214 protein-coding genes, 6 tRNA genes and 5 pseudogenes (1 of these 225 only partly in view) are annotated in these 228570 nt (G+C 65.1%); 116 read left to right on the forward strand and 109 right to left on the reverse strand.

Annotation, left to right across the window (positions count from 1 at the left end; translation table 11 throughout):
* Complete coding sequence (dnaA, locus tag MYCSP_RS00005) at positions 1-1476, forward strand: chromosomal replication initiator protein DnaA (protein ID WP_070911546.1); 1476 nt, start codon at positions 1-3, stop codon at positions 1474-1476.
* Between the two features lie 78 nt (positions 1477-1554).
* On the opposite strand, the pseudogene MYCSP_RS23445 reads toward dnaA, so the two are convergent.
* Positions 1555-1746 (reverse strand): annotated as a pseudogene (locus tag MYCSP_RS23445) (hypothetical protein); the annotation flags it as partial.
* Between the two features lie 421 nt (positions 1747-2167).
* Between MYCSP_RS23445 and dnaN the strand changes: the two are divergent.
* The 8 genes from dnaN (at position 2168) to MYCSP_RS00050 (ending at position 10444) form a co-directional block, all read left to right on the forward strand.
* Positions 2168-3367, forward strand: coding sequence for a DNA polymerase III subunit beta (gene dnaN / locus MYCSP_RS00015; protein ID WP_070911544.1), 1200 nt, complete (start codon positions 2168-2170; stop codon positions 3365-3367).
* Positions 3368-3416: 49 nt separating this feature from the next.
* Positions 3417-4310 carry a phosphogluconate dehydrogenase (NAD(+)-dependent, decarboxylating) gene (gene gnd / locus MYCSP_RS00020; RefSeq protein ID WP_088412961.1) on the forward strand — a complete coding sequence of 298 codons (894 nt, stop codon included), beginning with the start codon at positions 3417-3419 and terminating at the stop codon, positions 4308-4310.
* A gap of 19 nt (positions 4311-4329) precedes the next feature.
* A complete protein-coding gene (recF, locus tag MYCSP_RS00025; protein ID WP_088412962.1) occupies positions 4330-5478 on the forward strand; it encodes a DNA replication/repair protein RecF in 1149 nt (382 codons plus the stop codon).
* A complete protein-coding gene (locus tag MYCSP_RS00030; protein ID WP_070911539.1) occupies positions 5471-6022 on the forward strand; it encodes a DUF721 family protein in 552 nt (183 codons plus the stop codon). Before recF ends, MYCSP_RS00030 begins: the two co-directional genes overlap by 8 nt.
* 225 nt (positions 6023-6247) lie before the next feature.
* Positions 6248-8275 (forward strand): DNA topoisomerase (ATP-hydrolyzing) subunit B, encoded by a 2028-nt coding sequence (gene gyrB / locus MYCSP_RS00035; RefSeq protein ID WP_070911538.1) that lies wholly within the window; start codon positions 6248-6250, stop codon positions 8273-8275.
* Between the two features lie 132 nt (positions 8276-8407).
* Positions 8408-9619 carry a hypothetical protein gene (locus MYCSP_RS00040; protein ID WP_088412963.1) on the forward strand — a complete coding sequence of 404 codons (1212 nt, stop codon included), beginning with the start codon at positions 8408-8410 and terminating at the stop codon, positions 9617-9619.
* On the forward strand, positions 9619-9861 hold the full coding sequence (locus tag MYCSP_RS00045) for a hypothetical protein (protein ID WP_162266179.1): 243 nt from the start codon (positions 9619-9621) through the stop codon (positions 9859-9861). The genes MYCSP_RS00040 and MYCSP_RS00045 overlap by 1 nt, the downstream gene beginning before the upstream one ends.
* A 25-nt stretch (positions 9862-9886) precedes the next feature.
* Positions 9887-10444, forward strand: a complete 558-nt coding sequence (locus MYCSP_RS00050) for a DUF3558 family protein (protein ID WP_235629508.1) — start codon at positions 9887-9889, stop codon at positions 10442-10444.
* A 48-nt stretch (positions 10445-10492) separates the two neighbouring features.
* Here MYCSP_RS00050 and MYCSP_RS00055 read toward each other — a convergent pair whose 3' ends face one another.
* The 10 genes from MYCSP_RS00055 to MYCSP_RS00105 all read right to left on the reverse strand — a co-directional run bounded on the left by MYCSP_RS00055 (position 10493) and on the right by MYCSP_RS00105 (position 20273).
* Positions 10493-11695: a hypothetical protein gene (locus tag MYCSP_RS00055; RefSeq protein WP_088412965.1), complete on the reverse strand. Its 1203-nt coding sequence runs from the start codon at positions 11693-11695 to the stop codon at positions 10493-10495.
* An 18-nt stretch (positions 11696-11713) separates the two neighbouring features.
* Entirely contained in the window at positions 11714-12310 is a 597-nt protein-coding gene (locus MYCSP_RS00060) for a DUF3558 family protein (protein ID WP_088412966.1), read from the reverse strand.
* The gene (locus MYCSP_RS00065) at positions 12307-12705 is read right to left on the reverse strand and encodes a hypothetical protein (RefSeq protein WP_088412967.1); all 399 of its coding nucleotides are present in this window, start codon (positions 12703-12705) and stop codon (positions 12307-12309) included. Before MYCSP_RS00065 ends, MYCSP_RS00060 begins: the two co-directional genes overlap by 4 nt.
* Positions 12706-12835: 130 nt before the next feature.
* Positions 12836-13144: a hypothetical protein gene (locus tag MYCSP_RS00070; RefSeq protein ID WP_088412968.1), complete on the reverse strand. Its 309-nt coding sequence runs from the start codon at positions 13142-13144 to the stop codon at positions 12836-12838.
* A gap of 111 nt (positions 13145-13255) precedes the next feature.
* Positions 13256-14086, reverse strand: a complete 831-nt coding sequence (locus MYCSP_RS00075; RefSeq protein WP_157886134.1) for a hypothetical protein — start codon at positions 14084-14086, stop codon at positions 13256-13258.
* A 30-nt stretch (positions 14087-14116) separates the two neighbouring features.
* The gene (locus MYCSP_RS00080) at positions 14117-15556 is read right to left on the reverse strand and encodes a glycoside hydrolase family 19 protein (protein WP_207565794.1); all 1440 of its coding nucleotides are present in this window, start codon (positions 15554-15556) and stop codon (positions 14117-14119) included.
* Positions 15557-15601: 45 nt separating this feature from the next.
* Positions 15602-16798, reverse strand: coding sequence for a hypothetical protein (locus MYCSP_RS00085; RefSeq protein WP_088412970.1), 1197 nt, complete (start codon positions 16796-16798; stop codon positions 15602-15604).
* Positions 16799-16837: 39 nt separating this feature from the next.
* Positions 16838-18268: a hypothetical protein gene (locus MYCSP_RS00090; protein ID WP_157886135.1), complete on the reverse strand. Its 1431-nt coding sequence runs from the start codon at positions 18266-18268 to the stop codon at positions 16838-16840.
* A 454-nt stretch (positions 18269-18722) separates the two neighbouring features.
* Positions 18723-19427 (reverse strand): methyltransferase family protein, encoded by a 705-nt coding sequence (locus MYCSP_RS00100; RefSeq protein WP_209435421.1) that lies wholly within the window; start codon positions 19425-19427, stop codon positions 18723-18725.
* Between the two features lie 9 nt (positions 19428-19436).
* Entirely contained in the window at positions 19437-20273 is an 837-nt protein-coding gene (locus MYCSP_RS00105; protein ID WP_088412972.1) for an arylamine N-acetyltransferase family protein, read from the reverse strand.
* 304 nt (positions 20274-20577) lie between these two features.
* Here MYCSP_RS00105 and MYCSP_RS00110 point away from each other — a divergent pair.
* Positions 20578-20994 (forward strand): annotated as a pseudogene (locus MYCSP_RS00110) (hypothetical protein); the annotation flags it as partial.
* A gap of 546 nt (positions 20995-21540) precedes the next feature.
* On the forward strand, positions 21541-22113 hold the full coding sequence (locus MYCSP_RS00120; RefSeq protein ID WP_088412974.1) for a YdeI/OmpD-associated family protein: 573 nt from the start codon (positions 21541-21543) through the stop codon (positions 22111-22113).
* Positions 22114-22119: 6 nt separating this feature from the next.
* Here MYCSP_RS00120 and MYCSP_RS00125 read toward each other — a convergent pair whose 3' ends face one another.
* Complete coding sequence (locus MYCSP_RS00125) at positions 22120-23085, reverse strand: SAM-dependent methyltransferase (protein ID WP_162266180.1); 966 nt, start codon at positions 23083-23085, stop codon at positions 22120-22122.
* 154 nt (positions 23086-23239) lie between these two features.
* Between MYCSP_RS00125 and gyrA the strand changes: the two genes are divergently transcribed.
* The 4 genes from gyrA (at position 23240) to MYCSP_RS00145 (ending at position 27035) form a co-directional block, all read left to right on the forward strand.
* Positions 23240-25756 (forward strand): DNA gyrase subunit A, encoded by a 2517-nt coding sequence (gyrA, locus tag MYCSP_RS00130; RefSeq protein ID WP_070911987.1) that lies wholly within the window; start codon positions 23240-23242, stop codon positions 25754-25756.
* A gap of 10 nt (positions 25757-25766) precedes the next feature.
* Positions 25767-26711: a DUF3566 domain-containing protein gene (locus MYCSP_RS00135; RefSeq protein WP_088412975.1), complete on the forward strand. Its 945-nt coding sequence runs from the start codon at positions 25767-25769 to the stop codon at positions 26709-26711.
* Between the two features lie 48 nt (positions 26712-26759).
* Positions 26760-26836: transfer RNA gene (locus MYCSP_RS00140), tRNA-Ile, on the forward strand.
* A 126-nt stretch (positions 26837-26962) separates the two neighbouring features.
* Positions 26963-27035 (forward strand) — tRNA-Ala (locus MYCSP_RS00145).
* 221 nt (positions 27036-27256) lie between these two features.
* Here MYCSP_RS00145 and cwsA read toward each other — a convergent pair.
* Positions 27257-27661 carry a cell wall synthesis protein CwsA gene (gene cwsA / locus MYCSP_RS00150; RefSeq protein ID WP_070911986.1) on the reverse strand — a complete coding sequence of 135 codons (405 nt, stop codon included), beginning with the start codon at positions 27659-27661 and terminating at the stop codon, positions 27257-27259.
* A 103-nt stretch (positions 27662-27764) separates the two neighbouring features.
* On the opposite strand from cwsA, the gene MYCSP_RS00155 reads away from it, so the two are divergent.
* Positions 27765-28349: a peptidylprolyl isomerase gene (locus MYCSP_RS00155; protein WP_083336032.1), complete on the forward strand. Its 585-nt coding sequence runs from the start codon at positions 27765-27767 to the stop codon at positions 28347-28349.
* A gap of 111 nt (positions 28350-28460) precedes the next feature.
* The gene (locus tag MYCSP_RS00160) at positions 28461-29219 is read left to right on the forward strand and encodes a rhomboid family intramembrane serine protease (protein WP_162266181.1); all 759 of its coding nucleotides are present in this window, start codon (positions 28461-28463) and stop codon (positions 29217-29219) included.
* Between the two features lies 1 nt (position 29220).
* Here the strand turns inward: MYCSP_RS00160 and MYCSP_RS00165 are convergent, their stop codons facing one another.
* From MYCSP_RS00165 to crgA, 5 genes are all read right to left on the reverse strand, one after another.
* Positions 29221-30114, reverse strand: coding sequence for an SAM-dependent methyltransferase (locus MYCSP_RS00165; RefSeq protein WP_157886136.1), 894 nt, complete (start codon positions 30112-30114; stop codon positions 29221-29223).
* Positions 30115-30258: 144 nt separating this feature from the next.
* Positions 30259-31224, reverse strand: coding sequence for an SAM-dependent methyltransferase (locus MYCSP_RS00170; RefSeq protein ID WP_083018374.1), 966 nt, complete (start codon positions 31222-31224; stop codon positions 30259-30261).
* 159 nt (positions 31225-31383) lie between these two features.
* Positions 31384-32283, reverse strand: coding sequence for a class I SAM-dependent methyltransferase (locus MYCSP_RS00175; protein WP_083018372.1), 900 nt, complete (start codon positions 32281-32283; stop codon positions 31384-31386).
* Positions 32284-32341: 58 nt separating this feature from the next.
* The gene (locus MYCSP_RS00180) at positions 32342-32767 is read right to left on the reverse strand and encodes a PH domain-containing protein (protein WP_088412978.1); all 426 of its coding nucleotides are present in this window, start codon (positions 32765-32767) and stop codon (positions 32342-32344) included.
* Between the two features lie 121 nt (positions 32768-32888).
* The gene (gene crgA / locus MYCSP_RS00185) at positions 32889-33152 is read right to left on the reverse strand and encodes a cell division protein CrgA (RefSeq protein WP_070911527.1); all 264 of its coding nucleotides are present in this window, start codon (positions 33150-33152) and stop codon (positions 32889-32891) included.
* A 206-nt stretch (positions 33153-33358) separates the two neighbouring features.
* Between crgA and MYCSP_RS00190 the strand changes: the two genes are divergently transcribed.
* Positions 33359-34081, forward strand: coding sequence for a DUF881 domain-containing protein (locus tag MYCSP_RS00190; protein WP_088415312.1), 723 nt, complete (start codon positions 33359-33361; stop codon positions 34079-34081).
* A 68-nt stretch (positions 34082-34149) separates the two neighbouring features.
* Complete coding sequence (locus tag MYCSP_RS00195) at positions 34150-34824, forward strand: aminodeoxychorismate/anthranilate synthase component II (protein ID WP_088412979.1); 675 nt, start codon at positions 34150-34152, stop codon at positions 34822-34824.
* A gap of 6 nt (positions 34825-34830) precedes the next feature.
* On the opposite strand, the gene pknB is transcribed toward MYCSP_RS00195, so the two are convergent.
* The 7 genes from pknB to MYCSP_RS00230 all read right to left on the reverse strand — a co-directional run bounded on the left by pknB (position 34831) and on the right by MYCSP_RS00230 (position 44430).
* The gene (gene pknB, locus MYCSP_RS00200) at positions 34831-36717 is read right to left on the reverse strand and encodes a Stk1 family PASTA domain-containing Ser/Thr kinase (RefSeq protein WP_070911525.1); all 1887 of its coding nucleotides are present in this window, start codon (positions 36715-36717) and stop codon (positions 34831-34833) included.
* Positions 36717-37979 carry a serine/threonine-protein kinase gene (locus MYCSP_RS00205; RefSeq protein WP_070911524.1) on the reverse strand — a complete coding sequence of 421 codons (1263 nt, stop codon included), beginning with the start codon at positions 37977-37979 and terminating at the stop codon, positions 36717-36719. The genes pknB and MYCSP_RS00205 overlap by 1 nt, the downstream gene beginning before the upstream one ends.
* Positions 37976-39490: a D,D-transpeptidase PbpA gene (gene pbpA, locus MYCSP_RS00210; protein WP_070911523.1), complete on the reverse strand. Its 1515-nt coding sequence runs from the start codon at positions 39488-39490 to the stop codon at positions 37976-37978. Before pbpA ends, MYCSP_RS00205 begins: the two co-directional genes overlap by 4 nt.
* Entirely contained in the window at positions 39487-40911 is a 1425-nt protein-coding gene (locus tag MYCSP_RS00215) for an FtsW/RodA/SpoVE family cell cycle protein (RefSeq protein WP_088412980.1), read from the reverse strand. The genes pbpA and MYCSP_RS00215 overlap by 4 nt, the downstream gene beginning before the upstream one ends.
* The gene (locus MYCSP_RS00220; protein ID WP_088412981.1) at positions 40908-42431 is read right to left on the reverse strand and encodes a PP2C family protein-serine/threonine phosphatase; all 1524 of its coding nucleotides are present in this window, start codon (positions 42429-42431) and stop codon (positions 40908-40910) included. The genes MYCSP_RS00215 and MYCSP_RS00220 overlap by 4 nt, the downstream gene beginning before the upstream one ends.
* Complete coding sequence (locus tag MYCSP_RS00225; protein WP_070911983.1) at positions 42428-42892, reverse strand: FHA domain-containing protein FhaB/FipA; 465 nt, start codon at positions 42890-42892, stop codon at positions 42428-42430. The genes MYCSP_RS00220 and MYCSP_RS00225 overlap by 4 nt, the downstream gene beginning before the upstream one ends.
* Positions 42893-43059: 167 nt before the next feature.
* The gene (locus MYCSP_RS00230) at positions 43060-44430 is read right to left on the reverse strand and encodes a DUF3662 and FHA domain-containing protein (RefSeq protein ID WP_070911520.1); all 1371 of its coding nucleotides are present in this window, start codon (positions 44428-44430) and stop codon (positions 43060-43062) included.
* Positions 44431-44687: 257 nt separating this feature from the next.
* Between MYCSP_RS00230 and MYCSP_RS00235 the strand changes: the two genes are divergently transcribed.
* The 4 genes from MYCSP_RS00235 (at position 44688) to MYCSP_RS00250 (ending at position 47245) form a co-directional block, all read left to right on the forward strand.
* A tRNA-Leu gene (locus tag MYCSP_RS00235) sits at positions 44688-44770 on the forward strand.
* Between the two features lie 219 nt (positions 44771-44989).
* Positions 44990-45607, forward strand: coding sequence for a hypothetical protein (locus MYCSP_RS00240; RefSeq protein WP_083018360.1), 618 nt, complete (start codon positions 44990-44992; stop codon positions 45605-45607).
* Positions 45607-46773, forward strand: coding sequence for a glutathionylspermidine synthase family protein (locus tag MYCSP_RS00245; RefSeq protein ID WP_070911518.1), 1167 nt, complete (start codon positions 45607-45609; stop codon positions 46771-46773). The genes MYCSP_RS00240 and MYCSP_RS00245 overlap by 1 nt, the downstream gene beginning before the upstream one ends.
* Positions 46774-46807: 34 nt before the next feature.
* Positions 46808-47245, forward strand: a complete 438-nt coding sequence (locus tag MYCSP_RS00250) for a DUF350 domain-containing protein (RefSeq protein ID WP_083018447.1) — start codon at positions 46808-46810, stop codon at positions 47243-47245.
* Positions 47246-47274: 29 nt separating this feature from the next.
* Here MYCSP_RS00250 and MYCSP_RS00255 read toward each other — a convergent pair whose 3' ends face one another.
* The gene (locus MYCSP_RS00255; protein ID WP_088412982.1) at positions 47275-48345 is read right to left on the reverse strand and encodes a DUF6670 family protein; all 1071 of its coding nucleotides are present in this window, start codon (positions 48343-48345) and stop codon (positions 47275-47277) included.
* A gap of 320 nt (positions 48346-48665) precedes the next feature.
* On the opposite strand from MYCSP_RS00255, the gene MYCSP_RS00260 reads away from it, so the two are divergent.
* The 5 genes from MYCSP_RS00260 to MYCSP_RS00280 all read left to right on the forward strand — a co-directional run bounded on the left by MYCSP_RS00260 (position 48666) and on the right by MYCSP_RS00280 (position 52203).
* On the forward strand, positions 48666-49259 hold the full coding sequence (locus MYCSP_RS00260; protein WP_088412983.1) for a TetR/AcrR family transcriptional regulator: 594 nt from the start codon (positions 48666-48668) through the stop codon (positions 49257-49259).
* Between the two features lie 429 nt (positions 49260-49688).
* A complete protein-coding gene (locus MYCSP_RS00265) occupies positions 49689-49997 on the forward strand; it encodes a PE family protein (protein ID WP_070913613.1) in 309 nt (102 codons plus the stop codon).
* A gap of 5 nt (positions 49998-50002) precedes the next feature.
* Positions 50003-51535 carry a PPE family protein gene (locus MYCSP_RS00270; RefSeq protein ID WP_088412984.1) on the forward strand — a complete coding sequence of 511 codons (1533 nt, stop codon included), beginning with the start codon at positions 50003-50005 and terminating at the stop codon, positions 51533-51535.
* A gap of 65 nt (positions 51536-51600) precedes the next feature.
* Positions 51601-51894, forward strand: a complete 294-nt coding sequence (locus tag MYCSP_RS00275; protein ID WP_088412985.1) for a type VII secretion protein EsxS — start codon at positions 51601-51603, stop codon at positions 51892-51894.
* Positions 51895-51912: 18 nt separating this feature from the next.
* Positions 51913-52203, forward strand: a complete 291-nt coding sequence (locus tag MYCSP_RS00280) for a WXG100 family type VII secretion target (RefSeq protein WP_070913619.1) — start codon at positions 51913-51915, stop codon at positions 52201-52203.
* A gap of 67 nt (positions 52204-52270) precedes the next feature.
* Here MYCSP_RS00280 and MYCSP_RS00285 read toward each other — a convergent pair whose 3' ends face one another.
* Positions 52271-52603, reverse strand: coding sequence for a DUF4873 domain-containing protein (locus MYCSP_RS00285; protein WP_088412986.1), 333 nt, complete (start codon positions 52601-52603; stop codon positions 52271-52273).
* Between the two features lie 142 nt (positions 52604-52745).
* On the opposite strand from MYCSP_RS00285, the gene MYCSP_RS00290 reads away from it, so the two are divergent.
* Together MYCSP_RS00290 and MYCSP_RS00295 are read left to right on the forward strand one after the other, a co-directional pair.
* Positions 52746-53792 (forward strand): AurF N-oxygenase family protein, encoded by a 1047-nt coding sequence (locus tag MYCSP_RS00290; protein WP_088412987.1) that lies wholly within the window; start codon positions 52746-52748, stop codon positions 53790-53792.
* Entirely contained in the window at positions 53789-54244 is a 456-nt protein-coding gene (locus tag MYCSP_RS00295) for a nitroreductase/quinone reductase family protein (RefSeq protein ID WP_088412988.1), read from the forward strand. Before MYCSP_RS00290 ends, MYCSP_RS00295 begins: the two co-directional genes overlap by 4 nt.
* Positions 54245-54259: 15 nt before the next feature.
* On the opposite strand, the gene MYCSP_RS00300 is transcribed toward MYCSP_RS00295, so the two are convergent.
* From MYCSP_RS00300 to MYCSP_RS00320, 5 genes are all read right to left on the reverse strand, one after another.
* On the reverse strand, positions 54260-54760 hold the full coding sequence (locus MYCSP_RS00300) for a nucleoside deaminase (protein ID WP_088412989.1): 501 nt from the start codon (positions 54758-54760) through the stop codon (positions 54260-54262).
* Between the two features lie 38 nt (positions 54761-54798).
* The gene (cynS, locus tag MYCSP_RS00305) at positions 54799-55269 is read right to left on the reverse strand and encodes a cyanase (protein WP_083018634.1); all 471 of its coding nucleotides are present in this window, start codon (positions 55267-55269) and stop codon (positions 54799-54801) included.
* Between the two features lie 146 nt (positions 55270-55415).
* Positions 55416-56300 carry a transcriptional regulator CynR gene (cynR, locus tag MYCSP_RS00310; protein WP_088412990.1) on the reverse strand — a complete coding sequence of 295 codons (885 nt, stop codon included), beginning with the start codon at positions 56298-56300 and terminating at the stop codon, positions 55416-55418.
* Between the two features lie 40 nt (positions 56301-56340).
* Positions 56341-60237, reverse strand: a complete 3897-nt coding sequence (gene hrpA, locus MYCSP_RS00315; RefSeq protein WP_088415314.1) for an ATP-dependent RNA helicase HrpA — start codon at positions 60235-60237, stop codon at positions 56341-56343.
* A gap of 54 nt (positions 60238-60291) precedes the next feature.
* The gene (locus MYCSP_RS00320) at positions 60292-61716 is read right to left on the reverse strand and encodes a carotenoid oxygenase family protein (RefSeq protein ID WP_088412991.1); all 1425 of its coding nucleotides are present in this window, start codon (positions 61714-61716) and stop codon (positions 60292-60294) included.
* Between the two features lie 160 nt (positions 61717-61876).
* On the opposite strand from MYCSP_RS00320, the gene MYCSP_RS00325 reads away from it, so the two are divergent.
* The gene (locus MYCSP_RS00325) at positions 61877-62614 is read left to right on the forward strand and encodes an SDR family oxidoreductase (RefSeq protein ID WP_088415316.1); all 738 of its coding nucleotides are present in this window, start codon (positions 61877-61879) and stop codon (positions 62612-62614) included.
* On the opposite strand, the gene MYCSP_RS00330 is transcribed toward MYCSP_RS00325, so the two are convergent.
* Together MYCSP_RS00330 and MYCSP_RS00335 are read right to left on the reverse strand one after the other, a co-directional pair.
* A complete protein-coding gene (locus tag MYCSP_RS00330; protein ID WP_162266182.1) occupies positions 62611-63837 on the reverse strand; it encodes a MinD/ParA family ATP-binding protein in 1227 nt (408 codons plus the stop codon). The genes MYCSP_RS00325 and MYCSP_RS00330 overlap by 4 nt on opposite strands.
* A gap of 187 nt (positions 63838-64024) precedes the next feature.
* Positions 64025-64339 (reverse strand): hypothetical protein, encoded by a 315-nt coding sequence (locus MYCSP_RS00335; RefSeq protein ID WP_030096222.1) that lies wholly within the window; start codon positions 64337-64339, stop codon positions 64025-64027.
* A gap of 195 nt (positions 64340-64534) precedes the next feature.
* Between MYCSP_RS00335 and MYCSP_RS00340 the strand changes: the two genes are divergently transcribed.
* From MYCSP_RS00340 to MYCSP_RS00350, 3 genes are read left to right on the forward strand one after another with little or no spacing between them, the layout of a single operon-like run.
* The gene (locus MYCSP_RS00340; RefSeq protein WP_162266288.1) at positions 64535-65161 is read left to right on the forward strand and encodes a response regulator; all 627 of its coding nucleotides are present in this window, start codon (positions 64535-64537) and stop codon (positions 65159-65161) included.
* Between the two features lie 50 nt (positions 65162-65211).
* On the forward strand, positions 65212-66354 hold the full coding sequence (locus tag MYCSP_RS00345; RefSeq protein ID WP_088415320.1) for a sensor histidine kinase: 1143 nt from the start codon (positions 65212-65214) through the stop codon (positions 66352-66354).
* 34 nt (positions 66355-66388) lie between these two features.
* Positions 66389-67792: a mycothione reductase gene (locus tag MYCSP_RS00350; protein ID WP_083018641.1), complete on the forward strand. Its 1404-nt coding sequence runs from the start codon at positions 66389-66391 to the stop codon at positions 67790-67792.
* Positions 67793-67795: 3 nt separating this feature from the next.
* Here MYCSP_RS00350 and MYCSP_RS00355 read toward each other — a convergent pair whose 3' ends face one another.
* The 3 genes from MYCSP_RS00355 to MYCSP_RS00365 form a co-directional block, all read right to left on the reverse strand.
* Positions 67796-68182, reverse strand: a complete 387-nt coding sequence (locus tag MYCSP_RS00355; RefSeq protein WP_083018643.1) for a heme-binding protein — start codon at positions 68180-68182, stop codon at positions 67796-67798.
* A gap of 86 nt (positions 68183-68268) precedes the next feature.
* On the reverse strand, positions 68269-69504 hold the full coding sequence (lipE, locus tag MYCSP_RS00360; RefSeq protein ID WP_083018645.1) for a lipase LipE: 1236 nt from the start codon (positions 69502-69504) through the stop codon (positions 68269-68271).
* A 33-nt stretch (positions 69505-69537) separates the two neighbouring features.
* Complete coding sequence (locus tag MYCSP_RS00365) at positions 69538-70683, reverse strand: acyl-CoA dehydrogenase family protein (protein WP_070912079.1); 1146 nt, start codon at positions 70681-70683, stop codon at positions 69538-69540.
* A 56-nt stretch (positions 70684-70739) separates the two neighbouring features.
* Here MYCSP_RS00365 and bla point away from each other — a divergent pair, with 56 nt between their 5' ends.
* The 4 genes from bla (at position 70740) to MYCSP_RS00385 (ending at position 74208) form a co-directional block, all read left to right on the forward strand.
* Positions 70740-71654 (forward strand): subclass B3 metallo-beta-lactamase, encoded by a 915-nt coding sequence (bla, locus tag MYCSP_RS00370; RefSeq protein ID WP_157886137.1) that lies wholly within the window; start codon positions 70740-70742, stop codon positions 71652-71654.
* A 253-nt stretch (positions 71655-71907) separates the two neighbouring features.
* The gene (locus MYCSP_RS00375) at positions 71908-72546 is read left to right on the forward strand and encodes a GntR family transcriptional regulator (protein WP_070912080.1); all 639 of its coding nucleotides are present in this window, start codon (positions 71908-71910) and stop codon (positions 72544-72546) included.
* Complete coding sequence (locus MYCSP_RS00380) at positions 72539-73795, forward strand: MFS transporter (protein ID WP_456080951.1); 1257 nt, start codon at positions 72539-72541, stop codon at positions 73793-73795. Before MYCSP_RS00375 ends, MYCSP_RS00380 begins: the two co-directional genes overlap by 8 nt.
* A 26-nt stretch (positions 73796-73821) precedes the next feature.
* A complete protein-coding gene (locus MYCSP_RS00385; RefSeq protein WP_088412994.1) occupies positions 73822-74208 on the forward strand; it encodes a DUF1304 domain-containing protein in 387 nt (128 codons plus the stop codon).
* Here MYCSP_RS00385 and MYCSP_RS00390 read toward each other — a convergent pair.
* The 3 genes and pseudogenes from MYCSP_RS00390 to MYCSP_RS00400 form a co-directional block, all read right to left on the reverse strand.
* Positions 74205-75041: a sulfurtransferase gene (locus MYCSP_RS00390; protein ID WP_088412995.1), complete on the reverse strand. Its 837-nt coding sequence runs from the start codon at positions 75039-75041 to the stop codon at positions 74205-74207. The genes MYCSP_RS00385 and MYCSP_RS00390 overlap by 4 nt on opposite strands.
* A 25-nt stretch (positions 75042-75066) precedes the next feature.
* Positions 75067-75278 (reverse strand): annotated as a pseudogene (locus tag MYCSP_RS00395) (SDR family NAD(P)-dependent oxidoreductase); the annotation flags it as partial.
* A 24-nt stretch (positions 75279-75302) separates the two neighbouring features.
* Positions 75303-75443 (reverse strand): annotated as a pseudogene (locus MYCSP_RS00400) (PadR family transcriptional regulator); the annotation flags it as partial.
* A 77-nt stretch (positions 75444-75520) separates the two neighbouring features.
* Here MYCSP_RS00400 and MYCSP_RS00405 point away from each other — a divergent pair.
* Positions 75521-75955, forward strand: coding sequence for a MarR family winged helix-turn-helix transcriptional regulator (locus MYCSP_RS00405; protein WP_083018650.1), 435 nt, complete (start codon positions 75521-75523; stop codon positions 75953-75955).
* Between the two features lie 181 nt (positions 75956-76136).
* Positions 76137-77075 carry a DUF1254 domain-containing protein gene (locus tag MYCSP_RS00410; RefSeq protein WP_088415322.1) on the forward strand — a complete coding sequence of 313 codons (939 nt, stop codon included), beginning with the start codon at positions 76137-76139 and terminating at the stop codon, positions 77073-77075.
* A 7-nt stretch (positions 77076-77082) separates the two neighbouring features.
* Here MYCSP_RS00410 and MYCSP_RS00415 read toward each other — a convergent pair whose 3' ends face one another.
* Positions 77083-77643, reverse strand: coding sequence for a TetR/AcrR family transcriptional regulator (locus MYCSP_RS00415; RefSeq protein ID WP_088412996.1), 561 nt, complete (start codon positions 77641-77643; stop codon positions 77083-77085).
* A gap of 73 nt (positions 77644-77716) precedes the next feature.
* On the opposite strand from MYCSP_RS00415, the gene MYCSP_RS00420 reads away from it, so the two are divergent.
* From MYCSP_RS00420 to MYCSP_RS00430, 3 genes are all read left to right on the forward strand, one after another.
* Entirely contained in the window at positions 77717-78649 is a 933-nt protein-coding gene (locus tag MYCSP_RS00420) for a TauD/TfdA dioxygenase family protein (RefSeq protein WP_088412997.1), read from the forward strand.
* Between the two features lie 64 nt (positions 78650-78713).
* Positions 78714-80189 (forward strand): FAD-dependent monooxygenase, encoded by a 1476-nt coding sequence (locus MYCSP_RS00425; protein WP_083018656.1) that lies wholly within the window; start codon positions 78714-78716, stop codon positions 80187-80189.
* 9 nt (positions 80190-80198) lie between these two features.
* Positions 80199-80798 (forward strand): TetR/AcrR family transcriptional regulator, encoded by a 600-nt coding sequence (locus MYCSP_RS00430; RefSeq protein ID WP_162266183.1) that lies wholly within the window; start codon positions 80199-80201, stop codon positions 80796-80798.
* Positions 80799-80980: 182 nt separating this feature from the next.
* Here MYCSP_RS00430 and phoA read toward each other — a convergent pair whose 3' ends face one another.
* From phoA to MYCSP_RS00450, 4 genes are all read right to left on the reverse strand, one after another.
* Positions 80981-82540, reverse strand: coding sequence for an alkaline phosphatase (gene phoA, locus MYCSP_RS00435; RefSeq protein ID WP_070912090.1), 1560 nt, complete (start codon positions 82538-82540; stop codon positions 80981-80983).
* Positions 82541-82664: 124 nt separating this feature from the next.
* Entirely contained in the window at positions 82665-83804 is a 1140-nt protein-coding gene (locus MYCSP_RS00440) for a PDR/VanB family oxidoreductase (protein ID WP_088412998.1), read from the reverse strand.
* Entirely contained in the window at positions 83804-84721 is a 918-nt protein-coding gene (locus MYCSP_RS00445; protein ID WP_070912092.1) for a metal-dependent hydrolase, read from the reverse strand. The genes MYCSP_RS00440 and MYCSP_RS00445 overlap by 1 nt, the downstream gene beginning before the upstream one ends.
* Positions 84722-84740: 19 nt before the next feature.
* Entirely contained in the window at positions 84741-85574 is an 834-nt protein-coding gene (locus tag MYCSP_RS00450; RefSeq protein WP_083018662.1) for an SDR family NAD(P)-dependent oxidoreductase, read from the reverse strand.
* Between the two features lie 460 nt (positions 85575-86034).
* Between MYCSP_RS00450 and gltB the strand changes: the two genes are divergently transcribed.
* Together gltB and MYCSP_RS00465 are read left to right on the forward strand one after the other, a co-directional pair.
* Complete coding sequence (gene gltB / locus MYCSP_RS00460; RefSeq protein ID WP_083018666.1) at positions 86035-90630, forward strand: glutamate synthase large subunit; 4596 nt, start codon at positions 86035-86037, stop codon at positions 90628-90630.
* On the forward strand, positions 90623-92089 hold the full coding sequence (locus MYCSP_RS00465) for a glutamate synthase subunit beta (protein ID WP_070912095.1): 1467 nt from the start codon (positions 90623-90625) through the stop codon (positions 92087-92089). The genes gltB and MYCSP_RS00465 overlap by 8 nt, the downstream gene beginning before the upstream one ends.
* Positions 92090-92523: 434 nt before the next feature.
* On the opposite strand, the gene map is transcribed toward MYCSP_RS00465, so the two are convergent.
* Positions 92524-93291 carry a type I methionyl aminopeptidase gene (map, locus tag MYCSP_RS00470; protein WP_088415324.1) on the reverse strand — a complete coding sequence of 256 codons (768 nt, stop codon included), beginning with the start codon at positions 93289-93291 and terminating at the stop codon, positions 92524-92526.
* Between the two features lie 75 nt (positions 93292-93366).
* Between map and MYCSP_RS00475 the strand changes: the two genes are divergently transcribed.
* The 9 genes and pseudogenes from MYCSP_RS00475 to MYCSP_RS23005 all read left to right on the forward strand — a co-directional run bounded on the left by MYCSP_RS00475 (position 93367) and on the right by MYCSP_RS23005 (position 102178).
* The gene (locus tag MYCSP_RS00475; protein WP_083018671.1) at positions 93367-93633 is read left to right on the forward strand and encodes a helix-turn-helix domain-containing protein; all 267 of its coding nucleotides are present in this window, start codon (positions 93367-93369) and stop codon (positions 93631-93633) included.
* Positions 93634-93661: 28 nt separating this feature from the next.
* A pseudogene (locus tag MYCSP_RS00480) lies at positions 93662-94994 on the forward strand (glycosyltransferase 87 family protein).
* A gap of 10 nt (positions 94995-95004) precedes the next feature.
* Positions 95005-96006 carry a PHP domain-containing protein gene (locus MYCSP_RS00485; protein ID WP_083018675.1) on the forward strand — a complete coding sequence of 334 codons (1002 nt, stop codon included), beginning with the start codon at positions 95005-95007 and terminating at the stop codon, positions 96004-96006.
* Between the two features lie 53 nt (positions 96007-96059).
* Positions 96060-96653, forward strand: a complete 594-nt coding sequence (locus MYCSP_RS00490; RefSeq protein WP_083018677.1) for a TetR/AcrR family transcriptional regulator — start codon at positions 96060-96062, stop codon at positions 96651-96653.
* Positions 96650-98227 carry a flavin-containing monooxygenase gene (locus MYCSP_RS00495; RefSeq protein ID WP_083018679.1) on the forward strand — a complete coding sequence of 526 codons (1578 nt, stop codon included), beginning with the start codon at positions 96650-96652 and terminating at the stop codon, positions 98225-98227. Before MYCSP_RS00490 ends, MYCSP_RS00495 begins: the two co-directional genes overlap by 4 nt.
* Positions 98196-99038: a mycofactocin-coupled SDR family oxidoreductase gene (locus tag MYCSP_RS00500; RefSeq protein WP_083018681.1), complete on the forward strand. Its 843-nt coding sequence runs from the start codon at positions 98196-98198 to the stop codon at positions 99036-99038. The genes MYCSP_RS00495 and MYCSP_RS00500 overlap by 32 nt, the downstream gene beginning before the upstream one ends.
* Entirely contained in the window at positions 99035-100321 is a 1287-nt protein-coding gene (locus MYCSP_RS00505; protein ID WP_088412999.1) for a cytochrome P450, read from the forward strand. The genes MYCSP_RS00500 and MYCSP_RS00505 overlap by 4 nt, the downstream gene beginning before the upstream one ends.
* Positions 100322-100408: 87 nt before the next feature.
* Positions 100409-101902 carry a flavin-containing monooxygenase gene (locus MYCSP_RS00510; protein WP_083018685.1) on the forward strand — a complete coding sequence of 498 codons (1494 nt, stop codon included), beginning with the start codon at positions 100409-100411 and terminating at the stop codon, positions 101900-101902.
* 108 nt (positions 101903-102010) lie between these two features.
* Positions 102011-102178 (forward strand): hypothetical protein, encoded by a 168-nt coding sequence (locus tag MYCSP_RS23005; RefSeq protein ID WP_157886138.1) that lies wholly within the window; start codon positions 102011-102013, stop codon positions 102176-102178.
* Here the strand turns inward: MYCSP_RS23005 and MYCSP_RS00515 are convergent.
* The 8 genes from MYCSP_RS00515 to MYCSP_RS00550 form a co-directional block, all read right to left on the reverse strand.
* Positions 102168-103454, reverse strand: a complete 1287-nt coding sequence (locus MYCSP_RS00515) for a D-arabinono-1,4-lactone oxidase (RefSeq protein WP_088413000.1) — start codon at positions 103452-103454, stop codon at positions 102168-102170. The two genes, MYCSP_RS23005 and MYCSP_RS00515, sit on opposite strands and share 11 nt — an antisense overlap.
* Positions 103451-104638, reverse strand: coding sequence for an amino acid deaminase/aldolase (locus tag MYCSP_RS00520; RefSeq protein ID WP_083018689.1), 1188 nt, complete (start codon positions 104636-104638; stop codon positions 103451-103453). Before MYCSP_RS00520 ends, MYCSP_RS00515 begins: the two co-directional genes overlap by 4 nt.
* Positions 104638-105126 carry a ribonuclease E activity regulator RraA gene (gene rraA, locus MYCSP_RS00525; RefSeq protein WP_070912106.1) on the reverse strand — a complete coding sequence of 163 codons (489 nt, stop codon included), beginning with the start codon at positions 105124-105126 and terminating at the stop codon, positions 104638-104640. The genes MYCSP_RS00520 and rraA overlap by 1 nt, the downstream gene beginning before the upstream one ends.
* 23 nt (positions 105127-105149) lie before the next feature.
* On the reverse strand, positions 105150-105887 hold the full coding sequence (locus tag MYCSP_RS00530) for a MerR family transcriptional regulator (RefSeq protein ID WP_268873101.1): 738 nt from the start codon (positions 105885-105887) through the stop codon (positions 105150-105152).
* A 114-nt stretch (positions 105888-106001) separates the two neighbouring features.
* Entirely contained in the window at positions 106002-106658 is a 657-nt protein-coding gene (locus tag MYCSP_RS00535; protein WP_088413001.1) for a hypothetical protein, read from the reverse strand.
* Positions 106659-106806: 148 nt separating this feature from the next.
* Positions 106807-107373, reverse strand: coding sequence for a copper resistance CopC family protein (locus MYCSP_RS00540; protein ID WP_070912109.1), 567 nt, complete (start codon positions 107371-107373; stop codon positions 106807-106809).
* Positions 107373-108038: a YcnI family copper-binding membrane protein gene (locus tag MYCSP_RS00545; RefSeq protein WP_088413002.1), complete on the reverse strand. Its 666-nt coding sequence runs from the start codon at positions 108036-108038 to the stop codon at positions 107373-107375. The genes MYCSP_RS00540 and MYCSP_RS00545 overlap by 1 nt, the downstream gene beginning before the upstream one ends.
* A gap of 3 nt (positions 108039-108041) precedes the next feature.
* Positions 108042-108698: a DUF6474 family protein gene (locus tag MYCSP_RS00550; protein WP_070912110.1), complete on the reverse strand. Its 657-nt coding sequence runs from the start codon at positions 108696-108698 to the stop codon at positions 108042-108044.
* A gap of 316 nt (positions 108699-109014) precedes the next feature.
* On the opposite strand from MYCSP_RS00550, the gene MYCSP_RS00555 reads away from it, so the two are divergent.
* The 3 genes from MYCSP_RS00555 (at position 109015) to MYCSP_RS00565 (ending at position 112148) form a co-directional block, all read left to right on the forward strand.
* Positions 109015-110478, forward strand: a complete 1464-nt coding sequence (locus tag MYCSP_RS00555; protein WP_162266289.1) for a hypothetical protein — start codon at positions 109015-109017, stop codon at positions 110476-110478.
* A gap of 66 nt (positions 110479-110544) precedes the next feature.
* A complete protein-coding gene (locus MYCSP_RS00560) occupies positions 110545-111036 on the forward strand; it encodes a M48 family metalloprotease (protein ID WP_070912111.1) in 492 nt (163 codons plus the stop codon).
* Positions 111033-112148 carry a hypothetical protein gene (locus MYCSP_RS00565; protein ID WP_083018698.1) on the forward strand — a complete coding sequence of 372 codons (1116 nt, stop codon included), beginning with the start codon at positions 111033-111035 and terminating at the stop codon, positions 112146-112148. The genes MYCSP_RS00560 and MYCSP_RS00565 overlap by 4 nt, the downstream gene beginning before the upstream one ends.
* Positions 112149-112251: 103 nt before the next feature.
* On the opposite strand, the gene MYCSP_RS00570 is transcribed toward MYCSP_RS00565, so the two are convergent.
* The 4 genes from MYCSP_RS00570 to MYCSP_RS23255 form a co-directional block, all read right to left on the reverse strand.
* The gene (locus MYCSP_RS00570) at positions 112252-112650 is read right to left on the reverse strand and encodes a secretion protein EspR (RefSeq protein ID WP_005062824.1); all 399 of its coding nucleotides are present in this window, start codon (positions 112648-112650) and stop codon (positions 112252-112254) included.
* A 1070-nt stretch (positions 112651-113720) separates the two neighbouring features.
* Positions 113721-114254 carry a hypothetical protein gene (locus MYCSP_RS00575; RefSeq protein ID WP_030096168.1) on the reverse strand — a complete coding sequence of 178 codons (534 nt, stop codon included), beginning with the start codon at positions 114252-114254 and terminating at the stop codon, positions 113721-113723.
* A gap of 157 nt (positions 114255-114411) precedes the next feature.
* Entirely contained in the window at positions 114412-115035 is a 624-nt protein-coding gene (locus MYCSP_RS00580) for a superoxide dismutase (RefSeq protein ID WP_030096167.1), read from the reverse strand.
* Positions 115036-115252: 217 nt separating this feature from the next.
* Positions 115253-115408 (reverse strand): hypothetical protein, encoded by a 156-nt coding sequence (locus MYCSP_RS23255; RefSeq protein WP_083336158.1) that lies wholly within the window; start codon positions 115406-115408, stop codon positions 115253-115255.
* Positions 115409-115583: 175 nt separating this feature from the next.
* Here MYCSP_RS23255 and msrA point away from each other — a divergent pair, with 175 nt between their 5' ends.
* The 4 genes from msrA to MYCSP_RS00605 all read left to right on the forward strand — a co-directional run bounded on the left by msrA (position 115584) and on the right by MYCSP_RS00605 (position 118987).
* Positions 115584-116330 carry a peptide-methionine (S)-S-oxide reductase MsrA gene (gene msrA / locus MYCSP_RS00590; protein ID WP_088413003.1) on the forward strand — a complete coding sequence of 249 codons (747 nt, stop codon included), beginning with the start codon at positions 115584-115586 and terminating at the stop codon, positions 116328-116330.
* Between the two features lie 244 nt (positions 116331-116574).
* On the forward strand, positions 116575-116901 hold the full coding sequence (locus tag MYCSP_RS00595) for a rhodanese-like domain-containing protein (RefSeq protein WP_083018704.1): 327 nt from the start codon (positions 116575-116577) through the stop codon (positions 116899-116901).
* 180 nt (positions 116902-117081) lie between these two features.
* Entirely contained in the window at positions 117082-118146 is a 1065-nt protein-coding gene (locus MYCSP_RS23385) for a DUF4328 domain-containing protein (RefSeq protein ID WP_235629509.1), read from the forward strand.
* Positions 118121-118987, forward strand: coding sequence for a glycerophosphodiester phosphodiesterase (locus MYCSP_RS00605; RefSeq protein WP_088413005.1), 867 nt, complete (start codon positions 118121-118123; stop codon positions 118985-118987). Before MYCSP_RS23385 ends, MYCSP_RS00605 begins: the two co-directional genes overlap by 26 nt.
* 58 nt (positions 118988-119045) lie before the next feature.
* Here the strand turns inward: MYCSP_RS00605 and MYCSP_RS00610 are convergent, their stop codons facing one another.
* The 5 genes from MYCSP_RS00610 to MYCSP_RS00630 all read right to left on the reverse strand — a co-directional run bounded on the left by MYCSP_RS00610 (position 119046) and on the right by MYCSP_RS00630 (position 123416).
* Complete coding sequence (locus MYCSP_RS00610; protein WP_088413006.1) at positions 119046-119933, reverse strand: SAM-dependent methyltransferase; 888 nt, start codon at positions 119931-119933, stop codon at positions 119046-119048.
* Positions 119934-120097: 164 nt separating this feature from the next.
* Positions 120098-120643: a ferritin gene (locus MYCSP_RS00615; RefSeq protein WP_083018709.1), complete on the reverse strand. Its 546-nt coding sequence runs from the start codon at positions 120641-120643 to the stop codon at positions 120098-120100.
* Positions 120644-120816: 173 nt separating this feature from the next.
* Positions 120817-121374 (reverse strand): ferritin, encoded by a 558-nt coding sequence (locus tag MYCSP_RS00620; RefSeq protein WP_070912117.1) that lies wholly within the window; start codon positions 121372-121374, stop codon positions 120817-120819.
* Between the two features lie 18 nt (positions 121375-121392).
* Positions 121393-122370 carry an LCP family protein gene (locus MYCSP_RS00625; RefSeq protein WP_088415332.1) on the reverse strand — a complete coding sequence of 326 codons (978 nt, stop codon included), beginning with the start codon at positions 122368-122370 and terminating at the stop codon, positions 121393-121395.
* A 284-nt stretch (positions 122371-122654) separates the two neighbouring features.
* On the reverse strand, positions 122655-123416 hold the full coding sequence (locus tag MYCSP_RS00630) for a CPBP family intramembrane glutamic endopeptidase (protein WP_083019917.1): 762 nt from the start codon (positions 123414-123416) through the stop codon (positions 122655-122657).
* A 22-nt stretch (positions 123417-123438) separates the two neighbouring features.
* On the opposite strand from MYCSP_RS00630, the gene MYCSP_RS00635 reads away from it, so the two are divergent.
* Positions 123439-124128, forward strand: a complete 690-nt coding sequence (locus tag MYCSP_RS00635) for an alpha/beta fold hydrolase (protein WP_083019919.1) — start codon at positions 123439-123441, stop codon at positions 124126-124128.
* On the opposite strand, the gene MYCSP_RS00640 is transcribed toward MYCSP_RS00635, so the two are convergent.
* Positions 124125-124910 carry a DUF2470 domain-containing protein gene (locus MYCSP_RS00640; RefSeq protein ID WP_088413007.1) on the reverse strand — a complete coding sequence of 262 codons (786 nt, stop codon included), beginning with the start codon at positions 124908-124910 and terminating at the stop codon, positions 124125-124127. The two genes, MYCSP_RS00635 and MYCSP_RS00640, sit on opposite strands and share 4 nt — an antisense overlap.
* 137 nt (positions 124911-125047) lie before the next feature.
* Here MYCSP_RS00640 and pheA point away from each other — a divergent pair, with 137 nt between their 5' ends.
* Positions 125048-125974 carry a prephenate dehydratase gene (gene pheA, locus MYCSP_RS00645; RefSeq protein ID WP_070912121.1) on the forward strand — a complete coding sequence of 309 codons (927 nt, stop codon included), beginning with the start codon at positions 125048-125050 and terminating at the stop codon, positions 125972-125974.
* Complete coding sequence (locus MYCSP_RS00650; protein ID WP_083019922.1) at positions 125971-126657, forward strand: histidine phosphatase family protein; 687 nt, start codon at positions 125971-125973, stop codon at positions 126655-126657. Before pheA ends, MYCSP_RS00650 begins: the two co-directional genes overlap by 4 nt.
* Here the strand turns inward: MYCSP_RS00650 and MYCSP_RS00655 are convergent.
* Positions 126654-126881: a hypothetical protein gene (locus MYCSP_RS00655; RefSeq protein WP_083019924.1), complete on the reverse strand. Its 228-nt coding sequence runs from the start codon at positions 126879-126881 to the stop codon at positions 126654-126656. The two genes, MYCSP_RS00650 and MYCSP_RS00655, sit on opposite strands and share 4 nt — an antisense overlap.
* Before the next feature lie 286 nt (positions 126882-127167).
* Between MYCSP_RS00655 and MYCSP_RS00660 the strand changes: the two genes are divergently transcribed.
* Positions 127168-127848, forward strand: coding sequence for an MspA family porin (locus tag MYCSP_RS00660; RefSeq protein WP_070912132.1), 681 nt, complete (start codon positions 127168-127170; stop codon positions 127846-127848).
* 63 nt (positions 127849-127911) lie between these two features.
* Positions 127912-128610: an MspA family porin gene (locus MYCSP_RS00665; protein WP_083019926.1), complete on the forward strand. Its 699-nt coding sequence runs from the start codon at positions 127912-127914 to the stop codon at positions 128608-128610.
* Positions 128611-128637: 27 nt separating this feature from the next.
* Here MYCSP_RS00665 and MYCSP_RS00670 read toward each other — a convergent pair whose 3' ends face one another.
* From MYCSP_RS00670 to MYCSP_RS00690, 5 genes are all read right to left on the reverse strand, one after another.
* Positions 128638-129381 carry an ESX secretion-associated protein EspG gene (locus MYCSP_RS00670; RefSeq protein ID WP_083019928.1) on the reverse strand — a complete coding sequence of 248 codons (744 nt, stop codon included), beginning with the start codon at positions 129379-129381 and terminating at the stop codon, positions 128638-128640.
* The gene (locus MYCSP_RS00675) at positions 129378-130418 is read right to left on the reverse strand and encodes a PPE domain-containing protein (RefSeq protein ID WP_083019930.1); all 1041 of its coding nucleotides are present in this window, start codon (positions 130416-130418) and stop codon (positions 129378-129380) included. The genes MYCSP_RS00670 and MYCSP_RS00675 overlap by 4 nt, the downstream gene beginning before the upstream one ends.
* Positions 130419-130421: 3 nt before the next feature.
* Positions 130422-130793 carry a PE family protein gene (locus MYCSP_RS00680; protein WP_083019932.1) on the reverse strand — a complete coding sequence of 124 codons (372 nt, stop codon included), beginning with the start codon at positions 130791-130793 and terminating at the stop codon, positions 130422-130424.
* A gap of 145 nt (positions 130794-130938) precedes the next feature.
* A complete protein-coding gene (locus MYCSP_RS00685) occupies positions 130939-131289 on the reverse strand; it encodes a metallopeptidase family protein (RefSeq protein ID WP_088413009.1) in 351 nt (116 codons plus the stop codon).
* A 28-nt stretch (positions 131290-131317) separates the two neighbouring features.
* Positions 131318-132985 (reverse strand): septum formation family protein, encoded by a 1668-nt coding sequence (locus MYCSP_RS00690; RefSeq protein WP_083019936.1) that lies wholly within the window; start codon positions 132983-132985, stop codon positions 131318-131320.
* Between the two features lie 85 nt (positions 132986-133070).
* Between MYCSP_RS00690 and MYCSP_RS00695 the strand changes: the two genes are divergently transcribed.
* The 5 genes from MYCSP_RS00695 (at position 133071) to MYCSP_RS00715 (ending at position 136678) form a co-directional block, all read left to right on the forward strand.
* Entirely contained in the window at positions 133071-133511 is a 441-nt protein-coding gene (locus MYCSP_RS00695; protein ID WP_162266291.1) for an ankyrin repeat domain-containing protein, read from the forward strand.
* Between the two features lie 66 nt (positions 133512-133577).
* Positions 133578-134060 carry a GAF domain-containing protein gene (locus tag MYCSP_RS00700; RefSeq protein ID WP_088413010.1) on the forward strand — a complete coding sequence of 161 codons (483 nt, stop codon included), beginning with the start codon at positions 133578-133580 and terminating at the stop codon, positions 134058-134060.
* Between the two features lie 39 nt (positions 134061-134099).
* Positions 134100-135356: a serine--tRNA ligase gene (serS, locus tag MYCSP_RS00705; protein ID WP_083019951.1), complete on the forward strand. Its 1257-nt coding sequence runs from the start codon at positions 134100-134102 to the stop codon at positions 135354-135356.
* Positions 135357-135361: 5 nt separating this feature from the next.
* A complete protein-coding gene (locus tag MYCSP_RS00710) occupies positions 135362-136171 on the forward strand; it encodes a DUF5718 family protein (RefSeq protein ID WP_162266292.1) in 810 nt (269 codons plus the stop codon).
* A gap of 48 nt (positions 136172-136219) precedes the next feature.
* A complete protein-coding gene (locus MYCSP_RS00715; RefSeq protein WP_083019942.1) occupies positions 136220-136678 on the forward strand; it encodes a nitroreductase family deazaflavin-dependent oxidoreductase in 459 nt (152 codons plus the stop codon).
* Here the strand turns inward: MYCSP_RS00715 and MYCSP_RS00720 are convergent.
* Positions 136675-138228: an MBL fold metallo-hydrolase gene (locus MYCSP_RS00720; protein ID WP_088413012.1), complete on the reverse strand. Its 1554-nt coding sequence runs from the start codon at positions 138226-138228 to the stop codon at positions 136675-136677. The two genes, MYCSP_RS00715 and MYCSP_RS00720, sit on opposite strands and share 4 nt — an antisense overlap.
* A gap of 115 nt (positions 138229-138343) precedes the next feature.
* On the opposite strand from MYCSP_RS00720, the gene MYCSP_RS00725 reads away from it, so the two are divergent.
* Complete coding sequence (locus tag MYCSP_RS00725; protein WP_070912142.1) at positions 138344-138832, forward strand: MarR family winged helix-turn-helix transcriptional regulator; 489 nt, start codon at positions 138344-138346, stop codon at positions 138830-138832.
* Here MYCSP_RS00725 and MYCSP_RS00730 read toward each other — a convergent pair.
* Together MYCSP_RS00730 and MYCSP_RS00735 are read right to left on the reverse strand one after the other, a co-directional pair.
* Positions 138782-139120: a hypothetical protein gene (locus tag MYCSP_RS00730; RefSeq protein ID WP_070912143.1), complete on the reverse strand. Its 339-nt coding sequence runs from the start codon at positions 139118-139120 to the stop codon at positions 138782-138784. The genes MYCSP_RS00725 and MYCSP_RS00730 overlap by 51 nt on opposite strands.
* Positions 139120-139830: an AAA family ATPase gene (locus tag MYCSP_RS00735; protein WP_070912144.1), complete on the reverse strand. Its 711-nt coding sequence runs from the start codon at positions 139828-139830 to the stop codon at positions 139120-139122. The genes MYCSP_RS00730 and MYCSP_RS00735 overlap by 1 nt, the downstream gene beginning before the upstream one ends.
* A gap of 130 nt (positions 139831-139960) precedes the next feature.
* Between MYCSP_RS00735 and MYCSP_RS00740 the strand changes: the two genes are divergently transcribed.
* From MYCSP_RS00740 to MYCSP_RS00750, 3 genes are read left to right on the forward strand one after another with little or no spacing between them, the layout of a single operon-like run.
* Positions 139961-140941: an NAD(P)H-dependent flavin oxidoreductase gene (locus MYCSP_RS00740; RefSeq protein ID WP_083019947.1), complete on the forward strand. Its 981-nt coding sequence runs from the start codon at positions 139961-139963 to the stop codon at positions 140939-140941.
* The gene (locus MYCSP_RS00745) at positions 140932-141342 is read left to right on the forward strand and encodes a tautomerase family protein (RefSeq protein ID WP_070912146.1); all 411 of its coding nucleotides are present in this window, start codon (positions 140932-140934) and stop codon (positions 141340-141342) included. Before MYCSP_RS00740 ends, MYCSP_RS00745 begins: the two co-directional genes overlap by 10 nt.
* 12 nt (positions 141343-141354) lie before the next feature.
* Positions 141355-142248 carry a LysR family transcriptional regulator gene (locus MYCSP_RS00750; RefSeq protein WP_070912147.1) on the forward strand — a complete coding sequence of 298 codons (894 nt, stop codon included), beginning with the start codon at positions 141355-141357 and terminating at the stop codon, positions 142246-142248.
* Here the strand turns inward: MYCSP_RS00750 and MYCSP_RS00755 are convergent, their stop codons facing one another.
* A complete protein-coding gene (locus tag MYCSP_RS00755) occupies positions 142249-142812 on the reverse strand; it encodes a CHAP domain-containing protein (protein ID WP_070912148.1) in 564 nt (187 codons plus the stop codon). It abuts the gene before it with no gap.
* Positions 142813-142849: 37 nt separating this feature from the next.
* On the reverse strand, positions 142850-143572 hold the full coding sequence (locus MYCSP_RS00760; protein ID WP_088413013.1) for an aminoglycoside 3'-phosphotransferase: 723 nt from the start codon (positions 143570-143572) through the stop codon (positions 142850-142852).
* Between the two features lie 44 nt (positions 143573-143616).
* Here MYCSP_RS00760 and MYCSP_RS00765 point away from each other — a divergent pair, with 44 nt between their 5' ends.
* From MYCSP_RS00765 to MYCSP_RS00780, 4 genes are read left to right on the forward strand one after another with little or no spacing between them, the layout of a single operon-like run.
* Complete coding sequence (locus MYCSP_RS00765) at positions 143617-144390, forward strand: SDR family NAD(P)-dependent oxidoreductase (RefSeq protein ID WP_070912463.1); 774 nt, start codon at positions 143617-143619, stop codon at positions 144388-144390.
* A gap of 47 nt (positions 144391-144437) precedes the next feature.
* Entirely contained in the window at positions 144438-145235 is a 798-nt protein-coding gene (locus tag MYCSP_RS00770; protein WP_070912150.1) for a lysophospholipid acyltransferase family protein, read from the forward strand.
* Entirely contained in the window at positions 145236-146000 is a 765-nt protein-coding gene (locus MYCSP_RS00775) for a lysophospholipid acyltransferase family protein (RefSeq protein ID WP_070912151.1), read from the forward strand.
* Positions 145997-146815: a Cof-type HAD-IIB family hydrolase gene (locus MYCSP_RS00780; protein ID WP_070912152.1), complete on the forward strand. Its 819-nt coding sequence runs from the start codon at positions 145997-145999 to the stop codon at positions 146813-146815. Before MYCSP_RS00775 ends, MYCSP_RS00780 begins: the two co-directional genes overlap by 4 nt.
* A gap of 21 nt (positions 146816-146836) precedes the next feature.
* Here the strand turns inward: MYCSP_RS00780 and MYCSP_RS00785 are convergent, their stop codons facing one another.
* Positions 146837-148567, reverse strand: a complete 1731-nt coding sequence (locus MYCSP_RS00785; RefSeq protein WP_407661576.1) for an N-acetylmuramoyl-L-alanine amidase — start codon at positions 148565-148567, stop codon at positions 146837-146839.
* Positions 148568-148791: 224 nt separating this feature from the next.
* Entirely contained in the window at positions 148792-149604 is an 813-nt protein-coding gene (locus MYCSP_RS00790) for a hypothetical protein (protein WP_070912154.1), read from the reverse strand.
* A gap of 283 nt (positions 149605-149887) precedes the next feature.
* On the opposite strand from MYCSP_RS00790, the gene glf reads away from it, so the two are divergent.
* The 12 genes from glf to MYCSP_RS00850 all read left to right on the forward strand — a co-directional run bounded on the left by glf (position 149888) and on the right by MYCSP_RS00850 (position 170573).
* Entirely contained in the window at positions 149888-151126 is a 1239-nt protein-coding gene (gene glf / locus MYCSP_RS00795) for a UDP-galactopyranose mutase (RefSeq protein WP_088413014.1), read from the forward strand.
* The gene (locus MYCSP_RS00800; RefSeq protein WP_070912156.1) at positions 151119-153062 is read left to right on the forward strand and encodes a glycosyltransferase; all 1944 of its coding nucleotides are present in this window, start codon (positions 151119-151121) and stop codon (positions 153060-153062) included. The genes glf and MYCSP_RS00800 overlap by 8 nt, the downstream gene beginning before the upstream one ends.
* 44 nt (positions 153063-153106) lie before the next feature.
* On the forward strand, positions 153107-153664 hold the full coding sequence (locus MYCSP_RS00805) for a phosphatase PAP2 family protein (RefSeq protein WP_070912464.1): 558 nt from the start codon (positions 153107-153109) through the stop codon (positions 153662-153664).
* Entirely contained in the window at positions 153661-154599 is a 939-nt protein-coding gene (locus MYCSP_RS00810) for a decaprenyl-phosphate phosphoribosyltransferase (RefSeq protein ID WP_070912157.1), read from the forward strand. Before MYCSP_RS00805 ends, MYCSP_RS00810 begins: the two co-directional genes overlap by 4 nt.
* Positions 154600-154612: 13 nt before the next feature.
* Positions 154613-156601 carry a flagellar motor control protein ZomB gene (gene zomB, locus MYCSP_RS00815; RefSeq protein ID WP_088415341.1) on the forward strand — a complete coding sequence of 663 codons (1989 nt, stop codon included), beginning with the start codon at positions 154613-154615 and terminating at the stop codon, positions 156599-156601.
* A 178-nt stretch (positions 156602-156779) separates the two neighbouring features.
* Complete coding sequence (locus MYCSP_RS00820) at positions 156780-157754, forward strand: alpha/beta hydrolase (protein WP_083018738.1); 975 nt, start codon at positions 156780-156782, stop codon at positions 157752-157754.
* A gap of 160 nt (positions 157755-157914) precedes the next feature.
* Positions 157915-158895, forward strand: coding sequence for an esterase family protein (locus MYCSP_RS00825; RefSeq protein ID WP_070912159.1), 981 nt, complete (start codon positions 157915-157917; stop codon positions 158893-158895).
* A 257-nt stretch (positions 158896-159152) separates the two neighbouring features.
* On the forward strand, positions 159153-160133 hold the full coding sequence (locus tag MYCSP_RS00830; RefSeq protein WP_070912160.1) for an alpha/beta hydrolase: 981 nt from the start codon (positions 159153-159155) through the stop codon (positions 160131-160133).
* A 236-nt stretch (positions 160134-160369) separates the two neighbouring features.
* Complete coding sequence (culp6, locus tag MYCSP_RS00835) at positions 160370-161380, forward strand: carboxylesterase Culp6 (protein WP_070912161.1); 1011 nt, start codon at positions 160370-160372, stop codon at positions 161378-161380.
* Positions 161381-161709: 329 nt separating this feature from the next.
* Entirely contained in the window at positions 161710-163623 is a 1914-nt protein-coding gene (fadD32, locus tag MYCSP_RS00840) for a long-chain-fatty-acid--AMP ligase FadD32 (RefSeq protein ID WP_088413015.1), read from the forward strand.
* Between the two features lie 51 nt (positions 163624-163674).
* Positions 163675-169017 carry a polyketide synthase Pks13 gene (pks13, locus tag MYCSP_RS00845; RefSeq protein ID WP_088413016.1) on the forward strand — a complete coding sequence of 1781 codons (5343 nt, stop codon included), beginning with the start codon at positions 163675-163677 and terminating at the stop codon, positions 169015-169017.
* Between the two features lie 2 nt (positions 169018-169019).
* Positions 169020-170573, forward strand: coding sequence for an acyl-CoA carboxylase subunit beta (locus MYCSP_RS00850; protein ID WP_070912164.1), 1554 nt, complete (start codon positions 169020-169022; stop codon positions 170571-170573).
* A 24-nt stretch (positions 170574-170597) separates the two neighbouring features.
* Here the strand turns inward: MYCSP_RS00850 and MYCSP_RS00855 are convergent, their stop codons facing one another.
* Positions 170598-171011, reverse strand: coding sequence for a hypothetical protein (locus MYCSP_RS00855; protein ID WP_070912165.1), 414 nt, complete (start codon positions 171009-171011; stop codon positions 170598-170600).
* A gap of 39 nt (positions 171012-171050) precedes the next feature.
* Positions 171051-172019 carry a cation diffusion facilitator family transporter gene (locus MYCSP_RS00860; protein WP_088415343.1) on the reverse strand — a complete coding sequence of 323 codons (969 nt, stop codon included), beginning with the start codon at positions 172017-172019 and terminating at the stop codon, positions 171051-171053.
* Positions 172020-172115: 96 nt separating this feature from the next.
* Here MYCSP_RS00860 and MYCSP_RS00865 point away from each other — a divergent pair, with 96 nt between their 5' ends.
* Positions 172116-172373, forward strand: coding sequence for a hypothetical protein (locus MYCSP_RS00865; RefSeq protein WP_070912166.1), 258 nt, complete (start codon positions 172116-172118; stop codon positions 172371-172373).
* Here the strand turns inward: MYCSP_RS00865 and MYCSP_RS00870 are convergent, their stop codons facing one another.
* Both MYCSP_RS00870 and MYCSP_RS00875 read right to left on the reverse strand, forming a co-directional pair.
* Positions 172374-175580, reverse strand: coding sequence for an arabinosyltransferase domain-containing protein (locus MYCSP_RS00870; protein WP_088413017.1), 3207 nt, complete (start codon positions 175578-175580; stop codon positions 172374-172376).
* On the reverse strand, positions 175577-178870 hold the full coding sequence (locus tag MYCSP_RS00875; RefSeq protein WP_088413018.1) for an arabinosyltransferase domain-containing protein: 3294 nt from the start codon (positions 178868-178870) through the stop codon (positions 175577-175579). Before MYCSP_RS00875 ends, MYCSP_RS00870 begins: the two co-directional genes overlap by 4 nt.
* Before the next feature lie 180 nt (positions 178871-179050).
* Between MYCSP_RS00875 and MYCSP_RS00880 the strand changes: the two genes are divergently transcribed.
* On the forward strand, positions 179051-180205 hold the full coding sequence (locus MYCSP_RS00880; protein ID WP_083018747.1) for an ATP-binding protein: 1155 nt from the start codon (positions 179051-179053) through the stop codon (positions 180203-180205).
* Positions 180206-180278: 73 nt separating this feature from the next.
* On the opposite strand, the gene MYCSP_RS00885 is transcribed toward MYCSP_RS00880, so the two are convergent.
* From MYCSP_RS00885 to MYCSP_RS00915, 7 genes are all read right to left on the reverse strand, one after another.
* Entirely contained in the window at positions 180279-180461 is a 183-nt protein-coding gene (locus tag MYCSP_RS00885; protein ID WP_070912170.1) for a hypothetical protein, read from the reverse strand.
* Between the two features lie 118 nt (positions 180462-180579).
* Positions 180580-183804 carry an arabinosyltransferase domain-containing protein gene (locus tag MYCSP_RS00890; protein WP_070912171.1) on the reverse strand — a complete coding sequence of 1075 codons (3225 nt, stop codon included), beginning with the start codon at positions 183802-183804 and terminating at the stop codon, positions 180580-180582.
* Between the two features lie 19 nt (positions 183805-183823).
* Complete coding sequence (locus MYCSP_RS00895; protein ID WP_088413019.1) at positions 183824-185713, reverse strand: galactan 5-O-arabinofuranosyltransferase; 1890 nt, start codon at positions 185711-185713, stop codon at positions 183824-183826.
* Positions 185714-185720: 7 nt separating this feature from the next.
* Entirely contained in the window at positions 185721-186500 is a 780-nt protein-coding gene (locus MYCSP_RS00900) for a decaprenylphospho-beta-D-erythro-pentofuranosid-2-ulose 2-reductase (RefSeq protein ID WP_070912173.1), read from the reverse strand.
* A 20-nt stretch (positions 186501-186520) separates the two neighbouring features.
* Positions 186521-187930, reverse strand: a complete 1410-nt coding sequence (locus MYCSP_RS00905; protein ID WP_083018752.1) for an FAD-binding oxidoreductase — start codon at positions 187928-187930, stop codon at positions 186521-186523.
* Between the two features lie 20 nt (positions 187931-187950).
* On the reverse strand, positions 187951-188364 hold the full coding sequence (locus tag MYCSP_RS00910) for a GtrA family protein (RefSeq protein WP_070912175.1): 414 nt from the start codon (positions 188362-188364) through the stop codon (positions 187951-187953).
* Positions 188365-188379: 15 nt separating this feature from the next.
* The gene (locus MYCSP_RS00915) at positions 188380-189141 is read right to left on the reverse strand and encodes a class I SAM-dependent methyltransferase (protein WP_157886139.1); all 762 of its coding nucleotides are present in this window, start codon (positions 189139-189141) and stop codon (positions 188380-188382) included.
* 273 nt (positions 189142-189414) lie between these two features.
* Between MYCSP_RS00915 and MYCSP_RS00920 the strand changes: the two genes are divergently transcribed.
* Positions 189415-191079 carry a dihydroxyacetone kinase family protein gene (locus MYCSP_RS00920; RefSeq protein WP_083018756.1) on the forward strand — a complete coding sequence of 555 codons (1665 nt, stop codon included), beginning with the start codon at positions 189415-189417 and terminating at the stop codon, positions 191077-191079.
* A 7-nt stretch (positions 191080-191086) separates the two neighbouring features.
* Here MYCSP_RS00920 and MYCSP_RS00925 read toward each other — a convergent pair whose 3' ends face one another.
* Both MYCSP_RS00925 and pdxR read right to left on the reverse strand, forming a co-directional pair.
* Positions 191087-191911: an alpha/beta fold hydrolase gene (locus MYCSP_RS00925; protein ID WP_083018759.1), complete on the reverse strand. Its 825-nt coding sequence runs from the start codon at positions 191909-191911 to the stop codon at positions 191087-191089.
* Positions 191912-191974: 63 nt separating this feature from the next.
* The gene (pdxR, locus tag MYCSP_RS00930) at positions 191975-193408 is read right to left on the reverse strand and encodes a MocR-like pyridoxine biosynthesis transcription factor PdxR (protein ID WP_083018761.1); all 1434 of its coding nucleotides are present in this window, start codon (positions 193406-193408) and stop codon (positions 191975-191977) included.
* A gap of 50 nt (positions 193409-193458) precedes the next feature.
* On the opposite strand from pdxR, the gene MYCSP_RS00935 reads away from it, so the two are divergent.
* The 3 genes from MYCSP_RS00935 (at position 193459) to MYCSP_RS00945 (ending at position 196163) form a co-directional block, all read left to right on the forward strand.
* Positions 193459-193935, forward strand: coding sequence for a carboxymuconolactone decarboxylase family protein (locus MYCSP_RS00935; RefSeq protein ID WP_167346504.1), 477 nt, complete (start codon positions 193459-193461; stop codon positions 193933-193935).
* Positions 193936-194043: 108 nt separating this feature from the next.
* Positions 194044-194625 (forward strand): hypothetical protein, encoded by a 582-nt coding sequence (locus MYCSP_RS00940; RefSeq protein ID WP_083018799.1) that lies wholly within the window; start codon positions 194044-194046, stop codon positions 194623-194625.
* A 44-nt stretch (positions 194626-194669) separates the two neighbouring features.
* Positions 194670-196163 (forward strand): bifunctional phosphatase PAP2/diacylglycerol kinase family protein, encoded by a 1494-nt coding sequence (locus tag MYCSP_RS00945; RefSeq protein ID WP_088415347.1) that lies wholly within the window; start codon positions 194670-194672, stop codon positions 196161-196163.
* Here MYCSP_RS00945 and MYCSP_RS00950 read toward each other — a convergent pair.
* Genes MYCSP_RS00950 through MYCSP_RS00975 form a run of 6 tightly spaced genes read right to left on the reverse strand, consistent with a single transcriptional unit; the run spans position 196117 to position 201874 of the window.
* Positions 196117-196797: a phosphatase PAP2 family protein gene (locus tag MYCSP_RS00950; RefSeq protein WP_088413023.1), complete on the reverse strand. Its 681-nt coding sequence runs from the start codon at positions 196795-196797 to the stop codon at positions 196117-196119. The two genes, MYCSP_RS00945 and MYCSP_RS00950, sit on opposite strands and share 47 nt — an antisense overlap.
* Before the next feature lie 2 nt (positions 196798-196799).
* Complete coding sequence (gene wzm / locus MYCSP_RS00955; RefSeq protein WP_070912469.1) at positions 196800-197633, reverse strand: galactan export ABC transporter permease subunit Wzm/RfbD; 834 nt, start codon at positions 197631-197633, stop codon at positions 196800-196802.
* Positions 197634-197635: 2 nt separating this feature from the next.
* Complete coding sequence (glfT1, locus tag MYCSP_RS00960; RefSeq protein WP_083018768.1) at positions 197636-198586, reverse strand: galactofuranosyltransferase GlfT1; 951 nt, start codon at positions 198584-198586, stop codon at positions 197636-197638.
* A complete protein-coding gene (gene wzt / locus MYCSP_RS00965) occupies positions 198579-199370 on the reverse strand; it encodes a galactan export ABC transporter ATP-binding subunit Wzt/RfbE (protein WP_070912184.1) in 792 nt (263 codons plus the stop codon). The genes glfT1 and wzt overlap by 8 nt, the downstream gene beginning before the upstream one ends.
* A gap of 12 nt (positions 199371-199382) precedes the next feature.
* Entirely contained in the window at positions 199383-199901 is a 519-nt protein-coding gene (locus MYCSP_RS00970; RefSeq protein WP_083018770.1) for a bacterial proteasome activator family protein, read from the reverse strand.
* A complete protein-coding gene (locus MYCSP_RS00975) occupies positions 199898-201874 on the reverse strand; it encodes a DUF6541 family protein (RefSeq protein WP_088413024.1) in 1977 nt (658 codons plus the stop codon). The genes MYCSP_RS00970 and MYCSP_RS00975 overlap by 4 nt, the downstream gene beginning before the upstream one ends.
* Positions 201875-201983: 109 nt before the next feature.
* Between MYCSP_RS00975 and MYCSP_RS00980 the strand changes: the two genes are divergently transcribed.
* A complete protein-coding gene (locus MYCSP_RS00980) occupies positions 201984-203180 on the forward strand; it encodes a cysteine desulfurase-like protein (RefSeq protein ID WP_083018774.1) in 1197 nt (398 codons plus the stop codon).
* Between the two features lie 15 nt (positions 203181-203195).
* On the opposite strand, the gene MYCSP_RS00985 is transcribed toward MYCSP_RS00980, so the two are convergent.
* A complete protein-coding gene (locus MYCSP_RS00985; RefSeq protein WP_083018776.1) occupies positions 203196-204182 on the reverse strand; it encodes an NAD(P)H-quinone oxidoreductase in 987 nt (328 codons plus the stop codon).
* Positions 204183-204396: 214 nt separating this feature from the next.
* On the opposite strand from MYCSP_RS00985, the gene MYCSP_RS00990 reads away from it, so the two are divergent.
* Together MYCSP_RS00990 and MYCSP_RS00995 are read left to right on the forward strand one after the other, a co-directional pair.
* Positions 204397-204789: a MarR family winged helix-turn-helix transcriptional regulator gene (locus MYCSP_RS00990; RefSeq protein ID WP_083018803.1), complete on the forward strand. Its 393-nt coding sequence runs from the start codon at positions 204397-204399 to the stop codon at positions 204787-204789.
* A 31-nt stretch (positions 204790-204820) separates the two neighbouring features.
* A tRNA-Ser gene (locus MYCSP_RS00995) sits at positions 204821-204907 on the forward strand.
* Positions 204908-205060: 153 nt separating this feature from the next.
* Here MYCSP_RS00995 and MYCSP_RS01000 read toward each other — a convergent pair.
* Complete coding sequence (locus MYCSP_RS01000) at positions 205061-205582, reverse strand: OsmC family protein (RefSeq protein ID WP_083018778.1); 522 nt, start codon at positions 205580-205582, stop codon at positions 205061-205063.
* Positions 205583-205696: 114 nt separating this feature from the next.
* On the opposite strand from MYCSP_RS01000, the gene MYCSP_RS01005 reads away from it, so the two are divergent.
* From MYCSP_RS01005 to MYCSP_RS01015, 3 genes are read left to right on the forward strand one after another with little or no spacing between them, the layout of a single operon-like run.
* A complete protein-coding gene (locus tag MYCSP_RS01005; protein ID WP_088413026.1) occupies positions 205697-206497 on the forward strand; it encodes a class I SAM-dependent methyltransferase in 801 nt (266 codons plus the stop codon).
* The gene (locus MYCSP_RS01010; RefSeq protein ID WP_083018782.1) at positions 206494-207150 is read left to right on the forward strand and encodes a helix-turn-helix transcriptional regulator; all 657 of its coding nucleotides are present in this window, start codon (positions 206494-206496) and stop codon (positions 207148-207150) included. The genes MYCSP_RS01005 and MYCSP_RS01010 overlap by 4 nt, the downstream gene beginning before the upstream one ends.
* A gap of 13 nt (positions 207151-207163) precedes the next feature.
* Positions 207164-207499: a cupin domain-containing protein gene (locus tag MYCSP_RS01015; RefSeq protein WP_083018784.1), complete on the forward strand. Its 336-nt coding sequence runs from the start codon at positions 207164-207166 to the stop codon at positions 207497-207499.
* 90 nt (positions 207500-207589) lie between these two features.
* Here the strand turns inward: MYCSP_RS01015 and MYCSP_RS01020 are convergent, their stop codons facing one another.
* A complete protein-coding gene (locus MYCSP_RS01020; RefSeq protein WP_088413027.1) occupies positions 207590-209461 on the reverse strand; it encodes a family 2A encapsulin nanocompartment cargo protein cysteine desulfurase in 1872 nt (623 codons plus the stop codon).
* Positions 209448-210371: a family 2A encapsulin nanocompartment shell protein gene (locus MYCSP_RS01025; protein WP_005063052.1), complete on the reverse strand. Its 924-nt coding sequence runs from the start codon at positions 210369-210371 to the stop codon at positions 209448-209450. Before MYCSP_RS01025 ends, MYCSP_RS01020 begins: the two co-directional genes overlap by 14 nt.
* Positions 210372-210796: 425 nt before the next feature.
* On the opposite strand from MYCSP_RS01025, the gene MYCSP_RS01030 reads away from it, so the two are divergent.
* Complete coding sequence (locus MYCSP_RS01030; protein ID WP_088413028.1) at positions 210797-212068, forward strand: thioester domain-containing protein; 1272 nt, start codon at positions 210797-210799, stop codon at positions 212066-212068.
* Here the strand turns inward: MYCSP_RS01030 and hisC are convergent.
* A complete protein-coding gene (gene hisC / locus MYCSP_RS01035) occupies positions 212065-213108 on the reverse strand; it encodes a histidinol-phosphate transaminase (RefSeq protein ID WP_088413029.1) in 1044 nt (347 codons plus the stop codon). The two genes, MYCSP_RS01030 and hisC, sit on opposite strands and share 4 nt — an antisense overlap.
* Positions 213109-213244: 136 nt before the next feature.
* Here hisC and MYCSP_RS01040 point away from each other — a divergent pair.
* The 3 genes from MYCSP_RS01040 to MYCSP_RS01050 all read left to right on the forward strand — a co-directional run bounded on the left by MYCSP_RS01040 (position 213245) and on the right by MYCSP_RS01050 (position 213916).
* Positions 213245-213333, forward strand: a tRNA-Ser gene (locus MYCSP_RS01040).
* Between the two features lie 48 nt (positions 213334-213381).
* Positions 213382-213457, forward strand: a tRNA-Arg gene (locus MYCSP_RS01045).
* A gap of 30 nt (positions 213458-213487) precedes the next feature.
* Positions 213488-213916, forward strand: coding sequence for an SRPBCC family protein (locus MYCSP_RS01050; RefSeq protein WP_070912197.1), 429 nt, complete (start codon positions 213488-213490; stop codon positions 213914-213916).
* Here MYCSP_RS01050 and MYCSP_RS01055 read toward each other — a convergent pair.
* Together MYCSP_RS01055 and MYCSP_RS01060 are read right to left on the reverse strand one after the other, a co-directional pair.
* The gene (locus tag MYCSP_RS01055) at positions 213901-214464 is read right to left on the reverse strand and encodes a GNAT family N-acetyltransferase (RefSeq protein ID WP_070912198.1); all 564 of its coding nucleotides are present in this window, start codon (positions 214462-214464) and stop codon (positions 213901-213903) included. The two genes, MYCSP_RS01050 and MYCSP_RS01055, sit on opposite strands and share 16 nt — an antisense overlap.
* On the reverse strand, positions 214461-215054 hold the full coding sequence (locus MYCSP_RS01060) for a TetR/AcrR family transcriptional regulator (RefSeq protein ID WP_070912199.1): 594 nt from the start codon (positions 215052-215054) through the stop codon (positions 214461-214463). Before MYCSP_RS01060 ends, MYCSP_RS01055 begins: the two co-directional genes overlap by 4 nt.
* Positions 215055-215166: 112 nt before the next feature.
* Between MYCSP_RS01060 and MYCSP_RS01065 the strand changes: the two genes are divergently transcribed.
* The 5 genes from MYCSP_RS01065 to MYCSP_RS01085 all read left to right on the forward strand — a co-directional run bounded on the left by MYCSP_RS01065 (position 215167) and on the right by MYCSP_RS01085 (position 219813).
* The gene (locus MYCSP_RS01065; protein WP_088413030.1) at positions 215167-215391 is read left to right on the forward strand and encodes a hypothetical protein; all 225 of its coding nucleotides are present in this window, start codon (positions 215167-215169) and stop codon (positions 215389-215391) included.
* Between the two features lie 68 nt (positions 215392-215459).
* The gene (locus MYCSP_RS01070) at positions 215460-217049 is read left to right on the forward strand and encodes a GMC family oxidoreductase (RefSeq protein ID WP_088413031.1); all 1590 of its coding nucleotides are present in this window, start codon (positions 215460-215462) and stop codon (positions 217047-217049) included.
* Positions 217050-217115: 66 nt separating this feature from the next.
* On the forward strand, positions 217116-217409 hold the full coding sequence (locus MYCSP_RS01075) for a hypothetical protein (protein ID WP_070912202.1): 294 nt from the start codon (positions 217116-217118) through the stop codon (positions 217407-217409).
* Positions 217409-219307 carry an alpha/beta hydrolase gene (locus tag MYCSP_RS01080; RefSeq protein ID WP_070912203.1) on the forward strand — a complete coding sequence of 633 codons (1899 nt, stop codon included), beginning with the start codon at positions 217409-217411 and terminating at the stop codon, positions 219305-219307. The genes MYCSP_RS01075 and MYCSP_RS01080 overlap by 1 nt, the downstream gene beginning before the upstream one ends.
* The gene (locus MYCSP_RS01085; protein ID WP_088413032.1) at positions 219304-219813 is read left to right on the forward strand and encodes a hypothetical protein; all 510 of its coding nucleotides are present in this window, start codon (positions 219304-219306) and stop codon (positions 219811-219813) included. The genes MYCSP_RS01080 and MYCSP_RS01085 overlap by 4 nt, the downstream gene beginning before the upstream one ends.
* Here MYCSP_RS01085 and MYCSP_RS01090 read toward each other — a convergent pair.
* The gene (locus tag MYCSP_RS01090; RefSeq protein WP_088413033.1) at positions 219810-220481 is read right to left on the reverse strand and encodes a histidine phosphatase family protein; all 672 of its coding nucleotides are present in this window, start codon (positions 220479-220481) and stop codon (positions 219810-219812) included. The genes MYCSP_RS01085 and MYCSP_RS01090 overlap by 4 nt on opposite strands.
* A gap of 17 nt (positions 220482-220498) precedes the next feature.
* Positions 220499-221182 carry an SHOCT domain-containing protein gene (locus MYCSP_RS01095; RefSeq protein ID WP_088413034.1) on the reverse strand — a complete coding sequence of 228 codons (684 nt, stop codon included), beginning with the start codon at positions 221180-221182 and terminating at the stop codon, positions 220499-220501.
* A gap of 48 nt (positions 221183-221230) precedes the next feature.
* Here MYCSP_RS01095 and MYCSP_RS01100 point away from each other — a divergent pair, with 48 nt between their 5' ends.
* Positions 221231-222466: an acyl-CoA dehydrogenase family protein gene (locus MYCSP_RS01100; protein WP_083015303.1), complete on the forward strand. Its 1236-nt coding sequence runs from the start codon at positions 221231-221233 to the stop codon at positions 222464-222466.
* On the opposite strand, the gene MYCSP_RS01105 is transcribed toward MYCSP_RS01100, so the two are convergent.
* From MYCSP_RS01105 to MYCSP_RS01120, 4 genes are all read right to left on the reverse strand, one after another.
* On the reverse strand, positions 222456-223757 hold the full coding sequence (locus tag MYCSP_RS01105) for a threonine/serine exporter family protein (protein WP_083015299.1): 1302 nt from the start codon (positions 223755-223757) through the stop codon (positions 222456-222458). The genes MYCSP_RS01100 and MYCSP_RS01105 overlap by 11 nt on opposite strands.
* Positions 223758-223779: 22 nt before the next feature.
* Positions 223780-224160 (reverse strand): LapA family protein, encoded by a 381-nt coding sequence (locus tag MYCSP_RS01110; protein WP_070912209.1) that lies wholly within the window; start codon positions 224158-224160, stop codon positions 223780-223782.
* Between the two features lie 103 nt (positions 224161-224263).
* On the reverse strand, positions 224264-225397 hold the full coding sequence (locus MYCSP_RS01115) for an NAD(P)H-dependent amine dehydrogenase family protein (RefSeq protein WP_083015296.1): 1134 nt from the start codon (positions 225395-225397) through the stop codon (positions 224264-224266).
* Positions 225375-226157, reverse strand: a complete 783-nt coding sequence (locus MYCSP_RS01120) for an SDR family oxidoreductase (RefSeq protein ID WP_088413036.1) — start codon at positions 226155-226157, stop codon at positions 225375-225377. The genes MYCSP_RS01115 and MYCSP_RS01120 overlap by 23 nt, the downstream gene beginning before the upstream one ends.
* Before the next feature lie 59 nt (positions 226158-226216).
* Between MYCSP_RS01120 and MYCSP_RS01125 the strand changes: the two genes are divergently transcribed.
* The 3 genes from MYCSP_RS01125 to MYCSP_RS01135 form a co-directional block, all read left to right on the forward strand.
* Positions 226217-226867, forward strand: coding sequence for a TetR/AcrR family transcriptional regulator (locus MYCSP_RS01125; protein WP_083015289.1), 651 nt, complete (start codon positions 226217-226219; stop codon positions 226865-226867).
* A gap of 63 nt (positions 226868-226930) precedes the next feature.
* The gene (locus tag MYCSP_RS01130) at positions 226931-227863 is read left to right on the forward strand and encodes an ABC transporter substrate-binding protein (RefSeq protein ID WP_083015285.1); all 933 of its coding nucleotides are present in this window, start codon (positions 226931-226933) and stop codon (positions 227861-227863) included.
* Between the two features lie 4 nt (positions 227864-227867).
* Positions 227868-228570 carry the 5' portion of an ABC transporter ATP-binding protein gene (locus MYCSP_RS01135; protein ID WP_070912214.1) on the forward strand. The gene runs 404 nt beyond the window's last position, so only the first 703 of its 1107 coding nucleotides appear in the window; the start codon lies at positions 227868-227870; its stop codon lies off the right edge, out of view.

The raw sequence follows: 228570 nt of genomic DNA on the forward strand, positions 1-228570 counted from the left end.
TTGACTGATGAACTGAATTCCCAGTTCACGGCGGTATGGAATACCGTCGTCGCAGAGCTCAACGGTGATGACAATGAATACCTGTCGAGTTTCCCGCCCTTGACGCCGCAGCAGCGCGCCTGGCTGACTCTGGTCAAACCTCTCACCATGGCCGAGGGCTTCGCACTGCTTTCCGTGCCGTCAAGCTTCGTGCAAAACGAGATCGAACGGCATCTGCGCGGGCCTATCGTGGAAGCTCTTTCCCGCAGACTCGGCGAGAATGTCGAGTTGGGCGTCAGGATCGCGGCGCCGGCTCCTGGCGAAGATCCTGAAGTCGCCGTAGCTACTCCCGAACTCGAGCTCGACGAGGTCGACGAGACCACCGAGGCGCTTGCCAGTGCCCACGAATCATGGCCGTCGTACTTCATCAACCGTCCGGGGGGCGCCGACAAAGCTGAGACTCCCGACACGAGTCTGAACGCGCGCTATACCTTCGAGTCGTTCGTTATCGGCGCATCCAACCGCTTCTCCCACGCGGCCGCCGTAGCGGTATCCGAAGCCCCCGCGCGGGCCTACAACCCGTTATTCATCTGGGGCGAATCCGGCTTGGGCAAGACGCATCTACTGCACGCTGCCGGGAACTACGCCCAGCGGCTGTTTCCCGGTATGCGCGTCAAGTACGTCTCCACCGAAGAGTTCACCAACGACTTCATCAACTCTTTGCGTGATGACCGCCGGGTCGCCTTCAAACGCAGTTACCGCGACATCGACGTGCTGCTGGTCGACGACATCCAGTTCATCGAGGGCAAGGAAGGTATCCAGGAAGAGTTCTTCCACACCTTCAACACCCTGCACAACGCCAACAAGCAGATCGTGATCTCCTCCGACCGGCCACCAAAGGGGCTGGCGACACTCGAAGATCGGCTGCGTACCCGCTTCGAGTGGGGTCTGATCACCGATGTCCAGCCCCCGGAGCTGGAAACCCGCATCGCGATCCTGCGCAAGAAGGCGCAGATGGATCGACTGGACGTCCCGGACGACGTCCTGGAACTCATCGCCAGCCGAATCGAACGCAACATCCGCGAGCTCGAGGGTGCCTTGATCCGGGTGACCGCATTCGCGTCGCTGAACAAGTCCCCCATCGAGTTGTCGCTGGCCGAGATCGTGCTGCGCGACCTCATCCCGGACTCCAACGCCATCCAGATCAGCGCCGCCACGATCATGGCGGTCACCGCCGAGTACTTCGACACCACCGTCGAAGAGCTCCGTGGGCCCGGTAAAACCCGCGCGCTGGCTCAGGCACGTCAGATCGCCATGTACCTCTGCCGTGAGCTCACAGATCTGTCGCTGCCCAAGATCGGACAGACCTTCGGGCGTGACCACACCACGGTCATGTATGCCGACAAGAAGGTCCGCGGCGAAATGGCTCAGCGGCGTGAGGTTTTCGACCATGTCAAGGAACTCACCGCACGCATCCGCCAACGCTCTCGGCACTGACGCGTCTGCGCCCCACCCGGCCCTCGTGGCCGGGTTTTTTGTCTCCGCCAGAACGCCACGCCGTCCAACACACCCATATTTCAAGACTTTTCGAGATTTTTCTCGATGATTTTTTGTCGCCTCGTGCGGCTCACACGTCACATCCACAACACAAACGGGTTGTGCACAGAACTGTGGACTGCTGTTGACCAAAGGCGTGATCACTTGGGGGTTGCTGAACGAATAACACCCCGTCCACATCCGACGGCCGTCAACCACATCTGATTCCACAGATTCCTGACATCCCCACGGAGCCCGTGTCGTGCGACAACACTTGTCTGTCCACAGATTCCACAGCACCTACTAATACTGCTCAAATCTCTATCTATTCTTTCCCTCTAAAAGCAGCTGTGTGGATGGACCCGTCAACACTGCCCATCCGGGCGGTAACCCGGCGATGGACGACAGGGATCCTTCCGGGAACGGATCCGCTTTCACGGGGCGGCGAAAGCATCTACGGTTGTGCTTCGGAAGTCGCGTGGCCTGGCGGCTTCCCACACCGAGTGACAGGACTTGTGCACGGCGCCCCGGTCGGCACCGGATGGTTGCCCGATGCGCTGTCAGTCTTGTCAGCCGGACGTGCCACGATGGCTATCACTGATTTTTGTGTGGAGACAGTCCGACCTGGACAACGAGGAAGCGAAGGGTATCCATGGATCTTGCGAGCCCCACTGCCGCAGACACCAGCCTGAAGTTCAGGGTCGCGCGTGACGACTTCGCCGACTCGGTGGCGTGGGTTGCACGCAGCCTGCCCTCCCGACCGACGGTTCCGGTGTTGGCAGGTGTGCTGCTGACCGCACATGACACGGGTTTGACCCTGTCCGGCTTCGATTACGAGGTATCAGCACAGGTGAAGGTGCCGGCAGAGGTTGCGGCCGCCGGTAATGCGCTGGTCTCGGGCCGGCTGCTCTCGGACATCACCCGGTCACTGCCCAACAAACCGGTCGATGTGGCCCTGGAGGGCACCCGGCTGCTGATCAGTTGTGGAAGTGCGAAGTTCTCGCTGCCCAGCATGCCGGTGGAGGACTACCCGGCACTGCCGTCACTGCCGGAAGAGACGGGTGCCCTGGGCGCCGAAGTGTTTTCCGAGGCCATCGGCCAGGTTGCGGTCGCTGCAGGTAAAGACGACACGTTGCCGATGCTGACCGGAATTCGTGTCGAAATCAATGGCGACACAGTGGTTTTGGCTGCAACAGATCGCTTTCGTTTGGCCGTGCGCGAGCTGAAGTGGACGTCGGGATCCGGTGAAACCAATGCCGCGGTGCTGGTGCCGGCCAAGACATTGTCGGAGGCGGCGAAGTCGGCCTCGAATGGGTCCGATGTGCAACTTGCGCTGGGAGCAGGGTCTGCCATCGGATCGGAGGGCCTGCTCGGCATCGTCAGCGACGGCAAGCGCAGCACCACCCGACTGCTGGACGCAGAGTTCCCCAAGTTCCGTCAGCTGTTGCCCACCGAGCACACAGCGTTGGCCACTATCGCGATCGCCGAACTGGTCGAAGCCATCAAACGTGTTGCGCTGGTGGCCGATCGCGGAGCCCAGATCCGTTTGGAGTTCGAGCCGGGCCTGCTGCGGCTATCTGCTGGTGCCGACGACGTGGGTCGTGCCGAAGAAGAGCTGGAGGTCGAGTTCGTCGGTGAGCCGCTGACCATCGCCTTCAACCCGACGTATCTGACCGACGGGTTGGGGTCGTTGCACTCGAGTCGGGTGACCTTCGGGTTCACCACCCCCAGCCGTCCGGCGGTGCTGCGTCCTGCGGAAGACGATCAAAGCTCGCCGGAAGGCTCCGGGCCGTTTACGGCAGCGCAAACTGACTATGTCTATCTATTGATGCCGGTGCGTCTGCCCGGCTAGGGCTCGCACCCCTAACGTCGTACGCACTGGTCATCGGAGGTCATGGGTCATGCAGCTGGGTTTGGTCGGGCTGGGCAAGATGGGTTTCAACATGCGGGACCGGCTGCGTGCCGGTGGGCACGAGGTCATCGGGTATGACCCGCGCCCCGAGGTCACCGACGTGCCGTCGTTGAAAGGATTGGCAGACGCGCTCGACGCGCCCCGTGCGGTGTGGGTGATGGTGCCGTCGGGACCGATCACGCAGCAGACAATCGCGGAGCTGTCTGAGGAGTTGTCCGAGGGCGACCTGGTGATCGACGGTGGCAACTCACGCTTCACCGAGGACCAGCCGAACGCAGATCTATTGTTGGCCAAGGGAATTGGCTATATCGACGCAGGGGTGTCCGGCGGGGTCTGGGGCAAAGACAACGGGTACGGGCTGATGGTCGGCGGCAGCGGAGAGGATGTGGCGCGTGCGATGCCGATTTTCGACACACTGCGCCCTGAGGGCGATCGTGCCGACGGCTTCGTGCACGCGGGTCCGGTCGGTGCTGGCCATTACGCCAAGATGATCCACAACGGCATCGAGTACGGGCTCATGCACGCCTACGCCGAGGGCTACGAACTGTTGGCGGCCGAGCCGCTGATCACAGACGTTCAAGCAGTGCTTCAGGCGTGGACCAAGGGCACCGTAGTGAGGTCATGGCTGCTGGATCTGCTGGCCAAGGCGCTCAAGGAAGACCCGGGTTTCGACGCGATCTCGGGATACACCGAGGATTCCGGCGAAGGCCGCTGGACCGTCGAAGAAGCCATCAACCACAGGGTTCCCGCCCCGGTGATCGCGGCGTCGTTGTTCGCGCGGTTCGCGTCGAGGCAAGAGGATTCCCCGGCGATGAAGGCCGTCTCGGCACTGCGCAACCAGTTCGGCGGCCACGCGGTCAAGCGCGTCGGTCTCTCTGGCTAGGGGAGGCGCGCGGACCGCGGTGTACGTACGACAGCTGGGATTGAGGGACTTCCGGTCATGGGAGCGTGTCGACCTGGAGCTCGAACCCGGTCGCACGGTGTTCGTCGGGCCTAACGGATACGGCAAGACGAATCTTGTTGAAGCACTGTGGTATTCGTCGACTTTGGGATCACATCGGGTCGCTACTGATGCGCCGCTGATCCGCAGTGGCGCCGAGCGTGCGGTCGTGTCCACGATCGTCGTCAACGACGGGCGCGAGTTGGCGATCGATCTGGAGATCGCGGCCGGGCGGGCCAACAAGGCGCGGATCAATCGATCTCCGGTTCGCAGTCCACGCGAGATTGTCGGAATTCTGCACGCGGTGCTGTTCGCGCCGGAGGATTTGTCGTTGGTGCGCGGCGACCCGTCCGACCGTCGCAGATTCCTCGATGATCTGTTGATCCAGCGACGGCCGCGGATGGCCGGGGTTCGTGCCGACTACGACAAGGTGCTGCGGCAGCGAACCGCACTGCTCAAGACTGCCGGTGCGGCCCTGCGGCAACGCAACGATCAAAGCGTGCTGGACACCCTTGATGTGTGGGACGGACATTTGGTGGCCCACGGCGCCGAATTACTTTCCGCGCGTATCGAATTGGTTGGCGAGCTGCGGCCGCTGGTGGAGAAGTCCTATCAGCTGCTGGCACCGGCATCGCGCCCGGCCGACATCGCGTACCGATGCAGTGTCGCTGGCACGGAAGGTGAGCTGGCGATAGAGCGTCTGGCGGACGCCCTGCAGGCAGGATTGGCGGCCAAGCGCTCCGCGGAGATCGAGCGTGGTGTCTGCCTGGTGGGACCGCACCGGGACGACCTCGAACTACGGCTGGGGGATGGACCGGCCAAAGGCTTCGCGAGTCACGGAGAGTCATGGTCATTTGCGTTGGCATTACGGTTGGCGGCCTTTGACCTGCTGCGCAGTGATGGGACAGATCCGGTGTTGATGCTCGACGACGTGTTCGCGGAATTGGACGGGGCCAGGAGACGGTCGCTGGCCACCGTCGCCGCCGATGCAGAGCAGGTTCTGGTGACGGCGGCGGTTGCTGACGATGTTCCGAAGGAATTGTCGGCGCGGACGGTTACTGTCGATGTGCAGGAAGATCCCGCGGGACGAAAGTCGGTGGCGCATGAGTGAGGAAGAGGCTTGGCCGCCGGAGCACCTGGCCGGCGCCAAGGGGATGGATTTGGTGCGCCGAGTGCTGGAGGAGGCGCGCGGTGCCGCTAAACAGCAAGGCAAGGACATCGGCAGAGGCGGCAGGTCCCCGCAGCAGCGCCGTAAGGTCGCCGGTGGTCGCCGGAGCTGGTCCGGTCCGGGACCGGACGCCCGTGATCCACAGCTGTTAGGAAGGGCCGCAGGTGATTTGGCCAAACACCGCGGTTGGTCATCGCGGGTGTCCGAGGGTGCGGTCTTCGGACGGTGGGAGACCGTCGTCGGCGAACAGATCGCCGCGCACGCGACCCCGACCGCGTTAAACGAGGGTGTGTTGACGGTGGCGGCGGAGTCCACGGCCTGGGCGACACAACTTCGGTTGGTGCAGGCACAGCTGCTAGCGAAGATCGCGGCAGCGGTCGGAGACGGCGTGGTGACGAGTTTGAAGATCTCCGGCCCGACGGCGCCCTCGTGGCGCAAGGGTCCGCGACATATCGCCGGGCGGGGCCCGCGGGACACCTACGGCTGAGGGCTGATCGCCGCGCCGGGACGTGGAAGGGACCTCCCGACCGTCAGGACACGGACTACTCGGAGATACGCGACGGACGGCGTAAATAGGGGGGACGAAACATGCCCTGAAACTAGGTGCCGTCGATACAGACCAGTAGGATGGTCATAAGACGGATCGCCGGGTCCTTGGTCGTTCTCCGGGCCCGCGAGAGTCGTTACTTCCAGACAGGAGACAAAGTCGATCGTGGCTGCCCAGAAGAAGAGTGCCAAGAGCGAATACAGTGCCGACTCGATCACGATTCTCGAGGGGCTCGAGGCCGTCCGGAAGCGCCCCGGTATGTATATCGGGTCCACAGGCGAGCGCGGTTTGCACCACCTGATCTGGGAAGTTGTGGACAACTCCGTCGACGAGGCAATGGCGGGGTTTGCTACCACCGTCGAAGTGACGATGCTGGAAGACGGCGGTATCCAGGTCAGGGACGACGGCCGCGGTATCCCGGTGGCCATGCATGCGTCCGGAATACCGACCGTTGACGTCGTGATGACGCAGCTGCATGCCGGTGGCAAGTTCGACTCGGACTCCTATGCGGTGTCCGGCGGTCTGCACGGTGTGGGCATTTCTGTGGTGAACGCGCTCTCGACCAAGGTCGAGCTGGAGATTCTGCGCGACGGCCACGAGTGGCGGCAGGTGTACACGGCTTCACAGCCGGGGACGCTGCAGCAGGGTGCCGCCACCAAGAAGACGGGCACCACGGTCCGATTCTGGGCGGATCCGGAGATCTTCGAGACCACGACCTACGACTTCGAAACGGTCGCCCGGCGCTTGCAAGAGCAGGCCTTCCTCAACAAGGGTCTGACCATCAAGCTCACCGACGAGCGAGTGAGCAATGCAGACGTGACGGACGAGGTGGTCAGCGACACCGCCGAGGCACCCAAGACGGCGGAAGAGCAGGCTGCCGAATCGGCGGCGCCGCATAAGGTTAAGAACCGAGTCTTCCACTACCCCGATGGCTTGGTCGACTTTGTCAAGCACATCAACCGCACCAAATCCGCCATCCACAACACCATCGTCGACTTCTCCGGTAAGGGTGAAGGCCATGAGGTAGAGATCGCGATGCAGTGGAACGCCGGCTACTCGGAATCGGTGCACACCTTCGCCAACACCATCAACACGCACGAGGGCGGTACGCACGAGGAGGGATTCCGGGCGGCGCTCACGACGGTGGTCAACAAGTACGCCAAGGAGAAGAAGCTCCTCAAGGAGAAGGACACGAACCTCACCGGCGACGACATTCGTGAAGGCCTGGCGGCTGTGATCTCGGTGAAGGTGGGCGAGCCACAGTTCGAAGGCCAGACCAAGACCAAGCTCGGCAACACCGAAGTCAAGTCGTTTGTGCAGAAGGTGTGTAACGAGCAACTGCAGCACTGGTTTGATTCCAACCCGGCCGATGCCAAAACGGTTGTCAATAAAGCGGTTTCGTCGGCGCAGGCACGTATCGCGGCACGTAAGGCACGCGAGCTGGTGCGCCGCAAGAGCGCCACCGACATCGGTGGGCTGCCGGGCAAGCTGGCCGACTGCCGCTCGACCGATCCGTCGAAGTCAGAACTGTATGTGGTGGAGGGTGACTCGGCCGGTGGTTCTGCCAAGAGTGGCCGCGACTCGATGTTCCAGGCGATCCTGCCGCTGCGCGGCAAGATCATCAACGTCGAAAAGGCCCGTATCGACCGGGTTTTGAAGAACACTGAAGTCCAGGCGATCATCACGGCGCTCGGCACCGGTATTCACGACGAGTTCGACATCGCCAAGCTGCGGTACCACAAGATTGTGCTGATGGCGGACGCCGACGTTGACGGCCAACACATTTCGACGCTGCTGCTGACGCTGCTGTTCCGTTTCATGCGTCCGCTGGTGGAGCATGGCCACATCTTTTTGGCGCAGCCGCCGTTGTACAAGCTCAAGTGGCAGCGCAGTCAGCCGGAGTTCGCATACTCGGACCGTGAGCGCGACGGGCTGATGGAGGCTGGCCTCAAGGCGGGCAAGAAGATCAACAAGGACGACGGCATCCAGCGCTACAAGGGTCTGGGCGAGATGGACGCCAAGGAGCTGTGGGAGACCACCATGGATCCGTCCGTACGCGTGTTGCGTCAGGTGACGCTCGATGATGCCGCCGCGGCCGACGAGTTGTTCTCGATCTTGATGGGCGAGGACGTCGAGGCACGGCGCAGCTTTATCACCCGAAACGCCAGGGACGTGCGCTTCCTCGACGTGTAGTGACGCTCGTCCGACGGGCGAGATAGTTGCAGATTCAATTTGATCTTGAATCTTTTGGTTCCGATGGAACCGATCCGGATGCTCTGCCGTCGTACGTACGAGTACGAAAAGCAGCCGGAGGGATTGTTCTAGATGGGTGAGAAGTTCAGTGTCGACACCGAGAAGTTGGCGGGTTTTGGCGGGGGCGTTCAGGACCTAGCTGCGTACATCGGCAAGGTTCAGGGCCTGGTCGACTCCGATGGTGGCCCGAAGAACGGGTGGGAGGGACTTATGTCCCAGCTCAAGAGCCCGTTTGAGAACACCAAGACTGAGACATCCAAGCGGTATGACAAGCGTCAGATTGCCACATACATGACCGGCAACGAGTTGATCTCGCTGGCCAACGTGTACAAGGAGCAAGAGAAGACGAGAGGCGCCAAGATCAGGGCCGCGGGGTCGTCGTTGCCGGGGCATGACTCGCCTCAGGCCGGCGATGCGACGACGACGGCTGCGCACCTCGCGACGGGCGATCTGCCGGACTTGGCCGCTCCGAAGGAAGAAGAAGCGGATGTGCGCGGACTCATCAAAGACTCCATCGGATGGGTTGCTGACGCGGATGAACAGATCGAGAAGGTCTCCGGATGGAGTCCCATCAACGACACCTTTAAAAAGGTTGTAGGCAACTGGGCGGAGCTGACCCGCATCGGCAACGTGTACGAAAAGGCCGGGAAAGGCATGGAAGGCGCCGGCAAGTCGCTGGAGGCCATGACCACGCAGTCGGGTTCGCATTGGGATGGCAAGGCGGCCCAGTCCTTTGACACGTACTCCAAGAACTTGAGTAAGGCACTCGAGGCGGAGGCGCCGCTGACGAAGGTCATCAAGGATTGCCTGGATGTTCTGGTGGAGCAGATCAAGAAACTGGTCAAATCCATCGCCGAATTGGTCGTCAAAAAGCTGGAAGAGGAAGTCCAGATCGACACCTGGAAGGACAAGCTCAAGGTCCTGGCGAAGAAAATTCCTATCGCAGGAACAGCTTGGCAAATTGAGCGATTGGGCGAGATTCTCGTCAAAGTCTGGACGGAGGCATCCAAGCTAGTCGACCAGGTTCAGAAGGCCGTCGAATTGGTGAAGTCCGTCATCGAGTTCTTCAAAGATCCGGCCGGGTATTTGAAGGATAAGGGCTCGGATGCCCTGAACAAGGCGTTGGATGGTGCTCTGGATAAGGCGGGCATCGAAAGCGATGCAGGCAAACAGCTGGCCAAGGATCTTCCCGCAGCGGTCTTGTCGGCTGACGACTATCAGAGGGCCCCAGACGGAGGACTTCCCGTGAGTGCGGGCAGCACACCATGGGATGATGGCAACTGATGATCGATATTCCCGATGATCCCGATCTGCGAGCGCTGGTGCTCAAAGTGGCCGACGGCGTTGCGGAGATGGAAGCGGCTCGGTTGGAGGCCGAGCGGTTCATCGAAACCCCGATTGAACCGGTGTTCCAAAGCCAGCAGCAAGCGGAGGCGTCTCCTCCTCCGTTGCCAACCCCAACAGAACTCGAAGAAGACGACTTTTACGCGTTCAACGACCCGTTCGGTAGGAAGAAGTGGAAGTGATATGAGCAGGCGAGCATGGGTAGTCATGACGGCCACAGCGGGCCTTCTTGTCGTGGGTTGTGGGCCGCAGAAGACGGAGACTGACGCATCGACACAGAGTTCTTCAGAGTCGTCGGTGGCGCCCTCGACGGAGACGAAAAGCTCTGGCTACCAACCTTTTACCCCGGCGACGGATCCGTGCGTCCTGGTAACGCCGGAACAGCTGAATCAGCAGGGAGCGACACCGATCAAGCCGGGAGTATCGGATACCGCCAACGGCGTACAGCAGTGTTCGTACAAGGACGACGGTGGCCATGAGGTGCTCAGTGTGTCGCTCTTCAAAAACTCGGACGGCGCCTCGAACTACCGAAAGATCCACGTCCGGATCCTTGAATCTGACGGTGCGCAGATCTATGTCATGAAGGATGAGCCGGACGAATGCGGTGTCGGATTGGTAGATCCGGAGGACAACATCGCCAAGTTTGTATTCGAGCCGGGTGCTGCCGCCGTCGCCGCTGCTGCCTTGCCCGCGGGACAGACATGGTGTGACTTCTCAGCGCCCGTGATCGCCGAGGCCAACAAGAAGTTGGGTTGGACCAAGTAGCGTTAATGACTTTGGGTGGCTAAGCCAGTCACCCAAAGTCATTCGGAATCACTCGTATTTGACGTCCCAGCCGAGCTTCTTGTAGCGCTGCTTCTCACGTTCCTGCGCTTGCTTGTCGGCCTTCTCCTGCTCGCTCCAGTCGCCGATGACAGCCGGTGATGCCTTGGGTAGGTCGCCCATGAACTCGTAGGTGTTGTCGAGGTTGATCAGGATAGCCGGGGTTTCGTGGTCGTCATCCTCGTCGTGACCGCCCTTTCCATGTGCGCCCGCGCCTCCCATCATGCCCATCGGACTCATTGCGCCCCCGCGTACTCCGGAAGCCCCGACGGCAGCCGGGTTGGCGCCCGCTCCGCTGGTGGCTCCGCCCGGAAGTCCGCCGCCAGCGCGCAATGCGCTGGCACCACCGGCAGTACCCGAGGCGAGTCCTGTCCCACCCGCCGAACCGGAGGAGCCGTAACCAGCGGCGGTCGTCGCCCCGAGCGGAAGTCCTGAACCACCTGTGCCCGTGCCGGTTCCAGATCCAAACGGCGAGCTCCCGCCAGCACCGGAACCGGAGCCGGAGCCTTGCCCGCCGCCTGAGCCAGCGCCGGAACCTGAACCGGCGCCTTGCCCTTGGCCGCCCTGACCCTCGCCGTTGGCCAATTGGGGCTTGGTGTCCTTGTTGGCCAGACCGTCGGTGCCGCCTCCTGGGGACTGCAGACTGTTACCGGACCCACCACCCGAGTTGCCATCGCCTCCGCTACCGCCGCTACCGCCGGGCCCTTGGGGCATCGAGCCCATCGGTGAGCCTTGCTTGGCCTCGTCTACCTCGGGTCTGTCGACATTGAGTGGTTCGGTGTAGAGACGTTGGGCCTCGGCCCGAACAGCTTCTAGGAGCTTCTGTTTGGAGTCCTTATCGGTGTCCTGGGGCGGCACGGGGTACATCTGTGGCACACGGCCAGCGTTGGATAGGCAGGCACTGTCTTGCGAGAGGGCATTCTGCAGTTTCCCGGCCTTGGTGGGTATTCCGTCAGGAGCCTGTAGCTCCTTGTATTTGTTGTCGAATGATTGTTTAGCGGCCTCTGGCCCGTCGCCGGTCCAGACCCTCTGCATGGTTTCAGAAGCCTTCGAATATTGCTCGGCCGCGTCAGATACCTTGCTGTAGATATCGCTCCACGATTGAGCTAAACCCCAGGCGTTGTCAGGTGCCAGCTGACTGAGCTTGCCCACGATGTCGGCATGTGACATGCCGTCCCATCCGTCACCAGACATACGTGCACCCCTTTCGTGTCATTTCGGAAGCTTCCCCACAGTGTCCGTGGCGATTTCGACGGCCTTGATGCAGGGATCTGGAATTGCCCTCTTGGCTTTAGCAGTATCTACCGCAACAAGGGAGGCGACGACTGATCGTTCGGATGGAACCTGTGCCGAGCAGAAGCTGTTGTCAGTCTGATTCAGGCGATGCGTCGAACCCTGCAGCCCAGCAATAGTGACTGGCTGGGCATCGGGATAGTTGTTGGTGTCGAGATACTCGGAGATCGAGCGGTTGATCACCAACTGTTGTAGGCGCCACCCGTCGCCCTTCCAGCTGCAGCCGCGTTGAAGTTGATCGCTGACGTCTTGGACGGTGGAAGGTTCGAGCCCCCACTTGGTCAACTCCGCCGCGCTATATGCAACGCAGGGGTCGAAGGTGGTCCCATCGCTGTTGTGGTTGGGCGGTGGATGGGGACCAGGAAGAGTATTGGCCACCGTCGTCGATGAAGCCGTTGTGGTGCTCCTCGAAGATGTGCTGGCCGCAGTGACGGCGTCTCCGGAAACGGGGCCGCCACAGCCCGCGACCGTGAGAGCGAGTGCCGACAGCAGTGCCAGCCGGTGGGTGCATGTCATTTGTACTCGACCGTCACCTTGTGGTCGAAGATCCGGCCAGCGTTGTAAGCCTCCATGTTGTTGTACAGAAGTTCCATCGCCAGCACATGGTCGATCTTGTCTTGGCAGTCTTTCTGGAGATCGGTTAGGCGAGTCCTCATTTCGGGGGCCTGTTTCCGGTAGTGCTCCATGGCATGTTCGCCGGTCGGCAGGGCTCCAAAGCCCTCGACATTGCCCAGCTTCTCGGTGATCGCCAGTGCCTCGGTGATCAAGTCGAGAGCAGGAAGTAGTTCTTTGGCCACTGTTTGGCCAGCCTTCTCTTCCATGTGCAGCACCTTGCCCGCGTCGTTGGCCGCACTCCGCTGCGCGTCTGGGTGCATCCCGCCCAGATCGAACTCGTATTTCTTATCCGTCATGCTCCGCCTCCAGAAACCTGCTCTCAATGGGTACGACGCGTCTACCCCCGGTCTGGTTCCATCTTTCCGGAACTTTTCTTTATCCCAGCTCAGGAGAGCGCCGCAGCAACTGCTCTTCGCTCCGTTGAGCTCAGCTCTGGCGGGAGGGGTCGCCACCAAGTCCGGAGGCGGTGCGGTCGTCTGTTCCGGTGAGCGCCGCGCTGGTCATCCGAAGCTTGTTCCGGTAGTCGTCGCAACTAGCTCCGCCGCTGGTCATTAGCCCGGCGAGACGCTCGATTGCCGGCCCGATATCCGCCATCTGATCCGCGTAATGCGAGCCAAACGTCTCGGCCTTCATCTCGCACGATCGGATCGCGTCTCCTTGGACGCGAAGTACCTCGGCGGCGCGCCCCCAAACGCCGGCCAGCCTCTCGACACCATCAGAGTCGACGTAGACCATCAGAACGCTCCTCTCCCTGAAGCTCCAACTATCTGTTGAGACGGCGCTCGCAGCGAATTGGTTCCAGGAATTTTCAACGAGCAGGGGAGGCGCTAGCGGATTGAGTTTTCGTCAAGATGCTGCACAGGTGCCCTCCCGAAGGATTGAATTGAGTGCCGTGAACGGTATGTGGGGTTGGAGAAATCCCGCAGGCATGCCTGCCGGGCCGCCCTCCCCCGGCATGTACAGAACCAGGTTGTCGCCGTCGAGCGCCCAGGCTTGATAGTTGTTGGCCAACGAACCTGGACTAGTGCTTGGTTCGAAGTCTTCAGCCCGGAAGGCCTGTGCGAAGCTTCCGCCGATCGTATCGAGGGAATGCTGTATGTACGGACGAACCAGCGGTGGGAGCGCTTTCACCGGATCGATGCCCGCGCAGAACAGGTCGGTAAGCCGAATCTCCGCGCCGTCTTTGAGACTGAAGGTGAATGTGCTGATCGAACTGTTGGGATGAGCCATTCCAGGGATAAACCAGTCGCTGCGAAGAACAACCGACTTGGCCACGCCCGGCCGCTCAGTGGCCGTGTAGGCAAGGTTCGCACTGCCCTCGCCGGCGGTGTCCTTCTGCGGAGATTGGGGTGGTTGAAACTCGGCCACCCACTTCTGTAGGTGGGCGCGGAGCGCGGGAGCCGGGGCCGAACTGTTGTCGACCAACCCGGCCGGGTACTTCATCGCGATCTTGGCGGTCAGGCCGCGACCGTTTGTTGTAGTCAGTCGGCACGATTCTTGCGGCTCGTCCCATGAGCCGCCGATGCTGACGCAGAAGTTGGTCGACGGCGCAGGCACTGGCGTAGTAGCCGCAGGTGTACGCGACGGCTGGCAGCCCGTCATAGCAGCAGCTAGTACTAGGACCGCCAAAAACAGAAGTGTGCGAGCGGGTTTCATAAGAAGTCGATCCATGGTCATTCGCTCCGTGTATCTGTGTTTGTGGGCCCACTAACGGCTGAGCACATCTACTGCTCTGTCGAAATACTTCTTACGCTCGGCATATCCGGTCAAGCCGCCGTTGACTGCGCGCGTGACCGCTTCAAAGTCGCCTTGATCGATGGCTTCGTTCATCGATCTTCCGTCCGGCGTCGAGTGGTTGTTGTAGTACCACGTTGCGATACGAAACCCGGTTGCCGGATCGGCAGCCAACTCGGGATTGTTCTCGAGGTCTATACCCAAAGCCTCTCCAGCCCTCCGATAGTTGGAGCGCCCAGTGAGCTGGAATGGGCCACGACCACGGAAGCGATCGCCGTCCCCCGGTTGGGTGTTGCCGAGTTGTCCGGATGCATTCGTATACGGGTACGGGTTCGAGGAGTTGGGGGGAGTATCGGCATCGCGCGGCGTGTCCCAGGTGAAGGTCACTCCGGCGTATTCCGGTCCGTACATCTCGTTGGCAGACTGAGTACTGCGGAGTTCATGCATGAATTTCAGTTCGCCGCTTTCCACAGCACAAGTAGCCAGGAACGCCGCTTGTCGTTCCGGCGTGTTGAGTCCTGCAGCCGCCATCGCGGCGTTGATTTGTGGAACGTACTCCTTGACTTTGTCGGGCGGAAGTGTTGGGAAGATCTGCTGTAGCTCGGCTTCCGTAATCCCATCGAAACCCGCTGGTACATCTGTGTTTTCGGCGCCGATGTTGAGGGCTTCGCGCAGGGTGGCGTAGTTGATGGTGACGAATTCGTCCATGCTTTTGTTGGCGTCGTTGAACGCGGCGATGGCGGTGGCGAACGCACCGATGACAGTGGTTTGCAGGTCGTCTTTGACTTGTCGGGCAGGCCAATTGACCCCGGGGCTGCCATGCCAGGCATACAGCTGCGGGCTGGCACCACTGCTGCCAGTGTCGCCTGCTTTGATCACCGCGGCACCCGTGCTGAGCCGGTTTTCGAAATCTGTCGGGTTGTTCTGAATAATTCCCTCGATCATCAGGGTGATCGCCGCGGTGTACTCGTCTTGTTTCTTGTTGAGGCCGAAATACAGGTTGTCGTCGACACCCTGGACGGCTTCCTGGGCGTTGGTGAGTTTTTGAAGGTTTGCCTTCAGTTGCTCATCGGTGAACTCGTACTTCTTTTGCGCCGCATCGGCCGCGTCGCCCTGCAAGGACTGATCGAGTTTTTTGGTCTCAGCGATCAACGCACGCTGTTCGGCGGCGCCCACCGCGGCGTCCTTGAGGCGATCGCCCGTCTCACGGATCACCTTCAAATTGATGTCGGCCTCTTTGTAGTAAGCCTTATCGAAGGAATCACCGCTTTGATCCATCGGCAGACTCGAAAAGTCAACACCAGCTAGAGACAACTCACCCTGATGCCGCTTCAAGATCTCCCAGTAGCCACAAAAATCCCGGATCTTGGCGCCGTCATCGAGCACCTGCCGACCCGTGTCATAAACCACCACCACAAACCCCCATCAGCCCTAGTACTTCAACCGATTACCACGAAACTAGAGCGCACGTTTAGCCGCTGCAGCTGCGGTTTGTCTGGCGATGTCTGCACAGTTTGTATTGTCAGGTGTGTGGATGTCCACTGTCACAACAGGTGTGAGTACAGACGGTTCGGGAATGCCGGTACCAACTGAAGTGGGTTCGACGACGGAATTGGTTTTGGCGGCAACTAGGCAGTAATTCTGCTGCGAGAGGTCAAACAACTCCACCCCATCCTGCTCACTGCGAATTTGATTGGGGGGAACAGTGTCTCCCACGCGTGGATCAAAAAAGATCTTGTCGGACCACTCTGCAAGGCCGTAGCGCACCACGGCCGAAGAGACTCCAGAGCCAGCACCGTCCCTGCCGAATTGGAAATTGCAGACACCAGGATGACGCCAGGTTGCCGGCGACTGAGCCTCCGGCGAGGGTTCAGTCCAGATGAAGCTCGTGGCCCGTAAGTCCACAGCAGCGGCGCAGGGGTCACTTGTTAGGAGCTTGCCTGTGATGGAACCACGATCAGCGTGTACGGGCACACCACTTTCTCGCGTCCGCAGCGCAATGTCCCCGGCTACCGCCTGCCCAAGTTGGCACAACGAGGTGTCTGTGAGATCACCCGTTCCGTCTGAGGCCTTCACGGGGAGCACTTCGAGGACGGGATCGTGCATGGAAGCCGGGGCACCTGCAAGTGCAGTCAGCGGAAGCCCTACACGGAAAGCACATATCGGCGCATCCCGTTTCGTCAGACCTGGCCGGGACGTATCTGGGCTGAAGCCAGCGTCATTGATCCGGTTCTCTCCGGGTAGAACCCGCAGGGACAGCGCCATGGGTGTCTCCGGGAAGACGATCTTGCATCCGTCGGCACCAAGGGGGGTAAGTGCTGAACCGTTGCCGATAGAACGAATAGCTGAGTACGAATAGCTGAAGTCCTTACGCCCTTCGGCAAGGAGTGCAGGCTTGTCGACGAATCCACACGGATCTATCTGGCGGAGCGCGTACAGCTCGGCCAGCCGGTCTCTATCAGTTGCCGATAGGTCCAGCCCGTAAGTGTCGAGGACCCCGGGGAAGAAGATCTTGGATTGATCGGGTTTCGGAACCGGCGCGGTAGTGCTGCTTGCCTCAGACGAGGTGCCAGCCGGCGCGGGTGCGTGTTCGTCGCAGGCAGCCAGCGTGACGCATACGACAACGGCCGACAGACAACCGATGAGTCGCGACATGTCAATTCCCTTCTCGGTAAGCTCAATTCACATTGCTGGCTAGATGGTGGCGTAACCTGGGGGCACGCCGATGGCGGTTCTATTCATCAGGAATCTCATGAGTTCCTCCCGCGTGGAGGGGTTCCTCAGCGTTCCGCCGTTCGCGACACCGTCGGAGCGACGGTTCGAGTCGTTGACCAGGTACATCGTCTCTCCGTTCGGTCCGACGGTTGTTCCGGTGATGGAGAGAATGTGGCCGTTCATGTTGGGGTCCGTCGAGGGTGTCACCGAGCCATTCACGATCGCGAATTTTCCGGATTGAAGATCGGAGGTGAGCTGGTCAACCAGCAATGAAACCTCTTGTTGACTGGTACCTTGCGCGATATTGGGCGCCGAAGTCAGCCCGGAATTCTCTCCAAATCCGTTCAGCTGTTTGGACATCAGTGTCATGTCTCCGGGGAACCCCCACCCGGGTTGTGCATTCTGCGCCGTGATGATTTTGTTGATGTCCTCGCGAGTTGGCGGGAAATGCAGCGGCTGTCCACCCATAAGCCGCTGCTGAAGATCTGGCGGCAGGTCGATCTCCTTCTGCCCGTCCGGACCCATGCGAGTGCCGTACTTGTTCGCAAGAGCACTCGCCGTCGCCCATCGAGAGCAATCAGCATCTCCATTGGAGACGGAATACTGCGACCACTGCGCAACCTGATCCCGTTCCTCTGCGCTGAGCTTGCTTCCGGTGGGCGATGTGTTTTCGGCGCCGATGTTGAGGGCTTCGCGCAGGGTGGCGTAGTTGATGGTGACGAATTCGTCCATGCTTTTGTTGGCGTCGTTGAACGCGGCGATGGCGGTGGCGAACGCACCGATGACAGTGGTTTGCAGGTCGTCTTTGACTTGTCGGGCAGGCCAATTGACCCCGGGGCTGCCATGCCAGGCATACAGCTGCGGGCTGGCACCACTGCTGCCAGTGTCGCCTGCTTTGATCACCGCGGCACCCGTGCTGAGCCGGTTTTCGAAATCTGTCGGGTTGTTCTGAATAATTCCCTCGATCATCAGGGTGATCGCCGCGGTGTACTCGTCTTGTTTCTTGTTGAGGCCGAAATACAGGTTGTCGTCGACACCCTGGACGGCTTCCTGGGCGTTGGTGAGTTTTTGAAGGTTTGCCTTCAGTTGCTCATCGGTGAACTCGTACTTCTTTTGCGCCGCATCGGCCGCGTCGCCCTGCAAGGACTGATCGAGTTTTTTGGTCTCAGCGATCAACGCACGCTGTTCGGCGGCGCCCACCGCGGCGTCCTTGAGGCGATCGCCCGTCTCACGGATCACCTTCAAATTGATGTCGGCCTCTTTGTAGTAAGCCTTATCGAAGGAATCACCGCTTTGATCCATCGGCAGACTCGAAAAGTCAACACCAGCTAGAGACAACTCACCCTGATGCCGCTTCAAGATCTCCCAGTAGCCACAAAAATCCCGGATCTTGGCGCCGTCATCGAGCACCTGCCGACCCGTGTCATAAACCACCACCACAAACCCCCATCAGCCCTAGTACTTCAACCGATTACCACGAAATTCCCAGAAGCTGTCCTCGTCGTCCCAGCCCGGTGTGGCCGGGCGTTTCGGGGGCGCTTCCTTTCGTGTCGCGGTGGGTGGTTCGTCCCCAGGTTCAGGTGCGTTTCCTGCCTGCCAGGCCGCGCGTTCTCGTGCCTGCCGCGTCTGCTCCGCGCGTATCTCCTGAAAACGTTGCGCAGTCTTCAGCTTCCGCGCTTCGGAGGATCGCCCAAACTCCAGTTGCAAGGCGTACAGCCGATCCGCGTACCCCATGATCCCGTGTCCCTTCACAGACTGAAAGAGTCAGATTTCGCCCATCTACGTACTCAGACGCACGTCTGGCCGATTCGGTTCCAGGGAATTTGCGGGTGTGGAGAAGGGCTAGGACCTGGAATGTGCGGAATCACCACACGCCAGGGACCAGCCGGTAGCGCACCCGCGCGGCGTACTCGGGATAGCCGTCAAGCTCTGCGGTGAGCAGCCGCTCCTCCCCGACCGCACGCATCCCCAGGGCGAGGACGGTCGCCGCCGACCCGATCAGTCCGTACCAGGAGCCCAGCAGCAGAGGCATGCCCACAAGGAACGGGATCGCCCCCGAGTACATGGGGTGGCGGACGTAGGCATAGGGGCCGGTATCGACAATCGAATGTCCGCGCTCTGCCTGCACCTTCACTACGGGTGCCGCAAAGCTGTTGGCTCGGAATACCAGCACCATCGACAGCAACGAGACGGCGATAAGTACCGCGCCCACGGCCTGAATCCAGATGGGCACCGTCGACCAACCCCATCGATGATCGAGCCCGGGTACTGCGAACCAGAGCGGCATACCCACGACGGCGAACGCCACAAAGACCTTGTCCCATGCCGTTTGGTTGGGCTGGCGGGGTGAGCCGAGTCGTTCGGCGAGCAGCGCGGGATTGTCATTCAGCAGCCACAGATGCACGCCAAGGTTCAAGACAGTGACGTCGATGCCGAGTATCCACAGTTGGGGCCAGTGCCAGGTACCGGCAGCCAGGACCATGAGCCCGCCCAATGCGAGAGTGGACACGATGTTGGTGATGAGCAGTTTGACCAGCAGCCGTGATCTCGACGGTGCGTCTTCAGTCATGTGCCGACGTTACTGCTGCGCTAGCCTCGTTAGCAGCAGTGACGAATCGTCGGCATCCAGTTTGATGCCGAAGGTTTCTCGGAGCGTGACCAGCACCTGGTCGGGCGTCAGTTCGCGGGTGTTCCTGCCGACACCGGGCCGGATGTCGTGTAGCTCCCGATGGTCCAGGATGTACGCGTGATCGGGCGTGAGTCTTTGCACGAAAACCCTTGTGCTGAACGGGGAATTCGGGCTCGATGCGACGAAGTAGCTGGCCGCGCGGTAGTCGACCGGATATTGAGGTTCCAGGACGAAGGTGTGCCGACTCATCCAGCCTGGCCGCGTACCGTCGTCTGCCGCCTCCGACAGGGTCCAGCCGTCGGCGCCGGGTGTCACCTCGCCGCGTAGCAGCCGGTAGGTCCACGACTCGTCCGCGATCACGGCCTCGTCGACCAGTCGTATCGGAGCCAGCGGACTGGTGCCGAAGCCGACATCGCAAAGCCACTGTTCTCCGTCAAGTCGAATCACGAGCATGCCATGTGTCGCAGGCCGAATTGAGTTGGCGCCCATCTGCACCCGGCCCTGGATGCCGAAGAAGTCGAAGCCCAAGCGTTCCAGAACGGCCGCGAAGAGGGCGACATGCTCGTAGCAGTAGCCGCCGCGGGGCCTCCGCAACAGCTTGTCTTGGACGTTGGGGATGTCGAGTGCGACGTGCTTGTGCAAGACCGCATCGAGGTTCTCCCACTTGATGTTCAGAACGTGTCCGCGCTGCAGGCGGCGCACGGTATCCAGAGACGGCGACCGATCGCCGTCGAAGCCGATGAAGGCCAGGTATTCGTCGAGCGCGAGCTCATCACCGTTCCACATGGTGTGGACAACCTACTTGTTGTCTGAGCGATGCCTGTAGCGCTGCGGACCATATCTGGCAGAAAGGCGAAACCAAATGGTCGGCCGGCTGCGCCAAGGTGATCCGTTCGCCAGTTGAGAATCTCTGTTTTTGTGGGCATCGCACGGAGCTACATACTCTGTGGTCCGGCCGTGTTGATGCCGATCGCGTTGTTCTGGTCCATGTTCTCGAACGTCTGGACCGCGCGACCCAAAGCCTGTCCAGCAGTCCCTGTGCACCGTTGACTGCCGTCTCCAACGGTGTGGCTTGGTCGCCCCACGACTTAGCCATCCGAACGATTGGGTGAAGACATTGCGGTATCAAGGCGACGTTACTAGTTTGCCTGGTTCGCGAGAGAGCAGTCTCGTCGCGTTGCCGCATGGCGGCGTTGCGCTGTTTGGAGCCGACGATTACACCCCAGAGCAAGGCCGCAACATGGCAGTCGGTGCGATCACCGCGTCAACCCCCGAGGGGCTGCTGCAGGCCAGGCCAGTCACGGACCTGCTGCCTGCCGGGCAGACTCCGTGGCCCGGTGGCGCGCCCTATGCGGCCCTTCCAACGGGTGTCCATTGGGATCCAGCGCTTCGCGCCGATGTCGTGGACACCCGCGTCAGTGTTTGGCGGGGTGTCCCGGGTTTCCCGGGCGCGTATCCTCCGGTCACTTATCAAACCTCAGTGCCGATATTTCAACCGAACTCCTAGGAGAAATCATGATGGTGATGGGGCGACTGGCCGCGGGTCTCGTCATTGCGATGTCTGCGATCGCGTGCCAAGCGATTCCGGCGCCGGAGGCCGCCGGCCAACCGCCACAGGGTTTTCCGGATCTAGGGGGGTTCCAGGCCGTCGACTCGAAGCCCTTTCGGCATCAGTCCCGAGGCGGCATGTATTCGAGCTTTGTGACGGCTGACGGATTGATTAGCTGCACCATGGCCAGCGGTTCTAGCTCTGGGTGTCGAGGAGATCTTCCGGGTGTTCCAAGATCCGGGGGTAATGGTGACGGCGCCGGATGCGCCGTGGTGGGGGGTTGGGATCAGTACAGTTTTTCAAGTACGAAGGTCCAATGCCCCCCGTACTCTGGTCAAAAGCTGAATCAAAACGAAAAGCTGGTAGACGGTGACATGACTTGCGCTGTGGGCGGTGATCGCCTTGTTGCGTGTATTAACACCAGAGGAAACCATGGCTTCGTCTTGCGTCCCGAAGGCAGCTGGACCTTCTAACCCTGTCACCGCGCACCCGTAGGGTGGCCCCATGCCGCCGGAGAAGCCGACAATCTTCTTTGCCTCCCAACGAGACTGGGAAGCATGGCTGGAGGAGAACCACGAGAACTCCCCTGGCGTCTGGATCAAGATGGCCAAGAAAGCCAGCGGCATCCCCAGCGTCAATCACAGGGAAGCCCTGGAAGAGGCGCTGTGCTTCGGGTGGATCGACGGGCAGGCCAAATCGCTCGATGAGCAGTACACCCTGCGCATGTTCACCCCCCGGCGCCCACGCGGCACCTGGTCGAAGATCAATGTCGGCCACATCGAGCGGCTCACGCAGGAGGGCCGCCTGCGGCCTGCCGGCCAACGAGAAGTAGAGGCCGCCAAGGCCGATGGACGCTGGGACGCTGCTTACAGTTCGCAGGCGACCATCGAGGTCCCCGACGATTTCGCGCAGGCACTGCGGGCCACGCCGACAGCTTTGACGTTCTTCGAGTCCCTCACCAAGACGGCCCGCTGGCCGTTCCTGTTCCGGCTCACCACCATCAAGAAGCCGGAGACCCGCGTTCGCCGCATCGCTCAGTACGTCGAGTTACTGGCCGAAGGAAAGACCTTGCACTGATGCGCTTTATGCCTTGTGTGCCACCGCGACGATGTAGTCCGAATGGAGCGAAAAGAGCCGCATACCCACCGAGTTGAACTGGGCACGCAACAGCGGGTTGACGTGCTTCATGTCCGGCTGACGCAGCCGCTTGGCCAGGAACTTGGACAGCGGCGGATAGACGTCGTTGGCAATCGACCAGGTCTCGGCACGCGTAAAGCCCGTGTCCAGCAGCAGATCCCGGTAACCCTCCACGTCGACGGCCCAGGGCACCGCGCTGGCCGGCGCACCCCGCCAGCCGCGCCGGGCCACCTGGTTACGCGCCAGCGCCGTGAGCGCGGTGCGCCGCGGAACGATGTCCGCCGTCACCAGCCGTCCGCCGGGTTTGAGCACGCGCAGCGCCTCACGGAAGAAGTCGATGCGTGAGGGGAAGTGAAACGCCGACTCCAGCGCCACCACCTTGGTGCAGGACGCGTTGTCGAACGGCAGGTCGGTGGCCGACGCCTTGACGTAGGAAATGGTGTCGGACAGCCCCGCGGCGGCGACGCGTTCGGTCGAGATGGCGATCTGCTCCTCGGCGATGTTGACTCCGGTGATCTTCTTCACCTTGAACTCGTTGGCCCACAGAATGTCCTGATCGCCGTAGCCGCAACCGCAATCCACCACCACATCTGAGGGGGTGAATCCGGCGCTGGAGGCAACCAGTCGTGCGAGATCGCAGCTCGCCTCGTCGAGGGTCGTTGGGTGATCGCGCCAGTACCCGAAGTTGATGAAGAGTGATTCCTCCCCGAACAGGTTCTGCGGCCCGACGATGTCGTACACCATTCCGGTCTTGGGGCCGTCGGCGTTCGACACCGCGACGGCCGCCATACGCCGCCACTCGTCGGCCCAGCGGCGGAAACGTTCGCCGGTTGATTCCTCGGTGAAATCGGTAGTCAGAGTGGTCATGGCTGGCAGCTCCCATTCGGTCCTGGCCGCCCCGTTGCGGCTCACGCCTGCGTAACAAACAGTACCGGATACCTGGAATATCGGCATCTAAAGCCGCTGAGAACGACGCACGGGTCTGCATCCGGGAAACCGGTCGGACAAGTGACTAGGCTGGTGAGGTTGCCCGGCCTTCTCCGGGCGGAGCATGAACGAGGAGCACATGACCGACACAACGCTGCCCCCCGGCGGTGATGACGCCGTCGACCGCATCGAACCGGTAGACATCCAGCAGGAGATGCAGCGCAGCTACATCGATTACGCCATGAGCGTCATCGTGGGCCGCGCCCTCCCCGAAGTACGCGACGGGCTCAAGCCCGTACACCGCCGCGTCCTGTACGCGATGTACGACTCCGGCTTCCGGCCCGACCGCAGCCACGCCAAGTCGGCGCGCTCGGTCGCCGAGACCATGGGCAACTACCACCCCCACGGTGACGCCTCCATCTACGACACCTTGGTCCGCATGGCACAGCCCTGGTCGCTGCGCTACCCGCTGGTGGACGGCCAGGGAAACTTCGGCTCACCGGGTAACGACCCCGCGGCCGCCATGCGTTACACCGAGGCCCGGCTGACGCCGCTGGCCATGGAGATGCTGCGTGAAATCGACGAGGAGACAGTCGATTTCATTCCGAACTACGACGGCCGGGTCATGGAGCCGACCGTGCTGCCGAGCCGGTTCCCGAACCTGCTCGCCAACGGCAGCGGCGGCATCGCCGTCGGTATGGCCACCAACATGCCGCCGCACAACCTGCGCGAGCTGGCCGAGGCGGTCTACTGGGCGCTGGACAACCACGAGGCCGATGAGGAGACGACCCTCAAGGCGGTCTGCGAGAAGATCACCGGCCCCGACTTCCCGACCTCCGGTCTGATCGTTGGGACACAAGGCATTCACGACGCCTACACCACCGGCCGCGGTTCCATTCGCATGCGCGGTGTGGCCGAGATCGAGGAAGACTCCAAGGGCAGAACGTCTTTGGTGATCACCGAGTTGCCGTACCAGGTCAACCACGACAACTTCATCACCTCGATCGCCGAGCAGGTGCGCGACGGCAAGATCGCGGGCATCTCCAACATCGAGGACCAGAGCTCCGACCGTGTCGGTCTGCGAATCGTGGTGGTGCTCAAGCGCGATGCCGTTGCCAAGGTGGTGCTGAACAACCTCTACAAGCACACCCAGCTACAGACGAGCTTCGGTGCCAACATGCTGTCGATCGTCGACGGCGTGCCGCGCACACTGCGCCTTGATCAGCTGATCCGGCTCTACGTCAACCACCAGTTGGACGTCATCATCCGGCGCACCCGCTACCGGTTGCGCAAGGCCAACGAGCGCGCGCACATCTTGCGCGGTTTGGTCAAAGCCCTTGACGCCCTTGATGAAGTGATCGCGTTGATCCGCGCCTCGCAGACCGTCGACATTGCCCGCACGGGCCTGATCGAGCTGCTCGACGTCGACGAGATTCAGGCGCAGGCCATCCTCGACATGCAGCTGCGCCGCCTGGCGGCCCTGGAGCGGCAGAAGATCATCGACGACCTGGCCAAGATCGAGGCCGAGATCGCCGACCTCGAGGACATCCTGGCCAAGCCGGAACGCCAGAGGGCCATCGTCCGCGACGAACTGAGCGAACTCGTCGAACGTTACGGCGACGACCGCCGCACACGCATCATCTCAGCCGACGGAGATGTCGCCGACGAGGACCTGATTGCACGCGAAGACGTCGTCGTCACCATCACCGAAACCGGGTACGCCAAGCGCACCAAGACAGACCTGTACCGCAGCCAGAAGCGAGGCGGCAAGGGTGTGCAGGGTGCGGGCCTGAAGCAGGACGACATCGTCAAGCACTTCTTCGTGTGCTCGACGCATGACTGGATCCTGTTCTTCACCACCAAGGGCCGGGTGTACCGCGCCAAGGCGTACGACCTGCCCGAGGCCGCTCGCACTGCGCGTGGTCAGCACGTTGCCAACCTGCTGGCCTTCCAGCCCGAGGAGCGCATCGCCCAGGTCATCCAGATCAAGAGCTACGAGGATCAGCCCTACCTGGTGCTCGCCACCAAGAACGGTCTGGTCAAGAAGTCCAAGCTCACCGAGTTCGATTCCAACCGCAGCGGTGGCCTGGTGGCCGTCAACCTGCGCGACGGCGACGAGCTGGTGGGTGCGGTGCTGTGCGCCGCCGAGGACGACTTGCTGCTGGTCTCGGCACACGGCCAGTCCATCCGGTTCAGTGCCACCGACGAGGCGTTGCGGCCCATGGGCCGCGCCACCTCGGGCGTGCAGGGCATGCGCTTCAACGGCGAGGATGAGCTGTTGTCGCTCAACGTCGTTCGCGAGGGCACCTACCTGCTGGTGGCCACCTCCGGCGGCTACTCCAAGCGCACCGCGATCGAGGAGTACCCCGTGCAGGGTCGTGGCGGCAAGGGTGTGCTGACGGTTCAGTACGACCCGCGTCGTGGCTCTCTGGTGGGTGCCCTCGTCGTGGACGAGGAGTCCGAGCTGTACGCCATCACCTCCGGCGGCGGCGTCATCCGCACCATCGCGAAACAGGTCCGTAAGGCCGGCCGCCAGACCAAGGGCGTTCGGTTGATGAACCTCGGAGAGGGCGACACCCTGTTGGCAATCGCGCATAATGCCGATGAGGGGGATGCCGACCCCGATGACGGTACGGTCGGCGCCGAGAGCGAGTAAGGAGCTGTAGGTGAGTTCACCGAACGATCCGGGGGAGTCTGGCGCAACCGAACGCCCCGTGGACCAGGCGGACTTGCCTCCCTGGCAGCGGGCGGAGCGGCGGCGTGGCTCACACGCCGCCGCCACCGGCCCGCAGCGGATTCCCAGCCGGGAGCCACGCCCCGGCGGTGCACCGACCGAAATCATCCCCATCGTGGACGACGCCTCGGCCCCGCCGACGGCTCCGACATCCGCGCCACGACCCACCAGCCGCCCGTCCGCAGGACTGGATGCCCGGCTCAGCAGATTCATTTCCGGGACCGCTGCCCCGGCCGGATTCAACACCCCGCCCGCTCGGCCCGAACCCGAGCCGGAGCCGGAGGTAGAGCCCTACGACGAGGTGCCGGAACGTCCCGAAAGACCCGAGGCTGCCCGGCCGGAGCCCGCACGTTCAGGCACCCCGTGGGGTGAGTCCAGCGCGCAGGAACCCGTGCGCGCTCCCAAGAGCGCACTGAAGAACGAAGACCTGCCCGACCTCTCGGGTCCGGTCCCCCGCCCTCCACGGAGAAGTGATGCGGTACAGGGTGGCTCGGCCGTCACGGTGGGTCCGTCGCGCCGGGGCCCGCTGCGGGCGGCCATGCAGATCAGGCGCGTCGATCCCTGGGCGACCCTCAAGGTTTCCTTGGTCTTGTCGGTGGTGTTCTTCTTCATCTGGATGATCGCCGTCGCGATGCTGTACCTGGTGCTCGGCGCGATGGGTGTGTGGTCCAAGCTCAACGAGAACGTCGGCGAGCTCATCACCAACAGCGGTGGCGGCGAGCTGGTGTCCAGCGGAACCATCTTCGGCACCGCTCTGCTCATCGGTTTGGTGAACATCGTGCTGATGACCGCGGCCGCCACCATCGGCGCATTCATCTACAACCTGACCACCGATCTTGTCGGTGGTATCGAGGTCACACTGGCCGATCGCGACTAACGGTTTGGGATGCACCCCTTCGGTGCGGTAATCTCTGCCTTCGGTTCAGGGGCTATAGCTCAGGCGGTTAGAGCGCTTCGCTGATAACGAAGAGGTCGGAGGTTCGAGTCCTCCTAGCCCCACCACATTTGTTGGGAGGTCCACCACATGAGAGTGCTGCTGCTGGTGCTCGTACTGTTGGGTGTGGCCTATGCCGCAGCACTCACCGTGGCGCGCAACAACATGGAAGTGTGGCACACAGCAGCAGGTGAGGGGCCTTAGCTCAGTTGGTAGAGCGCTACCTTTGCAAGGTAGATGTCAGGAGTTCGATTCTCCTAGGCTCCACAAAGTTCCTTGATGCGCTCCAGTGAGCGGTAAAGCCCGTTCAGAGCGTGGTTGTCCCGGGCGCACCGACTCGCCCCGACACGCGCAACATCCGGTGCAGAAAAGCGCTTTTGGGCCACTCGCGGTACTCGGTGACGACAACCCCGTTCCCGGCCGGTGTGAGGTTGTAGCCCCATCGGGTGTGACGGCCTCCGCCGACGAGCAGTCTGGGGTGGTGAACCCTACGGCTGTGGTTGCGGATCCACACTCGGGGCCAGCGGCGACGGCTCGGGCTGTCCCGAGCGACGCAGCACACTGAAGGCGACAGCGCCCGCACCCAACAGGCCAACCACTGCCAGACCGGTCAGTGCGCGCGGCAGCTTGCGCTTGCGGGCACTGCTGACCACCTCGGGCAGGGTGTCGACCACGTCGGCGACGGCGTCCTGGACCTCCGACGACACGACCTTGCCCCGCCGGACCAGCTTGCCCGCGACGCGCGTCGCCGATTTCGCCAGTCCGAATCCGAGCCCGGCGGTGCCGCGTGACACATCGATCGGGGCAAGGGCCGCCTCTTTGAGTCCGCGGACGAGACGCTCCCCGGAGGTCAACTTGACGGCGGGTTCATCGGACTTGGTCAGCAGGCTCATCGTCAGCGGATCCCTTCGTTGGGCGGTGGTTCTAGACCAGTACTTCAGATTGCCATCTTTGCGCATCGACAGCCATGCCTCGCGGAAAAGACTCTCGTGCCGCATGGCTGTTGTGAAACATCCGCGTGAATGTCTTTTCCGCGCGGATAAGGTGGTCGTCGTGACTTCACCAATCCAGACACAGACCGCAACCCTGCACACCAACCGCGGCGACGTCGTCATCGCGCTCTTCGGCAACCACGCCCCGAAGACCGTCGCCAACTTCGTCGGCCTCGCCGACGGCAGCAAGGACTACTCCACCAAGAACGCCAAGGGCGAGGCCGCAGGCCCGTTCTACGACGGTGCCATCTTCCACCGCGTCATCGAAGGATTCATGATCCAGGGCGGCGACCCCACCGGCACCGGCCGTGGTGGCCCCGGATACCAGTTCGCCGACGAGTTCCACCCCGAGCTGCAGTTCGACAAGCCGTACCTGCTGGCCATGGCCAACGCGGGGCCGGGCACCAACGGCTCGCAGTTCTTCATCACCGTCGGCAAGACCCCGCACCTGAACCGTCGTCACACCATCTTCGGTGAGGTCGTGGACCCGGCCTCACAGCAAGTTGTCGACGCCATCGCCACCACCGCCGTCGATCGTGGCGACCGTCCCACCGACGACGTCGTGATCAACTCCATCACCATCAGCTAGATCTCGATGGCTCATCCCGGTCAGGTCCCGGTCTACGGGTGCGCATGGCACCCGGACCGGGCCACCGCGGTGCGCTGCGTGCGGTGCGGGCGTCCCGTATGCCCCCAGTGCATGCGGTCCGCGCCCGTCGGACAGCAGTGCGTCGAATGCGTCCAGCAGGGCGCGAAATCCGTGCGCCAGGTCAAGCCGCTGCAACAGGTGCGCGCCTGGATCACCTGGGCGCTGATCGCCGTCAACGTCCTGGTCTACGCGGCGACGGTGTCGGACAGCGTGGACGGCGACCTCACCAGCAGCGAGCTGTTCCGCCAGCTGGTGCTGTACCTGCCCTGGGTGGCTCAGGGTGAACTGTGGCGCACCATCACCACCGGCTTCCTGCATCTGGGTCTGATGCACATCGCGGTCAACATGCTCTCGTTGGCCATGATCGGGCCGGGGCTCGAGCGCGCGTTCGGTGGCCAGCGCTACGCCACGATCTACGGCACCGCCCTGCTCGGTAGCAGTGCCGCCGCGATGTGGCTCAGTCCGAATGCCTTGGTGGCTGGGGCATCTGGTGCCATCTACGGGCTGTTGGGGGCCGCACTCGTGCTATCTCTTCGGGAGCGGCTGAACCCGCAGACCATCATCGTCGTACTGGTGCTCAATATCGGGCTGAGCATCACGCTGCCGGGTATCTCCTTGGCAGGGCACCTGGGTGGGTTGCTGTTCGGCGTGCTCAGTGCGGGCGCGCTGCTCTACTACCGCGAGGTGTGTCGTGGGGTCGGCATGCCGGACCTCGTGCGGAAGCCCTCGACGCCGTGGGTGCTGGCCAGCGGGGTCGCCGCACTGTCCGTCGGCCTGATCCTGGCGAAGGTGTTGACCTACGCGGGATAGCTCAGAGCGGCAGCCTGGCGGTCAGAAACGCCAGGCTGGTGTGCAGCATCGCCAACTCGGGTAGCGCGTCGGTGAGGGGGCGCCCGTACTGTGCGGCGATGTCGGAAATCGTGGTCGTGGATGTCGTCCAGCCATGGCCGGCCAGCCAGTCGCCGGGGCGCATCCGTGAATCGGGATAGGTCAGCATCCAGAAGTTGGCGGCCTTCACCTGGTCGGGCGCCAGCGGTTCGACGGCCGTGTCCCACCGGTCCACTGAGGGGACGAAGTTGTCCGCGTCGCAGTTGACGGCGCTGCCGGGGGCCGACAGCTCGATGATTCGCTCGAAGAGCACGTCGTGATCGGAACCCGCGAGTCCGGCGGTGATGGCGGGCTGGATGAGCCAGGCGGTGGGCTGTTCCGGGTCGAATCCGGCGGCGCACATGTCTTCTGCCCAGGAAGCGGTCACCGCTGATGCGGCCACCGAATGGTGTTTCACCCGCGCGGGAATTCCCCGGCCTCGGAGCACGTCGCCGCGGAACTGCAGGGTGTGCGGATAGTCCACTTCGTAGACGGTCGTTTCATCCGGCCAGTCCAGGCGGTACACACGGGTGTCCAAACCGGTGGCGAACAGCACCACCTGTCGCGTGCCGACGGCCAACTCCGCGGCGAGGAAATCGTCGCCGTACCGTGCCATCAGCCCAGCGGCACTGAGCAGCAAGAAGATTCGGCCGCCGTCGTCCGTGGAGGTGTCGGGAAAACCCGCGGCAAGAAGCGCGCTGCTCAACGGTTCCTTGGCGGCGTTGACGAGTACCGCCGCAAGGGGATCGTCGATAAGCGGATGCCCGCGCTTGCCTTCCAATGCGCGCAGGGCGGCGTAGAAGAGGTCGAATTGCAGCTTGTGTGACGGTGTGGACACCGTGCTTTCTTTCTTGCCCTCCAAGGGATCACCCCGCTTCCCGGCTCGTGGACGTGCGCACTGAATTGCAGGCTATCGACCGCGGTGCAAACCGGTGGTCAGACGCGAAAAGCCGCCGCGGAGGTGCCGGCAACGGTACAAACCTCACCGAGGAGCCGGGCCGTTGGTGAGGCGCGGATCTGCCGATCGTCCCAGGTAGTCGGTGGGCAGGGTTGCGGTGAGAAGGCGTCGGTCCGCCAGATCGTGGAAGCCCCGGGATATGTCCTCGCGGAAGGGCCGACCGTAGCGCTGGGCCAACTCCCGATTGGTGAATGTCTGCGTCAGCCAGCCATGCCCGGAGAGCCACTCACCGGGGAGCGTGCGCTCGTCGTAGTGCGCGAGCACCGAGTAGTCGGCGCCGCGAATGGCCTCGGGAGTGGTGGCGTCCACGATGTCGCACCACGCCTGCCCCGAGGGAGCCAGCGGATCGTTGTCGGTGGCGATCATGCTGCCGGGTGCTGACATCTCGATGATCCGCTCGAACATGGCGTCCTGGCTGCGGCCGGGAAGATTGGAGATGACGGCTTCGGCGAGCCACGCCGTGGGTGCATCGGGGTCGAATCCGGCCAAGGTCAGCTCGGCCTGCCACCAGTCGGCGAGCCCGGAGTGCACCATGCGCTGAGTCGCCCGGAGCACGGCACCCGAGTTGTCCAGGGCCTTCATTTTGAGCGTGAGGGCTTCGGGATAGTCCACCTCGTAGACGACGGTTCCGTCGGGCCAGGGCAGTCGATACGCGCGGGTATCGAGGCCCCCGGCAAGCAGCACCACCTGCCGGGTGCCGCCCCTGACGGAGGCGAGCAGAGAATCGTCGTAGTACCGGCACATCACGGACATGTAGTTGGTCAGCAGGTGAGTGCGGAGCTCGTTGTCTGTGGAGGGTTCCTCGTGCAGGCCGATATCCAGAAGTGCCTGTGTGTACGGATCCCCGACCGCGTCGATGATCGTCTGGGCGTGTTCGTCGAACAGCAGCGGGTTTGCGCGGCGAGATTCGAGCGCGCGCAGGGCAGCAAGGGTCAGCTCTATCCGTATGCCCTGGCGGGCAAATGCACGGCTCCGACCGTTCGCAGGCATGACTCCCAGCTCTCATCCCCCACCGTCAAACCATAGGCCTTTGCCAATTGACCTGTTAGTACAGACGGCACCCTTGTAACCGATTGCATGGGAAACACTAGCTGAGGCGAGACCGAAGGTCCCACCGCCTCATCCGTCCGCGCGCCTTGCAGTCTGTGGCTAGCGTGTGGCGGTGATGAAGTAGGCGTCCGACCACAGCGCGGTGATCTCGCTGTGCTCGCTGGGTGCAGGTCGCCCGTAGTCGGCGGCCTGCTCAAGCCGGTTCGTGGTGTCGACCTGCCAACCATGCTCGCCCAGCCACGCAATGGGGTCCTTGCGCTCGTCGTCGTAAATGAGGGACCCGATGCTGATGTCCTTGACGAACTCCGGCCGGAGTTGGTTCACGGCGTCCTGCCATTGACTGGCGGTGGCCACCCGGCGGCGCCATTCGGTGGCGAGGAAACTGCCGGGCGCGGAATGCGTGGTGATGTTCTCGAACAGTGCGTCCTGGGCCGCTCCGGGTAGGTAGGCCAACAGGCCTTCGGCGAGCCAGGCCGTCGGCTTGGTCGCATCGAAGCCCGCCGTCTGCAGGGCAGAGATCCAGTCATCGCGAAGATCCACGGCGACCTCTCGCCTTTCGGCCAGCGGAGTCGCCCGCTCCTCGTTCAGCACGCGGTCCTTGAACTCCAGCACCTTCGGTTGGTCGAGCTCGTAGACGACGGTGCCGTCCGGCCAGGGCAGTCGATAGACCCGTGCATCGAGGCCGGCGGCCAGGATGACCACCTGACGAATCCCCGAATCCGCTGCAGCGGCGAAGAATTCATCGAAGTACTTGGTGCGGACCGCGAGATGGTTCACCAGATAGGTGGTGGCGGTGTCCCACTCGGATTCGGGTTTCGGCGAGGCCAGCGCCTCGGTCAGTCGGGGTTCACCGGAGGCCTCGACGAAGGCCCGCGCGTATTCGTCGCGAATCAGCGGTTCAGAGCGGGTGGTCTCCAGCGCGCGGAACGACGACACCATGAGGGCCGTGAAACCGACGCTGCTGACAATGTCCCACTGGTCGCCGTCGGTCCGTGTCATGTGCCCGCCTCTTACCTAGGAGTAATTACCTAAGGCAACGATACGCGGATTGTGAGGTTCACGCCGGATAGCGGGCCGCGCGCAGTACCTCGTGCACGTCGCGGGGGTCGGTGCCCAGGTCCCACCGGTTCAACACGATCAGTCGATCACCCGACTCGATCTCCAATAGTCGGGTGCGTCGGCCAAGCCGCCGAAACTCGGTGACCTTGACCGAATCCACCTCGGCGCGGGCCAGCAGCGTGCTGCGGGTGATGCCCTGCATCTCGAGGCCGTCGTCGACCATGCGCAGTTTGGGACGGCACCGCCAGGACACCGCGGCGAAGATCAGCAGCCCGAGGCCGGCGATCGAGGCCAAGAGGCGACCCGGTGCGTCGGCGACCAAGAAGAGGGACGCGGTGCCCAAGGCGAGGCCGACGAGGGCCACGCCGACAATGCCGACGGGTTTCGGGCCCCATTCGACAGGGGATCCGGTCGAGTTATCCACAGGCGTTATCCACAGTGGGGATAAATCACATCGTTGTGATTGGGTGTCTGACGGGTGGACTCGATGGAAACGGGTGCCATCCAGAGCTGCAACGACAACATCGGATTCGTCGTGGCTTTGGTCAGCGCCAACGCATGGTCAGCAGCAGCCCGGTGATCATGAAGGCAAACGCGATGGCGTAGTTCCACGGGCCTAGATCCATCATCCAGGTGATGTGCTGAGCGGCCAGCTGGAACACCATGAGCCAGGCCAGGCCGATGAGCATGAGGGTGAGGAAGAACGCGACGAACCAGACGCTCGACGGACCGGCTTTCACCTTGACCGGAGTACGGCTAACGGTGGTCGCGTTGAACGCTGACTTCTTACGGACCTTGGACTTGGGCATCGACTACCTCGGAAGCATCTCGGATATGGCGGCACAGCGAGTGGTGATCGCGGCCGGCGTCGTAATGGGTTCCTACGCAGGTTACAGCCCAGTGCTGCGACAATGCTGTGGTGACCTCCGATGAGCAGCCTGCGCGAACCGGCTCGGGCCCCGACGAGGCTCCCACGAGCGAGCGGGGCGCCAAGCGCAAGCCCCTCATCTGGCGAATAGGTGTTCCGCTCGTGTGCGCCCTCGCGGGCTTTCTGTTGGCCGCGACGCACACGGTGTCGGGCGGTAACGAGATCCGGCGCGGTGACTCCCCCTCACCCCGACTGGTGGACCTGGTGCGGGAGACCCAGAAGTCGGTGGACAAGCTCAGTGCCACACGTGACGGTCTGGCCAACGAGATGGCCGCCGCGCGCGAGCAGTCGGCCGGCGGTGACGACCGGGTGGCGGCGGCACTCGCGGAAACCCGTGAGATGGCCGATGCCGCAGGCGTTCAGCCGGTCACCGGGCCCGGTCTGGTGGTGACACTGACCGATGCCAAGCGCGACGCGTACGGCCGGTTCCCCCGCGATGCGTCTCCCGACGACTTGGTGGTGCATCAGCAGGACGTCGAGGGTGTGCTCAACGCATTGTGGAGTGCCGGTGCCGAGGCCATCCAGATGCAGGACGACCAGCGCCTGGTGGCGAGCTCGGTACCCAGATGTGTGGGTAACACCTTGCTACTGCACGGCCGCACCTACAGTCCGCCTTACGTGATTACAGCGATCGGTGACGCCGACGCCATGCAGGCAGCGCTCGACGCGGCGCCGTTGGTGACCCTGTATCGACAGTATGTGGCGCGATTCGGCTTGGGCTACACGGTGACTCGCGGCCACCATCTTGAGGTTGCCGGATACCGGGACGCGGTCGGCCCGGGCCGCGCGATCCCGGTGCAGGGCCCGTAAGCCTTCGTCGAGCACCGGCCGGGTAAACCGGCTGGGAAACCGCTGGCGCCTGTCCGTACCCTTGACCTGTGCGCATCCTGGTCCTCGACAACTACGACAGCTTCGTGTTCAACCTGGTCCAGTACCTGGGTCAGCTCGGTGTGGACGCGACGGTGTGGCGCAACGACGACCCGCGACTGTCCGATACCGATGCGGTGGCGGCCGACTTCGACGGCGTGCTGATCAGCCCCGGCCCCGGCACACCGGAGAGCGCGGGGGCGTCCATCGCCATGGTGCACTCCTGCGCGAAGACGGGGACCCCGCTGCTCGGGGTGTGCCTGGGGCACCAGGCCATCGGAGTGGCGTTCGGCGGCACCGTCGATCGTGCCCCGGAGCTGTTGCACGGGAAGACCAGCACGGTCGAGCACGAGGATGCCGGCGTGCTGCGGGGCCTGCCGAACCCGTTCACGGCCACCAGGTACCACTCGCTGACCATCCTCCCCGACACCGTGCCCGAGGGGCTTCGGGTGATCGCACGCACGGCCAGTGGCGTGATCATGGGCGTCATGCACACCGAGCATCCGATCCACGGGGTGCAGTTCCACCCCGAGTCGATCCTCACCGAGGGCGGACACCGGATGCTGGCCAACTGGCTTACCTATTGCGGTGCGCCCCTTGATGAGCCTCTGGTGCGCTCGCTCGAGGCGGAGGTCGCCTCGGCGCTGAGCGGGGTCAGCGGAAGAGTCGCCGCGCTCGGCGGCTAGAACCGTCTAGCCCGCGCCGAAGCGCAGCTTGATCGGCCCGTTGTATCCGACACCGGCACCGGCCGGCGGATCCTGCGAGACCACCCGGGCCCGGTTGCCGCCGTCGGACGGTACGTCTTCGGTGCTGAGGCCTCCGCCTTGCCACCCAGCCTGATAGAGCATCGGCTCGGCATCGGTCCAGAACTTGCCCATGAGGTTTGGCATCCGGAACTGGCCGCCACCGGAGACCCGAATCTCGATGACCCCGTCCTCCGGGAACATCGTGTTGGCTGGCGGGTTCATGCTCAGGATCTGCCCCTTCGACTCGGGGCTGGGAACGGTGATGACTGTGGGCGGTGCGGTGAACCCGTAGTTGGGCAGGTTTTTGATGGCGACGTCGATGTTCTGGCCCACGAGATCCGGTGCCGGCTTCTCGCCCGGTCCCTTGCCGACCACGATGGTGATGTTGTTGGTGACGGCCGAGTACTGCCCCGCGGGTGGGTTGGTGGCCATGACTCGGCCCTTGTCCTCGGGCAGCGACTTGGTCTCGCTCTGGGTGAACGTGCCCTTGAAACCGGCGGCCTGCAGCTTCTTGACGGCATCACCGAAACTGAGGCCGTGGCAGTCGGGTACCTGCTGGCTCTCCGGTCCGATGGACACGTTGAGAGTGACCTCTGAGCCTGCGGTAACGGTCGAGCCCTTGGCGGGGTCGGTGTCGATGACCCTGTCGGGTGCGAGCTTCGAGCTGGTGTTCTTCTGAATCTTGGTCTTGAAGCCGAGGTTCTGCAGGCTGGCCACGGCCTCGGCCTGGGTTTTGCCCGTGACATCCGGAACTTGTACGTCCCGCGAGGGTCCACTGCCCCAGATGATCGCGAAGGTGACCACCACGGTGAGGACCACCAGGGCGGCTAGGCCGACCAGCCAGCGGCTCAACGGATTTCGCCGCGGTTCGGCGTAGTGGTTGGGCAGCTCGTTGGTCTGTGCACCCTGAACCGGGAAGGCCTTGGTGTTGGGCGGCGTGTTGAGCATGGTGCTTCGTTCGGCGTCGGTGAGGACCTTCGGCGCTTCGGGCTGCTCGCCCTGGTACACCCGCATCAGGTCGGCCCGCATTTCGGCAGCGTTCTGGTAGCGATTGTCAGGGTTCTTCGAAAGCGCTTTGAGCACAACGGAATCCAGTCCTGGAGGGATCTCTGGGTTGTGCTTGGACGGCGCCACGGGGTCTTCCCGGACATGCTGGTAGGCGACGGCAACGGGTGAGTCGCCCACGAAAGGCGGCTCACCGGTGAGCATTTCGTACAGAACGCAGCCCAGCGAGTAGACGTCCGAGCGGGCGTCAACCGTCTCGCCACGGGCCTGCTCCGGCGAAAGATACTGTGCGGTGCCGATTACGGCGGCGGTCTGGGTGACGCTGTTGCCGGCATCCGAGACCGCGCGCGCGATGCCGAAGTCCATCACCTTCACCGCGCCGGTCTTGCTGATCATGATGTTGGCGGGCTTGACGTCGCGGTGGATGATGCCGTGCTGGTGGCTGAAGTTGAGCGCCTGGCAGGAGTCGGCGATGACCTCGATCGCCCGGCGGATCGGCATCGGGCCGTCCTCCTTGACGATGTCGCGCAGGGTGATGCCGTCGACGTATTCCATCACGATGTACGGCAGTGGCCCGGTGGGCGTCTCGGCCTCACCGGTGTCGTACACCGCCACGATCGCGGGATGGTTCAGCGCGGCGGCGTTCTGTGCCTCACGGCGGAAACGCAGATAGAAGCTGGGATCCCGCGCCAGATCGGCGCGCAGCACCTTGATCGCGACGTCGCGGTTCAACCGCTGGTCGCGCGCCAGGTGAACCTCGGACATGCCGCCATAGCCGAGGATCTCCCCCAGCTCATAGCGGTCCGAGAGGTGCTGCGGAGTGGTCATTACGGTGATTTCGTCCCAGGGATCGGGTCCGGTTCGGCGACCGGAAGCAGAGCCACGATATTAGCTGGCGCGAGCGCTCCTGGCGAAGCTGAACCTGGGCTTGAGGGTGCCTCGGTGCCGGACACCGTCGGCGGGGTGGTCGGCGACTGATTCTTCTGCTCACTGGCTCGGAGCAGGATCAACGCCGCGATGATGATCGCGAAGATGCCCAGCACCGCGGCCGCCCACATCAGTGCCTTCTGGCCGGGTGAGAACGTGCCGCGCCGGGGTGGTGGTGGCCGGTGCGAGCCCGTCGGCGGGCGGGTACGGGACGTCGGCGGAGCGACCCGGCTCGGTGCCCCCACCGCGGGCCGTACCTGAGTGGCGGGCGGGATCGCCGCCGGTGTCGCCCGGCTGATGGTTGGCGCCTGGTTGGGGCGCGGCGGACGTCGCCCGGCGCGCACCGCGGCCACGGCGTCGGCGAACGGTCCGCCGCTCGTGTACCGGTTCTGCGGGTTCTTCACCAGGGTGATCTCGATGAGCTCGCGCACGTTCGGCGGCAGGTCGGCGGGCAGCGGCGACGGCGTCTCCTTGATGTGCTTCATCGCGACCGTCAGCGCGCCGTCCCCGGAGAACGGCCGCTTGCCCGAAACCGCTTCATACCCGACGACTCCGAGCGCGTAGACATCACTGGCGGGAGTGGCGTCATGGCCCAGGGCCTGTTCGGGGGCGATGTATTGGGCGGTGCCCATCACCATGCCGGTCTGCGTGACCGGCGCGGCGTCGACAGCCTTGGCGATGCCGAAGTCGGTGAGTTTCACCTGGCCGGTGGGCGTGATCAGGATGTTGCCCGGTTTCACGTCGCGGTGTACGAGCCCGGCGGCATGTGCGACCTGCAGGGCGCGGCCGGTCTGCTCGAGCATGTCCAGCGAGTGACGCAGTGACAGTCGGCCGGTGCGCTTGAGTACCGAGTTCAACGGTTCGCCGTGGATCAGCTCCATGACCAGGTAGGCGGTGCGGCCCTCGCTGTCGATATCGGTCTCGCCGTAGTCGTACACGCTGGCGATGCCCGGGTGGTTGAGCATCGCGACGGTGCGTGCTTCGGCACGGAACCGCTCGATGAACTCGGGGTCCGAGGAGAACTCGGCCTTGAGCACCTTCACGGCCACCTTGCGGCCCAAGCGGCTGTCGGTGCCCTCCCAGACCTGGCCCATGCCACCGGTGGCGATGAGCCGCTGCAACCGGTAGCGGCCCGAAAGCGTTTCTCCCACACGAACGGTCATGAGGCCCCCTGTAGTGCTGCGGCAATGACCTGCCGCCCGATGGGTGCGGCGACGGAGCCGCCGGTGGCCGCCAGGGCGCGGTCTCCGCCGTCTTCGACGAGGACCGCGATGGCCACCTTGGGGGTGACAACGGTGGCCTGAGGATCGGATGTGGTGCTCTGGGCCGGCGCGAAGGCGATGTACCACGCGTGCGGTGGAGTGTTGCGCGGATCGGTGCCGTGCTCGGCGGTGCCGGTCTTGGAAGCGATCTGTACGCCGGGGAGGGCTCCGGTCTGTGCGGTGCGCTGTTCTGAGGCAATCATCAGTTCGGTCAGTGTGTTCGCGATAGCGGGTGTCACGGCTTGGCCGATGTCATCCGGGGTGGTGGTGGACAGATTCGAAAGGTCTGGGCCCTTAAGGCTATCGACCAGGTGTGGCTGCATCAGCACGCCCTTGTTGGCGACGGCCGCGGCAATCATCGCGTTCTGCAGCGGGGTGACCGCGACGTCCTTTTGCCCGATGCTCGACATCGCGACGGCCGCATCATCGGACATCGGCCCGACGGTCGAGGTAGCTACTTGCAGCGGAATGCCGTCGAGCTCGTGGTCGAGACCGAACGCCTGAGCCGCCTTGACCAGCTTGTCGCGCTTGAGCTGTTCGGCACCGAGTTTGGCGAAGGCGGTGTTGCAGGAGCGCGCGAACGCCTCCTTCAGCGAGGTGTTGTCACCACCCCCGCAGGAGGCCCGGTTGTAGTTCTCCAAGGTTGCGTTGCTGCCCGGTAGGAAGATCGTCGGCGACGCGGTCACCTCGGTGTTGACCGTCTTGCCGTCGGCCAGTGCGGCGGCGGTAGTGATCACCTTGAACGTCGAACCCGGTGGGTAGGTCTGAGAAATCGCACGATTCAGCATGGGCTGCGCCGGGTCCTCGGTGAGCCGATTCCAGGCCCCGTTCTCCTTCGCGGCATCCTGGCTCGCGAGCAGATTGGGGTCGTAGGACGGTGTCGAGACCATCGCGAGGATCTTTCCGGTGGAGGGCTCCAACGCCACCACCGAACCGCGGCAGCCGTCCTTGCAGCCGCGGTGCATCGCGTCGTACGCGGCCTGTTGCACGTCAGGGCGGATGGTGGTGACCACGCTGCCGCCCCGGGGGTCGCGGCCGGTGAAGAAGTCCGCCAGCCGCCGTCCGAACAGCCGGGGGTCGGATCCGTTGAGCACGGTGTCCTCGGCGCGCTCCAGCCCGGTGCTGGAGTAGTTGAGTGAGTAGAAGCCGGTGACCGGTGCGTACACCTCGGGGTCCGCGTACTGCCGCAGGAAGCGGAAGCGGCTGTCGGTGGCCACCGAGGAGGCGAGCAGCTGCCCGCTCGCCGAGATCTGCCCCCGCTGGCGCGAGTACTCGTCGAGCAGCACCCGCTGGTTGCGGGGGTCGGCGCGCAGCCCGGGGGCGGTGAACACCTGGGTGAGAGTGGCGTTGGCCAGCAGCAGCACGACCAGAGCCATGACGAACAGAGACACCCGGCGGATCGATGTGTTCATACGCGATCGATCAGTTCCGTGCGGGCCTCCGCGATGGGGGCAGGATTCGGCTTGTCGGCCGTGCTCACCAGGGGACGGCGCGCGATATGCGAGATGCGCAACAGGATGGCCAGCAGCACGTAGTTGGAGACCAACGAGGATCCGCCGTACGAGATCCAGGGCGTGGTGAGGCCCGTCAACGGGATCAGCTTGGTGACGCCGCCGACCACGATGAACAGCTGCAGCGCCAGTGCCGCGGACAGGCCGGAGGCCAGCAGCTTGCCGAAGCTGTCCCGCACCGCCAGCGCCGTGCGGAAGCCGCGGACGATGAGGATGGTGAACACCAACAGCACCCCGGCCAGGCCCACCAGTCCGAGCTCCTCGCCGATGGCGGCGATGATGAAATCTGTCGAGGCGGCCGGAACTGTACCGGGCTGACCGTTGCCCAGACCGGTGCCGAAAATGCCGCCGGTGGCGAAGCTGAACAACGACTGCATCATCTGGTACCCGTTGCCGTCCGCGTCCGCGAAGGGGTCGAGCCAGGTTTCGACGCGCACCCGCACATGCGCAAACAAGAAGTACGCCAGGAAGGCTCCGCCGACGAACAGGCCCAGACCTATCAGCACCCAGCTGATCCGCGCCGTCGCGACGTACAGCACCGTCAGGAACGAGGTGTAGAGCAGCAGCGAGGTGCCCAGGTCCTTTTCAAAGACCATGACGCCCACCGAGATCGCCCATACGGCCAGCAGGGGGCCAAGGTCGCGGGCGCGCGGTGATTCCACGCCCCAGTAGCTGCGGCCGGCGGTGCGGAACAGATCGCGCTTGGTCATCAGGAAGGCGGCGAAGAAGATCAGCAACAGGATCTTGGCGGCCTCGGCCGGCTGAATCGACAGGAACGGCAATTCGATCCAGATCTTGGCGCCGTTCTGCTCCGAGACCGAGGACGGCAACAGTGCCGGGATGGCCAACAGGACGATTCCGACGATTCCGAAGGTGTACCCGTACCGCGCGAGCACCCGGTGATCCTTGACGGCTACTAGCACCCCGACGAGCGCACCCACACCCACCAGTGTCCACAGCACCTGCGCGTTGGCTTCCAGGGAGTCAGGGCCTTCACCGGCGGCCGTCTTGGCCAGGTCCAGGCGGTGAATCATCACCAGCCCGAGTCCGTTGAGCAGCGCGACGCAGGGCAGCAGAAGCGGATCGGCATAGGGGGCATAGCGGCGAATCGCAAGGTGCGCCAACGTAAACAGCACCAGGTAGGCGATTCCGTACTTCAGCAGGTCCAGCGACAGTCCGCGTTCGAGGTTGGCCTCGACCAGGATCAGGGCGACGGTGGTGATGGCGGCGGCGAAGCCGAGGAGCCCCAACTCCGCGCTGCGTCGTGTCGGCTGCGCGGGTGGCACATTGGGCACGACAGCGGTTTGGGGCGCCGTCGTCATGACACGGTCCGGCAGGTAACACCCGGCTCTTGTGGTGGCGCCGGCAGCGGGGCGGGCGCAGGAGTGGTCGTGGTGGTCGGCGCGGTGCTGGCGCCGGGAGTCGTCGTAGACGGGGACGTCGGGGACGGCTTGGTCGTGGTCGTGGTCGTGGTCGTGGTGGTGCCCGACGTGGTGGACGGCGTGCGACCGGACGCGGTGGGCGCGGGTGAGGGCGGCGGCGTCTTCGGTGCGGGCGGCAGGCACGGCGGCAGCGCGTTTTTGGTGAGTTGGCGCAGTTGGCCAATCGCCTGGTCGAGAGTGCCGCCGGGGAGCCCGGTTTCGACCTGCTGGCGCTCGGACGGCCGCAGATCGGACACCTTGAGGTACTTGCAGGACAGGCCGGAAGCGGCTTCCCCATAGCTCACCAGGGACATGTCTCCGCGACTGTCGAGGCAGCCGACGAGGTCCGGCCGCTGCAACCGATACCCCAGCAGCGAGCCCTGGACCCCCTGCATGATGGAGACGTTGCCTTCGTAGGCGCTTACGTAATAGTTGTTGAGCACCACGCGGCGGGCGATCGCCAGGCCGGACAATGCGATGAGCACCACGAGCACCGCCGCGATCAGCCAGCGCAGCCGCCGCTTCTTGGGCTTGGCGGTGTTGGATTCGCTTGCCTCGGAATCGGATTCGTCCTCGGCAGGTTCGGGTTCCTTCAGGGCGCGCTGAATCGCGGCGGCGCGACCGGCGGCCGTGTTGGGCGGCGGGGTGTCGGTGTCGGCATCGGTGGACACCGCACCCGCGACGATCGGCCGAGTCTGTCCGTAGTCCAGTTCCACGACGTCGGCGACGACGACCGTGACGTTGTCGGGCCCTCCGCTGCGTAGCGCGAGTTCGATAAGCCGGTCGGCCGCGGCCGAGACATCGGCGATTTCCAGTGCCTCAGCGATGGTTTCGTGACTGACCGGATCGGACAGACCGTCCGAACACAGCAGGTACCTATCTCCGGCGTGCGCCTCGCGCATGATGAGTGTGGGCTCGACCGGGGCGCCGGTGAGTGCGCGCATGATGAGCGAGCGCTGCGGGTGGTTGTGCGCTTGCTCCGGAGTGATGCGACCCTCGTCGACAAGCGTCTGTACGAAGGTGTCGTCCTTGGAGATCTGAGTCAGCTCGCCATCGCGCATCAGATACGCACGAGAGTCACCGATATGCACCATGCCCAGGCGCTTCCCCGCGAACAGGAAGGCCGTCAGGGTGGTGCCCATCCCGTCCAGCTCGGGCTCGGCGCGCACATGATCGGCGATTGCGCCGTTGCCGGCGTAGACGGCGTCGGCAAGGGTGTCCAACAGATCGCCGCCCGGTTCGTCGTCGTCCAGCGGTGCCAACGCCGCGATGACCAGCTGCGAGGCAACCTCACCGGCGGCATGACCGCCCATACCGTCGGCCAACGCCAACAGCCGGGCCCCGGCATAGACCGAGTCCTCGTTGTTCGACCGCACCAGTCCGCGATCGCTACGCGCGGCGTAGCGGAGTACCAGTGTCACGAGCGCAGCTCGATCACTGTCTTACCGATCCGTACCGGCGTCCCCTGGGGAACCCGCAGCGCCGTCGTCACCTTCTCCCTATCCAGATATGTGCCGTTGGTCGATCCTAGATCCTCGACGTACCAATCCGCCCCGCGTGGCGATAGCCGCGCGTGCCGCGTCGACGAGTAATCGTCGGTCAGGACCAGTGTGGAATCGTCGGCACGACCGATCAAAATGGGCTGTGTACCGAGCGTGATCCGTGTGCCTGCCAGCGCGCCCTCGGTCACCAGCAGGTACTGCATCTGCCGCCTGCCCGTCTTCGCGGGGCGGATGGAGCGCAGATTCAAACCCCGATTTGCCATCAGCTGGCCGGTCGGAGCGTAGATATCGGTGCGCAGGATGCGCAGCACAGACCAGATGAACACCCACAGCAGCAACAGGAACCCACCGCGGGTGAGCTGGAGCACCAGTCCCTGCATCCGGTTGTCGTTCCTCTCGCTGGTCCATCGCGCCTCGGCGAGGGTGTCCGGCAGACCGGACATATTCGGCAGGGCAACGATACTTGTCAGGCTCACCCGCCGGGGCCCGATACGTGCAGCCTGTGTCGAACGCGGTGTTGCCGATGCGGTCGCGGTTCCTCTGTTGCCTACTGGACCCGAACGATGATCTCGGAGTGGCCCAGCCGGATGATGTCGCCGTCGGCCAGCTGCCATTCGGTGACCGGTGCGTTGTTGACGGTGGTGCCGTTGGTCGAGTTCAGATCGGACAACAGCGCGGCATGTCCGTCGAAGCGCACCTCGAGGTGACGGCGCGAGACGCCGGTGTCGGGCAGCCGGAACTGCGCGTCCTGACCACGACCGATGACGTTGGTGCCCTCACGCAGCTGGTACGTACGGCCGCTGCCGTCGTCCAGCTGCAAGGTGACGGTCGTGCGTCCGGCGCCCGGGCCGCCCGCGGGGGCACCGTAATCGGGGCTGCTCTGGTAGCCACCCTGCTCGTAGTCGCCGTACTCAGGCTCGCCGTAGCCACCCTGCGGTGATCCGTAACCGCCCTGCTGCGGAGGGGCTCCGTAGCCGCCACCCTGCTGCGGATAGGCGGGAGGACGGCCGTAGTCCTGGCCCGGAGGGGGACCCTGCTGGCCGCCGTATCCGCCGCCTTGCGGCGGGGCACCGTATCCACCGCCCTGCTCGTACTCGCCGTAGTTGGGGCGAGGGGGCTCGCCGTAGCCGCCTTGCTGCGGTGGAGCTCCGTAGCCGCCTTGCTGCGGCGGAGCCGGGGGACGGCCGTAGTCCTGGCCGCCGCCGTAGCCGCCCTGCTCATAGCCGCCCTGCTGCGGAGGACGCTGCTGGTAGCCGCCCTGCTCATAGCCGGCGGGGGGACGGCCGTAGTCCTGGCCGTACTGCTGACCCTGTCCGTAGCCGCCACCTTCGTAACCGCCCTGGCGCGGGGGGTATCCCTGGCCACCCTGCGGCTGCTGACCGCGCGGATCCTGGTCGGGACGCCCGTACCGGTCGTCCTCTCGGCCGTACTCTTCGCCGGGGCGTCCCTGCTGGGGACCTGGGTTGTCAGTCATGGATGCTCCTGGTTGTGGATCCGGGGTCGTAGGGGCAGTCGTCACGGCGCCGTGCGTACGGTCCCGCTTGGTGTCGGGATTGACCACACCGCGCGCGCGAAACTGGCCGGTGTGCAAGTTTGGTGATTGTTCGAATCGGACAACAACCTCACCATACGTTTGCCACCCCTGATCGCGAATATATTCGCGCAGGTGTTCGGCGAACGTGTCTGCGTTGAGATCGCGATCGTCGGCCGCCTTCTCGTGATCTCCGGTGCTGAGGAGAACAAAGAACTCGTTCGGAGCCAGCAGCCGGCCCTGGCCTGCTGACCTGACGCCATCGGCGGCCTCACGACGTAGGGAGGCCTGCACTTCCTGCGGGACGATGCTGCCGCCGAAGACGCGGGCGAAGGCATCGCCGACCACGTCTTCGAGCTTGCGTTCGAAGCGCTGGACAATTCCCATGCCTTCCTCCTTTCGGCGATCGCGTGGCAGGTTCTGCGCGCATGGCGCAGCGCGCCGCCACGAGCGGATCTCGAGTAGATGGTATCGGTTTGATGATCGGCGGCACCCACTCCTCTATTACGAGACGACATCGTCTTGGCACCAACAGTCGTTCTATGCATGTGGTTTGTGACAATTGGCATGGGTGAGCGGGCGGCCGCCGGGCCTTCGCGGTTCGGAGGTGGGGTCGGGATCGTGATAGGCTGCCGCGGTCGTTGGGGCGAGTGGCGGAATGGCAGACGCGCTGGCTTCAGGTGCCAGTGTCCTTCGGGACGTGGGGGTTCAAGTCCCCCTTCGCCCACAAGTATGTGGGCTACCAAGCCCAGCGATAAAGGCCGGAGACCCCGCGGGGTTTCCGGCCTTTTTCTTTCCAGTTCTTTCCCCGGATGCCAGATTGCGGGGGCCGTCGTCCCCCGCACCTCGTGACGTCAGCTACGTCGCCTGTTGGGAGGAACCCGCTGGGCTGTACGGTCATCATTCACAGGGTGTTTTCTATGATTCGGGCAGTAAGGGGGAACAGATGCCCGATCCGTACTCACACGGTGACGAGGCCGGCCAGCGCGAGGCGCAGCAAACCTGGGGTGCCATACGATGGCAGGAGCCGGGTATCACCACACCGCGCCCGCCAACCGTCGCCGAGTCGCGGGCCCGGGACAAAGCGCGTCGTGCCCGCGAGGCCGAGCGCAGGCTGGCCGAGGTACAGGCTCAGAAGGCCGAGGAACGGCGACGGACCCGCAACAACGTCCTCATGGGCTCCGTTGTGGTCGCGGGCATCGCGGCGGTCGTGGCCGTCGGCTATGCGGTGATCGACCGCGATGACGATATCGAGGCCACATGTGTCCAGGATGGCTCCAACGTCGTCGCTCCAGAGGAGTACTGCGAGCGCGGTACCCAGTCGTCTTCGGGCGGCGTGTTCATCTACGCCGGATCGCCCTACCGGTACTACTACGGCGGCCGAAACCAGGGCATCGGGACCATCGCCACCGGCGGCACCCTGGAATTGCCGAAGGGCACCACGGCCAGGACGGGCTCGGGCACCAAGATCACCAAATCCGATGGTTCGGGCAGTGTTTCGCGTTCTCCGTCGGTCTCGCGCGGCGGCTTCGGATCCAGCAGCTCGGGAAGTTCGGGGAGTTGATGCGCCGCGAGCATGCGCTCCCCCGTTCCGGCTGGGAACAAACCGTTGCCTCCCAGGGGATGTGTTATGGCACACCAGCGCGGATGGCAGACGGAAGCGACCGTCCCTACTGGGACGAGTCCGTTCACTATGTCTTCGACATGGATGAGGTGCTCTCGCTCGAGGCAACAGTCGAAGTGCTCCACTCCATGTGCCTGGAAGCCGTTGAGCATGTGATCCTGGTGGGTCGCTACCGAGACTTCGGCCTGCCGGAATGGGCCTGGGAACACATCGAGAAGTCTTGGCGTAGAAGAGATCCGCATTTGTACGGACGTTTCGACCTGCGATACGACGGGCGGCGACCACCCGTTCTGCTCGAGTACAACGCCGACACGCCCACCTCCTTGTTGGAGGCATCCATCCTGCAGTGGCATTGGAAGACCGAGGTGTTTCCCCGGGACGATCAATGGAACTCCCTGCATGAGCAGCTGGTGGCGCGCTGGAAGCAGATCAGCAGGCAATTTCCTGGCGCGGAAACACATTTCGCGTGGTCATCGGCGGACCAGACAGGCGAGGACCATGTGACGTTGGCCTATCTTCAGGAATGCGCCGCCGAGGCCGGGCTCAACACCGTTGGCCTGCCCATCGAGGAAATTGGCTGGGATCACGATCTCAACCGCCTCGTCGATCTGGAGGAAGCGCCGATCGAGTCGATCTTCAAGTTGTACCCGTGGGAATGGATGCTGGACGACGACTTCGGCAGGCACGCAGTGGATCTGCTTCCCGAAACCTTGTGGATCGAGCCGCTGTGGAAGACGCTACTGAGCAACAAGGCAATTCTCGCGATTCTGTGGGAGATGTATCCCGGGCATCCCAATCTGCTCCCGGCCTACATCGACAGCCCGCACGAACTGACCGAGTACGTCCGCAAGCCGAAACTCGGCCGCGAAGGCGCCAACATCACCGTGGTGGGAGCGGGCTACGAGACAGCCACGGGCGGTGTCTACGGTGAAGAGGGGTACGTCTATCAGCTGCTGGATCCGTTGCCTGAGTTCGACGGCATGAGGCCGGTCCTGGGCGCCTGGATTGTCGGCGATGAATCGGCGGGCTTGGGGATTCGTGAGACGGCAGGCCTGATCACCGACGACGGTGCCGCGTTCGTTCCCCACCGGATACCACCTCAATAACGACACCGAGCACCAGACAGACGGGATGACAACCATGAACGCAGCGGGATACTGGTCGATCGTCGCGCACGGTGCAGCGGCCATCTGGCTATACGCCGCAGTGGGATTCGCGCTGACGGCCATCGGGTTCTTCGTGCTGGACTGGACCACGCCGGGCCCATTGCGGCAGATGGTCCGAGCGGGTCTGCCCAATGCGGCAGTGATTTTGGCGGCGGGCCTGTTGTCGCAGGCATTCGTGATCGTCCTCGCCATCTACACGGCGTCGGGGAACATCGTCGAGGGACTGGTGCGCACGCTGGTCTTCGGGCTTATCGGCATAGCGGCCCAGACGATCTGCATCAGACTGATCGAGTGGGTGATGGGTATTGACGTCGGAGACATACTGGCGCACAGGAAGTTCGTGCCCGCCGCACTCGTCGTCGCCGCGGCCTATCTGGCGGTCGGATTGGTGATCGCTGCCGCAATCCTCTAGTGCGGGCGGCAAATCGTGCCGCGCGCGGCCTATCGTCTGGTGTCGACCCATTCCATATAGGCCGACCCGCCCACCGGATTGCCTTGATATTCACCGGTATAGCTGTAAGCGCCGGTGTAGCCGCGCCCATGTCCGTACCGCAGAGGCGAGTCGACAAGGCCCTCGACCGCGAGCACCAGATGCCCGCGGTCGTCGCGGACGGTCCATGTCAGCCGATGGGGGATGCGCATGGCGCGCCCCTCCTCGTCGATCGACGGGTTCTCGCGGTACTCGGTGACGTCCATCCGGACATCGGTGTATACCTCGGTGGACTTGCCGAGGACGCGTACGTGCGCCAGCAGGCAGGCGGCGACCCCGCGTGCCCGGACGTCGGTGAGCAGGATCTGGGCCCCGTCGCCCAGATCGATGATCTGATAGGTGAAGAAGTCGACGGGTAGCTTCAGCGCTTCGGGTAGCGATCGCCGGGTCAGTGACTGGTGGCTGAGGAACCGTGCGTATTCGAAGGTGCCCAGTCCGCTGATCGCCGTGGCTCCGGTGGCATCGACTATGACGCCCGTGTACTCGGCGAGCAGACTCAGGTGGTCGTAGACGGGGGTCTTGACGAAGTAGGAGACCTGGTCGGTGACAGTCAGCTCGACATCGGCCGAAAATTGTCGGTACCGGCCGCGCACGGTGACGTGCGGATGGTCGACCTCGATTTGCAGGTCGTTGCCCCAGCGCAGGACGCTACCGTTGTCGGCGAAGTTGCAGTCGCGCAGGGAGTCGTAGGCACGGTAGTGATGGTGCTCACCGGCGGCGGTGGACGACAGGACGGTCGCGGTGTGCCGGGCATCGGGGGTGGCCAGGTAGTCGTTGTCGAACAGCTCAGCGCCGATCGCGCCGATCAGGGTCATGGTGTTGAGGTACCGGTGCGGTGAGGGCAGGTCGGGAATGAAGACGCCGTAGTGGGTGGCTGCCCACATCCCGCTGGTGGCGTGCGGGCGCAAGATGTCCTTGTCGGTGAAGGGTTTACGCGATGCCTCCAGGCGGCGATCCATCAGAGGTCGCAGCCCGGCCAGGACAAGGCGGGCGAACGCGCGTGAGATGGGCTGGCGTGTCATCGGTTCCGCCGATCTGCCGCGGCGGTACGTCGTCTCGGCGGGATGGGTTCGGATAGCAGGACGCGGTAAACATCGCAGGCGGCTCCGGGGTGGGTGTTCTCCCGCCAGACGCTCGCTACGGAAGTCATGGAGCCGCCTCTCTGCGTTGCGGCGAGTCGAATCGCCACGAATTGACCGACCGGTAATATATGACGAAGTGACCACACGGTCAATCCCTGCGGCGGCTGCAGATCGGAGCTGGGGACGGTTTGTGCGCATGCTCGCCAAGGGGCTCGGCTACCGTCATATGGGTGCAACCCCTCCGGACCGGCAGCAAGGGAATGCCTCGTCAGGAACGGGAGCAGTGGATCTTGACCGCAGCCGCCAATGAGTTCGGGGAGTCCACCTTCGCGGCGTCGAGCATGAACGGGATTGCAGCGCGCGCCGAGGTGTCCAAGGCCCTCGTGTTGGCCTACTTCGGGTCCAAAGAAGATCTCTATGTCGCCTGTGTCGAGCGTGCCGGCGAGCGACTGGCCACTGCGATCGGCGAGGCGCTGACGGGATCACCTGTACGTACCGAGGTCGCGGAAGCGGTGTTGACGGCAATCTTCACCACGCTCGAGAACAGGCGCAGTGACTGGCCGGTTCTCTACGACAAGACGGTGCCCCCCGGGCGGGCCCGGGATGCTGCCCGGCAGCAGCGGACGATTCTGCGCGAGCAAGCTGCCGCGGCAGTGACCAGAACCCTTGGGGCCGTGGGGCTCCATGATGACGACGATCTTTCGGCGGCGACGCTGGTCTGGGAGAACGTGGTTTCGGCATTGGTGCAGTGGTGGCGGCACCACCCGGACCGTTCGGCCGATGAGATGGCCGGGCGTGCACGGAGAGTCCTCACGGCGCTGTCGGACCGCGCCGTCGACGAAACCCGACTGTAGTAGTAGCCCCGGTCCGATGGGCATTGCCGGTGACTTACGCCACAGTCGCGGGGAGTGCCTGCACCCTATGTGCCATCGGCACACTGGGCCGCGTTCTCTGGAGACGGGCGTTATACGCGCAGGTCACGCTTGACGGGGGCGCAGTCGAGCAAGTGCCAAGTTGATCTCAGCAATCTAGAAGTTTCGGTTAGAAACAGCTCAAGGCATACGAATCAGTTCCAAGCGAACTATCGACACGGCTATTAGGCAATGCTAACTTCAGCTCATGCGGTCGCCGATTCGCAAGGCTGGACGATCACCAGTCATCGACTCAGCTACTACAAGCCACTGGTCGTGCCGACCGCGTTCCGGTGCTGGTGCATCGGACTGGGCCGAGGCCGTCTGTTCGCTCGTCGGTGAGCATGTTGCTCAGGGAAGGGAGTATCCACGATGAATCTGAACGTTGTTCCGGAAGGTTTGATGGCCACCAGTGCGGCCGTGGAGGCACTGACCGCACGGTTGGCTGCCGCCCATGCCGCCGCCGCTCCGGTGATCGGTGCGGTCGTGCCGCCGGCGGCCGATCCGGTATCGCTGCAGACCGCCGCGGGTTTTAGTGCTCGCGGTGTGGAGCACACCGGTGTCGCGGCGGTGGCCGTCGAGGAATTGGGCCGGGCCGCACTGGGTGTGTCGGAGTCCGCTGCCAGCTACACGACCGGGGACATGCAGGCGGCTGCGACCTACCTGATCGCGCGAGGCTAGATCCGGTGACGGCTCCGATTTGGATGGCTTCGCCCCCCGAGGTGCATTCGGCGCTGCTCAGCGCCGGGCCCGGCCCGGGCGCACTGTTGGCAGCTGCCGCGCAATGGCAGGCGCTCTCGGTGCAGTACGCCACGGCCGCCACGGAGTTGACCCAACTGTTGGCCGCCACCAATGCCGGTCCCTGGCAGGGGCCCAGTGCCATGCAGTACGTGGCCAGTCATGCGCCGTATCTGGCGTGGCTGACGCAGCAGAGCGCGATGAGCGCCACCAACGCCGTCCTGCACGAGACGGCGGCAGCCGGGTACACCACGGCGTTGGCCGCCATGCCCACGCTGGCCGAGTTGGCTGCCAACCACATGATCCACGGCGTGCTGCTGGCCACCAACTTCTTCGGTATCAACACGATTCCCATCGCAGTGAACGAGGCCGACTACATCCGGATGTGGGTCCAGGCCGCCACCACCATGAGCATCTACCAAGGTGTCTCGAGTACGGCATTGGCCGCCGCCGCACCCACGGAACCGTCGCCGATGATCATGGCGCCGGGCGGGGAGATGTCCCGCATGACCGCCGACATGACCGGCATGGCCGCACAGGCCCAAGCCCTCGAATCCGGCACCGCACTGGACAACAGCAACAACATGATCGATCAGCTCATGCGATTCATGACCAATCCGCTGGGCACTCTGCAGGACATGATCGAAGACTTCATGAAGAATCCGATCGCCGCGTTCTTCGCATGGTTCCCGCTGTTGTTCTTCATCGCCTACGAGGCGTTCTTCATCCCCTTCGGATTCACCTTCTGGGGTGTGTTGCTTTCGGCACCGGCTTGGCTGCCGATCGTGCTGGGGCTGGCGCTTTCGGCGCTGGTTCCGCCTGCCGGGATCGAAGAGCCGGGCCAGCAGGACGAGCCCGGACGCGAGCCCGGACGGATTGAGCGCAGAAATCCGCACCAGGATCTACAGCTCGTACAGGTCCCGTCGTCTCCGTCGATACCGACCGGGTCGTCTTCTGTTCCAACGACTTCCAGCAGCCCGGCGTCCCCCTCGCCGACCCCGGCCACTGCGGCTCCGGCATACTTGGTCTACGCGGTACGGGAGGATCCGCCGGCGGCGCGGTTCGGGCCGACGTTGAACGAGGGCAGTGGCGCCAAGGCGCCTGCCGCGGGAATCTCTGCGGCCGCCGCGGCTGCGGCCTCGTCGCGTTCACGGGCGCGGCGCAAGCGCGGCGCACAGATCAAGGACCCGGCGCACCAGTTCATGGACATGAACTCAACGGTGAGCCCAGAATTTTCGGAGGCTGCCGCGCGACAGCCAGTCGGCGTGGGGGCCTCCGCGCGCGGTACAGGCCGACTGGGTTTTGCCGGCGCCGTACAGGCAGGGGCCGGAGCCACGGCGGCGGCCGGACTCGCCGAACGCGACAACAGCATTGCCGAGGCATTGGACGGTGCCCGCACCGCTCCGATGCTGCCGACCACCTGGGGCGCAGACCCCGAACACAACCCGGACGGTCCCGCCGAAGGGGGGTCCAGCAGCTGACCGGCAACCCCTGTCCGCCGACTAACCAAATCACTAGACAGCACAACATGATTGAGGAGATGTAGATGAGTTTGCTTGATGCGCATATTCCGGCGTTGGTGGCCGCTGAGGGCACGTTTGGTGCTAAGACGGCGTTGATGCGTTCGACGATTTCGCAGGCCGAGTCGGCGGCGATATCGGCGCAGGCGTTCCATGTCGGTGAGTCCTCGGCTGCTTTCCAAGCCGCGCACGCCCGGTTCGTGGAGGTGGCCGCCAAGGTCAACGCACTGCTGGATATCGCCCAGGTCAACCTTGGTGACGCCGCGGCGACCTACGTCGCAGAAGACGCCGCCGCTGCCAGCCGTTACGTCGGCGTCTAGGAAAGGACGGATAAGACAATGTCGCAGATCACTTTCAATTATCCCGCGATGCTGGCCCATGCCGGTGAGATGAACACCTTCTCCGGTGTGCTGACCGCTCTGGGCGCCGACCTGGCGGCTCAGCAGGCTTCTCTGCAGGCTGCCTGGCATGGTGATACCTCGATGAGTCAGGCCGCTTGGCAGGCTCAGTGGAACACCGCGATGGAAGAACTCGTGCGCGCCTACCGCGCCATGGGCAGCACCCACGAGACCAACACCCTCTCGATGAACGCCCGCGACATGGCCGAAGGAGCCAAATGGGGCGCATAAACACCCACGGCTGACTGTTCAACGCATAAGGGCCAGAGACTCGAAAGGTCTCTGGCCCTTATGCGTTTCACGATTCGGTGGACTCCCCGGGAGGGGGAAACGGCGGGCGTCCGCTACCCCGCAGCCGATACCGCCCCCACAAGTCGATCTCGTCGACGACGACAGCGGACTGCCCGTAGGCGGTGCGGAGGATTCCGGACGCACGATCTCTGCCGAACTGTGCGAGCGAGTCTGTCGCAGAGGTAATTCGGCCATGCCAGCGGTACGTGCCGTCGATCGGCTGGAAGAAGCCCCGGAGCCGTACGCTGACGTCGAGCTCTTCATCGTCGACTATCAGAGTCGCCGGACCGCAGTAGTGCACCCCATCGTCTGTGTGCGCGGAATCGTTGGCTAGTCGCATGCGCACACCCTCTAACGACGCAAATCAGGTCTTGCTTCTTGGGGAGGAAGGAGTACCGTCCTCAGCTATACCGAACAGTATATACCCGGTACTGATAGTAACGAAATCGCGACGATCATTGCGTCGCGGGACGGGAGTGGCAATGAGTGTCGAAGTCACGAACCAACGAGGCCGAGTCCGTGGGCGACCGGACATCGACCCGCAACTGGCGATGGAGCGCCGTCTGAAAGCCTCGACCGAGAAGTACTACGACCCGGAGATCGACATCGATTGGGAGGCTCCGATTGACCCCGAGCGGCCATGGTTGAGCCCACACCGAGTGAGTCTGGAGGGTACGGAGCTGTGGGAGAGCCTTACGCGGGAGCAACGGCTTGAGTTCGGTCGACAGCAGCTGGGCTCGATCCTGATCCTCGGTATTTGGTTCGAGACCGCGTTGGCGATTTTCCTGTATCACGACCTCATGGTGAGTCCGGTGATCGGTAGCCGGAGCAGGTACCTGCTCACCGAAATAGGCGAGGAGACAAGGCATTCCACGATGTTTGCGCGCCTGGTCGAAAAGATGGGGGAAGGGTCCTCTGCGGTGGAGTTCCGTCTACCGCGCCTTGCGCGTGGCGCGGTTCCGTTCTTCAGCTCCCTGCTACCCGTGGGTGCGGCGATGTACACAGCCATCTTGATGGCGGAGGAGGTGTTGGATCGTCTGCAACGTGAAGGAATGAATGACACGGGTCTGCAGCCGCATGCGCGTGCCGCGATGCGGATTCACGTGATCGAGGAAACGCGACATGTTTCGTTCGCAAAGGAGGAGATCCTGCGCGGCTACCGCCAAGCAGGGCCCGCTGGACGCTTCTTCACCCGTATGACGGCGGCAGGAGCGGCGCTGGTCTTTCCTGCACTCGCACTGACCAACCCCCGGATGTACCGCGCGATCGGGGTCAATCCGGTTGCGGGCATGCTGACCGGCTTCTTCGGTCGGCGATACCGCGAGAACGCACAGTTTCTTTTCGGCCCGATGGCGCGCTTTTTCTACGACGCGGGAATCATCAGAGGTGTTCTGGCACGGACGCTTTGGCGGCTCTCCCGGGCCCTGCCGGAAGACGTGCGGGAGTCTATGAGACAAGACGGCGGGATACCGGGCAGCCGAACGCACCTATCGCTGGTGCGCTCGGCACCGGATGAGAAGGCGCAATGACCCGGGCGCGCACACCCGATTGGGTGTTGGAAACGGGGGCCCGCGCGATGGAGGCCAGTCACAGACTGCTGCTCGCGGCAACGGGCGGACGGTTGGGACAACGCTTCGGGCGCAACCAGACCGTCGAGTTGCATGTCGCCGGCCGGAAAACGGGCCGGCGTATCTCGACGCTGTTGACATCACCGGTCTATGCGCCTGAGCGGATGGTGCTGGTTGCCTCGAAGGGCGGATCGTCGGATCATCCTGACTGGTACAAGAATTTGGTGGTCAATCCGGTTGTCGAGATCACGGCGGAGGGAACCACTCAGACATACCGGGCACGCACGGCCTCGGCGGACGAGAAGGCGCAACTGTGGCCGAGCATCGTCGCGTCCTTCCCCGGCTACGACGGATACCAGCGGAACACCGACAGGCCAATTCCCGTGGTGATCTGTGAGTTGACGCGTGACTGACCGCCTGACCGCCGTTCAGGACGCGATGGGCGCACCGGTGACGCGCCGGTCACCGCCATTGCGTTCCTGCCACCGACGGTAGACGGCCACGGCGTCGTCGCGGGATTCGTGACGCAGGGGTAGTCGCCGCTGATCCCAGGGTTTGTCGAATTCGCCGTAGAAGGTGTTGAGCTCGAAGTACTTTCGGTCATCGACGTAGTGCGGTTCGTAGGCCTCGCGGGTGGTGAGGAACACGACCTCGTCGGGCGAGCAGTAGTAGAGCGCGCCGAGGCACATGGGGCACGGCAGGGCGAGAATATAGATGGTGGTCCCGATCAGGTGTTCAGTGCCCAGCCGGGTACAAGCGTCGCGGATGGCCAAGATCTCCGCATGTGCCGTGGGGTCGCTGGTCTGCGCGACCTTGTTCGCGCTCTCGGCCAGCACTTCTCCGTCCTTGACGATCACGGTGGCGAAGGGACGACCGCCCTCGTCGACATTGCGGCGTGCCAGATCGATTGTTCGTTGCGCGAAGTCCATGGGAATCCTTCTGGGCTGCTCGGTGATTGACGACGTGATCAGAACGGCACGGTGGGCAGGTACTTGCCGTCGAGGGTGATCACCGCGCGGTGACCGCCGTCTGGATCCGGAACCTTCTGCACGTCGAGCCTGAAGTTGATGGCGCTGATGATGCCGTCGCCAAACTTCTCGTGTACCAGCGCCTTCAGCGTGGTGCCATACACCTGGAGCATCTCGTAGAAGCGGTAGATCGTCGGATCGGTGGGGATCCCACCGGGAATCGAGCCGCGGGTCGGGATGGTTTGCAAAAGGGTGGCGGCGTCGGTGCCGAGGTCGAGTAGGTCGGCGACGGCCTCGGCGGCCTTGTGCGGTAGCGGGTGCTGGCCGAGTACCGCGGCGGTGACAAAGGCCGGTGAGTATCCGGCGGCCTCGGCGATCTGTTGCCAACTGAGGTTTTTGGAGACCTTCGCCTCGACGGCCGTGACGGCCAGTTCTTCGCGACTGGTGGGGTCGAATTGCGCGTGCGCCATGGTGCGGCACTCCTCTCGGAGAAGGGATGTGGGGCAGTTCGGGTGGGACCCTGTGCCCCGTCGGCAACTCCAGCGTGCGCTACCGATAACTATAGAGTCCAATACTTGTTTTCAATGGAACCTATTGATCTGATGAATAACTCTGCTCAGTATTCGAGAGCTGCGGCGCGCACGATCTCCGCGAAGGCGCGGGCGGCAGCCGAGTGATAAGCGGTGTTGCGTCGCAACAGTTCTACAGTGCGGGTGGGCATGGGCGGAGCGAGCGGCACCAAGCGCAGGTCGGTGTGCTCGCGCGCGACCGCGTCGGGAAGGACGGTGGCCAGCGAACCGCGCCTGACGAACTCCAGCAGCGCGCTGATCGAGTTGGCCTCCACCGCGATGTGTGGCGAGACTTCGAGGTCGCTGAAGTAGGCGTCGATGTCCCGCCGCGTCGCGAAGTCCGCGCTGAGTAGGCCGAGTGCCTCGTGCGCGAGCTGACGCACGGGCAGCGCGCGTCGTTTCGCGGCGAGCCGATGATCCGGGCCGACCACCAGCCGCAGTGTCTCGGTGAACAGCGGGACGTGGTCGATGCCCGCCGGATGGGCGCCCGCGAAAGCGATGCCGAGATCGAGTCGGTCGGCCAGCAGATCGGCCTCGATGCGTTCCTGCGTGGTCTCGCGAACGGTGAGGGTGATCCCTGGGTGTGCGGTGCGAAACCGGTGCACCAGCGAGCCTATGAAATAGGTGGTGAAGGTCGGCGTCATGGCGATCCGTAGATGCCCGCGCGACAGGTCCTGCACATCGTGGACCGCACGTTCGCCCGCCTCGAGGTCGCGCAGGGCCAAGCGTGCGTACTGAGCATAGGCCTCGCCCGCGTCGGTCAGGCGAACGGTGCGGCCCGAGCGGTCGAGTAGCACCACCCCGAGCGAACGTTCGAGTTGTTTGATCTGTTGCGACAGCGTCGGTTGGGAGATGTGCAAGGCCTCGGCCGCGCGGGTGAAATTCGCGTGGTCGGCGACCGCGAGCAGGTACCGGATATGGCGCAGCTCCATGGACGCCACTGTAGGCGTCGCAGCCAACGCCACGCGCTGATCAGCGAGCGGCGTTGATGGCCTTGAGGATCCGCTGCTCGCTGACTGCTCGTGCGGTGCCGAGCTGTTGTGCCCACAGGCTCACGCGCAGCTCCTCGATGAACCACGCGATGTCCCGGATCTGGGGGTCGTCGGCGCGGCCTGCGGGAAGATCGCGCAGCAGGTCGTCGTAGGCGTCTTCGACGGCGTGCACCCGTCGCATCCGCTCGCGATCCGCTTCCACGCCCTGGGAGAGGCGCTCCAGTCGCTTGCCGATTGCGGCGACATAGCGTGCCAGGTCGGTCAGGCGCACCGCACCGGCGGCCGCGACAAACCCCGGCTCGAGCAGCCTGTCGAGCTGATCGCGCATGTCGGTGACGGCCTCGGATTGTGCCGCAGGCACTTTGGCGGGCAGCGCTACCTGCACCTCACTCCAGGCCGCCACCACCTTCTCTGCGCGGCGCACGATATCGAGCGTTGTGGCCGCCAGATCTCGGGCGGTGCGATCGTGCAGCGTGGTGAATTCAGACCGGGTCCAGACGGGTGAGGGAGCCAAAAGGTCGGTGGCAGCATCGGCGCAGTCGTCGAGTAGCGCCGCCAAGGAACCGTCGGGATTCGACGAGAGCAGCAGCTTGGAGCGCGGATCAAGGCCCCGTTCAACGGTTTTGAAGGGTGACGGAATTGACAACCGCAGCAGCCGGCGGGTGCCGGCCGCCATGGCAGCCCGTTGTTCGGCGGCGGTAGCGAACACGTGGACATCCACCGTGGTGCCCGCGTCCACCAAGGCGGGATACCCGCGCACGGTGTGCCCGCCGCTGACTTGTTCCACGGTGCGCGGCAATTCGACGAGATCATCCGGCCAGCCGCGCAGACCGCTTCGCTCCCACTGGCCGGCTACCGCAGCGGCCACCGCCTGGCGCGTGGACCCGGCCAGCCGCTGTTGCAGGGCGTCGAGGTTTTTGTCGCGCGCGACCTCGGTGCCGTCGGCGGATTCCACGACGAAGGTCACGCGCAGGTGTGGGGGAACCTTGCCCAGGTCGAATGCGTCGGTGGGTACGCGGATGCCGGTGAGCCGGTGCAGCTCCCGGCCCACGGCGTACACCAGCGGTTCGGTCCCGGGCTTCAGGTTCTCCAGCACGGCGCGGGCGGTGTCAGGCGCGGGAACAAAGTTGCGTCGCAGCTCTTTCGGCAGTGACCGGATGAGGGCCGTGACCAGATCCTCGCGCAATGCCGGTACATGCCAAGCGAATTCATCGCCACCCAGGCGCGCGAGCACCTCGACCGGGATGTGTACGGAGACACCGTCGTCGGCCGCGCCCGGTTCGAATCGGTAACTCACCGGCAGCGCCACATCACCGGAGCGCCAGGTGTCGGGCATCCCGGCGGCCGCATCTTCGGTGCGCAGTAGGTCGTCGCGGGTGAACGTCAGTAGGTCGGGTGTCTTGTGTCGCTGCTTGCGCCACCAGGTGTCGAAGTGCCGCGCGGACACCGCCTCGGCCGGAATGCGGCCCGCGTAGAGGGCGTAGATTTCGTCGTCGCTCACCAGCAGATCTCGGCGGCGCGCCTTGTCCTCCAGCTCGGACAGCTCCTGCAGCAGCCGGGCGTTGTCGCGCAGGAAATGATGCTTGCTCTGCCAATCGCCCTCCACGAGGGCGTGCCGGATGAACAACTCACGCGCCAGCTCGGGGTCGACTTGGGAGTACTCGACCCGGCGCCGCGGTACCAGCGGCAACCCATAGAGGGTGACACGCTCGAAGGCCAGCACGGCTCCGCGCTCGGCATCCCAGTGCGGCTCGCTGTAGGTGCGCTGCACCAGGTCTGCCGCGATCCGTTCCACCGATTGCGGCTCGATGCGCGCGGCGATCCGGCCGAACAAGCGGCTGGTCTCCACCAGGTCGGCGACGACGACCCAGCGCGGCGGCTTCTTGGTCAGCACCGAGCCGGGAGCCAGAACGAATTTCGTGTTGCGGGCGCCGGAGTAGTCGCGGGTATCGCCCTCGCGCAGCCCGATGTGGGAGAGCAGACCGGCGACCAACGCGGCATGGACCAACGCCGGCTCGGCGCTTTCGCCAGATTCCCGGATACCGAGGTCGCGCGCGATGCTGCGCAGCTGGCCCACCAGATCCTGCCATTCCCGAATGCGTAGGTAGTGCAGGAACTCCTCCCGGCACATGCGGCGAAATGCGCTGCCCGAGAGTTGTCTTCGTTGGTCTTGCAGGTACCGCCAAAGGTTCAGATAGGCGGTGAAGTCGGAGTGGTCGTCGGCGAACCGGGCGTGCTTTTGTCGGGCGGCTTCCTCCCGATCCACGGGGCGCTCCCGCGGGTCGGGTATCGACAGCGCCGCCGCGAGTACCAGGATCTCGTCGACGCAGCCCTCGGCGTCGGCCTGCAGGATCATCCGTCCGATCCGCGGGTCGAGCGGTAACCGTGCCAGCCGGCGGCCCAGTTCGGTGAGGGCACCGCTGGAGTCGAAGGCGCCCAATTCTTGCAGTAGCTGCACGCCATCGCGGATGCTGCGCTTGTCGGGCGGATCCAGGAACGGAAAGTTCTCGATGTCGCCGAGTTGCAGGGCAGCCATCTGCAGGATGACGGCAGCGAGGTTGGTACGGAGAATCTCCGGATCGGTGTAGCGAGGCCGTGCCTCGAAATCCTGCTCCGAATACAGCCTGATGCAGATGCCGGGCGCAGTCCGTCCCGACCGGCCGGATCGCTGCGCGGCGGATGCCTGCGAGATGGGCTCGATGGGCAGACGCTGCACCTTGGTGCGTCGGCTGTAACGCGAGATGCGGGCCGTGCCGGGGTCTATGACGTACCGGATGCCGGGCACCGTGAGCGAGGTTTCGGCGACGTTGGTGGCCAGTACCACCCGTCTGCCGGTGTGCGGCTGAAAGATCTTGTGCTGCTCGGCCGCGGGCAACCGCGCGTACAGCGGCAGGATTTCCGTGTTCCGGAACGCTCCGCGCAGGGTCTCGGCGGTGTCCCTGATCTCGCGCTCGCCGGACAGGAACACGAGCACGTCCCCGGGTGGTTCACCTTCCAGCTCGCGCACCGCGTCGGCGATGGCCTCGGTCTGGTCGCGTATCTCGGTCCGTACGACCTCGTGATCGGGATCGTCAGGTTCGTCCTGGGCCTTCGTGCCGGAGCCGCCGGATACAGGGACTTCCAATGGCCGGTAACGGATCTCGACGGGGTATGTCCTACCGGATACCTCGATGATGGGTGCGTCGGCGAAATGAGCCGAAAAGCGTTGCGGTTCAATGGTGGCCGAGGTGACGATGACTTTGAGGTCGGGACGCCTCGGTAGCAGTTCGCGCAGGTAGCCCAGGAGGAAGTCGATGTTGAGGCTGCGCTCGTGCGCCTCGTCGAGGATGAGCGTGTCATAGCGCAGCAGCCGCCGGTCGCGCTGGATCTCCGCGAGCAGGATGCCGTCGGTCATCAGTTTCACCAGAGTGCGATCGCTGGCCTGATCGGTGAATCTGACGGTATAGCCCACGGTTTCACCCAGCGGAGTGCCCAGCTCTTCGGCGATGCGCTCGGCGACGGTGCGTGCCGCCAGTCGGCGTGGCTGTGTGTGCCCGATGGTGCCGCGGATTCCGCGGCCCAGTTCCAGGCAGATCTTGGGCAGCTGGGTGGTCTTTCCCGATCCGGTTGCGCCCGCCACGACCACCACCTGATGCGCGGAGATGGCCCGGGCGAGCTCCTCGCGGTGCGCACTGACCGGCAGATCCGGGTATGTGATGGTAGGGACGGCGCCGGACCGGGTGGCGACCAGTGCTTCGGCGGCGGTGATCTGCTCGGCGAGTTTTGTGACGTCCGCAGGACTTCTCATGTTCTTGAGACGACGGCCCAGCCGCGATGCATCGCGAATCGTCAGACCGTCGAGGCGCACACGCAGCGCGGCACGGGACACCCCCGACAATTCGGACACTCCGGCAACGATAGGCGGCGAAGGCGGCCGCCCGGGCATCCGGCTCTAGATTCTGTCGGTGAAGCTGCCGTGGAATCCCGGAAAGTGGTGGCCCGGAAGAACCGCGATGGTCAGAGCGGGATCTTCGATGGCGGCCGCGTCGAGGATGTGCAGTTCGGTCCGGTGTTCACCGCTGTTGTAGACGACGGTCAGTATCCAGCCCTCGTCCTCCTCCGCGCAGTGATTCTTCGGGACGAAAATTGGCTCACCGGCGACGAGGCCCGGCGCGAACGCGTGGCAGCGTTGGGTATCGGTGGCGCGGTCGAGTTTTACGAGGGTGTTCTCGTCGGCGCTGCTCTGCGCGGACAGATACGTATAGCGGTGTTCGCGGCCGGTTCGGCGCTCGTCGTGAGTGGGGAATTCCGCAGGAGCGCTGGGGTAATCGGTGACCCGGACCGTTCCCCCGGGGGTGATGCGCAGTCGTGTCGGCCAGCCCAGAGTCGGCATCTCGGTGCGGAAGTTCTTCAGCCCGGCCGTGAGAAAGTCGAAGTCTTGGTGGCGCACGATGTCCAAGACGACGTCGCCGTGATCCTCGTACGCGTTGTCGACGTGCACGTATACCAGTGGGTCGCATTCGACGACGCGGTGCGGACCACCAGCGCGCGGGACCAGGATGATTCGCATGCCCTGTTCGGGGCGGTAGTCGGCGCTATCGCCCAGCGCCGTGAAGCCCAGCCCTGCCCATGCGGCGCGAACGGGATCGATGGTGATGGGTGCCAGCGCGAACACCAAATAGCTTGCTGTGATGGCAAAGTCATGCTGGATGTAGATGTGGTCGGTGGGAACCTTGGCGATCTGTGTCAGTCTTCCGTTCGGGTCGACCCGAAAGCAGCGCAGGCACGCGACGGTGCGTCCCGATGGTGAAAGCGAAGCGTCCAGTCCGAAATTGAACAGGTCACCGGTGACTGGATCGATGCGCGGATGCGGGGAGAATCGGGAGAATCGAGGCAGCTGCCCGGCGAAGGTGCAGGGTCCGATGGTGCGCAGATCGTCAGGATCGATCTCCCAGGGTCGACCGGCATCACTCAGTGCCAGAAGTCGATCGGCGTGGATGACGGCGTGCGTGTTCGCGGTATCGGCGGGCAGTCGACCAGCGTTGTCCCGCAGGCGTTCCCCTTGGGTGTAGAGGCCGCGGACGCGAGCACCGCGGCCGAGTGCTTCCTTGCGGCGCTTCGGCGTATCGACGAAGCGCGAGCGAAAGCGCACCTCGCCATCGGCGATCGTGAACTTGACCACAAGCCCGTCGCCGTCGAACGGATGGGCGGCATGGAACCCGCCGTGGTCCCAGTCGGCGGGGCCGTTGCGATAGAGGGTGCCGCGGAGCTCCGGTGGCACCGAGCCGATCAGCGGTAGGACTGTCTCGTGAGGGGCTTCCCGCGCCGGCCGGTACATCGTGAGGGCGTCGGCAAGGTGGCTGTCGGCAATTGTCATCGCATCTCCTGGGCTGAAGGGCGGATCTGCATATCTGCACACATATGTGTGCAGATATGACTTGATTGTGTTCCCACCGCGGAGCGGAAGTCAAGAGCGGTTCGGATCGGTCAGCGCCGAACACGGGACCGGGCACGGTTCCATCGGTAGCTTCGGCCCCGTGACGGGGTTCCTATCCGAGACGGCCTTCACCGGTCGCACTGTGGTCCTGATCGGCGGTGGTACCGGTATTGGCTTGGCCGTTGCGCGGCTGGTGACCTCGGCAGGCGGCGATGTCGTGCTGGGTGGACGCACGGCTGCGACCCTGGCTGCGGCCGCTCATGAGCTGGGTGCAAGAGCGCGTTGGCATCTGGTGGACACCGCGCAGCAGGCGAGCGTCGATGCGTTCTTCGCGGACATCGAGGTGGTGCACGGGCTGTTCACCACCGCCGCGACCTACGTGACCGGTTCGTTGGCCGAACTGTCCGTGCGGGAGGCGGCCACACCTTTCGAGTCGAAATTCTGGGGCCAGTACCGAGTGGTGAAGTCCGCATTACCGCGCTTGGCTGCCGATGCCGCGGTGGTGTTGATGGCGGGCGCGGCAAGCGTCCGGCCCGCAGGGAATGCACCGGCGTACGTCGCCGTGAATGCGGCCATCGAGGGCCTGGCGCGCGGCCTGGCGCACGAACTCGCACCCATTCGCGTCAACGCACTCTCCCCCGGCACCGTGGACGGGCATCTATGGGCCCAGCGCGCCCCCGAGGTGCGGCGGCAGGCCTTTGAACATATCGCCGCGGCGTCCACGCTCGGTCGGCCCGTCACCGAAGACGAAGTGGCTCGGGCCGCCGTCTACCTACTGCTGAACACCGGTACAACCGGCTCGACGCTCTACCCCGACGGCGGGTATGCGCTGCGCTAAACGCTCCAGGCGCTCGCCAGGCCGGCCGACACCGAGGCCGCCGCGGTCAACAATCCGTGCCAGGTTTCCGGCTGCAGCTGCTGGATATCCAGTGGGCCCGCGGTCGCGATGTGCGGGTCGTAGGGCACGGCCACGATGTGGTTCGGTGAGATCCAGCGGTGGAACCGGGCGACCATCGCTGCCACCAGGCGCTCGGAGTTCCGGCGGTCCTCGCGACTGTCGTAGCCACGAACGTGGTTGATCACCACCACCATTCGTGGGATCAGGTACTCGTAGCCCTCGGAGATGAGCCACTCGATGGCGCGCACCGCGCCCTCGGCGCCGACCGGTGTGGCGGCCGCGACCAGTACCACCCCGTTGGCGCTGCGCAGCACGCCGGGCATCACCGGGTGCCAGAAGTCGACTCCGGTGTCGGTGAGCAGCAGGCTGTAGAGCCGCTGCAACCGGTTGTGCGCCTGCGTGTAGATCTCGGCGTTGAGCTCGCCGCGGGGCCGTACCGAATGTGCGTTGGCGGCAAGCACATCCAGGCCGGTCTCGGGGTTCTGGCCGACGAAGAAGCGCAGATCGAAATTGCGTTCGGGTTCGTTCTGTGCCAGCACGTCGGCGAAGGTCGACGACGCCGACGGGTCGATCCACGAGGCCAGGTTGGCCGACTGACCCGGATCGGCGTCGGTGGCCAGCACCATGTCCTTGCGGCGCAGCTCCGACAGCACCGAGCCGAGAGCCGCGGTCATCATGGTCTTGCCGACGCCGCCGTTGCCGCCCAGGACCGCCAGGGAGTGGATGCCGCGCCAGGGGCTGCGCACCACGGCGGTGAGCTCGCGAAGTTCGGCCTCTTCACGGGATTCGCCGGGGTTGATGACGCCAAAACTGCTGCGGTACACCCACTTACGCCAACCGACGGATGCCGGGCGCCGCGGTGGGGGCAGGATCTCCGAACGAAGCTGGGCCCCCAGCGCGTCGCCGATGGCGGGCGGGAGGTCGACAAGCGGATCGTGCGGTGGCACGGCGTCGACAATGGACAGGGGGCCACGGGGCGGCAACTGCGAGGGTGGAGGTTCCTGCGCAGGAGGCTGTTGTTGCGCCGCGGCCTCGGCGCGCAGCCGCTTGGCGTGCGCGCCCAGCTTGATGGGGATGATGGGTCCGGTCCGGTCGAGGATTTCGTCCTCGGAGCCGTCCGCCGCGGAATCGTTGGGCGCACTCACGACAATCTCCTCCTCCACCAGAAACCGTTTGTCCCCAGCGCTCCGACAGTTTCGTTCTGCGTCGCGGGCAGCATCAGACCCGTCGCATACGAAGTCTCATATGCGCGTTGCGCGGTTGGCGAGGGCCGTTACCCACCCGTGTCTGAATCGGCATCAAATGGGACGAGGTTGGTGCGCACTTGATATCCGCCGGGACAGATCCCTATCAGCAGGTCACGTCCACGTACATGGTCTTGGTGGTCGTGGTGTTGGTGAAGACACCGGGACGCTTGTTGCTCGGCAGGCCGTAATCGGACCGCACGGTGGTCTGTCCGGGACGCACGCTGCTGGCGGTGCACTGGTTGAGGGCCTTGGAGCCGGTCTTGCTGACGATCACGCTGTAACCCTGCGCCTGCAGCTCGCTGACGGTCTGCTGGGCGTTGGAGCCGTCGGTCTGGGCGGATGCGGTGCCCAGGGCGAAGCCGAGAGGAGCCAGGGCGAGAGCGGCGGCGGCAGTTCCGGCGATGATGTACTTCTTCATGATTTCTCCTGTGCCAGTTGAACTTTGAGTTGGATCACCGGGTTGCTTGGTGATACTTCAACGATGCGGCGTGGAGAGCGGAAAGTATGTCGGGCGATCGCCCGATGCGGCGGATGATCTTGTTGTCCACCAATTGGGGGACACGCGCCGATTTGACGTGCCAAGCTTGCGTTTGTGCAGGTGAGCGGCGAACTTGTGCGGGTGGTGGTGGGCGATGACCACCCGCTGTTTCGTGAGGGTGTGGTCCGGGCGCTGACCGCGAGCGGTCAGATCGCGGTGGTCGCGGAGGCCGAGAACGGCGCCGACGCCCTGGCCTTGATCAGGGAGCATGCGCCCGATGTCGCACTGGTGGACTATCGAATGCCGGAGCTGGACGGCACCCAGGTGGCGGCCGCGGTCCGCCGCGACGAGCTGACCACCCGGGTACTGCTGCTTTCCGCGCACGATGACGCGGCGATCGTCTATCACGCGTTGGCCGAGGGGGCCGCCGGATTTCTCTCGAAAGAGTCCACCCGCGCCGAACTGGTCCGCGCGGTGCTCGACTGCGCGCGCGGCCGTGACGTGGTGACGGCCAGCCTGACGGCCGGCCTGGCCGGGGAGATCCGCAAGCGCGCGCAACCGGCGGGCCCATCGCTCAGTACGCGAGAACGCGAGGTGCTCAGGATGATCGCCGGCGGGCAGACGGTGCCGGCGATCGCCAAGGAGCTGTTCCTGGCCCCGTCCACGGTGAAAACCCATGTGCAGCGCCTGTACGAGAAACTCGGCGTCGGTGACCGGGCCGCCGCGGTGGCCGAGGCTATGCGACGCGGATTGCTTGAGTAGACGTGGCGCGCTCGTTGGACCGGGTGGCCGACTACTTCACCGCAGAGCCCATGCGGGTATCGGCCTGGCTGCGGCTGCCGCTCATCGTGTTGATCCTGCTGCTGGGCTCGAACCCGAACATCGAAATGTGGCATGACGGGGTGTATTACGGGGTGCTCGGCGTATACGCGGTGTCCGCGATCGTGTGGGTCGCGATCGCGGTTCGTGGACACGTCCCGCAGTGGGTGGCCCCCGCCGCCACCGCCGTGGACATCGCCGCCGTGGTGGCTCTGTGCGTGGCCTCCGGTTACGGCACCTCGGAGTTGCTTCCGGTGTTCTTCCTGCTGCCGATTTCGGTGGCCTTCCAGGAGCGGCCCGCGGTGACGGCGATACTCGGAACCATTACCGCGGCAGGATATTTGGGCGTGTTGGTGTTCTACACCGCGAGCGGCAACACTGACGGCATTCCCGGCGACGAATACGTCACGGTGGCGACCTTGCTGTGGCTGGCCGCAGCCACCGCAGGCATGTGTTTTGTGCTCAAACGCCGTTCCGAGCGCGTGGGGCAACTGCTGCACACGCGGGAGCAGCTGGTTCTGGAAGCGATGCGCGCCGACGAGCGCCACAACCGCGAGGTTGCCGAACGGCTGCACGACGGACCCCTGCAGAACCTGCTGGCGGCTCGCCTGGAGATCGAGGAAGTACTTGAACGCCAACCTGATCCGATGCTGCAGGCCGTGCATGCCTCGTTGCGCGATACGGCGGCCGAGCTGCGTGGGGCGGTGTCCTCGCTGCATCCCCAAGTGCTCGCCGAGCTGGGATTGACGGCGGCGATCCGCGAGCTCGGCCGGCAGTACGCGGCGCGGGGCACCGTGGAGGTCACGACCGAACTGCAGGAGGTGGGCAGTCCTCCGGTGCAGCCGCTCCTGTACCGCGCGGCCAAGGAATTGTTGACCAACGCGGTGAAGCACGCCCGTGCCAAGAGCATTCGGGTCGAACTCGTGCGGGATGGAAATCTGCTGACCCTCCTCGTCGCCGATGACGGTAGGGGTTTCGATCCGTGCGGCCTGGCCGCCTCGGTTGCCGACGGGCACATCGGGCTGGCCTCGTTGACGGTTCCGATCGATGCCGCAGGTGGCCAGGTCGACATCGTCTCGGCACCGGGCGCGGGGACCCGGGTGTCCGTCACGGTGCCGGCCGATATGGCAGCGTGAGGGAGGCGCTCGGCCCTCAAGAGAAGGAGTTCAGGTGTACGACCTTGTCATCATCGGTTCCGGCAGCGGCAACTCCTTGCCCGACGATCGCTTTGCGGATCAGCAGATCGCGATCATCGATCGCGGTGTGTACGGGGGCGCCTACGGCGGTACCTGCCTGAACGTCGGATGTATCCCTACGAAGATGTTCGTCTACCCGGCGGACCTGGCCGACGAGGCGCGCGAGGGTGCTCGGTTGGGAGTCGACAGCTCGGTGAGCGGGACGCGCTGGGCGGACATCCGTGAGCGTGTGTTCGGGAGGATCGATCCGTTGGCGGCGGGCGGGCTGCGGTATCGCGTCGAGGACTGCCCCAACATCACCGTGTTTCAGCAGGAAGCGCGGTTCATCGAGCCGGGATCCGATGGTGACGGTGACCCGGTGCATCGGCTCCGGCTGGCCGACGGCACCGTCGTGGAGACACGGCAGGTGGTGATCGCGGCGGGTTCCCGTCCGGTGATCCCCCCGGTGATCGCCGAGAGCGGCGTGCCCTTTCACACCAACGACGACATCATGCGGCTACCGGGGCTGCCCGGTCGTGTCGTGATCGTCGGCAGCGGTTTCATCGCTGCCGAATTCGCGCATGTGTTCAGTGGCCTGGGATCGGCCGTCACGGTGATCGCGCGCGGTCCGCTGTTGTTACGCGCGCAGGACGAGACGATCGCGCGGCGTTTCACCGACGTGGTGTCCGCCCGATGGGATGTGCGGCTGAACGCGGAGGTGGTGGGCGCCCGCGAGACCGGCAGCGGGGGTGTCGAAGTGGACCTCACCGACGGGTCGACGGTGGCCGGAGACGTGCTACTGGTCGCTACCGGCCGCACCCCCAACGGCGACCAGCTGGATGTCTCGGCGGCAGGACTGACCCTCGACGACAAGGGACGCGTCCCGGTCGACCAGTACCAGCGCACCCCAGTGCGGGGCATCTACGCGCTGGGCGATGTGAGTTCGCACTATCTGCTCAAGCATGTCGCCAACCACGAGGCCCGGGTGGTGCAGGCGAACCTGCTCTCCGGGTGGGACTCCCCCACCACCGCAAGCGACCACCGATTCGTGCCGGGTGCCGTGTTCACCCGCCCGCAGGTGGCCTCGGTGGGACTGTCGGAGGAGCAGGCGCGTCGGCGCGGGATCGACGTGGCGGTCAAGGTGCAGGCCTACGGCGACATCGCCTACGGGTGGGCGATGGAGGACACCGAGGGGCTGTGCAAGCTGATCGCCGATCGCGCGACCGGGCTGCTGGTCGGCGCGCACATCATCGGCTATCAGGCCTCGGCGCTGATCCAATCGTTGATCACCGCGATGAGCTTCTCGATTCCCGCGCGCGAGATGGCGCGCGGACAGTACTGGATACACCCGGCGCTGCCGGAGCTGATCGAGAACGCGCTGCTGGGCCTGGAGCTCTAGTGTTCAGCCGGCCATGAATTCGTCATAGGCGGAGGCGAGGCCCGGCGGCAGCACGGTGACGTTGCACTCGCGCTGGGCGTCACCGATCGGGGCCAAGATGCCACGTAGCTCGTGGTATTCGCCCGGATTGGCGGTGAAGTACGCGCGGATGTTGGCGGCCGCCTGGGCGCGCGGTTGGTCGGGCGCGGCGTCGAGCACCGCGCGTGCACCGGGGTGGTTGTCGAGATATCCGCGGGCGGCGAGCGTCGTCGAGCCGACGGTGTTGGACAGCCTCTCTTGGCTGCAGTCGGGCGCTGCCGACGACACAGGCGCCGACACGATGGCGGTTGCGATGGCCCCAATTGTGCTGACGGCGGCCGTCCTGTAACCGAGGCTGCGGGAGATTTTCATGATATTTCCTTCGCTGGGTCAGTCGTTGCTGATTCCCGATCCAGCGCGGGTATACCCCGTAAACAAGCGCTGAAACACCGTGCCCGTCAGACGAGCGGCACCTCCGCGGCGATGAGGTCCAGCAAGGCCGGGTACCGCTTGGCCTCCTTGTGGTTGCCTGGTTTGCCGCTGCTGACCACGCCGACGGACAGGGCACGTGCCGGGTCGGCCCACACGGCGATATCCACCAGACCGGTGTGTCCGAATGCGGCCGGCGAGTTGCGGCCGAACGGACCGAACCGCTTGGAACCCAACATGTATCCGGTCCCCCAGCGCATCGGCATACCGCCGGTGGCCATATCGGGGCGCAGGCGGCGGGCGGGCGCCGCCGCGGCCCGGATGGTCTCCGCGGACATGATCCGCACGCCGTCGAGTTCCCCACCCCTGCAGAGGATCTCGGCGAATCGGGAGAGCTCGTTGGCGTTGGAGACGGTGTTGGAGGAGGGCACTACGCCGGTGAGGAAGAACGGCTGGTTCGACATCGGGATGATCTCGTGCATGGTGCCGCCGACCACCGCGCGGAAGGCCGCGCGCATGGGAGCGGGCAGCGGCTTACCGGTGGGATGGCTCGGTGCCACCAGCGGCACGTCCTGCGGCGCGACACCGTAGTTGGTCCACCGGAACCCAAGGGGATCAAGGATTTCCGTGGCGAGGATGTCGCGAATGCTCTTGCCGGTCGCGCCCAGAACGATCTCGCGTACCAGCGGCCCCCAGGTGAGCGCGTGGTACATGTGCACCAGGCCGGGCCGGTACAGCGGCCGCAGCTGGCCGAGCTGTTCTCGGGTGTACTCGCTGTCGTCCATCCGGGTGATGTCGGGACGGGGTCCGGTGGGCACCGGGATGCCGGCACTGTGCGTCATCACGTGCCTGATGGTGATGCGATCCTTGCCGCGGCTGGTGAAGGTGGGCAGGTATTCGCAGACGCGATCGTCGAGCGACAACGCTCCGCGTTCGATCAGCAGATGGACCACCGTCGTCGAGATGGCCTTGGCGGCCGAGTAGACGCAGAACGGTGTGTCGGTGGTGACGGGGATCTTCTCGGCGTCGGCGGGATCGGTGGGTGCGTTACCCCAACCGTGCCCGATGGCGCGGTTGAGGATCACCTTGCCCTTGTGTCGCAAACAGACCTGGATCGCCGGATGCATGCCCGCCTGGTACCAGTGGCGGGCCGCCTGCCAGATTCTCTCGACGGCAGCAGGATCGATGTCGGAGTGGTCCTCGTTGGCGATATCGGTCACCGAGTCCAGATCCGCTGGAACTCGTATACGCCCGTCGTCGGTCATGAATTCCTTCCTACCCGACCCCGTTCAGCGGCCTCAGAAGCCCAGGTCGCGGCCGATGAGCTCCTTCATGATCTCGTTGGAGCCGGCCCAGATCTTGGTGACGCGGGCGTCCATCCACGCGCGCGCGACCCGGTATTCCTTCATGTAGCCGTACCCGCCGTGCAGTTGCACGCAGGCGTCGATGACCTCGTTCTGCACCTGCGACGACCACCACTTGGCCTTGGCAGCGTCGATGGCAGTGAGCTCGCCCTTGCTGTGTGCCAGCACGGCTTGATCGACGTACACCTGCGCCGCTTCGAGCTTGGTGACCAACTCGGCGATGAGGAACTTGTTGTATTGCAGGCTGCCGATCTGCTGGCCGAACGCCTTGCGTTCCTTGGCGTATTCGATGGTCTCTTCGAGCACAGCCACCGCATGCGCGATGTTGGCCACCGCGCAGCCCATCCGCTCCTGGGGGAGACGCTGCATCATCGAGATAAATCCCTGGTTCACCTCGCCGATGACGTTCTCGGCGGGCACCCGCACATCGGTGAAGAACAGCTCGGCGGTATCGGCTTCGGGCTGGCCCACCTTGTCCAGTTTGCGGCCGCGCTCGAAGCCGGGCATGCCCTCCTCGACCGCGAACAGGGTGATGCCCTTGGCCTTCAGCTCCGGAGCGGTGCGCGCCGCGACGACGACGAGATCGGCACGGGCACCGTTGGTGATGAACGTCTTGGAGCCGTTGATGACCCAGTCGTCACCGTCCTTGACGGCGGTCGTCTTGAGGGCCGCCAGATCGGAGCCGCCCGAGGGCTCGGTCATACCGATGGCGGTGATCATCTCGCCACTGCAGAACTTGGGTAGCCAACGCTGCTTCTGCTCGTCGGTGGTCAGCTCCACCAGATAGGGGGCGACGATGTCGAAGTGGATGGACATCGAGGAGGCCAGTGCCGCGCTGGAGCGGGCCAGCTCCTCCTGCAGAACCGCGTTGTAGCGGTAGTCCCCGGCGCTGCTGCCGCCGAACTCCTCGGGCACGTCCAGACCCAGGTAACCCTGCTTGCCGGCCTCTTCCCAGAGTTCGCGGTCGATGTAGCGCTGCTCGATGAACGTCTCGGCGCGCGGGTCGACGTGGCGTTGCACAAACGCCTTCACGGACTCGCGGAATGCCTCGTGGTCCTCGGTGTAGATGGTCCGTTGCATGGTGTTATCGAAGCACGCGTCTAAATTCGCGTGCAGGGGTGATAGGGATGGGAACCATGAAACAGTTGGCCCCTGCCGTGCTGACGGTCCTTCTTGCCGGTTGTGGCGGGCCGGCCGAGCAGCCCCAACAGACTGAACAGCACGAGCACGACGGCTCGCTGACCGCGCCGGTGGCCGGCGATCCGGTGTGGACGCAGCAGCGCGCACCGATCCGCGTGCACGGCGATACCTATTACGTGGGGACCGAAGGCATCAGCTCGGTGCTGGTCCACACCGATGCCGGCCTGATCCTGCTGGACGTGGGGATGCCGCAGGCGGCACCGCAGATCGAGCAGAACATCCGCACGCTGGGATTCGCCGTCGATGATGTGAAGTACGTGTTGACCTCCCACACTCATGTCGATCACGTGGGCGGTGTGGCGGCGGTGGTCCATGACAGCGGTGCCACCGCGGTATCGAGCCCCGCGGGAGCCGCGTCGCTGGGCGTCGGGCACGTGTCGCCCGACGACCCGCAGGCCTCCGATGCCGCCAATGCTGCCTTCCCCGCTGTCGAACGTGTCCGCGAGATCGCCGATGGTGAGACGCTGCGACTCGGAAACACCGTGGTGACAGCGCATTTCACCCCAGGTCACACACCCGGAGGGGTCAGCTGGACCTGGAAATCGTGCGAGGGCGATCAGTGTCTGAACATGGTCTACGCGGACAGCATCAACGCCGTCGCGGCGGGAGATTTCCGGATCACGCCGTTGGAGGCGCAGTTTCGGCGCAGCATCCAGACCGTACGTGAGTTGCCCTGCGACATCGTGTTCTCGGTGCATCCAGAGCAGTCCGATGCCATCGTGAAGCTGAACGGGCTTGCCATGCGAAGAGATCCGAACCCGATGATCGATCCGGCGGCGTGCAGGGCACTGGCCGACAAGTTCGAGGCGAAGCTGAACGATCGGATCGCGAAGGAGCAGGCGCCCCGTTAGCGCACCGAGTCAACGTTCCGCGGCGCTCCCCGTGTCCCCCGAACCATGGTTCAGTTCTGCCCGCTTCTGTGCGACAACTGGCCGCGTAGACCGGGCCCCGGGATGTTTGTCGCATGAAGGCGGGCAGAACTGGACACCTGCCGGGGCCGTGCCGTAGTTCAGGGTCGGCCACGACGTGATGCTGAACACCCTGTGAAGTGCGCTTTTCAGTTTGCGATGTTCGACTGCATCATCTTAGATACATGTTGTGTCTATGATTCGTACGGCGGCCATCTCCGCAAGTGAAGAGGCGTATCGCTCCGTGAAGGAGCGCATTCTCAGCGGAGACATTCCCGGGGGTGAGCTGCTGAGCGAAGGGGAGATCTCGGAACGGATGGGGTGCAGCCGCACCCCGGTGCGCGAGGCGTTTCTGCGTCTGGAAACCGAAGGCTGGCTGCGTCTCTATCCCAAACGCGGCGCCCTGGTGGTACCCATCACCCCGCAGGAGCGGCTGCATGTCGTCGACGCACGCCGCGTCATCGAGGGAGCAGCGGCGGCACGCATCGCCGAACGCGGTGCCTCGCCCGCCCTGTTGTCGGACCTGTCCACCCTCATCGACGTGCAGTTGGGACGCGCCGCGCAGGGAGACGCCGCGGGCTTCGCCGCGGCCGATGTGGACTTCCACCGCGCCATCGTGGCCAAACTGGGCAACCCGCTCCTGGAGAACTTCTACGACAGCCTGCGAGAGCGCCAGCGCCGCATGGCAGCCGCGGCCATTGGCGTGGACCCGGTGCGGGTCGCGCGTTCGGTTGCCGGACACCGCGCGCTGGTCGACGCGCTGGCGGCGGGCGACGCGGCGCGCTTCAGCACCGAACTGGTCGAGCACATGAAAGTGGTGACGGACGTTGACTAGCCGTCTGCTGTCGCGTCTGGCGCCTTGGCAGCGCGTGGGTTTGGCGATGTTCGGAATCGCTTGGGGAGGTAACGAATTCACCCCACTACTGGTGATGTACCGGCAAGCCGGGCAGTCCGCGGCCTCTGTCGACACGCTGTTGTTCGCCTACGTGCTGGGCATCATCCCCGCCCTGTTCCTGGGCGGGCCGCTGTCGGATCGCTACGGCCGCCGTGCGGTGATGCTGCCTGCACCGTTCATCTCGATGACCGGGTCTTTGGTGCTCGCACTCGGTTCGCAGCACTTCGCGTTGTTGTTCACCGGTCGCGTGCTGTCCGGCATAGCGCTGGGCCTGGCGATGGCCGCGGGGAGCTCGTGGGTCAAGGAGCTCTCGGCTCCGCCGTTCGACCGTCCCGGTGCCGGAGCGCGGCGCGGGGCGATGAGTCTGACGGCGGGCTTCGCGCTGGGTGCCGCGGTGGCCGGGGCATTGGCGCAGTGGGGGCCGTGGCCGCAGCACCTGGCCTTCCTGGTCAACATCGCCATCACGATTCCCGGTGCGGTGCTGGCGCTTTCGGTTCCAGAGTCCGCTGCCGAGCGCGCACCGGGTCGCCTGATCGACGACCTCAAGATCCCGGCTGCGCGCCGCCGCCGTTTCCTGTTTGTGGTGATGCCCCTGGCGCCGTGGGTGTTCGGCTCGGCGGCGGTGGCATATGCGGTGCTGCCCACGCTCATCGCGCCGACGCTGGCCGGTGACCGGATCGCCTTCTCCGCGCTGTGCTGCCTGGTCTGCCTGGGCTGCGGCTTCGCCGCGCAGATGTTCGCACCCCGGATCGATCGCGCGGGCACCGCCAGGCTCGGCATCATCGGGCTGGCATTGGTTGCCACGGGCATGGCGCTGGCTGCCCTTGCCGCGCACCGGCTCACCATCCCGTTGGTTCTGGTCGCCGCCCTGGTTCTGGGCGCCGGGTATGGCACCGCTCTGGTCAGCGGACTGCAGGAGGTGAATCGGATCGCCGGTCCCACTGACCTGGCCGGGCTCACGGCCGTCTTCTACGGGCTGACGTACCTGGGATTCGGGGTGCCGATGATGCTGACGGTGCTCAGCGGTGCACTGCCGGCCTTGACGCATCCCGTGCTGCTAGGTGGCGGAGCGATACTGGCCACCATCTGCCTGGCGGTGCTGGCTCTGAGCTCGCGTACGGATATCTGCCAGGAGCCGCGCGTCGAGGCGGCGCAGGTCGAGGCGACGCTCGAGTCGGCGGTGCGTTAGCGGCCGGACCGATAGGCTCTGTCAGCATGATCATCGCAGGGCTGGTGCTGACCGGAATCGCGGCACTCATCCACGTCTACATCTTCTACTTGGAATCGATCGCGTGGACCAGTGAGAAGACCCGCAAGGTGTTCGGTGTGCGCACCGCGGAGGAAGCCGAGATAACCAAACCGCTGGCCTTCAACCAGGGTTTCTACAACCTGTTTCTTGCCCTCGCGATCGCGTTGGGCACAGTGCTGTGGGTACGAGGGTGCACCCCGGTGGGAGCGACGCTGGTGTTCACAGGCGCCGGATCGATGGTCGCCGCGGGTCTGGTGCTGCTGATCTCCTCGCCGGACAAGGCTTCTGCGGCGTTGAAGCAGCTGGTGCCACCGCTTCTCGGGATCGTCGCCCTGGTGGTCGGACTTCTCTAGGCCGGATCCGTTCCGGTGGCGACGGGTCGTTGTGGGTCGCTCGACCACTCCGACCAGGAGCCCGGGTACAGGGCGGCGTCGTATCCGGCGATAGCCAGCGCCGCGATCTGGTGGGTGGCGGTGACACCCGAACCGCAATACACGGTGACGGGGGCCTGGCCGGCACCGAGCTTGCTGAAGCGTTCGCGCAGTTCTGTCGCGGGCCGGAAGTTGCCGTCCGGAGTCAGATTCTCGGCGGTCGGAGCGGAGATGGCGCCGGGGATGTGCCCGGCGCGCGGATCCAGGGGCTCCTCGTCCCCGCGATAGCGGGCCGACGCGCGGGCGTCCAATACGAGGGCATTCGTCGATGAGGCTTGGGAGGCAATCGCGTCGGCGTCGACGGCGGCAAGACCGTCGAGGGAAGCGGTGGTGATCGTGCCGGGCTCGGGGACGACCTCTCCCGTCTCGACGGGTCCGCCGAGACGCTGCCAGGCCGCCCAGCCGCCGTCGAGAATCCGAACGTCGGGCACCCCGGCGGCACGCAGCAGCCACCAGGCGCGCGAGGCCGCCTGCCCATTCCAGTCGTCGTAGACCACGACGGCGTCGCCGTCGTGCAGGCCCCAGCGGCGCGCACTGGCCTGCAGTGCTTGCGCGGTGGGCAGCGGATGGCGGCCGCGGCCGGTGACGGAGTGATCGGACAGATCGGCATCGAGATCGACGAATACCGCGCCGGGGAGGTGACCTTCGAGATAGGCGGGATGGCCGTCGGGCGCCATGACGGTCCAGCGCACATCCAACAGCCGGACATCGGAGAGGCATTCAGCGAGCGCGGTGGCCGAGATCAACACGTCCATACCGAGACGGTACCGCCGATCGGGACTATCGCTGCGTGCTGCTGGCGTCGACGGGAAGACTCACCGAGGTGATGTACCGAGCCTCATCGGAGGCCAGCACCATGGCGCCGCCCCGGTGGGCGATCAGCTGCGGGGTGGCTACCCGGCGGTATGGCAGACGCCGGTCAGATTGACGTCCAGCATTGTCTGCCAATCGCTTTCGGGCATCTCAAGCACGATGCCGGGTGAGGTGATGCCCGGGTGGTGTACACGATGGAGGGGGTGTCGCTCAAGAATCTTCTTGGGCCGGGCGGGATCTGTCATGTGCCCCCGCATGACCCGGAGAACCACACTGTGCTTGAGGACTTGCGGCTCTGCCGGTGTCTCATTGGCCCACTGGCTTATTGCTGCCATCGGCCAAGGTTAGCAACGTCGGGTGCCGTAGCGGCTGCTCCCGGGCCGCTCAGCGGGACAAGGGTAGCTGTGTCAACATCACTGATGTGGATAAGCAGGAATGGCAACCGCTCGGCGCGTTGATGCACCGTGTATCGGCCGCGTTGCGATCGGAGATCGCAGAGGCGTTGGCACCGCTGAATCTGCCATTCCCTCAGTACGTCTGTATGCGAGTGTTGTCCGAGAATCCAGGTTGGTCCAACGCGGATCTAGCCCGCGCGATCGACGTGACTCCACAGTCGATGAACACGGTCCTGCAGGCGTTGCAGGATGCGGGTCTGGTATCGCGGCCGGACACCGTGGACTCAGGCCGCGCCCGGCCCGCGCAGCTGAGCAGATCCGGGACCGTCTTGCTCCAACGGGCGGACGTGTTGGCCCGCGAGGCCGAAGAGCACCTGTTGTCGGGTATCTCGACGCGGCAGCGCCGTGATTTCTTCCAAACCTTGCGCGATATCGCCGGTGAGGACGCACCCGCCGACTGAAGCTCGTGACCTTCGCCAGGCCGCGGGTAGTTTCAAAGTCATGAAGTGGCTCTTGGCGTGTGCGGTGATCGCAGTGTCGGCTGTCGTCGTCGGATGCTCGGCCCATACGGCGCCCGTCGGAGAGGGTGACGCGCCGCGCACCACTGTTCCCGACCGGAGTACACCGGACGGCGCCATCATCGTGACCCCCGACAACTTCGTGCGTGCGGAGACGGACCTGTACTTCGGGAACATCGTGAAAGACGGAGGGTTTGGCGCCTTCCATCATATCCGCGAACTGGCACCGCTGGATAAGCAGTTGGTGATCCGGCAGAACCGCGACACCCTCTACTCCTCGGCGGTGTTCGACCTCGATGCGGGACCGGTCACCGTCTCGATGCCCGACCCAGGACAGCGATTCATGTCTCTACAGGTCATCACCGAAGACCATTACGTGCCGGCCGTCTTCTACGGCGAGGGCGAGCACACGATCACCAAAGAGCAGACCGGCACCAGGTACGTCGCGGCGGCGGTACGCACTCTGGTCAATCCGAGTGATCCCGCGGATGTCGCGCAGGTCCAGTCGCTGCAGGACGCGATCAGTGCACGGCAGGATCGGGTGGGGAGCTTCGATGTCCCCAAGTGGGACAGTGCAAGTCAACAGAAGGTACGGGCCGGCTTGCTCCAGCTGGCCGCCACGCTGCCCGACACCAAGGCGATGTTCGGTACCGAGGTCACCACCGACCCTGTTCGCCATCTGATCGGCACGGCCTCGGCATGGGGCGGCAACCCGGAGAAGGATGCCCTGTATCTCAATGTGTATCCGACCAAGAACGACGGCGCCACGGTCTACCAGCTCATGGTGGGGCAGGTGCCGGTGGACGGCTTCTGGTCGGTCACCGTCTACAACAAGGACGGATATCTCACCCCTAATTCCCGGAATGCATACTCGCTCAACAACATCACCGCGCGGCGTGGCCCCGGCGGCGACACCACCGTACAGTTCGGCGGGTGCGCGGATAACACCGTGAACTGCCTGCCCATCACGCCGGGCTGGAACTACATGGTGCGGTTGTACCGGGCACAGCCGCAGATCCTCGACGGCGGCTGGACATTCCCAGAGGCCGTGCCCGTCGTATAGATCAAAACTATTGCGGTGTAACGATCTTGGCGATCTGCTGGGCAACCTCTGCCCGGATGTCGGCATCTGACATGTCGTCGAGCCCGAGTCCGGCGCGCAGGCTGGGGCCCATCAGCCGCCAGCCCAGCTGTAGTGCGATCGCGTGGGCCGCCGCGAGCCGGGCGTCACGCTCGTCGGCGTGGCCCGGACGCACCTGTTGCAGGAGCCAGTCCATCCCGGGCTTGCGTTCCTGGAGTTCCTCGATGGGAAAACCGTCCAGGGTGGAGCGGACCATCACGCGCAATTGCAGGTCGTGTGCGGCTTCCAATTCTTCGATGGGTGCTCCGGCCTCGCGCACCGCCGCCGCGGCGTCGGCCAGGTGCTGCAGGGTGTCTGCCAGCAACTGACGCTTGCTGCCAAAGTGGCGATGGACCAGGCCGTGGTTCACCCCCGCGCGGGTGGCGACCTCGCGTATCGACGTAGCGGCCGGCCCCTTCTCGGCGAAGAGTTGGGCGGCGGCGTTCAGAACGGCCTCGACAACCTCCTCCTTGCCGACGGGGCGAGCACCCGTTGCCTCCGATGTAGTCATGTGTGTACAGTAGCGGATGACCAAGGTGTAGTCAGTTGACTACACCGGATTTGTCGGAGAGAAGGAACGGGTCATGAGCAGCGATTTGAACGTGGTGAAGCTGGGCGAGAACATCGGCGCCCGCATCGACGGAGTACGTGTTGGTGAGCTGGACGCCGAGACCGCGGCCGCCGTCAACGCAGAGCTTCTGGAGCACAAGGTGATCTTCTTTCGTCGGCAGCATCACCTCGACGACGCGGGGCAGTTCGCCTTCGCGCAGAGCATGGGCATACCCACCACGCCACATCCGACGCTCACGTCGACGGAGGTCAAGGTGCTTCCGATCGACGCCGAGGAGGGTGGCCGGGCCAACCAGTGGCACACCGACGTCACCTTCGTGGACCGGATTCCCAAGGCCTCGATCCTGCGGGCGGTCGAGCTGCCGCCGTATGGCGGAACCACCACGTGGACCTCGACGGTCGCGGCCTACCGGCAGCTGCCCAAGGCACTGCAGGATCTGGCGGACAACCTATGGGCGATGCACAACAACCAATTCGATTACGCCCAGGTCGATCCGGCCAAGATCGCGGAACTGCTCGCCACCTCGGGGGCCGGATCCAAGTACGTGCGCGAGTTCGGCGCGACACACTTCGAGGCGCATCACCCGGTGGTCCGGGTGCACCCCGAAACCGGTGAGAAGGCACTGCTGCTGGGCAATTTCGTCAAGCGGATCCTGGACGTGAGCGCCAGCGAGTCGCAGGCGCTGTTCCGGATGTTCCAGGACCGGATCACCTGGTTGGAGAACACCATTCGATGGAATTGGGAGCTCGGCGACGTCGCGATGTGGGACAACCGCGCTACCCAGCATTACGCCGTTTCCGACTATGGCGACCAGCCGCGCCGGATGCATCGCGTCACCCTCGCCGGCGACGTGCCGGTCAGCGTCAGCGGCGAATGCAGCCGGGTGATCGCCGGAGACGCCAGCGACTACTCGGTGATCGACAACCCGAAGCGGTTGGTGGCCTAGTTCGCGATCCGCGAACCTCCTCTTGCCATCGCTACTAATGTAGCGCTACATTTGTAGCGTCGCGATGGCAAGAGGAGGCGTGGTGATCGACGTAGGGATTATCGGGGCGGGCCCGACAGGGCTCATGCTGGCGTGCGAGCTGGCGATGCGCGGGGTGAGCTGCCGGATCTTCGAACGCCGGACCACCACGCCCAACATCACCAGGGCGTTCGCGGTGCACGCACGGACCCTGGAATTGCTGGATACCCGGGATCTTGCCGGGCAGGTGTTGGCACGCGGGAAGGCGATGGGCACGCTGGCGCCCCTGCCCGGGGTGTCGATGGATCTGAACACGATCGACTCCTCGTTCCCGATGGTGGTCATGGTTGCCCAGAGCGGTACCGAGGCCGTTCTGGAACAGCGGGCCCGGGGGCTGGGGGTGGAAATCGTCCGCGGCGCCGAGCTGGTGGGACTGGAACAGGACGATCTGGCGCACCTGAGGTTCGTCGACGGTAGCTCCGAATCCGCCCGCTACGTCGTCGGATGCGACGGCGCGCACAGCGCGGTGCGCAGCCTCCTGGGCGTCGATTTCGTGGGAGAGCAGTACCAGACCCACATCATGCTGGCCGACGTCCTACTAGACCCGCCGGAGAACTCCCCGATGTTCGCGCGGTTCAACAGGGATGGGCTGGTGCTGGTCCTACCTTTCGAGGACGGCTACTTCCGCGTCATCGCCTGGGATCTGAAGAACGAGGACGTCCCGCTGGACAAGCCCCTGGAGCTGGAGGAGGTTCGATCCGTCGCCCGCCGGGTGGGCGGCAGCGACTATGGCATCCGCGACCCGCGCTGGATGTCACGGTTTCTGTCCGAGCGCCGGCAGGCGGCGAAGTACCGGGTGGGCCGGGTGTTCCTGGCCGGAGACGCCGCGCACGTGCACTCCCCCATCGGTGGGCAGGGCATGAACACCGGAATTCAGGACGCGATGAACCTGGGCTGGAAGCTCACCGAAGTGCTGCGCGGACAGACATCGAACCACCTGCTGGACACCTATGAATCCGAGCGCCATCCGGTGGGAGCGCAAGTCCTCGCCCTGACCGATGGACTGACAAAACTCACCTTGAGTCGCTCGCGAATACGCCAGGCCGTGCAGCCGATGCTGCTGCGTGGAGTGTTGACCATCCCGCCCATACGCGATCGTTTTCTGGGGCGGGGAACGGGTATCGGGATCGCATATGCCCGCCAGCCCGGAGAACATCCCCTGGTGGGCACTCGCGTGCGTGACTATGGTTCGGCGCCAAGGCTTTACGAAGTCATGCGGGACGGAAAGTTTGTACTGCTCGACGGTACCGGCGGCGCAGTGCACGAGGTCACGGCGCCCTGGGCCCAGCGTGTCAACGTGTTCCCGCTGGAGCGCACGGCGAGGGGACCTTCCGCGGTCTTGGTGCGACCCGACGGTTACGTTGGGTGGGCAACCGACGCCGACGGGTCTCGGGTGTCACAAGAACTGCCATCCGTGCTGAATCAATGGCTCGGAACCGCGCAGGCCGCATCGACGCAATAGGAGACCTTGGTGCCACCGGTCAACACCGAACGCCGAGCGGCGCTCGCGGACGTTGCGATCACGGTGCTTGCCGACAGGGGACTGAAAGGATTGACTCATCGCGCCGTGGACGCGGCCGCGGGTGAGCCCGTGGGCACCACGTCGCGGTACTTCCGGACGCGGGAGGCCCTGTTGCAGGGGGTGGCCGAACAGTGCGCGGGCCGGTTGGCGGGTCAGCTCGACAACGCGGCCACCGCCGACATCGGCACGCTGTCGATGGAAGACCTGCTCGATCGATTGACACTGCTGGTCGACCAGGCGATAACGACCAACCGGGCACGCACCCTGGCCATGATGGAACTCTTCCTGGAGGGCACCCGCTCGGCCGAGGTGCGTCCACTGTTGGCGGCCGCGCTCGACACCGTGCTGCCGGTACTGCGCGCCCTGCTAGAGGCGTCGGGCTTGCGCCCGACGAACCGCGATGTCGTGAGTCTGTACTCAACCATCAACGGGGTGGTCCTGACGCTCCTGACGCACTCAGCGCAGGCGCTGGGATTGTCGGCTGGGGCGACAACGGACCAGTTTGTCCGGGATGCACTTGCGGCCGAACTGGCCTCCGTAGCAAGCTGATTCATCCCGGGCTGCCGTCAGAATCCGTCGAGGTGCAGTTTCCCCTCGCTCTCCTGCAGGACCAGCAGCACGCCAGGCGCCATCTGCATTTTGTTGACAGACAGGCGTAGGGCGACCCGCTCTCGGAATTCCTCGCCCCACACAGGTTCATAGTGTCACGCCGCAGTCGCTGTGTGGCGGAATCAAGTTCGCTGCCGGCCCAGGAAGAACGCGGCCGCTGCACCCAGGATGGCGGCCACCACCGCGATCCCACCGGCCACCCACCAGGAGGGTCCGTCTGATGCGGCCGGGCTCTTGCTTCCGAGCAGCGCGCCGACGATCGTGTTGAAGTTGTCGGTCTGGTCGGTAAGCCCGGATACGTTGGCCGCGCCCGGGCCATACGCGGCGATGCGCACCTGGGTACCGGTGTGCGTCTGCGACTCCCCTTCCGGCGCAGTGGGGTACATGATCCGCATGGTGGCGCCGTCGGCAGTCTTCACCGCAACCGACAGCGCGGTGGGGTTGTCGAAGTCCTCCGGGACGATCAGCGAGGAATGTCCGTGATCGGCGGTGACGATCACCAAGGTGTTGCCATCCTGACGGGCGAAGTCCAGGGCGGCGGCAACGGCCTCGTCCAGGGCGATCGTCTCACCGATCTGACCGCAGATATTGGCCGCGTGATCCTGCTTGTCGATCGATGCCGACTCGACCTGCAGGAAGAACCCCTTGTCCTTGCCCTTCTTCGAATTCACCAACAGGTCAATGGCTTTGGTGGTCATCGCGGACAACTGAGGCTGGTCCTTGGGCAGGTCCGGGTTCTGTCGGCAGGTGGTCGCGGGCAGCTTGCCGCCACCCGGAACGGCTGCGGGCACCTTGTCCCACTGCACCGGCAGGTTGCCCTTGCCGAACACTCCCAACACGGGGGTGTCGAGGTTGTTCACCCGGTTCAGATCGCCTGCGGTGGTGGGCAGCTGGTAGCCGGCGGCCTTGGCCACCTCCAGTGAGGTCTTGCCCTTGTGCTCACCTGCGGTGAGGGTTTCCTCGAAGTACTTGCCGCCCCCGCCGAGGCTGATGTCGGCACGGGTGTTCACCAGCTGCTCGGAGATCGAGCCCTTGCCGCCGTTGTCGACGGCGTTTCCGGCGCACTTCTCCAGGGTTTCCTTGGGGCCCTTGCAGTCTCGATCGGTGACATGCGCGGTGAGCACGGCGGGGGTGGCGTCCTGCAGTTCCGCGGTGGTGACATTGCCGGTCGCGAAGCCCTGCTTCTGCACGATCTCCAGGATCGTGTCCAGCGGCTTACCGTCGAGGTCAACCGAGATGGCACCGTTGTACGTCTTGGTGCCTGTCGCCCAGCCGGTGCCAGAGGCCGCGGAGTCGGTCACGTAGTCCGGCTTGCCCTTCTCCGGTCCGTCCTTGGTCAGGGCGAAGGTGGTGTACTCGCCGGTGATGGGCAGCGCGTCGAGGCCGGGAAGTGTTCCGGCGGCGCCGTACTGGTAGTTGCGCGCCGAGGTGATCTCCGAGGTGCCCATGCCGTCACCGATCAACAGGATGACGTTCTTGGCGTTGCGGCCCTGCACCGAATCGCGCAAGTCCGCCGACTTGTCGCCCTCGCGCCCGCCCTCGATGCGGTTGGCGCCGCCGGTCTTGGCGATCTCACCCGCGGGCACCTCAGGGGAATCCGAGGGCGGTGCGGCGGTGGCTGACGGGGCCAGCGCCACGATGAGCGCTGATGTGAGGGCGGCGGCTGCGTGGGGGATGCGCATGGAGCTAGTTAACTGGGAACCGATGAACACGGGGTGAACCATCGCGTGGTCCACCCAAACCGGGGTCATGGCGTGCGAACGTCTCGCGCTCGGTGGCCACAACCGCGGTTTGGGCCGGGGATCGCTACTCGGCGGGCAGGTCCAAAACCAGGCGCCCCTCGCCGCGCGAGACACAGGTCAAGATCTGCCCCTCTTCGCGCTGCGATTCGGTGAGAATCTGGTCGCGGTGATCGGCAGTGCCCGCCAGTACGTTGACCTTGCAGGTCCCGCAGAAACCCTGCTGGCACGAATAGGCCACGTGCGGCAGCCGCTGCTTGATGACATCCAGCGCCGTGCGATCGGCCGGTACCTCCAACACCGGTCCGCCAGGACCCAGCTGCACTTCGAAGGGGTGACCGTCCACGACCGGGGCGGCGGCAAAGCGCTCGAAATGGAGTTCCACGGAGGGCATTTCGAGGAGACGTCGCTGCAGGACCGCCAGCATCGGGGCAGGGCCGCAGCAGTACACGGCGTCGTTCTCACCGACGTCGGGCAGCAGGTCGTCGGCGGTGGGCAGACCGAACTGATCGTCGGTCCGGATGATGACCCGATCGCCAAAGCGCTTGAGCTCGTTGAGGAACGGCAGTGAATCGCGGTTACGGCCGGTGTACACCATGGTCCATGGCTTACCCAGCTGCTCGGCGAAGGCGATCATGGACAGGATCGGTGTGATGCCGATGCCGCCGGCCACGAAGTGCAGCTTGCGCGGTCCGGGCTGGGTCATGGCGAGCGGGAAGGCGTTGCGCGGCCCCAGGATCGATACCGTGGCACCGATCTGCAGCGCGTCATGCACCTCGATGGAGCCACCGCCGCCCTCGGGGATGCGACGCACGGCGATGCGGTAGTGGTACGGGTCGGAGACGTCGCCGCACAGTGAGTACTGACGCATCCGGCCCGACGGCAGCAGCAGATCCAGGTGCGCGCCGGGATGCCACGGCGGAAGGCGCTCTCCGTCGGGAGCGGCCAGCACCAGGCTCGCGACGTCCTGATCCTTGGCCTCGATCCAGCGGTCCTTGACCACCAACTGCAGCGTCCGGTCGACGTGGTTCTCCGGCGGCTTCTTGAGAATCAACAGGGCGCCGATGGCCCGGACCGCAATCGGGAACAGCACGCTGCCGAGTGCGATCGTGGGCGACACCGGCAGGGTGCCGTACAGCGTCGGCGGCAGCGAGGGCCGCTTGCGCTGGGGTGTGGGCCGCGGCGTGCGGCGAAAGCGATCGAACATCAGTAGCCGGCCGCGGCCTTCGCGGCGGGTGACGTGCTCAGGTACGCCACCGCCTGTGCCGTGCTGCCCACCTGGTCGGGTGAGAAGCCCGGGCGCATGAACTCCAGCGCCGACTTGGCCAGCTCACGCCACTTCAGGAACGCGCCGCGCTTCATGGCCTTGTTCATCTGGCGCAGCACGCCGAACACCCCGTAGTTGGGCAGCGACGGGTCCTGTCGCACCAGGAACTTGGTGTAGCGCAGCATCACACCGACCAGCAGCACGGTGGCCAGCACGAAGGTCAGCATCATGTGCCCGCGACGAATCTGGAAGTACCGGGCCACGTCGTAGGCGACGCTGCGGTGCTCGACCTCTTCGGCACCATGCCAGCGGAACAGGTCCACCATCTCCGGGTCGGCGTTGAACTTCTCGAAGGGGTGGTTCAGCACCCAGTCGCCGAGTACGGCGGTGAAGTGCTCGATGCCGGCGATGAGCGCCAGCTTTTCCACCATCACCCGGTAGCGCAGCTTTTCGCTGCGCAGTTCGTTGGTCCGCTCCAGCATGTGGGTGACGTATTCGATCTGGGTCAGCGCGGGCCGCACGTCGAGGCCGTTCTTCTCCAGGAAGTCCCCGAGGACCTTGTTGTGGGTCTCGGCGTGCACGGCCTCCTGACCCATGAAGCCGATCATCGCCTCACGGATCTTGTCGTCCTTCACGTAGGGCAGGGCGCGGGTGAAGGTGTCGACAAAGGCCCGCTCCCCCTCCGGCAGCAGGAGATTGAAGGCCGAGATGAAGTGCGACACGATGGGCTCGTTGGGAATCCAGTGCAGCGGGGTATGGCTGGTGTCGAACTGGACATTGCGCGGCCGCAGCACGACCTCGCCCGGCTCGGTGGGTACGACCTGCAGGCCAGTGGCCCCAGTTGTGTTGCGCGCCATATGTCTGTCTCCTTACTCGCTACCGACTGATCTTGTCACTGAGGCCCCAGAAGAACCGGTTCAGCGCCGGGGCCAGACGGCTGAAGTGGTACTGCACATGTGCTTCCGGGGTAACCGGGACGATCGACTTGCCCTTGGCCACGGCATTGACGATTTCCTTGGCCACCTTTTCCGGACCGTATCCGCGCTTGGCGTAGAGCCCGGCGCCCTGCTGCTGCCGTTTGGCCTCGTCTTCCGGTGAGAGACCCGAAAACTGGGTGGTGCGAATGATGTTGGTGTTGACGATGCCCGGGCAGATGGTGCTCACCTTGACCTTGTCGCGCGCCAGCTCGCCGCGCAGCACGTCGGAGAACATGAACACGGCAGCCTTGCTGGTGGCATAGGCGCCCATCTCGGGAATCGGGGTGTATGCGGCGGCGCTGGAGATATTGACGATGTGGCCGCTCTTGCGCTCGGCCATGCGCGGCCCGAACGCGCGGCAGCCGTAGACGACTCCGCCCAAATTGATGTTGAGCACGCGCTGGAAGTCGGCGGAGGGTGTGTCGAAGAATCGCCCACCCTGGCCGATACCGGCGTTGTTGATCAAGACGTCCGGCACACCGTGGTCGGCGCACACCGCCTCGGCGAATGCGGTCACGGCGGATTCGTCGGATACATCCAGGGCGTAGGGGTGCGCGGATCCGCCGAGCTTCTCGATGAGCCCGACGGTTTCGTTGGCGGTGTCGACGTTGATGTCGGCGACGACGACACGCGCTCCCTGGCGGGCGAAGGCCAGTGCGGTCTCGCGGCCGATACCGCTACCGCCGCCGGTCACCACCACCAGGCTGTTGCGCTGGGCACTGCCGGATGTCATGCATCCTCCGAATCCTGCGCACCGCTGCGCTTACGTGATGGAGGAGATTGTAAATCACCGCGAGCAGGCAGAAAAAGACGTGACGTTCAATACGGGTATCACGGGCATTTACCGAGGAAACATGCGTTGACCTTGCTATGAAGAACGCATGGAAAGCATGATGCCGCGAGGTGTCGCGCCATCTAACCACCCGAGTTGGCGTGCACCGGGGTTCCTGACATATCGTTTTGGTTACTTGTCGCGTCGGGGCACGAGATCCGCTGGTCAACGGTGTCCGGTGGGTGCCTCATCGTCACCGCGAGCACACCCAGCAGACGGCCGAGAAGGACGCTACGGACAAGGGCCAACGGGCCTTCGTCACCACCCCTGGTGAAGGTCTGTGAGGCACCTTCGAGGAGGGTATTGACGGGCGCATTCAGCCGATGCGCCTGGGGAAACCCTGGAGACGAGACGAGCAGCCATGACACACCCCGCGACCGGGCTCTACAACCCGGCCTACGAGCACGATTCGTGCGGTGTCGCCATGGTCGTGGATATGCACGGCCGGCGCAGCCGCGACATCGTGGACAAGGCCATCACAGCACTGCTGAACCTGGAGCACCGTGGTGCGGCGGGAGCCGAGCCGAATAGCGGCGACGGCGCCGGCATCATGCTGCAGATCCCGGACAAGTTCTTCCGTGCCGTCCTGGCCGAAAACGGAAGCTTCGAGCTGCCCGCCGAGGGCAGCTACGCCTCCGGTATCGCGTTCCTGCCGCAGGGATCCAAGGACGCCGCCGCCGCGTGCGAAGCCGTCGAGAAGATCGTCGAGGCAGAGGGTTTGACGGTCCTTGGCTGGCGCGAGGTTCCGCACGACGACTCTTCGCTGGGCGCCCTCGCCCGCGATGCCATGCCCACCTTCCGTCAGCTGTTCATCTCCGGCGCCTCCGGTATCGACTTGGAGCGGCGCGTCTATGTGGTGCGCAAGCGCATCGAGCACGAGCTGGGAAATCAGGGATCCGGCCGGGGCAGCCTCGGCGAGGAAACCGTGTACTTCCCAAGTCTTTCCGGTCGCACCTTCGTCTACAAGGGCATGCTGACCACCCCGCAGTTGCGGGCGTTCTACCTGGATCTGCAGGACGAGCGGGTCGAGAGCGCACTGGGCATCGTGCACTCGCGCTTCTCCACCAACACCTTCCCGTCCTGGCCGCTGGCACATCCCTACCGCCGGGTGGCGCACAACGGCGAGATCAACACCGTCGCAGGCAATGAGAACTGGATGCGGGCCCGTGAGGCGCTCATCAAGACCGATGCCTTCGGCGATCCGGCCCAGCTGGACAAGATCTTCCCGATCTGTACGCGCGGTGCCTCGGACACGGCGCGGTTCGACGAGGCACTGGAACTGCTGCACCTGGGTGGCCGCCCCTTGCACCACGCGGTGCTGATGATGATTCCCGAGGCGTGGGAACGGCACGAAAGCATGAGCGCCGAACTGCGTTCCTTCTACGAATTCCACGCGTCCCTCATGGAACCCTGGGATGGACCGGCGTCGGTCTGCTTCACCGACGGCACCATCGTCGGCGCGGTGCTCGACCGCAACGGCCTACGGCCGTCCCGGGTTTGGGTGACCAGCGACGGACTCGTGGTGATGGCTTCCGAGGCTGGCGTGCTGGACCTGGATCCGTCCACCGTTGTGCAGCGCACCCGCCTGCAGCCCGGCCGCATGTTCCTGGTGGACACCACTCAGGGCCGCATCGTCTCCGACGAAGAGGTCAAGGCCGAGCTTGCCGCGGCCGAGCCGTACCAGCAGTGGCTCGACGAGGGTCTGGTGCGGCTGGAGCAGCTGCCCGATCGCCCGCACCAGCACATGCCGCACAACCGGATCGTGTTGCGCCAGCAGACTTTCGGATACACCTATGAGGAGCTCAACCTTCTGGTGGCGCCGATGGCGCGCACGGGTGCGGAGGCACTCGGATCGATGGGCACCGATACCCCGATTGCGGTGCTGTCCAACCGTTCGCGCATGTTGTTCGACTACTTCCAGCAGCTTTTCGCTCAGGTCACCAACCCCCCGCTGGACGCCATCCGTGAAGAGGTGGTCACCAGCCTGGGCGGTGTGATCGGCCCGGAGGGCGACCTGCTGAACCCGACTCCCGAGTCGTGCCACCAGATCCTGCTGCCGCAACCGGTGCTACACAACGACGAGTTGGACAAGCTGATCCACCTCGATCCCAGTGACGAGGTCAACGGTCGTGCGCATGGCTTCTCCAGCCGGGTGATCCGTTGCCTGTACCCCGTCGCGGAGGGCGGCGCGGGTCTGCGGACCGCGCTGGAATCGGTGCGTGCCGAGGCGTCCGCGGCCATTGCCGACGGTGCTCAGGTGCTCATCCTGTCCGACCGTGAGTCGGATGACCAGATGGCTCCCATCCCTTCACTTTTGGCGGTTTCTGCAGTGCACCATCACCTGGTGCGTGAGCGGTCGCGCACCAAGGTCGGCCTGGTGGTCGAGGCGGGCGACGCCCGCGAGGTGCACCACATCGCGGTGCTGGTGGGCTTCGGCGCCGCCGCCGTCAACCCCTACATGGCCTTCGAGTCCATCGAGGACCTCATCGACCGCGGCATGATCACCGGCGTGGAGCGCGACAAGGCGATCCGCAACTACATCAAGGCCGCGGGCAAGGGTGTGCTCAAGGTGATGTCCAAGATGGGCATCTCCACGCTGGCCTCCTACACCGGCGCCCAGCTGTTCCAGGCCATCGGCCTCTCGCAGGAGCTGCTCGACGAGTACTTCGCCGGATTGGCATGCCCCACCGGCGGTATCGGTCTGGACGAGATCGCTGCGGACGTGGCCTCGCGTCACCACCTGGCCTTCCTGGAGCGCCCGGGGGAATGGGCGCACCGCGAGCTGGAGGTTGGTGGCGAGTACCAATGGCGGCGTGAGGGTGAGTACCACCTGTTCAACCCCGACACCGTCTTCAAGCTGCAGCACTCCACTCGCACCGGTCAGTATTCGGTGTTCAAGGAGTACACCGCTCTGGTCGATGACCAGAGCGAGCGGATGGCCTCGCTGCGCGGCCTGCTGAAGTTCAAAGACGGTGTACGCCCGCCGGTTCCGCTGGACGAGGTGGAGCCTGCCAGTGAGATCGTCAAGCGCTTCTCGACTGGTGCGATGAGCTTCGGCTCCATCTCCGCCGAGGCCCACGAGACGCTGGCCATCGCCATGAACCGCTTGGGCGGTCGTTCGAACTCCGGTGAGGGCGGCGAAGATCCGCGCCGATTCACCCCGGACGAGAACGGTGACTGGCGCCGCAGCTCCATCAAGCAGGTGGCCTCCGGGCGGTTCGGTGTCACCTCGCACTACCTGAGCAACTGCACCGATATCCAGATCAAGATGGCTCAGGGAGCCAAGCCCGGCGAGGGAGGCCAGCTTCCTGCACACAAGGTGTATCCGTGGGTGGCCGAGGTACGTCACTCCACGCCGGGCGTGGGGCTCATCTCCCCTCCCCCGCACCACGACATCTACTCGATCGAGGACCTGGCGCAGCTGATCCACGACCTCAAGAACTCCAACCCGCAGGCACGCGTGCACGTGAAGCTGGTGTCGGAGAACGGTGTCGGCACGGTGGCCGCGGGTGTTTCCAAGGCGCACGCCGACGTGGTGCTCATCTCCGGGCACGACGGCGGTACCGGTGCCACCCCGCTTACCTCCATGAAGCACGCCGGTGCGCCGTGGGAGCTGGGCTTGGCCGAGACGCAGCAGACCCTGCTGCTCAACGGTCTACGAGACCGCATCGTCGTGCAGGTCGACGGTCAGCTCAAGACCGGCCGCGACGTGATGATCGCGATGCTGCTGGGCGGCGAGGAGTTCGGTTTCGCGACCGCCCCCCTGGTGGTGTCCGGCTGCATCATGATGCGGGTGTGCCACCTGGACACCTGCCCGGTGGGTGTGGCCACGCAGAACCCGGTGCTGCGGCAGCGGTTCAACGGCAAGCCGGAGTTCGTGGAGAACTTCTTCCTGTTCATCGCCGAAGAGGTGCGTGAGCTCATGGCCGAGCTCGGCTTCCGCACCGTCAACGAGGCGGTGGGCCAGGTCGGCGCGCTGGACATCGAACGCGCGGTGGCGCACTGGAAGGCCAGCAAGATCGACCTGACGCCGGTGCTCACCGAGCCCGAGTCGGCATTCATGAACCAGGATCTGTACTGCAGCGGTTCGCAGGACCACGGCCTGGAGAAGGCCCTGGACCAGCAGCTCATCGTGATGAGCCGCGAGGCGCTGGATCGCGGTACCCCGGTGAAGTTCGAGACGCTGATCACCAACGTCAACCGGACCGTCGGCACCATGCTCGGCCACGAGGTCACCAAAGCCTATGGCGGCGAGGGCCTTCCGGACGACACGATCGACATCACCTTCACCGGTTCAGCGGGCAACAGCTTCGGTGCCTTTGTGCCGCGCGGCATCACGCTGCGCCTCTTCGGCGACGCCAACGACTACGTGGGCAAGGGCCTCTCCGGCGGACACATCGCGGTGCGTCCCTCGCGTGAGGCGCCGGAAGGCTTTGTCCCCGAGAAGAACATCATCGGCGGCAACGTGATTCTGTTCGGCGCCACCAGCGGTGAGGCATTCCTCAACGGCGTGGTGGGGGAGCGGTTCGCGGTCCGTAACTCCGGCGCCACCGCCGTCGTCGAGGGCGTGGGTGACCACGGCTGCGAGTACATGACCGGTGGCACCGTGGTGGTGCTCGGTCCGACCGGACGCAACTTCGCGGCGGGCATGTCGGGTGGCGTCGCGTACGTGTACGACCCCGACAAGCAGCTGATGGACAATCTCAACGATGAGATGGTGGACCTGGAGGCGTTGGATCCCGACGACGAACAGGTGTTGCGTAGCTTGATCGAGAAGCATGTGGCGGCGACCGACTCTGCTGTCGGACAACGCATTCTGGCCGACTGGAGCGGCCAAAGCGACTCCTTCGTCAAGGTGATGCCCCGCGACTACCGTCGCGTGCTCGAGGCCATCGCCGATGCGGAGCTGACCGGAGGCGATGTGAACGAGGCGATCATGGCGGCTGCTCGTGGGTGACCCAAGCGGCTTTCTGACCCACACCACCCGCGAGCTGCCTAAGCGGCGTCCCGTGCCGTTGCGGCTGCTCGACTGGAAAGAGGTCTACGAAGACTTCGACCACTCGGCGCTGCAAACGCAGGCGTCACGTTGCATGGACTGCGGAATCCCGTTCTGCCACAAGGGTTGTCCGTTGGGTAACCTGATTCCGGAGTGGAACGACCTGGTGTACCGCGGGCAGTGGCGCGAGGCCATCGAGCGCCTGCATGCCACCAACAACTTCCCCGAGTTCACCGGTCGGCTCTGCCCGGCTCCGTGTGAGGCCTCGTGTGTGCTGGGGATCAACCAGGACCCGGTGACCATCAAGCAGGTCGAGGTCGAGTTGATCGACAACGCCTTCGACAACGACTGGGTCAAACCCATTCCGCCCGAGGTGAAGACCGGCAAGAAGGTTGCGGTCGTGGGCTCCGGACCCGCCGGACTGGCCGCCGCACAGCAGCTGACCCGTGCCGGGCACGACGTCACCGTCTACGAGCGGGCCGACCGCATCGGTGGTCTGCTCCGCTACGGCATCCCCGAGTTCAAGATGGAGAAGCACCACATCGATCGGCGTCTGGATCAGATGCGAGCCGAGGGCACGGTGTTCGAGGCGGGCGTGAACGTTGGGGTTGATATAACAGCGGATCACCTCCGTTCAAACTTCGACGCGGTGGTGCTGGCCGGCGGCGCGACCGCTTGGCGGGATCTGCCGGTTCCGGGCCGCGAGCTCGAAGGCATCTACCAGGCCATGGAGTACCTGCCCTGGGCCAACAAGGTGCAGCTGGGCGACGACGTCCTGGGTGAGGACGGCCAGCCGCCCATCACGGCAAAGGGCAAGCACGTCATCATCATTGGTGGCGGCGACACCGGTGCCGACTGCCTGGGCACCGCCCATCGGCAGGGTGCGGCCAGCATCCAGCAGTTTGAGATCATGCCGAAGCCGCCGGAGACTCGTTCCGAGCGCGACCCCTGGCCGACCTACCCGACGCTGTTCCGGGTGGCCTCCGCGCACGAAGAGGGTGGCGAGCGGATTTATGCCGTCAACACCGAGCGTTTCCTCGGCGAGGACGGCAAGCTGACCGGCTTGCGCGCCCACGAGGTCGTCTTCAACGCGGGCAAGTTCGAGAAGGTCGAGGGCTCAGATTTCGAGCTGAAGGCCGACATCGTCTTCCTGGCAATGGGATTCGTCGGCCCGGAGAAGCCGGGTCTGCTCGAGAGCCTGGGCGTGGAGCTCACCGACCGCGGCAACGTGGCGCGCGATGACGCGTACGCGACTTCCGTCGACGGCGTATTCGTGGCCGGCGACATGGGCCGTGGACAGTCACTGATCGTGTGGGCGATTGCCGAGGGGCGCTCTGCCGCTGCCGCGGTGGACGCGTACCTCACCGGTGAGACAGCGCTGCCCGCGCCGATCAAACCGACTGCCGCACCGCAGCGCTGACACTCCTCGGCGAGTAGTTGCCGGAGCCGCTCGGATCGGTAGCTCCGGACAATCTCACTCGGTGTTACCCGACATGTTTGCTTGACATCGGTGTGACACGTGAGATCGGCGGGAATTTGCGTTATGCTACTGACCGGTTCTGAAAGCTTGCCGACGCAGGAGATGTTCTCGTGCCCAACACACCCGTTACGAAGACATGGGTTGGCCGAATTGCCTGGTCACTGCTCCGCCATCCCATGAAGAGTCATAGTTTCCCTGCGAAGAACGAGCGACTCATCACCCCCGAAGAGCTTCTGCGCTTCAGTCACTGAGCGTTGCTCGCGGCAGTCGTAGGGCGTGTCGGAGTGTCAACACGCCCGGTATTACAGATCGTTATCGATCTGTAACCAGTGCGTTCGGAGTCGGTAGCGGATAGCGGCTGGTTGGCGGTCTGCCTAGGCTTTTGATGTCAGCACCTGCGGTCCGTCCTCGGTGATCGCGATGGTGTGCTCGGAATGTGCGCCACGAGAACCGTCGGCCATCCGCAGCGTCCACCCATCCGGATCGACCGCGAGTCGATTGGTCCCGCGTCCGAACCAGGGCTCCAACGCCAAGGTGAGGCCTGGCTCCAACTTCATGCCACGCCCGGCCGTGCCCTTGTTCGGCACATGCGGGTCCTCGTGCATGGTTCGGCCCAGGCCGTGGCCGCCGAAATCTGTGTTGATGCGGTACCCGGCGCCCTCGGCCACTGCGGCGACGGCAGCCGAGATGTCTCCGATCCGATTCCCCGGCCGGGCCGCCGCGATGGCAGCATCCAGCGCCGCTCGCGTGGTGTCGATCAGCCGCACATCCTCGGGATCCGGGGTCCCGACGATGACGCTCACCGCCGAGTCGGCCACCCAGCCGTCGATACTCACCGCGAAGTCCATGCTCAGCAGGTCGCCGTCGGCGAGCACATAGTCATGCGGAAGGCCATGTAGCACAGCGTCGTTGACCGACAGGCAGATGACATTGCGAAACGGTCCGCGCCCGAACGAGGGGGAGTAGTCCCAGTAGCAGGACACCGCGCCACGCTCGGACACCATCTCGCGGGCCCGCTGCTCCAAATCGAGCAGATTCACGCCAGGGGCAGCCAACGTCGAGAGCTCGGATAGCACCGATGCCACGAACTCGCCGGTCACACCCATGTGCGCGATCTCCGTGGGTGACTTCAACTCGATCACACGCACCTCCTGTTCGGTATTTAAATACCACCTTAGGGCTATCGGTATTTAAATACCAAGACTAAAGTGGGCGGCATGGTCCGTCAGCCGCTTACCGTCGAGCAACTTGCCGCAGGCAAGCGCCTCGGGGCACTGCTACGCGCCGCCCGCGCCGACCGGCCGCTCGACGACATCGCCCGTGCCTCGGGGATCTCGCCGGAGACGCTGCGCAAGATCGAAACCGGACGGCTTCCCACACCCGCGTTTGGAGCCGTCGTTCAGCTGGCCGCAACCTTGCGCCTCGACCTCAATGACGTCGCGGCGGTCTGGCAGGAAGAGACCAAGATCGGCGCCGCGTCCTAAGTGCCGTTATCGCCGTAAACTCTGGCGGATGCACAGCTGGGGAGGGGAAAAGCGGCTGCCACGCGCGGTCGCCGGGGGCGCTCTGGTCGTGTCCGTACTGGCCATGGTGGTACACAACCGCCTCGTCCCCTTTCCGACCTCGTTTTTCGGTCTGACCGAGAACGGCTACGACCTGGACACCTACCGTGCGGCGGTGCGTGGGCTCTGGGACGGCAAGCGGCTCTATGAGGCCCCCGCGCTCAACAAGGCCTGGTTCGTCTATCCGCCTTTCGCGACGTTGGTGCTCGCGCCGTTGGCGTGGGCCTCGTTCGGCGTCGCCAAGTGGGTGCTGCTCACCCTTTCCGTCGCCGCGCTGGCACTCATCGCGTGGCGCATCCTGCGCCTGGCCGGCATTCGTGCGGATGCCCGGCTAGCCGTGGTGAGTGCGGCGCTCGCGGTCATTCTCATCGACATCGAGCCGGTGCAGGCCACCGTGTGGTGGGGTCAGGTCAACATCCTGCTGATGGCGATGGTGCTGCTCGACCTGCTGCGCCCCGTGACCGCCCGCGGTCGGGGCATCGGGCTTGGTCTTGCCGCGGGCATCAAGCTGACCCCACTGATCTTCCTGCCGTATCTCCTGCTCACCCGACAGTGGCGTGCCTCGGCTATCGCCACCGGGACCTTCGCCGCGACCGCCGCGCTCACCTGGCCGGTGCTGCCCCGCGACAGCTCGTGGTTCTGGAGCCATCTGGGCGACACCGCACACATCAGTCGCATCGATCACCTGGCCAACCAGTCGATCAACGGCTTCCTGGCCCGCTACTTTCTCCCGCACGTGCGACCGGAATGGTTGTGGATTACGTTGAGCCTCTTGGTGCTTGTCGCTGGACTGGCCGTCGCGGTGTGGGCTCACCGCAGGGGGGGAACGGGTGCTGGCGGTGGTAGTGGTGGGCCTGACGGGCTGCGTCGTGTCGCCGTTCAGTTGGGCCGCGCACTGGGTCTGGTTCGCACCGGCGATCGTCTGGCTTGTCTCGAAAGCCTTGACCACGCAAGGCCTATGGGCACGGGGCTGGCTCTACCGCGCGGCCGGGCTGTTCGCGATGACCTTCATGTGGACCCTGCACCGTCCGGGGCGCGGACACACCACCATCTATTTCAGCGGGGTCTACTGGAACTTCCTGGACCTGCGGCCGTTCTGGGTGGGTCAACTGATGAGCGGCTGGTATCCGTTGGTATTCCTGTGCTTCCTGATCGGTGCCGCGAGCTGGTTGCGGCGCAGCGCACCGGATGCTGACGATCAGGATGAGCTGGGGATCTTGTCGACGGACATCGAGGACTATCCCCCGGAAATTCTGGATGAGGAGTTGGCGGTCCGCGCCTAGAGTCCAAGACATGGACCCCGTCGTCGCCTTGCGTGAGATCGCGTACCACAAGGAACTCGCCCGCGAAGAGTCGCGCCGGGTGATGGCGTATCGCAAGGCCGCCGACGTCATCGCCGCGCTCAGCCCCGAAGAGCGAGAACGACATGGTGCCAACAAGACCTGGAAAAGCCTGACCGGTCTCGGGCCCAAGACGGCGACCGTTGCGGCCGAGGCGTGGGCGGGCAAAGTCCCGTCCACACTCGAACAGCTGCGCGCCGCCAAGAAGAGCACCGGGGGCGGCGCGATGCGGGAAGCGCTCAAGGGCGATCTGCATCTGCACTCCAACTGGTCCGACGGCTCGGTACCGATCGAGGAGATGATGAGCACCGCCAAGGCGCTCGGGCATGAGTATTGCGCGCTCACCGACCACTCGCCGCGGCTGCGTGTCGCCAATGGTTTGTCGGCCGAACGGTTGCGCGCCCAGCTGAAGGTCATCGACGGGCTGCGAGGCCACGTGGCGCCCATGCGAATTCTCACCGGCATTGAGGTCGACATTCTCGATGACGGCGCGCTGGACCAGGACCCGGAGCTTCTCGACCAGCTCGACATCGTCGTGGCAAGCGTGCATTCCAAGCTCGCGATGGACGCCGATGCGATGACCCGGCGGATGATCGCCGCGGTCACCAACCCGCGCGTCGACGTGCTGGGTCATTGCACCGGAAGACTGGTGGAGGGGGAGCGGGGTACCCGTCCGGAGTCGAAATTCGATGCCTCAGAGGTCTTCCGGGCCTGCCGCGACTCCGGTACCGCCGTCGAGATCAACTCACGGCCGGAGCGCCGCGATCCACCGCGCCGGTTGCTCGACCTCGCGCTGAACATCGGTTGCCACTTCTCCATCGACACCGACGCGCACGCCCCAGGGCAGCTGGAGTTCTCCGGCTACGGCTGCGAGCGTGCGCTGGAGGCGGGCGTTCCGCCAGAGCGGGTGATCAACACCTGGCCGGTCGAGCAGCTGCTGGCCAGGAACACGTAGGGCCGCCGATCGCCTATTGACACTTTGAACACATTCGCGCAAAGTGTTCAAACGTGAAGCTCGTGAAGACGACGGGTCCGCGCGGTGAGGTACCCGAACCGATCGTCGCGGCCGTCGCGCAGACCCTGGTCCGGTCCGGAATCCAACGTTTCAGCCTTTCGGCGGCCGCCGACGAAGCGGGTGTGTCACGCGGAACCATCTACAACTGGTTCGGCGGCAAGAAGGAGGCCATCGACGTTGCCGTTGGCTTCATCGCGGGCGCCTTCATCGAGCTGTTCGCGGGGGCGGTGAGTGCCAAGACGACCCTCACGGACCAGGTCGGCGAGGCGGCGGTACGCATCAGCGATCACCGCGCCTGGTCCGATCGGCTGGACCCGACCCTGCATGTGTCGAACGTGCTGGAACTGGTGCTCGAGGAGTGCGGCGACGACCTGATGCGCCGTTCTGTCGAATTCTGGGTGCCGCAGGTCGAGGCGGCCCGGGAACGCGGCGAGATCGGCACGGACGTCGATGCCACCGAGGCCGCCGAGTGGATCATGCGCACGCTGATGAGCATCGAGGTGCTGCCCGCCATCTCCGTCGACCTGAAAGACCCGGACCGGGTGCGTGACTACTTCTCTCGATTCATCCTGCGCGGACTGGCATGACGGATATCGATTTCGAAGTCGCGATCGTCGGGGCCGGCCCGGGCGGTATCGCCGCCGCGCACTATCTGCGCAAACAGGGGATCAACGACTTTGTGATCCTGGACCGCGCCGATGACTTCGGCGGCACCTGGCGGGACAACACCTATCCGGGCCTGGCCGTCGACATCCCGATCCTGTTCTACCAGTTGAGTTTTGCGCGTACAGGAAGCTGGAACAAGCTGTTCGCCGACGGCGCCGACATCCAGCGTTACCACCTGTCGGTGGTCGAAGAGCTGGGGCTGCGCGCTCACTTCCAGGGAGGCAGTTCGGTCACCGCCGAGCGCTGGGATGAGAGCGGCGACCACTGGGAACTCTCCATCGCCGGGAAGCCGCCTGTTCGCGCCCGGTACGTCATCAGCGCGGTGGGCGGATACATCGACACCAAACCGGGCCCCGACATCGCCGGGCTGGGCGACTTCCGGGGCACGATCATGCGCCCCAACGCCTGGGACCATTCCTACGACCACGCGGGCAAGCGGGTGGCGGTGATCGGTACCGGCTCCAGCGGGATACAGATCGCGCCCGCCGTCGCGCAAACAGCCAAGTCGGTGACGACTTTTCAGCGCACGCCGGCCTGGATCATCCCGAAGCCCAACCCGGACCTCTCGCTGCGTGCCCAGCGGATCCTGAACGCGCCATTCGTGCTGACGATCGTCAACGCACTGATCATCGCGGCCATGGACATCGCACAGACGGTGCTGTTCCACCTCCTGCCCCTCCTTTCGGAACCGGCACTGCGCGTGCTGATTCCCCGGTACGACGCCATGGCGCGACGGTGGTATCGAAGGCTACTGCGCGACACCGTCGCCGACCCCGCTCTGCAGGACTCCCTGATGCCGGACTACGGCATCCTCGCGCGCCGCACCATCTTGTCCAACGACTTCCTACAGGCGGTCAACGCCGGAACCGTTCTGCTGGTCACCGACTCCATAGTCCGAGTCACCGAAACCGGCATCGAGACCGCGGACGGCACACATCACGAGGTGGACCTGCTGGTCCTGGCCACCGGCTATGAGATCTACACCGATCCCGAGCACTACAAGCCAGGAAAAGTACAGGGCAGTAGCGGATTTGATCTCGGCGAATACTATCGCGACCACGAGATGCGGACGTACGGAGGCTCGGCGCTACCGGGCCTGCCCAACCGGTGGATGCTGGTGGGTCCCGAAGGCAATCAGGGTCAGGGATGGCATGCCATGGTGGAGGCCAACGCCCGTCACGCCGCGCGGGTAATCGCCGAATCCCGCCGGCGCGGCTGCCAGGTCGCGGAGGTGAGCCGGCGGGCCTTCGCCAAGTGGGTACGGCGGATGGCACACCAAAGCAAGGCGATTCGGCTGTACGCCACCGACTGTCAGCCCCCGCTGAATACCTACTTCGTCAACTCAAAGGGCGAGACACGCTACTACCGACCCCAAACGGTGAGCGAAATGAATTGGTTCTCAAGCCATTCCCCGCTCTCTGACTACTCCTTTCGTCCCGCATCCATCCAAGCAAAGGCGCTCCATGGACCACGACACGAACCATCAGCCCGCTAGCCCACTTGCCGGGCGCGTCGCGTACATCACCGGTGCCGGTCGCGGGCAGGGCCGTGCGCACGCCATCCGGTTGGCGGCCGACGGCGCCGACATCGTGGCCATCGACACCTGTGACAAGCCTTCGCTCTATAACGAGTACCCGGCAACAACCGCCGAAGATTTCGACGAGACCGTCGCGGCGGTACGGGATCTGGGGCGCGAGATCATTGCCGAACGCGTCGACGTGCGCGACCTGGCCGGGCAGCAGAAAGTGATTAACGAGGCCATCACCCGGTTCGGGCGCCTGGACATCGTGGTGGCCAACGCGGGCATCGCCAGTTGGGCGCGACTCTGGGAAATCGAAGCCGACCAATGGCGCGATGTCATCGACGTCAACCTGACCGGCGTGTGGAACACCCTCAAGGCCGCGGTTCCCGCGATGATCGAGGCCGGCAACGGCGGATCCATCATCACGGTCAGCTCGTCGGCCGGAATCAAGGCCATGCCCGGCTGCGGACACTATGCCGCCGCCAAGTTCGGTGTCGTGGGGCTGACCAATTCTCTGGCAGTCGAGTTGGGGGAGTATGGAATTCGCGTCAACTCCATTCACCCGTACGGAACCAACACGCCGTTGGCGGCCGACGAGTCGGTGCTGAGAATGTTCGAGAAGCACCCCGGATACCTACAGAGCTTCAGCCAGACCCTGGTGGACAACGACAGGCTCGTGGAACCTGACGAGATCGCCGAGGTGGTGGCCTGGCTCGCCGGTGACGCATCCAGCGTCATGACCGGTGCGCAGATTCCCGTCGACAAGGGGTACCTGAAGCGATGAGCGCCTGTCCCTTCGCGCCGGGGTTCGACTTCACCGACCCGGACCTCATCCAGCAGCGTATCCCCGTCGAGGAGTTCGCCTACCTGCGCAAGACCGAACCCATCTGGTGGAACGCACAGCCGAGGGGAGTGGCTGGATTCGACGACGACGGCTATTGGGTGGTGACCAAACACGCTGACGTCAAAGAAGTATCGCGCCTCAACGAGGTATTCTCCAACAGCCTGAACACGACGGTGGTGCGTTACAACGAGGACATCACCGCCGAGCAGCTCGAGATCCAGCGCGAAAACCTGCTCATCGACATGGATGAACCCAAGCACCGCATCCTGCGGCGGATCGTGTCGCCGCTCTTCACACCCAAGGCGGTCAACGGATTACACCGACGGCTCGTCGCACGTGCCAGGGACATCGTGGACGCCGCCGCGGAGAAATCCGGCGGCAATTTCGTGTCCGACATCGCCTCGGTGCTGCCGATGCATGCCATCGCGGACTTGGTTGGAATTCCGGAGTCGGACCGGCAGCAGGTGCTGGACTGGACGAACCAGATGTTCGCCTACGACGACCCGGCGGTCGGCAAGGACACGGCGACCCAGGCCACCGTCGCCATGCTGGGTTACGCCTACACGATGGCCGAAGAGCGGCAACTGAATCCGAGGGACGACATTCTCACCGGGCTGGTCCAGGGCGCCTACGAAGACCGTCCGCTGACCCCGTTGGAGTTCGCCTACTTCGTCATTCAGCTCATGGTGGCAGGCAACGAAACCTCCCGCAACGCCATCACGCACGGCGTGCTCGCCTTCGCCGACAATCCCGCGCAATGGGAGCTTTACCGACGGCATCGACCTCCGACGACCGCCGACGAGATCATCCGATGGGCGAGCCCCATCATCGCCTTTCAGCGCACCGCGCTGCAGGACGTCGAACTCGGGGGAGTGCGGGTGCGCAAGGGCCAGCGTGTCGGGATGTTCTATGCCTCGGCGAACTTCGACGAGGAGGTGTTCGACGAGCCGTTCAGCTTCAGCATCGAGCGCGACCCCAACCCGCATCTCGCATTCGGCGGACACGGGATCCACTACTGTCTCGGCGCCAACCTCGCCCGCCTGGAGATCGGCATTATGTTCGACGCCATGGCCGATCGACTGCCGGATCTGGTGCCTACGGGAGAACCCACTCGGTTCCGGTCCGGCTGGATCAACGGGGTGGTGGAACTGCCCGCGAACTACGTCGGCAGAGGGGGTCGCGATCAGCCGGCGTGGGGGCTCACCAGGGCCGAGCGGCCCTGACCTGCGACGTCGGCTGCACAGTGTGAGCACTATTGCAAGGGTCTAACTTTACTTTTCTCCCCGATCTGTAAGCGGTAGCATCGCGGCATGTCCGAACACTTTGACGTGCTCATTGTCGGCGCCGGCATCTCCGGCATCAGCGCGGCCTGGCACATCCAAAACCGCTGCCCGTCCAAGTCCTACGCGGTGCTTGAGGCCCGCGACGATATGGGCGGGACCTGGAACCTGTTCAAGTACCCAGGTATCCGCTCCGATTCGGACATGTACACCCTCGGTTTCCGGTTCTCGCCGTGGAACGACAGCAGGACCCTGGCCGACGGCCCGTCGATCCTCGACTACGTGCACAAGACCGCCGCCAATGCCGGAATCGATGGACACATCCGATACCGGCACAAGGTCGTCGGTGCGGCTTGGTCCACCGACACCCAACAGTGGACCGTCCAGGTCGAGCACGACGGCACGACCATCGAATACACCTGTTCCTTCCTCTTCTGCTGCAGCGGTTACTACGACTACGACCAGGGCTACTCGCCGGAATTCCCCGGCGTGGCAGATTTCAAGGGCACCGTGGTGCACCCGCAGCACTGGCCCGAGGACCTCGACTACAAGGGCAAGAAGGTGGTGGTCATCGGCTCCGGCGCCACCGCGGTCACGCTGGTCCCGGCGATGGCCTCCGATGTCGGGCACATCACTATGCTGCAGCGCTCGCCCACCTACATCCTTTCGCTGCCCAACGAGAACCCGATCATCAACGGTCTGCGAAAGATTCTGCCGCCCAAGGTGGCTTACCCGATCGCGCGCTGGATCAACATCGGGCAGCTGATCTTCAGCTACCAGGCGAGCCGGAAGTTCCCCCGGGCCGCTCGGCGAATCATCATGCAGCAGGCCAAGCTTCAGCTGCCCAAGGGCTACGATTACAAGACCCACTTCGGCCCCAAGTACAACCCGTGGGACGAGCGGCTCTGTGTGGTGCCCAACGGCGACCTGTACAAGACCATCCGCAAGGGCAAGGCCGACATCGTCACCGACCACATCGAGACCTTCGACGAGACGGGTATCAAGCTCAAGTCGGGCAAGCACCTCGACGCCGACATCATCATCACCGCAACTGGCCTGAACCTGAAGTTCTTCAGCGGCGTCATCCCGACGGTCGATGGCGTGCCGGTGGATCTGCCCGCCCAGACCGTCTACAAGGGAGCGATGCTCACCGGCATCCCGAACATGGCGTTCACCATCGGATACACCAACGCCTCGTGGACCCTCAAGGCCGACCTGGTGTCCGAGTACGTGGGACGACTGCTGAACTACATGGACGAGAACGGCTATGTCACCGCGGTTCCCGAGCTTGCCGACGAGACCATCGAGAAGCAGCCGTTCATGGACTTCACCCCGGGGTATGTGCTGCGTGCGCTGGACGAGCTGCCCAGGCAGGGTGACAAGCACCCGTGGCGGTTGAAGCAGAACTACGCGTACGACATCGGGATGATGCGGCGCAGCCGCGTCACCGAGGGCATGCGGTTCGGCCGGAAGAGGGCCGTCGCCTCGTCGTCGCCCTCCGAGTCGGTAGCCGTCAACAGCTAGCTGGCCGAGCTCCTCACGGAGATTGAATCGTGGGCCCTGGCCACCACGCCTGCATTTGGTTACTATTCGTAACCAGATAGTCGTGGTGGTCAGGGGATGGAGAGCGGTATGGGACGACATAGTCTGCTCTCCCTCGTGGACGGCGTACAGAAGCAGCCGTCTCATGAGAACTGGACTACCGACTTCGCATGGGACAGTGACAACGGGGGAGCCTCGCGTGTGGCGGCTGCCGACAGCGATTCCGTCCCCGTGCCGCCGCCCTGGTTCAGGGCTTGACCGGACCCAGAAGCCGGTCTAGGTATGCACTGCTGAACACGCCCTCGGGGTCGAACCTGGCGCGAACGTCTTGGAAGGTCTGCCACTCCGGATACCGCTCGCTGAGCTGCCCGGCGGTCAGCGTGTGCCGCTTGCCCCAGTGCGGACGCCCGCCCAACCCGACCAGGATGGGCTCGAGGTCACGGAAGTACGCCTCCCATTGCCCATGAATCGTCTGGTGCACAGCCAGATACACGCTCTCGCGACCATAGGCCGGGGCCAGCAGGGCATCGTCGGCCTGAGTGAAGCGGACCTCCAGTGGGAAGGCCACCCGGTGGCGGCCGCTTTCGATCGTGGCCAGCACGGTCTCGATCGCCTCGCGGGCATTGGTCAGTGGAAGTGAGTACTCCATTTCGGTGAACTTCACCTTGCGCGGGCTCGCGAAGACCGCCGCGCTCTCGTCCTGGGATTCATTGGAACCGGCAAGTTTTGCCACGAATTTCGATACGTACGGGGCGGCGGCAGGAAACCGACCGGCCGTCCACATCAATGCTCCGAGCGCGCCGTTCTCGACGAGGTCGCGCTCCACCCAGTGCTTCACCGGATGACGTGGCCACGGGGCCTCGTCGGTGCGGGTTGACTGCAAGAGCAGGACCCGCCGCGTGTGTGGGAACAGGTACAGCTCAAGATGATCGGTATCGGCCAAGAGCGTGGGGAGATCGGCGAGCACGGTGTCCAGGTCATGCACGGACTGGCGGCGGTGCAACCGGAAGGCCGGTACGCATTGCAGGGTGAGCTCGGTGACCACGCCCAGCGCGCCCAGCGAGATGCGTGCGGCGCGCAGCTGGTCTCCGCCGTCAATCTCGTGAACAGTGCCGTCGGCGGCCATGATGCGCATCGACACGATGGTTTGCGAGATGTTGCCGAATCGCAGACCCGTTCCGTGCGTGCCGGTCGCCGCGGCCCCCGCGAGAGTCTGGGCGTCGATGTCGCCGAGGTTGGGCAGGGCCAGGCCGTGCCGCAGCAATATGCGGTTCAGATCATGCAGGGTGATCCCGGCCTGCACACGCACCCGGTCCTGCTCATCCACCGAGATCAGTTGTCGCAGTTCGGAGATATCGACCTGCACGTCCTCGGTCAGGCACAACGGGGTGAAGGAATGCGAGGAGCCGACCGGCCGTACCGTACGGCCCGCCGAGCGCCGGAGGGCGAACGCCAGTTCCTCCTCGGACCGCGGGCGCGCCACCAGGGACGGGGTGCACGAGGTTTGACCACTCCAGTTGTGCCACTCGGTCACAGGAACATCATTCCCTCGCCTCGATACGTCGCGACCGATCCGGCAGGTTGACCGTCCTCGACAAGCTGTAGCTCGGTGAAATGCTCACAGAGCTCACCGGCCTTGGCATGCCGAAACCACACCACATCGCCGATCCGCAGCGCCCGGGCCCCGCGTAAGGGGGTCTGTACCTCACCGGCGCCCTCGGCGGCCTCGAAGGACAGCCCCACGGGCCATGACGGCACCGGGACCCGACTTGCTCCGGCCGGGCCACTGGCGATGTATCCGCCGCCCAGCACCGTGGCCAACTCCGGTGACGGCTTGCGCACCACGGGTAATGCGAACGCCGCGGCCGGATCCAGATCCAGGCTGCGGTAGTGGTCGAAGAGAGCGGGCGCGAAGAAACCCGATCCGGCGGCCAGCTCGGTGGCGAAGCCCAAGCCCGAAATACGGGCGAGGCTGCCGGTCCCCCCCGAGTTCACCAGCTCCAGCGGCGGTGCCCCGGCCGCGCGCAACCGCGCCGTCACCGCGTCCAGAACGTGGGGTAGACGCTCGCCGAGCTCGCGTAGCGAGGATGTCTGCATTCCGCGAACTGCCAACTGGTACCAAGGATTTCCTGGAACGATGTCGCCCACGCCGGCGATCTGGCCGTCATAGGCCATCACCGCCGCCAGCCGTAATCCGGGCGTCGCGCACACCAGATCGGTGAGGGCGGCCGCCTGTTCGGGAGTGCGCACGGGCGATCGTTTCGGCCCCAGATGCACCGGACCGCCCAGCGGGCGCCACCCCGCGTCGATATCGAGACACACCGGGATGGGTGCGTTCGTCTCGTGCGCGATCTGCTCCAGTAGACGCACATGATCGGCCGAGTCGATCAGGGGGCGGATGACGGAGCGATGCCGGGCAGCCGTGGCCAGGGCCCCGCGGTCGACGCTGGGGTAGGCGATCAACAGATCATCGACGCCTGCGTCGGCAAGATGCACGGCCTCCGCGGGGGTAAAGGCAAGCACTCCGCGAAAACCCGGAATCTCCAAGAACTTACGGATCAGTGCGGTGCTGCGGATCGACTTACTGGCCACCCTGATCGGTAACCCGGCAGCGGCACCGACCAGCGACGCGGCATTGGCCCGCGCCGCATCCATGTCGACCGCGGCCAGCGGTACGGGTGCTCCCCGCAGCGCCTCCGCCAGCCGCCGCACCGACATCAGGCAGGAACCACGACAACGCCGTCATGATCGGCGTAGCAGATCGCGCCCGGCGTGAAGTCGATGCCGCCGAAGCTGACGACGACATCGCGTTCCCCGGCCCCGGTTTTGGTGCCCTTGCGGGGATTGGTGCCCAGCGCCTTGATACCGATATCCATGGTGGCCAGTTCGGCGCTGTCCCGAACCACGCCGTTGATGATCAGGCCGGACCAGCCGCTGTCGACCGCGATCCCCGCGATGATGTCTCCGACCAGTGCGCAGTGCAGCGATCCGCCGCCGTCGATCACCAGCACGCCGCCCGAACTAGGCTCCGACAGAATGGATTTCAGCAGCGCATTGTCATGGTGGCAGCGCACCGTGGTGATCACTCCGGCGAAAACCGGCCGTGCACCGAACTGGGTGAGCTGAAGATCGCAACTGGCCATGTCGATGCCGAGTTCGTCTCCCAGGTCGGCGGTCGGTCGGGGTGTGATCGGTGCGGTCGTCATGCCCCAAGCCTATGCGTCGGCCCCTACTGCTGGGTCTTCGCATAGGCGGCAACGGCGTCGTGCAGCCACTGCGCCAGACCGGGCTCGGCGGAGTCGTAGTAGGCGCGGAAGCGATCGTCCGTGAGGTACATCTGGGTGAGGCATACCTGCAGCTGCGGGGTGCAGTCGTAGTAGGACTCGATGCTCCGCCGGTGCGCCCGGGCCAGCGCGTTGGCTCGCTCCGAGCCGGGCCGCACATCCGCCCGCTTGGCCGCTGCGAGGTCGGCGAGCAGCTGATCCACCTCGGCCTTGATCCGGGCCCAGTCCTCCTTGGAGTATCGGGCCACGCGCTCCTGGCTCTGTTTCCAGGCCTTGGTATCACCCCAGCGCTGTTGTGCCTCGGTGGCGTACTCGTCACCGTATCGGCTGTCGCCGAAGATCTCGATCTGCTCTTCGACGGAAAGCCGAATGCCGCTTTTGCGGGCGCTCATCATGTTCGCCACTGCCACGACCATGCGGTGCAAGCGGTCGATTCGCTCCAACAGCAGCGCACGCTGACTTTCCAGGTGCGCGTACATGTCGATCGCCGGATCGTCGAGCAGGGCCGCTATCTGCTCAAGACCAAACCCCAGCTCCCGGTAGAGCAGCACCATGTGCAGCCGCTCGATATCGGTATCGGAATATCCGCGATAGCCGGCCGTGGTGCGGGCGCTGGGAACCACCAGACCGATCTCGTCGTAGTGGTGCAGTGCCCGGACCGAGAGACCGGTCATCTCAGACACCCGTCCAACCGTCACCAGGGCTTGTCCCCGTGCGTGTGCGTTCACATCCGCCACTGTGCGACCTCCCGTGGCGTGAGGGTCAAGCCCTTTTCCGTACCGGCGGCGCGGAACCGATCAGTCCGATTCGACGGCGTCCTCGCGGCGACGCCGTCGACGGAGCAGCAGGAGCGCAAAGATCGCGAACGCAGCTCCCAAGGCGATCTTCAGATTCGGGGACTGGCGCCCCTCTTCGAGAGCGGGGCCGGGAATGGGCGGTGGGGCGGAGTCGACTGTGGACTTCGCCTGTGCGGCAGTTTCCCTGGCTGCAGCCGTGAGATCCGGCTGCGCCGGCTCGGGTGCAGGTGCCGGCTTGGGAGCGGCCGGCTTAGGTGCTTCGACGACGGGCTTGCGCGCAGGCGCCTCTGGTGCGGGTGCGGCTTCCGGCTCGGGTGCGGGCTTGGGTGCCGCAGGTGCCGAGTCCGCCGCGGGGGCAGACGCCGGTGGCGTGGGCTTGGGGGTTTCGGAGGGCTGGGGAGCCTCGGATGCGGGTGCTTGCTTGGGCGTGGCGGGAGGCTTCGGGCCCGGCTCACTGCTCGCGCTGGGTGCTGCCTTGGGACCGGACTTGGGTGGTGCCGACGAGCCGGCGGGCCGCTTGGCGGGGGCGCGTTTGGCGGCCGGACGCTTCGCAGCCTTGGCAGGCCGGGCCGGCGCCGCGGGCTTCGGAGTCTCGCCGCTGGCGGGCTTCTCCGGTGTTGAGTTGGGCTCGTTGGCCGAATTGTCCTGGTCCGCCATGCGCCTGCTCCTTCGCAAGTTTCGGTCGTCCTGGGTGTTCGTGGCGTACTCCTGGCCACGATGGGCGGCTCACACCCGAATCTCTGCCGCCCCGCCGTTGTCCATCATGCCGTCACGGTGAAAAAAGGCCAGTCCTTGGCCCAGTGGATCAAGACTGCCGGCGCTGAGTCCAGATGAGTGCCGCGCCCACCGAGACCACCACTGCCACCACAAACGGCCACATCGGCAGGTCGCCGTCGGTGGGATTCGCCGACGGTACCGGGGCCGAGGAACTCGTGCCCGAAGGCTGCTGAGACACCGCGGGCGCGCCCGCGGAGGCCGGTGCACTCGAGCCGGTGATGGTGAACGGCCATGATCCGTCGACCGGGTGCCCGTCCTCGGAGATCACCCGAAAGTTCACCGTGTACTTTCCGGCGGGGGCGTCTGACTTCATGCCGACGGAAATCACTGCGCCGGAGACCAACGGCTCGCCCGATTGCCACTGATCGGTCTTGCTGTCCGGGCCGATCACCGTCATCGCGGAGAAGCGCTTCTGCAGCGGCTCGTTGAAGGTCGCACTGACCTGGGTGGGCGGGCCGGACAGTACGGCGTTCTCGGCCGGGTCGGACGATACCTTGACGGCGTGCGCCGAGGCCACGCCCGGCAACGCCAGGCCCAAGGTCAGCGCGACGAACGCCGACAAGAGCATCGATACCGACTTACGCAGAACTGTCATCACTGTTGCCTCCGGCGATTCGTCACAGCAAGGACCAGGGCGACGGCGCCGAGGATCAATCCGATTCCGCCGAACCAGCGGGCGGTCTTGTCGGCATGGGCCGCGCCCGTCCCGGATTCGTGGACAGCGGACACCTGGGGTGCGTGCGCCGAGTGCCCGTCGTGGTTTGCCTGGCCCTGTGTCAGGTCCAGTACGGGTGCGGGGTGCTCTGGCTCTGCACCGCCCGGCTGTGCCTGCTGGTCCCACCTGACGACCTGACCGTCGGCATACGTCTGGGTCGCGGGGAAGCTCACCGATTCGGTATCGGGGAGCTTGACGCGCACTCGGAACAAAGCGAACTGGTCGGGGCCGATCCCGTTGCCGGCAGCGGCCTTCCACGTCACCGACCTGACCGTGCCCTTGGCTGCGTCCCGATCCAGAGTGCTGGTCCAGCCGGGCAGCAGCTCGGTGCTGGCCGAGCCGACATCCGGAAGCTGAACGGTCAGCCCGGTGGTGAGCGCCTTGGTCGCAGACTCGTTGGGGACCGAGAACTCCAGCGTCGCGTAGCCGCCGCGAGCGGTGTTGTCCGTGGTCACGCGCACATGGGCGAAAGCAGGAATGGCAAAAGCCAACAGGGCGGCGGCCGATGCGGTCGATGCCGCGACCAGCCGGACGAACATGCGCATCCCTTACCTCACTCCGAGTCGTGCGAGCAGATCCGCGTCGATGCCGTCGAGCTCGCGGGCGATGGCGGCATGCGCCGCACGACGACGGGTCGGCGGCATGTGCTCGGAGGCCCCGACGGCAGTGCCCAGCTCCTCGAGCCGGGCCCGGACGGTCGAGGCGAACTTCTTGGTTTCGGCATCCTTGGGTGCCCTGTCCAGCACGGCCTGGATCGACTGCTCGGCACCGGCGATACGGGCCGAGAGCTCCGCGCCGAATCCGGAGTACTGGCCGAGTTCGGCAAGCGGTATGCCGAGGCGATCGGCGCGGCGCTGATCCAGTACCCCGCGGACCGCGATCGCTGCTTTGTACAGCAGTGGGAGCAGCACGGGGGCGAGGAGCCGCACCACCGTCAACGTGCGCTTGATACGTGTGGGCGAGAGCAGCTTGCCCTCGCGCACCGCCTTGAGCTGGTCCTGGGCGATCAGCCGCTGTGCCTTCAATGTCGCCAGCTCGGTCTTGCGCGCGTCACGGCGGGCAGCGGATTCGGACCGCGCCTGGATGTGTAGCCGCCGCCGGTCGTTGCGTGCCGCCAATCGGGCCTCGAGCTTGGCCTTCGCCTTCAGAGCGCGCGCCTCAGCGCGTTTTGTCGAGCGGCTCTTGCGGCTGGTGAGAAAACCCATCCCAGCGGCCTCCGTTCATCGCGTTGCGAGTGTGGCGCTAACCCTAGCGCGCCGATCCTGGTCGGCCCCGTGCGGATAGGACCTCGTATTCAGGTGGTCGGGGTGTGCACTGCAAAGGTTCCCGTTGGCCTCCAGCGAAATCCTGACGGCAACCGTTTTGGCGGTGTATGGGGAACATGAGGTGAAAGAGGCCACAATGTGTGACGGATATTTGACCTCCGAGCAAATTCCCGGCATGCTGTTCGCCGTGGGGCGACATCGAGCAAAATCGAGCGGGCGAAGCCAGCAGCTGAAGCGTGCCTCCGCGCGCGCGGCTGTGGTGACGGTGCTCAGCTCGGGGACCCTGATGGGGGGATTCGGGGTTTTCGCCGTGTCCACACCGGCTGCGGACGCAAAGCCGGGCGGTGGATCCGGTGGCGATAACGATCATGACCACGGTCTGGGTGGTGCCATCCACAAGATCACCGGCGGTTTGTTGGGTGGCGGTGTCGGTGGTGGCGGCGGTCCGGGCAGCGGCGGTACCCGCAACGCTCCCTCCTCGCCGAGCTTCGGCAAGAGCCTGAACGGCGCCTCCGGATCGGAAGGCGCGGCGGGCGGCAGCGATTCCGCCAAGGGCGACAAAGACAAAGATAAAGACAAGGGCCCGGGGGCGAACGTCCCCAAGCCGGGGTCCGCGGGCTCGAGCGGCAACAAGTCGTCCGACAATGCGGCGGGCGGCACCGGTTCGGGCACGAACATCTCGGGGACACCCGGGGGCACCATCGGCGCGGGAATCGGTGGCGGCCTTGGGGCGACCCTGCCGCACTCCGGGGGTGCCGCGGGTGTCCACACGCCGAACGCCGAGGCCCCGTCCGCTGAAAATTCAAGTGGCACAACGACTCACGCCGAAGAGCATCCCAGCCTCAAGGGCGCTTTGGGCTCGGTGGCCGGTGCACTGGCGCCCAAGACTCAGACCGCCACCACACCCAAGGCCGACACGGCGACCTCACCGCACACCGCGACGGCACCGGGTGCGACCGCCGACACCCCCTCGGCCAGTTCCACTCAGACGGAGCATGAAGCGGCCTCCGAAGAGCCCAAGGTCCCGGGCGTCACCGTCAACATGGGCGGGCGCACCATCATCATCTGGAAGAAGAAGCCGAGTACCTCGACGCACACACCCGGCACCGGCGGCGGTACGACGCACGATCACGAGACCACTCACGAGCACGAGACAACCCACGATCACGAGGGCGAACACTCCCCCGTGATCACGCTGCCCGGGCTTCCCAACCTCGGCGGCGTCCCGAATCCGGATGCCCCCTTCGGCGGTGCGGCCGGAACGCGCACTCCGGGCGGAAACCCCGGCATCCACACCGGGCCCATCGCTCCGCCGACCGTAGCCACGCCCAAGACGCCCGCCGTCGTGATCGCGGCGCCGCCGGCCCCGCCGGTCCTCGCACCGTTGGCACCTGTCGTGCCTCCAGCCCCGCCGGTAGTCACCATCAAGCAGGCTGAGGGCGGCCGTGGCGGTGACGCGGTGGTCACCGCGGGCGGCACCAAGCAACCCGAGGCTGTCACCAAGCCCATCCAGCAGTTCGTCGCGGCCGAAACCATCGCGCCGCGCACCGGGTACACGGACTATCTCCGACTGACGAAGACGTCCGAGATCGCCGCCGTGGCCATTCCGGGCGCCGTCGGCATCGCGATGATGACTTTCGTGGGCGGCGCGCTCGGATATCGGCAAGCCAAGGCCGGCCACAGCGTGCGTGCCTCCGCTGCCGCTCGATTCCTGGAGTAGGGGAGAATGGGTACAGCACCCCGTGAGGGGTCTGTCCAGGAAGGCATACGGTGAGGGGAGAGGCACATGGGCGCAGGCCGTCGTGTGACCGATGCCGTCAATGCCGTCCTCGACCTGGCCCCGCGTAAGGGTGAGGTGACGTTGACCGGCCTCGTCGAGGCCGTCGGCCGCGATCGGGATCGGTCCATCGAGATCATCTCTGCGGATCTGCCGCCCGGTGTGTGCGGTCAATGGCGTCAATACGAGAACGAAGACATCTTCATCATCCAGCGCGGCCTGCCCACCTGGGATCGCACTCTCGCCCACGAACTGGGCCACGTGGTGCTGCGCCACGAGGGTATCTCGGTGGTCGAAATGGCCAGGGACGAAGCCGAATTCGCCAGCGATGACCTCATCGCGTACATGCTCTCCCAGCGCACCGGTTGCATGGGTGCCGCCGGGATGGAGGCAGAACAAGAGGCAGAGGACTTTGCCGCGCTGCTGCTGTACCGGCTCGGCCGGCTGCCGTCCGATCGCGCATCCATTGTCCAGGTGAGGCTCGGGGAGGCCTTTGGGTGATCGCCTGGGTGATTGCCGGGCTGCTGGGTATGGCGACGGGTTTGCGCATCGGGTGGGTGCTCGTCCACAAACAATCCCCGGTGAGCACCGGAATGATTGTTGCGCTGGGCAGTCTGGCCCTGGTGTCGGCGTTGAACTGGGAGCCGCTGACGATTCTGGTGGACAGCTCGCTGGGCTGGCCCAACATCTCGGTGGCGGTGAGTCAGGCCGCGTTGACGGCCTGTGCGGCGGGCAGCTGCGTGATGATCACGAGCATGTCCGCCAGCCGTACGGCGGTGGCCAACAAGCGGTGGGCGCGCTGGCAGTACCTGGCCGCGACCGTGATCGCCGGTGCCAGTCTGGCGGTGTTCTTCTCCCGCGGTCGGCAGCCCGAGATGACCCCGCGCGAATTCCTCAAACGGGATCTAGGCGGGTTCGCATCGGGCACCGCCTGGTTGGTCCCGATGCTGTACATCGCGGTGGCCCTGTCGGTGGTGCTGTGGGCGGGAATGGCCTACTCGAACCGCACCCGTCGGGGGCGTGCACTGTTCTTGTTCACCGTCGGGATCAGCCTGCTGGTGCTCGCGGTACTGGTAGTCGCCGGTGTCGCGGTGGCCAAGTCCGAATACGTCACGATCGGCACTGCGGCCACGCTGATCGGCTGCGCGATGGCGATGGTGGCGGTGGGGTCGCTGTTGCCGACCTTCGAGACATGGTTGGTTGCCCGTCGCGAGATGTTCGTACTCGCTCCGCTGTACAAGGATCTCAAGAAGCGTCAGCCGGACGCGGCGATCGGAGTGCGGCCCCGTGGACCGCTGGCCTTCCAGGTGGCCGATCGTATGGCCTATATCTCCGACGCGCTCTTCCTGGAGGCGATGCACGCCCAGGGTCTGGACCCCGAATCGGAGGGTGAAGGCGATATCGAGCTCGATGTGGAACCGGTGAAGCTTGAGGTGCCTCCCGCCGCGCAGGCCCACGCGATAGTGAAATGGGTTCTCACCGACGGTGATCCGAAGGAGAATTTCCCGGGCCCGGAATGGCTACACCAGCCTGACGGATACTCCGATCGCGAGTGGATTCTCGCGATCGCTTCTGAGTACCGCAGGCTGGTGCGGGCCGAACATCGTTCTTAAGTTGTAAAACCACGTCCCCCAGTGCGTACCCCGCCGGCTCGACGAGCGGTGAACGCCAAACTGGCCGGTCCTTCCCCGAGTGGACCGGCCAGACAAGCGGCGACTAGCTGTCGAGACCCTCTTTGCGACGGTATTCGTCGACGGTCTGCGTGATGCGATCCTGCGCCTCGACAGACAGGCCGACGGTGCGGGCCGCGATCCGGCGGACGCCTTCGTCACGCATGTTCGCCAGCCAGGTCAGCTCCTGATCGAGCTTCTCGTAGTACTCGTCATCGGTGAAGTACGCGGGCTTGATCCGGAAGAAGTTCGCGAGCGCCTTCATGGTCGCCGACGAGGGGTTGGTCCGGTTACCCGACCGCAGCTGCGACAGGTACGGTGCGGACATCGTGATGCCCTCGGAGCGCAGAGCCGCAATCACCTCGGCAGAGGTGTGGGGGCCGCGGCCGGGCGGATACACGGTGTCGAACAACCGATTCAGACGTGCGGTGAACGTGGTGCTCATCGAGCCTTACCTCCACAAACAGATAAAGTTGCTAATTCGGGGGACGTATTTGCTGCCCATCGTAACCTTAGTTTTGCCTGTAGCCAAGCGCAACCGTCAAGTTTGGCTGCGGTGGACATGGTGTTCGGTTATCCAAACCTGCTAGCTCAGACACATCTGTGCAGCGTCCAATATTCGGGACGATCTGGGAATCTTCGTTCTCAGGCAAATGATTGATGAATCCCCAGCGCGATCGCTCGGAGGCGTCGGCACGAGCCGTGTGGAGAGATCGCATTCGTTTCCTAAGTCGGCCGGGCTCGGTGTCCGGCTGTATAACCTGCTGAGTTGCTACTGGCACCAACACCGCGCTTTCTCCGGGCACGCCTCGCTGACCTGGCACGATGTCACGTCCGTGACGATAACGGCAGCTTGCGATTATGGTGGGAATCGCCGCGCAGAGGTAACGTTTTAATAATGGAACGTTGACCGCAAGTGCACCCCTCAGCAGGGCATCCCCTCTGACCAGCGGTAAATCGGTATCGATGGACTGTGAGGAAGATCACAGCAACTACGCGCATATGAGAACGGTCGACGCGACCCGCGGATGCCGTCGGGGGTCGTCCCGCGGGGGACCATCGCCGCGATCTTCTGTGACGGATGCGACGAAAGAGATATGCCCGGCCGCGTGCCTGCGGCGATCACATCCGCGTCAGCGCACACCGGGCTTGTCGACGGGTCCCACCGCTGGCCGTCCGCCGAGGGTCGCTGGCGAGTTCGGCAACGGCCGATGTCGTTCGACCCGGAACGCGCCCGGAGCGTGTGACGAAATGATCGCCACAAAGGTAAAACGAGTCGTACGGGCCGTCGCTGGTACGCCGCGGCCGTTTGCGTTGTTCTGGAAGGGGCGGCACCGGCGACGTGCGTGACGGCGATGGACAGGGTCGTGAACACCGGTTACGAACACCGAAATGCCTGCGGGCGCCCCAGTCATCGGCTGCGCAAGCCACAGGTTGTGGCTATCGGTGCCACCTGATCACCGCACTCTCGGAGAGCAAGCCGTCTAGCGGTTGCCAGACTCTTATCCGAACCGATTACGCGGCAAGCAGCATTGCCAACACCGCGGTATCGGGATCGCTGATGGGGTCGATGCCTACGCGGCTCACCACCGAGGTGACCGTGCCGTCGGACTCGGCCTCCACCCACGCGGCCCGGTGCTCCAGACCCAGATGAGGCAACCCGGGCAAGAGTAGGCATCCCGATGCCGCGCCAAGGCATTCCGGCAACGTGGGATTGGTCTCGGATGGCGGATGGAGCATCAACAGCGCCGGTGGTTGATGCTCGGCGAAACGGCCGGGAGTGACGGCGGATTCGCCGAGCACCGTGCCTTCGGCGATGACCAGGCCCACCATGCCAGGTGCGGGATCGTCGGGCAGATCTTCACGGGCGCCAAAAATCGTTGTGGTGGAAAGCAATCCGGGCAGGGTGGCAATGCGCACCGTAACGATGAGCAACTGCATCCATTCCTTGGTGGAATCGGGCCAGCGGCCACACACCACGAACCCTCGCAGTGATCCGCCCGCATGGAAGGGCGCGATCTCGATCGGCTGATCGGAGCTGGTCGCCATATCTGCCTCCGCGACATCACAATCCACAATTGCGCGACGCTGCTGATTCCAGAATTACCATGCGCGGAATCACCCCGCAATTGCTAGCGGACACGCCGAAAACACACGTGGGCCCCGGTTTCGCAAGCGAAACCGGGGCCCACGCGAAACAGCGAGATCAGCCGAAGATCAGACCCGAGGTCTTCGTCGTGGCCGCGGTGTAGCGGTCCTGCACGTCGGCCCAGTTGACCACGTTCCAGAACGCCTTGACGTAGTCCGCCTTGACGTTCTTGTACTGCAGGTAGAAGGCGTGCTCCCACATATCCACCTGAAGCAGCGGGATGATGCCCAGCGGGACATTGGCCTGCTGGTCGTACAGCTGGAAGGTCAGCAGCTTCTGTCCGAGGCTGTCGTAGCCGAGCACGGCCCAGCCCGATCCCTGCAGGCCGTTGGCGGCGGCGGTGAACTGGGCTTGGAACTTGTCGAACGAGCCGAACTGGTCGTCGATGGCAGCAGCCAGATCGCCGGTGGGCTTGTCGCCGCCGTTGGGGGACAGGTTCTTCCACCAGATCGAGTGGTTCACGTGGCCGCCGAGGTGGAACGCCAGGTTCTTCTCGTTGAGGAAGATCGCGGCGTGGTCGCCCTTCTCTCGAGCCTCTTCCAGCTTGGCCACAGCGGAGTTGACGCCCGCCACGTAGGCCGCGTGGTGCTTACTGTGGTGCAGCTCGTTGATCTGTCCCGAGATGTGGGGCTCCAGCGCTCCATAGTCGTAGTCCAAATCGGGCAGTGTGTACTCAGCCACGAGATTCCTTTCGCTTGCTTCGTAATCGCTCGTATCTGCGGTATGTGCAGACCTATCCAATAGAAGACACGGCTAAACCTGTTCCACCGGAGTGCCGGCCTACCGATTCAACCCTGCTCTATTGCGCAACGCGTCGCAAGGATGCAGACATCCCCGTTTGGTTATCGATTGTTGGCCGGAGCGGGCCATCCGGCCAGGAGTCCGTCAGATAAGTCCGTCAGAAAAGAATGAGAAACGCCAGTCCGGCGGCCAGTATGAGGGCGATGACGAGTGCCCGAAATGCTGCGACGCGGTACGACGTGTTGTAGCAGCGAGGCGTGAGCTGCCAGCCGGAAGTGGACATCGACTCATGTCCTGCCGACTGTGCTGTCATTGCCGCCCTCCTGCCGCCCTGTGCAAGTTTCTCCACGGTGAGATGAGTCACAGCATCTCTCGTGTGACGGTCATCATAGCTCCAAATCGCGGTGCGCGAAAATTTACCCAGCGTCCACGCGGAAACCGCAGCTAGACCAGCAAATCGGGAGGGTGGGCGGCGTACCATCAAGAGCATGGCTTCTTGGGTAGATAACGTTCGCGATCAGATCCTGGGACGACTCGAAGACGGGTTTACGCCGGGAAAGTCGGCAATCGTCGACGAGGGTGCGGCCCTGCCCGGACGTGCCACCCCGATTCGGATATCCGGCACGCACTTCGTCAACGGCCACACCATCGTGCCGCCCTTCCCAGAAGGGCTCGAGGTCGCAGTCTTCGGCGAAGGGTGCTTCTGGGGTGCCGAGCGCGGATTCTGGAAGCTGCCGGGGGTCTATTCGACCGCGGTGGGGTACGCCGGGGGCTACACGCCCAATCCCACGTATGAAGAGGTGTGCTCCGGGCGGACCGGTCATGCCGAGGTCGTCCTGGTGGCGTTCGACCCCCGTGACGTGACCTACGAGCAGCTGCTGGTGCAGTTCTGGGAGAGTCACGACCCAACTCAGGGCATGCGGCAGGGTAACGATCGCGGGACCCAGTACCGCTCGGCCATTTACACAACCGGTAAGGGACAGGCCGCGCAGGCGGCTGACAGCGCGGCGCGGTATGCGTCCGCGCTGGCCGACGCCGGCTACGGGGCGGTCACCACGGAGATCGCCCCGCTGGACGGGCCTCTCGGGCATGGGTCGCGGCGCTTCTTCTATGCCGAGGACTATCACCAGCAGTACCTGGCCAAGAACCCGAACGGATACTGCGGACTCGGTGGCACTTCGGTCTCCTGCCCCATCGGTCTGGATGTGACACCCGGCGATCCAGCACAGGCGTGAGCTATCCCACGGTGACTGTTGCGAATTCGCTAACTATGCAGAGGCAGTGCTACGGTTCCCCGTCGCGAGCGCCGCTGGGTGCCTCCATGAAGTCCTGGCCAGCGCAAATGCAAATGAGCAGCCTGTGGTTTGTGGATCAACCTGTGGATACTGTGGATAAGCCGACATTGCTGTGGCGTGGGTCACACTGTGAAAAGTTGCAGGCGGGGCAGCGGCTACGCCAATCGAACGATAGGAATGAACGATGAGCTTCCCTTCGGGCGACGAAGTTCCACAAGTCGGCGTCGACGAGATCGCGGCTGCGCTGGATCTTGGTGTCAAGTTGCTTGACGTTCGTGAGGACGACGAGTGGGCGGCCGGGCATATCGACGGCGCGCAACATATACCGCTGGGCGACGTGCCCTCCCGGATGGACGAACTCGATCCGGATGCGCCGCTGTGGGTGATCTGCCATGCGGGCGGGCGATCACAGCGTGCCGCCGCGTATCTGAACCGCAACGGTTTCGAGGTCAGCAACGTCTCGGGCGGCATGCTGGCCTGGGTACAGGCAGGTAAGCCCACCGTCAGCTGAGGGTCCGGCGATCAACCTCGCCCGTCGCCGCCCGCGCACTACTCGCTGCAGGTTGGGCCCCTAGGCCGTTACCCTGGACCAATGATCCAGGTGTGCTCCCGCTGCGGTACTCAGTGGAACGTGCGTGAGCAGCGTCGATACTGGTGCCCGCGGTGCCGTGGCACTCTGCTGGAGCCGGGTATGACGGCCCCGCCGCGTCCGACCGCACCGATGCCGCGACCACCTGCCGGGGCACCGCCGTCAGGGGGCAAGTACTGGGTTCCGCCCACTCAACAGGGTTCTGTGGCAACGCCCGGAGGGCGTCCTGCCGCCCGTCCCACACGGCTTCCCGCGGGATACCGATGGATTGCCGTGCGTCCGGGATCGCCCCCGACGCCGACCCGCCGAAAGCGTCCGCTGGGGCCGACACCGCACTACGGGTACATCCCGCGCTGGGGTCTGGTCGACCACATCGAGCCGGCGGGATCCTCGCGCCAAGGAATAGCCGGGGGATCTGTCCCCAGCCGGGTGCTCGAAAGGCTCCTGCTGGCCACAATCATCACCCTGGCAATCGTTTCGTGTGCCCATTTTCTTCGATATGCGTTGATGGTGTACAACCGCGGAGCGCTGATCCCGAGATTTGTCGCCAGCACGTCGAACGGGCTAGTGCTCGTCAGCGTGGCGCTCGCCTTCGCGGTGCTGGTGGCCACCGCATGGTTCCTCACCGACTGGATGATCGCGCGACGCGCTGAAACATACCGTGACCTGGGATTCGACGACCCTCGCGGGCGGTGGGAGATCCGTGTGGGTTGCCTGCTCCCGATCATCAACATCGTGGGCATCCCGCTGCTGCTCCTGGAGCTCGCCAAGATCGAGAACCGCTGGTATCGGCAGTACCGAAACATCCTGTGGTGGTCGATCCTCTGGGGCGTGACGTGGTTGTTGGTCCTGGTGACCTGGGTGGTGCGCGATTCGGCGACGGTCCAGGGCATCGCCGACAACGCGCTGTTCACCGCCATCGACTACGCGATTGCGGCGGTCGCGGCCTGGTCGCTCCGAAGGGTCTACGACGGCTTCACCGCGCCCGAAGGACACCACCGGTCCGTGCGCTGGCTGGCGGTGGAATCCCCGCAGGGACCGGTACCGATCGAGGCAGATCGCCCGGATGTGCCGGCGACACGCGACGACAATTCTGGCGCTGCGGTTGAACCAGTGGGCCAGGAACCGGCAGCATTGGAGCGTGACCGAGTCGTCGGAGCCTGGTGATGACGCCCCTCAGCCCGCCCAAGGAGTCGACGATATAGACGGCAGAGGCGAGCGCCATCCGTTCGTCGTCGCGCATCGGGGTGCGTCGGCGGACCGGCCCGAGCACACCCTGGCGGCCTACGAGCTCGCTCTCGAGGAGGGGGCTGACGGGGTGGAGTGCGATGTCCGCCTGACCAGAGACGGACAACTGGTCTGCGTGCACGACCGCAGGGTGGATCGCACCTCGAACGGGACCGGGTTGGTCAGCGAACTGACTTTGAGCCAGCTGCGGGCGCTGGATTTCGGCGGATGGCATCCCGGTGGCGCGGAGGCCGGCTCGGGAACCGGGCTACTGACACTGGAGGAACTGGTCTCGCTCGTCCTGGACTGGAATCGCCCGGTGAAACTGTTCATCGAAACCAAGCACCCGGTCCGCTACGGATCCCTGGTGGAGAACAAGGTGCTCGCACTGCTGCACCGATTCGGAATCGCGGCACCTGCCTCGGCCGATATGTCGCGTGCGGTTGTCATGTCGTTCTCGGCCGCCGCGGTGTGGCGCATCCGCCGGGCGGCTCCCATGCTGCCGACCGTCCTGTTGGGAGAAACGTCCCGATACCTCGGGGGCAGCGCGGCGACTACCGTGGGCGCCACGGCGGTGGGGCCCTCCATCGCGACCCTTCGCGAGCACCCGGAATTGGTCGACAGGGCGGCTGCGCAGGGGCGGGCGACCTACTGCTGGACCGTGGACCATTACGAGGATGTCGAGTTCTGCCGGAGTATCGGCGTCGCGTGGATCGCCACGAACCATCCCGGACGAACCAAGTCCTGGTTACAGCGGGGCCTGACCGGCACCACCTTGTGAACGATTCGTCGGTGTAATGACAAAGCGCTAGCACCACAACGGCTTTCGTCGCGGTGGTTCAGTGCAGATAGCTGATCGGCAGTGTCGCGGTGAGGAATCTGCGGGCATCGAATTCGTCGACGTAGGGAGCCAGGGCGTCGTTCGACTGCAAACCGTAGCGGTCCGCCAGTTCCCGACCCGTGGTGGTCTGCGCCAGCCAACCGTGACCCGATAGCCACTCGCTGGATCTTGTTCGCTCGGCGTAACCGCGCGTGAGTTCTGTGGCATTGAACGCCTCGGCGGCCAGTGCGTCCCGAACGTCCGCCCAGGATTGGCCCGAGGGTGAGATCCCGTCGGTGTCCGTGGCGATCGTGCTGCCCAGTGCCGACATTTCGATGATCCGCTCGAACAGGGCGTCATGGCTCGGTCCGGGCAGATGGGAGATGAGTGCCTCGGCCAGCCACGCGGTCGGCAGGTCGGGGTCGAAGCCGGCCGCCGTCAGATCGGACTGCCAGGGCCCGCTGAGGAACGTGCCGACCTGTCGGCGGGTGGTGCGCGGTATCGCACCGGCGGTCTTCAGGACCGTGCTCTTGAATTCGAGCAGCTCCGGGTAGTCGATCTCGAAGACGGTGGTGCCCTCCGGCCAGTCCAGCCGGTAGGCGCGTGTGTCCAGTCCGCCGGCCAAGAGCACCACCTGGGTGGCGCCGGATTGGGCCGCCGCGAGCAGGGAGTCGTCATAGTGCCGTGTCATCACGGCCCGGCACCGGGCGATGAAGATGGCGCGCTGGGCCGCGGTGTCGGTCGGAGGATCTGCGCGGTGCATGTCCAGCAGTGCGAGTGCATAGGGGTCCTCGGAGGCGAGCACCAAGCGCTCGGCGAAGACGTCGATGAACAGCGGCTCGGTGCGTTCGGACTCGACGGCACGCGACGCGGTCAGTGTCAGTTGGATTTGCCTACCGCGGAACAACCTTTTGCACACCCTTTCGCTGCGCCGTCACCGAGCGATGTTCTCAGGATCCGAGGAAAGATTATCGGAAAGCAACACGGCAAACGTGTGTGTTCACCGCCGGAAATACGAGACGTCCCCCACCCCGGCGATGTGCCGAGATGGGGGACGTCTCGTCGCAGCGTTTAGAGTGAGCCGCCGGCGGCTGGTGGTGCGGTGGGGTCGCTGGATACGACGGAGATTTCCCGTGCCACGAACTCTTCGAGGTCGAAGTAGTTGTCACCGGCGCGCTCCGCGACGGTGAGCAGCGTGTCCATGAGGGCGACCTCTTCGACCTGTTCCTTGAGGAACCACTGCATGAACTGCTCGCCGATGTAGTCGCCCTCGTCGCGGGCGGTACGCGCCAGCTCGGTGACCTGGTCGGTGACCGTCTGTTCCTGGGCCAGTGCCAGCGCCAGTGGCTCGCGGGGCGACGTGAACCCGTTGGTCACTGCGCCGACCGGAGGGATCTCGACGGATACGCGTCGGTCAATCAGGTACCGGACGATCATCATGGCGTGATTGCGTTCCTCGACCGCCTGCTTGTAGAAATGCGAGGCGAGTTGAGGAAGGTCGGCGTCATCGAAATACGCGGCAATTGCGATGTATTGCTGCGACGCGGTGAACTCGTGGCCGATCTGGTCATGGAGAAGCGCATTGAATTTCGTTTTGGGAGTGTCGGTCGCGGTCATGAATTTGACAATAGGCCAGGTCAGAGGCCCTGTCACCCAAGGCGAACCTTAATGAGGTTATCGTCACCTAAGTAATTGGCGGATGTTGCGCAAGCTAATTGGCAGAGTCTTATCGTAGGCAAAGTTAATTTCTACCCGTGCGCGCAATGGGAAATCGTCGTGCACAAAATTGGCTAAAGAGCCCCACCGGCAGCCGGGGGCGCCGTCGCATCCGGGCTGACGGGGCGGGCGAGCTCGCGCGCCACGAAGTTCTCCAGGTCGAACAGATCGTGATCGGCGCGGTCGGCGACGGTGAGCAGCGTGTCCATGAGGGCGACCTCTTCGACCTGTTCCTTGAGGAACCACTGCATGAACTGCTCGCCGTAGTAGTCGCCCGACGACCGTGCCGCGCGTGCGAGCTCGGTGACCTGATCGGTGACCCGCTTCTCCTGTTCGAGTGCGAGGGCAATGGGTGCGCGCGCATCGCTGAACTCGTTGATGACGGCCTCGACACCCGGGATGCTGACCGCGACGTTCTTGTCGATGAGATACCGGATGATCATCATCGCGTGATTGCGCTCCTCGACCGCCTGCGCGTAGAAGCGTTTGGCGAGTTGCGGCAGATCCGCGTCGTCGTAGTAGACCGCGATCGCGATGTACTGCTGGGACGCGGTGAACTCATTTCGGATCTGATCGCGCAAGAGCTCTAGGAACGGTGAGGATGCGCGTGCGTGGAGATCGGTGGTAGCCACACCGAAAAGCCTAGTGTGTCAAGGGGTCGGTGTGGCCGAGTCCGGCAAGAGGTCTGCAGGAACCTGCTGGCCGGTGCGTAAGGCGTCGAAAAGGCGCGCCGAGGCGTCCTCGTCCCAAGTGACGACGTCGCCCGCCCAATTCGACGAGAACGAACCGATGGGCATCGTCAGATTCTGTACGGAACCCGATAGGGCCCAGCCTAATTGGGCCAGGTTCCAGCTGTGGTCGCTCTGGGCGATGGTGATGGCGTCTGCGGTCGACGTGGAGAGCGGATACCACCGGAACGGGTTGGCCCATACCGCAGGACTGGTTACCCGATGGAACAGTGCGGCCATGAATGCCCGCTGATGTGTCATGCGGTCTAGATCGGCACGCGGCGTAGCGCGACTGCGCACGTATCCAAGTGCGCTGGGCCCGTTGAGTGTTTGACACTCGGGTGGAAGATTGATCCCCGCCAGCGGATCGTCGATGGGCTCGTCCAGACAGACCGAGACGCCGCCGACGGCGTCGACCACCGAGGCGAATCCGCCGAATCCGATTTCCGCATAGTGGTCGATCCGCAGTCCGGTCGCCTGTTCGACGGTTTGGGTGAGTAGTGCCGGTCCCCCCAGTGTGAAAGCGGCATTGATCTTGTCGTGGCCGTATCCGGGAATGGGAACGTATGAGTCGCGGGGCAGCGACAGCATGGTGGCAGTTCCGCCGTCGTAGAACGCGGGGATGTGTACCAGCAGGATGGTGTCAGTGCGGCCGTCGCCGGTGTCTCCGCCGGTGTCTCCGCCGGTGGCGAGTTCGGCTTCCTGTTCCGGGCTGAGTGCCTGACGGCTATCAGAACCGACCAGGAGCCAGTTCGTTCCGCTTCCGGGTGATGGACGCTCCGGATACTCGGTGAGCGCGTCCACGCGGTGCAACCGCCCATCGATCCACAGCGCCGTGCCGACGATGGTGCAGAAGCCGAGGAGGACAAGGGTCGTCGCTAGAAGGAAGGCGCGTCGTATCCATGTGCCCCAGCGTCTCTTCCGTGGGGGACGCGATGGCGGAGGGGGCGGCGGTTTAGGCGGAGCCGCAGACCGGCGCGGTCGCGCATTGCGTGAGGAGGGCCGGGGTGGCTTCTGCTGGCGAGGTGGGGGCGGGGGACTCTGCCGGCGCGGCGGATTGCCGAGTGGCGGAGGGGGCGGTTGTGAATGCCGACGGATGACCTGGTTCTCCTCCCGTCGGTCGGGGCGCCGACCACGGAAGGGGATGGTGGGCTCGGTCATCGCGGGTGTCCCATGAGACGAGGCTAATGGAGCCACCCAAGGTGATCCCGGAGCAACGCGAACCCGACGAAGGCCACGGTGTCGATCACGCCATGGGCCACTACCAGCGGCCATAGCCGACCGGTGCGGTGCCAGACGTACCCGAAGAGCAGCCCCATCGCCAGGTTCCCCATACCTGCGGAGACGCCCTGATACAGGTGGTAGCAACCGCGCAACAATGCCGAGGACGCGATGGCGGTGGCCGTTCCGTAGCCCAGCTGGCGCAGTCGGGTCTGCAGGTAAGCGACGACGACCACCTCTTCGGCCCAGCCGTTCGCGAAGGCGGACAGCACCAGCACCGGTATTCGCCACCAGGTGTCGTCGAGGGACGCGGGTATGACTTGAACACTCAGGCCCATCCAGCGCGCACCCACGTACAGTGCCAGACCCGGAAGCCCGACGAGTGCCGCCAAGCCGAGCGCCCCCAGGCCGTCGGCGCGCCAACGCCAGCGTCCGAGCCCGAGAGGGGCGAGGTTGAATCCGCTGCGCCACAACAGGTACAGCGCGAGCGCGCCCCAGGCGACCAGCCGTGTGATCGATACCAGGTTCAACCCCAGGTCGATCAGGCTGAGCTCGGCTCGGCGGGGATTCAGCGCGACGGTCTGGCTGGACAGGCCCGTCAGGGCGGCCGATGTGAACTGCAGGACGGCGCTGACAGCGCTCATCCCGAAGCTGATGGCGAGCACGATCCCCATCTCGATGCGGATCGTGCGCGCGGACATCTCCGATTCGACCACGGCGCTCATTGTGGCTGGTATTGGTGGAAGAGTGTCCGATGTGGTCAGCGCTTTGCGCTATGTGGCATCACCCGACGGGGTGCGGCTGAGCCTGACGGTGTCCGGAGAAGGGCCGCCGCTGGTCATGGTGCACGGTGCGATGGACTCCGGGGCCAGCTGGTCGGATGTCGCCACCGAGCTGCGGCGAGACTTCACCTGCTTTCTCGTCGACAGACGTGGTCACGGCGCCAGCACCGATGCGACGGAACACAGTCTGGCGCGCGAGGCGGACGACCTCATCGCGGTGGCCGCCGAGGCGGGACCGCATGCGGTGGTACTCGGTCATTCGTTCGGTGCGGTTGTCGTGCTGGAGGCATTGCGGCGCGGACTGGATGTGGCGGCCGTGGTGTTGTACGAGCCTCCGTTACCGGTGTCGGACGCCGTCGCAGCGGCGAATCGGGAAGGGAGCCGGGTGGTCCGCGCACGATCGGCGACTGTGTCGCGGGAGTTCGAGGCGTTGGATCGCTGCGCGGGACTTCTCGACGAGTACGTTCGGTCCGTCACCCCGATGCTGCTACTCGAGGGCACCAACTCGCCGCTGCAGTTCCGCGAGCCGGTGGGATACCTGGCCCGGCGGATAGCCGGCGTTCGGGTCAAAGAGCTTGAGGGGCAGGATCATTTCGCGCATCGCGATGCGCCGACGATGTTCGCCCGGGTGCTGCGCGAGCTATTGCTGGGTTAGATCTTGCGGGCGCGCAGTCCATTGAGGAACGGGCAGCCTGCCAGGATGCGTAGCGCCTGGCTCAGGCCCGCGGTGTCGTTGACGGGCGCGTTGAACGGCAGCCGAACGTCGTGGTCGCCCTCGGTGCCTTCCACCCGCAGCTGGATGCCGTAGCGGTCGATGCCCAGCAGGCGCACGTCGCCGTGTTGCAGATTCAGCGGAAGACGCCGGGCCAGTCGTTCGACGAGATCGCGGTGATCCTGGTCGATGTGTGACAGCCATCCGGCTTCGAGTGCGCAGAAGGGGTCTGGTTGCGCGCCGAGCAGAGCCGAGACGTCCACCGATTCGGCTCCGGTGGAGTCGGCGACGACGACGGACTCGACCGTCAGGCACAGCAGTATCGAGCCCGGTTCGGTACGCAGACGCATATCGGTGCGGATGTCCAACAGTGCCGGATCGGGTATGCGGCTGGCGATGACGTCGACGATGCCGCGCGCCTCCCGGTCGGAGGCGGCCACCACGTTGCCGCGCACCCAGACCAGGGATCTGACCGGTTCGCGCAGCGGAAGCGGTGCCTGATCGGTGAGTTCGAGGAGGGCCGGCATGCCGGGTGATCCGGCCGCCACCACTGTTGCCGCGATGGCGCTGTGCGCGGGGACCGCTACCGCGAAGGTGCCGTCGTCGAACAGGTGATGCAGCGAGGTTCCGACGACGTCGGCTCCGGCGATCGCGAGGGTCGAACTCGCGGCCCGTGCGCAGGCCGAACGGACTCGCTCGGCGGTGGTGGGCGGTGCTGCGGTCATGGCGGTCCTCTTCCTGACGAACTCAATGAACTGAGGTAAGCCTAAGTTAACAACGGGAGGCGGAGAGTGCAAGGGACACGTGTGCTGTCGCCTGTGTCGTGGGTTCGCCTGGCGATCGAACGCCTAAGGTTTGAAGTGTGCAGCGCATCACGTATTTGGGGCCGGAAGGCACGTTCTCCGAGGCTGCGCTGATCCAGCTGCGGACCACGGGACGCATTCCCGGCGCACCGGAGGTGGAACCGGTGTCGGTTGCCAGTGCGCGCGAGGCATTGGTGCAGGTGCAGAAGGGGGAGGCCACCTACGCCTGTGTTCCCATCGAGAGCTCACTGGAAGGCCCGGTGGTGCCGACTCTGGACACCCTGGCGGTCGGTGCTCCGCTGCAGATCTTCGCCGAGACGGTGCTGCCGGTGTCGTTCACCATTGCCGTGCGACCGGGGACCTCTGCACAGGACGTGAAGACCGTTGCCGGGTTCCCCATCGCGGCCGCACAGGTGCGGGAGTGGCTGGCCACCAACCTGCCGAATGCCGAGTTGGTCGCCGCCAACTCCAACGCCGCGGCAGCCGAGGATGTGAAGGCGCAGCGGGCCGACGCCGGGGTGTGCACGGAATGGGCGGCACAGCGACTGGAGTTGGCGGCCCTGGCCAGCGGCGTGGTGGATGAAGCTCACGCGCACACACGTTTCGTGCTGGTGGGGCAGCCGGGGCCGCCCCCACCGGCCACCGGATCGGATCGCACCTCGGTGGTGCTGGGACTGGGAAACGTGCCCGGTGCTCTTGCCGCGGCCATGAATGAGTTCGCGATTCGGGACATCGACCTGACACGTATCGAGTCGCGGCCCACCCGTACCGGTTTGGGTACCTACCGCTTCTTCCTGGATTGCGTTGGCCACATCGACGACATCGCCGTCGGGGAGGCACTCAAGGGCCTGCACCGTCGTTGTGAGGATGTGCGGTACTTAGGATCGTGGCCGAGGGGAACGACGGCGCCTGCCGGCTCCAACCCGCCGGTGCTGGACGAAGCGTCGGGATGGCTCGCAGAGACACGGGAAGGGAAGCTGCGATGAGCGGGCGCCTTGTCCTGGTGCGGCACGGGCAGTCCTACGGAAACGTCGAACGCCGGCTGGACACCAAGCCGCCGGGTGCGGCGTTGACCGAGCTCGGATTGCAGCAGGCCCGCCTATTCGCCAGGCAATATGAGGAACATGCACCGGCGGTGCTGGTGCATTCGGTGGCGGTGCGCGCTGTGCAGACCGCCGGCCAGATCGCGGAACACCTTAGTGTGGAAGCACTTCAACTGGACGGCTTGCATGAGGTGCAGGCTGGGGAGCTGGAAGACCATACCAGTCTGGACTCGTTCGAAATTTTCGACCGCACTTATGAGCGTTGGCATTTCGGTGATTTCGGCGCACGGTTGCCTGGAGGGGAATCCGCTCAGGACGTGTTTGACAGATACCTGCCAGTGGTGGCCGATCTACGGCTGCGGCACCTGGAAAACGATGCGTCGACCGGCGACGTGGTGGTCGTCAGTCATGGTGCGGCGATCCGTCTGGTCGCTGCGACACTCGCCGGGGTGGATCCGGGCTTCGCGGTCAACCGGCACCTGCGCAATGCGGAAGCCGTTGTGCTGGCGCCGATCACCGACGGACGGTGGAGCTGTGTGCAGTGGGGTGATGCGGCGGCGCCGTTCCCGCATCAGGAAGCCGAAAGCGCCGAGGAGTTGGCGCAGTCGGCCGACCCGATGGGCTAGATCGCCAGCCGGATATCGCGTTCGCAATCACATTGCGCGGCAATGCAATCGATGACCAGGCTATGCCGCAGTAGATGCGCGCCGTCGCAGTCGCGATCTGTGCACTCGGCATGCCGGGAGGAATGTACGATCAGCGTGCCGTGACAGTGGTCGATATCGCGGACGCAGTCGCGGCAGGCCACACCGCAGCTGATGGCGCGCCGCCACTCCGGTGCCTTCTTCATACAAGTGTTGTAACACCGGACGCCGACAAGTCGTCGTCACCGCACGGGTGAGGGCCCCTTTTTCTGCCTGGATCGTCGAGTCCAGTTCGTCGTCGCGGATGCTTCGGGTAGGGGCTTGCGCATGGAACGGACGCCCAACGTACAAATCTCGTTCCTGAGCCGTTCATACGCCGTCCACGCTGCCCTCATAGACATTTCAGTCATACCCCAACGGGGTACCGGGTTCCTGATTGTGTGGCGCCCTGAGATGGACTGAGTTGGACAACCGGAGAGGCGCCACCGCACCATGCTGAAGAGTCTTGTCGCCCTGACCACCGCCTACGCCCTCGGTGCGTCCGCGCCCGTGGCTCTGGCAGATCCGCTCGGCGGTGAGCCACTACCGGACGGCGTCCACGCCGAATCCGCGGCTGCTCCGGTGGCTGATAGCGGTGCTGTCGCCTCCGGCGAGCCGGGCACCCTGCGCACACGGGACGGTTGGATTCTGGCGGTCGCGGCCAAGGACGAGATCCAGTTGCCCGTCGCCCCGTTGACCACCGCGTTGTCTTCGCGTGAGTACTTGGTCAGCGGTACCTTCCTGGGAACTATCCAGGGGGCCGGCACGACCAAACTGACGGACGGCGTGCTGGAGGCTGGGTACCAAATCGGTTGTGGCATAAGCGCTGCCGAGGTAGACCTGAGATTCGGCGGCGGCATCACGCCGCAGATCAGTCCGGCGGGAGCGCCGAGCGTTGCAGGCAACGTTTTCGCCCAGATCCGTCCCACCCTCAAGCCGGGCACCGCGACCATCATCCCGGTCACCAAGATGGCGTTCGAGGGAGACTCCGCCCGCGTCTCGATCACTGCGTTCCGCATCAAGATCGACAGCTGCGTGGGTCAGTCCTTTATCCGCTCCTACGCGATCCTCACCAGCTCGACCGACGACACGCAGGATGTGGTCACCTACATGGGCGTCACCAAGGCCGTCTGAGGCGACAACCCGCCAAATACACACTCGCTCAACCTTATCCAGATCTGAGAGGCTTCGATGACGATGTACAAGACCCTTGCCGCCGTGACCGCTGCGTGTACGTTCGCGGGGGCGGCACCGCTGGCGGCGGCCGAGCCGGTTCCCTCCCCGCTGCCATTGCCGGCCACGGCAGAGAACCAGCCGCCCCCGGTCGAAGGTGAGCCCGGTCCGCCGCTGGACAACGGTGTTGTCGCCTCCGAAGCGCCGGCCACCGTCACCACACCCGACGGCTGGGGGTTGTCCGTCGCGGCCGAGGAGGAGACTCAGCTGCCCATACCGCCGCTGACTACGGCGGTGTCGTCCCGCGAGTACCTTGCGGGAGGCACCTTCATCGCCACCGTCAAGGGCAGTGGCAGCACCAAGCTCAAGGGCGGAACGCTGGAGGCCGGCTACCAGATCGGCTGCGGTATCACCTTGAGCGCAGTCCGATTGACCGGAAGCGTCGGACTCTCCTCGTCACTGGGCCAATCCGGCATCGGCACCATCGGCATGCCGCTGGTGGGCAATATCGAAGTACGGCCGAAGCCCGGTGAGGTCATCAACGTCTCCGTCACCAAGAAGAAGTTCAAGGGCAAACAATCTCGCGTCACCCTCAAGGACGTCCACATCAAGATCGACGGATGCATCGGACAGTCGTTCCTGCGCTCGTATGCGGTACTCACCAGCACCACCTCGGGAACTGAGGACATCATCGCGTACTACGGGGTCACCAAGATGGTCTGATCGGGCCGGTTCGACCGGCCGCGCGGCCTACTCCAGCCCGAGGCTCTTGAGTGCGTGCGTCATCCGCTGCGGCGTCGCGGGCGTGAGGGTGGCCCACAGCGCGCCGTCTGCGGATGTGCTGGGGGTGGCCATGATTCGCCCGAATGCGGTGTCGTACACCGCAACTCCACCGGGTGCGCGATCGGTGATGCCATCGACACGACGAATCGCGGTGATCTCGGTCATCGCTCCGCGGCGAGCCATTGCCTTCGCCACGGTGACCGCGTCGGCCTTGGCGGCGCCGAGAGCCATGAGCTGACGCGCCATGTCGGCGGGCTCGGAGTTGAGTGCCAGAGCCAGCTGCTCGGCGGGTGCGTTGATCGACCCGAACTTCAGCGGGGTGGCATCGCCCAGGTACCGCCACAGCTCGGCGCCAAGTGAGCCGGTCACCGATCGCATGGCCACGCCCTCGCCATCGTTGACCAGCAGCACGTATGCCTCACCGTGCTCGACCAGGCACAGACGCAGCATCTGCGAACCCGCCCAGCGGCGGACCGCCACCTGTCCGGTGGCCTTGCTGGCCGAGGCCAGCATGTCGCGCAGCGTGGGGTGAAGGTCTTCACCCTTCAGCAGGTTGCGCTCCTTGAGCCGGGCGCGGGCACTCTCCAACGCGTCGCGATGCTCGGCTTCGTCATCGTGGCGCGGACCTGCGGCCAGGACTACCGGCAAGAGGTCATTGCCGGTGATCTCGCGGGTCAGCTCCAGTTCGTCGAAGTCCAGGCGGACGGTCACAGCTCCGCGCTCGCGCCGAGGACCGGAGGCGCTACCGCGCCCTTGGAGCCGCCGCGCTCGAACAACGATGAGGCGTCGACGTTTTCGAAGTCGGCAACCTTGTCGCTACCGGACTTGCTGGTCAGGATGTCGGGCAGCTCGACGGGCTTGCTCTCGTCGCCCATGAAGACGCCGGTGGCGCCGATGGCGGTGAGATCCTTGTCGTCCTCGTCTTCGTCCTTCTTGTTGACGCTGCCGCCGACCTTGATGCCCTTACCGGCAGATGCTGCGAGAGCGCCGCCGGCCATCATGCCGGCCATCGGGGCACCCATACCGCCCATGCCGTATCCGCCGCCACCGGCAGCGGCCGGGTTGCCGGTCATCGAGATGGCCGCCGCGCGGGCACTCTGCACGCCGGGTACCGAGTCGGGGCTCAACGGGCTGGGGCCCATCTCCGACAGGCCGACGCCCGCAGCGCTGACACCGGTGTTGCCGCTGTTGGCCTCGGACTTCTCTTCCGGGTACTTGATGACCTCGGGGGCGGCCGGGAACTCTACGACCTTGGCCGCGGGCTCGCTGGCGGACTCGTAGGTCTCCATGGCCTTGGCGGCCTGCAGATCCAGACCCTGCTCCATGCCCTCGGTGGTGGCGTGGAGCCCGAACAGCGCTCCACCTGCCGACAGTGCCTCGGCCTTGGCCTTCTCAAGCTGGGCCAGGTCGTTGATGTGCGGCATATCCAGGACCGCGGTGCCGTACGACTCGGCGTATGTGTTGGCGGTGTCGCTGACCTCCTGGGTCAGCCCGGCCATCTTGTCCAGCCATTCGGTGAACGGGGTCAGCTTGGTCAGCGCCTCTTCGGCGCGAGGGCCGCGGTAGCCCTCCATCAGCTTCTCGCCGACCTGCAGGCTGTTCTCGTGCACCTCGGCGAACGCAGCGCTGATCTCCTGCCAGGCCAATGCGCTGTCGACGACGTGTGTCGGACCTGCACCGGTGGTGAGGTCCAGGGCCAGCTTCTTCGCCTTGCGGGCTGCCCAGTTGACGCCAGTGAATCCGGTCATGATCTATTCCCCCACACCATTGATACGGGCGGCGTTGTGTCGTTCCAGGTCCACGAACGCCTGCGAGTTACGCCGGAATGCTTCGGCGATGCGCTTGAGCTGCTCGATGCCGTCCTTGGCGACCTTCTCGAAGTTCTCGTTGGTCTTCGCGGAGGCGTTCGCCACCGCGGTGGACACCTCGTCGCGGCCCGCCGAGCCGAACTTCGCGGTCTCGAGCTGCTTGTCGAGAGCTTCCTGCAGTCGCTGCGCCATCGCGTCGTACTCGACGGCGGCATCCTTCATCACATCCGGATCGACCTGCAGAACAGTTCCCGGCTGGTTAGCCAGGTCCCAACGGATCTCCTCACGCTGGGCGGGCGCCGGTACGTCAGCCATCTTCTGTCCCCTTTCCCCCACTTGTCTCGCGTCGTCCTAAGGGCAGTTTTGCCCTTTCACTAAAGATGGACGGCGGATCCCTCTATTCGGTTCCATCATTCTCCAAGATTTTTGGATTTTTTTCCAGCAAACCTCAGCCGCCTCTTTAGCCCCAGCCCAGCTGGTGTAAGCGCTCGTCGTCGATACCAAAATGATGGGCGATCTCATGAATCACGGTGATCGTCACCTCGTCCACCACTTCGAGTTCGCTGGAACACATCTCCAGCAACGGTTCGCGGTAGATCGTGATGGTGTCGGGAAGCGCCCCCGCGTAGAAGCTGTCGCGCTCGGTCAGCGCGATCCCCTCGTACAGCCCGAGTAGCTCGGGATCATCCGGATGGCGGGCCTGGACCAGGACGACCACGTTGTCGATGGCGGCGGCGAGTTGAGGCGGCACGGCGTCGAGAGCATCGGATACGAGCTCTTCGAACCGTTGCTCGCTCATCTGGACTGGCATCGTGCGACGGTGTCGTGGGCCGGCACAGCTAGGCAGGCCCGGGTGGCGGGGCCCCGGCAGGTGCCTGCCCCGGTGGCGGTCCCTCCATCGGCGGACCTTCCATGGGCGGACCGTCCATCGGCGGACCCGCTGGTGGCGGTGGCGGACCCGCACCCGGAGGCAGCGTCGTCACGATCGTGTTGCCCGGAGGATTGCTGGGGTTCGGTGTGGCCGAGGAGGTCGGTGGCGCCGAGGTGCGGGTTGGCTGCTGAGTTGTCTGCTGGGTTGGTTGCTGCGTCCGTGTCGGCTGTTGCGTGTACGTCGGTTGCTGGGTGTAGGTGGGTTGCTGCGTCGGCTGCTGGGTGGGTGCCGGAGTGGTCGACAGCGGGATCGGCGGCATGTTCAACCGGTCCGCGGGAATGTCCGGCGGCGGCACCGGCGGTTGGCCGTTGATCAGCAGCTGCCCGCTCTTTGCGCTGTTGACCAGGGTCGACCAGGCGCCATTGCCCAGGGTGGAACCGATATTGCAGCTGACCTGACGGCTACCGGCCGTCCAGCTGGGCAGGGTGATCGTGTTGTACGAGAGCGTCAGCGTGGTGGCGCGGAATCCATCGGGATTACCCATGTACTCGTTGGTCAGCCGGGTGCAGTTGTCCTTGATGAACCCGTCTTGATCTGGCTCGGGAGGAACCGAACCCGGGAACTGCTCGGCCAGGCTCACCGTGCCGGTGATTTCCATGGCATGAGCCTTGTCGCAGTCCACGGGAAGCTCGGTGGGCAGGTTGGTGGTCGAGTCGATGCCCAGGCAGGTACCTGCCGGCCACACCTTCGACTGATCCTGCTCGGCGACCTTGCCACGGAAAAGCTGTTGCTGGTTGTCTGCGCCGGGAAGCTGTAGCCCGCACAGGACGCGGCGCTCACCCGCCTCGGTCCAGCCCTTTTCGCCCGGCCACAACATGCCCATGGTGAATCGGCTGTTCGGGTCGTAGCGGTCGCCCAGGTAACGGTTGATAGCAACCTGGCACTGTTCCTGGCTGATCTCCTGGATGCGGCCGACGGTGGGTGGCTTCGAATCCGGCCCGTACTCCGCGCCCGGGAAAGTGCGAAGGTCAATGGACTCGGCGATCTCGAAGCGATGGTCGTTCGCGCAATCGACGACGTTGACGTCGTTGGTGGAGGCCGGCGCGGGCCAGTTGAGGCATTCGCCCGCCTTCGCCGAGTTGAAGGTGCTGTTGCCGGGCGCGCCGGTGCTCGGCACCGGGTTGGAGTCGATCTTGTTGACCAGACGGTCGGCCGAGGTCCAGCCGTCCGGGAGGGCCTGGGTGATACCCGCGATGAACAATCCGCCGAAGGTGACGAGCAGCAACGCGCGATGGGTGGAGCGTTCCTTGAGCCCCTCCTTCAATCCTGTCCACCAGTGCGTTTTCTCGGATTCGGGTGCTTCGTCTCCGGACTCTTCGTCGGGCGCCGCGGCCTCGTCTTCGATCGGGGGGTACTCCAGGATTTCCGTCTGCGGCGCTTCGGCGGGCTCGGCAGGTTCGGTGGGCCCCTCGGGCCCGGGGGCAGTCTCCTGCGATTCTGCAGGTGGCGTCGCAGAGTCCGGCGACTCGGCGGCGGAATCTCCGGGTGTATCGGTGCCCGGCGCGTCATCGGTGGATTCGTCCGGGGTGGACTCGTCCGGCTCGACCTTCGGCGTGGGTTCGGCTTCGTCACTCATACTGCAGTCATTGTTACAGGTGGCGGTGCGGGTTAGCCCAGCGATGCTGTTCGCATGCGCCGCTAGATTGAACTCTGTGACAACGATGGAACCTGACCGTGACAACCCGAACGACCAGGCGGGGGAAGCCGAGCATCAGGCCCGCGTTGCCGAGCAGGTGGCCGCACTGGCCCCGCAGCTGTTCGACATGGCCAGAGAAGGTAACGCGTCCACGCTGGCCGCCTACCTGGACTCGGGGGCACCTGTGGACCTGACGAACGAGGCCGGCGACACTCTGGTCATGCTGGCCGCCTATCACGGGAACACCTCGACGGTGCGGTCGTTGATCGCGCGCGGCGCCGACGTCAACCGCGCCAACGGCAAGGGACAGACTCCGCTGGCGGGAGCGGTGTTCAAGGGCTCGGACGAGATCGTCGAGATCTTGGTGAAGGCGGGGGCTGATCCCACGGCCGGGACGCCGTCGGCACTCGATGCGGCACGGATGTTCGGCAAGGGCGAGTATCTGGGCCTGTTCGGCACCGACTGACGCCGCCGGCGTTCACGGTGAGTGCAACCCTGGCCACCTCACGGACGGCTACGCGAACGTAGCGGTGTGGCAGCTGCTGAGACCTATCCAGAGCTCGCGGCTCTGGCACCCCGGCTCGATGAGCTTGCGCGACTGTTGAAGGTTCGATCGGTGCTGGTCATGCGCTCGGAGCCCAGCGCGATGGCTGTCGCGGCCACGGCCGGAGCGGCCGCCGAGCACTACCCGGTTGGGGCAGTGGGCAAGAAAGCCGGAGATGACCAGGGCAGAGTGCCTTTGTACTGCGAGCGCGTGGTGGACACCGATGAGGAGGTCTTCGTGCGGGACTCGCGTGTCGACGACCTGTTCAAAGGCAACGAGGACGAGGTCGAATTCGGTCTCACCAACTATCTGGGGCTTCCTGTGCACGACGCGGCGGGTGCCGTCGTCGGGACGGTATGTGTGCTCGATGATGCGGCACGCGAATACACCGATGCGCAGCGCGCTGAGCTGGCGGGGCTACGTGCCCAGGTCGAGGCGATAGTCCGGTCGGACGGGTCGGCACTGGGCTGAATCGCGGGTGCGACAACAAACCCCAGTAGGGTGCTGCTGGTGATCGACCTGAAATTCCTGCGCGAGAATCCTGACGCGGTGCGTGCCTCGCAGCGCCTGCGTGGCGAGGATCCGGCACTCGTCGACGTGCTGCTGGACGCCGACACAGCACGCCGGGCCGCCATATCCACGGCCGACACGTTGCGTGCCGAACAGAAGGGCGCCAGTAAGAAGGTCGGCCAGGCGACACCGGAGGAGCGCCCGGCGCTACTGGCTGCCGCTTCCGAACTCGCGGCGCAGGTGAAAGCCGCCGAGGCCGAGCAGGTGGTCACCGAGGCCGCGTTCACCGAGGCGCACAAGGCGATCAGCAATGTGGTAATCGACGGAGTCCCCGCCGGTGGCGAGCAGGATTTCGCGCTCCGCGAGCTGGTCGGCGAGCCCGCGGCCATCGAAAACCCCCGAGACCATGTGGAATTGGGTGAGTCGCTAGGCCTGTTCGATATGGAGCGCGGCGCGAAGGTCTCCGGTGCGCGGTTCTACTTCCTCACCGGCTACGGGGCGCTGCTTCAGCTTGGTCTGCTGCAGTTGGCCGTGCAGACCGCGGTGGCCAACGGCTTCACCCTGCTGATCCCGCCGGTCCTGGTAAAGCCTGAAATCATGGGCGGCACAGGGTTTTTGGGCGCGCATGCTGATGAGGTGTACCACCTCGAAGAGGATGACCTGTACCTGGTGGGTACCTCGGAGGTGCCGATCGCCGGGTATCACTCCGGTGAGATTCTCGACTTGAGCGAGGGGCCGCTGCGGTATGCCGGATGGTCCAGCTGCTTCCGCCGCGAGGCGGGCAGTTACGGCAAGGACACCCGCGGCATCATTCGGGTGCACCAGTTCGACAAGGTGGAGGCGTTCGTCTACTGCAAGCCCGAGGATGCCGAGACCGAGCACGACAAGATTCTGGGCTGGGAGAGGCAAATGCTGGCCCACATCGACGTGCCGTACCGCGTGATCGACGTCGCCGCAGGCGATTTGGGTTCATCGGCGGCGCGCAAGTTCGACTGCGAGGCATGGGTGCCCACGCAGCAGGCTTACCGCGAGCTCACCTCCACCTCCAACTGCACCACCTTCCAGGCGCGACGGCTGGCGGTGCGTTACCGGGACGAGAACGGCAAGCCGCAGACCGCCGCGACTCTCAATGGCACCCTCGCCACCACCCGCTGGCTGGTGGCGATTCTGGAGAATCACCAGCTGCCCGATGGCAGCGTCCGAGTGCCCGCGGCGCTGGTGCCCTTCGTCGGAACCGAAGTGTTGGAGCCCAAATGAGCAAGATGCTCGATGTCGACCTCGATGAGCTGCGTACCTGGTTCGGATTCGGGGTGGCGGGGAACTTCGCAGGCCATCTCGAACAGGCGGGGGAATCTGCGGATTTCGTGAATGTAGCCTCGGAAGGCATTGCGCCCAAGGGGATATTCCCGTGGTACGCACCCGGCGACGACGGCTTCCTGGGGCAGTTTCCGCTCTCGCAGGACGAGACGGTGCTACCCGAGAGCGACACGCCGTTGAATCTGCAGATCGAACCCGAGGTGGGGTTGGCGTGCAAGGTGCACTGGCGCGGTGATGTCGTAGCCTCGCTGGAGCCGTTCGCGCTGGGTGCCTTCAACGACTGCTCGATCCGGCGGCCCAACGCCGCCAAGATCAGTCACAAGAAGAACTGGGGTCCGGCGTCCAAAGGTGTTGCGCGACAGTTTTTTGAGGTCAGCGATCTCACCCCGGACGGCCCCACCGCGACCCTGCGGCTGAACTGTCACCTGCACACCGCGGACGGTCAGGAGCACGAGTACGGCGTGGATAGTCCGCTGCTCGGATACTCCTATTACGGAGAAGTGCTGCTGGACTGGATTACCGAGCGGCTGGACAACCAAAAGGGCTCGCCGGAAACGCCGTTGGAGGATGTGGGAGCGCTCATGGTGGCCGCCGGACACCCACAGCATGTGCTGATCGGCATCGGAGCGACCAAGTACACGCCGTTGGGCGAATCCACCTACCTGCAGGCCGGCGACGAGGCCGTGGTGCGTGTGTACAACACCGAGTCCGATGCGGTGTCCGAGCTGCGGCAGCGGGTACGCACCGTCCACTAGGCGGGACGCATGGAGGCAGACTTTCCCGGTGCGCGCTAGCGTCGGGGCATGACCGAAGGCGTGACCTCGGATACCTACCGGGAACTTTCTGAAAGCGATGTGCAAAAGCACAATAACCGGATGATCCGCCTGCTCCGGGAGAACGGTGGCAAGCTGCCTGGGGTGTCCGACGATGAGATGCCGGTGCTCATCGTGACGATCACCGGTGCCAAGTCGGGAATCGAGCGGCTGACGCCTCTAGGGTATTTCGAACACGAGGGCCGCATCTTCGTCGTGGGATCCAACGGCGGGCAGGAACGACCGCCGTCGTGGGTGTTCAACGTGCGCGCCAACCCTGCGGTGACCGTCGAGATGGTGCCGGATGTCTACGATGCCATTGTGCGCGAGCTGGATTCGGCCGAGCGTGATGTGATTTTTCCGGCGCTGGTGACCAAATACGGGTTCTTCGGTGACTACCAGTCCCGCATCGGAAGGGTGATTCCGATGTTCGAGCTGATGGTGCGCTAGTCCAGCTTCCTGGACCGCAGCTCGTGGCCCTTGGAGGTCAGGCAACGCCCGTTCTCCAGGTTCCAGTCCCAACCATGCAGGTTGCAGGTGAGGGTTTTCCCTTCCACCACACCGAATTTCGACAGGTCGGCCTTCAGATGCGGGCACCGGCGCTGGATCTCCCAGCCGGCCAGCGTGATCGAGGCACTGTCGTCGTGAGCCTCGGCGAACCAGCCGTCGGCGTAGGCGATGCGCTCGTCGGTAAGACATTTGAAGAAGGTGTACAGATATTCGTTGTAACCACCGACACGCCAGGCCTTGAATCGGGTGGACAAGAAGATGGTGTTCACCCAGTCCGGCTCGTCATCCCGCAGCACCGTCCGCACCAGTTCGGGCGCGATTCCGAATCCGTAGCGGAACTTCTCATTGGGAATCGGTTCACGGACAATGCGTTTCGGAAAATCGAGTGCCACCGTCTCGTCTCCCATGCGCAGCTCGACGGGATAGCCGATGCCGTCGCAGATCTGATCGGTTTGCGCCATGATCGGCTCGAATTTGGCGCGCAGTGGTCCCAGGAGTGGTTCGCCCTCGGCGGGCGCCCAAGAGGCCTTTTCGGCGGCCAGCACGGGGGCCATCCGTTGGGCGTATTCCTCGATGTAGGCGGCCTTGCCGGCGCCGAAGATGTGTTCGGCTTCCTCGTCAGAAACCGGATGTGTCAACGAATTCAATTCGGAACCCGTGAAATCGGCGACGGTGCCGGGGATCATCAGCAGGCCCTTGTCGTGGCCGTGCTGGCGCATCTGGTCCAGGAACACCAGCTGGTCCGGGAAGATGTTGGCCGGATCGCCATGGTCGTCGTTGAGGTCGCGCAACTCTGCGTCCAGGAAACATGGCGGCCCCGCGGAGGGGATCACCCAGGTGGCGCCCACCTGCGCGATGTACTGACGGCACCTGTCCATTCCGCGTTGCCGCTTCTGGGTGCCGAAGGACTCCTTGGCGCGGGCGGGCATGTCATAGACCATCGGATACCAGATGGCCCCCGAGTACTGCAGCATGTGCACGTCGACATGCCCGAATTCTTGGGCCAGGACATCCAGGTCGACGGGGCGGGCGTCGTTCATGTTGAAAGCGGTGGTGGTGCCGTCGGAGACCACCAGCCCGGAGTCGCCGATGGGCCCGTCGGCGGGGGCCCGCAGCGCGATGATCATGATGTCCAGCTCGCCCTTGGGGCCGCTCACCCGATGCTTCACCGAGTCCTCGGTCTCCACGAAGGTGTGGAAGCCCAGTCCCTGGAGCTCACGCTTTAGATCGGGCACCGGGTAGTCCGGCAGCAGCACCACCGCGTCCTTGTTGACGTGTTCGGTGAGGTTCTTCGGGTCGTAGTGGTCCTTGTGCAGATGCGAGACGTAGAGGTAATCGCAGTTTCCAAACCGGTCCCAGTCCAGGGTGCTGTTATCGGGGAACGGGAACCACGAAGCGAAGTACGCCGGGTTGACCCAGGGGTCGCAGAGGATGCTGCCCGCCGCCGTCTCGATGAAGAATCCGGCATGGCCGACGCTGGTGACTCGCATGGCCCCCAGCCTATCGAGCTGCGATTTCGGTAGCCAAAAGCGCGGTCGGGCGCGTAGGTCCGCTGTTTATGCGCCGAAATCCCCTTGTATAGGGAACCTACGTAAAGTTGGGAGTGTGTCCCCCACCGATGGCCTCACCGCCGATGTTCTGACCGTGATCGCGCGGCTCAACCGCTGGGTATCCAGTCACGCCGAACTGCCGGTACCCACCGGGCAGGCGCGACTACTTGCCCTCGTCGGGGAGATGGAGGACGCGCGGATCTCGGATCTGGCGCAGGCTGACCACTGCAGCCAGCCCACCATGACCGTGCAGTTGAAGCGGTTGCAGGATGTCGGGTACGTCGAGCGCCGCGTCGATCCGGCCGACAAGCGGGCGCAACGTATCAAGCTGACCGTCGCCGGCCGTGAGGCGCTGGCGGCCATGCGTGCCGAGCGGCAGGGCGTTCTGGATCCGTGGCTGAGCACGCTGCCCGCCGGCGAGCAGCGCACCCTGGCCGAGGCGGCACGGATTCTGGAGGGCCTTACCCGGCGGATGGCGGCACAGTCCGGCCGATCACCAATGCCCGATGAAGTACTCGAGCACGGCGAGGGAAAGCGCGCCTAGCACGGCGATCACCGCAGCGGCGATCATCGTGAGCGCGACAGCCCGATCCGGATGCAGCCGCGCCGCGGCCCACCCCGCGATGGCGCCCAAGCCGCCGACCACCAGGAATCCGCCCAAGACCAGATAGAACACCGCGCCCACCACCGCGGGCCAGGCGGCGTCCAAGCCGCTCTCGTAGCCCGTCAACGGGATAGGGAATCGATAGACGATGGCCACCAGAACGGCGGCCATCGGACTCAAGGCGATCGCCGACACCGAACCAATTGCCGCGCAGCGTAGTCCGTTCATTAGGCCTCGAATAGGTGCCGTAGATAGGCGCGCGGATCGGTCAGGAAGCGCTGCCAATGCCCGACCATCTCCAAGTCTGCCCAATCCCGTTGCTGCACACCGTCGTCACCGAACTCAAGAATGGTGGCGCCCGGGAATGCCGCCAGCACCGGCGAGTGGGTGGCCATGATGACCTGCGAACCGGTGGCCACCACACTGTCGAGCATGGCCATCAACTGCAGCGACGAGGTGAAGGACAGTGCGGCCTCGGGTTCATCGAGGATGAACAGCCCGCGTTCCATGTCGCGTTCGGCCAGGAATGCCAGGAAGGACTCGCCATGCGAGCGCTCGTTCAGTCTGCCGTCGAAGATCTGTTCCGGGGTGTGTCCGTCGACTGTGGTGAACAGCTGATGCATCGCCTCGGCGCGCAGGAAGCACCCTCCGCTGGGGCGTGGATGCTCGGCGTCGAGGGTGAACGTCCAGTGCAGGTCGGTGTCTTCGTCACTGGATCGTGCGCCCCAATGCCTTACGGCGGCAGGAAGTTTCCAGCGCCAAGAGGATGCCAGCGCTTCCAGGAAGGTCGACTTGCCCGAGCCGTTCTCCCCGACGATCACGGTGACACCGGTGGTCAATCGCACGGGCGCGGTCGCGATGTGGGCTATCGCGGGAATCTTCAAATACCAAGCATCTGGCTGCTTTTCACGATTGATCGCGATCTGACGCAGGATCACTCGTCGATGGTATCGGGATATCGCGTTCTCTACTGATGAGATATGTCGCGTCAAACGTTCTGAAAAACAGAACGCTTCTATCGTTAGAAACCGTTGGACCTGCGGTTTCTTGAGATCCTACGGTTGAGGCATGACCTTGAAGACGCGGCTGACCGACCGCTTCGGCATCGAGCATCCGGTGGTTCTGGCACCGATGGACAACGTGGCCGATGCATGCCTCGCGAGCGCTGTCAGCGCTGCGGGTGGGCTCGGATTGCTCGGCGGCGGCTACGCGGACCAGACCTGGATCCGTGATCAATTCGACCGGGTGACAGCTGCGGTCGGATGCGGATTCATTACCTGGACGCTGAAGGGAAACGAGCAGGCCCTGGACCACGCGCTGGAACGAAACCCCGCCGCGATCTTTCTGTCCTTCGGAGATCCCGCGCCCTACGCACCGCGCATCCGCGCCGCCGGTGTCCCGCTGATCTGCCAGGTGCACAACGTCCGGCAGGCACTACGGGCCGTTGAGGTGGGTGCCGATGTCATTGCCGCTCAAGGAGGAGAAGCAGGCGGACACGGCGAAGGGCAACGATCGACATTCACCCTGGTGCCCGAGATCGCCGACCTGGTGGCGAGCACCGCGCCGCAGGTCCTGGTGCTGGCGGCCGGTGGAGTGACCGATGGCCGCGGCCTGGCGGCATCGCTCGCCCTCGGGGCCGACGGGGTGCTGGTCGGGACCCGGTTCTGGGCGGCGCACGAAGCCGCGATCTCCCCGGCTGCCCAGCAATACGCCCTTCGGGTCAACGGCGACATGACCATCCGTCAACACGTCTACGACATCGTGCGTGGCAAGAGCTGGCCGCGCACGTACAGCGGGCGGGTGCTGCGCAACGACTTCGTCGACACGTGGCACGACCACGAGAACGAGCTCGTCGCCCACCTCGACCAGGCCCGGTCCGGTTACGAGATCGGGGTGACGGCTGAGGATTACCGCGTCGCGAATCTGATCGTGGGCGAGGGCATCGGGCGGATACGACAGATAGAGACTGCCGCGGACATCGTCCATTCCATGGTGATCCAGGCAGCCGCAATCAGCCCGACACATCAAGGAGTCAACACATGCCACTAGTGCGTATCGACCTCACCTCGGACCGGTCCCGTGCAGAGCGGCGCGCCATCGCCGATGCCGTGCATGGCGGGCTGGTCGCGGTCCTGAAGATTCCCGAGCGAGACCGCTTCCAGATCATCACCGCACACGACCCGGCCGACATCATCGCCGAGGATGCGGGACTGGGATTCACGCGCTCGCAGGTGGTGATCGTGCACATCTTCACCCAGGGCGGCCGCACGGCGCAGACCAAGCAGCGGGTCTTCTCCGAGCTGGCGAACAGACTTGAGGCGGTCGGCGTCGCGGGAGCGGACTTATTCGTGGCAGTTAGCGAAAACGGGCCGCAGGATTGGTCTTTCGGCTTTGGCAAGGCACAGTACGTCACCGGCGAGTTGGCGGTGCCTGCCATCGCAAGCGCATGATTGACTCCAGGTATGGAGCTCAGTGATATCACGCACTTCCTCGCGGTTGCCGAGGCCGGCGGTATATCTCATGCCTCGAAGCGGCTGCACACCGTGCAGTCGAATGTCAGCGCTCACATCAAGGCGTTGGAAGACGAACTCGGCGTCGAGTTGTTTCGGCGACATGCTCGGGGCGTGACCCTGACCAACGCCGGGGAGGCATTCCTGCCGTACGCGGAGCGGATCAGGGCGCTGTTGCGAGAAGCCGCGCAGGTGGTCGGCGATGAGGCCGAGCCCACCGGGACACTGGCGATCGGGTCCATGGAAACCACGGCTGGTCTACGGCTACCCGGCATCCTGGCGGCATATGCCGCGGCGTGTCCGCGGGTGGACTTCACACTCAGCACCGGCACCACCGCCGAGCTGACCGACATGGTGATCGATCATCGGCTCGACGGTGGATTCGTCTGTGGTCCCGTCGAACATGGATCTCTCACAACGGATTTAGCGTTCGTAGAAGAGCTGGCCCTGGTCACAGCTCAGCGACATACGGACATCCGAGACGTTCTCGGCACCCTTGGGCGGATGCTTGTCTTTCGGCACGGGTGCGCGTATCGGGCCCGGCTGCATGAGATCTTCGTCGACCACGGCACCGTCGAACCGCAGGTCCTCGAGTTCGGCAGCCTCGAGGGAATCCTTGGCTGTGTCGCGGCCGATATGGGTGTGACCCTGCTGCCGGTGGGAGTGGTCACGGCTTCGCAGCGGGCCTCGTTGTTACGGATGCATCCGCTGCCGACATCACACGCCCGGGTTGAAACGGTGTTCATCCGTCGTGCGGATGCGGTTGTCTCACCGGCGATGTCACAGTTCCTGCGTCACTTACAACGCGCCGATGCGCCGGTGATGCTGCGCTCGGTCGCGCCCTGATCACTCGTAGCGCCCGTATCCGGTGATACCCGGGTCCTCGGCGGCCACGTAGGTCGACAAGCCCACACCGCGCCCCTCGCCGCCGCCGACGGTGGTCAGGGTGCCGTTGTCGTTGACGAGCACGATGTTGACGTGCTGACCCTTGGGACTCGGTTGGTCGTACAGCACCATGTCGCCGGGCTTTGGCGCGTAATCGGGGGTCTCGTAGCGCCCCGCGTCCTTGAGATACGCGGTCAGCGTCAGCACCCCGGGAATGCGCCAGTTTCCGGAATTGGGGTTGGAGAACGGCTTGCCGGACTCGCGCATCACCCAACTGGTGAAGTCGGCACACCACGGCTCGTCGTTGCCCTCGGAGTACTTGATCATCCCGGCCTGCGTGGCGTACTCCTGTTCCAGGATTCGTACCACAGCGGCGCGCCCGGGCGACAACGCTGAGGTGTCGACAACAGGAAATTCCGGGCTTGTGGTGCGGGAACGGTAGTAACCGAGGGCGCCGCCCGCCACCACCACAAGGGTCGTGACGAGTGCGACCAGTAGTAGGGCCCGGCGGATAGATCTGCGCATGCGATCCAGAGTACGGACGTTTGCCCGGTGGCCGGTTCTAGTCTTCGGCGTCCCACAGTCGTCGGTAGTAGGCCATGCGCTCAGGGTCGTGGGCCACCCCGTACGCCTCGAAGAACGTAGCGTCCCAGCCCTCGCCGTAGTTCCATTGCAGTGACCAGCTGGCGACCGCCAGGTCAGCCCAGCGATCGGCAACTCCCAGGTCGCCGAAGTCCACGTGCCCACACCATGTCCCGCCGTCATCGAGCAGGGTGTTGGGAGCGCAGGCATCGCCGTGACACACCACCAGGCGATCGATCGGCGGGTGCTCCACGAGCCCGCCCGGTGCCGAGATTCGCGCCACCCGGTCGGCGACCGACCAGCTGAACGGACACCTATCGACCGGCAGCCGGTCATGCAGCGCCCGCAGCCCGGACCCGATGGCGCGGACCGCGCGTCCGGGGTCCTCGACCCAGCGCGGCGCCACCGCACTATCGCCGCGGATTCCGGCGGTGTGCAGCCAGTGCAGCGAGCCCTCGGTGTTGACGTCCAGCACGGCGGGAACCGTCGTGTAGCGACCCGCCCAGGTGAGTTTCTCGGCCTCGGCGCGCAGGTCGATCGCGGGGTGCGGCGCCGTCACCTTCACGAATTCGCGGGCGATCCCGGTGCCGATTTGAAACGTGTGACCGCCGATTTCGTTGTCCCACACCGGCAGTATCGGTCGGCCGGAGGCGAGGCGGGCCACGATCTCGGGGATGTTCCCCGGTCCGGTCGGAATCGTCACCGGTCCAGTCTGCCCGTCGTGGGCTGGCGAGTAGCGTGCCGGAGGTGAACCTCAACGACTTTCAAGCGCTCTACGACTTGTCGGGCCGTACCGCCATCGTCACCGGCGGTACTCGGGGAATCGGCTATGCGATCGCCGAAGCCCTCGGTGCCTGCGGGGCATCGGTGGTGGTGTCGAGTCGCAAGGCAGACGCCTGCACCGCCGCGGCGAAGGAACTCCAGGACAAGGGATATCGGTCGCTCGGTGTGCCCGCCCATATGGGCGATCTCGGCGATATCGATGCCTTGGTGGCCAGCACGGTCGACGAGTTCGGGGGCGTCGACATCGTCGTCAACGCGGCGGCCAATCCGGTCGCGCAGCCCATGGGCAGCTACACCCCGGAGGCGCTGGGCAAGTCGTTCGACGTCAACGTGCGCGGGCCGGTGTTCCTGGTGCAGGCCGCGCTGCCGCATCTGAGCGCCAGCGAGCACGCGTCGGTGCTCAACGTGGTGTCCGTGGCGGCATTCCAGTACGTGCCGATGCTCTCGATGTACGCGGCGATGAAGGCCACGCTGATGTCGTTCACCCGGTCGATGGCCGCTGAGTACACCGGGCGCGGCATCCGGGTGAATGCACTGGCACCCGGCACCGTCGACACCTACATGCTCCAGCAGAACCCGCAGGAGATCATCGACGCGATGGCCGCGCAGTCCTTCATGGGCCGCGTGGCACACACCGACGAGATGATCGGCCCGGCTCTGTTGCTGCTGTCCGACGCCGGTTCCTTCATCACCGGGCAGGTGATCGTCGCCGACGGTGGTGGTGGCGTGCAGCGCTAGGAGGGTATCGAGTGTGCAAGCTGGACCTCCAGCGCTAGGCTCGTCACGTGGAGCCTGTCTATGGAACGGTGATCGGGCTTGCCCGCACCGTCTGGGCCATTCAGGGCCTGAAATTCACCGTCACCGGTGTTGAGAACCTGCCGACCGAGGGCGGCGCGGTGGTGGCGATCAACCACACCGGCTACATGGATTTCACCTTCGCCGGGCTGCCGGCGTTCCTTCAGAAGAAGGGGCGCAAGGTGCGGTTCATGGCGAAGAAGGAAACCTTCGACAACAAGATCACCGGCCCCATCATGCGGGGGTGTCGGCATATCTCGGTGGACCGCGTCGACGGTGCCGCCTCCTATAGCGAGGCGGTCGAGAAGCTCAAGGCGGGTGAACTCGTCGGGGTGTACCCGGAGGCGACCATCAGCCGCAGCTTCGAGATCAAGGAGTTCAAGAGCGGCGCCGCACGGATGGCGATCGAGGCCGGCGTGCCGATCGTCCCGCACATCATCTGGGGCGCTCAGCGCATCTGGACCAAGGGGCACCCCAAGAACCTTGGGCGCACCAATACGCCGATCTCGATCGCGGTGGGTGCACCCATCCCGCCGACGCTGCCCGTCTCGGAGCTCACCGCGCTGCTGCATGCCCGCATGCAGCACCTGCTGCTGGAGGTGCAGGACGATTACGGCCCGCACCCGGCCGGTGAGTACTGGGTGCCGCATCGGCTGGGTGGGTCCGCGCCGACCCTGGCCGAGGCCGCGCAGTGGGATGCTCAGGACGCTGCCGAGCGCAAGGCACAGCGCGCCGCGCGCGAGGCCGAAAAGCAGTCCCAAAAGGATGGGGCACAGAAAGAAAACTAGATGGAACCGGTTTACCGACTCCTCGAAATCACAGCCCGTACGGCGGTCTTCCTCACGGGGACGACGATCAGATATCGAGGTCTGGAGCAGGTCCCATCCAGCGGTGGCGCGGTCATAGCGATCAACCACACGAGTTACGTCGACTTCCTCCCCGCAGGTCTGGCGACAGTACGCGCGGGACGGAGGTTGCGGTTCATGCTCAAGGCAGAGATGCAAGAAGTCCCGGTCATGAACTTCCTGATCAAACACGCCAAGGCGATTCCCGTGGACCGCAGCGCGGGCCATGGCGCCTACGAGGCCGCGGTCGAGAGCCTGCGCGGTGGCGAGATCGTCGGGGTGTATCCGGAGGCGACCATCAGCCGCAGTTTCGAGATCAAGGAGTTCAAGAGCGGGGCAGCGCGGATGGCTGATGAGGCGGGAGTACCGATCGTGCCGCTCATCGTCTGGGGTGCCCAGCGCATCTGGACCAAGGATCATCCAAAAGATTTGGGCCACGCCAAGATTCCGGTGAATGTCGTGGTCGGCGCACCGCTGCGCAGCTCTGCGGATTTCGAGCGCACCACGGCCGAATTACACGACGCCATGGAGCAACTGCTCACCCAGGCGCAGCAGGACTATCCCGGTGAGCCGGGTGCGTACTGGTTGCCGAGGCGTTTGGGCGGTAGTGCTCCCACACCAGAGGAGGCCGCTGTGCTGGACCGTGCGGAACTGGCCGAACGTGCCCGTAAGAAGGCCCACAAGAAGACAGATCCGGGGCGCGCATGAACTCTCCCGCCCTGATCGCCTCCGATGTGGACGGGACGCTGATCGATTCCGATGAGGTCCTGTCCGCGCGTACCCGTGCGGTCATCACCGCCGCGGTCGAGTCCGGCGCGGGGTTCATCCTCGCCACCGGCCGTCCGCCTCGGTGGATCACCCCTATCGTCGACGCCCTCGGTTTCGCGCCGATCTCGGTGTGTGCCAATGGATCCGTTCTGTACGACGCGGACAGCGACCGGATCATCTCGGCGGCCACGCTCGGGGCGCAGGAGCTGGCCGTGCTCGCCGAGGTGGCGCAGGCGGCCATTCCGGGGGTCGGGCTTGCGGTGGAGCGGGTCGGCCGCAGCGCGCACGACGCGGCAACACCCCAGTTCGTCAGCTCACCCGGCTATGAACACGCCTGGCTGAACCCGGACAACACCGAGGTGTCCCTGGAGGATCTGCTGAGCTTTCCCGCGGTGAAGCTGTTGGTGCGCAAGGCCGGAGCCCACAGTTCGGAGATGGCCAAGGTCCTGGCGCCACTGGTGCGCGAGGCGGGTGCGGCCATCACCTATTCCACGGACAACGGGCTCATCGAGGTGATGCCGACCGGAATCAGCAAGGCCAGCGGTATCGCAGTAGTAGCGGAACGTGCTGGTGTGCAACCGGAATCGATCATCGCCTTCGGTGACATGCCCAACGACGTAGACATGCTGCGCTGGGCGGGGCATGGGGTGGCGATGGGCAACGCGCACCCGGATGCGCGTGCCGCCGCCAATGAGGTGACCGCCACCAACAACGACGACGGCGTGGCCAAGGTTCTCGAACGCTGGTGGGGCTGAGACGCTGCTTCTCGCGGAGCGCTAGCCTGCGGGTGCGAACTGTTCGACCGGGGGCGGTGGGGGAGGCGGAGCCGGTGCGGGCGGGGGAGGCGCCGCGGGAGCTGCCGGGGCAGAGAACTGCTCGGGCAAGGCATTCTGCGCCACCGGCGCCACCCCCAGGATCTCGCGGGTTTCTCCGTTGATCACGCTCGACACCCGGCCGCTGGCCCGGTCATAGATCAACGAGCCGTTCTGGAAGTTCTGCACGATGATGTTCGGTTCGCCAACCTCGTCGGTCACCGGCAGGCCCAGCGGTCCACGTTCGAAATCTGTTTCGGCCCAGGCGTGATAGATCGCGCCGACGACGGGGTGGGTACCGGTTCCGGGCGAGAAGTACATCGCGCCGTTGCGGAAGGTGGCAAAGCGTGCGTCGCCGAGCGCCTGCTGCTCGGTCGAGGTGGGTGCGCCGAGGGAACCGTCCGTGCTGCCGAGCCGCATCCAGGTGTCGTAGATGGCGCCGCCGCGCATCGCATCGACCAGATCGGGCGGATCGCCGTTGGCCGCGCCGGCAGCGATATCGCGCAACCGGGGCATCAGACGGTATGCGGCCTCACCGGGGCATTCGGTGTTACCGACGTCGCGGTGGGTGAAGATTGTTGGGAGCGTGACGACTTTCCCGCCGGGCACGGTGGTGAAGGGCCCGCCCTCGGAAGCCAGGTCCACTTGTCCGCGCGGATCCACCCCGGCGAGCCGCAGGCGCCAGCCCAGCATGCGACCGGCGGATTGCAGCATGGCGGGGGAGGGTTCGTCGCGGGTGAAGTCGCCGATCAGTGCGAGGCCCCAGCTGTGTTCGTTGAATCCGCCGGTGTGTGCGCCCTGCACATTGTTGGTGATACCGCCGAAGCGCCCCTCGAAGATCTGTCCGTACTTGTCCACCAGGACGTTGTAGGCGATGTCGCACCACTTGAGGGTTTTGGTGTGGTAGGCGTAGATGGCCCGGATGATCGCGGCGGAATCGTAGGGCGTGTAGTTGTTGCTTCCGGCGGTGTGGTGGACCACGCCCGCACGTACATCTCTGTTGTAAACCGCTGGGCAGCGGTCTGATTCGTTGGCGCCCCACTGGGCGCGGGTGATGATCCGCGGCCCTGCTTGAGGCAGTGCCACCGGTGCAGACCAGCGTTCCTCGAATCGCGCCCCGTCGGGTGGCGCCAGTTTGGGGCTGATCAGGATGGCGTCGAGCCCTGTGGTCAGCGGCTGCTCGATGCTCGCGGGCCGATAACCCAATCCGGGGTCGGCCGGTGTTCGGCCACCCTCGGCCTGGGGCGGCTTCACGTTAGTGCCGTACTTCGGCTGCACTGCGATCTGTGCGGAGTGGGTGGAACCGACGAAGACCGGCTCGGTCGCCGCAGGGATCCCCTTGTGCTCGGCGGTCGGATCGCCGGATTCGACGGGGTCGAGCTCGTACCATCGTCCCCAGCTGCCATCGGTCTGCTGTGCCCGCACGGACACGTCGACGGATGCGAGGTCCTCGCCGCGCACGGCGACGAGGCTGAAGGAGTCGGCCTGCTGGATGTCGTGCACGGTGGCCGGAGTGTTCGGACCGGGCAGCCCGACCTCAGCGGTCAGGACGTCATGGGTCGCGGCATTCTGTAGTGACTGCGAGGTGATGGCAGTTTCTTCGGCCTGCTCGGACTTGATGTGATCGACCACGCTGACGGTCATCACCGTCGCGGTCGCGGCAACGGCCAGCGCAAGCTGCCGTTTGACTGGCATCTTGCTGACTCGTATGGGCACGTCGTCTCTCCCTGGATCACACCGGACGCGCCGCACGGAGCGACACGACCACCAGGAATGTTACGTATGAGACAAATGTGACTAGTGATTCGACACGCGTCGAATATTGATCTTGGTGTGTGACGGGTGGATCACACGCAACGACACCGCAGAGCCTCTGTGCCCTGCGGTGCCGTTTCGCTACCTAGCTTTGTGTGGTCGGACTAGCCGGCCGGAGGCGGAGCCGCCGCGGAGGCGGCAGCCGGGATGGCGCCCTTGATCAGGTCAACCGCCTGGGTGATGCCCAGCTGGTTGACCGCACCCATGGCATCGCTGATCAGGCTGTTGCCGCCGCCCAGTCCGCTGCCACCGCCGAGGGCGCTAGGCGAGCCGAGGCCCGCCAGCGAGGGATCGGCCAGAGCCGGATTGGTCAGGCCGGTGCCCAGTGCGGGGTTCGGCGTGATCGGGACTTCACCGCCGGGGGAGGTGAGCCCGGCGGCCGGATCGGTCAACGCCGGGTTCACGCCCGTCGCACCGGTGCCCGCGGCAGGAGTCAGTCCCGGGGTGCTGGCGGGAGCGGCCGGGTTGGTCAGGCCGGGATTGGTCAGCGCCGGATCGGTAAGACCCGGTGTGGTGGACCCGCTGGGGCTGGTGAGGCCCGGGTTGGTCAGTGCGGGGTTGGTCAGTGACGTCGAAGGGCTGGTCAGGCCACCCGGCGTGGTGAGACCACCGGGGGCGAGCGCCGGGTTGGTGCCGCCCAGACTGCCGAGGCCGCCACCGCCCAAACCGGGGATGTTGAGGCCGGACAGCCCGGGAATCTGCACGCCGAACTGTGACGTCATCTGCTGGACTGCGCCCATGACCTCTCCGGGCAGGTCCGACACGATCGCGGCCTGCACGAATTCCTGCTGTGAAGGCGCCGGTGCGGCGGCCTGGGTCATGTTGGTCGCGAGGGCGATGGCAAACGGACTTGCGACGGCCAGCGCGGCGACCGAGCTCAAGGCTGTCGAAAGCCGGCGGCGGCGACGATTAGGCACGGAAGTCTCCTCAATATCGGGTCGATCACTTATGGTGTTCTGTGTTTTTGCTGGTCTTGCTGTTCTTCCCACGAGATTTCCCGTGGGTGTCGGATCGGCGGATCGGCACCGGAACCGACGCATTCGATGGTAACCAGAGTTACGGGTGTGACTAATGGGACGAAATCAAATCGTGAGCTAATCGCGACCGGATCCGTATCTGCGAACACCGGCGTACTCGTTCGTCCCGGGCCGGATGTCGCTGTCAGGGGCTTGCGGTGCCGGTCCAGTACCCTGACTGCACGTGACCGCCGATGAGCCGCTTGCGCGAAGAGCAGACAGCGGAGAAAACCAGCAGTTCGACCTGATCGTCGTCGGATCTGGGTTTTTCGGCCTCACCATCGCCGAGCGCGCCGCGACTCAACTGAACAAGCGAGTGCTGGTCGTCGAGCGCCGCCACCACATCGGCGGCAATGCTTACTCGGAGCCGGAGCCCCAGACGGGTATAGAGGTGCACAAGTACGGCGCCCATCTGTTCCACACCTCCAACAAGAGGGTCTGGGACTACGTGCGGCAGTTCACCGAGTTCACCGGGTACCAGCACCGCGTGTTCGCGATGCACAAGGGGCAGTCTTACCAATTCCCGCTGGGCCTGGGCTTGGTGTCGCAGTTCTTCGGCCGGTACTTCACCCCCGATGAGGCCCGCGCGCTCATCGCCGAGCAGGCCGCCGAGATCACCACCGCCGATGCCACGAACCTCGAGGAAAAGGCGATCTCACTGATCGGGCGCCCCCTGTACGAAGCGTTCGTCAAGGCCTACACCGCCAAGCAGTGGCAGACCGACCCCGTGGACTTACCGGCTGCCGTCATTAATCGCTTGCCGGTGCGCTACACCTTCGACAATCGGTACTTCAACGACACCTACGAGGGTCTGCCCGTCGACGGGTATACCGCGTGGCTGCAGAACATGGCCGCCGACGACCGGATCGAGGTGCGTCTGGATACCGATTGGTTCGGGGTCCGGGACGATCTTCGCGGAGCTAATCCGTCGGCCCCGGTCGTGTACACCGGGCCGCTGGATCGCTACTTCGACTATGCAGAGGGCCGGTTGGGCTGGCGCACACTGGATTTCGAGGTCGAAGTGTTGGAGACCGGAGACTTCCAGGGCACCCCGGTGATGAATTACAACGACGCCGACGTGCCCTACACCCGGATCCACGAGTTCCGTCATTTCCATCCCGAGCGGGCCTACCCGACCGACAAGACCGTGATCATGCGGGAGTTCTCGCGGTTTGCCGAGGGGAACGACGAGCCGTACTACCCGATCAACACAGAATCCGATCGCTCCATCCTGGCCGCCTACCGTGCCCGCGCGAAGCAGGAAACAGCTTCGGCGAAGGTGCTGTTCGGCGGCAGGCTGGGCACCTATCAGTATCTCGACATGCACATGGCGATCGCCAGTGCGCTGAGCATGTACGACAACGTGCTCGCGCCGCATCTGGCCGACGGTGCACCCTTGTCCGGAGGTGACGACAATGAGTGATATTCCATTCGGCCCCATCGATTCGACCGAATCACACGCGGTGAGCCTGCTGTCCCGGGTGATAATGCCCAGGCCCGGTGAACCTCTCGACGTGCGCAAGCTCTACATCGTCGAGTCCGACACCAATGACCGACGTGCGCACCCGCCCACCCGTACCTCGCTGGAGATCGGCTCGGAATCCGAGGTGTCCTTCGCCACCTACTTCAACGCGTTCCCGGCGAGCTATTGGCGACGCTGGTCCACGCTGGAGAACGTGGTGCTGCACATCGAGCTGACCGGCTCCGGCCGTATCGACGTATACCGCACCAAGGCCACCGGGGCGCGAATCACCGTGGGCGGCACCCAGTTCAGCGGTGCCAACGCCGTGATCGAGTTCGAGATCGGCCTGGACGCCTTCGAGGATGGTGGCTGGATCTGGTTCGACATCACCACGGACAGCGAGGTTACGCTGCACAACGCGGGCTGGTACTCGCCGACCGCCGCGCCCGGCCGGGCTAGCATTGCCGTCGGAATACCCACCTTCAATCGGCCGAACGACTGCGTGAACGCGCTGAAGGCCCTTACCTCGGATCCTTTGGTGGACAAGGTGATCACCGCCGTCATCGTTCCCGACCAGGGCACCAACAAGGCCAAGGACCACCCGGAATGGGCGGCTGCCTCCGGTCCGCTGGAGGGCCGGCTGCGGGTGCATGACCAGCCCAACCTCGGTGGTTCGGGCGGCTACAGCCGGGTCATGTACGAGGCGCTCAAGAACACCGACTGCGAGCAGATCCTCTACATGGATGACGACATCCGCATCGAGCCGGACTCGATCCTGCGGGCGTTGGCGCTCAATCGATTTGCCAAGTCGCCCATGCTTGTCGGCGGTCAGATGCTCAACCTCCAGGAGCCCTCGCATCTCCATGTGATGGGCGAGATGGTCAACCGCGACAACTTCATGTGGAGCAACGCGCCGTTCGCCGAATACGACCACGACTTCGCCAAGTTCGCGCTCGACGACATCGAACAAGACCGCAGCAAGCTGCTGCACCGCCGCATCGACGTCGACTTCAACGGCTGGTGGATGTGCATGATCCCGCGCGCTGTCGCAGAGGAACTGGGGCAACCGTTGCCGCTGTTCATCAAGTGGGATGACGTCGAGTACGGGCTTCGCGCCAACGAGCACGGCTACGGCACGGCATCGATGCCGGGCACCGCGATCTGGCACATGGCCTGGAGCGACAAGGACGACGCCATCGACTGGCAGGCCTACTTCCACCTGCGAAACCGACTGGTGGTGGCTGCCCTGCACTGGGACAACCCGATCCGCGGTCTGCTGGCCAGCTCGGTGAAGGCCACCCTCAAGCACTTACTGTGCTTGGAGTACTCCACGGTCGCCATCCAGAACCAGGCCATCGACGACTTCCTGGCAGGGCCCGAGCACATCGCCTCGATCCTGGAGTCGGCACTGCCCGACGTGCGCAAGATGCGCCAGGCGTTCCCGGATGCCGTGGTGCTCCCGACCGCCACCTCACTGCCTACCCCGTCCGGGCGGCGCAAGGTCCACAAGCCGCCGGTCTCCTTGCCTGCCATCGGGTTCCGCCTTTCGCGGGGCGTGATTCACCAGCTGAAGAAGGAGAATCCCGAGCATCACGTGCGCCCCGAGCTGAATGTTGCGACGCAAGATGCCCGTTGGTTCCTGCTGTGCCGTGTCGACGGCGTCACCGTGACCACCGCCGACGGGCGGGGAGTGGTGTACCGCCAGCGTGACCGCGCCAAGATGTTCGAGTTGCTGCGCGCGTCGGCCCGCCGCCACCTGCAGCTGATGCGTAATTTCAACAAGATGCGCAAGACCTACCGCAACGCGCTGCCGACGCTGACCAGTAAAGAGCAGTGGGAGAACATCCTTGGCATCGGCACGGACGTTCAGGCGGCGGTTCCCGGGGTGAGTGCGTGACCGCGGAGGAGTCCCCCGCACGTGGAAAGGACCCCCAGCTTGGGGTGGACGTACCGCTGCCGGGCGAGGTCACCGCACCTCAGGGGGAGACCGCCGTCCTCGTCGCCGTGCAGGCGGCTCTCGCCGGGCGACCGGGCGTTCTCAGCACCGCGCGCGGCCTCTCACACTTCGGTGAGCACAGCATCGGCTGGGTGGCCGCCGCGCTGATCGGCGCGGCTGTCGACAAGCCTCGCCGGCGCAGCTGGCTGGCGGCGGGCGCCGGAGCTTTCGGCGCGCACGCGGCCTCGGTGATCATCAAACGCCTGGTGCGGCGTCGTCGTCCGAGCCACGAGGCGGTCCGAGTGAACGTCGGTACCCCGAGCCGTCTGAGTTTCCCGTCGTCGCACGCCACTTCGACCGCGGCAGCGGCGGTGCTCTTCGCGCCGTTGACCGGCCTGCCGTTGCCCGCCCTGCTGATTCCGCCGATGGCGTTGTCGCGGTTGGTTCTTGGCGTGCACTACCCCACAGATGTGGCGGCCGGCGTCGCGCTTGGTGCGCTGATCGGTGCAGCCGTTCGTCGGGCCGATACCCGCCTGGCAGTGCTCAAGGAGGAGCAGCGATGAGTGAGGAAGCGCCTGTGAGCGGGAGGGACCCCCAGGCTCCGACCGCGGGCCCGCCGAAGAATCTCGCTTCGGGGATCGTGAAGGCGGTGCGCCCGCGCCAGTGGGTGAAGAACATTCTGGTTTTCGCGGCGCCGCTGGCAGCACTCGGTGACATCGCACCGCATGACTACCGCGCGGTATTCGCCAAGGTCGCGATCGCCTTCGTGGTGTTCAGCATGGCGGCCTCGTCGATCTACCTGATCAACGACGCGCGTGACGTCGAGGCCGATCGGCAGCACCCCACCAAGCGATTCCGACCGATTGCCGCCGGGGTATTGCCGGTACCGGCCGCCTATGGGCTTTCGGTGGTGTTGGCCGCCGGGTCCCTGGCCATCGCGTCGCAGGTCAATTCGAATCTTGTCGTCGTCATCGCGATCTATATCGCGATCCAGCTGGGCTACTGCTTCGGCCTGAAACACCAGCCGGTCATCGACATCTGCATCGTGTCCTCGGCGTACCTCATCCGTGCGATCGCCGGTGGTGTGGCGGCCGGTGTGTATCTGTCGCAGTGGTTCTTGCTCATCATGGCCTTCGGGTCGCTCATGATGACCGCAGGGAAGCGGTACGCCGAATTGCAGATCGTGGAAAAGACCGGTGCCAAGATCCGCAAGTCGCTTGAGGGCTACACCGCCAGCTACTTGCGATTCGTGTGGACGCTGGCGGCGACGGCGGTGGTGGTCTGTTACGGGCTGTGGGCCTTTGAACGTGACCACCGTGCCGGATCCTGGTTCGTGGCATCGATGATCCCGTTCACCATCGCCGTATTGCGCTACGCGGTGGATGTCGACGGGGGCGAGGCCGGTGAGCCCGAGGAGATCGCGCTGGGTGACAGGGTCTTGCAGTTCCTCTTCGTCGCATGGATCGGATCCCTCGGTGCGGCCTTCTACTTCTCCTGAACGGACCCGGGCGCTGGGCCCTAGCAATGGGCTGACCCGCTTCACGGTGTGGGTCAGCGTCCTGACCGTGACCGTGTTGTTCGGTTGGGGAGCCTGGCAGCGGCGCTGGATAGCCGATGACGGGCTCATCGTGTTGCGCACCGTGCGAAATCTGCTGGCGGGCAATGGGCCCGTGTTCAACAAGGGCGAACGGGTCGAGGCCAACACCTCCACGGTGTGGACCTACCTGACCTACCTGGGCGGCTGGGCCGGGGGAGGCTTGCGCCTGGAATACGTGGCGCTGACCTTGTCGTTGGTGCTCAGCCTGGCCGGTGTCGCCCTGGCCATCCTCGGAACTGCCCGGCTGTACGCGCCGCTGCTCGCCGGGCGCGCGGCAGTCATGGTTCCCGCCGGAATGCTGGTGTACATCGCCATTCCGCCGGCCCGCGACTTCGCGACTTCCGGGCTCGAAAACGGTTTGGTGCTGGCGTATCTGGGCGGGCTGTGGCTCATGATGGTGATCTGGGCGCAGGCGGTACGCACGCCGGTGACCCTCGATCGGCGCGGCGGCCCGCATCAGCCGGTGGACCCGCGGATCGTCCACGCCGGCCAGAAGGACCAGAAGGACGTTCTCAGCAGGCGGTTCACGATCGGCCTGGCCTTCTTGGCGGGATTGAGCGTGCTGATCCGGCCGGAGCTCGCGCTCATCGGTGGCGGTTTCCTGGTCATGATGCTCATCGCCGCTCGCGGATTCACCAGCCGCGTGTGGATTGTGGTGGCCGGTGGTGCATTGCCGGTGCTGTACCAGATCTTCCGCATGGGCTACTACGGCCTGCTGGTGCCCAGCACCGCGATCGCCAAGGACGCCTCGGGTTCCAAGTGGGGCCAGGGATTTGTCTACTTGCAGAACATGAACTCGCCCTACCTGATCTGGATACCTGCGATTCTGCTCATCGCTCTCGGGGTGGGTGCCTACCAGGCCCGGCGCGGCCAGTGGTGGGTGCGTCAGGTGGCGGCGCCCGGCTACGGATGGCTGGCGCGCTTCGTGCAAAACCCCACGGCGGTAGTAGTTTTCATGCTCGCGAGTGGATTCATCCAGGGCGTGTACTGGATCCGTCAGGGCGGGGACTTCATGCACGCGCGCGTGTTGTTGACCCCGGTCTTCTGCCTGCTGCTCCCCATCTCGGTGGTGCCGTTGGCCGCACCGGACAGCGCCGCTTTCACTCCTAAGAAGGCGCGCCTGCTCACCGCGGCCTCCATCGGACTGTTCGCCGGGATCGTGGGTTGGGCTGTGTGGGTGGCGAATTCACCGGGAATGGGCGGTGACGGCACCAAGGTCACCTACAGCGGCATCGTCGATGAGCGGCGCTTCTACGCGCAGGCGACGGGCGTGGCCCATCCGCTGACCGCCGCGGACTACCTGAACTACCCACGGATGCGGGCGGTACTGGTCGCGATCGACAACACCCCGGATGGCGCCCTGCTGCTCCCGTCGGGGAACTACGACCAGTGGGATGTCGTGCCGGCCATCCCGCCACCACCACCGATTCCGCACGGCTACCGTGGCCCGCACGCGGTGCTGTTCACCAACCTGGGCATGCTCGGCATGAACCTGGGTCTTGATGTGCGGATCGTGGATCAGATCGGTCTGGCCAACCCGTTGGCCGCACACACCGCGCGCATCACCGACGGGCGTATCGGTCACGACAAGAACCTCTTCCCGGACTGGATGATCGCCGACGGCCCCTGGCTCAAGCGGTATCCGTACATCCCCCGGTACATCGACCAGGACTGGGTGGCCGAGGCGGTCGAGGCGCTCAAGTGCCCACAGACCGACGCGATGTTGAGCGCGGTGCGCAAACCGCTGTCACTTCGTCTTTTCGCGTCGAACCTGTTGCATTCCTACGAGTTCACCACGTACCGAATCGACCGTGTGCCGCGCTTTGAACTGGCCCGATGCGGTCTGCCGATGCCCAAGCTGGACACTCCCCAGTACACTGGGCTTCCGGCAACAGGTCCCTAGACCGTTCCCGTCCGGACCCTCGAAGCGGCCGTTCTGTATCCGATTTGAGATCCCAATTAGGTAACGCCGCGGCCCCGTCACGGCGATACGAAGACGACCTTGTCAGACACTTCAGGCGCAACGTTGCGTGACAGAAGTGACTGTTGTGACTTCCCCGAATGAAACGGATGGACCCCAGATGAGCGTGCGTGTGAGAGCCCGCCGCGTGCTGTCGGCCCTGTTAGCGGCGTTTGTGATGCCGGTGTCGATGACTGCGGCCGTGACGATCAACCCGGCCACCGCGCACGCCTTCTCGCGGGAGGGACTGCCGGTCGAGTACCTGGACGTCTACTCCAACTCGATGGGACGCAACATTCGCGTCGAATTCCAGGGCGGCGGACCGAAGGCGGTGTACCTGCTGGACGGGCTGCGCGCCCAGGACGACTTCAACGGCTGGGACATCAACACCGCGGCGTTCGAGTGGTTCTACCAATCGGGGATTTCGGTGGTCATGCCCGTCGGTGGGCAGTCGAGTTTCTACACCGACTGGTATTCGCCGTCGGCGCTGAACAAGCAGCCGTACACATATAAGTGGGAAACATTCCTCACCCAGGAGCTGCCTGCCTATCTCGCCACCAACAAGCAGGTGTCGGCCACGGGCAACGGAGTGGTGGGACTGTCCATGAGTGGTGGCGCCGCGCTGATCTTGGCCGCCTACCACCCGGCACAGTTCAGATTCGCCGGCTCGCTCTCCGGGTTCTTGAACCCGTCGACGATCTTCATGACCAACGCGATCCGGGTCGCGATGCTCGATGCGGGCAGCTACAGCGTCGACAACATGTGGGGTCCGCCATGGGATCCGGCGTGGCGGCGCAATGACCCCACCGTGCAGGTCCAGGCGTTGGTCGCGGCGGGCACCCGCCTCTATGTCTATTGCGCTCCCGGTGGCTCGACACCGATCGACGAGAACGCCGATGCGGGTGTCGCGCTGAGCGCGAGCAGCTTGGAGTCGCTGGCAGTCAGCGGCAACAAGAGGTTCCAACAGGCGTATGCCGCGGCCGGCGGCAGCAACGCCACATTTGTCTTCCCCTCGTCCGGGAATCACTCCTGGCCGTATTGGGGACAGCAACTGCAGGCCCTCAAGGGTGATCTGATTGCCACGATCAATGGCTAGGGTCCCGGGGCACCTTGAAAAGGTCCGCAGGCGCACATGGTGATGGTGCTGACAGGTCTAGAGATGTGGTTGACTACCGCGCGAGCGTGCGACGGGCGTCCATCAAATCCCTTGGCCTGCGCGTGGGAAATCGATTGAAAGAGATGGGAAAACGAGGTAAATGAAGCTCTTTTCGAAGATGCGTGGTGCCACCGCGCGTCGACTGGCTGTAGTGGCGACGGCCGCGGCCGTGCTGCCGGGTCTGGTCGGTGTTGCCGGTGGTTCGGCGGTTGCGGGCGCCTTCTCGCGTCCCGGGCTTCCGGTCGAGTACTTGCAGGTGCCGTCGGCGTCGATGGGCCGCGAGATCAAGGTTCAGTTCCAGCCCGGTGGCGCCAAGGCTGTCTATCTGCTTGACGGTCTGCGTGCGCGCGACGACTTCAGCGGCTGGGACATCGAGACCACGGCGTTCGAGGACTACTACCAGTCCGGCATCTCCATGGTCATGCCCGTCGGCGGACAGTCCAGCTTCTACACGGACTGGTACAACCCGGCCAAGGGCAAGGACGGCGTGTGGACCTACAAGTGGGAAACCTTCACCACTCAGGAGCTCCCGGCCTACCTGGCTGCCAACAAGGGCATTTCGCAGACCGGTAACGCAGTCGTCGGTCTGTCGATGGGTGCCTCGGCGGCGCTGACCCTGTCGATCTACCACCCGCAGCTGTTCATCTACGCGGGTGCGCTCTCGGGCTTCCTGAACCCGTCGGACATGAAGTTCCAGATCGGCCTCGCCATGGGTGACGCCGGCGGCTTCAGCGCCTCCGACATGTGGGGCCCGGACAGCGATCCGGCCTGGCAGCGCAACGACCCGTTCCTGAACATCCAGAAGATCATCGACAACGGCACCCGGCTGTGGCTGTACTGCGGCACCGGTGACTCCACCGATCTGGACGCAACCCGCAATGGCTTCGAGAACTTCACCGGTGGTTTCCTCGAGGGCATGGCCATCGGCTCGAACAAGAAGTTCGTCGAGGCCTACACCGCGGCCGGTGGCAAGAACGCCCACATCGAGTTTCCTCCGGGCGGTATCCACAACTGGACCTATTGGGGTCAGCAGTTGCGCGCCATGAAGTCTGACATGGTTGCCTACCTGCAGAGCCACTAGGCATAAGCAGTAAAAAGAGCGGTGGTCCCCCGTCATGCGGCGGGTGGCCACCGCTCTTTTGCTTCTTCGCCGAGTTGGGTCTCGAGAAAACATCGGTGTGGTTGCGGTGCGCCAACAACCGCCGGACAACGCCGACGGGATGTGTTGACAGGCCACCTGATGTGGTTGACTACCTCGGGAACCCCAGGGACGTCCATCGGGATGTCCATCGGCCTGACATGTGTAACGCCGATAGAAGCAGACGGGATACTGAGGTAATGAAGCTCTTTTCAAACTTGCGCGGTGTGACCGCGCGTCGACTTGCTGTCGCCGCTGCGGCAGCTGCTGTCCTGCCGGGACTCATCGGTGTCACCGGTGGTTCGGCGGTTGCGAACGCGTTCTCGCGTCCGGGTCTCCCGGTCGTGGATCTGCAGGTGCCGTCGGCCTCCATGGGCCGCGACATCAAGATCCAGTTCCAGGGCGGCGGCGCCAAGGCCGTCTACCTGCTGGACGGTCTGCGCGCGCGCGACGACTTCAACGGCTGGGACATCGAGACCACGGCGTTCGAGGACTATTACCAGTCCGGCCTCTCCGTGGTCATGCCGGTCGGTGGACAGTCCAGCTGGTACACCGACTGGTACCAGCCCGCCAAGGGCAAGGACGGCGTCTTCACCTACAAGTGGGAGACCTTCCTGACCCAGGAGCTGCCCGCGTACCTGGCCGCCAACAACGGTGTGTCCAGGACCGGTAACGCGGTCGTCGGTCTGTCCATGGGTGGCGCGTCCGCCCTCACGCTGGCCAACTACCACCCGCAGCAGTTCATCTACGCCGGCGCACTGTCCGGCTTCCTGCACCCCGCAGACATGAAGGGGCAGGTCGGCATGGCCATGGGCGACGCCGGCGGCTTCAGCGCGCAGGACATGTGGGGCCCGGACAGCGACCCGGCGTGGGTGCGCAACGACCCGTTCCTGAACATCGACAAGACGGTGGCCAACGGCACCCGCCTGTGGATCTACTGCGGTAGCGGCGACGCCACCGACCTCGACGCCACGCGCAACGGCTTCGAGAACTTCACCGGTGGATTCCTCGAGGGCATGGCCATCGGCATCAACAAGCAGTACGTCGATGCCTACACCGCAGCCGGCGGCAAGAACGCGCACGTCGAGTTCCCCCCGGGTGGTCTGCACAACTGGACCTACTGGGGCAACCAGCTCAGGGCTATGAAGTCCGACATGGTCTCCTACCTGGGCAGCCACTAGGCATAACGAGCACTCTCGGCGGCGGCGGCCACTCTGTCTTAGGACAGAGGGTCGCCGCCGTTGTCGTTGGCAGGTGGTGGCCAATGGCCACAATCGAGTAACGAATTCTGTGCTGTGGCGATCATTTGCGCAGGTGCGGACGGCACCGGTTCGGTAGCCTCGCCCGGGGTTGCCGGTACCTTGGAGCAAGCGAGAGCACGCTGCGAGACCGCACGTCGAGAACGGCCAGGAGACACATGCCCAAGAGTTCGAACAACAAACGGCACCGGATTCTCGGTCTGGCCGCGGCCCTTGCCGTCGCCGTCGTCGTCATTCTGGTGATCGCGATCGTCGTGGTCATCGTGCGCAGGCCCGACGACGTCACCCCGGGGGCGGGCCAGGTCACCACCACGACACCGCCATTGACCCGTCCCGGGCAGAAGCCCCGGCCGGCCTTCCAGAGCGCCGACTGCCCAGATGTGCAGACACTCGTCATCCCGGGCACCTGGGAATCGTCGACCACCGACGATCCGCTCAACCCGACGCAGTTCCCGCGCTCCTTGCTGCTGAACGTCTCCCGGCCCATCACCGAGAAATTCGACAAGGCCAGGATGGAAACGTGGACGGTGCCTTACACAGCGCAGTTCCATAACCCGTTCGCCAACGACAATCAGATGTCATACAACGACAGCCGCAAGGAAGGCACCGATCGGGCACTCAAGCAGCTGACCGAGATGTACAACCGATGCCCGCTCACCAGCTACGTTCTGATCGGTTTCTCGCAGGGCGCGGTGATCGCCGGTGACATCGCCAGCCAGATCGGCAACGGCGAGGGCCCCGTGGACCAGGACCTGGTGCTTGGCGTGACATTGATCGCGGACGGCCGTCGTCAGGACGGGATCGGACAGTCGCCCGGACCCAACCCTCCGGGGCAGGGCGCGGAGGTGACCCTCGGCGATCTCGGGGTGCTGGATTCGTTCGGGCTGAAGATGACGGGCCCTCGTCCCGGCGGGTTCGGTGAGCTCAACAACCGCACCAACCAGATCTGCGGAACCGGCGACCTCATCTGCGCCGCGCCCCCGGACGCGTTCAACATCTCCAACCTGGGTAAGACCCTGGACATCCTTTCCGGTGGTGCCGGTGCCCCTGTGCACGCCTTGTACGCCACGCCGGAGTTCTGGCAGATCGACGGTCAGCCTGCGACGGTGTGGACCACGAACTGGGCTGAGGGGCTGATCGAGAACGCGCCGCACCCGAAGCACGGATGAGCCGCTTGCGTGAAGACCGGGTATTCGGATGAGTCGGTCGCACGCGTTGATGTCACTTTCACAACGGGGCGCCGAGATATTTGGCGGGCACGGTACGCTCACCTAAGATTAAGAGAAAAATAAGACTGTAAGCCGTTCGCGGGGTCGAGTGATTTTGGCTGGCCGCCGCCGCCCGATAATCTCGTCGCGAATGGCCGCCTGAGCTGCCGTAGTACGCGATTGCCTCTCGGTACGATCATCGAGGATTTGACGTTCGCGATGACGCGTGCTCGCGAATGCCTCAGGCCCGCGAAACGCGCACAATGCGCCGTCAGAGGAGAGAAGCACACATGGCGTTCGACAACCCGTTCCTCGACTCGGCGGGCCACATCAAGTTCCCCGAGGACGGGAGCATCGTTCGTCATGTCGAGGGCTGGGCGGAGTCGAAGGCCGACAGCTTGGCCTATCGATTCCTCGACTTCTCCACCGAGCGCGACGGCGCTTATATCGACATCACCTGGTCGGAGTTCGGTGCGCGCAACCGTGCCGTGGCGGCGCGCCTGCAGCAGGTGACCAAGCCCGGCGACCGCGTCGCCATCCTGGCCCCGCAGAGTCTTGACTATCTGGTTGCGCATTACGGTGCGCTGTACGCAGGTGCCATCGCGGTACCGCTGTTCGACCCCAGCGAGGCCGGTCACGCGGGTCGCCTGCACGCGGTGCTCGACGACTGCCAGCCCTCCGCGGTGCTGACCACCACCGATTGCGCCGAGGGCGTGCGTAAGTTCTTCCGGAATCGCCCGCCCAAGGAGCGTCCGCGCGTCATCGCGGTCGACGCGATTCCCAATGACGTGGGCTCCACCTGGGTTGAGCCGGTGGCGACCAAGGACACCATCGCGTACCTGCAGTACACCTCGGGCTCGACCCGCGCACCCGCCGGTGTGCAGATCACCCACCTCGGCCTTGCGACCAACCTGCTGCAGCTGATCGACGCGTTGTCCGCCAAGCAGGGGCAACAAAGCCATGAGGATCTGCGCGGAACCACCTGGCTGCCGTTCTTCCACGACATGGGCCTGATCACGGTCATGGTGCCCTCGATGATCGGCCGGTACATGACGGTGATGAGCCCGGCGGCGTTCATTCGCCGTCCCCTGCGTTGGCTGCGGGAAATGGGCGTCAAGGGCGACGATCATGGCGGAACGTTCTCGGCGCTGCCGAACTTCGCCTTCGAGCACTGCGCGCTGCGCGGTGTGCCCAAAGAGGGCGAGCCGCCCCTGGATCTGTCGAACGTGTACTCGATCATCAACGGGTCCGAGCCGGTGTCGACCGCCTCGCTCAAGAAGTTCTGCGATGCGTTCGAGCCGTATGGCTTCGATCCCAAGGCGATTCACCCGTCCTACGGCATGGCCGAGGCCACGCTGTTCGTCTCCTCGACCATCTGGAACACGGATACAGCGCGCGTGCTGCACGTGGACCGCGCCGAGCTCAACGCCGGGCGCATCGTGCAGGTCGAGCCGGGCTCTGAGAACTCGGTGACCCTGGTGTCCAGCGGCAGGATGGCCCGCGACGAATGGGCAGTGATCGTCGACAGCGAAACGGCCTCCGAGGTACCGGACGGGCAGATCGGCGAGATCTGGTTGCACGGCAACAACATTGGTTCGGGTTACTGGGGCCGCCCGGAGGAGACTCGCGAGGCCTTCCACAACACCCTGAAGTCCCGGATCTCCGAGTCGCACGCCGAGGGCGTGGCCGATGACGCCAACTGGCTCAACACCGGTGACCTCGGTGTCTGGGTGGACGGCGAGCTGTACATCACCGGCCGCGTCAAGGACCTCATCATCGTCGACGGACGCAACCACTACCCGCAGGATGTGGAGTACACCGCGCAGGAAGCCAACAAGGCTCTGCGGCCAGGTTACGTCGCGGCCTTCTCGGTGCCGGCCAACCAGCTGCCGCAAGAGGTCTTCGACAACCCGCACGCCGGTTTGAAGTACGACCCGGAGGATTCCTCCGAGCAGCTGGTCGTCATCGGCGAGCGCAGTGTCGGTGGACACAAGTCCGACAACCAGGTGGTGGGCGACGATGTGCGCGCCGCCGTGGCGGTGCGCCACGGCGTGACCGTGCGCGACGTGCTGCTGGTTCCGGCCGGCTCGATCGCCCGGACCTCCAGCGGCAAGATCGCCAGGCGGGCCGCCAAAACCAGCTATCTGGACGGCAGCCTGCGCGGCGGCTACCAGCAGACCGCATTCCCCGACGACCGGCAGTAGGCGATCAAGTATCGCCGTCGCCATCCGATACCCCGGAGATAGGCCTCGAACATGACTGACACGCAACAGGATTCGACACCAGAGACCAAGGCTCCGGAGGTAGCGGCGCCGACGGGTGGTGCCGAGCTGACCGTGCCCGAGATGCGCGAATGGCTGCGCAACTGGATTGCCAAGGCCACGGGGGTGAGCCCCGACCGCATCGACGACTCGGCGCCGATGGTCGAGATGGGTCTGTCTTCGCGCGATGCCGTGGCCATGGCCGCCGATATCGAGGACCTCACCGGGGTCACCCTGACGGCGACTGTCGCCTTCCAACACCCCACCATCGAATCGCTGGCCACCCGCATCATCGAGGGCGAGCCCGAGGCGCCGGATCTCGGCGAAGAGGATTGGTCGCGCGATCCCAAGGCTGCCGCAGGGGAATTCGATATCGCCGTGATCGGTCTGTCGGCGCGCCTGCCCGGTGACGTCAACACCCCGGGCCAGCTGTGGGAGGCGCTGCTGGAGGGCCGCGACGCCATCACCGATCTGCCGGACGGTCGTTGGGAAGAGTTCACCAGCGAGCCCCGCATCGCCGAGCGCGTCGCGCAGGCCAGCACCCGCGGCGGATACCTCAAGGACATCAAGGGATTCGACGCCGAGTTCTTCACGCTGTCCAAGATGGAAGCCGACAACATCGATCCGCAGCAGCGGATGGCCCTGGAGCTCACCTGGGAGGCGCTGGAGAACGCGCGCATTCCGGCGTCGAGCCTGAAGGGCGACAGCGTCGGCGTGTACATCGGTAGCTCCAACAACGACTACGGATATCTCTCGGTGGCAGACCCCACCGTCATGCACCCCTATGCCATCACCGGCAACGCGAGTTCGATTATCGCCAACCGGGTTTCGTACTTCTTTGATTTTCGGGGCCCGAGCGTCGCCGTCGACACGGCATGCTCCTCCTCCCTGGTCGCAGTGCATCAGGGTGTCAAGGCCCTGCGTTCGGGTGAGGCTGACGTGGTGGTGGCCGGCGGTGTCAACGCCCTCATCACCCCGCTGGTGACCGTCGGTTTCGACGAGGTCGGTGGCGTGCTGGCGCCGGACGGCCGCATCAAGTCCTTCTCGCAGGATGCCAACGGATACAGTCGCTCCGAGGGTGGCGGCATGCTGGTGCTCAAGCGTCTTTCGGATGCGCGCCGCGACGGCGACCCGATCATGGCGATCATCGCCGGCTCCGCGGTCAACCATGATGGTCGGTCCAATGGCCTGCTGGCGCCCAATCCGGACGCTCAGGCAGAGGTGCTGCGCAAGGCCTACAAGGACGCCGGCATCAACCCCCGCGATGTCGACGTCATCGAGGCGCACGGCACCGGAACCATTCTCGGCGATCCGATCGAGGCCGACGGCCTGGGCCGGGTGGTCGGTCGCGGCCGCGACCCCGAGAAGCCCGCGCTGCTGGGCTCGGCCAAGTCGAACTTCGGCCACCTGGAGTCGGCGGCGGGTGCCGCGAGCCTGTCGAAGATCGTGTTGGCGCTGCAGAACAACAAGGTGCCGCCGTCGATCAACTACACCGGTCCCAACCCGTACATCGACTTCGACGCCATCCACCTCAAGGTGGTCGACCAGGTCTCCGAATGGCCGCGCTACAGCGGGCACGCCATCGCCGGTGTTTCCGGTTTCGGTTTCGGTGGTGCGAACGCCCACATCGTGGTGCGCGAGGTGCTGCCCATCGACCTGGTGGAGCCCAGCGACAGCACGGCGCCGGAGTCCGAAGACGCCGATGCTGACGGCAAACACGCTGCGGCAGAAGCAGATACCGAAGACGGCGCCGACTTCGGCGCGTCTCGTTTCGATGAGTACGGCGAGTTCGTCGGCGGGTACTCCGACGAGCCCTACGAGCTGCCCGGGCTCACCGACGAGGCCAAGCGTCTCAGGGAAGAAGCGCTCGCGGCCCTGGCTGAGGCAGAATCGGTGACTCCCGTTGTCCCGCTGTTCATTTCGGGATTCCTGTCCTCGCGCAAGAAGGCGGCAGCGGCCGCGCTGGCCGACTGGATGGAGACCGAGGAGGGCCAGTCCTACTCGCTGGAGTCCATCGGACGTTCGCTGTCGCGCCGCAATCACGGGCGCTCGCGTGCCGTGGTGCTGGCACATGACTTCGACGAGGCCATCAAGGGTCTGCGCGCCGTCGCCGAGGGCAAGCAGAAGCCGTACGTGTACTCCACCGACGGCCCGGTCACCAGTGGCCCGGTGTGGGTCATGGCTGGCTTCGGCGCCCAGCACCGCAAGATGGGCAAGACCCTTTACCTGAGGGACCCGATTTTCGAAGAGTGGATCAACAAGGTCGACGCGTACGTCCAGGACGAGCGCGGCTACTCGGTCGTCGAGCTGATCCTCGACGACTCCCACGAGTACGGCATCGAGACATCGAACATCGTCATCTTCGCGATCCAGATCGCCCTGGGCGAGGTGCTCAAGGCACACGGTGCCCGGCCGTCCGCGGTGATCGGCCAATCGCTGGGTGAGCCGGCTTCGGCGTACTTCGCCGGTGGGCTCTCGTTGCAGGACGCCACCCGTGTCATCTGCTCGCGTGCTCATCTGATGGGTGAGGGCGAGGCCATGCTGTTCGGCGAGTACATCCGCCTGATGGCGTTGGTCGAATACTCCGCCGAGGAGCTCAAGACGGTGTTCGGGGACTTCCCGGACCTGGAGGTGTGCGTCTACGCCGCGCCGTCCCAGACCGTGATCGGCGGCCCGCCCGCACAGATCGACGCCATCGTCGAGCGCTGCGAGGCCGAGGGCCGGTTCGCACGCAAGCTGCAGACCAAGGGCGCCGGGCACACCTCGCAGATGGATCCGCTGCTCGGCGAGTTCGCGGCGGAGTTGCAGGGCATCACGCCGACGAGCCCGTCCATCGGAATCTTCTCGACCGTGCACGAGGGCACGTACATCCGGCCGGGTGGGGAACCCGTCCACGACGTGGAGTACTGGAAGAAGGGGATGCGGCACAGCGTCTACTTCACCCACGGCACCCGCAACGCCGTCGACGCCGGCCACACCACCTTCCTGGAGTTGGCCCCGAACCCGGTGGCGCTCATGCAGGTTGGGTTGACCACCATGTCGTCGGGGCTGCCCGACGCGCAGCTGATCGCGACCCTCGCCCGCAAGGAGGACGAGGTCGAGTCGATGATCAAGTCCATGGCGCAGCTGTACGTGCACGGCCACGCCCTGGATCCGCGGACGTTGTTCGGCAAGGCGGCCAAGCCGTCGGATTACGCGCCGATTCCGCCGACCGAGTTCAAGCGCAAAGAGCATTGGCTCCCGGCGCATTTCAGCGTCGACGGGGTGACTCGGATTCCGGGCACGCATGTGTCGCTGCCCGACGGCAAGCATGTGTGGGAATGGCAGCCCGGAGCCGCGCAGATCAATTTCCCCGAGCTGGTGAAAGCCGCTGCGGTGTCGGTTCTTCCGGACGCACAGCTCACCGCGTCCGAGCAGCGTGCCATCGCGGGCGAGGGCTCGACGCTGGTGACCACGTTGTCGCGGCACCCGGGCGGGGCCACCGTGCAGGTGCACGCCCGCATCGGTGAATCGTTCACGCTGGTCTACGACGCGGTGGTGAGTCGGGCCGGGCAGGGCGGCGCGCTGCCGTTCGCCACGGCCGCCGGTGTCGCCACCAACGGCAGCGCCGTGGTGACCGCTGCGGGCACCGCGATCGCCATCGCGGAAGAGGAAGTGCCCGAAGAGATTCACGACAACCTGCTCTCCGGGGCGGGTGCCGGCGCGGACTTCAAGAAGTGGAGCAAGGAGTCCGGAGAGCCGGTCATCGAGCGTCTGGCCACCATCGTGTCGATGGCCATGGGCTATGAGCCCGAGGACGTGCCGCGCGAGGTGCCGCTCATCGAGCTGGGCCTGGATTCGCTGATGGCCGTGCGCATCAAGAACCGCGTCGAGTTCGACTTCGACCTGCCGCCCATTCAGCTGCAGGCCGTGCGCGATGCGAACCTGCTGGATGTCGAGCGTCTGGTCGTCTACGCGTTGGAGAACCCCGACGCCGTGCACGAGTTGCACGACTACCAGCAGACCGAAGAGTTCAAAGACGCTGCGCCTACCGGCGGCATGCTGTCCAAGGCCGATATCGAGCAGGCCCTGAGTGCCGGTGCGGCCGAGGCAGGTTCGCGAGATGACACTGATGCGAGTCAAACGCCGGAATCCACCGGCGCAGATGTCATCTCGCCCGTGGAGGCTCCGGCGGAGACACCGGCCATCTCGGAGGAAACATCCGAGCTGGCGAAGGCCGCGGCCGTGATGAACCAGGAGGCCATCGCCGAGGCGCTCAATGCCGATGTGCCGCCGCGCGATGCGGCCGAACGTGTCGCCTTCGCGACGTGGGCCATCGTCACCGGCGAATCGCCGGGCAGCATCTTCAATGCGCTGCCCAAGATCGACGACGCGACGGCACAGAAGCTGGCCGAGCGTCTGTCGCAGCGTGCCGATGGCGAGATTCCTGCGGAGGAAGTCAAGCTGGCGCCGACCATCGAGGCACTCGGCGAGGTGGTCCGCAGCCGACTGGAAGCGGGCAAGATCGACGGCTTCGTGCGCACCCTGGCCCCGCGTCAGGAGGGATCCACGGCGGTTCCGGTCTTCGTGTTCCATCCGGCGGGTGGGTCGACGGTCGTCTACGAGCCGCTGCTGAAGCGCTTGCCGGAGGACACTCCGATGTTCGGCTTCGAGCGTGTTGAGGGCACCATCGAGGAGCGGGCAGCCAAGTACGTGCCCAAGCTGATGGAGCTGCACAAGGGTCCGTTCATCCTCGCCGGGTGGTCGCTCGGTGCGGTGCTGGCGTACGCCTGTGCGGTGGGCCTGAAGGAGGCCGGTGCCGAGGTCGCGTGGGTCGGCAACATCGACGGGGTGCGCCCCGGGACGCCGATCCTGCAGACCAAGGAAGAGACCCGCAAGCGCTGGGACCGGTACGCGGCCTTCGCGCAGAAGACGTTCAACGTCGAGATCCCGGCCATCCCGTACGAGCAGCTGGAGGAGCTCGACGACGCCGGCCAGGTGACCTTCGTGTTGGAGGCCGTCAAGGCCAGCGGCGTGCAGATCCCGGGCGGGATCATCGAGCATCAGCGCACGTCCTACCTGGACCAGCGGGCCATCGACACGTCGATCCCGGTGCAGTTCGACGGGCACATGACGTTGTACATGGCCGACCGCTACCACGACGACGCCATCACCTTCGAGCCCGCGTACGCGACCCGTCAGCCCGATGGCGGCTGGGGCGAGTTCGTCTCCGATCTGGAGGTGGTCCCCGTCGGTGGGGAGCACATCCAGGTCATCGATGAACCGATCATCGCTAAGGTCGGTGCTCATATGAGTCAGGCGCTGCGGACCATCAATGCCAAGAACCAGGAAGGCTAGACGTGCCACCACACACAACCGCCGAAAAGCTCGCCGACCTGCGTGAGCGGATGGCGCTCACGCAGGAGCCCGGTGACCCCAAGGCCGTCGCCAAACGTGACGCCAAGGGCATCCCGAGCGCCCGGGCCCGCATCGACGCGCTGCTCGACAAGGGCAGCTTCCTGGAGCTCGATGGCTTCGCCCGCACCCCTGGCGATCCGAACGCGCCCTATACCGATGGTGTGGTGACGGGGCTCGGTCGCATCGACGGTCGCCCGGTCGCGGTGTTCTCCCATGACCAGACGGTTTTCCAGGGCTCGGTCGGCGAGATGTTCGGCCGCAAGGTCGCCAAGCTCATGGAGTGGGCCGCCACCAACGGCTGCCCGGTGATCGGCATCAACGACTCGGCGGGTGCCCGCATCCAGGACACCGCCACCTCGCTGGCCTGGTACGCGGAGCTGGGCCGCCGCCACGAGCTGCTGCGCGGCAACGTTCCCGAGATTTCGATCATCCTCGGCAAGTGTGCCGGCGGTGCCGTCTACTCACCGATTCAGACCGATCTGCTGGTGGCGGTGCGCGATCAGGGCTACATGTTCATCACCGGCCCGGACGTCATCAAGGACGTCACCGGAGAGGATGTCAGCTTCGACGAGCTGGGCGGTGCGGACGTCCAGGCGCAGCGCGGCAACATCCACAAGGTTGTCGAGGATGAGGCGGCCGCATTCCAGTACGTGCGCGACTACCTGAGCTTCTTGCCCTCCAACACCTTCGACTACCCGCCGATCGTGAATCCGGGCCTGGAACCCGAAATCACCGAGGACGACCTCTATCTGGACACGATCATCCCGGATAGCGACAACCAGGGCTACGACATGATGGAGGTCCTGCTGCGGATCTTCGACGACGGCGACATTTTCGAGATCTCCGAGCAGCGTGGCCCCGCCATGATCACCGCGTTCGCGCGGGTTGACGGGCACCCGGTGGGAGTAATCGCCAACCAGCCGCTGCAGATGGCGGGTGCGGTCGATACCGAGGCCTCCGACAAGGCGGCGAGCTTCATCCGGTTCTGCGACTCGTACAACTTGCCGCTGGTTTTCGTGGTCGACACCCCCGGCGCTCTGCCCGGTGTGGCGGAGGAGAAGAACGGCATCATCAAGAAGGGCGGCCGGTTCTTCAACGCCGTGGTGGAGGCTGACGTACCCAAGGTCACGATCATCACTCGCAAGGCCTACGGCGGCGGGTACGCGGTGATGGGCTCCAAGCAGCTCTCGGCTGATCTGAACTACGTCTGGCCGACCGCGCGTATCGCGGTGATCGGTGCCGAGGGTGCTGCGCAGCTGCTGGTGAAGCGGTTCCCCGACCCGACGGCACCGGAGGTACAGAAGATCCGGGCCGACTTCATCGAGGGTTACAACAAGAATCTGGCCACACCGTGGATTGCCGCCGAGCGTGGCTACATCGACGGCGTCATCGAGCCACACGAGACCCGTTTGCTGATTCGCAAGTCCCTGAAGTTGTTGCGGGACAAGCAGAATTTCGGCAAGATGCAGCGCAAGCATGGTCTGACGCCCATCTAGACCGGGTCTGCTCGCGCTTTGGGGTCAGTCGCGTAGGACCAGGGCGCGGCTGCCTGCGTGCGCCCACACCATGGCAGCGCCTATCGAGATCAGCACCGCCACCCAGGAGAACCAGGTGACGTCGACGCGCGGACCGGATACGAAGCTGTCCTGCACCGCGGGCCAGTAGGTGGGCAGGAGGTGCACGTAGCCGAGCCCCAGGAAGCTGGCGCTGCCGACGACGATGGTCGCCTCCGGTGCGCGCTTGCGGTGGCCCACGATCATCGTCACCGCCACCGCGATCAGCACCGCGTGGGTGGCGCTCAGATAGGTGAGGGTCAGGGGCGCCGCGGCAAAACCGCGTCGCAGGTGATCGATGGCGTCCAGGCCCCAGCTGATGACGAAGGCGATGGTGGCGGCCCGCAGAAACGCATCGGCGCGAGTACTGAACTCTGCCATCGTCGCCTCCGTTTATCTACTACACCCGATAGTAGATACCTAGTTCTTACCCGACAAGGTGCTTTCGCCGGCGCGGTACGGCTCTCCGTGGGGGTCGAGGCAATGCGCAGACGCTTCGGCGTCTTCGTGGTCGACCTGCAGCGTGGTGTGGTCGATGTCGTACTGCGTATGGAGCAACCCCTCGACCTCGCGCCGTATTCCGTGGCAGTCCGCATCCGGGGCGACCAAGATGTGCGCCGACAGCGCGGGCTGACCGGAGGTGATCTGCCAGATGTGTAGATCGTGCACCTCGGCCACGGATGGCACGGATGCGAGCTGAGCCCCGATGGCATCGGGGTCAAGGCCAACGGGTGCGGCCTCCAGGAAGATTCGGCCCGACTCGCGGACCAGTCCCCAGCCGGCCTTGAGCATCAGTGCGGCGACGACGAGGGCCGCGATGGCATCGGCACGAGTGAATCCGGTCAGCCACACCACGGCACCGGCAACGGCGGTGGCGATGAAGGCGTACAGGTCGTTGAGGATGTGCTGGAAGGCGCCCTCGACGTTGAGGCTGGATCGATTGGCCTTGCTGATGCACCAGGTGGCGGCCACGTTGACTGCGATGCCGGCGAGTGCGGTCACGAACACGAGCAGACCCGATACCTCCGGGGGAGTGATCAGCCTGCGGATTCCCTCGTAGATGAAGAAGGCGGCCAGTAGGAACAGTGTGACTCCGTTGGCCTGTGCCGACAGGATCTCGGCGCGCTTGAGCCCGTAGGTGTAGCTGCCGCGGGCGGGGCGGGAGGCGAGTCGAATGGCGATGAGCGCCAAGACGATCGACGCGGCATCGGTCAGCATGTGCCCGGCATCGGAGATCAGTGCCAGCGATTGGGCGATGATGCCGATGACGACCTCGATCACCATGAAGCCACCGATCAGGACCAGGGCGATGGTCAGCCATTTCCGGTCGGCGGTGGCGCTCACGCCGTGGGAGTGCCCGGATCCGTGCTCGTGTGTGTCCGCAGCCATGTCCGCTCCTTCTGAATCATTCATGCAAACATATGCATGCTAGCATGTGTCATGACAAACGTTCAGCCCCTGACCTGTCCGAAGTGTGAGTCGCAGATGCTGTCGACGAAGTGGTTCGGTGTGCGCACATTCCAATGCACGGGTTGCGCCGCTCTACTGCTGGAGCAGGACAGCCTGCAGCAGTTCGTGGACGGCGCCGCGCGCTTCGGCCCGTCGGCGCATATCGACCAGCCGCCGGCCGCACAGCCGTACTCGTACCCGCCGCCTCCAGCTGCCCCGCAGGACTACCGCGGCATCATGGGCGGACTGTTCGGTGGTGGTGGCCACGGCTATCGCCGCCGCGGCCACCACTAGCTAGGGCTTGATCCGAATCTGGTTCGGCTTCCACAGGCCGCTGTGCACCTGTGAGCCGTACTCGATCTGTGCGGGCTGGGCATCGACGATGGTGTCGAGCTTGCGCAGCGAGCCCCAGTCCCTGCCCCAGTCCTTCGACAGGTAGGTAGGCATCACGTGCGCCCGCAGCAGCAGGTCGGTGATGCCGAGTAGGCCACCGTTCTCGCCGTCCTGCCAGGTGTCGGTGTCCTTGCGCTTTTGGTCGTAGTCCGGCGTGATGCGGAACTCGGGGACCTCGGTGATCCCGTACTGGTGCAGCATCGGCTGTTGGCAAGGAAAGACCAGTCCCACGGTCCAGTCCAGAAGGACGGGCCGCTTGCTACCCACGTACTCCTGCAACGACTTCAGCTCCGGAACCCGTGGCGGGGCGAAGGCGAGCCAGTCGCCGGGCGTCAGCGATCCGTCGATCGCGATAATCCGTACGGCGGTCGCGGTATCGGGGATATCCGAACGGGCGAAGCGCAGGTTGCGCCAGGACGGCGCCGGCCCCAGGTCGTAGGGCGTGAGACGCCCGGCCGGGATGAACGCGCCCTCCGGACCGGTGGTGCCGTACTCCAATTGCAGTGTCTGACCGGATACCGGACCCTTGACGTTCTTGGCCGCGATGGTTCCGGCCGCCGTCACCACGATCAGGGGGTGCGCGGCATCGCGCGCGGGCAGCCGATACCAGTCGGAGCTCACCTTCGCCTGCTGCTGGGGCCCCACACGGTAGGAACCCACGATCGGCACGCGCGCCGGATCCAACCCGTAGGGCAGGCGCACGGTGGAGCCGTTGATACCCGGAGTCTTGTTGCGGTCCTTGGAGTCCCAGTCGTAGTCGGTTCCGGGCCGAGAGTCGGTCATCCGGATGGACTCGGCGACGATCTTGTCCGGCACGCCGTCGGCGGTGAAGCCGGAGGGATCGGTGCCACCGAGCGGGCCCAGCGGGCCCCCGGGCGCGCCGACTGCCGGCAGGAAACCGTTGTTCGCGTCGGACTCGACGAGGACGTCGTCGGCCAGTCCGCATCCGCCCGCGAGCTCGCGGATGTTGGCCCAGCCGTTGGAGTACGACGGGTATTGCCGTACGACGCCGATCGCCAGCTGGCAGATGGAGGTGAGCACCATGAATCCGGCGGCCCAGGCGACCGGCGCGGAGGTGATGGACCGCGTGATGCGGTTGTCCTCATGTCGCGGCGAGAAATGCAGCCATGCGGCATACGCCACGGCGAGCGCGAACAGCGCGAAAAATATTGTGCTGACGCTTATTCCTGCAATCTTGGGCATGCTGCTGTTGAACGGGATGCCGAAACTCGAGACATACCACCAGCCTGCGGCACTGGCCCAGCTCAGGGCCAGCACGAAGAGCACCGTTGCCACCACGGCCATCCGGTTGCGACTCCAGCGCAACACTGGTGGCGACACCAGAACCGTGGCCAACGCCGCGACGGCCGCGCCAAGGGCGGCGAAGAGTCCGAAGTGGTGCACCCACTTGGTGGGTGCGAACATCAAGAAGAAGATGGTGCCGAAGACGACACCCAGCACGCGCCAGGCGGGTCCGCGAGCCACCCCGGCAACGCGCTTGCGGCGCAACAGGATGAACATCGAGATGAACAGGCACGCCGCGATCAGCAGGAACCCGAAGCGCCGCGATACCGAGCCGTCGACGGTCGGCAGGAACATGTAGTAGTACCGCAGGTTGTCGGTGTACCACGCCTGGGATGGACCGATGGCCGTGCGAATCCTGGTGGCCTCGAACACGGTTGCCAGGGTCTGATCGGAGAACACCACCGGCAGGATGACCGTACCGGCCGCCAGCATCGGCGCCACCAGCGGCCAGGTGCCCACCTGGCGATGCTTGGTCACGATGATCCGCAGAATGGGCCGGCCACCGGCGAGTAGCGCGGCGACGGCGATCAGACCCGTCGGCTGGATGCCCAGGGTGAAGGCCGCGGTGATGGTGGCCAGCGCGGCGGGCGTCAGTCGGCGTGAGGTGATGGCGCGCTCGATGAGCACCCAGGTGATCAACGACCCGACGGCGATCTGTCCCTCGGGCCGCAGACCGTTGTTGAACGGGAACCAGGACGCCAAGAGCACGAAGCCTGCGGCCCACGCCGCAGGCCTGCTGCGTGCGACGGCAGGACCCAAGCGGGGCAGCACTTCCCGGCTGATCAAGAGCCAGCAGACCAATGAGGCCACCAGGTCGGGCAGCCGGATCCACAGGCTGATGTCGCTGACCTTCGTCATGATGGCCAGCAGGTTGTAGTACCAGCCGAACGGGTCTTCCGGGCTACCGAACCAGCGGAAGTAGTTGGCCATGTACCCGGCATGCTCGGCCGTGCGTGCCATGCCCATCTGATAGCCGTCGTCCGACGATCCCGCGCCGATCACGTACCACAGCACCAGGGCGCCCATGATCACGGTGTCGGTGAAATCGAAACGGCGCCAACGGGTCGGGATGATTCGCTGCATGCGATGGCCGTCGGTCTGGTCGATTCGCCACAGCGCCACCAGCGCGCTGATGGTGGAGATCACCGCACCCACCATCGCGGCCAGCTTGAGAAGGGTTGGGCTCGAAGAGAACCGGGTGTCTATGTGGGCAGTGAGGCTCAGCCCTGCGGGAGCGGGGCCGCTGAGCTGGGTGAAGACCCCGACGATCTGTGGGCGCAAGTTGGGATCGGGGAACCCGGTGCTCAGTTCCTTGCCGGTCTTCTCGTCTCGGAGACCCTCGAAGGTCGCGAAGGTGCCCTTGTCGGACGAGGTGATGACGATCTGTCGGCAGTCGGGAGAGGCGACCTTGGTGCGGGGCACGCTGGCAATCACCACGTTGCGATCGGTGACGTCGACGCGCTCTTTGGTAACCCGGACGAAAAGGCTTTGGAGCGCGGCCTCTTTGCCCTCCGGCGGTGCGGTGCCCACGATGACCGCACCGTCCGCCGGCGCGGAGGCGGCGACGGTGCACGGCACGGTCACCGTCATGTCCATGGGTGTCTGGGTGATCAGTGGTGCGGTGACGTTGTTCAGTTGCCCCTGCTGCGGCCAGTTGAGCGTCGCGGTGGACACGGTGACCGGCAGCAGCGGGATGGAGACGCTCAGCACGAACCCGAGCAGACCGAAAACGGTTGCCGTCCAACGTGCGATGTTCAGTTTGCGGGCCTCAGGGGAGACGTCTGTCACGGATCTCTCTGTCATGGCAGGGCTCGAATCGGTCCTTTACGGGTCCAGCCGTTCACGACGACGGAGCCCTCGGTGAGTTGTGCATCGGGTGCCAGCGCCGGCGCCACGATGGGTTCGTACTTCTCGATCGAGCCCCAGTCGCGGTACCAATCGTTACGCAGGTAGGTGGGAACCGACGAGGTGCGCAGCAGCGCCGTGGTGAACATGAACGGCCCACCGTCCTCGGCCGACATCCACATGTTCGAGGACGTGGCGACCTGCTTGTGCTCGGGCATCACACGATACTTGGGCAGCTCGGCCACCCCGAGACGCTCGCCGAACGGCCGCTGGCACGGGAAGTTCTGCGCGACAGCCATATCCAGGAGTACCGGCGTCTCGGAGCCCAGCAGGTCCTGCGCGGTCTTGAGGGTTGGTACTCGCGGTGGGGTGAACGCCAACCACTGGTCGCTGGATAGGTTCGGGTCGTCGGCGACGATGCGAACCACATTGGCACCGGGTGGCGCGGTCTTGGTCGGGAACCGCAGGTTACGCCAGACCGTTTGCGGCCCAATGTCAATGGGGTAGTCCTGGCGAAGAGCCCTGACGCCGCCGGGGCTCTGCTGGTCGCGGACGCCCCATTCCAGCTTGAGCGGCTGGCCGTAGTTGATCTCGGGGTTGAAGGTGCCGTCCTGCTGGAACGACCAGATAGCGCCCGCGGCCGAGATCACCACCAGCGGACGGTCGGGGCTGGCCGGCGGCAGTTCGTACCATGACGACTTGAGATGTGCGGCAATCGTATTCTCGCCGTAGCTGCCCATCACCGGGGTGCGGGCGGGGTCCAGTCCGAACGGCAGCAGCGCACTGGATCCGTTGATCCCGGTGGGGCCGACACCGCCGGTGGTCCCGGCCGCGTCGCTCACCTCCATGATCGGCGCGTTCGGCGAGGCGTCGGAGTTCACCAGGCCCGGCTTGCCGATGACGGGCAGGGATGTCATGCCAATACCCACACCATCGGGAATGAAGCCGACGGGATCCATGCCGCCCAGGGGGCCGTACTTGCCGGACTGCTGTCCCGGAACGGGTTGCAGCAGGCCCTCGTTGGCGTCCGGCTCGACCAACACGTCGCGGGCCATGGCGCATGGATCGCTACCGGTCAGGGCCAGCAGGTTGGCCTTGCCGGTGGTGTAGGTGTCGCTGCGCGCATAGACGCCCTTGGCCAGCGAGGTGACCTCGAGGATCACCATGATGGCGGCCACGATCATCAGCGGAGTGGAGGCCAGCAGGCGGTTGCGACGGGTGTTCTCGACTTCGGTGTGTCCGGCGTAGTCCAGACGGAAGTGCAGCCACCCGGCGATCAACGCGGTGATGATCGACAGCACCAGGAACATCGTGGTGACCGGGTGGCTGGCGATGACCGGCTGCTTGTCGAACCAGGGCACGCCGTAGTTGCCCACATAGAACCAGCCGTTGATGCCGGAGGTCGCCCAGGCCAGGATGAACAGCAGTGCGGTGACATACAGCGCCAGGTTCCGTCGCGAATGCAGTCCGACGCGCGCGAAGGTGAACGCGGCGACCGCACCGAGCGCACCGGCCAGCCCGGCGAAGATCCCGAACTGGATGGCCCACTTGGTGGGGGTGAAGGTGAGTAGCAGCAGCCCGATGGCGGTGCTGCCGATGAGGCGCCACACTGGCCCACTGGCCAGGCCCGGCAGTACTCCGCGTCGCAGCAACACCGCAAGCGTGCCGAAGAGGCAGAGCAGCAGGATGAACACCGCGATGCGACGGGTCAGCGACCCGTCGACATTGGATTCGACAGTCAGGAAGTAGTAGCGCAGGAACTCCTGGTACCAAGCGATCGTCGGCCCGACCACGTATTTGATGCGCGCGGATTCGGCGACGGTGGCCAGGGTCTGATCCCGGAAGGTGAAGGCGAACACGCCCGCGACCGCCGCGGCCAACACCGCGATGGGGGTGAAGCGTCCGTACCGCACGCGCCGCACCGCCACGACACGGGCGATGGCGCGCCCACCCGCGAGTAGCGGCCCGAGTGCGATCAGCCCCTGCGGGGCCACGGTCGCGGCGAGCAGCGCGACGACGATCGCCAGCGCGGCGGGGGACAGGCGGCGGGTCGCGATGGAGCGCTCCACCAGGATCCAGGTGAGCACCGTGCCGAACACGATGATCGGTTCGGGCCGTAGGCCGTTGTTGAAGGGCAGCCAGGCGGCCAGGAAGACCAAGGCGCCGGTCCACACGGCCGTCCGGCTTGCCGCGAGCTGTTCACCCAATCGGGGCAGCATCTTCTTGCGCAGGATGTACCAGGTGCCGATGCCGGCGAGGGTGGCCGGCACCCGCATCCAGACACCGACGGTGCTCACCTGCGTGAGCCAGCTCAAAAGGGTTGCATACCAATCGAATGGGGATGCCGTGGCGCCGAAGTAACGGTAGTACTCGGTGACGTATCCGGCCTGGTGAGCGACCCGTGCCTCGACCAGGACATTGCCGTCGTCGGAGGTGATGGCGCCGATCACATGCCAAAGAAGAAGTGTGCCAACAACTCCGATGTCGGCGACGCCGTTGGTGAGCAGGTCCGCGCGACTCGGCAGGCGGAAAGATTTCCGGGGCAGCTTGCGCCCACCGCGTTCCAGCACGGCCAGTGCCCCGATGGCGATCGCCACCGCGGCGATGCCGAGCACCATGGCCGCCAGTTTCACTGTGGTGGGAGTGGTGATGAATCGGGTGTCGACCACCACATGAGCTGTCGGCCCGCCCGCCGCGGGCACCTTCAGATCGGTGAACAGGCCGGTGACCTGAGGCTTGTTCTCGATGGACAGGGTGCCCTCGGTGCCTGGGAGCCCGGCGAAGTTGGCGCCGACGCCGCTGGCGTTGGCCCAGATGTCCAGTGAGGTACAGCCGCCGGATTCCACCGCCTTACGCGGAGCGACCGTCGCGACGTTGTCACGGAAGGCGACGACCACCAGATCGGTGGTCGCCCGCACGAACAAGGCGTGCCGGCTTGCCTCGAAGCCTCCGTCGGGACTGGTGGACAGCACCACGCCGCCGGCCGCGGGCAGGGTCGCGATGGCGGTGCAGGGGATGTGTGCCTCGAAAGACAGCGGTGCGCCGGACACCAACGGCGCCGTGATGCCGGTGATGTTCCCGTCGGCATTGACTCCCTGGGGCCAGGTGATGTCGACGGTGGACTGGCGGACCGGCAGCAGGGGGACGAGCACGCACAACAGCACACCGATGGTGGCCGCAGCCAAAGAAATCAGACGTGCCCGGTGGGCTGTACCTGCTGTCGCGGACTGTGAAAGCGGCGAAGGCACGAGGGCGATGGTATGTGACGAAGCTTCGCGCACCGGAATGCAGCGCGCTCGGTTGGCCGGATTGAGACCTCTTTACCCGATACTGATTGATACCTTGGTGAAAGTATCGAAAAGTATCCGTGATGTCGGACTCGGCTGATACCTATTGATACAGACCTGCGAAGTATCAAGTGAGGACATATGCAGCCCAGCCCGTACACGCCAGGCCAGGTGGCGCGCGAGGTGGTCGGCCGTGCCGAACAGCTTGCCGAGATCGGCGAGCGGCTGATGTACATGGCCGAGCTCGGCCGGTTGATCGGGCGTATCCGTGTCGATACCGGACCGCGCGGGGTCGGAAAGACCTCGTTGTTGCGGGAGGTCCAGCGCGAGGCGGAAGCACGGGGCGTGGCGACGGTGTGGGTCACCGCAGGAGGGGACGAGCCGCTCGTGGCGGCGATAGCGACACAGATCCGTGCGCGGGCAGCGGGGTGGGGAAAGAAGTCGCGCGGGCGTCTGGTGCGTGCCATCGATCAGCTGAGTGTCACCGCGGGCGTGCCGGGTGTGGCTCAGGTCGGCGCGACCATCAAACCCGCGCAAGGCGCCGCCGAGCCGTCGTTCAAGGAATTGATCGTCGAGACCGCCACGGCGGCGCGCGAGGAGGGGCATCGCGGTCTGGTGCTGTTGATCGACGAGGTCCAGGACGCCGACCGGCCGGGCCTGCGCACCCTGGCCGTCAGCTGGCAGGACCTGCAGGCCGAGGCCAGTACCCTGCCCGCCGGGGTTTTCGCCGCGGGCTTGCCGCAGACACCGGAGATCATCAGTGCCGCCGCTACTTTCAGTGAAAGGTTCGCCTACCGCACACTGCATCGACTCGGCCCGGAGGCGTCCAGGGTGGCACTCGTCAAGCCCGCCGCCGCGGTCGGAGTCGACTGGGCCGAGGAGGCGCTCGATGAGGTTGTCGTGCAGACGCACGGATACCCGCACACCCTGCAGCTGTACGCCGACGCCGCGTGGGCGCGTGCCGGATATCCGGGCCCCGGCGGCCGGATCCAGATATCCGATGTCGAGCATGCCGCCCGGCAGGTCGCCGAGGACATGGATGCGCTCTTTCGGGCGCGCTGGAACAACGCGACCCCGGTGCAGCAGCAGTTCATGTCTGCCATGGCGCAGTCACTCACCGATGATCGGTTGGCCGGACGGTCCGACATCGCGACCAGCATGGGACGCGATTCGCGGGCCATCAGTGCCGCCCGGGCCGGCCTCATCGACAAGGGCCTGATCGCCGTCGCGGGTCATGGGCTCCTGGAGTTCACCATCCCGGGGTTCGCGGAATTCGTTCGCGAACAAGACGGTTGACCACCACGCCGACGCGTCGTGTTCTACGCCGCGCACGCGGTAACGCATCGCAAACGGTAGTCCCGGCGCTCGGTCAGTCGTTGTGTGGCGACTTCTCCCGGATTGCTCCCGAGCGTTCGCATTTCGGATCGACCTTCACCGGGTGGTGCGGGCAGGGTTCGTCGTCCTTCGGTTTCCCGTGGCTTGGGAACGCCGTCACCAGGCACGACGCCAGGGATGCGGTCACCAAGAACTGCCAAGCGATTTGTCGCAGCACGGCCGGCCTTCCTCTGGGATGTCTGTACTGACAACCCCATTGAAGTTGGCCGACGTTTTACTGGCTTCCGATAACTTGCCAGTTTCTATCGGAAATCAGCCAATCGAACGTCTGGCGTTCATCTGCTCTTGCGCAGCGGCCCGGGCGTCCAGAGTCCGCTGTGCACGGCGGTGCCGAGCTGCAGCTGCGCCTCGGTGGCGTTCCGGTAGTACGGCGTGAACCGTTGCAGCGCACCCCAATCGCGGAACCAGTCATTCTGTAGATAGGTCGGCACCGGGGTGGCCTTCAGTAGAAGCTCGGTGATGCCCAGGGGGCCGCCGCCGAGGTAGTCCATCACCGGCGAGTTGGCCTCCGCGCCGAAGCGGTCGGGCAGGATGCGCCACTTCGGAATCTCGATGACACCGTTCTTGTGGTCGAACGGTCGCTGGCAGGGGAAAGCAAGTCCGACAAGCCAGTCCAGGAAAACGGGATCGGATCCCACGACCGACTGCAGCGAGCGTAGCGAGGGAACTCGGGGCGGGGTGATCGCAATCCAGTGCTGCGGTGCCAAGTCGTCATCGGTGACCAGCAGCCGGATCCGGGTCGCATTTGTCGGGATCGCATCGCGGGACAGTCGCAGGTTCCGCCAGGCCGGGGATGGTCCCAGGTCGGCGAAGGAGATGGCGCCCAAGACCTTTCCGTCCTCGCCGGCGAACTGCACTTGCAGTTCGACCGGATCGAATCGGCCGGCGGCCGCCAGCACGACCAGTGGCTTGGTGGCGTCCTTGGGAGGTAGTCGATACCACGCCGACTGCAACCGGGCCGGGCGCTGGCTGCCTACCTGATAGCTGCCCATCACGGGTGTGGTCTCTGGCTTGAGGTCGAAGGGCAGGCGGGCGCGGGAGCCGTTGACGCCGGCCACGACGGTGGTGCCGCCCTCGGTGTCCTGGCTGCCGTTGGCGTTACCGCTCTTGTCGCGTTCGACGAAGCTGTCGGAGCCCTGCGGGTTGTTCTCCTCGTCGGCCGACACGTCCGACGGAATTCCGTTGGGATCGAACATGATGTTGGTATCGGCGGCCAGCGCCTGACCGACCGGGGCGTCGATCGGCTGCAGCATCCCGGCATTGGGGTCTTCCTCGACCAACACGTCGTTGGCTAGCCCACAGCCGTTTCCGCGCAGCGCGTCGAGGTTGGACCGCCCGACCGACCAGGCGGGGTACTGGTTGATCATGCCCGCGGTCAATGAGAAGACCGACCAGATCACGACGATCCAGGTGCCGACGGCCAGTGGGGATTCGGCGATGCGCGCGAGCACCGGATGCACGGGCGTGCGGCCGGGATGGTCACGGCCGGTGAAATGCATCCAGGCGGCTATCAAGATGGCGAGCACCGACAACCCGAAGAACACGGTGCTGATGCCAAAATGCCATTGCGGGAAGGAATTCGACCACGGCACGCCGAAGTTGGAGACGTACCACCAGCCGTTCACGCTGGAGAAGGACAGCGAGAGCACGAACAGCACGATCGCGGCGTAGAGCGTGCGGTTACGCGGAGAACGCATGGCCGCCGCGGTCACGGCCACCGCGGCCAGCGCGCCGAGCGACCCGGCGAGGCCGGCGAACACGCCGAAGTGGTGGGTCCACTTGGTGGGCGTGAACATGATCGCCACGAACGAGATCAGGGTGATGCCGATGATCCGTCGGCTGGGCCCGCTCGCGGTGCCGGGAATCTTGTTCTTACGCAAGGTCATCGCCACTGCCACGCCGAGTGCGATGAGCAGGGCCAGTACCGGGAATCGGCGGGAGATGGCGCCGTCGGTGGTCGGCAGGAACAAGCGCTCGTACCGGACGTGCTCGTCGAACCAGTTCAGCGACGGACCGACCGCGGATTTGAGCGCGTTGGCCTGCATCTCCCCGATGAGGGTTTGATCGCGGAAGATGACGATGAGCGTCACCAGCCCGGCCGCCAGGATCGGCGCCAGCAGCGCGGCGTAGCCGAATCGCTTGGCGCGCTTGGCCACGATGGTGCGCAGCGGACCGATCGCGACCAGCAGTGCGCCGATGGAGGCGATGCCCGTCGGCCCGGAGAACAGAGTGAGCGCGCCGATGATGCACGCGGCCGCCGCCGGCAGCAGTCGGTTGGTGGCAATGGAGCGCTCGACCGAGCACCAGGTCAGCAGGATGCCGAGCGCGATGATGGGCTCGGGCCGCAGTCCGTTGTTGAACGGCAGCCAGAACGCCAGGAACATGGCGGCCGCTGTCCACGGCACCACGGGGTTGGTGCGCGCGGCATGCCCCAGCCGGGGAATTACCTCACGACTGATCACCGCCCAGCACAGCAGACCCATGGCCAGGGTGGGCAGACGCATCCAGACGCTGGCGGTGCTGACGTGCGCCCAGATGGTCAGCAGGTCGTAGTACCAGCCGAAGGGCGATTCGGGAGTCCCGAACCAGCGGTAATAGTTGGCCATATAGCCCGAGCGTTCCGCGACGCGGGCCATGGTCAGGATGTAGCCGTCGTCGGAGGTGTTGGCGCCGACGAAATGCCACCAGACCAGCACCGCCCCGACAAGTGCGTCCAGGGGTCGCGGCTTCCACCAGCCCTCGGGCATGAAGCGCTTGTGGCGGCGCCCGTCGGCAGCGTCGAGGGTGTGCAGGGCGACCAGCGAGATCGCGGTCAACAGAACGCCCAGGACCATCGCGATGAATTTGAGGGCGGTGGGGGAGCTGCTGTAGCGGGTATCGACGGTCGCGGAGAGTTTCAGGCCCTCGGGCGCGGGCCCGGACAGATCGGTGAAGATACCGACGATCTGCGGCCGGAAGTCGTACCCGCCACGTTCGCCGGAGCGTGGCTGCCCGGGCTTGGCATCCTTGGGTCCCTGAATGAGGCCGACGAACTTTCCGGTCACCTTGTCCGAATGCGCCGTCACCTCGAGTCGCTGGCAGTTGGGACCGAGGACTTCGGAGAGCGGAGCCGAGACCACCGGCACATTGCGCACGATCACCACGAGGTCGCCGCCGATGCGCTGGATCAGCATGCCGCGGTCCACCGCGTTGGGGGCCTGTTTGGGCACGGTGGACAGCAGTACGTTGTTGTGACCGTCGAGGCCCTTGGCCGTCGCGCACGGCACGGTGATGGTGAGGTCGGTGGGGACGTATCCGATGAGGGGAGCGTCGACGCTGGCCAGGGTGCCGTTCTGCGGCCAGTCGAGCTGCGCGGTGTCCTGCCGGACCGGCAGCAGCGGCGTGGCGATGGCGAGCAGTGCGCCGAGGAAGCCGGTGACGATCGCGATCAGCCGGGCCCTGCGGTATTCGCCGTCGCCGTCGTTGGCGACCTTCTCCGTCGCGTTCCCCTGAACCGTCACGGAGGAAGATGTTAGTTGGCTACTGAGGTGGTACCCGAACGACCAGGACGAAGGGTCCTATGGTGCGCACGGTGAACCGGGGATCAGCGAACAGCTGCTTGTTCAGCGTCACGGTGTACCGCTTGACGTTCGGCTGGTTGGGGTAGACGTCCTTGGCGAGCCGCAGAGAGTAGTTGTCCCCGGACTGCCGCATCAGTAGGACTGTCGGCGCACGCCAGGGCAGGGCGTCCAGCGCACGAATCATCTCGTCGGCGGTGTGCAGGTCTTCCCAGCTCTTGATCACGGCTGCACGCTTGTCGAACTGCGCCAGCGGGTTTGCGTAGTGCGGCGTCAGTCCCTGGAAGCCGTAGTACGGGTAGAACGCCAGGAAGCTGTAGTCGGCGGTGAGCACCACGACCTCATCGCGCGGCTTGCCGGTGAGTTCGGTGATCGCCTTGTCGATGGCGCCGTAATGACTTTCCGGGCCGGGCGGGCGACGGTCTGCGCGTTGTCCGGTGCCGTCGGTATCGGCGTAGGCGATGACGATGTCGGAGCGCAGGAAATCGGGGATGTCCTGGCTGAATGCCAGTGCACCGGCGAGGCCGACGACGGTGGCCACCAGCGTGGCGGACTTGGCGCGCTGGGCGGCCCAGGCGGCCACCTCGAGGAAGGCGAATGCGCCCGCCGCGGCGAGTAGCACGGTGAGGGTGGGCACCAAGCGGAACGAGAGCAGGGTGGTCTTGGCGAGGGTGGCCAGCATGGACAACAGCGACCACAGATATACGGATGCCACGCCGATCGCGAGCGCCCCGGCACGCGCCGAGCGGCGAGCCCGCACCACCAGCCACACCGTGCCGAGTAGGCACAGCCCGCCGAGCATGGTGGGTTGGAACATGGGGAAGGACAGCTCGGCGCCGTCATTGGGCAGGTAATGCTGTGCCGATGCGGCCTTCTCCAACGAGGCCCGCGAGACCGCGATCAAATAGGGACCCCAGAACACCAGGGCCAGTGCGATGGCGATGCCTGCGATGGCGAGCCAGCGCAGCAGGGGCTCTTTCACGGCGGGCCACCAGCCGTCACGCCGGATCCGGCCGATCGCCACCACCTTGGCCGCGACGGTGATGGCCAGCGCGCCGTACGCGGTGAGCAGTGTGTAGAACAGCGCCGCGAAACCCAGGAACACACCGGTCCCGATGACGGCGCTCCAGCCGCTGCCCGCGGGCGCCCGGAGCGCGCTGTAACCCAGAACCAGCACCGGTGGCAGCAGCACCGTGATGATCGCGCCGTAGGGTTCGGCGGCGGTGGAGTACAGGGTGACGGCGGCGGTCGCGGTGGTCACGATGAGGGCGTACTCGAAGCGGATCATCTTGTTCCACAAGATGAATGCCGCACATACCCCGATCGCCAGCGAGGCGATGGCCCAGGGCTTGTACATCTCCCAGCCGGCGGTTCCGGTGAGTGCCGCCAGCCGCCCGCCGATCCAGAACCAGCCCGCCGGGTAGAACGGCGGCATGTCCGGATAGGTCATGTCGTGCAGCGCGGGCGAGTCGGTGAAACGCGTCAGGTACTCGGTGCGGAACTGTTGGTCCACCGAGATCCCGAACAGGTAGAGCTTGGTGGCGCCCAGGGGCATGCCGATGGTCACCACGGTGAATGCCGAGAGAAACAGCAGGGAAAGCACTTTCGCGACGGTGTGGCGGCCCCGGCGCCAGAGAATCCCGGCCAGCACCAACCCGGCGATGGTGCCGAACTGGCCGACCGTGGTCAGCGCGTGCAGCTGGTTGGACGAGCCGAAGGCCGGCCACTCCACCCGTGCGATGGCGGTGAGCGCGACGACGCTGACGGCGGCGGCCGTGACGACGGCGAGCGCCAGGTCTTTGGTGGTGTCCAGTACGTGCCGACGTGCCGCCTCTGCTGTCTGGGCCGTCATCGTGCGCCTAGACGGGCAGCTTGCGGAAAATGGGACGCGGAACGTGGCGCAGCACCGACATCACAAATCGCCACTGGCCCGGTGCCCAGATCAGCTCCTTGCCCGCGGCGGCCGAGGCCACCACCAACTCGGCGATCTCTTCCTTGTCGACCGTGAACGGCGCCTCCTTGGCGCCAGTGGCCTTCCAATGCTCGATGGTCGTGGTGGTGCGTACCTGGCCCGGCCGGACCACCAGCACGTGGACGCCGAACTCACGCAAGGCCTCTCCGAGGCCGAGGTAGAACCCGTCGAGACCGGCCTTGGTGGAGCCGTAGACGAAGTTGGAGCGGCGCACCCGTTCGCCGGCCACCGAGGACATCGCGATGACCTGACCGAAGCCCTGTGCCTTCATCTTCTGGCCGATCAGCACGCCGACGGAGACGGCGGCGGTGTAGTTGACCTGCGCGCTCAGCACCGCCTTGGCCTGGTTCTGCCAGAGCTCCTCGGCATCGCCGAGAACTCCGAAGGCGACGATGGCGACATCCACATCGCCCTGTGCCCAAGCGGATTCGATGAGTGCGGGGTGGCTTGTGGTGTCGACGGCGTCGAAGTCCAGATACTCGACCGACTTGGCGCCCGCGGCCTTGATCTGCTCGATGGCCGCCTCCCGCTTGGGCGCGTTCGGCAGGTCGGCCAGGATGACCCGCGCTTTGGCGTTCTCGAGGTAACGCTCGACGATGGCCAGGCCGATCTCCGAGGTGCCGCCCAGCAGCAGGATGGTCTGGGGGTTGCCCGTGGCGTCAATCATGTTGTCTTCCTTGCTAATTCTCAGAGCAGCTCGAGGCGGCGGGCCATATCGGAGGCGAACACGCCGTGCGGGTCGGCCTTGCGCCGGGTGGCGATCCATTCGTCGACGCGTGGGTACATCTTGTGGAACTTCTCCGCGCTGACCCGTGAGTCCTTGGCGGTGTAGACCCGCCCGCCGAACTCCATGGCGCGGTTGTCCAGCTCGTTGAGGAACTCGTTGACGCCGGGCTTGTTCGGGAAGTCCATGGCGACGTTCCAGCCCTTCATCGGGAAGCTCAGCGGCGCCTTGTTTCCCGGGCCGAAGAGCTTGAAGACGTTCAGTGCCGAGTAGTGGCCCTGGGTCTGGATCCACCGGATGATGCCCTTGAACTCATCGAGCGCGTCGGGTGGCACCAGGAACTGATGCTGCGCGAAACCCTTTGGGCCATAGGCATACTGCCATCCGGTTGTGATGTCGAGCATGTGATAGAACTGCGTCAGGTTGACGATCTTGCCCTGGTAGTTGCCGCTCATCCGGTAGAACGCCTCGCCGATCGCCATGAGCGACGGCTTGATCATGAAGTTGACCGGGAAGAGGTTCGGGAATCCGGGGAGCTGCGGTGCGCTGAATTTCAGCGGGTCCTTGGCCAGCTTCGCGGGCAGCTGGTCCAATGTGGCCAGGCTGCCGCGGCTCACGGCCGCGCGACCCAGCTTAGGCGGCGGATTGATCAGGTCGAACCAGGCGCTGGAGTAGGTGTAGTTGTCCTCGGTGCCGTCCTGGTGCACCGCGATGGTCTCGTCCAGGTCGTGGGTGGCGACACCGTCGGCGATGAAATATGCGGTCTCGGTGCGGGTCATGGCGATGCGCGCACGCACGACGATGCCCGTCAAGCCGTTACCGCCGACGGTGGCCCAGAACAGCTCGCTGTCGGGCCCGTCGGGGGTGAGGGTGTGCACGTCGCCGTCGGCCATCAACAGGTCCAGGGACAACACGTGGTTGCCGAAGCTGCCTGCGCTGTGGTGGTTCTTGCCGTGGATGTCCGATCCGATGGCACCGCCCACGGTCACCTGCCGGGTACCCGGCAGCACCGGCACCCACAGGCCGAACGGCAACGCGGCCTTCATCAGCTGATCCAGGCTCACGCCCGCGTCCACGTCGGCGACCGCCGTCTCGGCGCTGATCGCGTGCACCTTGTTCAGCGATGTCATGTCGACGACGATCCCGCCGCCGTTGCACGCGTGATCGCCGTAGGAGCGGCCCAGACCGCGTGCGACGATGCCGCGGCGCAGGTGGTCTGGGCTGCTGGAGCTGGCGTCGGCGACCCTGCGGACCGCCTCGGCAATGACGTCGACATCGGGGGTGGAGAGCACGTGCGCCACGGTGGGGGCGGTACCGCCGAAGCCGGTGAGGGCGCGCGGAGTGAGAGGTAGCTCGGACTTCGGAGTTGTCATCGGTAATTGAGCGTAGCGGCTCAGCGGATCCGGAAGATCACCGCGCGCTGGACGACGAAGTTGATGACGGTTGCCGTCCCCTGGGCGATGACAAAGGCCACGGGCACCCGCCACGGCTTGTCCTCAAACTGCATGTAGAACACGTAGTTGATGCCGACCTGGACGGCGTAGGTCAGGCCGTAGAGCGCCATCACCGCGATGAATCGGGCCCGACTGGGCTCGGCCTGGAAGGTCCAACGCCGGTTGATCAGATACGCGGTGGTGGTGCCCGCCACGAAGCTGATGGATTTGGCGATGTTGACCTGCAGGCCGAAGTGCAGCAACAGCACGTACAGCCCGAAGTCGACGATGGCCGAGAGTCCGCCGGTGATGACGAAACGGGTCGCTTGGGTGGTCAGCGACAGCGGCGCCGGCTCGGCTGGGGCATCTGACACGGGCCAGAGCCTATGTCAGGCCGCCTCGCGGAGCTCTAGACGCACCGCCGCGCCCACGCGCATCAGTTCGGTGCGCACCGGCAGCACGCCGGTCAGCCCGCGCATCCGGCGCAGCCGCGATTGGCTCAGGTGGTAGTTCAGCTTCCGCGGTTCGACATGGGCGACGTGGAAGCGTCGGGCCAGCGCGCGGTCGTACTCGCGGCGGCCGCGATAGAAGGTCTTGTGCTCCAAGAATGGGCCCATGCTGGTCCACCATTCGTCGAACGAGGACGTGGTGTCGGCGAATCTGGCCCGGGGATAGAACGCGCGCGACCAGCGTTCGCGGTAACGCGGTGGCAGTCGGTGCACGTAGGGGACGCCCAGGTGTGCCTCGCTGATCAGTTCCTTGGTGGGAAACAGATGGATGTGGACACCTCCGGGCTTGGTGATGCGGGCCAGCTCGTCGACAACGCCGTCGAGCTGTTCGACGTGTTCGAGTACCTGGTTGGAGCACACGAAATCGAAGGTGTGATCGTCGAACGGCAGCGCCTTGCCCGGCTCTAGCAGCTTGATCCGCTGACGGGTGGTTTCGGGGATCACCTCTTTGCCGTCGTGGGCGTAGATCTCGCCCTCTCCGTAGTACGTATCGGCGCCCCAGAAGTCGGCGTCACCGCTCTGTTGGGAGTGCGTGATCAGTCTGCCGTTGCCGCAGCCGAAATCCAGGGCGGTCAGCACCCTGCCCCGGCTTGCGCATTGTTGCCGATACTCGTCAAAGAGCCAGTGTTCGTTGGGAAGCACCGGCAGAGCTTCGCATAGTCTGGTTAAGGGCGTGATCCAAAGATGGCGGGCGGGGTCTTTCGCGCCCGGGTAGGGTCGCGAAGGATTGCTGGAACATCGACGCGTGAGGGGCAGCTATGACGACTCCAGGGCACGGCAGGCATGAGCGGGCCGAGGGTGAGGGCGTTGATCCGCTGATCGACTTGTCACGTGATCCGAACCCCGGAGTCGCCGATCACGCCAAGGACGACGAGTAAGCGCTCGCACTCGGTGCGGGAGTCATAGCGTGACCGCATGGCTTCCTCTCGGAACTTCCTGAACGCGCCCGAGCGCTTCATCCCGGATTCGTTGCGTGGGCTGGTGGCGGCGACCGCCGACCTCCGTTGGAATCGCGAACACGGCTACCTGATCAGGGATTCGCCGTTGCCGCAGGGCCAGGTGGCCATCGTCTCGGGTGGTGGCTCCGGTCATGAGCCGCTGCATGCGGGCTTCATCGGTCACGGCATGCTGACCGCTGCCTGTCCCGGCCTGATCTTCACCTCCCCGAATGCCCTGCAGATCGCGGGAGCCACCGTGGCCGCCGATGCCGGTGGGGGCGTGCTGCACGTGGTGAAGAACTACACCGGCGATGTGATGAACTTTTCCATCGCACGCCAGATCGCCGCGGAATCCGCTGTGCGTACCGATGTGGTTCTGGTCGACGACGACGTTGCCACGGATACCGCGGACGCCGGTAAACCCGGCAGGCGCGGGACGGCCGCCACCGTGGTCGTCGAAAAGCTCTGTGGGGCCGCGGCCGTACGCGGGGACGACTTGGCCGCGGTGGCCGCACTCGGCCGTCGGGTGGCGGCGGCGGCCCGCAGCATGGCGGTGGCGCTCGCCCCCTGCACCGTCCCGGGCTCGGTGGTCCCGTCATTCGACCTGCCCGACGGCGCGATGGAAATCGGGATCGGGATTCACGGGGAGCGCGGTGTCGATCGCGCGCCGGTCGCCACGGCATCGGACATCGTGGCGGCGTTGTTGCCCCGCATCTTGCCCGAGGCCGGGGTGAAGCATGGCGACGAGGTGATCGTCGTGGTGAATGGCCTCGGGGCCACACATTCGCTGGAGCTCAATCTGCTCTTCGGTGAGGTGGCTGCGCAGCTGTGGGCCGCGGGAATCGTGGTGGCCCGAAGTCTGGTCGGCAGCTTCGTGACCGCGCTGGACATGGCGGGCGCGTCGCTGACGGTGGTGCGTGCGGATCCCGAGATGGTCGAGCTGTGGGATGCGCCCACCGGTGCTCCGGCGTGGCCGGCGGTGACGGGCCCGCGGGTTGCCGAGCTCACCGACGGCACGATCGTCGAGCCCGACGACCGTGCCGATCGCGGGGAGGAAAACCGCTGGCTCTCGGCGTTTGTGGAGCGGGTACGCGAGTCCGTGGCGGCACTCACCGAACTCGATCGGAGGGCGGGCGACGGCGACTTCGGCACCAACATGGCTGCCGCGCTGCGGCATTACGTGCTGCCGTTGCGCGGAACCGACGCCGAGGTGTTGTTGGCCTTGTCGACGTCGTACTTCGTGAGGGCGGGTGGCACCTCCGGTGCGGTGTTCGGCACGTTCTTCCGTGCGCTGTACGCCGGGCTGGCCGAGGAACCGTGGTCTACGCACCTGCTTGCGCGCGCGGTCCGTCAGGCGCTGGATCAGATCCAGGCCCTCGGCGGAGCGCGTGTGGGGGACAAGACCGTCGTCGACGCCGTGTCGCCGGCGGCCGACGCCCTCGACGACGCCGCGCAACGGAAACGCTCGCTTACCGCCGCGCTCCGGTCCGCGGCCGATGCGGCATCGGCCGGGGTGGAGGCCACCAAGGACTCACGGGCCGCCCGTGGCCGTGCCAGCTATGTGGGCGATGCGGCGCGTGGCGTCGAAGATCCCGGTGCTCTGGTCATGTCGTGGTTCTTCGAGGCCGCGGCCGACAGGTGATCGCCGCTCACACGCGTTGGGCGGCGAATGCCTCGATCTCTCGCACCATCAGTTCGGGCTGGTCCTCGCTGACAAAGGTGTAGCTGTCGGGCACCTCGACGAGTTTCGCGTCGGGCAGCAGCGCCGCCCAGCGCTCGGCGTGTGCGAATGGGAAGAACGGCAGCTTGCGCGGCCACAGCAGCAGCACCGGCTTGTCAAAGCCACGCAGAGTCTCGGCTGCGGCCAGGGTGTCGCGGTTGTCGATACCGCGCAGGAAGGCCCGCACGTCGCGCCGCACGGCCTTGTCCGCGAGCAGCGGCCGCACCCATTCACCGAGCACCTCGTCGGGGATCGAGTGTTTGGCGAGCGTGTTTCCGAGCGCCCGCCGTGCCCACTTCAGCTTGAAGGGGCGCAACACGAAGTCGGTACCCGGCACGCGCGCCCAGTATTGGAAGACGCGTATCGACAGCGGCAAGAAGTTGTCGAAGGAATCGCAGGGCGTGAGGACCACCCGGCCGATTCGGTCGCTCCCGCCGGCGAGCAGCAGCTGGGTGATGGCTCCGCCCGTATCGGTGGCGACGACGGTCACGTCGTGCAGATCGAGGCCGCCGATCAGCTCGCGGACCAGTCCGGCGACCGATCGTGGAGTGAGCTCGGCGCCGGGATGCATCGGGGCCTTGTGTGCGCCGAGCGGAAGATCCGGCGCGATGCAACGAAAGCGCTCGCTCAGTGGGTCGATGATCTTGCGCCACATGGTCCCGGTGACGAAGAGCCCGTGCACGAAGACGATCGGCGGACCGTCTCCGCTGTCGCGATAGTGGATGGGACCGGCGGAGGACTCGAAGGTAGGCATGCCCCGACTCTCGCCGTGACCTGCTGCCACGACGAGGCATGGCACTGCCAGACAGTGCCACCGTCACAGGCCGGCGGCTTCCAGGACACCGCACAACGCCTCGACGGCCGGTCCGAAACCGTGATCGGCGGGTGTGCCGAAGCTGACCACCACGCCATCCGGATCGGGGATGTGTGGGCCGGCGAGCGGGTGGCGCAGCCGGGAGAGTCCCGCCAGCGCCACACCCGCCTCCGCGGCGCGATACAGCACATCGGGCTCGGCCCCGTCGGGCAGTGTCAGCAGCAGATGCAGTCCCGCCGACAGTCCCCGGACGCCGACGTCGTAGTCGGCGAGACGTTCCATGAGCAGGTCGCGGCGGCGCCGATATCGGGTGCGCATTCGCCGGATATGCCGGTCGTAGTGGCCACCCGCAATGAAGTCCGCCATGGTCAGCTGCGAGATCGCATCGACGTACCACTGTCCGCCGCCCGCGGCCGCGACGGCGGTATCCACCAGTTCCGGGGGCAGCACCATCCAGCCCAGGCGCAGCACGGGCGTCAGGCTCTTGCTTGCCGAGCCGAGGTATACGACGCGATCGGGATCCAGACTCTGCAGCGCACCGACGGGTTGACGGTCGTAGCGGAACTCGCCGTCGTAGTCGTCTTCCAGAACGTAGGAGTCGGTGCGACGTGCCCACTGCACCACCGCGGTGCGCCGAGCCGGGTGCAGCGGAAGTCCGTGCGGAAAGTGGTGGGCCGGGGTGACCAGGGCGGCACGCACATCGAAGTCTTCCAAGTCGTCCACCACCGCACCCGCGTCGTCGAATCCGATCGGTGTGCTGGTGCCGCCCGTCGCCTCGATGCAGTCGCGAAAGATGAACAGGCCGTAGGCCTCCACGGCGATCGGCTGGGTCAGGCCATACATCCGGGTCAGGATTTCCACGGCATGGCGGGTGCCCGCGCAGATGACGACCGAATCGGGTGTGGTCCGCACGCCGCGCACCCGCGCCACGTATTCGGATACAGCCGAACGTAATTCGTGACGTCCGCGCGGGTCCCCGGCGCGCAGGGCCTCGTGAGGTGCGCTGCTCAGTGCGCGGCGGGCCGAAGCAAGCCAGTCGGCACGCGGGAACGCGGTGACATCGCCGGAGCCGGGCATGAGGTTGTGCGGTGGGGGCGAGCCCGCACCGCGCGGCCGTGGCGGCAGTTGATTCTGTCCGCGATTGACTACCCGGGTTCCCGAGCCCTGGCGCGATTCGAGCCAACCCTCGGCGGCGAGTTCGGAGTAGGCCTCGGCGACGGTGTTGCGCGCCAGTCCCAGGTCTGATGCCAGGGTGCGTGACGGCGGCAGCATCGAGCCCACCGTCAGGCGCCCGGATCTGATGGCATCGCGCAGCGCGGAGATCAGCAGCTCGCGTACTCCCCGGGTTCCCGGGGTGATGGTGTGCCGCAGGTCGAGATGCAGGTCGTGGCTGAGGGGCCGCGTCTCCGACGCACTCGAATTGGCCCATGAATTCACGGCCGAATTGAACCATGAAAGTGGGCCTTTACGGCTTTAGCGTTGAGGGCATGACGCACACAATCGAACACACACTGACGACTCCACGAATCCGCATGGAGAAGGTCTCCCCCGAGGTGTACGAGGCCATGATGGCCCTGAGTATCGCCTCGGCCAAGGACGTCGAGCCGAGTCTGGCCGAGCTCATCAAGATCCGCGCATCACAGCTCAACCACTGCGCGTTCTGCCTCGACATGCACACCCACGATGCGCGCAAGCAGGGCGAGACCGAACAGCGCATCTACCTGTTGAACGCCTGGGCCGAGGCCGGCGACATCTACACGGAACGGGAGAAGGCAGCGCTGGCCCTCACCGAGGAGGCGACCGTTCTTTCCGCAGGTGAGCACGTGTCCGACGCCACCTATGCGCGTGCGGCGGAGGTGTTCACCGACCGCGAGCTGGGACAGATCATCGGGATGATCCTGACGATCAACGCGTGGAATCGCATCGCTGTCACTACCCGCAACGCACCTCCTCGCCGTGGATAGCTTTGCCACATTCTTTCCAGTCGGCGTGACAGAAGCGTGATCGTTTCGTAATCTGACCAGGTGCTCTTGGCGAGATGGCGTGCGAAGGACGGGAAGAAGAGGCCCGCGATGCCGCCCTCGCGCCTCGCGGGTCTGGCGCTGTCACTCGTTGCCGGTGCCGCCGTCATGGGGGTTGTGAGCGAAGTCGGCAAGCCCGACGTTCAGCTTTCGATCAAGCCCGAGCAGCAGGCGATCGCGCTCATTGCCGACCTGCCGCGGGCGCAGCGTGACCGGCGCTACGTCTCGGCCGAGGCATTGGCGTTGGAGGCCAGGGCCAGAGCCATCAAGCCCTGCTCGACGGTCTTGGCGGGCGCTCAGCCCGCGGTGGCGCAGGCGGGAAACTTCCTCAAGGGGATGTTCGGCATCGGTGACATCGGCGGTGCGAACGGCCGCGGTGGCGGTGGCGATCATGGTCGCGGATTGGCCCTGGACTTCATGACGAGTTCCAACTCCACGGGTACCGCTCTTGCGAATTTTGTTCTCGCCAACCGTGATCGGTTGGGCGTGACCTACGTGATCTGGCAGCAGCGTTATAACGACGGCAATGGCTGGTCGATGATGGAAAACCGCGGCAGCCCGACCGCCAACCACATGGATCACGTGCACGTGTCGTTCCGGGCCGGCGCCAAGCCGCCGGCCGTCAACTGCTGACGGATAGCCGCCGCCCGGACTCCATGCGGGATATGTTGGGCCGCATGGGTTTCTTTCCATCTCGGAATTCTCTTCGCGGTCTGCGCCAGATCGGCGACGGCCTCGGCACGCTCGACCGCGAAGTCTTCGAAGCTATTGCGGAGTCACCGAGCCCGCTGCTGGACGCCGTCATGCCCCGGCTCACCCGCGCTGCGGACCACTCCAAGCTGTGGATCGGAATCGGCGCCGGGCTGGCGATGTTCGGTAAGCCGGCGATGCAGCGGGGTGCCACGCGTGGGCTGCTGACACTGGCCGTGACGAGCGCCGTCACCAACCAGGTGGCCAAGCGGCTGCGGCGGCGGGAGCGGCCCAACCACCTCTCGGTGCCACTGATGCGGCGCAGCAGGCGCGTGCCCACGTCGTCATCGCTGCCCTCGGGGCACTCGGCGAGTGCGGCGGCCTTCGCGGTAGGCGTCGGTCTGGAGAGTCCGCCGTTGGGCTTTGGGCTCTCGCTACTGGCCGGGTTGGTAGGCCTGTCGCGGGTGGCCACCGGCGTCCACTACCCCGGAGACGTGTTCGCGGGATTCGGGATCGGCGCGGGAATCGCGGTGCTGGGCGCGCGTGTGGTGCCGCCGATCGTGCAGACGGCCGTCCCTGCGGGAGATCCGCTGCGGGTAGAGACCGTCGCGCGCCCCGAGGGCGAGGGTGTGGTGCTGGTGGTCAACCCCGCATCCGGCGACGGCACCGGGCAGCGAATTCTGGATCAGGTCCGGAAGGCTCTGCCACACACCGAGATTGTCGAACTGAACAAGGACGACGATGTCATCGAGGTGATGCGCGCGGCAGCGCGCCGCGCCGAGGTGCTCGCGGTGGGCGGTGGCGACGGCACGGTGGCTTGCGCGGCGGGCGTTGCGGCCGAGATCGATACACCGCTGGCGGTCTTCCCCGGTGGCACCTTCAATCACTTCGCCAAAGACATCGGCTGCGACAGCGTGGCCAAAACGGCCGAGGCCATCCGCCGAGGAACGGTCAGCCGCGTCGATCTGCTCTATCTGAACGAGAGCCAGGTGGTGATCAACACCGCCAGCATCGGGTCGTACCCCAAGTTCGTCCAGATCCGTGAGAGGCTCGAACACCGGATTGGCAAGCCGCTGGCAGCCGTGTACGCGATGCTGCACATGCTGCGGCGCGAGCATCCGGTGCGTATCCGATTCGATAACAAGACCATCCAGACATCGTTGTTCTTCCTGGGCAATTCTGTTTATCTGCCTTCGGGTTTCGCGCCATCGCTGCGCAGTCGCATGGATGATGGCCTGATCGATGTGCGGATCCTGGAGACGGGCCGCAAGTTCAGCGGCGTACGCATCCTGACGGCGCTGGCGCTGGGGCGGCTGCAGCGCAGCCCGCTCTACCACGAGCTGCAGGTGCCCGAATTCTCCTTTACCGCAATCGATGGGCCTACCACTCTCGCGCGTGACGGTGAGGCAGGCGACAAGGTCTCGGAGGCCAGCTTCAAAGTTCGCTACCGAGCGCTGGCGGTTTTTCGGCCGCTGCCCTGACCGGTCGTGGTGGCAGGATCAGCAGGCAGGCAACGAAGTACGCGTAGCCCAACGCCCATCCGGCCATTACGTCCGACGGGTTGTGGACATTGAGCAGAACTCGGCTGACGCCGATCGTCAGAATCAGCGCGCCGCCGAGAACCGCGAGCCAGGGGCGAAATGCCGCAACCGCTTTCGGCGTGAACACCGTGAGTAATGCCAGTACACAGACCATGACACCCAGGGCGTGCCCGGAGGGGAACGAGGATCCGTACGCGTCGACCAACTTGGTCGCAGGGCGCGGGCGTCCCGCCAACAGTTTGGCGATCTCGGTCACCAACGCGCTCAGCTCCACGGTGATCAGCAGGAACACCGCCGTGCGTCGCTGGCGCCGCACCAGCAGCACGACGATGATGACGGCCACGGCCAGGCGGAATGCACCGGGGCCGAAGACGGTGGCGACCACATCCCAGGCGGTGATCCAGCCCGGGTGCGCGATTCCGTAGTCATGCGCCGGCGCCAGCGCCGCGACGTCCAGCCGGGACAGCCAATTCCATTGCTGGGCATAGCCCAGCCAGAGCAGTGCGAACACGATGAGTGCAGCGCAGGCGGACACCAGCAGCCATGCGTGTCCCCGGGCGGATCTCGTCGGCATGTCTACACCCAGTACGGGACCCTGGCCCGGTATTGGCGCATCACCACGATCGCCACGGTCCAGCCGACGAGGGTGATGGCGAGCGCGATGATCCAGTGGTGGAGCTGTTGGTCGAGCCCGAGCAGCGGATCACGGATGATGGCGAGGAAGTGTACGAACGGGTTGAGCTGCACCACGGTGGCCAGCTTGCCGACCCGCTCGCTCAGCATGTTCTCGTTCCAGATGATCGGGGTCATGAAGAACAGCAGCTGAACCAGGCTGCCCAACAGCGGTGAGATATCCCGGTAGCGGGTGGCGAGCACGCCGAAAACCAGGGAAACCCAAAGGCAGTTGAGCGTGATGAGTATCAAGGCGGGGATGAAACTGAGATCGGTGTAGTGCCAGTGCGGCGGGTACACCGCGACGACGATCAGGAAGATGATGATGTTGTGCGCGAACAACAGCAGCTGCCGCCACACCAGCCGATAGACATGCACGCTCAGCGGCGTAGGTAGTTGCTTGATCAGGCCTTCGTTGGCGACGAAGACGTCCGAGCCTTCCAGGATCGCGGCGTTGAACAGGTTCCAGACGATCAAACCGATGGTCACGTAGGGAAGATGCTCGGCAAGCGGGAGCTTGAACAGCTGCGAGTACAAGATTCCCATCGCCAGGGCGGTGGAACCGGTGGCGATGGTGATCCAGAACGGGCCCAGCACCGAGCGCCGGTAGCGCTGCTTGATGTCCTGCCAGCCCAGCTGCAGCCACAGCTGACGATGCTCGAAACCTTCGGACAGATCACGCCATGCACGTTTGAAGGTCCGGGAGTCCGAAGACAATTCCAATATCTCGTTCGTCAACGTCACTCTCCTTCGACCTGCGGTGCAGGGCTGCCTGGCCTGCCGAATTGCTCGCGTTTGCCCAAGCGCCGCAATGCAATCCATTCACGAAACCCGGACAGATCGCGCCGGGTGATCAGGAAGTACCACCCGAAACGCACCCATTCCTGGAGTAGCAGCTTGCGCATGCCGGGTTGGGACATCAGATAGCCGCGGTTGCGGTAGGTGAAGTACCGCTTGGTGGCATCGTCGGGGTACTGGGTGTGCATGCGTCCGCCCAGAATCGGTTTGAATTCGGCGGCGCCGTTGGGGTGTAGATACGTCGCATCGAGGCAGGTTCCGAAGGGCAGGCCCGAGCGCACCAGTCGACGGTGCACGTCCACCTCGTCGCCGCGCACAAAGAGGCGCAAATCCGGTACGCCCACGGCCTCCAGGGTTTCGGCGCGAAAGAGCGCACCGTTGAACAGTGAGGCGATGCCGGGCAGCAGTTCCCCGCAAGCGGGAGATGCCCCCAGGCCCGCATCATCGGTGCGCAGTTCTTCCACCCGACGCCGCCACACCAGGCCGCGGCGTAGCGGAAACGCCAGCCGGCCCGGGTCGTCGATGTCGCACACCATCGGCGATACCTCGGCGAGACGATGCTTGCGGGCACAGGCCAGCAGGGTCTGCAGCACATCGGGGCCGCCCGGACGGCCGTCGTCGTCGGCAAGCCATACCCAATCGGCGCCGAGAGTGAGCGCATGCAGCATGCCGAGCGCGAATCCCCCTGCACCCCCGAGGTTTCGGCTCGAACCCAGGTATGTGGTGGCGACGGGTTGACCGTCGACCAGAGCCTTGACGGCGGGGTCGTTGTCGTTGTCCACCACCACGAGGTGGTCGGGGGTGACGGTCTGTGTCGCGACGATCCGCAGCGACTCGGCCAGTTCCACCGCACGCCGATAGGTGACGATGACGGCGACAACGCTGTCAGGCATGCTGGTCGTCTTCGGCCAGGATCTGTGCCACGTGGTCGGCGGCTTCATTGCCCTCGTAGGCGCGGACCACGTCTTCGATACCGCCGCTCATCCGGATGGTGCCGTGGTCGATCCACATCGCGGTGTTGCACAGGCGGGCCAGGAACTCGTTGGAGTGGCTGGCGAAGACCAGCATGCCGGAGCGTTCCACCAACTGCTGCAACCGGATTCGTGCCTTCTTCATGAATTCGGCATCGACCGCTCCGATGCCCTCATCGAGCAGCAGGATCTCTGGGTCGATGCTGGTGACCACGCCCATGGCCAGGCGCACACGCATGCCGGTGGAGTAGGTGCGCAGCGGCATGGAGAGGTACTCGCCCAGCTCGGTGAAGTCGGCGATCTCGTCGACCTTGGCCTGCATCTGCTTGCGGGTCTGTCCCAGGAACATGCCGCGGATGATGATGTTCTCGTACCCGGAGATCTCCGGGTCCATGCCCACGCCCAGGTCGAACACGGGCGCGACCCGCCCCTGCACGTACGAGCTGCCCCGGGTGGGCTCGTAGATTCCCGAAAGAAGCCGCAGCAGAGTCGATTTACCTGCGCCGTTGTGGCCGACGAGCCCGACTCTGTCGCCCTCCTTGAGAGACAGGGTGATGTCGCGAAGCGCCTCGATCACCACGACATTCGATTCATTTCGTCCGATGGCACCGCCGGCCTTGCCAAGGAACGCCTTCTTCAGCGAGCGTGATTTCGCGTCGAATATCGGGAACTCCACCCACGCCTCGTGGGTCTGGATACTGACCATGTTTCCGGGGGCCTACAGATACTGGCCGGTGCCGCTGCCGCCACCCTGCGCAGGCACTGAAAGACCCGGTGGCAGAGCCCCTTTACGCATCTGTTGGAGTTGTGCGCGGGCTGCCATCTGCTGCGCGAACAGGGCGGTCTGGATCCCGTGGAACAACCCTTCCAACCACCCCACCAGCTGTGCCTGGGCGATGCGCAACTCGGCATCGGACGGAATGCTGTCCTCGTTGAACGGCAGGGCCAGACGCTCCAGTTCTTCGCGGAGCTCGGGTGCCAGCCCGTCCTCCAACTCGCGGATGGAGGTGGCGTGGATCTCGCGCAGGCGGGAGCGGCTGGCATCGTCCAGGGGAGCCGCGCGCACCTCCTCGAGGAGCTGCTTGATCATCGTGCCGATTCGCATCACCTTGGCGGGTTGCTCGACGAGATCGGTGACCGACAGATCGTCGTCCAGGCCGTCGGCACCCTTGTCGGAGTCGTCTGCGCCCAGGATGATCACCTGGTCGTCGTCCTCATCATGACCGGGATGGGTCATCTGTCACCTTCCGCATCTGATTTCCGGTCGCCGACCCATTCGTAGATCCGGGCGGCGCCGTTGTCGTAGAGCTTTCTCCATGATCGGGATATGTCCAACGACCTTAGTCCGTCGGGAACCTTGAACCCCTGGACCACGGGAGTACTGGTCATGACATAGCGAATGTTCAGCGCATGCACCGCTTCGGCCACGCGCCTGTCGGTATCGGCGTCGTCGGCATAGGCCCAGAAGATGTACCGGTGATAGCCCGGGCCCTGCTGCTGCGGGAAGTCGTAGTGCGTCCACAGCGGGTGCAGACCCGCCACCGCGTACATCCAGCCCGACCCGTCCACGTTCCCGTCGCCGATGGTGGTGTCCTTGGCGCCGGGCAGCGTGGCCAGGTAGGCGAAGGCCTCGAGTTTCTTGGGGCCGACCATCACCTGGTCGTACTTGGCGCCGACGAGATACTTGTGCGGCAGGAAATAGTGCCGTGCCGAGAATCCGCATACCGCGGCCAACACGATCGCCGTGGCCACCAGGCCCCACGTGCGGATGCGCTCGCCGCGCAGCCGGGACAGCACGGCATACGCCAGCGCGAACAGACCGAGCCCCGCGGCCGGTGCCAGCAGCAGACACACGATGGCCGACAGCCTGCGTGGGTCGCTGTAGAACGCGTCGGAGAACAAGGCCACCGCGTGGCCGACGAAACCGCCGAAGGGTCTGGAGGAGTGGACAATCGCGACGATGAGCAGCAGCCATACGGCGATGGGCCAGTACACACGCTTGGCAATCAGCACAACCGCGCCGAGTAGCGCCAGCCACAGCAGCGCGGACTGCACCGGGTAGTCGGCGAGGTGGCGGGTGTGCTGGGTGAGGGCATCCAATAGCGCACGCTTCTTACCCCAGGGTGTGGCGAACTGGTGCCCGGCGATGATCTCGGACAGTTGCACCAGCGTGCGCAGTTGCGGATAGAGCAGCACCAGCGAGCCCACACCCGCGATGGCCAGCGGCACGAATCCGTTTCCCATGCGGTGCGCGGATTTTGGCTCTTTGCCTCGATAACGAGACAGTGGTGCGAGTACCCACCAGGCCGCTACGAAGACCACCACCACGATGGCGCCCGAGGTGTGTACGGAGGCGACACCGACGAACGCCAGGATCGCCACCGGTATGCGGCTGCGGTCGGCGACGACGCCGGTGATGGCGATCACCGCCGAGCCCACCAGGGCGAAGGACACCAGGTTCGGGATGGCCGAGACGTGGAACTCGACGTAGGGCAGCGCACTGAACGAGGCCGATAGGGCGGCGGCGGTGGCGGCGGCGCCGGCCTGGAAGGTGAGGCTGCTGCGGCCGCGCAGCATCTGCCAGGTCAGTGCCGCGGCGCCGAGAGGGAACAGCAGCGACCCGGCGACCGAGTAGAGCGTGTAGCTCGTGGTGGGGGCCGCCCCCGTCAGCTGACAGAGCACCGCGGCCAGCCCGTGGAAGGCGGACGGGTAGTACAGGGTGGCGTGCGTCTCGACGTTGCGGAGGTCGCCCATACGGGTCGACGATGCTTGCCCGGTGTCGAGGATGTAGCGGATGGTGTTGCCGTGCCACATCGAGTCCCAGGTGCTCGGGATCGATTGCCAGTTGGTCAGCCCGCGCAGGAACGCGTAGAAGATGAGCGCCGATCCGACCGCGATGCCGAACGTGACGGCGAGCAGTGCGGCGCGATTTTGTGACGCGGATTGTTCCGCGTGCTCTTTTGTCCGCAGCCGGTGGCACAGCAGCCGCGCGAGGACGATCGCGCCGAGAAGCGCAAACCCGGCGGAAAGTGAGTTCCACGGTATGCCGATTGAGCCGAAGGCAACGATGCAGAGCCCAACTAGCCCATAGGTCAAAGCAGGTGCGGTGACGGCGGCCGAATGCGTTGGTAGCCCGCAGGCTCGGCCAATCAGCCAGCCTGGGATGAACAGCAACAGCAGTGCCGCAGCCACCCCGAAAGCGAACGACATTGTTCTAGTATGACTACACGAGACGGCGCCGTTGACCGTCGTCCGTCGGGGCGTGGTGCAACGACGGGTTCAGCGCCGTGACCTGTGGTGAGCATCTAAGGTGTCTGGCATGGCTTATGACGTCGCCCGGGTGCGTGGTTTGCACCCGACCCTCGGCGACGGGTGGGTACATTTCGATACCCAGGCCGGGATGTTGATCCCCGATGCGGTTGCTACGACTGTATCCACAGCCTTCCGGGGATCCTTCTCCGACACGCGGGGTCCGCACCCCAGCGCGCGGCGCAGTGCAGCCGTTCTGGAGGCCGCCCGACACGCTGCCGCCGATCTGGTGGGTGCCGATCCGCGCGGGGTGGTGCTGGGCAGTGACCGCGCCGTTCTGCTGAACTCACTGGCCGAGGGGTCGTCGTCGAAGGCCGGCTTGGGCTACGAGCTGGTGGTCTCCAGGCTCGACGAAGAGGCCAATGTGCAGCCGTGGCTGCGTTCGGCCAATCGGTACGGCGCCAAGGTCAAATGGGCCGAGGTGGACATCGAGTCCGGTGATCTGCCGTCCTGGCAGTGGGAGTCGTTGATTACCAAGCCGACTCGTCTGGTGGCGGTGACGGCGGCCTCGTCGACGCTGGGTACGGTGCCGGATTTGCAGCAGGCCACCAAGCTCGCGCATGCGGTGGGCGGCCTGGTGGTGATGGACTGTTCCAGCCTGGTGCCGTATCGCGGCTTCGATATCGAGGATCTGGACGCCGACGTGATCGCTTTCAACGCGACGGCCTGGGGCGGACCACCGGTGGGCGCGTTGGTCTTCCGTGATCCCGCGCTGCTCGATTCCATCAGTTCGATTTCGCTCAACCCGTTGGCGAGCGGCCCGGCGCGGCTGGAACTGGGCGGACACCAGTTCGCGATGCTGGCCGGCCTGGTCGCCAGCGTGGAGTACCTGGCCGGTTTGGACGAGTCCGCATCGGGCACCCGGCGTGAGCGGCTGCTGACGTCTCTGAACTCTGCGGGCGCATATCTGGACTGGCTGTTCCGGTACCTGGTGAGCGCGCTGCGGACCTTGCCGCGCGTCATGGTCATCGGGGCCCCGGAGGACCGGATTCCGGCGCTCAGCTTCACCGTGATCGGGATTCCCGCGGACCGGGTGGTGCAGCGCCTGGCTGACAACGGGGTGTGTGCGATCGCCAACACCAGCTCGCGGGTGCTCGACGCCATCGGCGTCAACGAGATCGGTGGCGCGATAACGGTTGGTTTGGGCCACTATTCGACGGCGGCCGAGGTCGACCAGTTGGTGCGCGCGGTTGCCTCGCTGGGCTGACCTTCGCCGGGCTGACTAGAGCCTCAGTAGTACCTTTCCCACGACCTCGCCGTTCTCCAGCAAGCGATGCGCTTCGGCAGCCTGGCTTATGGGCACCTCGGCACCTACCACCGGGCGTACCGTGCCCTTTTCGACGAGCGGCCACACGTTCTGCACGACGGACTCGACGATCGCGGCCTTGCCGGAGGGGCCGGCGAGGGGGCGGCCCCTCAGGGTGGTGGCCGTGATCGAGCCGCGTTTGGCGATCAATTTGGCGATATTCAATTCGGCGACCACGCCACCCTGCATGCCGATGATGACGAGGTGTCCGTCATTGCCGAGAGCATCCACATTCCGGTCCAGATACTTCGCTCCCATGATGTCCAGGATCCGATCGACGCCCACGCCGTCGGTAAAACTGTGAACGGCCTGTACAAAGTCTGTATCGCGATAGTTGATGGTCAGGTCGGCACCGAGATCGCGGCATGCGTCGAGCTTGTCGGGTGTCCCGGCGGTGACCGCGACGCGCACCCCGAGTGCCTTGGCGAGCTGGATGGCATGCGTACCGATACCACTGGCGCCGCCATGTATCAGAAATGATTGTCCTGCACTCATTTTCGTCGTCATCATCATGTTCGACCACACGGTGCACGCGACCTCGGGAAGGGCGGCTGCGATATCGATTTCGACGCCGGTGGGTACCGGTAGCAACTGGCTAGCAGGCGCTACCACCTTCTCGGCGTAGGCGCCGCCGGATAACAGTGCGCAAACGGGTTGTCCCACAGACCATTGCGTGACTTCCGGGCCGAGTTCTCGGATGACTCCCGAGCATTCGAGACCCAGAATGGAGCTTGCTCCGGATGGCGGACTGTACAAACCCTGACGTTGCAGCAGATCCGCTCGATTAACTGCGGCGGCGGCCACGTCGATCAAGATCTCGCCGGGACCCGGAATTGGATCGGGAACTTCACTCCAGCACAGCGCTTCTGGTCCGCCTGGATTGTCAACGGTGATAGCGTGCATAGCATCCAGACTATGCCGAGCTATCGGCCGCCGGATTACTGGACACAGCGTGTGGAGGCGCGGTCTAGGCCATAGCGTGGTCGGTGGGAAGGGGGGAGTTCGTATGAGTACACGTTCGGAGAGTGAAGTCCCAGGGCTAGATCTCGCCGAATTTCGTTCATGGCAAAACTTTTGGGTGGCAACAAATCGGCTGAATTTCTTGCTGAACCGAAAGATGGTTGCATCGCACGGTATTTCGCTTACTGATTTTCATGTGCTGCAGCAGTTGTTGCGATCTGCGAATGGCAGTTGCCGCATGGGGGATATCGCCACCAGTCTGTTGGCCTCGCGTAGCCGGATCACCCACCAGGTGCGTCGCCTTGAGGAGCAGGGCCTGGTGAAGCGGGGATCGATGCCCCAGGACCGCAGGGCGGTGTTGGCGGCGCTGACGGAACAGGGGCGCACCCTGGGCGAGGCGGCGATGCGCACCTATTCCGAGTGTGTGCGTGAGCACTATCTGATGCGCCTGACGCGGCCGCAGCAGGCGGCCATCGCCGAGAGCTTCCGGCGGGTGGGTGAGGGGGCCGAGGAGGCGCTGCACGATGCCGAGGGACGCGGCGGGGAGTAGGCGGTCGCGGGGAGCGGCTAGGCTTGCCGACGGTGGCGTGGCAGAGCGGCCTAATGCACTCGCCTTGAAAGCGAGAGACGGCTAACACCGTCCGGGGGTTCAAATCCCTCCGCCACCGCTCTTACGCTTACGAACGTTTGGGTCCCGGCCCGGCTCGAACGGGCTGCCTCCCTCGCCGGCTGCGCGAGCAGCGGACCGCACGTACCGGTTAGCGCGGTCTAGGGCGGGCGCCGATGATGCTGTCAGGCGGACCGGGCGCCCGGCAAAGGATTTACGACTGCGGCCGGGTGAGCAGTGTGGTGACCACCGGCGTGGTGCCGGTGGTCAGATCCAACACGGGGCAATGCGCGTCGACGGCCTCTTGCAGTTCGCGGTAGCGCTCGTCGGCGTCCGGACCGGAGACCGTCACGGTGACCCGGATCTGTTGAAAGCCCGGCCGCACGGTGTCGTCCAGGCCGAAGAAGCCGCGCACGTCGAGGTCACCCTCGGCGCTGGCGCTCAGCGAATCGACTTGTACCCCCAGCCTTTCCGCCCAGAACCGGTAGGTGACCACCTGGCACGACAGCAGCGACGCCAGGTAGTACTCGACGGGATTGGGTGCCGTGTTCTGCCCGCCCAGGCTCGGCGGCTCGTCGACGTGGACGCGGTACTTGCCTAGCGCTATTTCGCTGCCGACCGTGCCCTCCGGTTGGGCGGATGCCTTGAACACGACCGTCGCCGCGGCCGGGTTTTCGGCGACGGCGGCTTGGGTGGCATCGGTGATCGCGTTGAGGGACGTCGTCGAGGCAGTCACGCGCGGTAACGGTAGTGGGAGCGCCAGCGCGATGGGAGGGTTGTCTCCGTGATGAATCCAACTCCCGGCAACGTAGGCCTATTTAAAAGGATATCTATCCTCTAAATTGGAGGTATGGTCGAGAAACAAATACTTCCTCTGGCTGGTCGCCGGGACGAGGACCTTCCGGGGCACTGGCTGTTGGCGCGGTTGGGCAAGCGTGTTCTGCGCCCCGGCGGGTTGGAACTGACCACCCGTCTGCTGGCCGCCGGACGGGTGACCGACGCCGATGTGGTGGAGCTCGGGCCGGGACTCGGACGGACCGCGCGGGACATCGTGGCGCTGCGGCCCCGGTCCTACGTCGGCGTAGATGACACCGCGGCGGCCACCCAGTCGGTGCGTGACGTCGTGGCGCCGTGTGGCGGACGGGTGATTGTCGCGGACGCGGCCAGCACCGGCCTACCAGATGCCAGCGCCGACGTAGTGGTGGGCGAGGCGATGCTGACGATGCAGAGCGACAAGGCCAAGCGGGCAATCGTGGACGAGGCCTATCGGGTGTTGCGACCCGGCGGCCGGTACGCGATCCACGAACTCGGCCTGACACCAGACTCCGTCGACACCGAGACCAAGGACAATATTCGCCGCGCACTTGCCCGCTCCATCAAGGTCAACGCCAGGCCGCTGACGGTGGCCGAGTGGAGCGAGCTGCTGCGGGTCTCGGGATTTGAGGTGGTGAGCACCGACCGGGCTCCGATGGCCTTGCTGAAACCGCGCCGCGTCATCGCCGACGAAGGCATTCTGGGCGCCCTTCATCTGGTGAAAAACGTTCTCCTGCACGGAGGTGCGCGCAAACGTGTGCTCGCCATGCGCCGCACGTTCAATCAGCACAAGGGCGCGCTGACTGCGGTCGCACTTGTCGGTGTCCGTCCCGAATGACCGGTAACCGCAGGGCGGGTGAGCAGCGTGAGCGGGTGTTGGGGCTGGTGCGCGAGGCGGCTGTGCCGGTCGGCGCGCAGCACATCGCCGACAGCTTGCGGATACACATCACCACGGTGCGGTTTCACCTGAAGACCTTGGAAGAGCAGGGGCATATCGTGCGGCGCAGCGGGGATGCCGAGCAGAAGGCGGGCAGACCTAGCCTCGTGTACGCGATCGCCCCGCGCCTGGATTACTCCGACGTGGTGTCGCTGTTCGCGGTACATCTCGGTGGCACGTCCGCCGAGCGTGAGTCACGGGCGGCATTGGTGGGTGCCGATCTGGCGCATCGGGTGAATGTGGCCCGCCGTCGCGCCCCGCTGCCTGCCGTCGACCTGGTGGTGGAAACCCTTGGCGAACTGGGGTTTACGGTGCAGTCCACGCTGATGTCGTTCGGGAGCGTCACGGTGCGGATCTGCTCGTGCCCACTCGCCGAGATCGCCACGACTGCCCCGGAGGTGGTGCGCGGGATTCAGCGAGGCCTCATTCAGGAGGTGCTCGACGTCAACGCCGACGCGGTCGGCGGGCAGTTCCAGGTCACGGTGTCGCCCGATGCCGGGCACGGGGACTGCACGGTCAGCCTGGCGTTGCAGCCGGTATCCCAACACCAGTAGAGGAGGCGAGGGCATGGATGTCCTCTCGATGACGGCCCTGGGTGAGGAGCGCATCGAAACGGCACGGCACGCGAGCAGTGGCCGGGCGGCGCACACCGTGCACGGCGGCACGGGCCACGCGTTGCGGCAGGTGCTGTTGGCGCTGGCCGCTGGCCACCGGCTTGCCGAACACGAAAACCCTGGTGAGGCAACACTATTGGTGCTGAGCGGACGAGTCGAGCTTGCGACCGCGAGCGCCACCACGGCGGCTGGTGCCGGTGACTACGTGGTCATTCCGCAAGAGCGCCATGACCTTACGGCGATCGAGGACTCGGCGGTGCTGCTGACGGTGGTAGGCCGCTCGGGGTGAACCCACCCGGGAAAGCTCATCGAGCGCATACCAGGTGCAGGCTATTTCCGCGAAACACCTGCGTGCGGTATGCGCTCGACGAACTGAGCCTTACGCCTTGGGGCCGCCGCTTTCCGCCAGGCGCCGGACCGCGTCGATGAAGACGTCGATCTCGTCGAAGGTGTTGTAGAACGCGAACGACGGCCGGACCGTCTGCTCCAGCCCGAGCCGGCGCAGAATCGGTTGCGCGCAGTGGTGTCCGGCGCGCACCGCGATGCCGTCGGCATTCAGTGCCTTGCCCACCTCGACGGGATCGTGCCCGTCGAGCACGAACGACAGTACCGATGCCTTGTGATCGGCCGTCCCCACCAGTCGCACGCCGGGAATCGCGGCCAACCGCGGTGTCGCGTACTCCAGTAGTGCGTGCTCGTACTCGGCGATGCGGTCTATGCCGATGCGCTCCACATACCGCAGCGCCTCGCCCAGTCCGACGGCATCGGCGATGTTTCCGGTGCCCGCCTCGAACTTGTTGGGTGGGCCCTGGAATACCGCACGCTCCAGGGTGACATCGGCGATCATGTTGCCGCCGCCCTGCCACGGCGGCGTCTCGGCCAGCGCGTCTTCGCTGCCGTACAGCACGCCGATCCCGGTGGGGCCGTAGATCTTATGACCCGAGAAGACGAAGAAGTCCGCGCCCAGCTCCTGCAGGTTCACCGCGAGATGCGGTACCGACTGCGCGCCGTCGATGAGCACACGCGCGCCGTAGCGGTGCGCGATCTCGACGATCTGCTTGGCCGGGGTCACCGTCCCCAATGCATTGGAAACCTGAGTGGCCGCAACCAGTTTGGTGCGCGGACCCACCAGGTCCTCCAGCTCGGACAGCAGCAGGTTGCCGGCGTCGTCCACCGGGGCCACCTTGATGACGGCGCCGGTCTTCTTCGCGATCAACTGCCACGGAACGATGTTGGCGTGGTGTTCCAGGTGGGTGATGACGATCTCGTCCCCGTGCCCGAGGTTCTTGCCGCCCCAGGCATGGGCCACCAGGTTGATGGCCTCGGTCGCCCCGCGCACGAAGATGATGTTCTCGTCCGCCTCGGCACCCAGGAACTTGCGGGCCGCACCACGCGCATCCTCGTACGCATCGGTGGCTCGCGCCGCCAATTCGTGTGCGGCACGGTGGATGTTCGAGTTCTCGTGCTGATAGAAGTGCACCAGCCGATCGATCACCGACTGTGGCTTCTGCGTGGTGGCGGCGTTGTCGAACCAGATCAGCGGCTTGCCGTTGACGGTCTCGGACAGGATCGGGAAATCCGCCCGAATCGATGCGACGTCGAAGGCCCGGGCGTCCTCGTGGATGGGTGCCGCGGCCGGTGCCCCGCCCAGGAAGTAGTAGCTCGCCTCGTCACCGCCGGTCGGTGCCACCGGGGTGGTCCACCCCAGGTCCGGTACTGACGGCGCCTCCGAATGAGGTGCCACCCGCGTGACCGACGCCGGTGTGACGGAGACGGGACTGGCCAGCACGCCGGGGATGGTGGGAACCAGCCCCGAGGGCACCGCGAAATCGGCCAGACCCGTTGTCGGGTAACCCGTTGCTGCGGTGTGCGCGGCAGAGGTGCCCGATGTCAGGTCACCGCCACCACCGCGCGGGGCCACCGGCACCGCACCGGGAACACCGTCGGGAGCACCCGAACCAAAGGCCGCGACTGGCGGGGCCACGGTGGCCGTCGACAGCGCGTCCGCCACGGGCGCCGGCGCGTACGGGCTGGCCAGCGCACCCGCCGTGGCGGCCGCGGACGATCCGGCGGTCGCGTCCGGGACGGTGCCCCGGGGCGCGACCGGTACCGCCGGTCCCGGAGTGTCGATGCCCGGCGCTCCTGTGGGTGTTGCCTCCCAGAACAGCTGAGTGGCCAGTGCGGCCAACTCAGCCGATGACGGGAACCCCGGCGGACTGTCCGCTACCGGAATCTCGTCACTTGTAGACATGGAACTTGTCCACCTGCACGTCGTCGAGAACGGCCAGTGCGTCATCAGTCAGCACAGCCAGCGACGAATACAGGGTGACGAGGTACGAGGCGATGGCCGACCGGTTGATGCCGGTGAACCGCACCGACAGACCGGGTGCCTGCTCGCCGACCAACCCCGGCTGGAACAGGCCGACGACGCCCTGGCGTTCCTCGCCGGTGCGCACCAGCAGGAACTTGGTCTTGGCGTCCTTCACCGGAACCTTGTCGGACGGGATGATCGGGATACCGCGCCAGGTGATGAACTGCGCACCGAACAGGCTGACTACCACTGGGGGCACGCCACGGCGGGTGGCCTCACGGCCGAAGGCGGCCACGCCCAGCGGGTGGGTGAGGAAGAAGCCGGGGGTCTTCCAGACCTTGGTGATCAGGGCGTCCAGGTCATCCGGGGTGGGAGGGCCACCGAGGGTCTTGATGGTCTGCTCGGGCGTGGCCTGGGCCAGCAGGCCGTACTCGGCATTGTTGATGAGCTCGCTCTCCTGACGTTCCTTGATGGACTCGATGGTCAGGCGCAGCTGCTGGGCGATCTGGTCGTGCGGGCTGGAGTACAGGTCCGAGACCCGGGTGTTGATGTCCAGCAGAGTGGAGATGGTCCGCAGCGTGTACTCGCGCGGGTTGGTCTCGTAGTCCACGTAGGTCTGCGGCAGCGGGGCTTCGCCCTCGCCCTGCTCTTCGCTGTGGATCGCGACCTTGTCGGGATTGATGACCCGGTTAACCCGGTAGATGCCCGCCTCGACGGGGACCCAGTTCAGCAAGTGCAGCAGCCACCGTGGGGTGATCGTAGACAGCTGGGGGACTGTCTTGGTGGCATTGGCTAGCTGCCGTGCGGCGAGGTCGCCGAGGGCCTGAGATTCGTTCTGGGCAGCGGGCACAGCGGATTCCTCCTCGGCGACGGGTTCAAGAACTGATGGCTGAAATCCTAATGGCGATCACCGCCTCGCATCAGGTAACGAACCCTCGTGCGTCAAACTCACCCACGCCGGTTTTTGCCGACACGCCGCGTCGCGGCGGATTCGTAGCGCACGGGTTCACCACGGGGCGGCGTGTCGACAGCGCGGATTGCCGAAATAGGCCGCGCGGTCGCCCGTACGTAGACTGGTTGCATGCAGCACGTCGCACAGTCGCACCGACTCCGGGCGATCAGCGCGCTGCGCGCCGACAGCACCGGGGCGCGCAGCGTCGCCGTGTGTTGCTGTTGTTGTTGATTCCCTAACCCCGCCCCTGGCCCCAAGATCACCGTCTTTCGACGTTGTTGAGCTCCTGGGCTGCAATCCGCCAGCATAAGGATCAACCAACCATGACCACTCATTCTTTGCTATCGCTCGTCGAATGGCCGTCCGCCCGCATCACCGGCAGGCGACGTCGCCCTAACGCCGATGTGCTCCCCCAGCGCCTGACGCGGTACCGCGGCGGCACCTATTCGTCCACCGTGGACGAGGTTGTGTTCACCGACGGGACTTCGGCTCGTACAGATTTAATTCGCCTGAACCCCACCATCGCCGCGTATTCGCTCGATATCGCGGGCATTGCTCCCAATTTGCCTTCGGGTTACGCGGTAGCGGACTGGCTGTCGGTGGCGAACCTGCGGGCACGCACCCGTGAATCACAGGTCGCCTGGATTTTGGCCAACTCCTTTCCTGCGCTTTCGACGGCACAGCTGAGCCGGCGCTTGCGCGCTGCCGGATACCTGGGTGCAGCCAACATCAAGGATCACGAGGCCATCGCGGGTACACAGGCGGCGATCTGGTTCCTCACCAACGGGGTGGAGCTGGACACCGCCGCACGCAATGTGCCTAGTGCGACGCGAAAGTCCCCGTCGTTCATCGAGTTTGAGTTCAACGAACGTCCGCAGCTGGGCGGGCTCGCGGTGCGCACCGGTGCGGAACAGCGCCCTGCCGATGTCCGGTTGCACGCATCGATCGACGGTTCCATGTGGCGCGAGGTTTCCTCCTCGGAACTGAGCTTCGCGGCAGGCGAGGCTCGCTACGTCAAGGCGCTGGGCGTAGGCGCGACGGTGGCTGAGACGCGACACGGGGGAAGCAATCTTGGGTATCGCTTCTACCGTCTGTACGTACAGGGAGGCACCGCCGCCATCGAAGATGTCGAGTTCTGGTTGCACGACGCGCGCAACCATCGCAATGCCGACCGTGTGGTGCAGCTGTACCGGTACCTCCTGGAGCAATCGCTGTTCGCCACCGATCAGGTGGATCATGCCCCCACCATCGACGACTCGCAGGCCGTGATGGCCGCGGGCCTGATGGGGCCGTTCGTGGTGGATTCACAACGTCCGGTTCTGCTTTCGATCTCCGAGGGCGCCACCGCGATGGACATCTCCGGTGTCGAGCTCGCCGGGCCGGTCGACCCGGGCACCCGCTTCTATGTGCGCCCTGCGGAATGCGTGGCGGCGGTGACCGTCTCGGTGGCCGATCCAGCCGCGGCGGCACGTGTGCTCACCGGTGTAGCCGAGGGGCCTTTGACCCCACTGGCATTGGTGCATCCGGGTACGCAGGACATCGTCGAACTCACCGTGGAATGGACCGCGGCTACCGAATTGTCTCGGGTGAGCTAGCGCCAGGCCCGCGCGAAGTTCAGGAATGCATCGTTTTCTTCTGGGGCGGCGACGGTGACACGGACGCCGTCTGTAGCAAAGGGCCGCACGATGATTCGTGACTCGGCGGAAGCCTGTGCGAACTCCGTCGATTGGTCACCGAGTGGCAGCCAGACGAAGTTGGCCTGTGATTCGGGTACGTCGTAGCCCGCCTCGCGCAGCGCAGCGGTCACTCGGGTGCGCTCGGCGACAACGCCGTTGGTCCGTGCCAGTAGTTCCTCGGCGGCACCGAGTGAGGCAATCGCGGCGGCCTGGGCGAGGCTGGACGCGCTGAACGGTACGTACACCTTGCCCAGCGTGGTGATCACATCGGGATCGCCGATCGCATAGCCCACGCGCAGGCCCGCCAGGCCGTACGCCTTCGAGAAGGTGCGCAGCACAATCACATTGGGGTGTTCACGGACAAGCGCCAGGCTGTCACTGAAGTTCTCGCGCACGTACTCGATGTAGGCCTCGTCGATCGCGATGAGGATGTGCGGCGGCACCGTCTCGACGAACCGCCGCAGATCGGCGGGGGGCACCACGGTGCCGGTCGGATTGTTCGGGTTGCACACGAAGATCAGCCGGGTGGCGTCTGTCACCGCGGCAGCCATGGCGTCGAGGTCATAGGTGTAGTCGGTCAGCGGCACCTGCACGGGGGTGGCCCCGGCGACCCGCACCACCAGCGGGTAGGTCTCGAAGGACCGCCAGCCGAACAGCACCTCGTCGCCCACCGTCGCGGTGATCTGAACGAGCTGCTGACACAGGCTCACCGATCCGCAGCCCACCGCGATGTGCTCGGGCGCTAGGTCCACGTGTTTGGCCAGGTGTGAGCGCAGCTCGGCGTACCCGTTGTCGGGGTACCGGTTGATCAGTGCGGTGGCGTCCGCGATGGCCGCACGCACACTCGGCAGGGGCCCCTGCACGGTCTCGTTACTGGCGAGCTTGATGGCTCCGGGCACACTGCGTCCGGGGGTGTAGGCCGGCAGTTCGGTCAGCTCGGGGCGAAGTCGGGCGGGCACCGGAACAGACTATCGGTGCATGTTGGACCGGATGGCGACCAACGGCTTTGCCTTCCGGGCTCGCGGGCCTGTACTCTGTGCCCTCGGCGGTTCGGGATCCATTTTTCTGGGTTCGGAGTACCGCTCGGGAAGTTCAGGAGGCGTGCCAGAGCGGCCGAATGGGACTCACTGCTAATGAGTTGTCCCCTTTACGGGGGACCGGAGGTTCAAATCCTCTCGCCTCCGCGTCGGTCTGCAGGCCAAACCTGTTGACCTGCAACAATTGAATAGCTAGCGCCCGTAGCTCAACGGATAGAGCATCTGACTACGGATCAGAAGGTTAGGGGTTCGAATCCCTTCGGGCGCACCATAGGACTTCTTCACGAGTGAGTGTGAAGCGATGACACAGGTTCAGCGGTATTTCCCCCACCCGCCTCAAGACGTATGGTCGGCTCTCATCGATCCGGCGTCCTGGTGGGGCAAGCCGGACGCCCCGGCCGACGTCATCGTCGGGAACACCTTCACGATGACCACGGTCCAGGTGGTGGGGACCAGATTCAGCGGAGTATTCGAGATCGAGTTCCTCGACGCTCAGCCATACGATCATTTGACCCTGGGCCTTGTCGCCCACGCCAGCACGGGCCAGGCGGCCCGCTGGACGCGTCATGTGGCCTTCCGTGAGCACGAGGGCGGCACGCTGCTGACGGTGACGAACAGGGGCGTCAATCTTGACGACCTCGACGAGCGAATTCTGCTGCGGGTTGTCAAAGAGATTCAGGCCACCGAGCTCCACGGCATCGCCAAACTGCTGGATCAGCCGCGCGGCTGATCCGTTGCGAAGCGTTGTAGTGGAGCGGTTGCCAGTATCTGTTCGGCGTCGAATTGAAAGAATGTCGACACGGGCTCGAATCCCAACCGTCGCAGCAGTTTGACCGACCGCGCGTTCGCGCTCTGGGTCGCCACGAGCACGGGCCGATCGGATAGTTCGGCCGCGGCGGCGCCGAGTAACGCGAGCGCCGCCCGGTGGGCCCAGCCCTTCCCCCAGGAATCGCGCCGGAACACATAGGACAGTTCCAATTCGCCTCCGCCGGGCGTCACATGTCCAGGAAGATCCGAGTGTCGGTAATCCAGTGTCATGGTTCCGGCGAACCTGTCGCTGGACTTCTCGGCCACCACGAATGCCCCCGCTGCCGCCGTGGCTGCGTGCGTTCCCCGTTCGTCGAGAAATCTCTCCACGTCGTTCCTTGGGCGCGGCCCACCGATGTAGGCACGTACGTCCGGGTCGGTCATGATCTCCATCAACCCCTCGCGGTCGGCGTCGTGCGCCTTACGGAGCACTACGTCACCCGCGTCGACGTGATTCACCGCCAAGGTCATGTGAGTCCGTCCCGCAAGCGCTGAAATCCTTGGGCGACAAGTTCTCCGGGATCTCTGGGCAGCGCGGAATCGGACACCGCCAGCTGGATCACCGTGCCGAGGACCGCGTAGGCGGCATTGCAGACCAGCCGCGGATACAGGTCGACGTTCGGATCCAGGCCCGTGCGTCGACTGACCTCCGCCAGCACCACTGTTCCGACGTCGTCGGTTCGGGCGGCGTCATGCGCGGTCAGGCCGGGATTCTGCGCCGATAGCCGGGTGACGGCGACGGCGGTGCTGAACGCCTCGGAGGTCGCCAAATCCAGCATCACGGCCTCCAGTGAATCGACTACGTGCTCGTCGGCGGGGCGCCGACGCAGCAGTTCGACGGCGTTGTCCTCAATCCCGCGCAGCGAGAACAGGACGGCGTCTTCCTTGCTGGTGAAGTAATTGCGAAACGTGCGGGACGAGACGCGCACCGCGTCGGCGATGTCGTCGACGGTGACGGCCGCCAGGTCTCCCCGGTCCAGCGCCAGCTCTAGGGCGGCTCTGCTCAATGCCAGCTTGGTCTCTGACTTCTTCTGCTCGCGCAGGCCGTTGGGCGGTGGCATGTGGCCATCGTAACAAACCTTCCGATTTAGGAAACTTTTCCAAAATCGGAAGCGTTCTACCGGTATAGCCGGCGTATGGAGAAGCCGGAAGCATCAAGAAGAGGCAACTGACATGCGGAAAATACTGGCCACAGTGGGAATCGCCGCCGCAATGGCCGCTGGGGGCATCGCCCTGGCCGGACCCGCCGCAGCGGCTCCGTGCGGCAAGGTCGTGGTGTGGGGCAACGGCGGCGGTGTCTGCGAGTCTGACTACGCCCCCGACGGCAGCTTCACGCGCTGCGACACGGTGTATGTGCTCGGGATCGGCGGGACCAACTGCTACCGGGTGTACCCCTGACCCCACAGGTGGGACGTCCTGTACCAGAAGCTTCCCGGCGCGCTGTCCAGTCCGCTAGCGTCCACCCCATGGTTGAGGACCTGGCTGCTGACTTTGTCATCGTGGGCGCGGGATCGGCGGGAGCACCGCTGGCCGCCCGGCTCTCCGAACGGACCAACGACCAGGTGCTGGTCCTGGAGGCGGGTCCCAAGGACAAGGACATGGGCATCCACATTCCCGCCGCCTTCTCGAAATTGTTCCGCAGCGATGTGGACTGGGACTACCTCACCGAACCCCAGCCGCAGCTGAACAATCGCCAGATCTATTGGCCGCGAGGCAAAACGCTGGGCGGCTCGTCATCCATGAACGCGATGATGTGGGTTCGTGGCTTTGCGGCCGACTACGACGACTGGGCCGCGGTCGCCGGCGATCAGTGGTCCTTCGCGAATGTCGCCCACTATTTCAAGCGCATCGAGGCGGTCGAGGGCGCAAGGGAGAGCGACGAGGGCATCGACGGTGCGTTGAAGATCTCCAAACAGCGCAGCCCCCGTTCCAGCACCGCGGCGTGGTTGGAGGCGGTGAAGGAAGCCGGTTTCGATGTCGAGCGGGCCAACACCCCTGAACCGAAGGGCTTTTCGGAGACCATGGTGTGTCAGAACGGAGGTCGGCGTTGGAGCACTGCGGACGGCTACCTCAAGCCCGGTCTGCGGCGCCGGAACCTGAACGTGGTCACCGATGCCCAGGTACGCCGAGTGTTGTTCGACGGCACCCGCGCCGTCGGCGTCGAATACGTGCGCGACGGCATCACCCACACCGTGCATGCCCGTCGTGAGGTGATTCTGAGTGGAGGGGCGATCAATTCCCCTCAGCTGCTGATGCTTTCGGGTATCGGCGATGCCAAGCGGCTCGGCGAGTTGGGCATCCCCGTCGTGCACGACGCGCCGCAGGTGGGCCAGAACCTGCTTGATCACCTGTGCTGCCCGGTGGGCTACGCCGTTGAGGCCGACTCGTTGTATGGGGCGGAGAAGCCGCTGCAGCTGGCCAACTACTTTCTGCGCCATCGCGGCATGCTCACTTCCAATGTCGGTGAGGCCTACGGATTCCTGCGCAGCCGCGCCGAACTTGCGCTGCCCGACCTGGAGCTGATCTTCGCTCCGGCACCCTTCTTCGACGAAGGGCTGGGCGAGGCCACCGAGCACGCCATCGTGATGGGTCCCATCCTGCTCAAGCCGGAAAGCAGCGGCGAGATCACTCTGACCTCGCCCGATCCGCTGGCCAAGCCACGCATCGATCCGCGCTACCTGAGCGACCCCGCCGGGCAAGACCGCGCCGCCATGATGTTCGGCTTGCACACCACGGCGCGCATTGCCGAGATGCCCTCGATGCGGGCGTTGCTGGGCAGGATCCTGCGGCCCAGGAACCCCGGCGACAACCTGGAGGAGACACTCGTCGCCGCACTGGAGAACAACTCACACACGCTGTATCACCCCGTCGGCACCTGCCGGATGGGTGCGGACGAGTCCAGCGTGGTGACGCCGGACCTGACAGTGCGCGGCGTGCAGGGCCTACGAGTGGTCGATGCCTCGGTGATACCGACCCTCATCCGGGGCCACACACACGCTCCAGCGGTGCTGCTGGGCGAGAAGGCGGCCGATTTGGTTCTTTCTCCACAAACATGAAACCGATCCGCGTCTCCGAACGTCTGACTGGATAGAGTCACCGATGAGGAGTTAGCGGAGGGAATCATGAGCGACGAGTTCGGGGTCCGCACCGAGGAGCTCGCGGCCATTTCCAAGACATGGCTGGGCGAGACATTGCACATCAACGACATGCCGTGGATGTCCTTTCAGGATGCTTCGGGCTCGGGAAGCGAAGTGCTGGCCGCTATCCGCGATACGGCCTCCCCCGGTATCAAGGCGATGTCCTCGATCGCCCGCAGGTTCTCCGACATGGCGGGGCTCGTCGACACCTTCGCCACCAATGTGACGGTGCAGGACGAGAAGACGGCCACGTCCTTCGACGCGCTCAAGCCCCGCTGATGCGCCCGACGATCAGTGCGCTGCGCGGCTGGAATCTCGATGCGCTCAGCAAGGCCGCCGACACCGCACGTGACAACGCCCGGACGCTGGATGCGTCTCTGGACTCGTGCGACCGTGTGTTCAACGACGCGTCGGGCTGGTTCGGTAAGACGCACGATGCGGCCAGGATCAAGGTCGACCAGGAACTCGACCACGGTCGCGAGGTCCGCAATGTGCTGAACCGGCTGTCCGACGACGCCGAGGATGCAGGCCGAACACTCAAGCACGCCAAGGAATACACGCTGCAGGACGTGGACGCCGCCATTGCCGACGGGTTCACGGTCACCGATACCGGCGAGGTCAGTCACTCGGACCCCAAGAAGGAACAGGCCGCTGCCGACCATCAGCGCAGGATCCAATCGGGTCTTGACGAGGTGGCCCGGCTCGACGAGATGTACGGCCGGAAGCTGCGGGAGGCCGTCAACGACCTGGAGGCCATGCGCGATGGGCAGCAGGACGTGACGCTGCCGTCGGGGGAGCAGATCGATCCCGATGCACTCGTCGACCGTGTGCGCGGCATGTCCGAGGAAGACCGCAGGGCGTTCCTGGAGAGCCTGCCCCCGGAGACAGTGCACCAGATGGTCATCGCCGACCCGGAGTTCATGGGCAACAACAACGGGGTGCCCTTCGATGTTCGTGCCGACGCCAACGAGATCAACATCCGGAACGCTCTCACCGACGAGCTGCAGAGGCCGTCTCCAGATCAGGCCCGCATCGATCAGCTCAGGGCGATGCTCGCGCCGATGGACGATCCGTTCGCCACCATCCCGGCGGGAGGATCACCCGCCGACTTCAAGGTCGATCGCAAGTTCGTCATGTTCTCCACCGAGGGCAACGGGCGCATGATCGAGCAGATCGGCGACCTCAAGCCCGGAGCTCCGGGTGTCGGCGTCTACGTTCCGGGCACCAACACCAACCTCAACGGCAGCAGGAACAACCACGACTCGGCCGTCAACCTGGCGAAGCAGAGCGGGTCGCCGGTTTTCCTCTACATGGAGAACGACTTTCCGCAGGGGCTGGACAAGGCCACAGACCCGTCCTATGGATTGGCGATGGCACCGCAGCTGGTCTCGTTCGGCAAGGAACTCGACGCGGAGGTCGCTCGCCACGCCCCGGGCACACCGACCACCTACATCGGGCACTCGTACGGCGGATCCGTCGTCGGCACCGCCGAACAGATGGGGCTGCGCGCCGACCGTGTGCTGTATGCGTCCTCCGCCGGTACGGGCATTCTCAGCACCGAGTGGCATAACCCCAATCCGAATGTGCAGCGGTTCTCCATGACCGCGCCCGGTGACCTCATCGGTGCCGCACAGCTTGCCCCGCGGGACAGCGACATCCCCACCAGGTTCTCGCCCTTCCCCGGGGTCAATCTGGACCTACCGCCGGTGATTCCGCGGGCGCCGGACGGTGATATCGGTAATCCACACGCGGGCAATCCGCTTGGCGGAGATCCAGATTCGATTCCCGGGGTCACACGCCTGGATACCGGCTATTACAGCGACGACAACAAGGATCATCCCGGCGAGGTGGTGTTCGGACCCAACGGGCACGGCAGTTACTGGGACGACCCGAAGTCTGATGCGTTCCAGAACATGGCGAACGTCATCAAGGGCGGTGAGGTGACCACCTATGTCGAACGGGGCATCGAGTCGAACAACGTTGACATCAATATCGGGGACGACAGCAGCCTGAACGAATCAGTGAAGGACATCGCCAAGGCATATGGCGATCAATGGTTGTCCGGTGCCAAGATCGGCCCGTTCACGCTACCGACCAACCCCAAATGGGAAGACCCCTACGGCAATCCGCATGTCACGGACAACCCCGGCCTCGGGCGCAAGGTGCAGGTCCGATGAAGCGTGCATGGACGATCGCGATGGCGGGATTGGCGATTCTGGTTGCGGTTTCGTGCAATCCCGGTGCGGACAGTGAGCAAGGAGGCAACAAGATCATGGAACCCACGCCGGTGAAGATGTCCGAGGCGCTGCGTGTCACGACCGAGAACCTGGCGTTCGTCACCGCCGAGAAGGTGGAGCCGGGTGTCAACGACGTTGAGCGGATGGGCTGCCGTACCAGCTACAACTCGGCCCTGCCGGAAGGGCCACCGTGGTGGTTGCGGCTGCAGCGCGATTTCACGAACCCCACTCCGGAGCTGATTGCGGCTGTATTGGAACGCCTCGAATCACTGTCCAGCAAGGGGTTTCATCGTCAAGAAAGCAAGCGACCAGAGCCCGAGCCGGTCAACAGTCGAACCTATCGCGATGGTGCCGGCTATATCGTGAGCGCACGTGAAGATGTTCGCGGCAACGGGATTCACGTATACGTGGTCACCTCGTCGTCCCCTTGCGCCGACGAGGACTAGCGATAGGTCACCAGATCTCGGTTACCGCCATCACCGATCAGGTGGGTGTGGTCGTTGAAGGCGAGCAGGCTCAAGCCCCGCTTGCCGTTCACCAGCGATGTGATCGATGAGTTGATGACAACGCGTTGCGCGGTGAGCCAATTCGAGACGTTCCCGCCCCACATGTCCGCGACGATCATCCCGATGACGCCGGCAGAAGTGGCCACCACGGTGTCACCGTCGAGCTTGGAGGTATCGGCCATGGCCGCCAGCACGCGCTGCTGAAAGCGGGTGTAGCTCTCGGCGTACTCACCGGATGAGTCGGTGCTCGCCCACTGCGCCAGACCGTCTTCCAGGATCGCCTGGGTATTGCCCTTGGCCAGGCTCTTCACGGTGTTGACGGATGCCAACCGCCGCATTCGTGAGTTGCCGACGATCTCTTTGTAGTCGTATTCGTCCCAGCGGTCGTCCTGCTGGGGCTCGGATCCCAGGGCTATCGCGACAGCCTCGCCGGTCTGCCGCTGCCGCTTCATCCCGCCGTGCAGGATTCGGGTGCCGCCCAGTCCGCGGCGGCACAGCTCAGCCGCCACGGTGTCTGCCTGCCGCTGTCCGGTGCTGGTGAGCGGGCTATCGGGGCTGCTCGAGTAGTTGGCAGCCTGACCATGCCGGACCAGGTAGATGACGCCCATACCGGGAATCGTAACGACTAATCGCCGCCGAGCACCCGGCGCTTCTCGGCCTTGAACTCCGCTTCGCTGAGGGCCCCGGAATCTCTCAGCGCGGCAAGAGATTTGAGTTGTTCGATGCGAACCCCGTCATCGGAAGGTTCATAGGAGGTTGCTGCCTGCGAGGGGGCCGGAGGCGATGGCCGGGCTAGCCGTGTCCTGGCCAGGACGTAGGCGATCCAGCCGAGTGTCGACACGGCGAGCAGCCCGGCGAAAAGCCAGGTTAGGTACCAGTAGCTGCTGCCGTGCCCGAACGCGAGGCTCGGCCGGACGAAGCCGTTCACCTCGCCGTCGACCTGCACGTCATAGGTGCCGGCGGCAGGGATCTGCACGATCCACACCCGGCGGTGTGCGTCCCCGTTCATCGTGGTCGAGCCGCCGATGCTTTCGCGCACTTGGGGGTCGGCCACCCCGGCCGGAGGAAAGATCGACAGGCCCAGCTCGGGGATGGGCAACCCGTTGTCGCCGGATACCCAGGAGTGGAAGCTGACGGTCACCTCGCCTGCGGGCAGTTCCAGCTGCGTGTTACCGGGAATCTTCACCTCGCCGTAGGCGTCGAACTTGTCCAACACGAACACGTTGAGGATGAGGGTGACGATGAGGCCAACCACACCGCAGACCGTCGCGGCGCTGAGCGTCAGCAGGCTCACTCGGCTCTTGCTCATGCCGCGAAGTCTGTCACGTGTGGCGCTCGCACCTCTAGCATCGGACAAATGGACTTCGCCCCGTCTGACCGTGCCGCCGAACTGACCGCCGCCGTCCGCGAGTTCATCGACGGGGAGATCATGCCGGTGGAACGAGCGGTACTGGCGCACCACGACCAGCTGCTGGGAGCCCGTTCGGGCACGGCGGCCGAGCTGTGGAAAGTGCCACCGGAGCTGGACACGTTGAAGACGAAGGCGCGCGCCGTGGGGTTGTGGAACCTCTTTCTGCCCGACCCAGAATTGGGTGGTGGGCTGTCCAACGCCGATTACGCGCCGCTGGCCGAGCAGATGGGCAGATCCCTGTTCGCGCCCACCGTATTCAATTGCAACGCACCCGATTCCGGGAACATGGAGGTGCTGCACCGGTACGGCAGCCAGGAGCAGAAGGAGGTGTGGCTCGAACCGTTGCTTGAGGGCGATATCCGCTCGGCGTTCTGTATGACCGAACCCGATGTCGCGTCTTCGGATGCCACCAACATGGCCGCCACCGCCGTCGTCGACGGCGACGAGGTGGTGATCAACGGACGCAAGTGGTGGAGCACCGGTGTGGGGCACCCCGACTGTAGGGTGATCATCTTCATGGGGTTGACCGACCCCGATGCGCATCGGTATGCCCGCCACTCGATGGTGCTGGTCCCGATGGACACCCCAGGTGTGACCGTCGAACGGATGCTGCCGACGATGGGCTTCTACGATGAGCCGGGCGGCCACGGGGTGGTGTCCTTCGACAACGTGCGCCTTCCGGTCGACGCGTTTATCGCGGGGCCGGGCAAGGGATTCGAGATTGCCCAGGGCAGGCTGGGCCCGGGCCGGGTGCACCACGCGATGCGTCTGATCGGTCTGGCCGAGGTGGCGCTGGAGCACGCGTGCCGCCGTGGGCTGGATCGCACCGCATTCGGCAAACCGTTGGTGAATCTGGGCGGAAACCGCGAACGCATTGCCGACGCGCGCATCGCCATCAACCAGACCCGGCTATTGGTCATGCATGCGGCCTGGCTGCTGGACACGATAGGCATCATGGGTGCGTTGTCTGCGGTGTCCGAGATCAAGGTGGCGGCCCCGAACATGGCTCAGCAAGTCATCGACATGGCCATTCAAATGCATGGCGGTGGAGGCCTTTCCAACGACTTCCCGCTAGCGGCAGCCTGGGTGAACGCCCGCGCGTTGCGCTTGGCCGACGGCCCAGACGAGGTCCACCGCGGTGTGGTGGCCCGAATCGAGCTGGCCAAATACGCTAGCGAGTGACGGTGAGCGCGTAGCGCATTCCGCGATGCAGGCTGGCCCCCACCAGCAGCCCGAGTGCGATCGAGAAGATCGCCATGCAGGTGTCGATCAGCGCGGTGAGGTTGGCATGCCCGGTGGCGGCGACCTCGCTGACGTTCACAAAACTCAATGCGCCCGGCACCAGACACCAGAAGGCGGCCAGTAGCAATACGATTGCCGACGGTGCGCCCTTGAACCGCGCCGCGAACAGCGCGAAGGGAACGACGGCGACCGCGCCGACGAAACCCGTCATCGCCGGTGCCAGGAACAGACCACCGAGTCGTTGGCCCAGCATGGCGACGCCGATTGCCAGCACCAGCCAGATCAGCGACCCGCGCGGTGCGGACTTGTAGAGATAGAACCCCACCGCGATCACCGGCACCGCCAGTGCGATCGTCCAACTACCCAGAGGCGGCCCCAGTGGTGAGGGCTCCAGTGGCCCAGCCACTTTCACGCCGATCACCACGCCGAACGCCAGTAGCATCAATTGGGCAATGCCGTACACGATGCGGGTGGACCCGGCCATCAGCTGGGTACTGGTCAGTTCCAGGGCCCCGATGGTGAGGGTCACCCCGGGAAGCACGGCGATCAGGGCCGGCGCCAACACGCGCGCCAGTCCCTCGCTGGGCACGTTCGCGACGATGAACGTGCTGATGACTGTGACCACGAAGGCGGCCACGGCGGGCATCGTGGCAGCCAGCGTGGGCATGGGATTGGTTGCCAACATGAGCACGCCGACGATCAATCCCAGGACCAGATAGGCGGGCAGGGCTGAGGACGTGGGAGCGAGCGCCAGCCCGAATCCGAGGGTCAAGACGGTGTGCCCGATCACGGTGACGATCGTCCCGAAACGTGGCTTCAGGCATCTGATCTGGTGGATGCGCGCGATCGCTTCCGCCGGCGCGATGGCGCCGGCGGCGGCCATGTCGGCAATGCTGTCGATGTGTCCTGCCTGGTCCAGCTGTGCCGTGCTGCGGGTGGATTCCTCGACTTCCAGCTGCCCGGTGACACCGTCGATCTGGATGATCAGCACCGTCGGCAAGACGACGGCGCGTAGCTCCTTGTCGGTGTATTGCGGTGCGATGTCGTGCAATTTGGCGAGCACCAGGTTGGTGGGCTGGCCGACTTCGAGCATCGCGATGCCGAGCAGTCGCAGCATCGTGACGACCTCGGCGTCGGAGAAATGCTTCGCGTCGGCCAGCGGTACGGGCTTGTCCTTGAGTGTCTTCCGGACAAGTGCCGTCACCCGGTCACGCCAGGTCAGCGCCATCATGCGCCGACTGTAGTCCGGGAGATCAGGCCTTGAGGTTCTTCTTCGCCGCGCGCCGCAGCTGCACGATGCGCACGATGCCGACCAGGGCGGTCAGCAGCGCACCCGCGACGGCGGCGATGAGCACCGTCACGCCCAGCGGCAGATTGAGATGCCAGACCAGGAAGGTCGTCGTCACCGTGTTCATGTTCTGCGTAATGAAGATCAGCAGCAGAATCAGGATGAGCAGGCCGAGGATGACGCCGGTCCACGTTGCCGCCGCCCGAGTCCGCGTTACCGCGTCCTCTTTCTTCTTGGGCTTGGTGGACTCGGACTTGGCGGGTAGTGGAGGCTGCTCCCCGACGGGGATTTCGGTCGATGAGTCGGCAACCGGAGAGTCCGGTGTCGTACCGGGGTCACTGGTCATGGACTTATCATTTGCTACATGGGCGCTGATTGCAAGCGCCGAAGGCCGACTTTTCACGGAAAAGGTCGAACAAACGCCGCGAAAAGTCGGCACTCGGCCCAGGTCAGGCGCGGATAGTGCCCCTGCCCGCGATCAACGGCAAATCCAGGGGTGTGAGGAATCCCGGCTTAGCGTCGATGACCGCCGGTATCGCGTTGATCGCCCGCATTCCGGTAGCCAGGCAGCCGCCGATCGCACCGTCGCCGGAGCGCTCGTCCCGGAATACGGTCTCCTGCGTGATATTGGGGCTGCCCTTGATTTCGATGCGGTAGGCATCGTTGTCGACGGATTGCGCCCTGGGCCAGTGCGGCGCGGCGTCGTTGGTGATCCGGTTGACGTGCTCGATGACGATCTTGGGCTTACCGCCCACCCAGCCGCGAATCTCGAAGCGCACGGCGGCGCAATGACCCGCCTCGATGGTGCCGGTGTTGGGTGCGGCGCCATAGGCGATCTCGGTTGGGGTGGACCACTTCTCGTAGACGGTATCGATCTTGTCCAGCTTCACCCCGACCGCGTCGGCGATCATGGGGATGGTATGGCCCCAGGCCAGAACCAGCACCTCGGGAATCTCCAACACGGCGGGTTGGTCCATGGGCGCACCCAGTCCCATCGGCGTGCTGAAATCGCCGTTGTAATACTGATAATCCAGAAGCTCTTGCACCAGAACCGAATCCACCCGTCCGCCCACGCCGAGCAGGGTCATCGGAAACAGGTCGTTGGCGAAGCCGGGGTCGATGCCGGTGGTGAAACAGGAGGTCTGACCGTCCTCACAGGCTTGCTTGATGTCGGTCAGCATCTCGGGCGGGCATACCTGCGGATACACCCAGGGCGTCATCGCGGTGGAGACGATGTTGTGTCCGCTGCGCAGTGCCCGGGACATGTTGTCGATGTTCTCCAGCGCGTACTGCGCCGTCGGCCCGAAGTACGCGACCGTACCGTCGGTGCCCAACGCGGCGTCGATATCGGTGGTGGCCGCCAGCCCGATCGGGTGGCTGTTGACCAGGGTGCCGACGTCCACCCCGTCCTTGGCGGGATCGTGTACCAGCACCGCGGCTAGTTCGAACACCGGATGGTCCAACAGCTCGCGGATAACCAGCTTGCCGACAACCCCTGTGCCCCAAACGATGACGGGATACTTGTCACTCATGCTCTGTCCACTCTCTTCGCGTAAGCGCTCACCGGAAAAACTCACCACCATTTACGAACAAGGTCTGCCCGGTCACCATCCGGGCCCTGTCGGAGGCGAAGAACACCACCGCGTCGGCGACGTCCTCATCGGCGGGCATCTCACCCAAGGGGAACTTGGCTGTCAGTTCTGCCAGCACCTCGTCCTCGGTGATACCGCGCTGCTGGGCGACAAGGCCGATGTACAGCTGGATGGGCGGCCCGTACATCCAGGTCGGCACCACCATGTTGAGACGAATCTTGTGTGGCCCCAGCTCCTTCGCCAGCTGGTACATCGCGTTCTGCAGCGCTCCCTTGGACGTCGCGTATGCCGATTGCGGCAGCTGCGGGTGGAAGGCCGACTGCGAGCCGATGAAGACCACCGATCCGCCGTTCTTCTTCAGTTCCGGGACGGCGGCCTGGACGAGCTGGAGGGTGCCGACGACGTTGGTGTTGAGCATCGCCTGCCACTGCGCCAGATCCGCGCCCTCGATACCGCCGAACACGTCTTCCTTGGCCGCGACATTCACCAATGCGTCCACTGCGCCGAACTTCTCGACGGCGGTCTCGACCAGGCCCTGGCAGGCCTGCGCATCGTTGATATCGGTGACTGCCCAGGTGGCGGTACCGCCCGTGCTGTCCAGCTCGGCGGCGAGCTTCTCGAGGTTTTCCCGGGTGCGAGCGCCGAGTACCACGTTCGCGCCGTCCTGATGTGCCTTGAGTGCGACCTCGCGGCCCAACCCGGTGCCCACACCGGATATCACCACCGTTTTTCCGGAAAGAAGTCCCGTCATCGGCTGCCCTTCTGTCTGTGACCCACGCCTCAACGTTACACAGTGTTACGATATTTGCAATGAGTACCGACGAGTTGCCTGTGGGCAGGGGTGCGATGTCGCCGGCGTCGCGGCTCCGGGGCCGCCGCCGTAGCTCCGGTATCGACGTCAAGGCGCTTGCTGCTGCGCGTGAGCTTTTGGTGGAGCAGGGGTGGGAGGCCACCACCATGGTTGCGATCGCCGAGCGTGCCGGTGTCGGCAAGCCCGCGCTGTATCGACGATGGCCGTCCCGTGCACACCTGGTGTTCGAGGCGGTGTTCGGCTGGACCGCCCCCACGCCGGAGATGAGCGCCGCCGCCGGGGTCGACGAATGGGTCCGCCAATCCTGCTCGTACACAGCTGAACTGTTCGAGCGTCCGGATGTCATCGCGGCGGCCCCTGCGCTGCTCGGTCAGATGCGCGTCGATCCGGAATTGGGGCAGGCCATGTGGGCGAGCTTCGGGGCCACCGGTGCCGACCTGCTGTCGCAGGTGATGCGCGCACAGCGCCCGGAGGTCGGTCAGCGGGAGGCGCAGGATCGAGCCAACGCCACCATGCTGATGATCGTCGGGGCGAACGTCCTCGCGCGCCAACTGCTGCCCGACGAGCAGGCGGAGGCCGTCATCAAATATTTGCCAGAGCTGCTGGCGCAGCCGGGGGAGAACACCACGCCCACCGACTCATCTGGTTAGCCACCGGAATCTTCCTGACGGTAAAGCCGGGCGGTACGGCCGTTGCCCGGTTACTGTCGGAGGATGCGCAGGGCCGTACGACTGCTCGCTGCCGTCATGGCGGCGGTTTTCTTCAGCGGCTGCGGAAGCGCCAATCCCCTGGGCGGAGGCCCGCTTTCGGGCGACCTCAACACGCTGATCGTCGGCTCGGCCGACTTTCCCGAATCGAAGATCGTGGCCGAGCTGTACGCGCAGATATTGCAGACCAACGGCTTTGAGATCACCAAACAGCTGGGCATCGGTAGCCGCGAGACCTACATCCCGGCGGTCAAGGACCATTCGATCGACCTCATCGGCGATTACACCGGAAATCTGTTGCGCTACTTCGACCCGGAGGCCACCGCTACCAAGCCCGACGATGTCGAGCTGGCACTGCTGCGCAAGCTGGATGGCGACCTGGACATCCTGGCTCCCTCTCCGGCATCGGATGCCGACACGCTGAGTGTCACCAGAGCCACTGCGGACAAGTGGAATCTGCGCTCCATCGCGGACCTGGCCGCGCACTCGGGGGAAGTGAAGGTCGGGGCGCCCTCGGAGTTCCTGCATAGAAGTGTCGGACTGGCCGGGCTCAAGGCCAATTACGGACTGGACATCCCGGAGTCGCGATTCGTGGCCATCAGCGATGGCGGCGGCCCGGCCACGGTCAGGGCATTGGTGGACGGGACCATCACCGCGGCCAACATCTTCAGCACCTCGCCGGCCATCGCCGAGCACGATCTGGTGGTGCTGGACGATCCCAAGTTCACCTTCCCGGCCGGCAACCTGGTGCCGTTGGTCAACGCGCAGAAGAAGTCCGAAAAGTTGAAGAAGGTGCTCGACGCGCTGTCGGCGCGATTGAGCACCGAGGACCTGACCAGGCTCAACGCCGCCGTGTCCGGCAACAACGGCGGCGATCCCAAGGAAGTGGCGCAGAAATGGCTGGCGGACAAGGGTTTCGACAAACCGATAGGGAACTGATCGCGTGATCACCTTCGAGAACGTCACCAAGCGATATCCTGATGGGACCACGGCGGTCGACGACCTCAACATGCATGTCGACAAGGGATCGTTCACGGTGTTCGTGGGGCCTTCCGGCTGCGGCAAGACCACCTCGATGCGGATGATCAACAGGATGACCGACCCGACCTCGGGTGTCCTGACCGTCGACGGGGCGGACGTGCGGACCGTGGATCCGGTGAAATTGCGCTTGGGCATCGGATACGTCATTCAGAACGCCGGTCTCATGCCGCACCAGCGGGTTGTCGACAACGTGGCGACGGTTCCCGTGTTGCGCGGTGAATCCCGTCGCACCGCACGCAAGGCCGCCCTCGAGGTATTGGAGCGGGTGGGGCTCGATCCGAAGTTGGCCACCCGGTATCCGGCGCAGCTCTCGGGAGGACAACAACAACGTGTCGGCGTGGCACGGGCCCTGGCCGCCGACCCGCCGATCCTGTTGATGGACGAACCGTTCAGTGCCGTCGACCCCAATGTGCGCGACGATCTCCAGGCCGAGATGCAGCGGCTCCAGGCCGAGCTCAACAAGACCATCGTCTTCGTCACGCACGATATCGACGAGGCGGTCAAGCTGGGCGACAAGGTCGCGGTCTTCGGACCCGGTGGCGTCCTGCAGCAATACGACGAGCCCGAGCGTGTGTTATCCAATCCGGCAAGCGATTTCGTTGCCG

It is taken from the genome of Mycobacteroides saopaulense (assembly GCF_001456355.1).
Lineage (GTDB): Bacteria > Actinomycetota > Actinomycetes > Mycobacteriales > Mycobacteriaceae > Mycobacterium > Mycobacterium saopaulense.

Bases quoted from the DNA above. Each gene is read 5' to 3' on its own strand.
- dnaN (WP_070911544.1), top strand. From the start codon at position 2,168: ATGGATCTTGCGAGCCCCACTGCCGCAGACACCAGCCTGAAGTTCAGG.
- gnd (WP_088412961.1), top strand. From the start codon at position 3,417: ATGCAGCTGGGTTTGGTCGGGCTGGGCAAGATGGGTTTCAACATGCGG.
- MYCSP_RS00030 (WP_070911539.1), top strand. From the start codon at position 5,471: ATGAGTGAGGAAGAGGCTTGGCCGCCGGAGCACCTGGCCGGCGCCAAG.
- MYCSP_RS00040 (WP_088412963.1), top strand. From the start codon at position 8,408: ATGGGTGAGAAGTTCAGTGTCGACACCGAGAAGTTGGCGGGTTTTGGC.
- MYCSP_RS00045 (WP_162266179.1), top strand. From the start codon at position 9,619: ATGATCGATATTCCCGATGATCCCGATCTGCGAGCGCTGGTGCTCAAA.
- MYCSP_RS00050 (WP_235629508.1), top strand. From the start codon at position 9,887: ATGACGGCCACAGCGGGCCTTCTTGTCGTGGGTTGTGGGCCGCAGAAG.
- MYCSP_RS00055 (WP_088412965.1), bottom strand. From the start codon at position 11,695: ATGTCTGGTGACGGATGGGACGGCATGTCACATGCCGACATCGTGGGC.
- MYCSP_RS00060 (WP_088412966.1), bottom strand. From the start codon at position 12,310: ATGACATGCACCCACCGGCTGGCACTGCTGTCGGCACTCGCTCTCACG.
- MYCSP_RS00065 (WP_088412967.1), bottom strand. From the start codon at position 12,705: ATGACGGATAAGAAATACGAGTTCGATCTGGGCGGGATGCACCCAGAC.
- MYCSP_RS00070 (WP_088412968.1), bottom strand. From the start codon at position 13,144: ATGGTCTACGTCGACTCTGATGGTGTCGAGAGGCTGGCCGGCGTTTGG.
- MYCSP_RS00075 (WP_157886134.1), bottom strand. From the start codon at position 14,086: ATGACCATGGATCGACTTCTTATGAAACCCGCTCGCACACTTCTGTTT.
- MYCSP_RS00085 (WP_088412970.1), bottom strand. From the start codon at position 16,798: ATGTCGCGACTCATCGGTTGTCTGTCGGCCGTTGTCGTATGCGTCACG.
- MYCSP_RS00100 (WP_209435421.1), bottom strand. From the start codon at position 19,427: ATGACTGAAGACGCACCGTCGAGATCACGGCTGCTGGTCAAACTGCTC.
- MYCSP_RS00105 (WP_088412972.1), bottom strand. From the start codon at position 20,273: ATGTGGAACGGTGATGAGCTCGCGCTCGACGAATACCTGGCCTTCATC.
- MYCSP_RS00120 (WP_088412974.1), top strand. From the start codon at position 21,541: ATGCCGCCGGAGAAGCCGACAATCTTCTTTGCCTCCCAACGAGACTGG.
- gyrA (WP_070911987.1), top strand. From the start codon at position 23,240: ATGACCGACACAACGCTGCCCCCCGGCGGTGATGACGCCGTCGACCGC.
- cwsA (WP_070911986.1), bottom strand. From the start codon at position 27,661: ATGAGCCTGCTGACCAAGTCCGATGAACCCGCCGTCAAGTTGACCTCC.
- MYCSP_RS00155 (WP_083336032.1), top strand. From the start codon at position 27,765: ATGGCTGTTGTGAAACATCCGCGTGAATGTCTTTTCCGCGCGGATAAG.
- MYCSP_RS00160 (WP_162266181.1), top strand. From the start codon at position 28,461: ATGCGGTCCGCGCCCGTCGGACAGCAGTGCGTCGAATGCGTCCAGCAG.
- MYCSP_RS00170 (WP_083018374.1), bottom strand. From the start codon at position 31,224: ATGCCTGCGAACGGTCGGAGCCGTGCATTTGCCCGCCAGGGCATACGG.
- MYCSP_RS00175 (WP_083018372.1), bottom strand. From the start codon at position 32,283: ATGACACGGACCGACGGCGACCAGTGGGACATTGTCAGCAGCGTCGGT.
- crgA (WP_070911527.1), bottom strand. From the start codon at position 33,152: ATGCCCAAGTCCAAGGTCCGTAAGAAGTCAGCGTTCAACGCGACCACC.
- pknB (WP_070911525.1), bottom strand. From the start codon at position 36,717: ATGACCACTCCGCAGCACCTCTCGGACCGCTATGAGCTGGGGGAGATC.
- MYCSP_RS00205 (WP_070911524.1), bottom strand. From the start codon at position 37,979: ATGACCGTTCGTGTGGGAGAAACGCTTTCGGGCCGCTACCGGTTGCAG.
- pbpA (WP_070911523.1), bottom strand. From the start codon at position 39,490: ATGAACACATCGATCCGCCGGGTGTCTCTGTTCGTCATGGCTCTGGTC.
- MYCSP_RS00215 (WP_088412980.1), bottom strand. From the start codon at position 40,911: ATGACGACGGCGCCCCAAACCGCTGTCGTGCCCAATGTGCCACCCGCG.
- MYCSP_RS00225 (WP_070911983.1), bottom strand. From the start codon at position 42,892: ATGCAGGGACTGGTGCTCCAGCTCACCCGCGGTGGGTTCCTGTTGCTG.
- MYCSP_RS00230 (WP_070911520.1), bottom strand. From the start codon at position 44,430: ATGGGAATTGTCCAGCGCTTCGAACGCAAGCTCGAAGACGTGGTCGGC.
- MYCSP_RS00240 (WP_083018360.1), top strand. From the start codon at position 44,990: ATGCCCGATCCGTACTCACACGGTGACGAGGCCGGCCAGCGCGAGGCG.
- MYCSP_RS00245 (WP_070911518.1), top strand. From the start codon at position 45,607: ATGCGCCGCGAGCATGCGCTCCCCCGTTCCGGCTGGGAACAAACCGTT.
- MYCSP_RS00250 (WP_083018447.1), top strand. From the start codon at position 46,808: ATGAACGCAGCGGGATACTGGTCGATCGTCGCGCACGGTGCAGCGGCC.
- MYCSP_RS00255 (WP_088412982.1), bottom strand. From the start codon at position 48,345: ATGACACGCCAGCCCATCTCACGCGCGTTCGCCCGCCTTGTCCTGGCC.
- MYCSP_RS00260 (WP_088412983.1), top strand. From the start codon at position 48,666: ATGCCTCGTCAGGAACGGGAGCAGTGGATCTTGACCGCAGCCGCCAAT.
- MYCSP_RS00265 (WP_070913613.1), top strand. From the start codon at position 49,689: ATGAATCTGAACGTTGTTCCGGAAGGTTTGATGGCCACCAGTGCGGCC.
- MYCSP_RS00275 (WP_088412985.1), top strand. From the start codon at position 51,601: ATGAGTTTGCTTGATGCGCATATTCCGGCGTTGGTGGCCGCTGAGGGC.
- MYCSP_RS00280 (WP_070913619.1), top strand. From the start codon at position 51,913: ATGTCGCAGATCACTTTCAATTATCCCGCGATGCTGGCCCATGCCGGT.
- MYCSP_RS00285 (WP_088412986.1), bottom strand. From the start codon at position 52,603: ATGCGACTAGCCAACGATTCCGCGCACACAGACGATGGGGTGCACTAC.
- MYCSP_RS00290 (WP_088412987.1), top strand. From the start codon at position 52,746: ATGAGTGTCGAAGTCACGAACCAACGAGGCCGAGTCCGTGGGCGACCG.
- MYCSP_RS00295 (WP_088412988.1), top strand. From the start codon at position 53,789: ATGACCCGGGCGCGCACACCCGATTGGGTGTTGGAAACGGGGGCCCGC.
- MYCSP_RS00300 (WP_088412989.1), bottom strand. From the start codon at position 54,760: ATGGACTTCGCGCAACGAACAATCGATCTGGCACGCCGCAATGTCGAC.
- cynS (WP_083018634.1), bottom strand. From the start codon at position 55,269: ATGGCGCACGCGCAATTCGACCCCACCAGTCGCGAAGAACTGGCCGTC.
- cynR (WP_088412990.1), bottom strand. From the start codon at position 56,300: ATGGAGCTGCGCCATATCCGGTACCTGCTCGCGGTCGCCGACCACGCG.
- MYCSP_RS00320 (WP_088412991.1), bottom strand. From the start codon at position 61,716: ATGACAATTGCCGACAGCCACCTTGCCGACGCCCTCACGATGTACCGG.
- MYCSP_RS00335 (WP_030096222.1), bottom strand. From the start codon at position 64,339: ATGAAGAAGTACATCATCGCCGGAACTGCCGCCGCCGCTCTCGCCCTG.
- MYCSP_RS00345 (WP_088415320.1), top strand. From the start codon at position 65,212: ATGCGGGTATCGGCCTGGCTGCGGCTGCCGCTCATCGTGTTGATCCTG.
- MYCSP_RS00355 (WP_083018643.1), bottom strand. From the start codon at position 68,182: ATGAAAATCTCCCGCAGCCTCGGTTACAGGACGGCCGCCGTCAGCACA.
- lipE (WP_083018645.1), bottom strand. From the start codon at position 69,504: ATGACCGACGACGGGCGTATACGAGTTCCAGCGGATCTGGACTCGGTG.
- MYCSP_RS00365 (WP_070912079.1), bottom strand. From the start codon at position 70,683: ATGCAACGGACCATCTACACCGAGGACCACGAGGCATTCCGCGAGTCC.
- bla (WP_157886137.1), top strand. From the start codon at position 70,740: ATGAAACAGTTGGCCCCTGCCGTGCTGACGGTCCTTCTTGCCGGTTGT.
- MYCSP_RS00375 (WP_070912080.1), top strand. From the start codon at position 71,908: ATGATTCGTACGGCGGCCATCTCCGCAAGTGAAGAGGCGTATCGCTCC.
- MYCSP_RS00385 (WP_088412994.1), top strand. From the start codon at position 73,822: ATGATCATCGCAGGGCTGGTGCTGACCGGAATCGCGGCACTCATCCAC.
- MYCSP_RS00390 (WP_088412995.1), bottom strand. From the start codon at position 75,041: ATGGACGTGTTGATCTCGGCCACCGCGCTCGCTGAATGCCTCTCCGAT.
- MYCSP_RS00415 (WP_088412996.1), bottom strand. From the start codon at position 77,643: ATGACTACATCGGAGGCAACGGGTGCTCGCCCCGTCGGCAAGGAGGAG.
- MYCSP_RS00420 (WP_088412997.1), top strand. From the start codon at position 77,717: ATGAGCAGCGATTTGAACGTGGTGAAGCTGGGCGAGAACATCGGCGCC.
- MYCSP_RS00425 (WP_083018656.1), top strand. From the start codon at position 78,714: ATGGCAAGAGGAGGCGTGGTGATCGACGTAGGGATTATCGGGGCGGGC.
- phoA (WP_070912090.1), bottom strand. From the start codon at position 82,540: ATGCGCATCCCCCACGCAGCCGCCGCCCTCACATCAGCGCTCATCGTG.
- MYCSP_RS00440 (WP_088412998.1), bottom strand. From the start codon at position 83,804: ATGTTCGATCGCTTTCGCCGCACGCCGCGGCCCACACCCCAGCGCAAG.
- MYCSP_RS00445 (WP_070912092.1), bottom strand. From the start codon at position 84,721: ATGGCGCGCAACACAACTGGGGCCACTGGCCTGCAGGTCGTACCCACC.
- MYCSP_RS00450 (WP_083018662.1), bottom strand. From the start codon at position 85,574: ATGACATCCGGCAGTGCCCAGCGCAACAGCCTGGTGGTGGTGACCGGC.
- gltB (WP_083018666.1), top strand. From the start codon at position 86,035: ATGACACACCCCGCGACCGGGCTCTACAACCCGGCCTACGAGCACGAT.
- MYCSP_RS00475 (WP_083018671.1), top strand. From the start codon at position 93,367: ATGGTCCGTCAGCCGCTTACCGTCGAGCAACTTGCCGCAGGCAAGCGC.
- MYCSP_RS00485 (WP_083018675.1), top strand. From the start codon at position 95,005: ATGGACCCCGTCGTCGCCTTGCGTGAGATCGCGTACCACAAGGAACTC.
- MYCSP_RS00495 (WP_083018679.1), top strand. From the start codon at position 96,650: ATGACGGATATCGATTTCGAAGTCGCGATCGTCGGGGCCGGCCCGGGC.
- MYCSP_RS00500 (WP_083018681.1), top strand. From the start codon at position 98,196: ATGGACCACGACACGAACCATCAGCCCGCTAGCCCACTTGCCGGGCGC.
- MYCSP_RS00505 (WP_088412999.1), top strand. From the start codon at position 99,035: ATGAGCGCCTGTCCCTTCGCGCCGGGGTTCGACTTCACCGACCCGGAC.
- MYCSP_RS00510 (WP_083018685.1), top strand. From the start codon at position 100,409: ATGTCCGAACACTTTGACGTGCTCATTGTCGGCGCCGGCATCTCCGGC.
- MYCSP_RS23005 (WP_157886138.1), top strand. From the start codon at position 102,011: ATGGGACGACATAGTCTGCTCTCCCTCGTGGACGGCGTACAGAAGCAG.
- MYCSP_RS00520 (WP_083018689.1), bottom strand. From the start codon at position 104,638: ATGTCGGTGCGGCGGCTGGCGGAGGCGCTGCGGGGAGCACCCGTACCG.
- rraA (WP_070912106.1), bottom strand. From the start codon at position 105,126: ATGACGACCGCACCGATCACACCCCGACCGACCGCCGACCTGGGAGAC.
- MYCSP_RS00535 (WP_088413001.1), bottom strand. From the start codon at position 106,658: ATGGCGGACCAGGACAATTCGGCCAACGAGCCCAACTCAACACCGGAG.
- MYCSP_RS00540 (WP_070912109.1), bottom strand. From the start codon at position 107,373: ATGACAGTTCTGCGTAAGTCGGTATCGATGCTCTTGTCGGCGTTCGTC.
- MYCSP_RS00545 (WP_088413002.1), bottom strand. From the start codon at position 108,038: ATGCGCATGTTCGTCCGGCTGGTCGCGGCATCGACCGCATCGGCCGCC.
- MYCSP_RS00550 (WP_070912110.1), bottom strand. From the start codon at position 108,698: ATGGGTTTTCTCACCAGCCGCAAGAGCCGCTCGACAAAACGCGCTGAG.
- MYCSP_RS00560 (WP_070912111.1), top strand. From the start codon at position 110,545: ATGGGCGCAGGCCGTCGTGTGACCGATGCCGTCAATGCCGTCCTCGAC.
- MYCSP_RS00570 (WP_005062824.1), bottom strand. From the start codon at position 112,650: ATGAGCACCACGTTCACCGCACGTCTGAATCGGTTGTTCGACACCGTG.
- MYCSP_RS00575 (WP_030096168.1), bottom strand. From the start codon at position 114,254: ATGGCGACCAGCTCCGATCAGCCGATCGAGATCGCGCCCTTCCATGCG.
- MYCSP_RS23255 (WP_083336158.1), bottom strand. From the start codon at position 115,408: ATGACAGCACAGTCGGCAGGACATGAGTCGATGTCCACTTCCGGCTGG.
- msrA (WP_088413003.1), top strand. From the start codon at position 115,584: ATGGCTTCTTGGGTAGATAACGTTCGCGATCAGATCCTGGGACGACTC.
- MYCSP_RS00595 (WP_083018704.1), top strand. From the start codon at position 116,575: ATGAGCTTCCCTTCGGGCGACGAAGTTCCACAAGTCGGCGTCGACGAG.
- MYCSP_RS23385 (WP_235629509.1), top strand. From the start codon at position 117,082: ATGACGGCCCCGCCGCGTCCGACCGCACCGATGCCGCGACCACCTGCC.
- MYCSP_RS00615 (WP_083018709.1), bottom strand. From the start codon at position 120,643: ATGACCGCGACCGACACTCCCAAAACGAAATTCAATGCGCTTCTCCAT.
- MYCSP_RS00630 (WP_083019917.1), bottom strand. From the start codon at position 123,416: ATGAGCGCCGTGGTCGAATCGGAGATGTCCGCGCGCACGATCCGCATC.
- MYCSP_RS00640 (WP_088413007.1), bottom strand. From the start codon at position 124,910: ATGACCGCAGCACCGCCCACCACCGCCGAGCGAGTCCGTTCGGCCTGC.
- MYCSP_RS00650 (WP_083019922.1), top strand. From the start codon at position 125,971: ATGAGCGGGCGCCTTGTCCTGGTGCGGCACGGGCAGTCCTACGGAAAC.
- MYCSP_RS00655 (WP_083019924.1), bottom strand. From the start codon at position 126,881: ATGAAGAAGGCACCGGAGTGGCGGCGCGCCATCAGCTGCGGTGTGGCC.
- MYCSP_RS00660 (WP_070912132.1), top strand. From the start codon at position 127,168: ATGCTGAAGAGTCTTGTCGCCCTGACCACCGCCTACGCCCTCGGTGCG.
- MYCSP_RS00665 (WP_083019926.1), top strand. From the start codon at position 127,912: ATGTACAAGACCCTTGCCGCCGTGACCGCTGCGTGTACGTTCGCGGGG.
- MYCSP_RS00675 (WP_083019930.1), bottom strand. From the start codon at position 130,418: ATGACCGGATTCACTGGCGTCAACTGGGCAGCCCGCAAGGCGAAGAAG.
- MYCSP_RS00680 (WP_083019932.1), bottom strand. From the start codon at position 130,793: ATGGCTGACGTACCGGCGCCCGCCCAGCGTGAGGAGATCCGTTGGGAC.
- MYCSP_RS00685 (WP_088413009.1), bottom strand. From the start codon at position 131,289: ATGCCAGTCCAGATGAGCGAGCAACGGTTCGAAGAGCTCGTATCCGAT.
- MYCSP_RS00690 (WP_083019936.1), bottom strand. From the start codon at position 132,985: ATGAGTGACGAAGCCGAACCCACGCCGAAGGTCGAGCCGGACGAGTCC.
- MYCSP_RS00695 (WP_162266291.1), top strand. From the start codon at position 133,071: ATGGAACCTGACCGTGACAACCCGAACGACCAGGCGGGGGAAGCCGAG.
- MYCSP_RS00710 (WP_162266292.1), top strand. From the start codon at position 135,362: ATGCTCGATGTCGACCTCGATGAGCTGCGTACCTGGTTCGGATTCGGG.
- MYCSP_RS00715 (WP_083019942.1), top strand. From the start codon at position 136,220: ATGACCGAAGGCGTGACCTCGGATACCTACCGGGAACTTTCTGAAAGC.
- MYCSP_RS00720 (WP_088413012.1), bottom strand. From the start codon at position 138,228: ATGCGAGTCACCAGCGTCGGCCATGCCGGATTCTTCATCGAGACGGCG.
- MYCSP_RS00730 (WP_070912143.1), bottom strand. From the start codon at position 139,120: ATGAACGGACTACGCTGCGCGGCAATTGGTTCGGTGTCGGCGATCGCC.
- MYCSP_RS00740 (WP_083019947.1), top strand. From the start codon at position 139,961: ATGACCTTGAAGACGCGGCTGACCGACCGCTTCGGCATCGAGCATCCG.
- MYCSP_RS00745 (WP_070912146.1), top strand. From the start codon at position 140,932: ATGCCACTAGTGCGTATCGACCTCACCTCGGACCGGTCCCGTGCAGAG.
- MYCSP_RS00750 (WP_070912147.1), top strand. From the start codon at position 141,355: ATGGAGCTCAGTGATATCACGCACTTCCTCGCGGTTGCCGAGGCCGGC.
- MYCSP_RS00755 (WP_070912148.1), bottom strand. From the start codon at position 142,812: ATGCGCAGATCTATCCGCCGGGCCCTACTACTGGTCGCACTCGTCACG.
- MYCSP_RS00775 (WP_070912151.1), top strand. From the start codon at position 145,236: ATGGAACCGGTTTACCGACTCCTCGAAATCACAGCCCGTACGGCGGTC.
- MYCSP_RS00780 (WP_070912152.1), top strand. From the start codon at position 145,997: ATGAACTCTCCCGCCCTGATCGCCTCCGATGTGGACGGGACGCTGATC.
- MYCSP_RS00785 (WP_407661576.1), bottom strand. From the start codon at position 148,567: ATGCCAGTCAAACGGCAGCTTGCGCTGGCCGTTGCCGCGACCGCGACG.
- MYCSP_RS00800 (WP_070912156.1), top strand. From the start codon at position 151,119: ATGAGTGATATTCCATTCGGCCCCATCGATTCGACCGAATCACACGCG.
- MYCSP_RS00810 (WP_070912157.1), top strand. From the start codon at position 153,661: ATGAGTGAGGAAGCGCCTGTGAGCGGGAGGGACCCCCAGGCTCCGACC.
- MYCSP_RS00820 (WP_083018738.1), top strand. From the start codon at position 156,780: ATGAGCGTGCGTGTGAGAGCCCGCCGCGTGCTGTCGGCCCTGTTAGCG.
- MYCSP_RS00825 (WP_070912159.1), top strand. From the start codon at position 157,915: ATGAAGCTCTTTTCGAAGATGCGTGGTGCCACCGCGCGTCGACTGGCT.
- MYCSP_RS00830 (WP_070912160.1), top strand. From the start codon at position 159,153: ATGAAGCTCTTTTCAAACTTGCGCGGTGTGACCGCGCGTCGACTTGCT.
- culp6 (WP_070912161.1), top strand. From the start codon at position 160,370: ATGCCCAAGAGTTCGAACAACAAACGGCACCGGATTCTCGGTCTGGCC.
- fadD32 (WP_088413015.1), top strand. From the start codon at position 161,710: ATGGCGTTCGACAACCCGTTCCTCGACTCGGCGGGCCACATCAAGTTC.
- pks13 (WP_088413016.1), top strand. From the start codon at position 163,675: ATGACTGACACGCAACAGGATTCGACACCAGAGACCAAGGCTCCGGAG.
- MYCSP_RS00855 (WP_070912165.1), bottom strand. From the start codon at position 171,011: ATGGCAGAGTTCAGTACTCGCGCCGATGCGTTTCTGCGGGCCGCCACC.
- MYCSP_RS00860 (WP_088415343.1), bottom strand. From the start codon at position 172,019: ATGGCTGCGGACACACACGAGCACGGATCCGGGCACTCCCACGGCGTG.
- MYCSP_RS00865 (WP_070912166.1), top strand. From the start codon at position 172,116: ATGCTGTCGACGAAGTGGTTCGGTGTGCGCACATTCCAATGCACGGGT.
- MYCSP_RS00870 (WP_088413017.1), bottom strand. From the start codon at position 175,580: ATGACAGAGAGATCCGTGACAGACGTCTCCCCTGAGGCCCGCAAACTG.
- MYCSP_RS00880 (WP_083018747.1), top strand. From the start codon at position 179,051: ATGCAGCCCAGCCCGTACACGCCAGGCCAGGTGGCGCGCGAGGTGGTC.
- MYCSP_RS00895 (WP_088413019.1), bottom strand. From the start codon at position 185,713: ATGACGGCCCAGACAGCAGAGGCGGCACGTCGGCACGTACTGGACACC.
- MYCSP_RS00900 (WP_070912173.1), bottom strand. From the start codon at position 186,500: ATGATTGACGCCACGGGCAACCCCCAGACCATCCTGCTGCTGGGCGGC.
- MYCSP_RS00905 (WP_083018752.1), bottom strand. From the start codon at position 187,930: ATGACAACTCCGAAGTCCGAGCTACCTCTCACTCCGCGCGCCCTCACC.
- MYCSP_RS00920 (WP_083018756.1), top strand. From the start codon at position 189,415: ATGGCTTCCTCTCGGAACTTCCTGAACGCGCCCGAGCGCTTCATCCCG.
- MYCSP_RS00925 (WP_083018759.1), bottom strand. From the start codon at position 191,911: ATGCCTACCTTCGAGTCCTCCGCCGGTCCCATCCACTATCGCGACAGC.
- MYCSP_RS00935 (WP_167346504.1), top strand. From the start codon at position 193,459: ATGACGCACACAATCGAACACACACTGACGACTCCACGAATCCGCATG.
- MYCSP_RS00940 (WP_083018799.1), top strand. From the start codon at position 194,044: ATGCCGCCCTCGCGCCTCGCGGGTCTGGCGCTGTCACTCGTTGCCGGT.
- MYCSP_RS00945 (WP_088415347.1), top strand. From the start codon at position 194,670: ATGGGTTTCTTTCCATCTCGGAATTCTCTTCGCGGTCTGCGCCAGATC.
- MYCSP_RS00950 (WP_088413023.1), bottom strand. From the start codon at position 196,797: ATGCCGACGAGATCCGCCCGGGGACACGCATGGCTGCTGGTGTCCGCC.
- glfT1 (WP_083018768.1), bottom strand. From the start codon at position 198,586: ATGCCTGACAGCGTTGTCGCCGTCATCGTCACCTATCGGCGTGCGGTG.
- wzt (WP_070912184.1), bottom strand. From the start codon at position 199,370: ATGGTCAGTATCCAGACCCACGAGGCGTGGGTGGAGTTCCCGATATTC.
- MYCSP_RS00970 (WP_083018770.1), bottom strand. From the start codon at position 199,901: ATGACCCATCCCGGTCATGATGAGGACGACGACCAGGTGATCATCCTG.
- MYCSP_RS00975 (WP_088413024.1), bottom strand. From the start codon at position 201,874: ATGTCGTTCGCTTTCGGGGTGGCTGCGGCACTGCTGTTGCTGTTCATC.
- MYCSP_RS00980 (WP_083018774.1), top strand. From the start codon at position 201,984: ATGGCTTATGACGTCGCCCGGGTGCGTGGTTTGCACCCGACCCTCGGC.
- MYCSP_RS00985 (WP_083018776.1), bottom strand. From the start codon at position 204,182: ATGCACGCTATCACCGTTGACAATCCAGGCGGACCAGAAGCGCTGTGC.
- MYCSP_RS00990 (WP_083018803.1), top strand. From the start codon at position 204,397: ATGGTTGCATCGCACGGTATTTCGCTTACTGATTTTCATGTGCTGCAG.
- MYCSP_RS01005 (WP_088413026.1), top strand. From the start codon at position 205,697: ATGGTCGAGAAACAAATACTTCCTCTGGCTGGTCGCCGGGACGAGGAC.
- MYCSP_RS01010 (WP_083018782.1), top strand. From the start codon at position 206,494: ATGACCGGTAACCGCAGGGCGGGTGAGCAGCGTGAGCGGGTGTTGGGG.
- MYCSP_RS01015 (WP_083018784.1), top strand. From the start codon at position 207,164: ATGGATGTCCTCTCGATGACGGCCCTGGGTGAGGAGCGCATCGAAACG.
- MYCSP_RS01020 (WP_088413027.1), bottom strand. From the start codon at position 209,461: ATGTCTACAAGTGACGAGATTCCGGTAGCGGACAGTCCGCCGGGGTTC.
- MYCSP_RS01030 (WP_088413028.1), top strand. From the start codon at position 210,797: ATGACCACTCATTCTTTGCTATCGCTCGTCGAATGGCCGTCCGCCCGC.
- MYCSP_RS01050 (WP_070912197.1), top strand. From the start codon at position 213,488: ATGACACAGGTTCAGCGGTATTTCCCCCACCCGCCTCAAGACGTATGG.
- MYCSP_RS01055 (WP_070912198.1), bottom strand. From the start codon at position 214,464: ATGACCTTGGCGGTGAATCACGTCGACGCGGGTGACGTAGTGCTCCGT.
- MYCSP_RS01060 (WP_070912199.1), bottom strand. From the start codon at position 215,054: ATGCCACCGCCCAACGGCCTGCGCGAGCAGAAGAAGTCAGAGACCAAG.
- MYCSP_RS01065 (WP_088413030.1), top strand. From the start codon at position 215,167: ATGCGGAAAATACTGGCCACAGTGGGAATCGCCGCCGCAATGGCCGCT.
- MYCSP_RS01070 (WP_088413031.1), top strand. From the start codon at position 215,460: ATGGTTGAGGACCTGGCTGCTGACTTTGTCATCGTGGGCGCGGGATCG.
- MYCSP_RS01075 (WP_070912202.1), top strand. From the start codon at position 217,116: ATGAGCGACGAGTTCGGGGTCCGCACCGAGGAGCTCGCGGCCATTTCC.
- MYCSP_RS01080 (WP_070912203.1), top strand. From the start codon at position 217,409: ATGCGCCCGACGATCAGTGCGCTGCGCGGCTGGAATCTCGATGCGCTC.
- MYCSP_RS01085 (WP_088413032.1), top strand. From the start codon at position 219,304: ATGAAGCGTGCATGGACGATCGCGATGGCGGGATTGGCGATTCTGGTT.
- MYCSP_RS01090 (WP_088413033.1), bottom strand. From the start codon at position 220,481: ATGGGCGTCATCTACCTGGTCCGGCATGGTCAGGCTGCCAACTACTCG.
- MYCSP_RS01095 (WP_088413034.1), bottom strand. From the start codon at position 221,182: ATGAGCAAGAGCCGAGTGAGCCTGCTGACGCTCAGCGCCGCGACGGTC.
- MYCSP_RS01100 (WP_083015303.1), top strand. From the start codon at position 221,231: ATGGACTTCGCCCCGTCTGACCGTGCCGCCGAACTGACCGCCGCCGTC.
- MYCSP_RS01105 (WP_083015299.1), bottom strand. From the start codon at position 223,757: ATGATGGCGCTGACCTGGCGTGACCGGGTGACGGCACTTGTCCGGAAG.
- MYCSP_RS01110 (WP_070912209.1), bottom strand. From the start codon at position 224,160: ATGACCAGTGACCCCGGTACGACACCGGACTCTCCGGTTGCCGACTCA.
- MYCSP_RS01115 (WP_083015296.1), bottom strand. From the start codon at position 225,397: ATGGTGGTGAGTTTTTCCGGTGAGCGCTTACGCGAAGAGAGTGGACAG.
- MYCSP_RS01120 (WP_088413036.1), bottom strand. From the start codon at position 226,157: ATGACGGGACTTCTTTCCGGAAAAACGGTGGTGATATCCGGTGTGGGC.
- MYCSP_RS01125 (WP_083015289.1), top strand. From the start codon at position 226,217: ATGAGTACCGACGAGTTGCCTGTGGGCAGGGGTGCGATGTCGCCGGCG.
- MYCSP_RS01130 (WP_083015285.1), top strand. From the start codon at position 226,931: ATGCGCAGGGCCGTACGACTGCTCGCTGCCGTCATGGCGGCGGTTTTC.